Raw genomic sequence first — 228074 nt, 5'->3', positions numbered from 1 at the left:
TAACCTTCCGTTTTCTCGCCCAACCCACCGACGTCAATTTCGGCGGCAAGGTGCACGGCGGTATGGTGATGAAGTGGATCGATCAGGCGGGATATGCGTGCGCCGTCGGCTGGAGCGGGGCGTATTGCGTGACGGCGGCCGTCAGCGGCATCCAGTTCGTCAAGCCGATTTTGATCGGCGATTTGGTCAGCGTTCGCGCCAAGTTGATTCACACAGGCACGTCCAGCATGCAGATGGCGGTCGATGTGCTGGCGCGCGATTTGCGCACGGGCGACGAGCGTCTTGCGACGAGTTGCGTGATGGTTTTCGTGGCGTTGGATAAGCCCGATGGCAAGCCCACGCCTGTGCCGCCATGGACGCCCCGCGACGACAACGAACGCCGCTTGCAAGAGAAGGCGTTGCACCTGCTGGAGCTGTCCAAGAGCATGGAGCAATTGGTCGATACGCGAGGCGCAGGAAACGACTGAACAACAGCGCGCTTCGGCCGGAAAAATCTCGAAAAATCGGTGGTTTCCCTCGTTAAAGGTGTTGACACAATCGGCGCCGATCCACACAATAGCCGTTCTTTGTTGGAGGGATACCCAAGCGGCCAACGGGGGCAGACTGTAAATCTGCTGGCTTACGCCTTCGGTGGTTCGAATCCACCTCCCTCCACCAGTTTTACTATCTTCGGATAGTGATACTGGCGGAATGAAACCGGAGCTGTGGAGGTGGTCCAAACCACCAAAATGGATTGACGGTTCTTCAGACGAGTTCCGCGCAGGGCGGGAGTAGTTCAATGGTAGAACCTCAGCCTTCCAAGCTGATGGTGCGGGTTCGATTCCCGTCTCCCGCTCCATTGATCTCGTTTGATCTTGTTGCTGTGCATTTGTGCTCATGTAGCTCAGTCGGTAGAGCACTTCCTTGGTAAGGAAGAGGTCGCTGGTTCGATTCCAGTCATGAGCACCACCGCATACGACTTTCGCAGTATCGCCTCGTAGCTTTTTTTGGTTTTCCTTCTCACTCATTGACACCATTGGGATTTAGCGCTCATGGCAAAGGGTAAATTCGAACGCACCAAGCCACACGTGAACGTGGGCACGATTGGTCACGTGGACCACGGCAAGACGACGCTGACGGCAGCGCTGACGAAGATCGGCGCCGAGCGTTTCGGTGGTGAATTCAAGGCGTACGACCAGATCGACGCGGCGCCGGAAGAAAAGGCGCGCGGTATCACGATCTCCACGGCGCACGTGGAATACGAATCGCCGACCCGCCACTACGCGCACGTGGATTGCCCGGGCCACGCCGACTACGTGAAGAACATGATCACGGGTGCGGCGCAGATGGACGGCGCGATCCTGGTGTGCTCGGCCGCCGACGGCCCGATGCCGCAGACGCGCGAACACATCCTGCTCAGCCGTCAGGTGGGCGTGCCCTACATCGTCGTGTTCCTGAACAAGGCCGACATGGTGGACGACGCGGAGCTCTTGGAACTCGTCGAAATGGAAGTGCGCGAGCTGCTGTCCAAGTACGAATTCCCGGGCGACGACACCCCGATCATCAAGGGTTCGGCGCTGAAGGCGCTGGAAGGCGACCAGTCCGAAATCGGCGTGCCGGCGATCATCAAGCTGGTGGATGCGCTGGACACCTACATCCCGGAACCGGTGCGCGTGCTGGACAAGGCCTTCCTGATGCCGGTGGAAGACGTGTTCTCGATCTCCGGCCGTGGCACCGTGGTGACCGGTCGTGTGGAGACGGGCATCATCAAGGTCGGCGACGAAATCGAAATCGTGGGCCTGAAGCCCACGGTCAAGACCACCGTGACCGGCGTGGAAATGTTCCGCAAGCTGCTCGACCAGGGTCAGGCCGGCGACAACGTGGGTCTGCTGCTGCGCGGCACGAAGCGTGAAGACGTCGAGCGTGGCCAGGTGTTGGCCAAGCCCGGTTCGATCACCCCGCACACCGACTTCGAAGGCGAGATCTACGTGCTGTCGAAGGAAGAAGGCGGCCGTCACACCCCGTTCTTCAGCAACTACCGCCCGCAGTTCTACTTCCGTACGACGGACGTGACCGGAGCGATCAAGTTGCCGGAAGGCACGGAAATGGTGATGCCGGGCGACAACGTGAAGATCTCGGTGACGTTGATTGCGCCGATCGCGATGCAGGAAGGTCTGCGTTTCGCGATTCGCGAAGGTGGCCGCACCGTCGGCGCCGGCGTCGTCGCGAAGATCCTCAAGTAAGCGGTAAAATGAGAAGTCGCCCGCGATGCGGGCCGTAAAACGCAGGAGCCGGCTGTTTTCGGCTCCGATGCGTATACGGCAAGCAAAGCGAGCGACTTCACTTTTAGTTTTTTAACGTACGCCAGTAGCTCAATTGGCAGAGCAGCGGTCTCCAAAACCGCAGGTTGGGGGTTCGAGTCCCTCCTGGCGTGCCATCTTCTCTAAGGAACGATGGCGGGTGTTTCGAAATAGGCCAAATGGCCCCATATCGAGGCATCCGCATGAATGCGCATGAATACCAAGGCTGAACAGTCCAAAGGCACAAGCGGCGCCGACATCGGCAAGTTGGTGCTGGCCGTGCTGGTGCTGGCGGCCGGTATCGTCGGCTACACCTACCTCGGCAATATCGGGGCGGCCTCGCCGGTGCGCCTGGTCACCATCATCGCGGCGGTGATCGTTTCGGTGGCGATCGCATCGTTTACGTCGCTCGGTCGTCGCGCGCGTCATTTCTTGTCCGAGTCGCAATTCGAAATGCGCAAGGTGGTCTGGCCCACGCGGGACGAGACCATCAAGACCACCGGCATCATCATTGCCGTCGTCATCATCCTCTCGCTGTTGCTGGGGCTGATTGACCTTATTCTGAAGTCGGTCGTGCTCGACTGGCTGCTGAAGCTTGGTTCGTAAGGAGCGCCGAAATGAGCAAGCGTTGGTATGTAGTTCATGCTTATTCCGGGTTCGAGAACCAGGTTAAGAAGGCTTTGGTCGAGCGCATCCATCGCGCCGGCATGGAAGAAAAGTTCGGCGAAGTGCTGGTTCCCACTGAAGAAGTGGTGGAAATGCGCAGCGGTCAGAAGCGTCGCAGCGAGCGCAAATTCTTCCCCGGCTATGTGCTGGTGCAGATCGAAACCAACACCGAGGGCAAGGCGCCGCGCATCGACGACGAGTGCTGGCATCTGGTGAAGGAAACCCCGAAGGTCATGGGCTTCATCGGCGGTACGGCCGATCGTCCCATGCCGATTCGCGACAGCGAGGCCGATACGATCCTCAGCCGCGTTCGCGAAGGTGTCGAGAAGCCCAAGCCCAAAGTGCTGTTCGAGCCGGGCGAGATGGTTCGCGTCACTGACGGCCCGTTCAACGACTTCAATGGCGTGGTCGAGGAAGTGAACTACGAGAAGAACCGCCTGCGCGTCGCGGTGCTGATCTTCGGTCGTTCCACCCCGGTCGAGCTCGAATTCGGCCAGGTCGAAAAGGCCTGATAGGCGCTTTCGGCACAGGGCTTGCTTAAAGCCCGTTTCATCTCTAAACTACGCGGTTCACGCCGGGGTCTTTCGACTCGGCGTGTCCGTATTTCTGGAATTCGCAGGATCGCGAGTTCCCCTCTCACCAGGGAATGTGCACTGCGAGGAGCCGCAAGGCGCTAGAACTCGCGAGGAAACCTCCAATGGCAAAGAAAGTTGTCGGTTATATCAAGCTGCAGGTCAAGGCCGGTCAGGCCAACCCGTCGCCGCCCGTGGGCCCGGCCCTCGGTCAGCGCGGCCTGAACATCATGGAATTCTGCAAGGCGTTCAATGCCGCCACGCAGAAGATGGAACCGGGTCTGCCGATTCCGGTCATCATCACGGCCTACTCGGACCGTACGTTCACCTTTATCACCAAGACCCCTCCGGCCACCGTCCTGATCAAAAAGGTCACCGGCGTCGCCAAGGGTTCGTCCAAGCCGAACACCGATAAGGTCGGCAAGATCACCCGCAAGCAGCTGGAAGACGTTGCGAAGCAGAAAGAGCCGGATCTCACGGCTGCTGATCTGGACGCCGCCGTGCGCACCATCGCTGGTAGCGCGCGCAGCATGGGCTTGGTGGTGGAGGGTTAAGACATGGCAAAGCTCACGAAGCGTATGAAGTCCGCGCAGGCGGCAGTGCAGCCGGGCAAGTTCTACGGCCTGGAAGAAGCGCTCAATATCGTCAAGACCAACGCCAAGGCCAAGTTTGCCGAGTCGGTGGACGTGGCGGTGCGTCTGGGCATCGATGCGAAGAAGTCGGACCAGGGTGTGCGCGGTTCCTCGCTGCTGCCGCACGGCACCGGCAAGACCATCAAGGTCGCCGTGTTCTGCCCGGCCGGTGAAAAGGCTGAAGCCGCCAAGGCGGCCGGCGCCGACGCCGTCGGTATGGACGACCTGGCCGAGCGCATGCAGGCGGGCGATCTCGACTTCGGTCGCGTGATCGCTACCCCGGACGCGATGCGCGTAGTCGGTAAGCTCGGTCAGTTGCTCGGCCCCCGCGGCCTGATGCCGAACCCGAAGGACGGCTCGGTCACCGCCGACGTCGTCACGGCCGTCAAGAATGCGAAGGCCGGCCAGGTGAAGTTCCGTAACGACAAGGCGGGCATCATCCACGCCACGATCGGTAAGGCCAACTTCGAAGCAGCCCAGCTGGCGGACAACCTGAACGCGTTGATCGCCGACCTGCTGAAGGCGAAGCCGGCCACCGCCAAGGGCCAGTACCTGCAGAAGGTTGCGCTGTCCAGCACGATGGGCGTCGGCGTGCCGGTCGATACCTCGACCCTGTCGGCGGCCTCGGCCAAGTAAAAAGTTCAAGTCCTGCGCGCACGCATGTGTCGCGCAGGCAGTTTTTGAGGGTAGCCCCGGCGAAAGCCGGAGCCGCCGTCAAAGACCGCAGGCGCGATCTTTCGCGCGGTGACGACGGGCAGGGAGCTCGTGATCGGCAAAGGAATCGCCGTCACCGTTCAACAAGATCGCTTAATAGGGTTTCCGAATCCGACCTGCGTAGATGGTGCTGCCCATTCTGGAATCGTTTGTATCTGGAAAGGCCACCACCCGGGACGTTGAGTCCCCGACGTCAAGGAAGGCGTCGCTCAGGACCGCCAGCGGCAGGAGCCGCAAGCGGATGTCAATGTGGAGGAGTGATATGGCTCTGAATCTCTCTCAGAAGCAAGAAGTAGTCGCCGAGCTGGCAGAAGTTGCCGCGAAGGCTCACTCCTTGGTCGCTGCCGAGTATGCGGGCACCACGGTCGAACAAATGACCGCGATGCGCAAAAAGGCTCGCGAATCTGGTGTTTTCTTGAAAGTTGCCAAGAACACGCTGGCTTCGCGCGCTGTGGTCGGTACCGAGTTCGAGGTCGTCAAAGACGCCCTGACCGGTCCGCTGCTGTACGCATTCTCGACGGAAGAACCCGGTGCTGCCGGTCGTCTGATCAAGGAATTCGCCAAGGGCAACGACAAGCTGAAGGCGAAGGTCGTTTCCGTGGAAGGCAAGTTGCTGCCCGCTTCGCACGTCGAAGTGCTGGCCTCGCTGCCGACCCGCGAACAGGCTCTCGCCATGCTGGCCCGTGCGCTGGCCGAACCCGCTGCGATGTTTGCGCGCGCCGTCAAGGCCGTCGCCGACAAGCAGGGTGGCGGCGAAGCAGCCCCGGCCGAAACGGCATCTGCCTAATTCGACGCGAATCCAATCGAAACCATTTCCAGAGGTAAATAAACATGTCTCTTACCAACGAACAGATCGTTGAAGCCGTAGCCGCGAAGTCGCTCATGGAAGTGATGGACCTGGTCAAGGCCATCGAAGAAAAGTTTGGCGTGTCCGCCGCTGCCCCGGTCGCCGTGGCTGCCGGTCCGGCCGCTGCTGGCCCGGCTGTTGAAGCGCAGACCGAGTTCGACGTCGTTCTGATCAACGCCGGCGAAAAGAAGGTCGACGTGATCAAGGCTGTCCGCGCAATCACCGGCCTGGGTCTGAAGGAAGCCAAAGACCTCACCGAATCCGGTGGCGTGCTGAAGGAAGCCGTGTCGAAGGAAGACGCCGAGAAGTTCAAGAAGGACCTCGAAGCCGCCGGCGCCAAGGTCGAACTGAAGTAATTGGCGCCCTTGCGCGCCGTCAGTTTGATCCAGCGTCACGCAAGCCTGGGGGCGTAAGTCCCCGGGCTTTGCCCGCTTCGGCGACTTGTTCGCGTGAAGCGGTTCAAGCGAACTAGGAAGGTTCGCCGTGAATCGAGCACTCGTGCTCGATTCGTCCACATCGAAAGAGGCAGGTGCTTCGTTCGGTGCGGGTAAGGATGCCGCGGAGCCGGGGCATGGAGGATGGATGAGTTGCTTTCGACTCTTCATCCTCGATTCCCCCTCCAAAATTTTTTTCATTTTGCCGGTGTGTGCACCACCGGCACCACAGCGAACCGAGGCGTCACCGACCATGACCTACTCGTTTACCGAGAAGAAGCGCATCCGCAAGGATTTCGGCAAGCGTCCGCCCGTATTGGGCGTGCCCAACCTGCTGACCATCCAGACCGATTCCTACCGTGAATTTCTGCAAGAGGACGTTGCTCCCAAGCAGCGCGAAGACAAAGGTCTGCACGCCGCCTTGAAGTCCGTGTTCCCGATCGTCAGCTATTCGGGCAACGCTGCCCTCGAATACGTCGATTACCGTCTGGGCGAACCGCCGTTCGACGAGCGCGAGTGCCGCAACCGCGGCATGACGTTCGGCGCGCCGCTGCGCGTGACCGTGCGCCTGGTGATCTACGACAAGGACAGCCCGGCCTCGAAGAAGGCCGTGAAATACGTGAAGGAACAGGAAGTCTACATGGGCGAAATTCCGCTCATGACGGACACCGGCACTTTCATCATCAACGGCACCGAGCGCGTTATCGTTTCGCAGCTGCATCGTTCGCCGGGCGTGTTCTTCGATCACGACCGCGGTAAGACGCACAGCTCCGGTAAGTTGCTGTTCTCTGCGCGCGTGATTCCGTATCGCGGTTCGTGGCTCGATTTCGAATTCGACCCGAAAGACGCGCTGTTCACCCGTATCGACCGTCGCCGCAAATTGCCGGTGACGGTGTTGCTGCGCGCGCTCGGCTACAGCAACGAAGAGATGCTCGGCATCTTCTTCGAACACAACGTGTTCCATTTGGGCAAGAAGGGCGGCACGACGCTTGAACTCGTCGCCGAGCGCCTGCGCGGCGAAACGCTGACCTTCGATCTCACCATCGGCGGCAAAGTGCTGGTGGAAGCGGGCAAGCGCATCACGGCGCGCCACGTGCGTCAGCTCGCGGCCGAAAACATCACCGCGTTGGAAGTGCCGGACGACTATCCGGTCGGCCGCATCATCGCGATCGACATCGTCGATCCGAAGACCGGCGAATTGTTGGCTTCCGCCAACGACGAAATCAGCGCGGAGCAGCTGGAAAACTTCCGCAAGGCCGGCATCGAAACGCTGCCGACGTTGTACGTGAACGATCTTGATCGCGGCGCGTACATCTCGCACACCTTGCGCATCGATAGCACCAAGACGCAGCTCGAAGCGCTGGTGGAAATCTATCGCATGATGCGTCCGGGTGAGCCGCCGACCAAGGAAGCGGCGCAGAACCTGTTCTTCAATTTGTTCTTCACGTTCGACCGCTACGACTTGTCGGCCGTGGGTCGCATGAAGTTCAACCGTCGCGTTGGCCGTAAGGAAATCATCGGCCCAGGCGTGCTGTACGACCAGAAGTACTTCGGCGAACTCAAGAACGAAGAAGCGCAGGCGTTGTTTGCTGCGCAGGGCGATTCGTCCGACATCCTCGACGTGCTGAAGGTGCTGATCGACATCAAGAACGGTCACGGCACCGTTGACGATATCGATCACCTCGGCAACCGTCGCGTGCGTTCGGTCGGCGAAATGGCGGAAAACACGTTCCGCATCGGCCTGGTGCGCGTGGAGCGCGCCGTGCGCGAGCGCTTGTCGCTCGCCGAAGCCGATGGCCTGACTCCGCAAGACCTGATCAACGCCAAGCCGGTTGCGGCGGCGGTGAAAGAGTTCTTCGGTTCGTCACAGCTCTCGCAGTTTATGGACCAGAACAACCCGCTGTCGGAAGTGACGCATAAGCGTCGCGTGTCCGCGTTGGGACCGGGCGGTCTGACGCGCGAGCGCGCCGGCTTCGAAGTGCGCGACGTGCATCCGACTCACTACGGCCGCGTCTGCACCATCGAAACGCCGGAAGGTCCGAACATCGGTCTGATCAATTCGCTCGCCGTGTACGCGCGCACGAACCAGTACGGGTTCCTCGAAACGCCGTATCGTCGTGTCAACAACGGCAAGGTCACCAACCAGGTGGAATACCTGTCGGCGATCGAAGAAGGCGATCACGTGATCGCGCAGGCGAACTCGCCGCTCAACAAGGACGGCAGCTTCGTCGAAGACTTCGTGTCTTGCCGTTTCCGCGGTGAATCCGAGCTGCGTCCGTCGGCCGAGATCAACTACATGGACGTCTCGCCGATGCAGACCGTGTCGGTCGCGGCGGCGCTCGTGCCGTTCCTCGAACACGACGACGCGAACCGCGCGTTGATGGGCGCGAACATGCAGCGCCAGGCCGTGCCGACGCTGCGTTCGCAAACGCCGCTGGTGGGTACTGGCATCGAACGCGCTGTGGCGCGCGACTCGGGCGTCATCGTCACCGCCAAGCGCGGCGGCGTAATCGACCAGGTCGACGCTGCACGTATCGTGGTGCGCGTGAACGAGCGCGAAGTTGGCGAGAACGATGCCGGCGTCGATATCTACACGCTGACCAAGTACACGCGTTCCAACCAGAACACCAACCTCAACCAGCGTCCGCTAGTGAACGTGGGTGACGTGGTGGCGCGTGGCGACACGCTGGCCGACGGTTCGTCGACCGATCTGGGCGAGCTCGCGCTCGGCCAGAACATGCTGATCGCCTTCATGCCGTGGAACGGCTACAACTTCGAAGACTCGATCCTGCTCTCCGAGCGCGTGGTGCAAGAAGACCGCTACACCTCGATCCACATCGAGGAGCTGTCGTGCATCGCGCGCGACACGAAGCTGGGCGCCGAAGAAATCACCGCCGACATCCCGAACGTGGGCGAACAGGCGCTTGCGCGTCTGGACGAATCCGGCATCGTGTACATCGGCGCGGAAGTGAAGGCCGGCGACATCATGGTCGGCAAGGTCACGCCGAAGGGTGAAAGCCAGCTCACGCCGGAAGAAAAACTGCTGCGTGCGATCTTCGGCGAGAAAGCGTCCGACGTGAAAGACAGCTCGCTGCGCGTGCCGCCGGGCATGGACGGCACCGTGATCGACGTGCAGGTGTTCACGCGCGACGGTATCGAGAAGGACAAGCGCGCGCGTCAGATCGAGGAAATGGAAATCAAGCGAATCCGCAAGGACTTCGATGACCAGTTCCGCATCCTCGAAGGCGCGATCTACAACCGTATGCGTGCGCAGCTGCTCGGCAAAGTCGCCAACAGCGGCCCGGGCGGTTTGAAGCGCGGCGTGGAAATCACCAACGAATACCTCGATAGCCTGAAAAAGGACGACTGGTTCAAGGTCAACGTCAAGGACGAGGACGTCACCGAATTCCTGGAGCGCGCGTCCGAACAGGTCAAGCGTCATCGCGAAGAATTCGACAAGCGCTTCAAGGAAAAGCAGGGCAAGATCACCCAGGGCGACGATCTCGCACCGGGCGTGCTCAAGATGGTCAAGGTGTTCCTGGCCGTTAAGCGCCGCATCCAGCCGGGCGACAAGATGGCCGGCCGTCACGGTAACAAGGGCGTGGTGTCCAACGTCGTGCCGGTGGAAGACATGCCGTACATGGCTGACGGCACGTCGATCGACATCTGCCTCAATCCGCTGGGCGTGCCTTCGCGTATGAACATCGGTCAGATTCTGGAAGTGCACTTGGGCTGGGCCGCAAAGGGCTTGGGCAAGAAGATCCAGAAGATGCTCGAAGCGCAGGAGAAGGTGTCGCAGATTCGCGATTTCCTCGACCAGATCTACAACCACCACGTTGCCGGCGCCGTGCAACATGTCGACCTGAAGTCGCTCACCGACGAAGAAATCATGACGTTGGCGAACAACCTGCAGGAAGGCGTGCCGATGGCCACCCCGGTGTTCGACGGTGCCGAGGAAGCGGAACTGAAGGCGATGCTGAAGCTGGCGGAACTGCCGGAATCCGGTCAGACCAATCTGTTCGACGGTCGTACCGGCGAAGCGTTCGATCGTCCGGTCACCGTTGGCTACATGCACTACCTGAAACTCAACCACTTGGTCGACGACAAGATGCACGCCCGTTCGACTGGTCCGTACTCGCTCGTCACGCAGCAGCCGCTGGGTGGTAAGGCGCAGTTCGGCGGTCAGCGTTTCGGCGAAATGGAAGTCTGGGCGCTCGAAGCCTACGGCGCGGCTTACACCCTGCAGGAAATGCTGACGGTGAAGTCCGACGACGTGCAAGGCCGCAACCAGATGTACAAGAACATCGTCGACGGCAACCACGAGATGGCGGCGGGCATGCCGGAATCCTTCAACGTTCTCGTGAAGGAAATCCGCTCGCTCGGCATCGACATCGACCTGGAAGAGATCAAGTAACCCGCGGGTTACAGGAGCTTATGCAATGAAAGATTTGCTCAATCTGTTCAATCAGCAGCGCACCACGCCGGAGTTCGATTCGATCAAGATCGCACTGGCGTCGCCGGAGCTGATCCGTTCGTGGTCCTACGGCGAAGTGAAGAAGCCGGAAACCATCAACTACCGCACCTTCAAGCCGGAGCGCGATGGCCTGTTCTGCGCCGCCATCTTCGGTCCTGTGAAGGATTACGAATGCTTGTGCGGCAAGTACAAGCGCATGAAGCACCGCGGCGTGGTCTGCGAAAAGTGCGGCACCGAAGTCACGCTCGCCAAGGTGCGTCGTGAGCGCATGGGCCACATCGAGCTGGCCAGCCCCGTTGCGCACATCTGGTTCCTCAAGTCGCTGCCGTCGCGCATCGGCTTGATGCTGGATATGACGCTGCGCGACATCGAGCGCATCCTGTACTTCGAAGCCTTCGTGGTGATCGATCCGGGTTTGACCGCGCTTGAGCGCGGTCAGCTGCTTAGCGAAGACCAGTACCTCGAAGCCGTGGAAGAACACGGCGACGAATTCGACGCTCGCATGGGCGCCGAAGCCGTGTACGAATTGCTGAAGTCGCTGGATCTTCCGGGCGAAGTGATTCGCCTCAAGGAAGAAATCGCTTCCACCAATTCGGAAACCAAGCTCAAGCGTCTCACCAAGCGCGTCAAGCTGATCGAAGCCTTCCTCGAATCCGGCAACCGTCCGGAGTGGATGGTGATGACCGTGCTGCCCGTGCTGCCGCCGGACCTGCGTCCGCTGGTGCCGCTCGACGGTGGTCGCTTCGCGACCTCGGATCTCAATGATCTGTATCGCCGCGTCATTAACCGCAACAACCGTCTGAAGCGTCTGCTCGAACTCAATGCGCCCGACATCATCGTGCGCAACGAAAAGCGCATGCTGCAGGAATCGGTCGACGCGCTGATGGACAACGGCCGTCGCGGCCGCGCCATCACCGGCACCAACAAGCGCGCGCTGAAGTCGCTCGCCGACATGATCAAGGGCAAGCAGGGTCGCTTCCGTCAGAACCTGCTCGGCAAGCGCGTGGACTACTCCGGTCGTTCGGTGATCGTGGTCGGTCCGACGCTGCGCCTGCATCAGTGCGGTCTGCCGAAAAAGATGGCGCTGGAATTGTTCAAGCCCTTCATCTTCGCCAAGCTGCAGAGCCGTGGCGAAGCCACCACGATCAAGGCCGCGAAGAAGCTGGTCGAGCGCGAAGAGCCGATGGTGTGGGACATCCTCGAAGAGGTGATTCGCGAACATCCTGTGCTGCTCAACCGCGCACCGACGCTGCACCGTCTGGGCATCCAGGCGTTCGAGCCGAAGCTGATCGAAGGCAAGGCCATCCAGCTGCATCCGCTCGTGTGTACCGCGTTCAACGCGGACTTCGACGGTGACCAGATGGCTGTGCACGTGCCGCTCTCAATCGAAGCGCAGCTGGAAGCGCGCGCGCTGATGATGTCGTCCAACAACATCCTGTCGCCCGCCAACGGCGAGCCGATCATCGTGCCGACGCAGGACGTGGTGTTGGGCCTGTACTACATGACGCGCGAATTGGTGAATGCGAAGGGCACCGGCATGGTGTTCTCCAGCATCGCCGAAGTGCGTCGCGCCTACGACAACCGCGTGATCGAACTACACGCCAAAGTCCAAGTGCGCATGAAGCAAGTGCACGTGCACGACAACGGTGAGCGCACCAGCACCATCTCGCTGGTGAACACCACCGTCGGTCGCGCGCTGCTGGCCGAAATCATGCCGGAAGGTTTGCCGTTCGAACTGGCCAACACCGAGCTGACCAAGAAGAACATCTCGCGCCTGATCAATGCGTGCTACCGCCGCCTGGGTCTGAAGGACACGGTGATCTTCGCCGACCAACTGATGTACACCGGCTTCCGTTTCGCGACGCGCGCCGGTATCTCCATCGGTATCGACGACATGATCATCCCGACCGAGAAGAAGGGCATTCTGGAAGAGGCCGAGAAGGAAGTGGTCGAAATCCAGGAGCAGTACCAGTCGGGTCTGGTGACCGCGGGCGAGCGCTACAACAAGGTCGTCGACATCTGGTCGCGCACCAACGAACTGGTCGCGAAAGCGATGATCGACGGCATCGGTACCGAGAAGGTGGCCGATGTCAACGGCAAGACCGTGGCGCAGAAGTCCATGAACTCGCTGTACATCATGGCCGACTCCGGCGCGCGTGGTTCGGTGGCGCAGATTCGTCAGCTTGCCGGTATGCGCGGTTTGATGGCGCGTCCGGACGGCTCGATTATCGAAACGCCGATTAAGGCGAACTTCCGCGAAGGCCTGAACGTTCTGCAGTACTTCAACTCGACGCACGGTGCTCGTAAGGGTCTGGCGGATACGGCGTTGAAGACGGCGAACTCCGGTTACCTCACCCGTCGTCTCGTGGACGTGGCGCAGGACGTGGTCATCACCTCGACCGATTGCGGTACCGAGGAAGGCCTCATCATGCAGCCGATCGTGGAAGGCGGCGACGTGGTCGAGCCGTTGCGCGAGCGCGTGCTCGGCCGTTCGGTGGCCGAAGACGTTTACGGTCCGGGCGAAAGCGACGAACCGATCGTTACGCGCAACACGCTGCTGGACGAAGCGCTCGTCGAGAAGCTCGACAAAGCCGGCGTGCAGTCCATCAAGGTGCGTTCGTCGATCACCTGCCAAGCCAGCCACGGTGTTTGCGCACTGTGCTACGGCCGCGACCTCGCACGTGGTCACCTGGTGAACATGGGTGAAGCCGTGGGCGTGGTGGCTGCGCAGTCGATCGGTGAGCCGGGTACCCAGCTGACGATGCGTACGTTCCACATCGGTGGTGCGGCGTCGCGTGCGGCTGCCGTGGATAACGTGTCGGTGAAGACCACCGGGACGCTGAAGTTCAACAACCTCAAGACCGTGCAGCATTCGCAGGGTCACTTGGTGGCGGTGTCGCGTTCGGGCGAAGTGTCGGTGATCGACGCGAACGGTCGCGAGCGCGAGCGCTACAAGGTGCCTTACGGTGCGACGATTTCCGTCAAGGACGGCGCGCCGGTCAAGGCGGGTCAGACGGTCGCCAACTGGGATCCGCATACCCATCCGATCGTGTCGGAAGTGGCCGGTGTGGTGCGCTTCATCGACTTCATCGATGGCGTCACCGTGCAGAGCCAGACCGACGAACTCACCGGTTTGGAATCGGCGGTGGTGACCGATCCGAAGCGTCGCGGTACCGCGGCGAAGGATCTGCGTCCGATCGTGCGTCTGGAAGACAGCAAGGGCCGCGAGCTCAAGCTGCCGGGTACCGACGTGCCGGCGCAGTACTTCCTGCCGGCCGGTGCGATCGTGTCGATTCAGAACGGCGCCGAAGTGGGCGTGGGCGATGTGGTTGCCCGTATCCCGCAGGAAACGTCGAAGACCCGCGACATCACCGGTGGTCTTCCGCGCGTGGCCGACTTGTTCGAAGCGCGCAAGCCGAAAGAACCGGCGATTCTCGCCGAGCGTTCGGGCGTGGTCAGCTTCGGCAAGGACACCAAGGGCAAGCAGCGCCTGATCATCAAGGACAGCGATGGCAACGAGCACGAAGAGCTGATTCCGAAGTGGCGTCAGGTCATCGTGTTCGAAGGCGAACACGTGGAGAAGGGCGAAACCGTGGTGGACGGCGAGCCCAATCCGCACGACATCCTGCGTTTGCTGGGTGTCGAGCCCTTGGCTGCTTACTTGGTCAAGGAAATTCAGGACGTCTATCGCCTGCAAGGTGTGAAGATCAACGACAAGCACATCGAAACGATCATTCGTCAGATGCTGCGCAAGGTCGAGATCACCGAGCCGGGCGAGAGCCATTACCTCCGCGGCGAGCAGGTCGAGCGCGTGCGTATCACTGCCGAAAACGATCGCGCAGAGAGCCGCAACGAGCGTCCGGCCGACTTCCAGTCGGTGCTGCTCGGCATCACCAAGGCATCGTTGGCGACCGAGTCGTTTATTTCGGCCGCATCGTTCCAGGAAACCACTCGCGTTCTTACCGAAGCGGCGGTTCGTGGCACGCGCGATACCTTGCGTGGTTTGAAGGAAAATGTTATTGTCGGCCGTCTGATTCCGGCAGGTACGGGTCTGGCGTATCACGCACAGCGTCATCGCCAGGGCGGGTTGACCGCCTCGGAACTGGAAGCTCTTTCCAGCTCCTCCCAGGCTTCCTTCTCGGAGGCGCCGGTAGGCACTGATGCAGGTGTTGAGTAAGCCCCCATCGGCTTTACTCACCGACATACGAAATGAGGCGCATGGAATGCGCCTCGTGTTCGAGTCAAGGATGGCGGGCTCGCTCTTACCTGGTGTTTTCTTGCCTGAGGTAAGGCGCCCATGTTAAATTCCCGCTTCTCGGCAGACCGGTTTATTCGGTCTGCCTTTATGTTTCCCAGGAATAGCTTCGCATGACGACAGTCAATCAGCTGGTGCGCAAATCCCGCAGCCCGAAGAGCTACAAGAGCGCTTCGCCGGCGCTGCAAAGCAGCCCGCAACGCCGCGGCGTCTGCACGCGCGTGTACACCACCACCCCCAAGAAGCCGAACTCGGCGCTGCGTAAGGTCGCCAAAGTGCGCCTGACCAACGGCTACGAAGTCATCAGCTACATCGGTGGTGAAGGCCATAATCTGCAAGAACACTCGGTCGTGCTCATCCGCGGCGGTCGTGTGAAGGACCTGCCGGGTGTGCGTTACCACACCGTTCGCGGCAGCCTCGACTGCGCTGGTGTCACCAAGCGCCGCCAGGCTCGTTCGAAGTACGGCGCCAAGCGTCCGAAGAGCTAAGTTAAAGGACACGAAACATGTCGCGTAAAGGTTCACATCCCGCCCGTCTGGTCCTGCCCGATCCCAAGCACGGCAGCCAGCTCATCGCCCGTTTCATCAACATGGTGATGAAGAGCGGCAAGAAGTCCGTCGCCGAAGCCATCGTTTACGGTGCGCTCGACCATCTCGGCGAAAAACACGCCGAGCCGGTGCAGCTCGTCGAGAAGGCGCTGGGCAACATCGCGCCTGCCGTTGAGGTGAAGTCCCGTCGTGTCGGCGGCGCCACCTACCAGGTGCCGGTCGAAGTGCGTCCGGGTCGTCGTATGGCGCTGGCCATGCGTTGGGCGATCGAAGCTGCGCGCAAGCGCGGTGAAACGTCCATGCCGCGCAAGCTGGCTGCCGAGCTGCTGGAAGCTTCCGAAAATCGCGGCGGCGCGATCAAGAAGCGCGAAGAAACGCATCGTATGGCGGAAGCCAACAAGGCGTTCTCGCACTACCGCTGGTAAGCAAGACCGTAAGCATTCGAGGTTAGTACCGTGGCACGCACCACCCCAATCGAGCGCTACCGCAACTTCGGCATCATGGCCCACATCGATGCCGGTAAGACCACCACCACGGAGCGCATCCTGTTCTACACCGGCGTCAGTCACAAGATTGGCGAGGTGCATGACGGCGCGGCGACGATGGATTGGATGGAGCAGGAGCAGGAGCGCGGCATCACCATTACGTCGGCGGCAACGACGGCGTTTTGGAAGGGGATGGATCGCTCTCTGCCCGAGCACCGCTTCAACATCATCGACACGCCAGGCCACGTGGACTTCACCATTGAGGTGGAGCGTTCGTTGCGTGTGCTCGATGGCGCGGTGTTCGTGCTTTGCGCCGTGGGTGGCGTGCAGCCGCAGTCCGAAACAGTGTGGCGCCAAGCCAACAAGTACAACGTGCCTCGCCTTGCGTTCGTCAACAAGATGGATCGCACCGGTGCGAATTTCAGTAAGGTCGTCGACCAGCTGAAGTCGCGCCTGGGTGCCCATCCGGTGCCGATGCAGGTGCCGATCGGCGCGGAAGACAACTTCGAAGGCGTGATCGACCTCATCAAGATGAAGGCGATCATCTGGGATATGGAATCCCAGGGCATGAAGTTCGAGTACCAGGACATCCCGGCCAACCTGAAAGACGCTGCCGAAAAGGCGCGCAACTTCATGGTGGAATCGGCCGCGGAAACGTCCGAAGAACTGATGAACAAGTACTTGGAAGAGGGCGACCTTACCGAGGACGAAGTCATAAAGGGTTTGCGCGCTGGCACGTTGTCGAACACGCTGATTCCGGTGTTCTGCGGTACCGCGTTCAAGAACAAGGGCGTGCAGGCCATGCTCGACGCAGTGATTCAGTTGCTGCCGTCGCCGGCCGATCGTCCGCCCGTCAAGGGCATCGACGAGAACGATCACGAAGCCAGCCGCACGGCTGACGACAATGCACCGTTCTCTTCGCTCGCATTCAAGATCATGACCGATCCGTTCGTTGGTTCGCTCACGTTCTTCCGCGTTTACTCGGGCACGCTGAACTCCGGCGACGCCGTGTACAACCCGGTGAAATCGAAGAAAGAGCGCATCGGTCGCATCCTGCAGATGCACGCGAACGAGCGTCAGGAAATCAAGGAAGTGCGCGCCGGCGATATCGCCGCTGCGGTCGGCCTGAAAGATGTCACCACGGGCGACACGCTGTGCTCGCAAGATCACGTGATCACGCTGGAGCGCATGACGTTCCCGGAACCGGTGATCTCGATGGCGGTCGAGCCGAAGACCAAGTCCGACCAGGAAAAGATGGGTATCGCGCTGGGTCGCCTGGCTGCGGAAGATCCGTCGTTCCGCGTGCGCACCGACGAAGAATCGGGCCAGACCATCATCGCCGGCATGGGCGAGCTGCATCTGGACATTATCGTCGATCGCATGCGTCGCGAGTTCAATGTGGAAGCGAACGTCGGCAAGCCGCAGGTGGCTTACCGCGAAACGATCCAAGGTGCGTACAAGGCGGACTTCAAGCACGCCAAGCAGTCCGGTGGTAAGGGTCAGTACGGTCACGTGGTCATCGAGTTCTCTCGCATGAACGATGCGGATCTCAAAAACCCGGACGTGAAGGATGACTTCCTGTTCGTCAACGACATTACGGGCGGTGTGGTTCCCAAGGAATACATCCCGTCGGTGGAAAAAGGCTTGCGCGAATCGATCACCAGCGGCCAGCTTGCTGGCTTTCCGGTGGTTGGTGTGAAGGCGAAGCTGGTGTTCGGTTCCTACCACGACGTCGACTCGTCGGAAATGGCCTTCAAGATCGCCGCGCACGGCGCGTTCCGCGAGCTCTTCAAGGAGGGCGCGAAGCAATCGCAGCCGATCCTGCTCGAGCCGATCATGAAGGTCGAAATCGTGACGCCCGAGGATTACCTCGGCGACGTGATGGGCGACGTAAGCCGTCGTCGTGGTGTGCTCCAGGGTTCTGACGATACGCCGTCCGGCAAGACCATCGACGCGATGATTCCGCTTGGTGAGATGTTCGGTTACGCCACGGCGCTTCGCTCGCAGACGCAGGGTCGAGCCACCTTCACGATGGAATTCGATCACTACGAACCGGCACCGAACAACATCGCCGAACAGGTCATGAAGAAGGCCTGAGAAGGCCGCCTTCTCCAAACAACACAGTTCTTTCAGAGGTTTGAACCATGGCAAAGGGTAAATTCGAACGCACCAAGCCACACGTGAACGTGGGCACGATTGGTCACGTGGACCACGGCAAGACGACGCTGACGGCAGCGCTGACGAAGATCGGCGCCGAGCGTTTCGGTGGTGAATTCAAGGCGTACGACCAGATCGACGCGGCGCCGGAAGAAAAGGCGCGCGGTATCACGATCTCCACGGCGCACGTGGAATACGAATCGCCGACCCGCCACTACGCGCACGTGGATTGCCCGGGCCACGCCGACTACGTGAAGAACATGATCACGGGTGCGGCGCAGATGGACGGCGCGATCCTGGTGTGCTCGGCCGCCGACGGCCCGATGCCGCAGACGCGCGAACACATCCTGCTCAGCCGTCAGGTGGGCGTGCCCTACATCGTCGTGTTCCTGAACAAGGCCGACATGGTGGACGACGCGGAGCTCTTGGAACTCGTCGAAATGGAAGTGCGCGAGCTGCTGTCCAAGTACGAATTCCCGGGCGACGACACCCCGATCATCAAGGGTTCGGCGCTGAAGGCGCTGGAAGGCGACCAGTCCGAAATCGGCGTGCCGGCGATCATCAAGCTGGTGGATGCGCTGGACACCTACATCCCGGAACCGGTGCGCGTGCTGGACAAGGCCTTCCTGATGCCGGTGGAAGACGTGTTCTCGATCTCCGGCCGTGGCACCGTGGTGACCGGTCGTGTGGAGACGGGCATCATCAAGGTCGGCGACGAAATCGAAATCGTGGGCCTGAAGCCCACGGTCAAGACCACCGTGACCGGCGTGGAAATGTTCCGCAAGCTGCTCGACCAGGGTCAGGCCGGCGACAACGTGGGTCTGCTGCTGCGCGGCACGAAGCGTGAAGACGTCGAGCGTGGCCAGGTGTTGGCCAAGCCCGGTTCGATCACCCCGCACACCGACTTCGAAGGCGAGATCTACGTGCTGTCGAAGGAAGAAGGCGGCCGTCACACCCCGTTCTTCAGCAACTACCGCCCGCAGTTCTACTTCCGTACGACGGACGTGACCGGAGCGATCAAGTTGCCGGAAGGCACGGAAATGGTGATGCCGGGCGACAACGTGAAGATCTCGGTGACGTTGATTGCGCCGATCGCGATGCAGGAAGGTCTGCGTTTCGCGATTCGCGAAGGTGGCCGCACCGTCGGCGCCGGCGTCGTCGCGAAGATCCTCAAGTAAGTTGCTGTACGAAAACCGCCTGCCAACGCAGGCGGTTTTTCGTAAACGCTTGTCCTATGGCCGGAACTAGGCTATAGTCGCCAAGTTGACTCGCCGTCCAACTTGCTTTGGGCGGCACACCGCGAAATGAGGCGCAGGAAGTGCTTCGAGTTCGCTAACAAGGATGTTGTGGGGATTCCCTGGGTTTTAGAGCTTAAGTCTCTGCTTCCTAAAGGGTTTCCACTACGTTTTCCGTCTGGGCAGGCCGACAATGAGGCCTGCTCGGCGTTTTGGAGTCTGCGGAAGAATTAATTTCCGTAGCTCTTGTGCAGTACCTGCAGTGCAATTGGGTTGTGCGAGGTGGTGAGAAGCCACTTCGATTCACAAATTTGTTCTTTAGATAACAGGACACGGTTATGGCGAACCAAAAGATTCGCATTCGGCTCAAGGCGTTCGATCATCGTCTGATCGATCGTTCGGCGAGCGAAATCGTCGAGACGGCCAAGCGCACCGGCGCTACGGTTCTCGGTCCGATTCCGCTTCCGACCAAGATCGAGCGCTACACCATCTTGGTGTCGCCGCACGTCGATAAAGACGCTCGCGATCAGTACGAAACCCGCACCCACAAGCGCGTGCTGGACATCGTCGATCCCAACGACAAGACCGTGGACGCGCTCATGAAGCTCGATCTCGCCGCTGGCGTTGACGTTCAGATCAAGCTTGGTTGAGCGATAGACAGGATACGAACATGAGTATCGGACTGGTTGGCCGCAAATGCGGCATGAGCCGACTCTTCACCGAAGACGGACGCTCGATCCCGGTAACGCTGATTGAAGCGACGCCGAATCGCGTAACGCAGGTGAAGACGGAAGATAACGATGGTTACACCGCGGTGCAGGTCGCCGTTGGCGTCAAGCGCGCCAGCTTGCTGACCGCGCCGGAAAAAGGCCACTACGCCAAGGCGAAAGTCGAGCCGGGTCGTGGTCTGTGGGAATTCCGCCTGAATGCGGCCGACGCCGGCAAATATGCCGTCGGCGCCGAAATCAAGGCTGACGAGGTGTTCCAGGTCGGTCAGATCGTCGACGTGGCCGGCGTCAGCAAGGGTAAGGGTTTCCAGGGCACCATCAAGCGCCATGGTTTCACCATGGGCGACGCAACGCACGGTAACTCGCTGTCGCATCGCGCGCCGGGTTCTATCGGTCAGCGTCAGACGCCGGGTCGCGTGTTCCCGGGCAAGAAAATGTCCGGCCACATGGGTGCAGTGAATCGCACCCAGCAGGGGCTGGAAGTGGTCAAGATCGACGCCGAGCGTCATCTGATTGCGGTCAAGGGCGCGGTACCGGGTGCTACCGGTGGCGACGTCGTGATCCGCCCGACCACCAAGGGTTGAGGAGAGACGGCATGGAACTGAATGTTATTGGCGCCAAGCCGCTCAGCGTGTCGGACGATGTGTTCGGCGGCGAGTTCAAGCAGGCCCTGATTCACCAAGTGGTCGTTGCCTATCGGGCAGGCGGTCGCGCAGGTACCAAGGCGCAGCTCTCGCGTGGCGAACTGTCCGGTACCACCAAGAAGTTCAAGAAGCAGAAGGGCGGCGGCGCCCGTCACGGTGACTACCGTGCCCCGATCTTCGTGGGCGGTGGCGTGACGTTCGCAGCCAAGCCCCGCAGCTTTGAGCAGAAAGTCAACCGCAAGGCCTATCGCGTGGCCATTCGCTCCATCCTTTCGGAGCTGAATCGCCAGGGTCGTCTAAAGGTCGTCGAGAGCTTCAACATCGACACCCCGAAGACCAAGTCGATGGTCGCCAAGTTGGTCGAGCTGCAAGTTTCCGGCCGCGTGCTGCTGGTGTCGGAAGACGCCAACGAAGCGCTGTACCTGGCTGCGCGCAACATCCCGTACCTCCATGTGGTGGACGTGATTGCGCTGAACCCGGTCAGCCTGGTCGGTTCCGACCACGTGGTGATGACCGTCGAAGCGGTCAAGAAGGTCGAGGAGTGGCTGGCATGAGCAACGAACGCATTTTGAATACGCTGCGCGCGCCGCACATTTCCGAAAAGGCGGCCCGTCTTGCCGAGGGCAACCAGTACGTTTTCGTTGTTGCTCCCGAAGCAACCAAGGCCGATGTCCGTGCCGCGGTCGAGAAGATGTTCGACGTCAAAGTCGAGCAGGTGAATCTCGTCAACGCCAAGGGCAAGGTCAAGTCCTTCCGTTTCCGCGCGGGCAATCGCCAGGGCAAGCGCAAGGCCTACGTCCGTCTCGCCGAAGGCCAGACGATCGACGTGGCTGCGAAGGCCTGAGCCAGGAGTTCTGACAGATGGCACTAATCAATCACAAGCCAACCTCGCCGGGTCGTCGCGACGCAGTCAGCGTCCGCACCGAGGGGCTGCATAAGGGCGCACCGTACGCGCCGCTGACCGAAAGTCAGTCGAAGACGGGTGGCCGCAACCATTTCGGTCGCATCACCACGCGTCATCGCGGCGGCGGTCACAAGCAGGCTTACCGCATCATCGATTTCAAGCGCGACAAAGAAGGCATCGCTGCCAAGATTGAGCGCCTGGAATACGATCCGAACCGCACCGCGCACATCGCGCTGCTGTGCTACGCCGACGGCGAGCGCCGCTACATCATCGCGCCGGCTGGCGTGGCGGTGGGTGATCGCGTGGTCTCGGGTCACGATGCTCCGATCAAGGTCGGCAACAGCCTGCCCCTGCGCAACATCCCGGTCGGTTCGACGGTGCATTGCGTGGAAATGAAGCCCGGCAAGGGTGCGCAGATCGCGCGTTCGGCCGGCGCCTCGGTGCAGCTGATCGCTCGCGAATCGGGCTACGCCACCATCCGTCTGCGCTCGGGCGAAATGCGCCGCGTGCCGGTCGATTGCCGCGCCACCATCGGTGAAGTCGGCAACTCCGAGCACAGCTTGCGCAAGCTCGGCAAGGCCGGTGCTACCCGCTGGAAGGGCATTCGCCCGACCGTTCGCGGTGTGGTGATGAACCCGGTCGACCATCCGCACGGCGGTGGCGAAGGCCGTACCTCCGGTGGCCGTCATCCGGTCAGCCCGTGGGGCACGCCGACCAAGGGCTACAAGACCCGTAACAACAAGCGCACGCAGCAGTTCATCGTGCGTCGTCGCAAGTAATTAGGAAACCGTCATGCCGCGTTCATTGAAGAAAGGTCCGTTCGTCGACCTTCACCTCGTGAAGAAGGTGGAAGCTGCGGTTTCCACTAACTCCAAGCGCCCGATCAAGACCTGGTCGCGTCGCTCCATGATCCTGCCGGAAATGGTGGGATTGACCATCGCCATCCACAACGGTCGCCAGCACGTGCCGGTGCTCGTCAACGAAAACATGGTCGGGCACAAGCTCGGCGAGTTTGCCGTGACGCGTACCTTCAAGGGCCATGGCGGCGATAAGAAGGGCAAGTGATGAGCACCGAAGCCAAAGCGATCCTGCGCAGCGCTCGCATTTCAGCGCAGAAGGCACGCCTGGTAGCTGACCTGGTCCGCGGTATGCCCGTGGGCCGCGCCAGCGACGTGCTCCAGTTCACCAACAAGAAGGCCGCGCACATGGTTCGTAAAGTGCTGCTGTCGGCCGTCGCCAACGCCGAGAACAACCTCGGTGCTGACGTCGATGAATTGAAGGTCTCCAAGATCTTCGTCGACGAAGGTCCGGCGATGAAGCGTATGCACGCCCGCGCCAAAGGCCGCGGTTCCCGCATCCTGAAGCGCACGAGCCACATCACTGTGGTCGTTGGCAACTAAGAGGACGTAGACGATGGGTCATAAAGTTCATCCCACCGGTATCCGCCTCGGCATCGCCAAGGACTGGAACTCGAAGTGGTACGCCAATAAGGGCGAATACGCCCAGTACCTCGCTGCCGACCTCAAGGTCCGCGAGATGCTGCGCAAGAAGCTGGCTGCCGCCGGTATCTCGAAGATTCAGATCGAGCGCCCGGCCAAGACCGCCCGTGTGACGATTCACACCGCCCGTCCGGGCGTGGTGATCGGCAAGAAGGGTGAGGACATCGAGAAGCTGCGCAAAGAAGTCAGCGACATGATGGGCGTTCCGGCGCACATCAACGTCAACGAAGTGCGCAAGCCCGAACTCGATGCGCAGCTGGTCGCCGAATCGATCGCTCAGCAGCTCGAGCGCCGCATCATGTTCCGTCGCGCGATGAAGCGCGCCGTGGGCAACGCGATGCGCCTGGGCGCCCTGGGTATCAAGATCAACGTGTCCGGTCGTTTGAACGGCGCCGAGATCGCTCGCTCCGAGTGGAGTCGTGAAGGTCGCGTGCCGCTTCATACACTGCGCGCCGACATCGACTACGGCACCGCCGAAGCGAAGACCACGTACGGCATCATCGGCATCAAGGTCTGGATCTACAAGGGCGAAATCTTCGACTTGTCCCAGGTCGGCCAGGAGCCGAAGGAAGAGCAGCAGGCCTCCCAGCCGCGTCGTGAACGCGAAGGTGGCGAGGGTCGTCGTGAAGGTCGTCGCGATCGCGATGGTGGCGAAGGCCGCCGCGAGCGGACGAAGTAAGGGAGAGTTGCCATGTTGCAACCCAAGCGAACCAAATTCCGTAAGCAGTTTAAGGGCCGTAACGACGGCTTGGCGTTCAGCGCCAACCTCGTCAGCTTCGGCGAATACGGCCTCAAGGCGACGACGCACGGTGCACTCACCGCGCGTCAGATCGAAGCGGCACGTCGTTGCATCACGCGTTTCGTGAAGCGCGGCGGCAAATTGTGGATCCGCGTGTTCCCGGACAAGCCGATCACCAAGAAGCCGATCGAAGTCCGAATGGGCGCCGGTAAGGGTGGCGTGGAGTACTGGGTCGCACCGATCCAGCCAGGCCGCATGCTTTATGAAATCGAGGGTGTCGACGAGGCAACCGCGCGCGAGGCGTTTCGCCTGGCCGCTGCCAAGTTGTCGGTGCAGACCCAGTTTGTGACCAGGGCGGTGATGTGATGGCCACCAAAGATCTCAACAACAAGTCGGCCGAAGAGCTGAAACAGCATCTGCTGGACCTTCGCAAGGAGCAGTTCAACCTGCGCATGCAGAAGGGCACCGGCCAGCTCAGCCAGCCGCACCAACTGCGCCGTGTTCGGCGCGATATCGCCCGCACGAAATTCGTGCTCGGCGGCAAGAAGTAAGAGGCGGCCGACATGAGCGACAACACTAAGCAGGCGCGTACCCTCGAGGGTCGCGTTATCAGCAACAAGATGGAAAAGACGGTTACCGTACTGATCGAACGCCAAGTGCAGCATCCGCTGCTGGGCAAGATCGTGCGCCGTTCCACCAAGCTCCACGCTCAGAACGATCTGGGCGCGAACGAGGGCGACGTGGTGCGCATCGCGGAATGCCGTCCGCTTTCCAAAACCAAACATCACCGCGTGGTCGAAATCGTCACGCGCGCCGAAGCGTAAGGGGAGGGTGCAGCCATGATCCAGATGCAAAGCACGCTTTCCGCCGCCGACAACAGCGGCGCCAAGGAACTGATGTGCATCAAGGTGCTCGGCGGCTCCAAGCGCCGTTACGCCGCGATCGGTGACGTGATCAAAGTCACCGTGAAAGATGCCATCCCGCGTGGCAAGGTGAAGAAGGGCGAGGTCTACAACGCCGTGGTGGTTCGTACCGCCAAGGGTGTGCGCCGCGCCGACGGTTCGCTGATCCGTTTCGACGGTAACGCAGCCGTACTCCTCAACAATAAGCTCGAGCCGATCGGCACCCGTATTTTCGGGCCCGTGACTCGTGAGCTGCGCGGCGAGAAGTTCATGAAGATCGTCTCGCTCGCACCCGAAGTGCTCTGAGGCGGAGAAGAACCATGAACCGTATCCGCAAAGGTGATCAGGTCATCGTGATCACCGGTAAAAACAAAGGTCAGCGCGGCGACGTGCTGCGCGTTGAGGGCGATCGCGTGTTCGTCTCCAACGTCAACCTGGTCAAGCGTCACACCAAGCCGAATCCGCAGGCCAACCAGGCCGGTGGCATCGTCGAGCGTGAAGCTTCGATCCATATCTCTAATGTGCAGCTGTTCAACCCCGCCACGAACAAGGGTGAACGCGTAGGTGCCAAGACGCTCTCTGATGGGCGCAAGGTCCGCGTGTTCCGTTCGTCCGGCGAGGTCCTGGACGCGTAAGGAACACAAGTCATGACGCGCCTTGAAACCTTTTACAAAGAACAAGTCATCCAAAAGCTCACCGAGCGTTTTGGATACGACAACGTGATGCAGGTTCCCCGCATCACCAAGATCACGCTGAACATGGGCGTGGGCGAAGCGGCGGGCAATAAGAAAGTGCTCGAAAACGCCGTGGCCGACATGGCCAAGATCGCCGGCCAGAAGCCGATCACGACCAAGGCGCGCGTTTCCGTCGCCTCGTTCAAGATCCGCGACGGTTGGCCGATCGGCTGCAAAGTCACCTTGCGCCGCGCGACCATGTGGGAATTCCTGGATCGCCTGATCAACATCTCGCTGCCCCGCGTCCGCGACTTCCGCGGCGTGTCGGGTCGCGCCTTCGACGGCCGTGGTAACTACAACTTCGGCATCAAGGAACAGATCATCTTCCCGGAAATCGACTTTGACGCTGTCGACGCGATGCGCGGTATGGATATCTCCATCACCACCACCGCCAAGACCGACGAAGAAGCCAAAGCGCTGCTGGAAGCTTTCAGCTTCCCGTTCCGCAACTAAGAGATCGCGAGAGATTTATGGCAAAGACCTCCATGGTTAACCGCGACATCAAGCGGACCAAGCTCGTCAAGAAGTACGCCGCCAAGCGCGCCGAACTGAAGGCGATCGTGCTGAATCCGAAGTCCTCTTACGAGGAAAAGATGGAAGCGCAGACCAAGCTGCAGAAGCTGCCGCGCGACGCCAGCCCGAGCCGCCAGCGCAACCGTTGCGAACTGTCGGGCCGTCCGCGTGGCGTGTACCGCAAGTTCGGCCTCGGCCGTAACAAGCTGCGCGAAGCCACCATGCGTGGCGACGTGCCGGGCCTGCGCAAGGCCAGCTGGTAATCGTTCCAAGGTCGTCTTGCCCCTAAAAGGGCAAGACACCAAACCCCGACGGCGTGGTGACACGCCGTCGCTGATGCGATTTTGAAGCATCGGTATTCGCAAAAGCCGGAAAGGCTGCTACACTTGTCGGTCTGCGTATCGCAGTCCGTCTTATATGGCGGCTTACAACTCAATATTGATTTCCGGTTTTATCGGATATCGGTGCACTCTGAAGGAAGTTTTCATGAGCATGACTGATCCCATCGCCGATCTGTTTACGCGCATTCGCAATGCCCAAGCAACGGGCAAGCAGACTGTCAACGTACCGTCGTCGAAACTGAAGGTGGCCCTGGCCAATCTTCTCAAGAACGAGGGCTACATCCTCGACGCCAAGACCTCCAGCGCGGAGGGCAAGCCGGTGCTCGAGATCAAGCTCAAGTATTTCGAAGGCCGTCCGGCCATCGAGCGCATCGAGCGCGTCAGCCGTTCGGGTCTGCGCGTGTACCGCGGCAAGGGTGACCTGCCGAAGGTGCTCGGCGGCCTGGGTATTTCGATCATCTCGACTTCCGCCGGTCTGTTGACCGACAAGCAAGCTCGCGCTCAAGGCGTGGGCGGCGAAGTCATCGGCCTGGTCGCGTAAGGAGCTTCCGATGTCCCGTGTTGCCAAGAAACCGATTTCCCTGCCCAAGGGCGTTGAGCTCAAGGTTGCAGAAGACAGCATCGCCGTGAAGGGCCCGAAGGGCGCCTTGTCCATCCATGCCCTGCCGGGCGTGACGGTGGCCAACGACAACGGCACCGTGAACATCCAGGTCGCCGAAGGCGCCGAGGACAAGTTCGGCGGTACCGCTCGCGCGCTGCTGGCGAACATGATCAAGGGCGTGTCCGAAGGTTACGAGCGCAAGCTGGAACTCGTCGGCGTGGGTTACCGCGCTTCGATGACCGGCAAGGCGCTGAACCTGAGCCTGGGCTTCTCCCACCCGGTGGTCTTCAATGCGCCGGAAGGCATCAGCATTGAAACCCCGTCGCAGACCGAAATCCTGATCAAGGGTTCGGACAAGCAGCTGGTGGGCGAAGTTGCCGCCAAGATCCGTGGTTACCGTCCGCCGGAACCCTATAAGGGCAAGGGCGTTCGCTACTCCGGCGAGAAGATCACCATTAAGGAAGCCAAGAAGGCATAAGCGATCCCTCGCGAAGACTTGGCCATCCATGGCCAAGACTCTTCAAAAGAGCCGCATAAAAGCCGATCCGCTTTCTGGAGACACATGATGAACAAGAAAGAAGCCCGTCTGCGCCGCGCCAAGTCCACGCGCGCTCACATCCGCAAGCTTGCGGTGGCTCGTCTGTCGGTGCATCGCACCGGCCAACATCTCTACGCCCAGGTGTTCGACGCCTCCGGCGAAAACGTGGTGGCCGCTGCGTCGACCGTGCAGAAGTCGCTTGCCGAAGGTTTGAAGGGCACCAAGAACTTGGCCGCCGCCGCTGCTGTCGGTAAAGCAGTCGCCGAGCGCGCCAAGGCTGCCGGCATCGAAGCCGTTGCGTTCGACCGCTCCGGTTTCCGCTACCACGGTCGCATCAAGGCGCTTGCCGATGCCGCTCGTGAAGCCGGCCTCAAGTTCTAAGCAATTACAACAACAACTCCAAGCGGCATAGCCGCAAGAAAAAGTCCCGGATGGTCCGGGCACACGGAAAAAGATTATGTCTTCTACTGATCGCGAAAATTCAGACGGCCTGCTCGAGAAGCTGATTGCCGTGAACCGCGTGGCCAAGACCGTCAAGGGTGGTCGCCAGATGAGTTTCACCGCGCTGACCGTGGTCGGCGACGGCGAGGGCAAGGTCGGCTTCGGCTATGGCAAGGCGCGTGAAGTGCCGGTCGCCATCTCCAAGGCCATGGACCGCGCTCGCCGCAACATGGTGAGCATCGACCTGAACAACGGCACTCTGTGGTACGCCATCAAGGCCAACCACGGCGCAGCTCGCGTGTTCATGCAGCCCGCCTCGGAAGGTACGGGCGTGATCGCCGGCGGCGCCATGCGCGCTGTGCTGGAAGTGGTCGGTGTGAAGAACGTGCTGGCCAAGGCTGTCGGTTCGCGCAACCCGATCAACCTGGTGCGCGCCACCATCAAGGGCCTGCAGGCCGTTGCCTCGCCGAAGCAGATCGCTGCGAAGCGTGGCAAGACCGTGGAAGAGGTGATGGGCAATGGCTAACAACGATAAGACCGTCCGCGTCCGCCTGGTCAAGGGCCTGCGCGGTGTACAGAGCCGTCATCGCTTGAGCGTCAAGGCGCTCGGCCTGAACAAGCTCAACGACGTCCGTGAATTGAAGGACAGCCCGCAGGTGCGTGGCTTGATCAACACGGTCTATTACCTCGTGCGGGTTGAGGAGTAAGCATCATGCGTCTGAATGACATCAAACCGGCAGCTGGTTCGCGCAAGACGCGCCTGCGCGTCGGTCGCGGTATCGGTTCGGGCCTGGGCAAGACCGCTGGCCGCGGCCACAAGGGTCAGCATGCTCGCGCCGGCGGTACCCATAAGTTCGGTTTCGAAGGCGGTCAGATGCCGCTGCAGCGCCGCCTGCCGAAGGTCGGCTTCCGTTCGCTGAAGAAGGCCGAGAGCCAGGAAGTGTTCCTGTATCAGCTGGCCAATCTGAAGGCCGACGTGATCGACGCGGTCGTGCTGCATCAGGCTGGCCTGATCGACAGCCGCGCCAAGAAGGTCAAGGTCGTCGCCAAAGGCGAGATCGGCCGCGCCGTGAAGCTGTCGGGTCTGCTGGCTACGGCCGGCGCCAAGGCTGCGATCGAAGCTGCCGGCGGCAGCGTGGAGTAATCACACGTGGCCGCAGCCAAAGGCACATCGGTCGGATCGCTCGGTAAGTTGACCGAGCTTCGTCAACGCATCTTCTTCGTGATCGGTGCGTTGATCGTGTACAGACTCGGCTCGTTCATTCCGGTGCCGGGTGTGAATCCGGACGCGATGAGCGCTTTGATCGGTCAGAGTGGCGGCATCTTGGACATGTTCAACATGTTCTCGGGTGGTTCGCTGGGACGTTTGTCGGTGTTTGCGCTGGGCGTGGTGCCGTACATCTCCGCATCGATCGTGGTGCAGATGATGGGTTCGGTGATCCCCAGTCTGCAGGCGCTGCGCAAGGAAGGTCAGGCAGGTCAGCGTCAGCTGACGATGTATACGCGAATCGGCACGGTGGGCTTGTCGGCCTTCCAGGCCTTCGGTATCGCGGTCGCGCTGATGAAGCAGACCGGCCCGGCGGGCCCTGTGGTCTACATGCCTGGCTTCGGATTTGTGTTGTCGTCGGTCGTCGGTTTGACCGCTGGCTCGATGTTCCTGATGTGGCTGGGCGAGCAGATGACCGAGCGCGGTATCGGCAACGGTATTTCGCTGCTGATTTTCGCGGGTATCGTGGCTGGTTTGCCGAATGCAGTGGCGCACACGTTGTCGATGTCGAGCAACGGCGAGCTGAGCACGATCAAGCTCGTGATGGTGGTGACCTTGGTGTTGGCGGTCACGGCGTTCGTGGTGTTCATGGAGCGCGCTCAACGGCGCATTACCGTGAATTACGCGCGGCGATCCGGCGGGCAGCGTTCGTACATGAACCAGACCTCGCATTTGCCGCTCAAGATCAACATGTCCGGCGTGATTCCGCCCATCTTCGCGAACAGTATTTTGATGTTCCCGGCGATGGCCGCCACGTGGGGCAATGCCAGCCACCAGTCGCGCTGGTTGCAGAACGTGGTGCAGGCGCTTAGCCCCGGCGAGCCGCTGTACGACATCATTTACGCAGTTTTGGTGATTACGTTCGCCTTCTTCTACACGGCGATCGTTTTCAACTCGCAGGACACGGCCGACAACCTCAAGCGTTCTGGCGCGCTGATTCCGGGTATCCGCCCGGGTCGCTCGACCGCTGAGTACATCGATGCCGTAATGACCCGTCTGACCGGTGTGGGCGCTATCTACCTCGTGCTGGTCTGTCTGGTGCCAACGTTCATGCAGAACGCCTGGCATGTTCCGTTCTACTTCGGCGGCACGTCGCTGCTGATCGTGGTGGTGGTGGTGATGGACTTTACGGCTCAGGTGCAAGCGCATCTGGTCAGCCACCAGTACGAAGGGTTGCTCAAAAAAGCCAACCTGCGCCGCGGCTGAGGCAGCAGGTAGGTTATGGGTGGAAGGCTGCGGCGTAGGTGCCGCGGGGCTTTCCTGACAGTTTGATTAAGGTTAGAATTGCGCGTTTACCGCGCAAGAAAGCATCGGAGAAAGTACATCATGGCGCGCATTGCGGGTGTCAATTTGCCGGTCCAGAAGCACGTCTGGGTTGGCCTGCAGAGCATCTATGGCATCGGCCGCAGCCGGGCCAAGAAGGTCTGTGAATCGGCGGGTGTAAACCCGAACGTGCAGATCAAATCGCTCAGCGAAGGCGAGGTGGAGAAGATCCGCCACGAAATCGCCAAATACGTGGTGGAAGGCGATCTGCGCCGTGAAGTCGGCATCGCCATCAAGCGCCTGATGGACCTGGGTTGCTACCGCGGTCTGCGCCACCGCCGTGGCCTGCCGGTGCGCGGCCAGCGCACGCGTACCAACGCACGCACCCGTAAGGGTCCGCGTCGTGCGATCAAGAAGTGATCGCTTCTTAAGAGATTTGGATTCCGAACATGGCAAAGCCAGTTAAGACCAAGAAGAAAGTCAAGCGTGTTGTCACCGATGCGGTGGCCCACGTGCAGGCATCCTTCAACAACACCATCGTTACCATCACCGACCGCCAGGGCAATGCTCTGTCGTGGGCGACTGCCGGCGGCGCGGGTTTCCGCGGTTCGCGCAAGTCGACCCCGTTCGCTGCTCAGGTTGCAGCCGAAAAGGCTGGCCGCGCTGCGGGCGACTACGGCGTGAAGACGGTGGAAGTGCGTATCAAGGGCCCAGGCCCGGGCCGCGAGTCGGCAGTGCGTTCGTTGAACGCGCTCGGCTACAAGGTTCTCAACATCATCGATGTCACGCCGATTCCGCATAACGGCTGCCGTCCCCCCAAGAAGCGTCGCGTCTAAGGAGCACAACCATGGCACGTTATCGTGGAGCTACCTGCAAACTCGCGCGTCGCGAAGGTTCGGATCTGAGCCTGAAGAGCCCGGCGCGCGCTATCGACTCCAAATGCAAACTGGAGAACAAGCCCGGCCAGCATGGCGCCAACAAGCGCGCGCGTTTGTCCGACTACGCTGTCCAGCTGCGTGAAAAGCAGAAGGTCAAGCGCATCTACGGTGTGCTCGAGCGTCAGTTCAGCAACTACTACACCAAGGCGTCGACCCTCAAGGGCAACACCGGTGAAAACCTGCTGCGTCTGCTCGAAAGCCGTCTGGACAACGTCGTTTACCGCATGGGTTTCGCCGTCACGCGCGCCCAGGCTCGTCAGCTCGTGTCGCACAAGGCCATCCTGGTCAACGGCAAGAAGGTCAACATTCCGTCCTACCAGGTTCGCCCGGGCGACGAAGTTGCCGTGAGCGAACGCGCACGCAACCAGCTGCGCATCCAGGAAGCAGGCACCGTGTTCGACACGATGGATCTGCGTCCGCAGTGGGTGGAAGTGGACAGCAAGAAGTTCGCGGGCACGTTCAAGTCTGTGCCGGATCGCGCCGACCTGCCGACCGACATCAACGAAGCGCTGATTGTCGAGCTTTATTCGAAGTAATTAACCGGAGCCCTGCATGGCAGTTTCGTCAACTAGCGTGTTGCGGCCGCGAGGCCTCAACGTCGAGCAGCTCGGACCGAATCGCGCCAAGGTGGTGGTTGAGCCGCTCGAGCGCGGCTTTGGTCACACCCTGGGCAACGCGCTCCGTCGCGTGCTGCTCTCCTCGATCCCTGGCAGCGCCATCGTCGAGGTAGAAATTGATGGCGTGCTGCACGAGTACACCACTCTGGAAGGTCTGCAGGAGGACGTGATCGAAGTCCTGCTGAACCTCAAGGAAGTGGCGATTCGTCAGCACACGGGTGACGAAGTCACCCTGACCCTGGCCAAGAAAGGTAAGGGTGTGGTCACGGCCGGCGACATCGCCGTCGATCACTCGGTGGAGATCATTAACCCGGAACACGTGATCTGCCACCTCACCAAGGACATCGCGCTGAACATGCGTCTGAAGGTGCGTCGCGGCGTCGGCTACCAGCCGGCCAGCTCGCGTCAGCATCCCGATGACGAAGCTCGCCCGATCGGTCGCCTGCAACTCGACGCGTCGTTCGCGCCGGTGCTGCGCGTGGCTTACGAAGTGGACGCCGCTCGTGTCGAGCAGCGCACCAACCTCGACAAGCTCGTGCTGGACATCGAAACCAACGGCACCATCGGTGCGGAAGATGCGGTTCGCAAAGCCGCTGAAATCCTCAACGATCAGTTGTCGGTGTTCGGTGACTTCTCGCGCCGCGAGAGCGCCACGGACAAGGCGGAAAAGGGCGGTTTCGATCCGCTGTTGCTCCGTCCGATCGACGATCTGGAGCTCACCGTGCGTTCGGCGAACTGCCTGAAGGCCGAGAGCATCTACTACATCGGCGATCTCGTGCAGAAGACCGAAGTGGAGCTGCTGAAGACGCCGAACCTTGGCAAAAAGTCGCTCACGGAAATCAAAGATGTCCTCGGCGTGCGTGGTCTCGCCCTGGGCATGAAGCTGGAAAACTGGCCGCCGCCGGGCTTGTCGCACGGCATGCAGCTGGGCTGATGTACCGCAGCCGCAGTCGATAAGACTGCGGCTGCAGCGTTACTGGTGCGATCGTCCTTGATCGCCGTAACAGGTAAGTGATCGCGAGTGTGCTTTTCCTGCACTGTTCTCGCATCAGAAGCGGCCATCCATGGCCGCGCTCTTATAAGAGCCCGTTTCACCAAGGGCTTAGACAGCGGGTAACCCGCGGAAAGCCGGCCATCGTGACCGGTTTTTCATAACAACAGACAAAGAGATCCTCATCATGCGTCACATGAAATCTGGGCGTAAGCTCAACCGTACCAGCAGCCATCGCGAAGCGATGTTCAAGAACATGGCGTCGTCGCTGATCAAGCACGAGCTGATCCGCACGACCCTGCCGAAGGCCAAGGAACTGCGCCGTATTGCCGAGCCGCTGATCACGCTCGCCAAGGTCGATGGCGTGGCCAACCGCCGCCTCGCGTTTGCGCGTCTGCGCGACAAGCAGGCCGTGGGCAAGCTTTTCGTCGAACTCGGCCCGCGTTACCGCGAGCGTCCCGGCGGCTACCTGCGCATCCTCAAGTGCGGCTTCCGCGCTGGCGACAATGCGCCGATGGCCTACGTGGAACTGGTCGACCGTCCGCGCGTTGAAGGCGCCGACGCCGAGTAATTCGGTTCAAGCCAATTTGGCCGTCCAAACGCAAACCCCGGCTGGGCAACCAGGCGGGGTTTGTGCTTTCTGGAGACTGTGTCAAACGGCTGCTGACAGCGTGCCGAGGAGAGGATAATGTCGTCGTTCCCGCCCCACGATTGTTTGCCATGAACCCACTTCGCTGGTCGTACCGCGTCAGTTTCTTCGCCGGCTTCCTGATTTGCGCCGCGCTGCTCGGCTTTGCGTTTTACGCGCAATATGTCCTGAATATGAGCCCGTGTCCGTTGTGCTGGTTTCAGCGGGCCGGCTTCGTGGTGATGGCCATTGCCTTTTTGCTCGGCGCCATCCATGGGCCGAGAGCTGGAGGTCGTTGGATATACACCGGTCTAGCGCTGGTGGGTGGCGTATTTGGCATGGCGATGGCCGTGCGACATTTGTGGGTTCAGTCGTTGCCGGTAGACCAGTTGCCGGATTGCGGCGCAAGCATGGATTACATGCTCAGCACGTTCCCCATCGTCAAAGTGTTCAAAATCGCGTACACCGGCTCGCGCGATTGCCATGATGTGCAACCCGTTCTTGGCTTGCCCATCCCGGTCTGGACCTTGATTTGGTTTACCCTTTTGTCGATATGGGCGATTCGCGCGACCTTGCGCCGCGCTGCGCCGAGGTTGCGTTTATGAGTCAAACAGTCCGCTCACTTCAGCATCCGAATTGGACGCCGACATCCTGGCAACAGCGCGTCGCGCTGCAGCAGCCGCACTACGAAGACGCCGCCGAGCTCAATCAAGCGGTCAGCGAGCTGGCGCATTTGCCGCCGCTGGTAACGTCGTGGGAAGTGCTCGCGCTGAAGCAGGCGTTGGCCGAAGCGCAGGAAGGCAAACGCTTTCTGCTACAAGGTGGCGATTGCGCCGAAAGCTTCGCCGATTGCGCTAGTCCGATCATCTCCAACCGTCTCAAAGTGCTGTTGCAGATGAGCCTGGTGTTGGTTCATGGGCTGAAGCAGCCGGTACTGCGCGTCGGGCGATTTGCAGGCCAATACGCAAAGCCGCGTTCTGCCGATACCGAAACGCGCGATGGCGTGACCTTGCCGAGTTTCCGCGGCGACGTCGTCAACGGTCCTGAATTTACGGCCGAAGCGCGCCGCCCCGATCCACGCCGCCTTATCCGCGCGCACGCGCACTCCGCGTTGACGATGAATTTCGTGCGCGCGCTGATCGACGGCGGTTTTGCGGATCTGCATCATCCGGAATATTGGGATCTGGCCTGGGTGGAACATTCGCCGCTCGCCGCCGAATATCGCCGCATGGTGGCTGGCATTGGCGACTCATTGCGTTTTATGGAAACGCTGGCCGGCCCTGTCGCAAGCTTTTCACGCGTGGATTTCTTCACGTCGCATGAGGCGCTGTTGCTGCACTACGAACAGGCCATCACGCGCCAAGTGCCGCGTCATCAAGGCTGGTTCAATCTCTCGACGCACTTCCCGTGGATCGGCATGCGCACTGCCGCACTCGACGGCGCGCATGTGGAATATTTCCGCGGTATTCGCAATCCCATTGCGGTAAAGGTCGGTCCTTCGGTGAAGCCGGATCAATTGCTTCCGTTGATCGATGCGCTGAATCCCGACGACGAACCGGGTCGCCTCACGCTGATCCATCGCATGGGGCATGCGCAGATCGCCAATGCGCTGCCGCCGCTGCTCGATGCCGTGAAGCGCGAAGGTCGTCGCGTGTTGTGGGTGGCCGATCCGATGCACGGAAATACGGAAAGTACATCCAACGGTTTCAAGACGCGCCGTTTCGACAACATTCGCAGCGAACTGGATCAAGCGTTCGACATTCATGCGGCCGCCGGCACGCACTTGGGTGGCGTCCATTTGGAATTGACCGGCGAAGACGTCACCGAATGCATGGGCGGCGCGCGCGATCTAAGCGAAGCCGATTTGCAGCGTGCGTACAAATCGATGGTCGATCCACGTTTGAACTACGAGCAGTCGCTGGAGCTGGCGATGCTGATCGTGCGTAAATCCAATCGGGTCGTTTGATGTCGCAGGCCGCGCTTCAGTGCGTGGCCTGCGCGTGTTCTTCCATGGCGATGCGTTCTTCCAAATTACGCTGTCCTAGCGTTGCATAAGCCTTGCAGGCGTGCGTATCGATCAATGGATTGGGCTTGCCGGGCGCCATATGCGCTACTTTTTCGCTAAACCCATCGAGCGGATGCGGCGTAAGCAGAATGTCGCAGGGCAACGCTTTCAACGTCGCAATGGTGCGTCGAAAATCATTGAGACGTTCTGGATGTGCTGGATCGTTGTATCGGTATCCCGGTGCGCTCAATAACGAAATGCTGTCTGCATAAACGATCGACAGGCACTGTTTTTCTTCGCACGAACGCCATGTCCAACCCGTGCTGCCTGGCGTATGCCCCGGCATCGCATGCATCTGCAGCGCCAACGAACCCATCGTTACGATTTCACCATCTGCAACGATGCGAACGTGCGTCACCTTGGGGTAATTCCCGCTAAGGCCGTGTTGCGGATCGTCCGGATCATCGCCGCCAAGCGCCAGCGCCTTTGCCGATGGTGCGCTCACCGCGACCGTCGCGCCGCTGTCGTGCGCCAACGCCGCGATGCCGCCGGCATGATCGGAATGCGCATGTGTGTTGAGGATCAGCTTGATGTCCTGCACGCGAAAGCCAAGCGCGCGAATATTGGATTCGATCATCGGCACGTTTTCTTGCAGCGTGCTGTCGATCAATACGAGTCCTTCCGGCGACGCGATCAGGATGGCGCCAAGGCCGCGCGACCCGACGTAATACGTGTCGCCGTAAATGCGAAACGGTTTTTGCGGTTGTGTCCATGTGGCGCGCATATCCGACGGATCGGCGCGCTTTGACGCTACATTCGTATAAGCGTGCACGGCCGGAAACGTAATCGCAGCCGCACACAAGATCACCCATCGTTTCATGGCAATGTCCCTATCGAAATGGAGTTGCCACGCTATGCGCCGATGCTGACCGAAGCGAGCACGTTTCGGTCAGCATCGAGGCCATTCAAGGGTGATTCGCGGGCACGGGCGCGTACGCGTTGCCATCTACTGTCGGCAGAAATTTCGGCGCCTGCCACGCATGCGTGTGTTGTTCGAAGCCGTAGGCGATCGAAATCAACGTCGGTTCGCTCCACTGCGTGCCGAAGAACACGATACCCACCGGCAAGCCATGCGCCCATCCTGCGGGAACGGTGATCGAGGGGTAACCCGCCACGGCAGCCGGCTGCGACGCGCCGCCAATGGTGGGATTGCCGCTGACGATATGGTCGCCCAACACCAGATCGGTGAGATAAGCCGGCCCCCACGATGGCGACAGCAATGCGTCCAGATGATTGGCCTGCAACGCCGCATCAATACCCTGCGGACCCGAGAGTTGCTTAGCCTTGGTCAACGCATCGGTATACGCCTTCTCGGTAAGCGGACCTTTCGCCTGCGCTTGTTCGAACAAGTCTTGTCCAAACCACGACATTTCCTGATTGGCTTGTTGCTTGTTGAACGCAATCAAATCGGCCAGCGTTTTGACATGCAATCCTTTGCGGTTAGCGAGATACGCATTGAGATCGTGCTTGAAGTCGTACAGCATCACGGTCATTTCCGGATCGCCGAGTTCGGCCAAATGCGGCAGCGTGACCGGATCGACAATGATCGCACCCTGCGCCTTCATCGCCGCAATCGCTTCCTCCATCACGCGGTCGGCGTTCGGTTCGTTGCCCGCGAGCTGGCGCACGACGCCGATGCGTTTGCCGCGCAATCCATTGGGATCGAGGAACTTGGTGTAGTCGGTGGCGTGCTTGTTCGCATCGGCGGTGGCCGGGTCGTGCGGATCGCTGCCGGCCATGGCGGAAAGCAGCATTGCCGCGTCGGTGACATTGCGCGCCAGCGGACCGGCGGTGTCTTGGTTGTGGCTGATCGGAATGATGCCGCTGCGGCTGACCAAACCCAGCGTTGGTTTGATACCGACAATACCGTTCATCGAGGCAGGACAGATGATCGAGCCGTCCGTTTCCGAGCCCACGGCCACCGGCACCAAGCCGGCCGCGACGGCGACCGCGGAACCGGAGCTGGAGCCGCACGGATTGCGATCCAGCGCATACGGATTGCGCGTTTGCCCGCCGCGTCCGGTCCATCCGCTACTGGCATGCGCGGAGCGGAAATCCGCCCATTCGCTCAAATTCGTCTTGCCCAAAATCACCGCGCCTGCTTTGCGTAAGCGCGCAACCAGCGGTGCATCCTGCGATGCGGGCGCGTCGACCAAGGCGAGCGAACCCGCTGTGGTCAGCGTGTGGTCGCCGGTATCGATGTTGTCTTTCAACAGCACCGGAATGCCGTAAAGCGGTCCGTGCGAGGACGCGCGTTTGGCATCCAGTTTCGCGGCGATTTTCGTCGCATCCGGATTCAACTCCAGCACGGAGCGCAAGGTGGGGCCCGACTGATCGATCTGTTGAATGCGCGCGATATCGTCCTGCACCAAGGCTTTGCTCGTGAGTTTGCCGGCATCCATCTGTTTCTGAAGATCGGTCACGCTTTGCCATGCAACGGCATCGCTGTCCTGAGCGTAAAGCGGAAGGGAAGGCAGAACGGTGAGCGCGAGCGCGGTGCACAACAACGACGGACGAATCATGGCAACCTCCGAAGTAGACCCAGGCAACGATGTGGCAGGATGACGCAGCATAACCGCACGCGCCATCGTTGGCGCGCGGGGCGAGCCTATACTTTCGGTATGACGACCATGGCCAAGCCAGTGCTTATCCGCACCCTGCGATGGATGCTTCCCCTCGCATGGTTGTTCTGCATATCGATCGCGTGGGCCGATCCGCCATCCGTACCGGACACGCTGCAGCAGCGCATCGCCGCCTGCACAACCTGTCATGGCGTGCATGGTGAAGGCTCGCCAGACGGCGGCTTCTTTCCGCGTCTGGCCGGCAAGCCCGCCGGCTATCTGGTTTTGCAGATGCAAAATTTTCAGCACGGCCTGCGCAAGTACGCACCGATGGAATACACCACGCGGTTGCTCACGCCGGCTTATATGCAGGAGATTGCCGCGTATTTCGCGGCGCAGCAGGTGCCGTATGAACGTAAATCCGTGCCGTCGCTTGCACCGGATCTCATGCGTCGCGGCGAACAGTTGGTGACGTCCGGCGATCCGTCGCTCAAAGTGCCGCCCTGTCAGGCCTGTCACGGCAAGCAGCTCACCGGTACGGAACCATCCGTTCCGGGCTTGGTAGGGCTTCCTTACGATTACATCAGCTCTCAACTCGGGTCGTGGCGCACGGGAACGCGCGCGTCCGCCGCGCCGGATTGCATGTCCGAGATCGCCAATCGTCTGGAGCCGGCAGATATCACGGCGGTGTCGGCATGGCTGGCGAGTCAGGAGGTGCCGCAAGACACGCACCCGCAGCCCGCGGGTTCGATCACACCGCCGCTGCGTTGCGGTGTCTTGCAGACGCAAGGAGGCGGCGCATGAAACGGCTTCGCTTGCTGTGGATTCCCATCGTGTTGACGGTGATCGTGATCGCCTGCGTGTGGTGGCAGTCGCATCGGCAACATCAAACATCGACATCGCCGGAAGATGCAGCGATCGCTACGCAATTGAAGGATGTTTCCGTCATCGCACGCGGACGTTACCTCGCGACGGCGGGGGACTGCGTGTCCTGTCACACTGCACAAGGCGGTAAACCGTATGCCGGTGGACGACTGCTTCCTACTCCCTTCGGCAATATCCCCGCGCCGAATATCACGCCGAATCCGGATACGGGCATCGGTCGCTGGAATTTCGCCGATTTCTGGCGCGCGCTGCACGATGGCGTCGGGCGCGACGGCGAGCCGTTGTATCCCGCGTTTTCGTACACCTCGTTCACCAAGGTGACGCGTGACGATGCGCTCGCGATGTTCGCGTATCTGCAAACGGTGCCGCCGGTTCGTCAACCCAATGCGGTATCGGGACTTCGTTTTCCCTACAACGTGCGCGCAACGTTGAAGACTTGGCGTGCGATCTACTTCAAGCCGGGCGTCTATCAACCCGACCCATCGAAATCGGCCTCGTGGAATCGCGGCGCGTATCTCGTGACGGGCTTGGGGCATTGCAACGAATGTCATGCTGCGCGCGATGCATGGGGCGGCGTGAATTCGAATGCCGTGTTGTCGGGCGGACAAATTCCGATGCAGGACTGGTACGCGCCAGACCTCAGTTCGCAAGCCCACGGCGGTCTGCGGGATTGGAGCAAGCAGGATATTGTCGATGCGTTGAAGACCGGTCAGTCGTCGAAGGGCGCCGCGTTCGGGCCGATGGCCGACGTGGTCTCCAGTAGCACGCAGCATTTGGACGACGACGATCTGCAGGCGATTGCCGAGTATTTGCAATCGCTGCCGGCGCGACCGGAACCCGCGCCGCCTCCTGCTTCGTTCGACAGCAAATCGCTGGCGGATCGGGGCAGTCATATCTACGCGGATCGCTGCGCGGATTGCCACGGCAAAGACGGCGAAGGTGTTCCAGGTGTGTATCCGCCGCTCAATCGCAATGTTTCGGTGGTCGAGCCGACCGGCATTAATGCTTCACGCATGGTATTGCTGGGAGGATTTCCTGCGGTGACGAACGGAAATTCGCGGCCCTATTCGATGCCGCCATATGCACAGCAGTTGAGCGATGCGGATGTCTCCGCCGTGGTCACGTACATTCGTCAGGCATGGTCCAATCATGCGCCTGCTGTACAAGAGCGCGATATCGTGACGTACCGACACACGCCGATCGATTGATGGCGTGTGGATGGATTATTGATCGATGCGCTGTTGTTGCGCGCGATTCGGCTCGGTGACGTGCACTTGCTCGCCTTCGTATAGCGAATCGGGTGGGCTGAGCACGATGCGGTCCTGATCCGTTAAGCCTTCACTGATTTCCACGGTGCTGCCGAAATCCCGGCCGATCGTTACCGGTTGCAGATGCACGTGTTGCTGTCCGTCGATCAGCGCAACGCGGAGACCCTCGCTGCGGAAAAGCAATGCATTAGCCGGAATTGTCACGTTGCGCGTGGCGGCCGATAGCGCCAACTTCACGTTTGCATACACGCCTGGCACCAGTTCCTGTTGCGTATTGTCGACGTCGATCTCCGTGCGCAGCGTGCGGGTGCTCGGATCGAGCGCATCGGCGGTGCGCGCCACTTTGCCGTCGATCGGCTTGGCGCCGTAGGTATTGAGCGTCACCTGCGCGGGCATGTCGATATGCACGCTTGCCGCGGAGGCTTCCGGCACGTCCACATAGACACGCAGTTTGCTGGTATCGGCGATGACGAACAAATTGCTGCCGCTGGAACCTGCATCCACCAGAGCGCCGACATCGAGGTTGCGTTGCGTGATCACGCCATCGAACGGCGCGGTGATGAATTTGAAATCTTCCAGATTCTGCAGATGCGCCACATTGGCCTGATCGGCCTGCACCGTCGCCACGTCGGCGTTGTATTGCGCACGGTATTGATCGGCCGTTTGCGCAGCGATCAAACCTTGCGCGGCGACTTTTGCGTAGCGATCGGCAGTGATTTTCGCGAACGCCTCGTTCGCCTGATCGGTGCGCATTTGCGCTTTGCCTTGCAGCAACTGATTGTCGACATCCGGCGTATCCAGGTCGGCCAGACGTTGACCCTTCTTCACTTTGGCGCCGATATCGACATACCACTTGGCGACGTAACCGGTGGTGCGCGCGTAGATTTGCGCGTCCTGCCACGAGGCGACGGTGCCCGGCAAAGTCAGCGCCTGATCTTTTGGCGCCACCTTGGGCATGATGGTGGCGACGGTGGGAATGGCATTGCGATCCGTCTCTTCGGTCAAATCATGACGCGCGTGAACGCGTCTGACGATACCGAATGCCGCGAGCGCAACCAGCGCCACGCCGAGGCCGACAAGAACAAGTCGCGCGCCTCGCGAAGGCTTGGGAGCGGGATGTGAAGCATGGGTGCTCGGCATAGTCGGATCTCACGCTGCCGCCGCATCGAGGCGTGCCTTGCGGCGCCGATGCAGCAGACTGAAGAAAGTCGGTACAAAGAACAAGGTTGCGGCGGTGGCGAGCAGCAAACCGCCGATCACCGCACGGCCCAGCGGCGCGTTCTGCTCGCCGCCTTCGCCCAGGCCCAGCGCCATGGGCACCATGCCGATGATCATCGCCAAGGCGGTCATCAGTACCGGGCGGAAGCGCGCGAAGCCCGCTTCCACGGCAGCCTGCACCGGATCGCCGTGATGCGCCAGTCGCTCGCGCGCAAAACTGATCACCAGAATCGAATTGGCCGTCGCCACGCCCATGCACATAATCGCGCCCATCAGTGCGGGTACCGACAGCGTTGTGCCGGTCAGGAACAGCATCCACACCAATCCCGCCAGCGCCGCCGGCAACGCCGCGATGATGATCAGCGGATCGAGCCAGCTCTGGAAATTCACGACGATCAGGAGGTACACCAGCACGATCGCGAACGCGAGTCCGCCGAGCAAGCCGGTGTACGAAGCCTTCATGGTTTGTACTTGGCCACGGATATCGATATCGACATCAGGAGGCAGCGTTTTGGCATGCGCGCTTACGATGCGCTGCACATCGCTTGCCACGCTGCCCAAATCGGTTCGATCCACCGACGCGTACAAATCCATGGTGGGACGCGTGCTGTAGTGCGTAACGATCGCCGGCCCTTCGCTCCGAGAAAAACCGGCCAGATTTTCGAGTGTTTGACCGGCGGCGCCATTGGACGAACTACTGCTGGCCACGCTGCCCCCGGACGTGCTTGTGATCGGCAGATTCCTCAACGCCTGCAACGTATCGATACGGTATTGCGGCGCTTGCGTGGCGATGGAATAGCTGATGCCCGTGCGCGGATCGACCCAGAACGTGGGGCTGACCTGCGAGGAACCGGCTAGCGCGGTGAGCAGATTGCTGGCGACGTCTTGTGTCGTCAGCCCCAACAGGCTTGCGCGCGTGCGATCCAGGGTCACGTTGATCTGCGGCAAGTTGAGCGCTTGCTGGATACGGAGATCGACCAAGCCGGGCACTTTGACGAGATCGCCGTAAAGCTCCTTCGCCACCTTGGCCGATGCGTCGGCATCGTGACTAGACACCTGCACATCGATGGGCGCGGGCGCGCCGAAGTTTAGAATTTGGCCGACCATATCCGCCGGCAGAAACGAGAAGATCACGCTCGGATATTTCTGCGCGAGTTGCCGACGCAAGCTGCGTACATATTCGATGGTCGGTCGATGATCTTCATTGAGCGTCACGAAGACATCGCCATCCGACGTACCCACAACGCCCGTGTTGCTGTAAGAGAGATTGATGCCGCTGTACGGAATGCCGAGCGTGTCGACGATGCTGGCCAATTCTTGCTTGGGAATCGTGTCGCGAATGATGCCCTCAATGCCATCGGCGAGCCGCGCCGTTTCTTCGATACGCAAGCCGACCGGCGCGCGGAAATGAAGCTTGATCTGGCCGCCATCGACATACGGGAAAAAGTCGCGACCGAGCCACGGCACCAGCAGGCCGACCGACAGCGTGCAGGTGGCAAAGAACAGGATCGCAAACAAACCGCGATGACGCTCCGTGGTTTCCAGCGCGCCGCGATAACCGTTGCGCAAACGCTCGAAATGCCGCTCGAACGCATGCTGGAAGCGGCTGAGCGGTCCGGTCGGCTTGGCGTCGTGATCGTGTTTCTTCAACCAGAACAACGAGAGCGTGGGCACTAAGGTTCGCGACAGTGCGTACGACGCAAGCATTGCGAACACCACCGCTTCGGCCAGCGGCGCAAACAGATACTTCGCCACGCCACCCAGGAAGAAGATCGGCACAAACACGATACAAATCGACAAGGTCGACACGAACGCCGGCACCGCGATCTGATGCGCACCTTCCATAATTGCGTCGTAAACCTCTTTGCCTTCTTCCAGGTGCGAGTTGATGTTCTCGATCGTCACCGTGGCGTCGTCGACGAGAATACCCACCGCGAGCGCAAGGCCGCCCAACGTCATGATGTTGATGGTTTCGCCGAGCGCCGACAGCGCGATGATCGAGGCGAGCACCGACAGCGGAATCGAAATGGCGATGATCAGCGTCGAGCGCCACGATCCCAGAAACAGCATGATCATAAGGCCGGTCAGGCCCGCGGCGATCACGCCTTCGCGAATCACGCCCGAAATCGCCGCACGCACGAACAGCGACTGATCCGACAGCGAGTTGATCTCCAGGCTTTTCGGAATGGCGGCGCGGATTTTCGGCAGCGCGTTCTGCAGGGTGTCCACGATATCCAGCGTGGACGCATCGCCGATTTTCAGGATCGACATCAACACCGCGCGCTGACCGTTCACGCGCACCACGTTGGTCTGCGGCGGCGAGCCGTCGTGCACATGCGCGACATCGCGAATATACGTGGTGATGCCGTTGACGGTGCGGATCGGCGCGTTGTTCAACTCGTCGATCTGTTGCGGGCTGCCGTTCAACTTCACGCTGTATTCGGTGTCCCCGATTTTTTCCGTGCCGGCCGGAAGTATCAGGTTTTGCGCGCCGATCGCAGCGACCACATCGCTGGGCGAAAGCTTATGCGCGAGCAGCGCTTGCGGATTGAGATCCACTTCCACCTGACGCTGCTTGCCGCCGTAAGGGTAGGGTGTCGCCGCGCCGCGCACGGAGGTGACGAAGGTGCGCACGATCTGGTTGGCGTCGTCGAAGATCGTGGTTTCGGAGAGTTCCTTCGACGACAACGCAAACTGCAGCACCGGCACGGTCGATGCGTTGTACACGAGAATCAGCGGTGGGTTCGTGCCTTGCGGCATCGAGCGCAGCACCGTCTGTGAAATCGCCGTGACCTGCGCCACCGCCATATCGATCTTGACGTTCGGCTGGAAATAAATCTTCACCACGCCGACGCCATTGAGCGACTGCGTCTCGGTGTGTTCGACATCGTTCACCGTGGTGGTGATCGCACGCTCGTAACCGCTGACGATGCGGTTGTTCATGTCTTCGGCGGGCAAGCCGGTGTAGCCCCACACCACGGACACCACCGGAATATCGATGTTCGGAAAGATATCGGCCGGTGTGCGTAAAATCGCCAAGGGACCGAGAATCAAAAGCAGCAGCGCCAGAACGATAAAAGTCAGCGGCCGCTCAAGCGCGATTTTGACGATCCACATAACGGGTGTTTTCCATCAGCCTGGCGATCGATGGCGTGGGCTGACTACAGGTTCACGGGAAGATACCAGCCTAGACAATTTTCGTGACGGCAACCATATGCCGGAGGCAATGCGATGTTTCGCACCTAATTGCGATCTCGTGCTGCATGCGCGTGCGATGGTGTCGCGCTAGTTGCCTGCGCGTCTGCACGATCCACCGTCAACCTTACTCGGATGGTCGTGCGATATGCGCGGCCAACGCCACCCAGGGCGCGAGATCCCAATGCCCTCGCGCCTGCCCGGATGGCGAGGGCAGAACGAACACCTTCGTCGACCCGAATGCACGATGCTGCAATCCGACATGCACCTCGGCGCCCAGAACGGCGCGGGCCCCGTGCTTGCTGGTGAAGGCGAGCGTGCCGGGCCGGCATGTTTCGATTTTGGCCAACAGCCCCGGCACATCGAACGCATCCTTGGGCAATTCGTCGTCGTTGCCGACATGGCGCTTGGCGAGGTCGGTGAGCCCGATGCCAAAGGTGGGCAGCAGCGGGAATTCCTGCGGGCTCAGCAACCGTGGCGTCAGCCCGGCCTGGAACAAGGCGCGCCAGAACATATTGCCGGGGTGGGCGTAATAGGCCCCTTCTTGCGCGGATCGCTTGCCGGCCGCCGTGCCGCAGAAGACCAGCCTAAGGCCGGGCTGCAGCACGTCGGGGAGGATCGAAGCGGGGGATTTTTCGGATGTGTTCCGGGGTCGATGCATAACGGCGACTTTACCGAACGCTGCAGTACAGCTGGAGCTGTGCATTACGCATCGACAGTTCTCGCGCCTAACCGCTATAAATTGCTAATAGATTCTGGGGAAGTCGGTGAGCGAAGAAATCCTGATCAATATGACGCCGCGCGAGACGCGGGTCGGTGTGGTGGAAAACGGCATGCTGCAGGAACTGCATGTCGAGCGGACGTCCCGGCGCGGCTATGTCGGCAACGTCTACAAGGGACGGGTGCAGCGGGTCATGCCGGGCATGCAGGCGGTATTCGTGGACATCGGGCTGGAACGTGCGGCCTTCCTGCACGCGTCAGACATCGTCCGGCCACCGCTGCCGGAGGCGGCGGACGTCCCGCCAGGGAACGGCAATGGCAACGGCCATATGCCGTCGATCAGCGAACTGGTGCACGAGGGCCAGGAGATCGTGGTGCAGGTGGTGAAAGACCCCATCGGCACCAAGGGCGCCCGGTTGTCGACGCATCTATCGATTCCGTCGCGCTATCTGGTGCTGCTGCCGCATGCCCGCACGTTGGGCATCTCCACGCGTATCGAAGACGACGACGAGCGGCAACGCCTGAAAGACGTGCTTACCCCGCTGATCGGCGAAAACCCGCTTGGCTACATCGTGCGCACCAACGCCGAGGGGCAGTCCGCCGAATCGCTGGCGTTCGACGTCACCTACCTCGGCAAGGTGTGGCGCGTCGTGCAGGAGAACATCGCCAAGTCCAAAGTCGGCGAGCGCGTGTACGAAGAACTTGCGCTGCCGTTGCGCGCGCTGCGCGATCTGCTCAACGACGATATCGAAAAGGTGCGCGTGGATTCGCGCGAGACGTTCGAGAAGGTCGCCAAGTTCGTGCACAAGTTCATGCCGCAGCTGGACGACCGCGTCGAACATTATTCCGGCGAGCGTCCGATCTTCGATCTTTACGGCGTCGAAGACGAAATTCAGCGCGCGCTGCGCAAGGAAGTGCCGTTGAAGTCGGGCGGATACCTGATCGTCGATCAGACCGAGGCGATGACCACCATCGACGTCAACACGGGGGGCTATCTGGGTACACGCAATCTGGAAGAGACCGTTTACAGGACAAACTTGGAAGCCGCGCAGGCGGCAGCGCGTCAACTGCGACTGCGCAATCTTGGCGGCATCATCATCATCGATTTCATCGACATGACGGATGAAGAACACAAGCGTCAGGTTATCCGCATGCTGGAAAAAGGCCTCGCGCGCGATCACGCCAAGACCACCGTCTACCCGATGTCGCAATTGGGTCTGGTGGAAATGACGCGCAAACGAACCACCGAAAGCCTGGAGCGCCAGCTGTGCGAACCATGTCCGGCGTGCATGGGACGTGGCACGGTCAAGACAGCCGAAACGGTGACCTACGAAATATTTCGCGAAATCACGCGCGCCGTGCGGCAGTTCAATGCGCAAAAATTGCTGGTGATGGCCAGCCCCAAAGTGGTGGGACGCATTCTCGAAGAAGAATCCACTGCCGTGGCAGAATTGGAAGAATTCATCTCAAAAAGCATACGCTTCCAAGCCGAAGAACATTATTCGCAGGAACAGTTCGATGTTGTTTTGCTTTGATGTAAACGCCCCGTGAGCGCTTGGTGGCAAACATGGGCGCATCGTTTGACGCGTGCGCTCGGCTGGACAGTGGGCATTGCGGTTATTGCGCTTGCGCTGACGGCCGGGCTCGCGCAAGTGCTGTTGCCGTTGTTGGCGAAACATCCGCAATGGGTGGCGCAGGAGCTGGGCGATAAGCTGCAAAGCCAGGTGAGTTTTGCGTCGTTGCAGGGACGCTGGGAACCGTCCGGTCCGCGTTTCGTCATGCGCGATGTCACCATCGCGCCTCGCGCCGGTGCGACCACGGCAAGCGGCAGTCCGCTCCATGTGCCCGAGGTCGATCTGAAGCTGGACTTCGGCGGCTGGCTGTTGCCGTCGCGGCATTTGTTGAATCTGCAGGCGAGCGGCCTGGAGTTGGATATCACGCGCGATGTCGACAGCCGGTGGCACGTCAATGGCATCGGCGCGGCCGGCGGATCCGAGCGGCAGAATATTTCGTTTGGCCATCTTTCGGTCGAACTTTGGCTGGACAACTTGCGGGTCGATATCAACGATCAGCTCTTGAACCAGCGTTACACGCTGCTTGCCGATCAGTTGCGTCTCACGCATCAAGGCAGCCACATTCGTCTCGGTGCGCGCGTGCATCGGCTTGGCGCAACCGGCGAATTGCAAGCGGCCGGCCGCTTCCGCGACGACGGCGCCGCCGGTCAACTTTGGCTTGCGACGCAGAATGCCGATCTGCACGGCATCGTCGCCGGCTTCGATCTCGGCGGTTACAGCATCAACAGCGGTCACGGCAATCTCGCCGTGTGGATGGATTGGCGCCAGAACCAAGTCGTGCGCGATCTGTTCCAACTCAACGTGCAGAATCTGGCGGTGACCAACCCGGCTGGCGTGACGGCGAATGTCGCCGCATTGCGCGGGCTGGCCGAGCTCAGCCGCCGCGACAGCGGTTATACCGTGCGATGGGCCGATGACGACGGCGGTGCGGCGCGCGTGGACATCAATCATTTCGGCACGCCGCAATCAGACATCATCGCCGTCGCCAATCGATTGCAGCTTGCGCCGCTGATGCCCTGGCTTGGACTGAAGCCAGGGCTTTCCCCGGGACTTGCGCAATGGATTGCCTCCGGTCAGGCGCATGGTCAAGTCGAACATGCCGTTTTCCATTGGAGCGCTGCGTCAGGTTTGCAAACGCTAGACGGCGTGTTCGACGATCTCGGCATCGCACCGGTTGGCAAGTTGCCAGGCGTGGATCATTTGCGCGGCGAAGTGCGGGGCGATGCGGAAGCGGTATCGCTGGAACTGCCGGCGCAATCGACCACCATCAATTTTCCGCACACCTTCCGCAAGCCGTTTGCGATGAGCCAGCTGGCCAGCAATATCGCCGTGTGGCGCGATGACGATGGAACGCATATCGGCGTCGCGAACATGGACTTCGAAGGCGAAGGCTACGGCGGCAACGCCGAAGGCGATATCGCATTGCCCAGCGACGGCGGACGCCCGTTCCTCGATCTCAATGTCGCATTGACGCACGCGGACGTGACGACCGCGAAGTTGTTCTGGCCGATCGATTCGCTGTCGCCGCCGGCTGTTGCTTGGCTGGATCAGGCGTTTGTGGCGGGACGCATGGATGACGCATCCGTACTCGTGCGTGGCAGTCTCGCCAATTGGCCGTTCCATCACAACGAAGGTCGCTTCGAAGCCAGAGCCGATATCAGCGATCTGACGTTGAGCTACGGCAAAAGCTGGCCGATCGCCGAGCACGTGCAAGCCGTCGCCAACTTTATCGACATGGGCATGACAGTGGTGGCGAGCGGTGGCACATCGCTGGGCGTGAAAGTGGATCGGGCGGTGGCGGTGATTCCGGAACTGGCGCACACCACGCTCGATCTCAATGTCAGCGGTGAAGGCAACGCGTCGGATCTGCTGAACTTCGCCAGCAACAGTCCCATTGCGAACAAACATGCGGACGTTCTGGCCAAACTCAAACTGGGCGGTACGGGCAATTTCGATTTCCATCTGTCGTTGCCCATGCACGACATGCACAATTTCCTGCTCGACGGCACGGCGCAGTTGAAGGACGTCGATGTTAGTGCCCCGGACTGGAATTTGCAGCTCGACAAACTCAACGGTCCGGCGACGTTCGACGCGCACGGATTCCATGCAGGCCCGCTCGCTGGCGGATTCCGCGGCGAACCCACGCAAGCGGATCTCGCGATCGCGGGCGCGACCGGCGACCCGAATATTGGGTTGGCCGTCAAGCTCAGTGGCAACTACACCATTCCGGAACTTCTGCAAGGTTATTCGCAGCTGAAATGGTTGGGCGATATCGCCAACGGTCGTGGTCAGTTCACCATCGGTTATCAGATTTCGCACGGCGGCTTGGAAGGTTCGGACGTCCAAACGCTGAGCATCGATTCGCCGATGTCGGGCGTGGCGTTGAATTTCCCCGTGCCGCTGAACAAGCCGGCCGACGGCACGATGCCGCTGCATGTGGTGCTGGGCATGCCGACGGCGGGTGCAGGCGTCGAGGTGGCGTTAGGATCGGTGATGCGCGGACGACTGCGTCTGCCGGCTGGCGATCAAGCGCCAGGCGCATCCACGTTTTCGTTTGGCGATCAAATGCCGGGCATGGATGCGTTGCCCGCCAAAGGCATGCGCATTCGCGGCGATGCGCCGGAACTGGATGTGACCGGTTGGGTCAAGCAATCGATCGCCGGTTCGACCACGGGCAATGGCATGAGCCTGGAAACGATCGACGTCACGACGGATCACGCCGAGATGTTCGGGCGCGACTTCGCGAAGATGCACATCACGGCCGCGCCGAAGACCGACAATCTGGAATTGGACGTCGATAGCGCGCTGGCGTCCGGTCATTTCAGCGTCCCCACCGTCGACTTGAGCAAACGCGGCATCACCGCGCGCCTGCAACGCATGTATTGGCCCAAGCAACCTACGGAGCCGGCCAAGAAGCCAGGCGAGGCTCCCATCCCGGTGCCAGTTACCGATCCTGCCAACACGGGCATCGATCCGGCCGGCATGCCACCGTTGCATATCTGGGTGCACGATCTGCGTCTGGATGACGCCAAACTCGGCGAAGCGCGCCTGGAAACCTGGCCGACGCGCGACGGCATGCATATCGATCAGCTTTCCACGCAATCGCACAGCGTGCAGATCAACGGCAGCGGCGATTGGAACGGCACGCCGAGCAAAAGCGCCACGCATTTGCGTGTGGACTTCCGCGCTAATGATGTCGGCCAAATGCTGACGGCGTTCGGTTATGAAGGCATCTTTGAAGGCGGCAAAACGCAGGCCGATTTGAATGCGACATGGCCCGGCGGTCCGTGGGCGTTCGAGCTGGGCAATATGGACGGCACGCTCGGCGTCAATGTCAGCAACGGCAGCATTCCTAAAGTATCACCGGGTGTGGGCCGTGTGTTTGGACTTGCGTCCATCGCAGATTTGCCGCGTCGCTTATCGTTCGATTTCAAAGACGTGTTCGGCAAAGGATTCGGATTCGATTTGATTGCCGGCGACTTCACGCTGGGTGGCGGCAACGCCGTTACGCACAACTTGAAAATCCACAGTCCTGCCGCGGAAATCAGCATCACCGGGCGCACCGGATTGCGCGCTAAAGACTACGACCAACAGCTGGTGATGATTCCGCATATCGGCAACAGCTTGCCGGTGGTGGGTGCAGTCGTCGCCGGCCCCATCGGCGCCGCCGCTGGGTTCGCCGTACAGACGGTGCTGGGCAAGGGATTGAATCATGTTGCGATTCAGCGCTATCACATCACCGGCACGTGGGATAAGCCGGTGTTTACGTCGGGTGGATCGACGGAGCTGACAGTGCCTGCGAGTGCTTCATCCGCGTCGCCGCCGGCGTCGGCCAGTTCGGCGCCGGCGCCGGCTTCGAGCGCCGCGCATTAAGCGGCTTATTCGACCGGCTTGGTGCTGCCGCGAAAGGGAAAGAGTTGCTGCCGGATAAAACCGTCCGGCATGTAATCGCCGACGACACCGTACTTCTGCGGAAATTTATTCTTCGACATGACGGCGGTGCCGAAGATGTAATCGAGGAACGCATAATGCGCCGCGTAATTGCGGTCGATCGCTTCGTCGTCGGATGCGTGATGCCAGTGATGGAAATTGGGTGTCACGAAAATATATTTCAGCGGTCCCCATGGCAAATGCACGTTGGCGTGATTGAACACCGCCTGGAAGCCGACCACGATGATGTACGCATTCATCACGCCTTCGCTGAAACCCAGCACATAAAGCGGTGCGAGCACGCACACGCGCGTGGCGATCAGCTCAAGCATGTGTTGGCGCGACCCGGCCAGCCAATCCATAGTTTTTACGCTGTGGTGCACCGAGTGAAACCGCCAAAGGAACGGCACTTCGTGATACGCGCGATGCGTCCAATATTGCGCGAGGTCCGCCACCAGAATGCACAGCAGTAATTGCGGCAGGAACGGCACGTGTTGCACATATTGCTGGAACGAACTGCTGAGCAGTCCGCCGAACAAGTGATGCAGCAAAAAGTTCACCGTCAACAAGGCCAAGCCGACGATGAAGTGATTCACGGCGAAATGCTTCAGATCCGTCTGCCACTCCTTGCGGAAGATCGCTTGCCGCTTGTAGAGCGGAAACAATTTTTCGATCACGACGAAAATAAGCGTCGAGCCCAGCAAATCCAGAATGAACCAATCCAACCCGATATACGGTGTGTGATCGGGAAAGTTGCCGACCGGCACGCGCGATCCGCCCAACGCGGTAGCGATGACGACAAACGCGAACGCGACCATGCTGATCTGGCGCCGCCGCCCCAAAATCACATTGGCCAACGACAAGCCGCCGGCCACCAGCAATCCAACCAGCAGCAATTGCCGCAGCACATCGACCGAATACTTGTGGCGCAGATCCGGCGTGGTTAGATATTGCGGAAAGTGGAACGCCAAAACCGCGAGCAGGCACAGCATGCCGAGCGAGAGCGCAATCACGCTGCTGACCGTGCCTTGCCCAGGCTTGAGCTCGCCGTCGCTGCGCAGCAACTCGCGCGTTTCTTCGACCGGACTTTTCAGCGTGCGGTCGATGATTTTTTCCAGCAAATCCGGTTTGGGCGTGTCGCTCATGGTGTTCCTTCACAGGCAGACGGACGGGCGGGCGCCCGCGTTTGATCCATCGTAGCGGCTACATCGACCGCGTGCCCGTGCGGGTTTTAAACTGGGTGGCCCGACCCCAGATCGGTCCTACTAACCCTAAGAGCGCTGGCCATCTTTCATGAATTCACTTATCGCCCAGGCTGAAAGTCGCCTGCTTACCCCCGGCGGCCTCGCTACCGGCGACCTCGATCGCGTGTTCACCCAGCTGATGGGGCCTTCGATCGACGCCGCCGACCTGTATTTCCAGCATTCGCGTAGTGAATCCTGGGTGCTGGAGGAGGGGATCGTGAAGGACGGCGCCCATTCCATCGAACAAGGCGTGGGCGTACGTGCGATCAGCGGCGAGAAAACCGGTTTCGCCTATTCGGATGAAATCGTGCTGCCGCAGTTGCTGGAGGCGTCCAAGGCGGCGCGGGCGATTGCGCATGGCGGCAACGGCGCCGGCAAGCCGCTGGCGTTGCATGGCGTCAAGCCGCTTTATCCGGCGATCGATCCGGTGGAAAGCCTGCCCAATCCCGACAAGATCGCGGTGTTGCGCGAAGTGGATGCGTACGCACGCTCGCGCGATCCGCGCGTCAAGCAAGTGATCGTGAGCTTGAGCGCCACGCTCGATACCGTGCTGATCGCCGGCTCCGACGGTACGCTCGCGGCGGACGTGCGTCCGCTTGTGCGATTGAGCGTGCAAGTGATCGTCGAGCAGAACGGTCGACGCGAACAAGGTTATGCAGGCGGTGGCGGTCGTTATGGTTATCGGGAATTGTTGGAGAACGGTCGCGCCACCGCGTTTGCGGATGAAGCCGTGCGCCAGGCGTTGGTCAATCTCGATGCGGTGGATGCGCCTGCTGGCGCGATGACGGTCGTACTCGGCCCCGGTTGGCCGGGCGTGTTGTTGCACGAGGCCATCGGACACGGCTTGGAAGGCGACTTCAATCGCAAGGGAAGTTCTGCGTTCGCCGGCCGCATCGGTCAACGTGTTGCCGCGCCAGGCGTCACCGTGGTGGATGACGGCACCTTGCCGGGTCGCCGCGGCTCGCTCAGCGTCGACGATGAAGGCACGCCCACCTCGTGCACCACCTTGATCGAAGACGGCATTCTCAAAGGTTATATGCAGGACAAGCTCAATGCGCGCTTGATGGGCATGGCGCCCACCGGCAACGGCCGCCGCGAATCGTTCGCGCAATTGCCGATGCCGCGTATGACCAATACGTACATGCTCAACGGTCAACACGATCCCCAGGAAATCATCCGTTCGGTGAAGAAGGGTTTGTACGCGGTGAACTTTGGCGGCGGCCAAGTCGACATCACCAACGGCAAGTTTGTGTTCTCCGCGAGCGAGGCGTATCTCATCGAAGACGGTAAGGTCACCGCGCCTGTAAAAGGCGCCACGTTGATCGGTAGCGGCCCCGATGTGCTCACGCGCGTGTCGATGATCGGCAACGATCTCGCGCTCGACGAAGGCATCGGTGTGTGCGGCAAGGACGGGCAAAGTGTGCCGGTTGGTGTGGGTCAGCCGACCTTGCGCGTGGAAAGCATGACCGTGGGTGGTACTGCGTCCTGATGCTTTCTTCAGCTACGGCGTAGCGAGCGATTTCGTCTTGCCGTAAACGTAACTATCGCTCCACCGTCATTCCGGCGAAGGCCGGAATCCAGTTTAAATACGTCGTGCGAAGCACACATGACATGTTTTATGTCGAGTGCTACGCACTGTTTGTCTGAACTGGATTCCGGCCTTCGCCGGAATGATGGTGGGGCGTATTGAACTTTCTTGGCGGTGCAGGCCTATTGCGTGTCGCTTTCTGGGAGTTCTTTCAGCAGCTGAAAGATCTCCCGATACGCACGCGGCGGTTTGTTCGCATCGCGTTCGGTGCGTGCTTGGCGAATCAATGAGCGCAGATGCTGACGATCGATCGAGGGATGCTGATCGATCAGTCCTTGCAGCGCGTCGTCGTTTTCCAACAACCGTTCGCGCATCGCTTCCAGTCGATGCATCGCGGCGGTTTCTTTGCGTTGTTGATCGCGGTTTTCGCCGAGCAGCGCGCGTGCGCCTTCGAACGCTTCGTCCTCGTGACGGCGCATCACTTTGGCTAGAAAACCGAGCTGACGTTTGCGCGCGATATTCGAAGTGATGCGGCGCAGATTTTCGATCTCGCGCAGCACGTCTTCCGGCAAGTTGGCGCGGGCGAGTTTGCTGGCCGGAAGCTCCGACAATTGGATAGCGAAAGCCAGCACGGCCAATGCATCGCGCCGCTGTTGTGTACGCGTCGGGCCGTAGTCGTGGTCGGGGTCGTCGGTGTAAGTGCGTGTCACGGTGTTTTCCGGTCGGCCATCTGTGCGAAATCGACAGGCGGCGTGGCATCGATCAGGGCGAAGCGAGGGATAGGCTCGCCTTCCAGCTCCACGGTTTCGGCAAACATCGTCGCCGGCCGCACCCACAGGCCGTAATCGCCGTACAGCGCCTGGTAGACGACGAGCTCCTCCATGGTTTCGCTGTGCCGGGCGGTGCCGATCACGCGATAACTCTGGCCTTTGTAGTGACGATAGATGCCGGTGGCTATGGACATGGCCGCTCCTGTGGCAACCTTGGGGGTTTGAGCATTGGCAACGGGCTTGGGCGGCCCCATGTCTGCCTATTGTATCCATTAGCCCTACAGGAAACTCACGTGAGCGATGTTGTGACCAGCCAGGACGCCAGCCAGCGCGAACTCGACCGACTGTCCGAACTGGCCGAAGACGTGATCCGCCGCGCCCGTGCCGCCGGCGCCACGCAGGCGGAGGTCTCCGCCAGCATCGACACCGGACTCAATGTGAACGTGCGTTTGGGCGAGGTGGAAACGGTCGAACACACGCGCGACCGTGGCTTCGGTCTGACTGTCTATTTCGGCAAACGCAAAGGCTCCGCGAGTACCGCCGATCTCAACGCCGATTCCATTCAGGCGACGCTTGATCAGGCTTGCGCCATCGCGCGCTTTACTGAAGAAGACGAGGCTTCCGGCTTGGCCGATGCGTCGCGCATGGCGACGACGTTTCCCGATCTCGATTTGTGGCATCCATGGGCGATCGATACCGCTGATGCGATCGCGCTCGGTCAGGAGATCGAAGCGGCCGGCCGCGCGCACGCCGGCATCACCAATTCCGATGGCGCGAGCGTGCAGGCGGGAGAAAGCGTTTCGGTCTACGCCAATTCGCATGGTTTCGTAGGACGCGAGCGCGGTACGCGGCATTCGCTGTCGGTCGCGTTGATCGCAGGCGATGAATCGGGCATGCAACGCGATTACTGGTACGACAGCGTGCGCAGCGCAAGTGATTTTATGAACGCCAAAGCGCTTGGCGATAAAGCTGCGGAGCGCACCTTGGCGCGCATCGGCGCGCGCCGTTTGTCGACGCAGCAATCGCCGGTGATGTTTGTGCCGGAGATTGCGCGCGGTTTGATCGGACATCTGATCGGCGCAGTCAGCGGCGGCGCGCTGTATCGCCATGCAAGTTTTCTGCTCGATCACGCCGGCAAGCAAGTGATGCCGTCGTGGCTCAACATCGTCGAGCGTCCGCATGTGATGCGCGGTCAGGGATCGGGCGCGTTCGATGCGGAAGGCGTGGCGACGCGCGATAGCGTGCTGGTCGAAAACGGTGTGTTGGCGCGTTACATCCTCGGCAGCTATTCCGCGCGCAAGCTTGGCCTGGAGTCCACCGGCAACGCCGGCGGCATTCACAATCTGGTGGTCGAGCCCGGTCACGGCGACGGCGGTGCGGCAGACGATTTCCGCGGCATGTTGCGTCGCCTCGGCACCGGTTTGTTGGTCACCGAAGTGATGGGGCAGGGCGTCAACACCATTACCGGCGATTATTCGCGCGGCGCGGCGGGTTTCTGGGTGGAAAACGGGGAAATCGCTTATCCCGTGGAAGAAATCACCATCGCGGCGAATCTGCGCGAGATGTTTATGGGCATCGTGGCGGTGGGTGGCGACGTGGACAAACGTTCGCATCTGCTGACCGGTTCGATTCTGCTCGATCGCATGACCATCGCAGGCGAATAACGCGGCGCTCGTTCACAAAAGTAGGCCACAAGCACCACGGCAGGACATTGCGCCGGCTGCTAGGATGCAAACACCGGCACTGGCCGGCGTTTGCACGACTTGAAAGGAGATGCGTATGAGCGTTCCGCCCGAGTCCGTTGTACCGCCTCCACCGAGCGAACCCTACGGTGGGGACATCCCGGCCGAAGAGCGCACCTGGGCCATGATGGCTCACCTCTCCGCGCTGCTGGGCGCCTTGGTTACCGTTACGTTCGGCCATGGCTGGGCCTGTTTCATCGGTCCGTTGGTGATCTGGCTGGTGAAGAAAGACACCATGCCTTTCGTCAATGATCAGGCGAAGGAAGCGCTGAATTTCAATATCACTGTGGCGATCGCGACGCTGGTGCTGCTGATTCTTTCCATCGTCACCTTCGGCATCGGATTGATCATCGCGATTCCGATGTGGGTGATCATTTGGATTGCGTGGCTAGTGCTCACGGTTGTTGCAGGGATGAAGGCCAACGAAGGCGTGCGCTATCGCTATCCGTTTGCATTGCGGCTCATCAAGTAACCGATGCGCCAAGAGGGGCGGCCGATGCGCCGCCCGTCGGATTGCGTCAAACAAGAAAACCGCTCTTACGCTTCGGGCTTGAACGGTTCGGCGGTGTCCGGCGCGTCTGGATCGAGCAGAAGGCGCACGCGCAGTTCAGCCTGGTCGAGCGCCTGCTGGCAGTGACGATACAGGCCAACGCCTCGCTCGAAGGCGCTCAGCGATTCGTCCAGACTCATTTCGCCACCCTCCATGCGCCCGACCAGTTGTTCCAGTTCGTCGAGCGAGTGCTCGAAGTCGGCGACGGGGGGCGTTTGGGCGGGTGCGGAAGTGGGTTTGGCCATGGCCGGCAACGCTAACGCAGCGACATGTCGGAATCAATCGCAATCGCTCGTCGATGTGATGTAGCCATGCGGATTATTCGACACTACGTCGGGAGTATGTCTTTCGTTAGTTCTCGGGGTACTTGATTTCGATATATCGAAGTTATATCGTGCGTTACTGTCCCCAGGTCCCCCGGCATTCGGCATCGATGTGCCCTAGGAGCTTTTTGTGACCCATAGTTCGTCGATACAAACCGCCGGATCGGGCGGCACGGGTTTTTCCGGCTATCAGAAATTCGTGGTGGCCGTGCTGGCGTTTTTGCAGTTCACCATCGTGCTGGATTTCATGCTGCTAGCGCCATTGGGCGCGCTGGTCACGCCGGCGTTGCACATCACGCCCGGCCAATTCGGCGACGTGGTGTCGGCGTATGCGTTCGCGGCTGGCGTGTCGGGCATTCTCGCGGCGGGTTTCGCCGATCGCTTCGATCGAAAGAAACTGCTGCTGATCTTCTACACCGGCTTCATGACAGGCACTTTGCTTTGCGCGTTGGCGCATACCTACATCACGCTGCTGCTGGCGCGCATGGTGACGGGTTTGTTCGCCGGTGTGGTGAGCGCGGCGTCGATGGCGATCGTCACGGATCTCTTTCCGCTCTCGATGCGCGGTCGCGTGATGGGATTTATTCAAACGGCTTTCGCGGCCAGCACGGTGCTGGGCTTGCCGCTGAGCTTGTGGATGTCGAGTCGTTGGGGCTGGAATTCCCCGTTCTTCCTGATCGTGGCCGTGTGTGCGCTGGTCGGCGGCATCATCTTTGGACGACTGCGCCCGGTGAATGCGCACCTGACCCTGCATCCTGACCGCAATCCGCTGCATCACTTGCTGCAAACGCTCACGACGCGCCCCTATCTGATCGGTTTTGCGACCACCGCGATGTTGACCATCGGCGGCTTTTTGCTGATGCCGTATTCCACGCTGTTTATCGTGCATAACGTCGGCATTTCGGTGGATCAGCTGTCGATCGTGTATCTGGTGACGGGGCTGGTCTCGGCGTTTATGGGCCCGTTGATCGGGCGAGCCAGCGACGCGTTCGGCAAGTACCGAGTGTTCGCGTTCGGTTGCGCGGCGACGATTGTGATGGTGTTGATCTACACGCGCATGTCGAATGTTGGGTTGTGGATGCTGATCCTGATCAGTGCGTTGCTACAGATCGGCATTTTCTCGCGCATGATTTCGTCGTCGGCATTGATGTCGGCGTTGCCGAAACCGGCCGACCGCGGCGCGTACATGTCGATCAGTTCGTCGTTGCAGCAAATGTCGGGTGGTCTTGCGGCGATGCTCGGTGGCTTGGTGGTGGCGCAAGCGAGCGACGGTCGCCTGCTGCATTTCGAAATACTGGGCGACGTGCTTGTCTGCACCACGCTGCTGTCGTTCGTGTTGATGTATTTCGTCAACCGCCGCGTGACGGGCGCAGCCATCGCACCGGCTGCTCCGCCGATGGAAAGCGAAACCGGGCATTGAGCATGCCTTAGCGGCCGGGTCGCCAATGCGGCCGGCCGCCTGCTTCGCGAAAGAGAGTTTCCGCACGCGCCGTCAACCAGCGATCGGCCACCGCGATCAGTTCATCGCCTTCGTACAGCAACGGACAAACGTCACGCCGCCACGGTGGAATGGCTCCCGTCTGGAACAACGAACGAAGATCGCGCGTGTGATGATCGCCAGCCGGTTTGATTCGCTCTCCGCCGCTGCGCCAGCGAACACTCAACGCAAGAGGAAGCTGCGCATGCGGTTTCAGTGTCAGCGAACCGCCATCGGGCAGCGATAGCGATTCGCCTTGCCAAGGCAACGCGTTTTGCGTTGGCGCCGTGCGACGCGGCGTCAGCGCCCACAAGCGATTTTTCCATACATGCACTTCGGCGCCGGGCCATTGAATGCACGGCAATTGGCCTTCCTGTGCCGTGCATTGTCGTTCGATCTGTTGTCGTTGCGCGGTGGTCGGCGCGGTCAGGCCTTGGGCATGCAACCAATGCGCGAGCAATGGGTCGCGCAAGGCCGGCGGCAGCGCAAGCCAACCGGGTGCGTTGAGGCTGTTGGTGGTGTCGTCGCGCAACATCTCGAAGGCGACCAGCCAATCCTGCTGCAACGTATCGGCCGCCGCGCGGCACAGCATCGCGCTATGCGTAACGGAGATCGCGGCATGCGGCCAATGCGATGTCAGCAGCGGAATGACTTCGTGACGCAGATGGTTGCGGGCAAGTTGCCGGTCGTCGTTGGAAGGGTCGTGAATACACGCGAGATCGTGTGCGTCGGCGTAGTCGCGCAAGACGCGTCGCGGCACATTCAAGAGCGGTCGCCACGCGATGCCTTCACCGAGCGGACGTTCGCTGCGCATGCCGCCAAGACCTTCCGGCCCTGCGCCGCGCAGCAGTTTGAGTAGCACGGTTTCCATCTGGTCATCCTGGTGATGACCGAAAACCAGGCGTTCGTTCGCGTGCAGGTGAGCTGCGAAGATTTCATAACGCGCGTGTCGCGCAGCCGCTTCCAACCCGATGCCGCCGGAGCGATCGACCTTGGCCATGTACACGTCGCACGTGAGCCCGAGCGCAGCACTGAACGCGCGGCAATGCGCGGACCAACGCGCGCTTTCCGCATGCAGTCCATGATCCACGTGCAAGGCGCGCAAGCCCCGTGCGCGCGCTTCGGGCATGTGTGCCAAGGCGTGCAGCACGGCGGTCGAATCGGGGCCGCCGCTGAAAGCCACGCAAAGTTGGCCTTCGGGATGCTCGCGCAACGCCTGCTGCAGCGTATCAAGCAAAGTCGCGTCACTATTCACGCGGCACTCGTCGATTTTCGCTTGTTGCGTACATAGATCGCCTTCGGGCGACCTTCGCCGGGGCTGCGTCGATCCAGCTCGAACAAATCGATCGCCGCGATCAGATCGCTGAGCTTCCCGTAACCGTAACTGCGAGAGTCGAAATTCGGGCGCTGTTTGGTGATGATCGAACCGACGCCGCCGAGCCCCGCCCAGCCTTCGTCGTCGGACGCGGCGTTGATGGCGTTGCGCAGCAGGTTGATCAGGCCGCCATCTTTTTTCAATTGCGCCGGCGCGCGCGGTTTGAGCGGCTGTTCTTCGTCGGGCTTGGCGGCGAGAATGTCGGTGTAGATGAATTTGTCGCACGCGGCGACGAACGGCTCTGGCGTTTTGCGTTCGCCAAAACCGTAGACGATCAAACCCGATTCGCGAATGCGCGCCGCCAGCCGCGTGAAATCGCTATCGCTGGAAACGATGCAGAAGCCGTCGAAGCGGCCGGTGTACAAGAGATCCATCGCATCGATGATCATCGCCGAGTCGGTGGCGTTTTTGCCGCTGGTGTAACTGAATTGCTGAATCGGTTGGATGGATTGCGTGAGCAATTGTTCTTTCCAGCTCTTCAGCTGGTTGCCGGTCCAATCGCCGTAAGCGCGTTTGACATGCGCGGTGCCGTATTTCGCAACCTCAGCCAGCAGACCGTCGGAGATGGCCGGTTGCGTGTTGTCGGCATCGATCAGGACGGCGAGCTTGATACTGTCGCTGGCCATGGCGGCCTCCTGCGGAGTGGGCGAAGCGGATCATAGCGCCTCGCCCCGAGGCGATCTGTGCATGCGCAGGTCGATGTCATCGACGCTGCGCCGTCCGCTTACTCGCTGTAGGCGCCGTAGCTGCGCAAGCGGCGATAGCGCTGTTCGAGAAGTTCTGGCACGGGGATCGCTTCCAGCGCGTCCAGTTCGTTGAGCAGCACGGCTTTGAGGCGTACGGCCATCGAATGAGGATTGCGATGCGCGCCGCCGAACGGTTCGCGCACGACTTTGTCGATCAGGCCCAGCTCCAGCAGACGCGGAGCGATCAGGCCCAGCGCTTCGGCGGCGTCTTTGGCTTTCTCGGCGCTCTTCCAGAGAATCGATGCGCAGCCTTCGGGCGAAATCACCGAGTATGTGGAGTACTGCAGCATGATAGTGCGATCGCCGACGCCGATCGCGAGCGCGCCGCCGGAGCCGCCTTCGCCGATCACCGTGCAGATGATCGGCACTTTCAGCTCGGCCATTTCCAAGAGATTGCGCGCGATGGCTTCGCTCTGTCCGCGTTCTTCCGCACCAACGCCCGGGTAGGCGCCTGGCGTGTCGATCAAGGTGAACAGCGGAAGTTTGAAGCGTTCGGCGAGCTTCATCAGACGCAACGCTTTGCGATAACCCTCGGGCCGGGGCATGCCGAAATTGCGGCGGACCTTGCCTTTGGTGTCGCGTGCTTTCTGATGGCCGATGATGACGACCGAACGTCCGTTGATGCGACCGATGCCGCCCACGATGGCCGCGTCGTCGGAATACGCGCGATCGCCGGCCAGTTCGTGGAACTCATCACACATCACGCCGATGTAATCGAGCGTGTACGGACGACCGGGATGGCGCGACAACTGCGTGATCTGCCACGGCGTCAGCGTGCGGAAGATATCCGCCGTCTTGAGCTTGAGCTTCTCGCGAAGACGGCCGACCTCTTCGTCGATATTGAAAGCCTGTCCGCTGCTTGCGTGCCGGAGCTCCTCGATCTTGGCCTCCAGCTCGGCAATCGGTTGTTCAAAATCGAGGAAATTGGGATTCATTCGGACAAGAGGTGGCACAGAAGCGGCGCAGTATACCTGGGGAGGGTGACGGGGCGGGAACGGCGGCGTATGGCGTAATTCTTTTTGTCCCTCTCCCCTTGGGGGAGAGGGAGTTCGCTAGTCCGTGGACTTGACGATACGCACACCGGCGCCAAGCACGCCCGGCATACCGCGCACGGCGCGCAACAGCTCGGGAATGGCGTGCACCTTCCACTCCTGACCGAATTCGAAGTCCGCCTGCGCGATGGCGTTGTGATAGCCGCTGAGCAGCACGCTGGCGTTGCCGCCGCGATGCCCGGCCAGGGCTTGGCGGAACTGCGCGATGAAATCGGGGCCGATGCCATTGACCTTCACCTTCAGCAGCCGGGCGAAGCGTCGGCAGGCGTCGGCCAGCGTGTAGGCGCTGCGGGCGCGAACCTGGAAGCCGCCGCCGGAAAACTCGTCGATGCGCAGGCCGCCTTCGACCACCAGCATCTCGTCGCGGGTCAGCAGCGGGGCGACTTGCTGGTACAGCTCGCCGAAGAAGCTGACTTCGATGATGCCGGTGCCGTCCTCCAGGCGCACAAACGCGTCGCTATCGCCGCGCTTGCGCACGGCCACCACCATGCCGGCCACCGTCCAGGGCGTGTCTGGGCCGCGTCGGAAGCGGTTCTCGTCGCCATCGGTCTTGCGGGGGCGGGGCGGCTGGTAGCGGTCGGCGATTTCGCCGAGTGGGCAGGTGGCCAGTTGGGCCAGTTCTTCGCGCCAGGGATCGGTCGGGTGGCCGGACAAGTAGTGCCCGAGCGTTTCGCGCTCGCCTTGCAGTTTCTGCTCGAGCGGCCATTCGGGGGCGGTGGGCAGGTCGACATGTACGACGGGAGCGACGGCCGCCCCCATCATGGATCCGAACATATCGTTTTGGCCCGATTGGCGGTCGCGCAGATGCTGTTCCGCCGCCTTGATGGCGTCGGGCAACTGCAGCATCAGGCTCGCACGGGTGGGCGCCAGGGCGTCGAGCGAGCCTGACAGGATCAGCGCTTCCAGTACGCGGCGGTTGAGCTTGGTGGGATCGACGCGGCGGCAGAAATCGGCCAGATCCTTATACGCCCCGCCTTTGCGCCGTTCGTCGGCGATGGATTCGCACGCGCCTTGTCCGACACCTTTGATGGCGCCGAGGCCGTAGCGAATCACTTTGGGCTCGACCGCGACGAACATAAACTCCGACGCGTTCACATCCGGCGGCAGCACCTTGAGTTGAATGGCGCGCGATTCGTCGAGGAAGGTCACCACCTTGTCGGTGTTGTCCATGTCCGACGAAATCGTCGCCGCCATGAATTCGGCGGGGTAGTGCGCTTTCAGCCACGCGGTTTGATACGACACCAAGGCGTATGCGGCAGCGTGCGATTTGTTGAAGCCGTAACCCGCGAATTTTTCCATCAAGTCGAAGATGGCGTCGGCTTTTTCGCCGCTGAGTCCGTCCTTGGCGGCGCCTTCGCGGAATTTGGCGCGTTCCTTCGCCATTTCCTCGAGTTTCTTCTTACCCATCGCGCGACGCAGCAGGTCGGCGCCGCCGAGCGAGTAACCGCCGACGATCTGCGCCATCTGCATCACCTGCTCCTGATAGACCATGATGCCGTAGGTCTCTTTCAGAACAGGTTCGACGCGCGGATCGGGGTATTCCACGTCTTCGCGGCCGTGTTTACGCGCGACGAAGCTGGGAATCAGGTCCATCGGGCCCGGTCGATACAACGCCACCAGCGCGATGATGTCTTCGAAGCGGTCGGGCTTCGCATCCTTGAGCATGCGTTGCATGCCGGAGGATTCGAGCTGGAACACGGCCACGGTTTGCGCGCGTTTCAGCAATTCGTACGTGGGCACGTCGGTGAGCGGCAGCGCAGCGATATCCAGCGGCTCTTCGCCGCTTTTCGCGCGACGCTCGTTGATGGCTTTGACGGCCCAATCGATGATCGTGAGCGTGCGCAGGCCGAGGAAGTCGAACTTCACCAGGCCGACGGCTTCGACGTCGTCTTTGTCGTATTGCGTCACCACGCCGGCGCCGCCCGGTTCGCAGTACAGCGGGGCGAATTCGGTGAGCGGTTTCGGACCGATCACCACGCCGCCCGCGTGCTTGCCCGCGTTGCGCGTAAGGCTTTCGAGTTTCAGCGCGAGATCGATCAGCGTTTTGGCTTCTTCGTCTTGCGCGTAAAGTTCGCAGAATTCCTTCACGACGCGGTCGGGTTCTTTCTGCGCTTTTTCCGAGCGGCCGAGCGCGCACGACAACGTGAGATCGAGCGGGCGCGGCGGAATCAGCTTGGCGATCTTGTCGACGGCGTTGTAACCCATGCCGAGCACGCGACCGGAATCACGCAGCACAGCCTTCGCCGCCATCGAACCGTAAGTGATGATCTGGCTGACGTGATCGCGGCCGTATTTGCGCGCGACGTAATCGATCACTTCGTCGCGACGGTCCATGCAGAAATCGATATCGAAGTCCGGCATGGAAATACGTTCGGGATTGAGGAATCGCTCGAACAGCAAGTTGAATTGCAGTGGATCCAGATCGGTGATCTTCAACACCCACGCGACTAGCGAACCTGCGCCCGAACCGCGTCCGGGGCCTACGGGAATGCCGTTCTGCTTACCCCAATTGATGAAGTCCGCCACGATCAGGAAGTAGCCGGGAAAGCCCATCTTGATGATGACGTCCAGCTCGCGCTCCAGGCGCGCCTCGTAATCGGCCAGCGTGTAGCCCGCCGCGAGCGGCGCGTGTTCGAGGCGCTCTTTCAAACCGTCGCGCGCGATTTCGCGGATGTAGCTGGCGAGATCGTGGCCCGCCGGCACCGGGAAGTCGGGCAGGTAGTAGGTGCCGAACGTGAGTTCCAGGTTGCAGCGCTTGGCCAGTTCGATGGTGTTTTCCAGCGCTTCGGGAATATCCGCGAAGAGCTCGGCCATCTGTTTCGGCGTTTTCAGGTACTGCTGGTCGCTGTAGTCGCGCGGCCGCTTGGGATCGGCCAGCACGCGGCCCTGATGAATGCACACGCGCGCTTCGTGCGCTTCGAAATCGTCCTGCTTGATAAAGCGCACATCATTGCTGGCGATCACCGGCAGGTTGAGCGTGGTCGCCAGCGCAAGCGCCGCGTTGTTCCACGCTTCTTCGCCTTCGCGACCGCTGCGGGTGAGTTCCAGATACAGGCGTTCCGGGAACAGATCGGTCAACAGTTGCAGGCGCGGCGCAGCCGCGTCGGTGCCTTGATGGGATGCGATGCGGCCCACCTCGCTTTCGCGCCCCAGTAGCGCGATCAGTCCGGAGGTTGTATGCGGCGTAAGCCAGGACGCGTCGATCAGCGCGCGGCCGCCTTGCTGGCCTTCGCGCCAGGCGCGTGAGACGAGGCGGGAGAGGTTGAGGTACCCGTCGTGGTTCTGACACAGCAGCGTCATGCGCCAGGGACGCGGATCGTCCGGCGCGCTGATCCACAGGTCGCAGCCCCCGATGGGTTTGATGCCCGCCGCGCTGCAAGCCTTGTAGAACTTCACCAGGGCGAACATGTTGCATTCGTCGGTGAGCGCGACAGCGGGCGCGCCCGCCTGCACGCAGGCAGCCACCAGCGCTTTGATGCGGATGGTCGAGTCGACCAGCGAATATTCGCTGTGCAGATGCAGATGAGCGAAACGGACGGACATGGCTCGCACGCGAAGCAATGGCTCAGCCTAGCGAGCCGTCTGGGCGCGGGCAAGCATTGACAAGTGCGGGAAACGGGGAATGGGGAACATCATGTTCCCGGCGAGCTCCTCGTTTCCCGATCCAAATCAATGCACGTGAAACCGCTCGTCCTCGAAAAGCGTTCCGTTGTAGTGAGAAAGACTGTCCACGCGAAGCGGCTGTCGGTCGTAGTCGAGATGGCGCACTTGGATATCGACCTTGTCGGGCGTCGATTCGGCCGTGGCGGCGGACGGGTCCTTGGCGATCGGTTTTTGTGCTGGGCGGCGGCGGAAAGAAAGCATCATGGCATCCTCCACGAAACCCGGTGTCGGATGGGGAGTTCGGGCACCGGATGGCTAACGATGGCGTCCTTGCGGGACAGTGGCTGCGATGTTGTTGACGTTAAGAACGCAGCGACTTTGCAAATCCATTCCTATACCTGCTCCGATGCAGGAACAATAGGTAAGGTTGCATAGGAAGATGAACAACGCGCTATTTTTCCGCGTGTGTACCGCTCAGAAAAGCTGGCCTTGATCCACCAGCAATTTCACCGGCGCAAAGCTGCGTCGATGCTGTTCGCAAGGTCCCAGTCGTTTCAGCGCTTCCAGGTGTGCCGGCGTGGAATAGCCTTTGTGCTCGGCGAAACCGTAGCCTGGAAACTGCGCGTCCATCGTCACCATGAGACGGTCGCGGCTCACCTTGGCCAGAATCGACGCCGCGCTGATCGCCGGTTCCAGCGCATCGCCGCCGATAATCGCGCGTCCGGGGCAGGGAAGGTTTTTCGGCAGATGGTTGCCGTCGATCAACGCTTCCGTCGCGGCGGGTGTCAAACCCAACACCGCGCGGGTCATGCCGATCATTGTGGCTTGGAAAATGTTGATGCGATCGATTTCTTCGCGCTCGACCATGACCACGTGATAAGCGAGGGCGCGTTCGATGATCAACGGGAACAGTTGTTCGCGTTTGGCTTCGCTGAGCTTTTTCGAATCGTTCAATCCGTCGATAGGGCGCTGAGGATCAAGCACCACCGCGGCTACCACAACGGGTCCCGCCAACGGCCCGCGCCCAGCTTCGTCGACGCCGGCGACGAGCGCTTGCGCGATGCGAGCGGATAAACGACTGGCAGAATCGTTACGTTTCATACGCTCTCGAACGGATCAACGGTTTGTCGTGGCGTTCGCGTCGATCAGTTCGACAATCGCATCTGCCGCATGATCGCCGGCATGGCCGGGCAGATGTCCGCGCAACGCTTCATGCAATTGTTCGAATGCGTTGACGATCGCGCCGCGCCGCTCGCTGTTGCGGAACAGTTCGAACGCGGCGTTCGCGAGTTTGGTGGCGGTGAAATTGTCCTGCATCAACTCAGGCACCAACGTGACGTTCTTGCCCATCCCGCAGGCGCGCGCAAGGATGTTCGGTAGCGCGTACACATCGGTCTTGAGCATCTTGAGCACGCGCGCGATGCGATAACTCATCGGCGACACGCGATAGCCCACGACCATGGGACGCTTGGCGAGCATCGCTTCCAGCGTGGCGGTACCGGAGGAAAGCATCACGACGTCCGCGGCGAGCATGGCCTCGTGCGCGTGACCGTCGAGCAGGATGGGCGACGCATCGTCGTGCGGACCGCGCGCGAGCATGGTCTTGAGCGTGGCGAGCGCACGCGAGTTCGCGGCGGGGATCACGATGCGCAATCCAGGCATCGCCGTGGCGACGCGCCGCGCCGCATCGAGAAAAATGGAGCCCATGCGCTCGAGTTCCGACGCGCGGCTACCCGGCAACAACGCCAGTACCGGGACATCCAGCGGCAATTGCAGCGCGCGGCGCGCCGGCACGCGATCGGAAACGAGCGGAAAGCGGTCGGCCAGCGGATGACCTACGAAACGTGCGTCGATGCCGTGACGCGCGTAGATCGGTGGTTCCATCGGAAACAGGCAAAGGACACGGTGCACGCTTTGGCCGATTTTTTCCGCGCGGTTTTCGCGCCACGCCCAGATCGACGGGCTGACGTAGTGAACAGTGCGCAAGCCCGCGTGTTTCAGTCGCCGCTCGACGCCCAGATTGAAATCGGGCGCATCAATGCCGACCACGATCGCCGGTTTTTCAGCGATCAAACGCGCGACCAGTTCTTTGCGCAGTTTGAGCAATCGCGGTAGATGACGGACCACTTCCGCAAAGCCGAACAGCGAAAGTTCGCGAATGTCGTACCAGGATTCGAAACCTTGGCTCTGCATGCGGCTGCCACCGATGCCGACAAATCGCGCGTCGGGATAATGCCGGCGCAAGGCTGCAATGAGATCGGCGCCCAGTTGATCGCCGGAATCTTCACCGGCGATCAGGGCGATCAGTGGCGCGGAAGGTTGGGTTGTATCCATTTGCATCGACCGGACCTCCCCGCAAAGTGGTTTGCGTCGAACCGCAGCGCGCAAACCATGCGCATGTTAACGGGCCAATCCGCGCTCGCTGCGATCGAGAAAATCGAGCATGGCGCGCACGTCTTCGCTGTCTTTCGCTTGCGCGACCAGTTGCTCGCGCGCTTCGGCCAGAGAAAGGCCCGACGTATAGAGCGTGCGGTATGCGCGCTTGATCGCCGTGATGCGTTCCGGTTCGAAGCCGCGGCGTTTCAGGCCGGTGGTGTTCAAACCGCGCGGGCGACCGCCTTGATCGTTGGCCATCATCAAGAACGGCGGCACGTCGGCGCCGAGCAGGCAACCCATCGCGATAAAGGCGTGTTCGCCGATCTTGCAGAATTGATGTGCGCCGGAATAGCCGGAAAACACCGTCCAATCGCCCACTTCCACATGTCCGGCAAGCGCCGAATAGTTGGAGAAGATGGTGTGATTGCCGATCTTGCAATCGTGCGCGACGTGCACGTAGGCGAGCAGCCAGTTGTCATTGCCGATGCGCGTGGCGCTGCCGCCGTCGCCGGTGCCGCGATTGATGGTGACGAATTCGCGGATCAAGTTGCGATCGCCGATGATCAGTTCCGTGCGCTCGCCGTTGAACTTCATGTCCTGCGGATCGCCGCCGAGCGAGGCGAACTGCGCAATGCGGTTGTCGCGGCCGATCTTCGTCGGCCCCTGAACTACCACATGCGGACCGATGACCGTGCCGTCGCCGATTTCGACATCGGCGCCGATGACGGTAAATGCGCCAATGCTGACATTGGCGCCGATGACCGCAGATGGATCGATTTGCGCGGTCGGATGAATCATTTCTCCGACCTCGCTGCGCACATCAGCTCGCAGCTGGCCACTTCTTTGCCATCGACCAAGGTGCGCGCTTCGAACAGGCCCATGCTGCGCAGCAGGCGCTTGAGTCGCACTTCCATGCGAAGTTGATCGCCGGGCACCACCGGTGCGTTGAAGCGGGCGTTGTCGACCTTGGCCAAGTAGAACAACGGGCTGGCCGAGCCGCCTTTGAGGCGCGAACTGATCTGGGTGAGCAAGCCGGCGGACTGCGCCATCGCTTCCACGATCAGCACGCCGGGCATCACGGGATGGCCGGGAAAATGGCCGTTGAAGAATGGCTCGTTGATGGTGACGTTCTTCAACGTCACCACGCTTTGCTCGGGCACGATCTCGATCACGCGATCCACCAACAGGAACGGATAGCGATGCGGCAGCAATTGCTGGATCTGCTCCACGTTCACGGGCAGCGTGATCAGGGGGGTGTTGTCACTCATCGTTCTTATCCTTTTCCAGCGCCGACAATCGGCGCGCGTACTCGTCCAGGTGCTTGAAGCGCGCAGCATTGCGGCGCCACTGTCGGTTCTCTTGCAGCGGCACCCCGGAGGAATACTCGCCAGCCTCCCGAATGGAATGAGTCACCAGGCTCTTGGCCGTAATGGTAACCCGGTCGGCCACTTCCAGATGGCCGAGCACGCCGGCATTGCCGCCGATCATGCAATAACGGCCGATTTTCGCACTACCGGCCACCGCGGCGCAGCCTGCCATGGCGGTGTGCGCGCCAATGTAAACGTTGTGCGCGATCTGGATTTGGTTGTCCAGGCGCACGTCTTCTTCCAGAACCGTATCGTCCAACGCGCCACGATCGATGGTGGTGTTGGCGCCGATTTCACAATCGTCGCCGATGCGGACGCCGCCCAATTGCGGCAGCTTGACCCAATGGTCGCGATCGAAGGCGAGGCCGAAACCGTCGGAACCGATGACCGCGCCAGGGTGCGCCAGCACGCGTTTGCCAAGCGTGACGCGCGTCACCAGGGTCACACGCGCGACCAATCGCGATTGCGCCCCGACGACGCAGCCATAACCGATGATGCAATGCGGACCGAGGAAAGCGCCGTCTTCGATCACGGCATTTTCTTCGATCACACAGTACGGCCCGATACTGGCCGACGCGCTGACGCGTGCGCTGGGCGCGACGGTCGCTGTGGGGTGTATGCCGGGTGTCGCCGCCGGCAAACGTTCAAACAGCGCGGCGATGTGCGCGTAGGCGACGTAAGGATCGCGTGCGATCAGCGCAGCGGTCGGGCAGCTATCGACGGTGTCGTTATTCAAGACGACGACGCCCGCGCGGGTGGTCGCCAGCTGCGCCGAATATTTGCTGTTGGAGAGAAAGCTGAGCTGAGTCGGCCCGGCGCCCGCGAGCGTGCCCACGCCGTCGATCAGGCGCGCGCCATCGCCGCGGAATTCCAGGGCGAAGCGTTCGGCGATTTGGGCGACGCTGTATTGGATCGTGCTCAAGGCTTTAGCTCCACGGCGCAAGCCGCATTGTAGGGGGCGATCCCCAGACACGCATCTTTATGCGAATTCGCGATGGGCCGCAAAAGAAAGCGCGGCATGAGCCGCGCTTTCTTCAGGTCCAATTGTGCAAATCAGCTTAGAACTGGCTGCCGAAAGTGAACTGGATGCGTTCTTCGTACTGGCTGTCGCCCGGCTGAGAGCGGAACGGGAAGCCCAGGCTGATGATCAGCGGACCGATCGGCGCCTGCCAGTGCAGGGACACACCGGCCGACGCGTCCAGTGTCTTGGTGCTGAAGCTCTGGACGTTCTGGTACGCCTGGCCCACGTCCATAAAGACCGACACGCGAGCGGTGTTGATGTCCTTGAGGAACGGCAGCGGCAGATAGACTTCCGCCGTGCCGAGCACCTTGAACGCGCCACCGATTGGCTGGGCGTAGGTGTACGAGCTGCCAGGGCAGTAGCCGTTCGCCTGCGGCTTGATCGGTGAACCGTCCGTCGCGACGCCTGCACAAGCGCGCGGGCCGAGGGTGTTGTCCTGGAAACCGCGCAAGTCGGTCACGCCGCCGGCGTAGAAGTTCATCCAGAACGGGAAAGCAACCCTGTCGCCGGCCTTGTAACCTACGGCGTTGGCGGCGCTGTAGTCGGCCGTGGTGTTTTCGTATTTCTGGTTGCCGTAGGTGTCGCCGTAACCCATTTTGCCGTCCAGATACAGCACGAAGCCCTTACCAATCGGCCAGTAGTGGTTGGCTTCGGCATTGAGCGTCCAGTACTGCACGGTCGAGCCTGGCAGCGCCACGTTCACGCCGGCGGTCAGCTGGCCGCCGTGTGTCGGCGCCCAATACGAGTTGCGCGTGTCGTGGACCCAGCTCAGCGAGCCGGTCCAGGTGTGCATGGTCTGGTGACCCAGCGCGTTGATGTAGTCGACCAGCACCTGCGGCGTATAGCCCTCGTAGGTGTTGATCTTGGTGCTGGAGATGCCAAGGCTGCCGCTCAAGCGGTCGAAGTCGGTGACCGGAACGCCCAGCGTGGTGGAGAACGACTTGGTGCTGTTCGAGTAGCTGGCGTACTGGCTGCCCAGGCTGCTGTAGTCGGCTTTGGAGAATGTGGCGTTGTAACCGATGCCGATACCGTTATCGGTCAGATACGGGTTGTAGTAACCCGCATTGATCGACGTGAGGTAATCGCTGCGCTCCGCACCGATGGTGAATTGGTCGCCGGTGCCGAGGAAGTTTTTCTGCGATACCGAGCTCGAAAGGATGATGCCCGAATACTGCGAATAACCCACGCCGAAAGTCAGACTGCCGGCGGATTGTTCTTCCACCTTCACCGTCAGATCGACTTCGTCGTCGCTGCCGGGCACCGTCTGCTTGTCGATCTTTACCGTCTTGAAGTAGCCGAGCTGCTGCAAACGGATCTTCGAACGGTCGATTGCCGCCTGCGAATACCAGGCGCCTTCGAGCTGGCGCATTTCACGGCGCAGCACGTCGTCTTCCGTGCGCGTATTGCCTTGGAAAATCACGCGACGCACATAGACGCGCGGACCCGGCTGGATGTACCAGGTGATGTCCGCGGTGTGCGCTTGCTTATCCAGCTTCGGAACCGAATTGACCTTGGCGAACGCGTAACCGATGTTCGCCAGCAGCGCCTTGATCGAATCCGACGTAGCTTCGATGGCGCGACGGTTGAACAAGTCGCCGTCCTTGACGAAGACCAGCTTGCGCAAGGTGTCTTCCGGCAGGATCAGCTGACCCAGCAGGTGCGTGCCCGAGATTTTGTAGATATCGCCCTGCACGACGTCCGCCGCGATGTACATCGCGCGCTTGTCCGGTGCGATTGTGACCTGCGTGGAATCGACGCCGAAATCGGCGTAACCGCGATCCATGTAGTAGGACTGCAGCTTCTTCAAATCGCCGGAGAGTTTGTCCTGCGAGTATTGATCGTTCTTGGAGTACCACGACATGAAGTTGGTGGTGCCGGTTTCGAAGTTGTCTTCGATTTCCTTGTCGGTGAACGCCGTGTTGCCCACGATGTTCACTTCCTTGACCTTGGCGACCTTGCCTTCGCGAATTTCGATGTCGATGGAGACGCGGTTGCGATCGAGCTCCGTGACGTGCGGGGACACCGAGACGTTGTACTTGCCGCGGTTGTAGTACTGGCGAATCAATTCCTGCTGCACGCGATCGAGCGCCAGGCGGTCGAAGGTTTCGCCTTCGGACAAGCCGATTTCCTTCAGGCCCTTCTTGAGGTCGTCGGTCTTGATGTCGCTGTTGCCGCGAATGGTGAGCTTGGCGATCGAGGGGCGCTCTACCACTTTGATCACCAGGATGTCGCCATCGCGTTCCAGTTCCACATCGCTGAAGAACTTGGTGTTGTACAGCGCGCGAATGGCTTGCTGGGCTTCTTCGGTGGTGAGGCGGTCGCCTTTGTTGACGGGCAGGTAGTTGAACACCGTGCCGGCGGAGATGCGGTTCAGACCTTCGATGCGGATGTCGGAAACGACGAAAGGTTCAAGCGCGAGAACGCTCGTGGAAAGGGAGGCCAGCAGGATCAGGGCGGCGATACGCTTCATCGTCGATTCCGTTGTGTTATTTGGACGAGGCGGTTTTGCGGCCGCTTCGCTGCATTTTTTCCAAAGCCGAATTCGCGCCGGCCATTTTATTTTTCGCAGTTGCGCTTCGAGATACCGGCGAAAGAGCACCGGAAACCGCGCCACTGCGGGTGTTTCGCCACGCGATAAGAAGGTCGCGGCCAGCGTTCAACCGAAGGTTGTCGGCGGCGCGCATCCAACTCACGAGGGCAGGATGATGCGATGGATGTCGTTGTAGAACGCCAACCCCATCAGCGTGCATAGCAAGGCGATGCCCACGTACTGGCCCGCGATCATGGTCCGCTCGCTGACCGGGCTGCCTTTGATCAGCTCGATAAGGTAATACAGCAGATGGCCGCCATCCAAGACCGGAATGGGCAGTAGGTTGATGATCGCCAGACTCAGCGACACCAAGCCGAGAAACTCAAGGAAGCGATCCAGGCCCATTTGCGCCGCGGCATTGGCCACCTGAGCGATGCCGATCACCCCGGAGATGTTTCGGGTGGATGCCTCACCCGTAACCATTTTGCCGACCATGGTGAAGGTGTCGGTGGTGCGCTGCCAGGTCATGGCGAGCGATTCGACTAAAGCCTTGCCCGCGCCGTAACGCTGGATCGCCAATTCGGACAGGGGAGGACGCACGCCGATCACCCATTGAGGCGCGTTGTTAGCCACCGATTCCATGCGTGCGGTCACCGCAAAGGTTTTCGATGCGCCGTGGCGGTCCACGGCGACCGTCAACTTCGGCGACTTCGATGCCGCCGCGACGATCTGCTTGCCGAGCTCGTTGAAATCTTTCACCGCGTTGCCGTTGATGCTGAGGATACGGTCGCCCGATTGCATGCCTGCCAGCGCCGCTGGATCGCCAGGCTCAACAATCGCCGCGATAGCCGGAGGAGGGGCGAGCTCCAAGCCCAGCCTGTCCATGTACTGGCCGACATCCTGGCCGGCCGGCAAGCGGTTGAGTGGCAGTACGAGCGAACGCTGCACGCCATCCGCGCCGCGCACGGTGACGGCCAGCGGCGTGCGACCGAGCAGCGCATTGGCGATGGTGTCGAACGAACCGCTCCACGTCGTGACTGGTTCGCCGCCGACGGTGAGCAACCGGTCGCCCGGTTGAATTCCTGCTTGGGCAGCGAGACTTTGCGGCGTCGCCGTCACGACCGGCGCGTAATCGGTACGTCCGAGCATAAACATCAGCCAGAACGCTGCAATGGTGAAGATGATATTGAAGCCAGGACCCGCCGCCACGATGGCGATGCGTTTCCAGATGGATTGCGCGGTGAACTCTTGATGGCGCAGCACCGGGTCGACGTCGCCTTCGCGCGCATCGAGCATTTTGACGTAGCCGCCAAGCGGAATCGCAGCGATCTGATACTCGGTGCCGTCGCGACCGATGCGCTTCCAGATAGCGCGTCCGAAGCCAATGGAGAAGCGCAACACTTTCACGCCGCAGCGGCGTGCGACCCAGTAGTGTCCGAATTCGTGAAAGGTCACCAGCACGCCAAGCGTGACGAGCAACCAGAACACTGAGCCAAGGAAGGGATTCATCAAAGCAGGTACGTCTCTCAGGAACTCAAAGCTTATCAGTAAGCGCCGCGAAGTACCCGTCAGGCGGCTTACTTTGCCGCCTGATGCCGCTCGCACGGGGTCTGATTATCGACCACAGTCCGGGTTGTCAGTTCCGTAGTCGCGAAACGAAGCGCGAGGGCGTCTCAGAGGCCCAGCAGCAGCTTTCCGAGCGCAAAGACCGGCAGGGCGGCAAACACGCTGTCCAGGCGGTCCAGCAGGCCGCCATGGCCCGGAAAGAGCGCGCCGGAATCCTTTACGTTCGCGTGGCGCTTCATCAGGCTTTCCAACAGGTCGCCGACGATGGAGCTGGCGACGGTCACCACGGTGACGACGATCAGCCCCGCAAGGCGCAGATCGCGCACGCCGAGCAACCAACCGGCTACGGCCGCCACGGCCGCGCTGGTGGCGAAGGCGCCGTAAACGCCCGCCCAGGTTTTGCCAGGACTGATCTGCGGCGCCAATTTGCGTTTGCCGAAAAAGCGACCGGAGAAAAAGGCGCCGGTATCGGCCGCCCACACCAGCAGCATGGCCAGAAACGTCCAGACATGGCCGTGCGGTTCGCTGCCGTGGATGTTGATTCCCGCCACCCAGGCAGGAAAAACCACGAATGCGCCGGCCAACAGCTTCAGATTGCGGTTTTCCGGCGTAGGAGCAGCGGCGAAGGCGAAATTGCGCAGCCACAAACAGGCAAGCAGCCACCAGGCGACGCCTACGGCAATCACGGTGGGCCAAAGCCACGCGGCGGTGCGAAACCACCAAAGCGCGATAAACACGATCAGCGCGACACCGAGCATGGCGCCGCGAATGCTGCGATTGGCGATGCCGGCCAGCCTCGTCCATTCCCACGTCGCCGCAAGAAACGCCACGGACAGCAGACATGCGAACACGCTCGTCGGCGTCAACAAGATCAGCAGGATCGCCAAGGGAGCCAAAATCAGGGCGGTAAGAACACGCTGTCGCAACATGGGTGTTCCTAGTGCCTGGTTACGTGGGCGATACGATCGCGGTGGTTTGGATGCCGAGCGAAGTCTTCATTCTGTCGCATTTTCGTGCGCACGACTTGCTGGCTTCTTGCTCCGCGAGCAAAAAGATCGGTTGAGGGTTTTGCGGTGATCGCAGCCAGCTTCAACGTACCGCTGCCTGGGTGACTTGCTCACCCGTACGGCCAAAGCGGCGTTCGCGACGTGCAAAGTCGTCGATGGCGAGTTGCAGCGCGGCTTGATTGAAGTCGGGCCACAACGTTTCGGTGAAGTAGAGCTCGGCGTAGGCAAGCTGCCACAGAAGGAAATTGCTGATGCGATGATCGCCGCCGGTGCGGATGAAAAGATCCAGCGGCGGCAGCTCGGACAAGCTGGTCTCGCGGTCGAAGGCCGCTTCGTCGATGGCATCGGCCGACAATTCGCCGTTGGCGACGGCCTGGGCAATTTTGCGCGCCGCTTCCACGATATCCCAGCGTCCGCCGTAGTTCACCGCCACGTTCATCTGCAGCTTGGTGTTGTCGGCGGTGCGGTGCATGGCGTCGATCATGCGTTTTTGCAGCGCTTTGTCGAAGGCACTCAAATCGCCGATGAAGCGCAGCCGCACGCCGTTTTCATGCAGCTCGTCGACTTCTTTGTCCAACGCGCGCATGAACAATTCCAGCAATGCGCCGACTTCATCTGCGGGACGCTGCCAGTTTTCGCTCGAGAACGCGAACAACGTAAGCGCTTCCACACCTTGACGCAGGCAACCTTCGACCACTTCGCGCACGGCTTTGCGACCCGCGTTATGGCCGAAGCTGCGCGGGCGATGGCGTGCCTTCGCCCAGCGGCCGTTGCCGTCCATCACGATGCCGATATGGCGTGGTGCGTAGTTGTGCGTGGTCGTGGTCATCAATGGAGATTAACGGTAGCGATGGCACCTGCCTCAGTGGGACACATGCTAAGAGAGTGTTTGTCAGCGAAAGGCCATTTGCCGGCGCCATCCTGCCCATTTGAAGCGAGAACTGGGGCGGAAGCCGGGCCGGCGCGGCAAATCGTTCCGTTGTCCCCATCGGGACAGTGGATATGCGAGCTGGCCCCCTTCACCCCTCGTGCCTCTCCGTCAAATTTGGTGGACGGCGCAATCTTAGGTCTCGCCCGCTTACCGGACGGCCTTACATGGCCATCAATTCTTCTTCCTTCGCCTTCGCAAGGTGATCGACTTCTTTGACGAATTTGTCGGTGATCTTCTGGATGTCTTCGTCGGCGCGGCGTTCTTCGTCTTCGGTGATCTTCTTCTCTTTGAGAAGATCTTTGACGTGCTGCAACGCATCGCGGCGCACGTTGCGGATGGCGATTTTCGCATTCTCGCCTTCGTGCGAAACGTGCTTGGCCAGTTCGCGGCGGCGCTCTTCGGTGAGCGGCGGCATGTTCAGACGGATGACCGTGCCGGCGGTAGTCGGCGTGATGCCCAGATCGGAGGCCAGCAAGGCCTTCTCGATCGGGGCGACCATGGTCTTTTCGAACGGAGTGATGATGATGGAGCGTCCATCGGCCAACGAGATCGAAGCCACCTGGTTCAACGGCATATCGGAGCCGTAGTAGGGGACTTTGATGCCGTCCACCAGCGTGGTGCTGGCGCGACCGGTGCGCAGGCGGGACAAGTCGTGCTTGAGGGCATCGATGCTCTTGCCCATGCGGGTTTGGGCATCGTGTTTGATGTCGTTGAGCATGTGAAATCACCCGTTGGCGTGCAAGCCGGCAAGTATAGCAGGGGGTCCAAGGGCTGGATCAGGCGCGGCCCTGGGGCGTTAAGGAGTTCGGCGGTTAGGTCATTTCTAAAATTGACTAGGCCGCTCGGCGAGGCTCTGAAGCGACGAGACGGAAGGCGTATCGCTCGCCTTCGCGTCCATGGAGGCGTCGATCAGCCGGCGTCGACCAGCGTGCCTACCGGTTCGCCGTGCATGATGCGCATCAGGTTACCGGGCACCGTCATGTCATAAATGCGTAACGGCATGCGATGGTCGCGACACAGGGCGATGGCGGCGGTATCCATCACGGCCAGCTTGCGTTCGATCACCTGATCGTAGGTGAGTCGATCGTAGCGCTTGGCGTCGTGATGCTTGGCCGGGTCGGCGTCGTAGACGCCATCGACCTTTGTCGCTTTAAGCAGGAGATCGGCGCTTACTTCGATGGCGCGCAAAGCGGCGGCCGAATCGGTGGTGAAGAACGGATTGCCGGTGCCCGCCGCGAACAGCGCGATACGGCCTTTTTCGATATGGCGGATCGCGCGACGGCGGATAAAGTCTTCCGCGACGTCGTGGATTTGGATAGCGCTCATCACGCGCGCGAAGCCGCCGCGTTTTTCGATGGAATCTTGCATCGCCAGCGCATTCATCACGGTGGCCAACATGCCCATGTGATCGCCGGTGACGCGATCCATGCCCGACGCGGCCAAGCCTGCGCCGCGGAAGATGTTGCCGCCGCCGATCACCACGCCGATCTCCAGGCCGGCCTTTTGCACTTCGATGATTTCATCGGCCAAGCGACCGATCACTTTGGGGTCGATGCCGTAATCGGCTTCGCCCATCAAGGCTTCGCCGGAGAGTTTGAGCAAGATGCGTCGATACTTTACCTGGTCGCTCATGAGGTCTCCGGATGGATGAACGGATTTTAGGAAAACGATGGTACAGATCGTTTTCGAATCGCCGATAAAGCGAAAGTGCGCGATTTGCGTGCGGTGCTCGGGCTTGCGCCCGATGGATACCTCAAGCAAAACGACCGCATTGTAGCGGAGGTCGCCGCAGACGTCAGCGCGCCATGCGCCATGTTTTATGCTTCACACCGTAGTCACAAGCGGAGCAAGTCATGCAGCACACCATCGCCGCCATCGCATTGCTAGTGCGTGACTACGACGAGGCCATCGCGTTCTACACCGATTGCCTGGATTTCGAGTTGATCGAAGATACACCGATGGGTGGCGGCAAACGCTGGGTGTTGGTGGCGCCGCCGGGTGCGCGCGAAACGCAATTGCTGCTCGCTCAAGCGAGCACATCCGAGCAAGACCTTTGCGTGGGAGAGCAGGCAGGCGGGCGGGTTTTCCTGTTTCTGCACGTCGACGATTTCTATGCGCGCTATGCGGCCATGCGTTCGAAAGGCGTGCGTTTTCTCGAAACGCCCCGCGAAGAGCCGTACGGCACCGTGGCGGTTTTTGAAGATCTGTATGGCAACAAATGGGATTTGCTGCAGCCGCGCACGCAGCCGGCATCCAATACCGTGCCGTTCGATCGCGCGGCGAAGAAAAAGGGATAAAAAAAGGCCGCGGTTGCCCGCGGCCTTTTTCATGCAAGCGATGACGATGGCTTACGCCAGGCCGGCCTGCTTCATCACTTCGGCGGCGAAATCTTCTTCCACCTTTTCGATGCCTTCACCCACGGCCAGACGCACCACGGAGATCACATCGGCGCCTTCCTTCTTCAGGGTGTCGGCGACGGTGACGTTGGTGTCGAGCACGTAGGCCTGACCGAGCAGGGTGACCTCGGAGATGATCTTGGCGACTTTGCCGCCGACGATCTTTTCCAGGATCTCGGCCGGCTTGGCCTTTTCCTTCTCGGACATCTGGCTCAGCGCGATTTCCTTTTCCTTGGCCAGGAACTCGGCCGGAACGTCATCGGCGCGCACATAGGCCGGATTCATCGCCGCCACGTGCATCGCGATGCCCTTGGCGAGTTCTTCCGAGCCGCCCTTCAGAGCCACCAGCACGCCGATACGGCCGCCGTGGATGTAAGTGGCGATGATGCCGTTGTTGGCCACGTGCGCCATGCGGCGAACTTGGATGTTTTCGCCGATGGTGGCGATCAACGACTTGGAAGCCTCTTCGACCGTGCCGCCGCCCGGGTAGGCGGCCGCTTTCAGCGCGTCGATGTCCTTCGCGCCGGACGTCAGCGCGATGTTGGCGACGTTGTCGCTGAACTTCACGAAGTCGGGGTTCTTGGTGACGAAGTCGGTTTCGCAGTTCACTTCGACCAGCACGGCGTTGCCGTTGTTCTGGGCGGCGACGATGCGACCTTCGGCGGCGATGCGGCCAGCCTTTTTGTCGGCCTTGGCCAGACCCGACTTACGTAGCCATTCCATCGCGGCTTCGATGTCGCCGTTGTTTTCGACCAGCGCTTTCTTGCATTCCATCATGCCGGCGCCGGAGCGCTCGCGGAGGTCTTTGACCAGTTGGGCGGAAATATTGCTCATGGAATCCTCGAGAAACTTGGAGGCGTCGAGACAGCCTTGCGGATGCCTCGACGCGTTTAAGACTTAGTCGGCGTCGGCGGAATCTTGTGCACGACCACCGCGACCACCGCGACCGCCGCGGCGATCGTCACGGTCGCCACCGCGCGGCGCACCCTTCTTGGCCGGCGCATTGCGGCGCGGAGCTGCGGCGCGACGGTCTTCGTCCTTGGCGACCGGGTTGCCTTCTTCGTCCAGTTCGACGAATTCGTTGGCGTCACCCTGGGCGGCGGCCGGAGCGGCAGCCTTGCCTTCGAGGATCGAATCGGCCGCGGCGCGGGCGTACAGCTGGATGGCGCGGATGGCGTCGTCGTTGCCCGGGATGGCGTAATCGACCAGTTCCGGGTTGTAGTTGGTGTCGACCACGGCGATCACCGGAATGCCGAGCTTCTTGGCTTCCTGCACGGCGATGTTTTCATGGCCGATATCGACCACGAACAGCGCGTCGGGCAGACGGTTCATGTTCTTGATGCCGCCCAGCGAGTTTTCCAGCTTCTCGCGTTCGCGACGACGGGCCAGCACTTCGTGCTTGACCAACTTGTCGAAGCTACCGTCGGTCTCGGCCGCTTCCAGCTCCTTCAGGCGAGCAACCGACTGCTTCACCGTGCGGAAGTTGGTGAGCATGCCGCCGAGCCAGCGGGCGGTGACGAAGGGCATGCCGGCGCGGGTGGCTTCTTCAGCCAGCGCTTCGCGAGCGGAACGCTTGGTGCCCACGAACAGCACGGTGCCGCGCTTCTGCGCCAGACCCGACAGGAAGTTCATCGCGTCAGTGAACAGCGGCAGCGTCTTTTCGAGGTTGATGATGTGGATTTTGCCGCGGGCGCCAAAGATGTACGGTGCCATCTTCGGGTTCCAGTAGCGGGTCTGGTGACCGAAATGCACGCCAGCTTCCAACATCTGGCGCATGGTGACTTGAGCCATGGTGATACTCCTGCAGTGGACCTTTTTTGAGTGGTCCGGGGGGTTGGGACCTCCGCGTATCCCCGGCTTCGACCGTAGCGCCCATTGGCTAGAGAGAGGGCGGCTACAGCACCCCGAAGACGGTGCCGATACGTGTGTGGCATTGGTTGGGCTTGTACCGCAGCACGGTTACAATCCCGCTTCGATTTGCGCCGCGCGGGCCATCTGATGGCTGGAAGCGGTCTGCAAAACCCGGAAATTGTAGCCGGGATCACCGCTTAACGGCAAGTTGCTGGTTTTTGGGAACTTTGCCGCCATATAACAACGGAATTTATGGCCATTACCCTCAAAACCGCCCAAGACCTTGAAGGCATGCGCGAAGCCGGCCGCCTGGCCGCCGAAGTGCTGGCCATGCTCAAGGAGCACGTGAAGCCGGGCGTCACCACCGAGGACCTGGATCGGCTGGCGTACGAGCATATCGTCAACGTACAGAAGGCTGTGCCTGCCAACGTGGGGTATCACGGGTTCCCCAAGACCTTATGCACCTCGGTCAATCACGTCATCTGCCACGGCATCCCCAGCCCTAGCAAGGTGCTGAAGGACGGCGACATCATCAATCTGGACGTCACCGTCATCAAAGACGGCTGGCACGGCGACACCAGCCGCATGTATTTCGTCGGCACGCCGGCCGTGCTGGCCAAGCGCCTGGTCGATACCACCTACGACGCGATGATGCGCGGGATTCAGGCCGTGCGCCCTGGCGCCACGCTGGGCGACGTGGGGCATGCGATTCAGAAGCATGCCGAAGCCGCGGGTTTTTCCGTGGTGCGCGAGTACTGCGGTCACGGTATCGGCAAGGTCTATCACGACGAGCCGCAAGTTCTGCACTACGGCAAGCCGGGAACCGGCGTCGTGTTGCAGAAGGGCATGACGTTTACGGTCGAGCCGATGATCAACGCCGGCAAACCGCAAACCAAGCAGTTGCCGGATGGCTGGACGGTGGTGACCAAAGATCACTCGCTGTCGGCGCAATGGGAGCACACCATTGCCGTGACGGACGATGGTTTTGAGATTCTCACAGTCTGGCCGGATGCGTGATTTGCATATTCGTCATTTCGGCCTACGCCGGAATGACGATATGACAAGCCATTCGATTGCGGATATCCATCCATTCCCATGACGCCGTCCGCCGTTACCCTCCCACCTTTACCGCGCCTGCCGATCGCCGTACCGCGCTCGGGCGTTTCCACCGAAGCGCGCATCGCGCTACGCCAACTGCTGGGCGATCTCGATCGCAGCATCGCCACCGCGTTCCGCGATGGCGCCAACGGGACAGATTTGGCGCGCAGACGCAGCGATTCCGTCACGCGCATCGTGGCGCATGTGTGGTTCGCGTGCCTGGGCGAGGTCAACGATGCGGCGCTATTCGCCATCGGCGGATTTGGACGCGGCTTGCTGTTTCCCTATTCGGATATCGATTTGCTCGCGCTCGTGCAGCATGCCGATGCATCGCGTTTGCGCGCGCTCGAACAATGTTTCGCCACGCTGTGGGATATCGGCCTCAAAGTTGGCCACGCCGTGCGCGATCCGGCGCAGTGCCGCACGCTGGCCGCATCGGATGCGAGCGTGTTTACCAGTCTGCTGGATGCGCGGCGCCTCGCGGGCGATTCGTCGCTCGATGCGAGCCTTCGCGTCATCGTCGACGCGCCGGATATGTGGCCGCCGCGCGCCTATCTTCAAGCGCGTTTGGCCGAGCGCGACGCGCGTCACGCGCGTTTCGACGACACCGCGTACAACCTCGAGCCCAATCTGAAAGATGGCCCGGGCGGCATGCGCACGCTCGACTCGTTGCGCTGGATCGGCATGCGCTTGGCGCACGCGCCGGATTTTCCCGACATGGTGACCGAAGGGCTGCTCGATCCGGCCGAATGCGACACCTTGTTGCAAGCGGAGGCGACGTTGCGTCGTTATCGCTTCGCCTTGCATCTGGAAGCAGGACGCGCGGAAGAACGATTGTTGTTCGATTATCAGCGTGCCATGGCGTCGCGACTCGGATTCGAAGACGAGCACGAAAAAAATCTCGGCGTCGAACAGTTCATGCAAGGCTATTACCGCGCCGCCAGCCAAATCGAACGACTGGGCATGCAAATCGCCGAACGTTTCGAAGAAATGCTCGAGCCGCCGAGCGATGCGAAATCGGTAGGCGCCGATTTCGTTCGCTACGGCGCGCGCATGGCGATCAACGATCCGAATCTGTTTACACGTCGTCCCGCTGCGCTCGTCGATATTTTTATGGCGCGGCTCGACGAAAAAGGCGTGATCGGATTTACCGCCGACACCATGCGTCGCATCCATCAAGCCACCGCGACGATGGGTACGCAGCTTGCGGACGATCCGCACGTGCTCGCTTCGTTTCTGCGATTGCTGCGACGTGGCGCACCCGCGGTGGACGCGTTGTGGCGCATGAATCGGCACGGTTTGCTCGCTGCGATTCTGCCAGCGTTCGGCAAAGTTTTCGGCCGCATGCAATACGACCTGTTCCACGTCTACACCGTGGACGAACATACTTTGCGCGTGCTGCGCAATGTCGCGCGTTTCGACGATCCGGCCACGCAAGCGGAATTTCCGCTCGGCTGCGAAGTCTGGTCGAGCTTGCCCAAGCCCGAAGTGCTGCTGTTGGCGGCGCTGTTTCACGACATCGCCAAAGGTCGCGGCGGCGATCATTCCGTGCTGGGCGAAGAAGACGCGCGCGCATTCGGCAAAAAATTGAAGTTGCCGGAGGACGACATCGAGCGCATCGCGTGGCTGGTGCGCTGGCATCTGTTGATGAGCACCACGGCGCAGAGGCAAGACATCACCGATCCCGATGTCGTGCATCGATTCGCGGAACTTGTCGGCGGCCGAGAGCGTTTGGGTCAGCTTTACCTGCTCACCATCTCCGACATCATCGGCACCAGCCCGCGTTTGTGGAATGCATGGAAAGATCGCCTGCTGGCCGATCTGTACACAGCCACACGCTACGCCTTGCGCCGCGATGCCAAGCCATCGCCCGGCGCCGCCACACGTGCGCAAACCTGTCGCGAAGAAGCGATGACCATGCTGATCGCCGAAGGCCATGAACCGCAGGCGGTCGCGCAGGTTTGGGATACGTTCCCGATGGTGAGTTTCCTGCGTCATCGCCCCGAACAAGTGGCGTGGCAAACCTCCGAAATCTTGCGCGGGGACGGCAAGCTGCCGCTGATCGCCGTCAATCCGCTATCGGTGCGCGGCAGCACCGAGTTGTTTGTCTATGCGCCGGATCGCGACGGTCTTTTTGCGAATGTCACCGCAATGCTCGATCGCCTGCATTTTTCGGTGATGGAAGCACGCGTGCTCAGCTCGCCGGATGGCAAGGCGATGGACACCTTCCTGCTGCTGGAAGCCGATACGCAAAAACCTGCGGGCGCGGAGCGCGCGGAAGAGCTTCAGCAGCGCTTGCATCGCGCACTGTCGCAATCCGCGCCCATCATGCCGCCACGGCGCAGCATATCGCGGCATCTGAAGCATTTTCAGATGACACCGCGGATCGACTTCAAGCAATCCAGCGGCCGCACGCAAATGGCCCTGGTTTGCAGCGATCGTCCAGGTCTGCTCGCGGCCGTGACGCAGGTGTTAATGGCCTGCGAGGTGCGCGTGCACGATGCCCGCATCGCGACCTTCGGCGAGCGCGTGGAAGACTTCTTCCAACTTACCGACCGCCGCAATGCGCCTTTGAGCGAGACACAGCAACAGCGTTTGTGGCAGGCTTTGGTCGAGCGGATCGGACCACAGAGCTTAACTGCATAGCTCGCAGGGGATGATTTCCCGCGGGGTCGCGTCGGCGACCTTTCATCGGCAATCCCTTTCTCTTTTTTTTGGCTTATCGCGCCAAGAAGGCTATGCAACCATGTCCGCGTCTCACACCTTCCTCAAAGTTTCTCGACAGATTCATTTGTACGTCGGCGTTTTCATCGCGCCCGCTTTATTGTTTTTCGCGCTGACCGGCGGCCTGCAGGTTTTTGGACTGCATGAATCGTCGCGCGGCAGCGACTACAAGCCGCCCGCGTGGTTGGCGATGGCGGCGCAAGTACACAAAAAGCAGACGACCGTTATGCCGATGCGTAAGCCGCGTCCGGCGGAGGGTGACAACCACGCGCCCGCGGCGAACAACGCGGCGCCCGCGCAGATCGCGAATCCCGTGGCATCGCAGCCCAACAAACCGGATGAATCACCGATGCCTTCGCGACATCCGCTGCCTTTGAAGATCTTCTTCGGCTTCGTCTCGTTCGGACTGTTCGTGTCCACGCTGATCGGCATCTACATGGCCTATCGCTTCTCGCGCAAACGCCGTTTGATCACTCTGACGCTGGTGGTGGGTGCCGTGCTGCCTATCGTACTTGCGCTAATTTGAAATCGATCTGACATCTTTCCACATCATCGCAAGGCAAGAGGTTGTAATCTTCACCGTCGATCCGAACGCGAGTCATCCCCATGCAGTCCATCGAAGCCCTTATCAACGACGCCTTTGAGCGCCGCAACGACATCAGCCAGAGCGAAATCGAAACCCATCTGCGCCCGGCGCTGAGCCAGGTGATGGAGCTGCTGGAGTCGGGCGAGCAACGTGTCGCCGCGCCGGATGGAAAAGGCGGCTGGGTGGTCAATCAGTGGCTGAAGAAGGCGGTGCTGCTGTATTTCCGTATCAACGGCAATCGCGTGGTAGACGGCGGCCCCGCCATGGCGTTCGACAAAGTGCCCTTGCGTTTCGCGCACGGCAACGACGTGGAGCTGGAGACGCTCGGCGCGCGCGTGGTGCCCGGCGCGCTGGTGCGTCGCGGCGCGCATATCGCCAAAGATGCGGTGCTCATGCCCAGCTACGTGAACATCGGCGCGTACGTCGGTGCAGGCACCATGGTCGATACTTGGGCGACGGTCGGCTCGTGCGCGCAAATCGGCGCAGGCGTGCATCTTTCCGGTGGCGTTGGCATCGGCGGCGTGTTGGAACCGCTGCAGGCCAATCCCACCATCATCGAAGACAACTGCTTTATCGGCGCGCGTTCGGAAGTGGTCGAAGGCGTGGTGGTGGAGCGGGGCAGCGTGATCGGCATGGGCGTGTTTCTCGGCCAATCCACGCGCATTTACAACCGCGCCACCGGCGAAGTCAGCTATGGACGCGTGCCGGCCGGCAGCGTAGTCGTCGCTGGCAATCTGCCGGCGAAAGACGGCAGTCACAGCTTGTACGCGGCGATTATCGTCAAACAGGTGGACGAGAAAACGCGTAGCAAGACGGGCATCAACGAGCTTTTGCGCAGCGGCGAGTAATCATGACCGACAACGCGATCACCCTCTACGGTTTACCCAACTGCGATACGTGCAGAAAGGCGCGCAACTGGTTGGGCCGTTTCGACGTGGCGCACGAATTTGTCGACTACCGCGCCAATCCGGTGCCGTCGGCGACGTTGAAAGCGTGGGCGCAGGAACTCGGCGGGTGGGACAAGCTGGTCAATAAATCGAGCACGACGTGGCGCAATTTGTTGCCTCAACGCAAGAACCCCGGCACCGATCCGGAGTGGACGTTGCTGTTGAAGGAACACCCGGCGCTAATTCGTCGGCCGGTGGTCGTGCAAGCAACGGGCGCGGTGAGCGTGGGCTTCACCGACAATGGTTTCAAGAAACTGTTCGGTCGCTGATATGTCCGATGTATTCGATTTGACCGTTGATCTCATCAGTCGCCGCTCCATCACGCCGGAAGACGCGGGTTGTTTGCCCGTCATCGGCGCACGGCTCGCGCGTCTCGGTTTTCGCATCGAGCATCTTCGCTATGGTGACGTCGACAATTTCTGGGCGACGCATGGTGCGAACAACGAGCCGGGGCAGGGGCCGCTGTTGATTTTTCTTGGGCACACCGATGTAGTGCCTAGCGGGCCGGAAGAGAGCTGGACCAGCCCGCCGTTCGAGCCGGACGTGCGCGATGGCCGTCTATACGGCCGTGGCGCGGCGGATATGAAGGGCTCGGTCGCGGCGATGGCGGTGGCGGTGGAGCGTTTCGTTACGACGCATCCCGATCATCCTGGCCGCGTCGGCTTGCTGCTCACCAGCGACGAAGAAGGCCCCACCAATCTCGATGGGGTGCGGCGCATCGCGGCTTATCTCCGCGAAATCGGTGAGCACATCGACTGGTGCGTCGTTGGCGAGCCCTCGTCCAAGGAAAAACTTGGCGATTTGATTCGCGTTGGACGGCGCGGCTCGTTGTCGGGAACGCTGACGGTACGAGGCGTGCAGGGGCACGTGGCGTATCCGGAGAAGGCGCTCAATCCTATTCATGCATTCGCGCCGGCCTTGACCGAACTGGCGGCCGAGCGCTGGGATACCGGCAACGACGATTTTCCGCCCACGTCGTTTCAGGTTTCCAATCTCAATGCCGGTACCGGCGCGACCAATGTCATTCCCGGTTCGCTCACGGCGCTGATCAATTTCCGTTACAGCACCGCCAGCACGGCAATGGATTTGCGCCAGCGCGCAGAAGCCATTCTCGCCAAGCACGGCTTGGATTACAGCGTCGAGTGGAATCTTTCCGGCGAACCGTTTTTGTCGCCCTCGGGCGGTCGCTTGCGCGACACGGTGGTGGCGGTGTGTCGTGAGTTGTGCGGCACCGAGCCAGAACAAAGCACCGGCGGCGGTACATCCGACGGCCGATTTATCGCGCCGATGGGGGCTGAAGTGGTGGAGCTCGGGCCGGTGAACGCCACGATCCACAAAGTTGACGAATGCATCGACGTGGCGGAGCTAGAACGACTGCCGGATCTGTATCTGACGATCTGCGAACGAATGTTGCTGCGAAATCTTTGCTAATCGATTTCCTCTTTCTTGGGAGAGGGAATCGAACAGCTATTGCGCAGACGGCTCAAGCACCAACGTATGTCGGTCGCTTCCCGGCATCAAACGCGTCGGGCGACCCAACACCCAATCCTCGTGACCGGCGCCGTAGAACGGCGAAAGCGGGTTATCGCTCTGACCGCCGGGCATTTCCAGAATGCCTTCGTCTTCGTGACCGGGCGAAACATCGAAACGTTCTGACGCGCCGAATCCCGGCGAGGCAACGCGCGGCATATTGTGATCGCCTGGCAAACCCACATTCGGCATATCGAGCCATCGCCCGACAAACGAAGGGAACGCGCGCGACAGCGGATGGCGAATATCGGCGCGATTGAGTTCGCCCCACGTGCGTGCGGCCAAGCCGCCTGGTTCTTTGCTCAGTTTGTTGGCGACGTTGTGCGCCGCTTGCAACAACAATGCAGACCAATCGTGAAACGCCGGATCCAGCAAGTTTGCAGGTTGTTGCTGGATCATCATCCAGACGGCGGCTTCCTGATTGGACGGTCCCGGCCAGGCGAAGTCGGCAAAACGTTGTTGAACTTGCGCCGCGTACGGCGCCAGCACCAGCTTGTGCACTTCTTCGCGGAAGTCGTGCACGAGGCGATAGTCCACGCTATCCGGTTCGGCAACGCCGCGCCACGCGGCGGTGAGCTGACGCATTTGAACGAGCGATGGATCGTGCGTATCGGCAAGCGTTGTCTGCAACAAATGCTGCCAGCGCGTGAGAAACGCAGCGTGATCGTCGAGTTGAATGTCGAGCAGATTGGCGGGACCGAAATCGGCGCGGCCATGCAAATCGTCGCGAATTTGTTGCGCGCGCGCGCCGATATCGTGTCCGCCGTCGCCAAGCAATGCCAGGTCGTCGCTGCCGACGGTGCGGTTGTTGGCGGTCCACAAGCGTCCGTCCGTGGGATCTTCGATGCGCGGGTATTGCGAGGCGGCGGCCCAACCGGTCCAGCCGGTGTTGGGTTGCGACCAATCGGCCGGCAGCGTCGGATCGAAACCGGCGCGTAGCGGAACGCTGTTGCCCGCGATGCTCCAGCCGATGTGACCGGTGCTGTCGGCGACGAGGAGATTCTGCGGAGGCATGCCGAGCGTGGGGCCCAGATCCAACGCGGCAGATACGCTGCCGGCTTTCTCCAATTGCATCAATGCGACGTTATAGGCGCGCGGCTGATCGGCGATCCATGCAAGCGCAAGCGGCGTGCCGTCGGTGTCCACCGCGATGATCGGCCCCCAGCGCGTATCTTCGACGTGCAGCGTATGCGGCGCTGCGCCTTTGACGCCGATGATTTCGTCATGCTGTTCGATCGCTGCCCAACCTTCCGGCACTTTGTATTTGTTGGCGTCGTGCGGATCGCGTTGGACGCGTACCCAATCCATCCAATCGCCGTAGCTGTTGGTGAAACCCCACGCGATTTGCCCGTTCGATCCCACGACCATTGCAGGCGTGCCGGGCAAGGTCACGCCGACGACATCGCGCATACCTTTCGGCGCCGTGGCATCGGGATAGCGCAAGCGCGCGCGGAACCAGATATCCGGCACGCGCAGACTTAAATGCATGTCGTTGGCGAGAATCGCCGCGCCCGTGCGCGAAACGTTTCCAGCCACCGCGAAACTGTTGCTGCCTGGATACGGTTGATCTATCGACGACTTCGCGATCGCTGCGACTTTTGCGCCAGCGCTAGGCGCTTGAACATGATGAAGATCGTAGACATCCGCCGTCGGCACGACCGGCGAGGGCGACACATTGCCCTTCAGCGGCGCTTCCCAGTTCGGATCCGGTGAGATCAGAAAATTCACCAGCGATTTGGGCAAGACCGCCTGCAACTGCGCAATGTGCAGTTCGCGTTCGTTGCGTCCATCGTCGTTGAGATCCAGATACATCGCGGCGATCACCAGCATGGTGTCTTCCGAGCGCCACGGTTCCGGTTTGGCACGCAGCAGCAAGTATTCCCAGGGATTCTTGCGTTGACTGGACAAGCCCGCATTGACGCCGTCGCGATACAGATCGAGCGTATGTTTTTGGTCTGGCGAGAGCGCCGCATAAGCCGCTTCGGCAACCGCGCGCAAACGGTGGCGACGGTGACCGATGTCCGTGCTTAGTGCGTCAGGGCCGACCAGTTCGGACAGTTCGCCAGCCGCATCGCGACGCATCAAATCCATCGGGAAGAAACGCTCTTGCCCGTGTACGTAGCCGAGCGCGTACGTCACATCGTCGCGCGATTGGCCGGTTATGGTCGCCGTGCCCAAGGCGTCGCGTGTAATCGTCACCGAATGGGATACGCCGGCTACGCGCTGCGTGCCGTCCAATCTCGCTAAGCTGCCGGAGAGCATCCACCAGCCCGTGGCGCACAAGCCGATGGCCGCGATCAGCAGCAGCATAAAGAGGGCACGGAACCAACGGAAACCTGTTTTCATCGTCATTGATCGGTGAACACCGCAAAGATGCCCGCGTAGGGCTTGACCATGAAGGTAGGAGCGCCGGTGTAGCCGGTGCCGTCGATATAGAACTGCGAAATGGTGCCGTCCAGATACAGCGCGTCGCGGCAACCGAGTTTGTCACGGAACAATTGCGCGAACGTGTGAAAGTTGACCGGCGAATCGCTCACCACAAACACGGCCTGATAGGGCGAATGCGCGCAAACGCCGCTGCGCCATTTGGTGCTGCTGGAATCGTGCACGAATTGACTGTTGATCTGCCCGTCGATTACCAGCATCGGGCCCGATTGCGTCGCCCAATCCACGGCTTTGCCGTCGGTCTTGAACGCCGCACTGGTCCGCACGGCGGCGTGGCCATCCGCATACACGGCGAAAACGCCATTGGGTTGAATCGAAAAATTGCCGGCGGCGGGATTGCCATGGAACAAGTTCAGCGGCACCAGCGTCTTGCCGTTTTCTACATACAGCCCGAGCGGCGCATCCGATTGGCTGTAGATGCCGGCATTGGCGGCGAACATCAGGCGCTTGCCGTTGGCGGCGCCCCATTCGCGCAACGACTGGATATCGCCGAAGGGTTCGCCGGAGTCGGGGTTCTTCCAATGCAGGCTCAAGGATTCGCGATGAAGGTCCAGGCTCACTACGGTGAAATCCTGTCCCTGGAAAGTCACCTGACGACTTTCCATCGGCTGGATTTGGGTATCGCAGCCGGCCAGCCAAAACAGCGCGCCCGCCATGGCGAGAAGGCGAGGCAGCGGGCTGCGGCGAAGCCATGACATGAAGATGGACGAGCGCATTGATGGATGGTCGCCGCCCTGCCGTGATGGATGCAAGAGCACCCACGTCTTAAACTTCAGTTTTGATATCGGAAAGGCATCTCCGTGCCATACACTCCCATCGTTGCCACGCTCGGCTACGTGCTCTCGCCCGATCGACGCAAGGTGTTGATGATCCACCGCAATGCGCGGCAAGACGATCAGCACCTAGGCAAGTACAACGGCCTAGGCGGCAAGATGGAGCCCGGCGAAGACATCGCCGCATGCATGCAGCGCGAGATTCGCGAAGAAGCGGGCATCGAATGCGTGTCGATGCATTTGCGTGGCACGCTCAATTGGCCGGGCTTCGGCAAGCAGGGCGAAGACTGGCTGGGCTTTATCTTCGTCATCGACAGTTTCACGGGCGAGCCTTATACGCAAAATCCGGAAGGCACGTTGGAGTGGGTGGATGTCGATCGCATCATGGAGCTACCGATGTGGGAAGGCGACCGGCATTTTCTGCCGCTGGTCTTCGACGGCGATCCGCGGCCGTTCCACGGCGTGATGCCGTACAAGGACGGCCGCATGCAGTCGTGGTCGTTTACGCGGCTTTGAGCGGCAGGCGCAGGAACTGGCGATGTCGAACGACTGCGCGTCAGGACATCTGACGCACAGCCACCACGGCGTTGAGTCCGCCGAACGCAAACGAATTGCTCAGCGCCGCGCGCACGTTCATCGCACGCGCTTCGTGCGGCACGTAGTCAAGATCGCAGGTCGGATCCGGGCCGAGATAATTGATGGTGGGTGGCACGATGCCATGTCGTATCGCGCCGATCACCGCAATCATTTCCAGTGCACCGGCGGCGCCCAACGCGTGCCCATGCATGGGTTTTGTGGACGTGACGGCCAGCTTCGCGGCGTATGCCTCGAACACGTTTCGAATGGCGCGCGTTTCGGTGGTGTCGTTCGCCGGCGTACCGGTGCCGTGTGCGTTGATGTAGTCGATATCGGTGGTTTGCAGACCGGCATCTTGCAACGCAATGCGCATCGCTGCCGCCGCGCCGATGTCGGAGGGTGCGGCGATATCGCCCGCATCCGCGCTCATGCCGACACCCGCCAACTCCGCCAGAATCGTCGCGCCTCGCGCTTGTGCGCTTTCCAGCGTTTCGATCACAAACATCGCCGAGCCTTCGCCCAGCACGAGGCCGCGACGATTGGCGCTGAACGGGCGACACGTATCGGGTGCTAGCACGCGCATGGCGTCCCACGCGCGAAGCACACCGAGCGTCACGCAGGCTTCCGAACCGCCAACGACGGCGGCGTCTACCAGGCCTGCGCGCACCATCAGCGCCGCTTGCGCAAACGCGTGATTGGACGATGCGCAAGCACTCGACACAGTAAAGGTGGGGCCGGTAATGCCGTGCGCCATGCTGATCTGGCTGGCCGGCGCATTGCTCATGATGCGCACGATGCCCAGCGGATGGAAACGCGTCGCGTTTTCCACGTAAAGTCGCTGATAAAGCCCTTCGCGCGTTTCTTCGCCGGCAGCGCCCACGCCGACGACAACCGCCGTGCGCGATGACCGCTCGCCGCGAACATCCAGACCCGATTGCTTGATCGCTTCGCCAGCCGCCACCAGCGCGTATTGGCTAAGTGGATCGAGAAACGGCAGACGCGACTCTTCGATGTACGCCAGCGGCTCGAAATCGCTGATCTCGGCCGCAATGACGTCGTTGCGGATACGCGTGCGATCGATATGACGCACCGGACCAATGCCGCTGCGGCCTTCGGTCATGGCTTGCCAGATGTCGGTGGCGTTGTGGCCGAGCGCGCAAATGCCGCCCATGCCGGTAATGACGATACGACGCATCTACTTAGCCAGCTGCGGGCTTGGCGGCGATTTGACGCTGCACGGCCTCGACCAGGTGACCCACGGTGCCGTTCTCGAAGTCGACGTCTTCGTTAGGCAAGTTGATGTTGAAGTGCTCTTCGATATCGAAAATCACTTCGATGGCATCGAGCGAGGCAATGCCAAGATCTTTGAGCGTCGATTCGGTCTTGATGGTGCCGATCTCGATTTTCGCTTGCTTGCTGATGATCTCAAAAACTTCCTGCTGCACATTGCTCATGAAACTTCCCCGGTGATCCCCCAGCCCCAAGCGTGACGAAGAGCGCGTGCATTGTCCATATGAGGGGGAGGCGTAATTTTTTGAGAGGCCGGCCAAAGCGTGATTCCATCACGTTTATCCCGGTATTTTGCATGCTTTGTTCACGTACCGCGCGACGTGAATCGTCGCGTCTAATAGGTGAACCTGGCAGTTCGCCAATAGTGTTCAGTCGCCGGCGGCAACACCCAACGCGCCTTTCGCTTCCGTGGGCGCATCGTGTTCCGGATGCGCGCCGCGTTCGGCGAAGGCCAAGCATACGATGCCGAGCATGATTACGCCCGCGCCCAGCAGCCGCATCGGCGTGAGCGCTTCATGAAATAACCACGCCGACGCCAACATCACGCTGACGACGTCCAAATGCGTGGCGGCGAACGCCGGGCCGATCGGCGCGTGCTTGAGCAGGCTCATCCAAGTGAAAAAGTTGCCGAGATAGCCGATCAACGCGATGTAAATCCACGGATGGCTGACGATGCGCAGCACCCATGCCCAACTCGCTTCCGGCGGGAACGCGTGCGCGCCCGTCAATTTGAAACTCAGTTGCACGGCGGTATCGAACGCCAGCAACACGGCGAAGCCGGTCAGATAAAAACGCCATGTGCGTGCGTCGCTCATCCGCTTGCTCCCACGATGGCCACGCCGGCGCTTACCAGGAGAATGCCCGCCACGCGCAGAGGCGTCAGTTTTTCCCGGAACAACACGCGTCCGGCGATCATGATTGCAACGATGTTGACCGATGCCAGCAGAATGCCTTGCGAGAGATCGATCAGCGAGAGAAACGCGATCCACGAAAGCAGATGCAACACGTACGCCGACAACCCAAGCCACAACCACGGACGACTGGCCATGTAACGCCAGCGCGCCATGCCGTCACCGGCGAGCGGATCGCTGGCGGCGGCTTTGAACGCAAGCTGGCCGCCGGTATCGAGCGTAACGTTGACCAGCCACAACGTGGCGACAAGGGGAGACACGCGGTGTCGACCGTCAGGCCGCGGCGCGCGCGCTAGGCGTGCAGCTGGCGGCCACTTTGGCGAAGAATTCCGCCGAGCGATCAATCAGGATGCGGCGTTCGCGATCGACCGTGATCATGTGATAGCTGTCTTCCAGCAACAGCATTTCCACGGGACCGGAAACGTTGCGCGCCACCAGGTACGCATTTTCCAGACTGGCGACATCGTCTTCGGTGGCGTGCGCGACCAAGCACGGCGCGGTGACTTTCGGCAGCTCGCGTCGAACGACGGCCGCCATGTCGTACATCTCGGCCAGCGACGGCCAGGGATTGCCGGGCAGGCCTGCCGCGGCGCTGTCGCCACCCAACATCAAGCCGCTGATTTGCGCGCGCAGGCGTTCGTCGCGCAGACCGTAGGGTTCGCTTTCGTGCACCATGCGGTGTTTGCCGATGCCGAAGCGGTTCAGCAGCGGAAGCATGAAGGAAAGCTTGCCGTACCACGGAATCGCCCAACCGTCGTAGCGGAACGTAGCGCCATACACGCCGACGCCACGCACCCAATCGGGATGATCGGCGGCAAGTTTCAGCGCGAGGATCGCGCCCATCGACAAGCCGGCCACGAACAGGTGATCTACCTCGTGACGCAGCGATTCGGCGGCGGCTTCCACGCTGGCGTACCAATCCTTCCAGTTCGTGGCGATCAAATCGTCCACATTGCCGCAATGGCCGGCCAACTGCATGCCGTAAACGGTGAAGCCAGCACGGTTCAAACCCTTGCCGACCAAACGCATCTCGGTGGGCGTGCCGGTGAGACCATGAATAAGCAGCACGCCGATACGGCCACCTTCAAAGCGGAATTCGACGTTTTGAATCACAAGGGTCTCGACTGCGGACGAAAGGGCGGGATGGTCCAACAGTCTGTAGGGAGTGGCTTTCCATGCGCTTTCGGGGGCGCCCGCGCCCGCGCGACGAGCAAAAACCCTAGTGTCCGTTGAGGCCGCCAAACCGGCTGACGCCGATGGAAACGCCCACGGAGCCCGTCGGATGGTCGCAGCTGCCGGTGTTCTGAACGACACTGACATTGCCGGACTGATAGCTACCGGTGCCGATATGGCTGCCGCCGACCACGCCCATGCCGACGCTGCCGTGGACCTGGGCTTTGTTGTACGTGGAGTCGTCGCAGGCCTGCGCGACGCCCGCATGATCGTTGCCGCGGGCGCCACTGGTATCGCCGTAATACACGCCCGGCGCAGGGCTGATGGCGGCAGGATGGCCGTTCACCGTCACCGAGCCCTTGCCATTGTTCGACGAGGCCGGCTGCGCGGCGGTAGAGGCCGACGCGGGATATCCCTGGTAGCCACCGGGCAACTTGAGATTCAGCGGCTGGTTGCCCGTCTGGGCCCAAGCCGCGGTCATCAGCAGGCTCGCGGTCAGGGCGGCGATGACGCGTCGTTTCATTACCGGGTGCTCCATGAGTCTTCACACACATAACGCACGGCCATGCCTTGCCGTGCACATGGTGTTTTGACGACGTGCGGCCGCACGAAGTTCCTTTCAACTGGTGGAGTTCGTGGTTTGTTAACCGGTTGTCTCGATGGACTCCACGCGACGCAGACCGCGCGGCAACAAGCCGCCGCGGGTTGCGCGGTTGCCGCCGTACTCAACCAGATCCGACCAGCGCAGCGTGAGCTTGCGTTGTCCCGCGAACAGCGTGACTTCGCCTTTGCCTTCGGTCACCACGGCAATGCCGGCCACGCGTTCTTCGCCATTGCTCAGTTTCGCTTTCGGAATCTCGATCAGTTTGTTGCCTTTGCCCTTGTCGAGTTCCGGCAGCTCCGCCACGGAGAACATCAGCAGATGACCGTCGGTCGTCACGACGACGATGCGATCGCGCGCAGGGTCCGCACTAACTTGCGGCGCAAGCACGCGTGCACCGTCGCCCAGCGTGATGATTTGCTTGCCGGCCTTGTTGCGGCCGGTCAGCGCTTCGAAACGCGTGACGAAGCCGTAGCCGAAATCCGTAGCGAGCACGAGGCGCGTATCGTTGTCGCCCGCGGTGATGGCATCGAAACGCGCGCCGGCTGGCGGCGTGAAACGGCCCGTAAGCGGCTCGCCGTTGCCGCGGGCGGAAGGCAGGGTATGCGCAGGCGTGGAATAACTGCGACCGGTGGAGTCGATCACCGCGATCTGCTGCGTGGTGCGCGCTTTCACCGTCGCCAACAAGCTGTCGCCTTCGCGATACGACAAGCCTTCGCCGTCGACATCGTGGCCCTTGGCCGCGCGAATCCAACCTTTCTGGCTCAGCACCACGGTGACCGGTTCGCTGGCGACCAGCGCGCTTTCGTCCAGCGCTTGCGCGGCTTCGCGCTGCACCAGCGGCGAGCGGCGGTCGTCGCCGTACTTGGCGGCGTCGGCGCGCAATTCTTCCTTGATCAGGCCTTTGAGTTTGGCCGGCGACTTCAGCAGCACGTTGATCTTGGCGCGCTCTTCTTCGAGCTGATCGCGCTCGGCGTTGATCTTCATTTCCTCCAAGCGCGCCAACTGGCGCAGCTTGGTTTCGAGGATGTAATCGGTTTGCTCCTCGCTCAATGTGAAGCGCGCCATCAGCACCGGCTTGGGTTCGTCTTCGGTGCGGACGATGCGGATTACTTCGTCGAGGTTGAGGTACGCGATGCGCAAACCTTCCAGCAAATGCAGCCGGCGCTCGACTTTGGCGAGGCGATGGTTGAGTCGACGCGTCACCGTATCGACGCGGAAGCTCAGCCATTCGGTAAGGATGCGCTTGAGATCCTTCACCTGCGGACGGCCGTCCAGGCCGATCATGTTGAGGTTGACGCGGAAGCTCTTTTCAAGATCCGTGGTGGCGAACAAGTGCTGCATCACTTCGTCCACGTCCACGCGGTTGGAGCGCGGCACGATCACCAGGCGGATCGGATTTTCGTGATCGGACTCGTCGCGCAGGTCTTCGATCATCGGCAGTTTCTTCGCGCGCATTTGCGCGGCGATCTGCTCAAGGATCTTCGACGGACTCACCTGATGCGGCAGCGCGGTGATGACGATATTGCTGTCTTCGTGCGTGTAGACGGCGCGCGCGCGAATGGAGCCGTTGCCGCTTTGATACATCGCGATCAATTCATTGCGCGACGTAATGATTTCCGCCGGCGTCGGATAATCCGGGCCGCGCACGTGTTCGCACAGATCGGCGACGGTCGCGTCCGGATCGTCCAGCAAGCGAATGCACGCGCTGGCGACTTCGCGCAGATTGTGCGGCGGAATATCCGTGGCCATGCCCACGGCGATGCCCATCGAACCGTTCAACAGCACGTGCGGCAGGCGCGAGGGGAGCCAGCTCGGTTCTTCCAGGGTGCCGTCGAAGTTCGGTACCCAATCGACCGTGCCCTGGCCCAGTTCGCCCAGCAGCACGTCGGCGATCGGATTGAGCTTGGACTCGGTGTAACGCATCGCCGCGAAGCTCTTGGGATCGTCGGGCGAGCCGAAGTTGCCCTGGCCGTCGATCAGCGGATAGCGATACGAGAACGGCTGCGCCATCAGCACCATCGCTTCGTAGCAGGCGCTGTCGCCATGCGGATGGAACTTGCCGATCACGTCGCCGACGGTACGCGCGGATTTCTTCGGCTTGGCGCTGGCGGCCAGGCCCAGTTCGCTCATCGCGTACACGATTCGTCGTTGCACGGGTTTGAGACCGTCGCCGACGAAGGGCAGGGCGCGGTCGAGCACCACGTACATCGAGTAATCGAGATAAGCCCGCTCGGCGTATTCCTTCAGCGGGATCTGTTCGTAATTGGCTTGCAAGTTCATGGGGTATAGGGACTGCCAGGGGTGACGGCGGGTGATTCTTCGAAGCGCGGGTCAGGCCCTGCGCTAGCCGCTAGATGGTGCCAGATGCCGAGGGCCTTGGGCTAGAATGCCCGAATACCGCGCATCCCAGGGTGAGTCATGCACTATCTACGCAACGCCGTCGTCGCCATGGCCTGCATCCTGGTGGCGGGCTGCTCGCATTTGGCGGGCCGGCATCCCTTGCTGGGGTACAAAGACAAGGCGCACCCGCAATCGGATACGGCGATCGTCGCCTGCGCCGAGCAGCCGGAGTACATGTGCGGCATCACGGGCGTCAATCAAACCGCGACCTGGGAAAAATTCAACGGCGGCAAGACGCCGTGGGTGCGCGTGTTGCCCGGCAAGCAGGTGATCAAGCTGACGTTGTCGAACTCGCACGTGCTCAATCGGCAGCAGCTGACCATCGACAACGTGCAGGCGGGGCATGTGTATCGCGTCGATATCGCATACGACGGCAAGTTGTTGACAGCGACGTATCAAGATCTCGGTCAGCAGGATGCCTACACCATCCATATGCCGCGCTTCCCGTTGCCGCCGAAGGCGATCACGGCGCACTTCTGAAATTCGCGTTCAGTCCGGCGAATGTGTACGCGCGTCAATCTTGTTGTGCGGTGATACCCGACTTCGCCAGTTGCGCCTGCACGCTATCGGGGCCGGCCAGATGGGCCGCGCCAACGGCGATAAACACGGTGCCGGGTCGTTTCAACATGTCCTTGATCTTCGCTGCCCACGCTGTGTTTCGCTGCACGATCAGTTCCTGATAGAGCTCGGGCTCCTTGGTTTTCAGCTCGTCGTTTTCGAGCTTGGCGATTGCGGCGACGTCGCCTTGCTTCCATGCGTCGATCAGCGACAGCAGTTCGTCTTTGCTTTTTTGTACGTCGCGCAAGGTGTCGCGTAAAAAGCCGAGCTGTAATGGCATGGGCAAATCGGCGAGGAAGTGAATCTGCTGTTCCGCGGTCTCCAAGCCGTACACCGATTTGCCGGCCTCCGTCATTTGTGCTTTGAGTTGCTTGTCCACGCCTTCGGCTGGATCGAGGCCCGCTTTCATCAATGGCGCGACGGAAAGCGTGAGCGCCGCGAGCCAAGGCTTCATCGGCTGCAAGGTTGTTGCGCCGCCGGGCAAGCCGGCCAATTCCGCTGCTTTGCTCAACGCGGCGTTGTCGCTTTCGCTCAATTGCGTGGAGAGCGGATGCTCTGTGTCGAGACCGTACTGCATGATCAGCGATGTCATGCTGGACTGGTCGTCGTCGGTAAGTTCGATGTAGAGCGTGCCGCTTTGATCGAGCGCTTTATTCAGCGCGGGAAAGCGCCAATTTGCATCGTTCGGCAGCAGATGCACAGTGCCGAAAAGATAGACCGTGCTGTCGCCGCTTTTGATTTGCCACAAGGCGGGATGCGCCAATGCGTTGCCGCACAGCAGAAACAGCAGCGTTAGCAGGGCGATTGAGCGTCGAAAGTTGCGCATGGATAGGAGAACTCAGCGAGGTACGCGGTATCCGCCGGGCACGCCGTACGGACTCAAAGTAAGTTGCCAGAGCTGATCGCGCCGGCTGCGGAATACAGCGGACGATACCGACAAATAGTAATGCCACATGCGACGGAAACGTTCGTCGTAACGTGCGGAAAGGGCAGGCCATGCCGTGTCGAAATTTTTGCGCCACGCGGTAAGCGTGCGATCGTAATCCGCGCCGAAATTGTGCCAATCCTCCACCACAAACAAACCCTCCAATGCGGCGGAAACCTGGCTGGCGGCGGGGATCATGGAGTTGGGGAAGATGTACTTTTCGATCCAGGGATCGGGCCGTCCCGGACTTTGATTCGTGCCGATGTTGTGAAGCAGGAACAGCCCGTCGTCCGTCAGGCACCGGCGCGCGACTTCGAAGAATTCGCGATAGTTCTTGCCACCAACGTGCTCGAACATGCCGATCGACATGATGGCGTCGTACGGCTCGTGAAGTTCGCGGTAATCCTGCAAGCGAATCTCGATCGGCAAGCCCTGGCACAGTTCGCGGGCGAGTTCCGCCTGTTCGTTGGAAACGGTGATGCCCACACCGCTCACGCCGTAGCGTTCGGCCGCGAACTTCAGCGCTTCGCCCCAGCCGCAACCGATATCGAGTACGCGCATCCCGGGTTTCAAACGCATTTTGCGGCAGACCAGATCGAGCTTGGCCTCCTGCGCGTCGTCCAGATTCGTGGCCTGCGCCCAATAACCGCACGAATACACCATGCGTTTGCCGAGCATGGCCTTGAACAAGTCGTTGCCGCGGTCGTAGTGCGCCTTGCCGATCTCGAACGCGTGGTGACCGCGTTGCATATTGATGAAGCGCGCTTTCAGATGCGCAAGCAGTGTGTCGAGCGTTTTGAGATGTTCGTCCAGATGGCTGCAGAGAATCTTGGTGAAAAGGCCGGGAATATCGTCCGCATCCCACCATCCATCCATGTACGACTCGCCCAACCCAAGCGAGCCGTGCGCGAATACGCGCGAGTAGAACTGATCGTTGTGCACACGGATGTCGGTGGCTCCGGCGCCATTGATATGCACGCCTGCGGCTTCGAGCAGTTCGTTCGCGCGCTGTCGCAAAGAATCCTGGCTCATCCGTTGTCTTCCTTGCCCAAGACACCGAAATGTACGGGCGACCACGCGTACACCAGGTCAACACCCGCTTCGCGTACCAGTCGCAGCAAAGTTTGCGCGTTCGCTTCGTTGAGCAGAAATTCGATTTTCTGAGGCAGATCGTCGGCAAGCTCAAAAAAAGCTTCGTGGTGCAGCACGCCGTGTCGTCCGAATCCGGCGGTGGCGCGAAACACGGAACCGCCGCCTAGTTTTTGACGTTTGGCGAGCTCCAGCAGCCATTCGGAAATCAACAAACCGTCGTGCCTGGCATGGACATGCGTGTAGAAACACAAACAAATGCCGCTGGTGCCTTGATGGTTGAACGGTGCGTCGATGCTCATGGGTTACCGACTCCGTATCAGTGGCGCAACAGACCGCGTGTCAGGAAGATGCCCAGGATGGTCATCGAAAGACTGCCGAACAAATGGATTGCGACATGGGCGCCAAACCAGAACAACTGCCCACGCAGCAACAGCGTGTTCGCTTCGGCGGAGAATGTCGAGAAGGTGGTCAGGCCGCCCAGAAAACCTGTCATGACGAAGAGACGCAGCTCCGGCGGCAGCGTCTGAAAATGCTCGAAGATGCCCATCATGCAACCCATGATCAGGCCGCCGCTCAAGTTCGCGGCCAGGGTGCCTAAGGGCAGGGTTGGGAAAATGGGGTTGAACAGGATGCCGAGTATCCAGCGCATCCAACATCCCAACGCGCCGCCCAATCCGACGGCAAGGAATCCACTCATGCTCACGCTGTGTTGTCTCCCGGGTGTAATGGTTCGAAGCAGTCGTTCGACATTCCGGAAACACAGGCACGCCTGCGCCGCCGGGATCCGGTGGTGCAGGCATCATCAACCTTTCGGTGGTTCGCTCCACGGGAACGCGTCCTGTGGAACGGGAGGCATGCCATCTCCCTCATGGTCGGCATGCTAGCCGATGCCAGCGGCGATTGAATAGCGGCGGTGCCGGTCGCAGGCGTTATCCGCGATGAAATTCCGGCATAACCGCAATCGCGCGCGCCACGTCTTCCGGTTCCATGCCGTGGGCGGGAATCACATGACGATTCGGTCCATAAGGACCCCATTCGTCGGCATTGGTGACGGTAAAAATGCCCAGGGTCGGCACATCCGAAGCACAGGCCAAATGCATGATGCCGCAGTCGGCGCTGATATAGACGTCCAAACCGGACAGCACGCTGGCGAGTTTGCGCAGATCCGTGGAGAAGTACGCGGGGTAGCGCGAGCTCAGCATCGACGCGCCCGATGCAGGCACGATCTCGACGATGCGGTGCTCGGGGAACGCGGCTTCCAAGACGCCGATCAAACGCATCCACCATGCTTCGCTCAGCTGTTTTGGCCCCGTCGCATTGGCGAAGATGCCGATGATGCCGCGCCCAGACGAGGTGATGCCGCTCGCTGCGAGCGATCGCGTCAACGCGGCTTTGCCTTGTTCGCGTTCGGTGGCGCTCAAATGAATGTCGGGAACGGGGTAGTCGACGGAGTCGTTGCGACCCATCGCGCTGCGCAACAGGTACACCGGGCGTCGCCCTTTGCTTAGCAACTCCGACGGCAGCGGTACGGGATGGGTGATTTCGCCGTGTTTTTTGGGGCTGCTAAAACCGAGCGTGTACGTCGAATTCGACAGCAGCATCAGCAGGCGGCCAGTTTGCGACAGCGGATCGGCATCGATCGCAAGGTCGTAGCGCATCTTGCGCATGCGCCTCAGCGTGCCGAAAAACTGCAGCGGATGTCCGACGCCGTGCGCCGGCAAACGAAAAATACGCAGCACATTGAAGAAGTGTCCGTACAAATCGTTCGCGATCGGGCTGCGTGTGAGAATGTCGATCTCGGCCGCCGGATAGACCTTTTCTAACTCCGACAGCAGCGGCGTCAGCAGCAAGGTGTTGCCCAGGCTGTGGCTGACATGGCAAACCAGAATGCGATAGATGCCTTTGGCCGGCAGCGGTTCCGACGTCGGCTGTCCGTGATTGCCGAAAAATAGGCGCATGAGCCGGCGGGCGACGCCGCGGCGGAAATCGTTGATCGGATCGTAGTAGCGCGTGTTCTTCAGCACGGGGATGTCGGCAACAAAAAGGGCGACGGCGACTATACCGGTTCGCCGGCCTCCGTAAGCAGCCCGTGCTGGATCAGCCAGTCTTTGGCGTTCTCCGCGTCGTGCTCGAACCAGGCGCGGGTCGAGCCTAGCCGAAAGGAATACCCCCAGGCGTCCATGTCTTTCATGATGCGTTCGCGGCCCACGCCCTGGAGCACGCCACCGAGCACGATCTGCAAATAGCAGACGGCGTCTTCTTCCTCGATGGAATCGGTGGCATCCGTGTGGACGTCGGCGCGCCGCTCCGGCGGCAACACGATGAGATGCCCGGCTTCGTGTAGCACCGAGTGCACGGGTGTATCGCCGCGCGCATAAACGGTGTGGCCGATGATGCCGGCCTCGTCGTCGCCCCAGAAGCTTCCCGGTATGGCGGCGCCATCGTCGACGAGCGTCAGACTCAGGCCATAGTGCGCGAGCAGTGTTTCGATATCGCCGCGACGAATGCCGGCGACGCGCAGAACAGAAGCGGTCATCGTGCCTTCTCTCCTCTTAAGAGGAGAGAAACCTTCGCTTAGGTGGCCGCGTTTCCAGCGGCTTTGCCTTCCGGCAAGGCCACCGAGAGCTCGAGTACTTCGTGCCCGCTGTCGCGTTCGACATTGATGTTGATCGCGTCGAGGTCGACGTTTACGTATTTCTTGATGACCTCGAGCAATTCATTGCGCAGCAGCGGCAGGTAATCGGGCGCGCCCCGGTTGGAGCGCTCCTGGGCGACGATGATGCGCAGACGTTCCTTCGCGACGGCGGCGGTGGGTTCCGGTTTGCGCTTGAGAAAATCGAGGATACCCATCGCCATCAGCCTCCGAATACGCGCTGGAAGAAGCCCTTCTTCGGCACATCAAGGAAGCGCATCGGGCGTGTTTCGCCGAGGATGCGGGCCACGGTGTCGCGATAGGCCTGCCCGGCGTTGGAGTTTTCATCCAGGATCACCGGCACGCCCGAGTTGGACGCGGCAAGCACGTTTTCCGACTCCGGGATGACGCCGACGACATTGATGCCGAGAATTTCTTCTACGTCTTTGACGCTGAGCATTTCGCCTTGTTCGACACGCGATGGGTTGTAGCGCGTCAATAACAGGTGCTGGGTGACGGTGCCGTTATCCTTTTCCGCGCGTCGCGTCTTGCTGGCCAAGAGGCCCAGGATGCGATCGGAGTCGCGCACCGAAGAGACTTCGGGATTCACCACGACCACCGCGTGATCGGCGAAATACATCGCCAGATGCGCGCCTTTTTCGATGCCGGCGGGCGAGTCGCAGACGATATAGTCGAAGTCGTCCTTGGCCAGATCGTCGAGCACTTTTTCCACGCCTTCCTGCGTCAGCGCGTCTTTGTCGCGCGTCTGGCTGGCGGCGAGGACGTAGAGATTTTCGTGGCGTTTGTCTTTGATCAGCGCCTGCTTGATCGTGGCCTCGCCTTGAATCACGTTGACGAAGTCGTATACGACGCGGCGCTCGCAGCCCATGATCAAATCGAGATTGCGCAAGCCAACGTCGAAGTCGATCACGGCCACTTTTTTGCCTTGCATGGCCAGGCCGGTGGCAAGCGACGCGCTGGTCGTGGTCTTGCCCACGCCGCCCTTGCCGGACGTCACAACGATAATCTCAGCACTCAAGGCTCATCTCCGAAAAATATGTTCTTGTAATAGTGGTTACTTCAACGCTGCAATCAGCAGCTTTTCGCCGTCGAGCCAGCATTGCACAGTCTGGCCCTCCAGGTCTTTCGGTATTTGCTCGAACACGCGGTAGTGGCCGGCGATGGCGACGAGCTCCGCGCGGAAATCCGAAATGAAAATACGCGCCTTCGCATCGCCTTGCGCACCGGCCATCGCACGGCCTTTCAAGCTGCCGTAGATGTGGATGCTGCCGTCGGCGATCACTTCGGCGCCGTTGGCGATGGCGCCGATCACAACGAGGTCGCGATCGCGCGCATACACCTGCTGGCCGGAACGCACGGCGCCGTCGTGGCGTTGCGCGCCGACCGAACCTTCCGGTTGCGACAGCACAGGTTCGCGCACCGGCGCAGGCGGCGCGGCGGGTACAGGCGTGGGCGCTGCGCTTGGCGCGGGCGGCGCGATGCTGCTGCCGTCGGCGGGCTCGTACGCGGCGCGAAACTTCGCGATCAACGGCAGACCCATGCGTTGCGCCAACGCTTCGGTGGCGCTGGTGCCGTAGGCGAGGCCGACCGGCAGCATGCCGGCGCTGCGCACCGCTTCGAGCAAGGCGTCGACCGTGCCCTCATCGGGCAGGTTGAGCAAATGGCTTAGATCGAGCACGACCGCCGCGCGGGAAAAAAGCTGCGGCGCGGCGCGCACGCGGCGTTCGAGTTCCTCGCACAGCGCCGCCGCGTCGGGCCGCTTTATACGAACGCAAGCAATACCGACCTGGCCAAAGCGCAGGTCGCACGCATCGGTGGTTGCATCCATTTTTGCATTCATGAACGCCGCTCTCCGGCGAGGCGGCGAGTTTGGTCTTCTTGATGGTTCAAAAGCGTTATCCGGCTTGTCAGCCAGGGCAGATCCGGCAGGCCGCCCTGTTCGAGATAGGTATCGCGCACGTAGGTAAAGCTGGGCAAATCTTTGGCGAGCAGACTCACCTGCGGTCCATGCTCGCCCATGCGTTGCTGGCCCACCTCTTGGAAACCGTAGGTGCCGTGGAACAGTACGACCACATCGTCGGCCGGCTCCAGAAACACTTCGCACGTCAGCAGCGGTACGCGCACTTCGGCGAAGCTGTTCACGTCGCAATAGAAGATGCGGCCCAGGCCGTGACGGCGGTACGCGTTGGCGATCACGATGCGGTCGATGTAGACGAACGACGGGTAGTGTTCGCCAAACCACCGGTAATTGGGGCTGACGTATTCCTGGCCGTTGCGCAGGGCGATCAGAAAGCCCGCAAGTTCACCGTCGATTTCGGCCACGCGGAAATAATCGGCGTGGTCGTAGAAGTACCGCAACTGCGCGGCATCCAAAACCAGAATGGACCGGCCGGCGGTGTTGTTGAGTGCCAGTACGGCATCCAAGTCGTGCTCGCGCACGTCGCGGATGGCAAGGGCCATTCGTTGCTCCGCAGTGAGTGGTGGCTAATTAAGACCGGTGACGGCCTAGCTATAGGAATGCTCTGATCAATTCTACGTAGGTGTCACCGGTGCTGTCTGTTCGCAGGCCACAGGACCATCGGCGAAGGCAGACTGGCCGTCTGTCGAGACGATGAGCCGAAGGCGTGCGGACAGACAGCACCGGCCCGGAGGGTGATGTCCAGAAGGCTCACAGGCTGTGCCGCGCGGCTTGAACAGACGGCCAGTCTGCCCTGCGCCGCGCAACACACCCTGTGAGCCTTCTGGACATCATGCCACCTACGTAGAATTGATCAGAGCATTCCTTGCCGCATTATGGCATGTGACACCTCATGGTACATCCCGTGCTGCGGCAAGATTCGGCATGTAAAAGCTTTGTAAAACCGAGTGTTGAGGCGGCAGCGTGGCGGGAGTAAAACGGACGTGTCCCCGCGCGACGGCTCCGCTGCGGCGCATGACTTCCCGCGCATGGCGAGGTCCCCACGCGGCCCTATGATGCGAGTCATGCCCATGACCAATTTCGACCATAAACGGCTTTTGCGCATTACGGGTTTGCTCGCCTACCTGTGCGTCGGCACGCCGCTATTCACCAACTGGGCCATGGAGCGGCTGGATTTGCTGCATCGCCCCAATTTCGCATTGCTGCTGTGGACCCTGTTCTACCTGGTGTTCGGCATCTTGTATCTACTGATCACCGACAATCTGGGTTCGCGCACCCACGTTGGTTCGCGTCTGTTTGGCTTGCTTTTGATGACTGCGGCGGCCTTGCTGGTGGGTTGGTATAGCCATAGCGGTTTGTCGGCGATTTTGTTGGTGGTCATGATGGTGATCCTGCCCTGGGTGGTGCCGGCCTGGGTGGGGGTGGCGTGGATGGTGTTGCAGACGGTCTGTCTCACCGTGCTGTTTTCCAATTTCCCCGAGCTGAAGTTCAGCTTCACCCTGGCGCTGCTGCAGGCATGCATCTATACGGCGTTCTCGGGGCTGGTGTTCGTGGTTTCCACCGTCGCCAGTCAGCAAGCGGAGGAGCGCGAAGCGCAGCGCCGCCTTATTTCCGAATTGCGCGCCACGCGTGCGCTGCTGGCCGAATCCACGCGCATCGCCGAGCGCATGCGCATCGCCCGCGAGCTGCACGATTTGATCGGGCATCACCTCACCGCGTTGAGCCTCAATCTGGAAGTGGCCAGTCATCTCAGCAACGAAGCCGCCTCGGTGCATGTGCGCAAAGCGCAAAGCACGGCGCGCCTATTGCTGGCGGACGTGCGCGAGGCGGTGAGCGAATTGCGTCAGGACGACGCCATCGATCTCACGCAAGCGCTGCAAAGCTTGATCGACGGCGTGCCCAGCCTGCACGTGCATCTGACGACACCGTCGCGCTTCAGCGTGGAAGACCCGCGGCGCGCGCAGGTGCTGTTGCGCTGTGTGCAAGAAATCATTACCAATACCGCCCGGCACGCCGGAGCGCGCAATCTGTGGCTGACCTTCACCTACGAAGGCGAGACGCTGCTTAGTTTGTGCGCAAGGGACGATGGCCGCGGCACGGCCGACATCGCGCCCGGCAACGGTCTGGCCGGCATGCGCGAGCGCCTGGTTGAGTTCGGTGGCGACGTCACCATGGAAAGCGGAGCAGGGCAGGGTTTTGCGCTCAGCATCCGTCTTCCATTGGGCGAACCCTCCGTGCTGGCGCATACGCCTTCACGTTTTGAACCGCCCGCATTGAGCCTTACCTAATGAATTGCCAGAATGTCATAAGTACGCGTGTGGTTTACGGGTACCACCTTTGCTTTGAGGATGCGCGATGATTTCCGTTTGTCTCGTCGACGATCAGAACCTGGTACGCCAGGGTGTGCGTTCCCTGCTCGATCTGGCGGAGGATATTCGCGTCGTGGCCGAATGCGCCGATGGCGTGCAGGCCGTGCAAGATATTCCACGCATCAAGCCGGACGTGGTGTTGCTGGATCTGCGCATGCCCAACATGAGCGGACTGGAAGTGTTGCAGGCGCTCACGGCGCGCAATGAATTGCCGCCGACCATCATCCTCACCACCTTCGACGACGATCAGCTTGTGCTGCAAGGCCTGAAGGCCGGCGCGCGCGGCTATCTGCTCAAAGACGTGTCCTTGGAGCAGCTGGTGGAGGCTGTGCGCACAGTCGCCAGCGGCGGTTCGCTGGTCGCGCCGATGGTGACCCAGCGCCTGCTGGCCGGTGTGGGTCGCATCCACAATCAATTCACCAGCCTCGAACAACCTGATCCGTTGACCGAACGCGAGACGGAGATACTGCGTTTGCTGTCAGGCGGTTACAGCAACAAGGAAATCGCCAATTCGCTGAAGGTGGCGGAAGGCACGGTGAAAAATCACGTTTCCAACATCCTTTCCAAGCTCGGCGTACGCGATCGTACGCGCGCGGTGTTGAAAGCGTTGGAGCTGGGCATCGTTTAAGCGCGGCCAAGAAAGCCGCGCAATCGGCCGAAAAATGCTGCGTAGCAACGCGGCAGCGGGCGTCCCCGGCCCGTAGCGTTCCTGCGCGCGAGCAAGTACCATCGGCTTCTTAGGCGCTGTCCGAACCCCGTCCTGATGCGGTTTCCCTCGTGGGAAAAGCTCTTTTGGCGGTCCCCGTTCCAGCCGGCGCTTTCTCACCGCACTAAAGAGACGTCTCGGAGAAACCTGGAATGACGCGTGTTCTGGAATTCATCGTTGCCTTCATCATCGTCATCGTAGTTGGCGTGGTGGTGGGCATCATCATGCCCGGCAGTGGCCACGTTGAACGGTCGCTGGTGGTCAGCAAAGACCTGCGCCAGGTCTATGACGTAATGGCAAATTTCCGTCCCTTCCCTGATTACGCCGTGCTGCGCGCGTACGATCCGCGTACCCAGTACACGCTTTCCGGCAGCGCCTACGGCCCCGGTTCCGAAGTCAGCTGGAACAGCCAGGACGAAAAAGTTGGCACCGGCAAGTTGACTGTCGCCAGCGCCACCCCGGATTTCAGCAAGATCGATAGCACCGTCAACAGCGCGCAGATCATTTGGAATCTGGACAATGCGTGGCGCGGTAGCGACAAGCACTTCACGCTGGATCTGCAGCGTCAGGGCAACACCGGTAAGTTGACCAAGATCACGTGGGCGTATGACGTGAGCTACGGTTTCAACATCCTGGACCGTTACTCCAACATGTACATCCACGGTCAGCCGGACGCGTTCATCCAGTACAGCTTGAACAACCTGCAGAACGTGCTGGCCGCTGTGCCGAACATCGACTACAGCGCGCTCGATCCGTACATCGTGCAGACCAAGCCGACGCCGGTGCTGATCGTTTCGACTCAGATGAAGCGCAAGGACGGTCTGGACGGCTTGAATGAAGCCACTGACGCCGCCGTCAAGCAGATCGGCGACGCCGCCAAGAAGCTGGGCGTGCACACCACCGGTCCGCGCGTGATCCTCACCACCAACTACGGTGACGAGACCTACACGTTCGACGTGGCGCAGCCGATCGACAGCGACACGCTGACGGTCAATGGCCAGAGCACCAAGCTCACGGCAGCGACGCCGCCTTCGTTGAACGATCAGGCCGCTCCGGCTGCAAGCGGCACCGCCGCTGCACCGGCCAATGCCGACAACAACCAGCCGGGTGGCAAAGATCGCTACAACCGTCTGATCATCGACAACAACGTGCGCGCGACGCTCGCCTTCGGCGGCACGGCGCTCGAAGCACCGTGGAACGGCACCGCTGCCGGCGTGCCGCAGACCCGCGACATGCTGAAGGCCTACGCGCAGACGCACGGCTACAAGTACGACGAAGTGACCAACCGTCTGTACGACATCCTCACGCAGCCGGAAGTGAAAGACGGCGGCGGCAACATCCAGACGTACGCGCAGTACGCCGTGTACCTGCCGATCATGGATTCGTCCGATGGCGCCGCGCTCCCGCAGCAGACGCCGGAACAGGCTGCCGGCATCAAGCAGCCGGGCATCATCAACGCAAACGGCCAGCCGGCTTCCAGCGGCACCGCGCCGGCTCCGGCCAGCACTGCGCCGGCGCCCGCCAGCAGCGCCGCGAAGTAAGCTCTACGCTTTCGGTTGCAGAAAAAGCCCTCCTTTTGGAGGGCTTTTTCGTTATCGCATTGGCGTGTCGTAGGGTTCGGCGAACTTTGCCGCACGCGTGGGTGCTCTGATCCATTCTACGTAGGCGGCATGATGTCCAGAGGGCTCGCAGGGTGTGTTGCGTGGCGCAGTGCAGACTGGCCGTCTGTTCAAGCTACGCGGCGCAGCCTGCGAGCTCTCTGGACATCAAACTCCGGGCCGGCTTTGTCCGTTCGCATGCCTTCCTCGCTCCTCAAATCCGGGTACATCCATGTACCCTCCCCGCGCGCGGCGCATCGTCTCGACAGACAGCCAGTCTGCCTTTGCCGATGGTCCTGTGGCCTGCGAACGGACAAAGCCGGTGACGCCTACGTAGAATGGATCAGAGCATCCCTTGCTGTACATTGCAGAGCAGTTCTTTTCGCGAGCGAACATGATCGAGACCGATAAGCTCACCAAGCGCTATGGCCATTTGACCGCCGTGGATGCGTTGAGCATCTATGCGGAGCCAGGCCAGGTGCTCGGGCTGCTGGGCCCAAACGGCGCGGGGAAATCGACCGCGATGCGCATGATCGCCGGGTTTCTCGCGCCCACATCAGGCACGGCGCGCGTGTGCGGTCACGATGTGCTCAAAGAGCCGTTGAAGGCCAAGCGCGCGCTCGGTTACTTGCCGGAAGGCGCACCTAGCTACGGCGAAATGACGGTACGCGAATTTTTGGTCTTCATCATGCGCGTGCGTGGATTGCGCGCGGATGTCGGTCGACGCCGTTTCGACGAAGTGGTCAGCTATTTGCAGCTGGAAGACGCGCTCAACGTAAGCGTAGATACGCTCTCCAAAGGTTTGCGCAGACGCGTCGGACTGGCGCAAGCGATTCTGCACGATCCACCGGTGTTGATGCTGGACGAACCGACTGACGGTCTCGATCCGAATCAAAAACACACCGTGCGACAACTGATCGACGCCATGGCGCGCGAACGCACGATTCTTATTTCCACGCATTTGCTGGAAGAAGTGCATGCCTTGTGCAATCGCGTGGTGATTATCGCCGGCGGAAAATTGCGCGCGGATGCCACGCCGGCCGAGTTGGAAGCGCGATCGCGTTATCACGGCGCCGTGTCATTCAGCGCGGCGGGCAGCGGCGTGTCGCAAGAGATGCTTGGACGTCTTCCGCAAGTGGCCGGTATCGAGGTAGATCCTTTGGACGGCCGTATTACTGTGTTCCCGAAGCCTGGCGAACGTATTCTGGAACCAGTCGAAACGTTGCTGCGCCAGCAAGGTTTGGAGATCTCCGAAATACAGCTCGAACGCGGACGTCTCGACGAAGTGTTTCGTCAAATCACCTTGGGCGCGGAAACGGGAGCGCGGCCATGAGTCCGGTTATCGCCGTGATGCGCCGGGAGTTGCGCAGCTATTTCGTCACGCCGGTCGCGTATGTGTTCCTGGTTATCTTTTTGGTGCTCTCCGGCATTCTCACGTTCTACGCCGGCGATTTTTACGATCGCAATATCGCCGATCTGCAGCCGTTCTTTGTGATGCATCCGTGGCTGTATTTGATTCTGGTGCCAGCGGTGTCGATGCGCTTGTGGGCTGAAGAGGCCAAGTCGGGCACGCTGGAATTGTTGCTTACGTTGCCGATCAAGCTGTGGCAGGCGATGCTGGGTAAATTTCTCGCTGCCTGGTTTTTTGTCGGCCTTGCGTTGCTGCTTACTTTCCCCATTTGGATCACGGTCAATTATCTCGGCTCGCCCGACAACGGCATCATCATTGCCGGTTATATCGGCAGCTGGTTGATGGCTGGCGCTTTTCTTGCGATTGGTGCGTGTCTTTCGGCCGTTACCAACAGCCAGGTGGTGGCGTTTATCCTTACCGCTGTGGTGTGCGTGCTGCTGATACTTGCCGGGCAATCGGAAGTGCTGGATTTCTTTCAGGGCGCACTGCCTCGCAAATTGGTGAACGGCGTGGCGCACTTGTCGATGCTGCGCCATTACGAAGCGATCGCACGCGGCGTGCTGGATGTGCGCGATCTGCTGTATTTCGTCATCACGATCGCGGCGTGGTTGTACGCCGGCGTGTTGGTGCTCGACATGAAGCGGAGCCGCTGACATGTTCGGCCTGCCGTTTCGTCGACGAACCGTACTGATCAGCGCGCTGGTTGCACTGATCGTGAGTTATTGCAGCATTACGCTTGTTACCAGTCGTTGGCTTGCGCCGGAACGATTCGACCTCACCACGGATCGTCTCTACACGCTCTCGACGGGTACGCGTCAGATCATCGACAGCGTGAACCGACCGCTGTGGCTTACGTTGTACTTCTCGCAACATGCGACGAAAGATTTGCCGCAAGTGCGTAGTTACGAGCAACGCGTCGCGGAGATGTTGCAGGAAATCGTGGCGCGTTCGCATGGTCGCATCCGCTTGCAGGTCGTCGATCCCGTGCCTTATTCCGACGACGAAGCGCGTGCCGAGGGTAACGGACTTACTGCGGTCAACGGGGGTAGTAACGGCGAACGCATTTTCTTCGGCGTGGTAGGCAGCACCACCGCGCCTGTCGGCGAAGCGGCGACGGACCAGACGCCACCGACGGACGGAAAGGGCATCGATCGCACGCTGTCGATTCCGTTCTTCGACCCGAATCGGGAAACCTTCCTCGAATACGACGTGGCAAAGCTGCTCTATCAGTTGAGCGAGCCGGAGAAGCCGCGTATCGGCGTGATCACCGATCTGCCCGTGATGGGCGACGCTGCGCAAGGTACGCAACCTTGGGCGGTGATGCGCCAGCTGCAACAATTGTTCGATGTGGAGATGATCGATACGGACAAGCTCAGCCATGTCGATAAAAATATCCAGGTGTTGCTGCTGATTCATCCCAAGGGCATTCCCGCCGCCGTGCAATACGCACTCGACCAATATGTGCTGGGCGGTGGACATCTGGTGGTTTTTGTCGACCCATTCTCGGAATCCGATCCCACGCCGCTGGTCGACGATGCGACCAGCGCCACCAACAATCACAGTTCCAATCTGCCGCGTTTGCTCGCCGATTGGGGCGTGCAATTCAATCCCGATCAAGTACTGCTCGACCGCGCACGCGCTTTGCAGATCGAGCTGGCTGGGGTCAATCTCGCGCACCCGGCGATGCTTGGGTTGGGCGCGTCCGAGCTCAATCGCGACGATGTGATTACGGCCAGTCTGCAGCGCATCAATGTCTCGACGACCGGATATTTCGATCTGCTGCCCAACGCGAACACGCGCCTGATTCCGCTGATTCAAAGCAGTGCGGATGCGGAGGTGGTTCCGACGCAACGCGTTATTGAGGCAAGCAGCAATCCTTCGAGCTTGTTGGACAGTTATCAACCGCAGAACCAAAATTACGTGATTGCTGCGCGCGTACGCGGAACCTTCGTCAGCGCGTTCCCGGAATTCGCCAAGAAGCCGGGGCATTTGGCGCAATCGGCGCCGAATTCCGAAGTGATTCTGGTGGCCGATACCGATCTGTTGACCGATCGCCTGTGGGTGGAAACGCAGACGTCCTTCCTCGATCAACCGATGTTGAGCGCGTTCGCCAATAACGGCGACTTCATCAACAACATGGTGGACAACCTGACCGGTTCGTCGGCGTTGTTGTCAATCCGCGGACGCTCCAGTTCATTGCGTCCGTTTACGCGCGTGCAGGCGCTGCAACGCGCCGCCGATCGCAAATTTCTGCAAAAGAAGCAGGAACTGCAAAACGAATTAGCCGATACCAAGCAGCGGCTTGACGAACTGCAGCCGGCCAAGGGCGCTCGCGCAGCGTCGACTAGCACCGAGCAAAAGCAGGAGATCGAGCAATTCCTGCAACGCGAGCTGGCGATCAGCAAGGAATTGCGCGAAGTGCAGCACCAGCTCAATGCGGAGATCGACGCGCTGGGAACGCGGATCAAAGTGATCAATATCGTGCTGCTGCCCGCGTTCATTACGGTCGCAGGGTTGCTTTATGGCTGGCGTCGTACGCGCCGCAATCGCCGCCAGCGGGCCTGATCACGGCAAGATGCCGCAAGCTAGTGCCGTCCGGACCTCAGCTGATTTAAGCTGGTCGGCGATGGTTGGGAGTGGTTTTAGGGTCGATGATCGCCACCTTGCTCAAATGGCTCGTTCCCTGGGAGTTTTCGTGGGTATTCTTCGCGAGCTTTCTGGGGGCGTGCGTGCTCTATTGGCGCGGCAGCCGGACGCTGCCGGTCAGCGCCGCGCGCAAGATCGCGTTCTGGTCGGGCATGGCGATCGTTTATCTCAGTTTGCAGACGTATTTCGATTTCTATGCGGAGCACGAGTTTTTCATGCACCGCATTCAGCAGTTGCTGCTGCATCACATCGCGCCGTTGATTATCGTCGCGTCGTATCCCGGCACCGTTTTTCGTGCGGGTTTGCCGTTGAGCTGGCGCGTACGCGTGCTGCGGCCCGCCATGCGCTCGTGGGTTTGGCGGTTCGCGAGCGCAGTGCTGCTGAATCCAGCGGTCGCCACCATCTTGTTCGTGGCTTTCATCCTGATCTGGCTGATCCCATCGATGCAGACGATGGCGATGCTCGACTGGCGCATCTACCGCTTTATGAACTGGTCGATGATCGTCAGCGGTTTCGTGTATTGGTGGCTGGTGCTGGATCATCGGCCAAGGCCGCCAGGGCGCATGACGCCAGGCATCCGCGTGTTGTCGCCGGGCATTACGATGACGCCGCAAATTTTGGCGGGCGCCATCATCACGTTCTCCAAGGCGGACCTTTACCCGATTTTTGAAATCTGCGGGCGCGCATTCAATTTCAATGTATTCACAGGGCAGCTGATCGGCGGCATCATCATCTGGGTGCCGGCGGCGATGATCGAGACGGCAGGCGGCTTGCTCGCGATGCGGCAGTGGCTGCGGCTTTCGCGCAGTGGGCGCATTCGACGCCAGTCGCGCTATGCGCAGCCGCGCGCTCAGGTATCGGTCAGCACACCTGAGCGAGCTGGCGTGCCGTGAAATGCGACTCCGACGGATAGCCGAACGCGTTGTTGATGTAGGTGACGCCATCGAGCGTGACATGTCGATTGACGTGGCTATGCCCGTAAACGTGCGTTGTTGAACCGAGCGCGCGAAGCTGCGCATCCAGAATCGTCGTGCCCAGCACTGGGTAGATCTTTCGATGTTTCTCGGGAATGCGTTCGGGCATTAGATCGATGCGTGGCAAAAAGTGCGAAAACGTTACGATGCGTTGCGCATCATCGAGGGGCAGCGTCGATGGCGTTGGGTTTTGTTCCGTAAAGAGGCGCGTCAAGGCTCCGTCGTCGAAGTCGGGCCATTTGCACGCGCGGTAGTCGGCCCATGCGGCCTTGAGATAATCGTCGGCAGCGCCAAACGAATAGTCGTACCACCCAAGCAGCGGAATGATCGCCAAGTCGCCTTGGCGGAAAACGTCCATGCCAACACCATGCTGGTCAGCTGCGGCGCGCACTGCGTCGAGCTTTTCGAAGGAATCGTTTAGGCGCTCCCTTCGGGCCCAGAGATCGTGATTGCCCGGTACAAACAACACCGTGGCGAAGCGTCGCGTCAGTATGCCGAATGCATCGTCGAGCAACGCCAAGCGATCGGAGACGTCGCCGGCGAGTATCAGCACGTCGTGCTGGTAATCGTGCAGGGACAATTGCTTCAACCATTCGTGGTTGGCGGCATAGTCCAGATGCAAATCTGAAATGGCGAAGACGCGCATGACGTCGGTTTTATTTACTCGGATGCGTTGGCGGGTCGCACGGTGAACTGTACGGGCAAGTGACTGCCATCCGAAAAATCCAGCGTGATATCGATCTTGTCGCCAGGCGTTAGTGGATGCGTCGCTTGCTCAAGCATGAGATGGTATCCAGCAGGCGCCAATGCAACCTGGCCCTGCGCAGGGATCGCCAATCGATCGAGCATGCGCATCGTGCTGCCGCCTGCTTCACTTGCGCTGCTCTGATGAAGCATCGCCGAGGCGTATGCGGTGCTATGCACTGAAACCAGTGTCGCGGCGGAGCTGCCCTGGTTTTGCAACGTAACGTAACCACCCGCCGGGAGATTCGCGGGAAGCAGGCGAATCCATGCGTTGCTGGCCTTGATATGGTCCGCTTGCGCGGCTTCGCTGCTGAGGGGCAGCAGGATCGCCAGCGTCAACAGCAGCGTACGGCCGATCACTTCGCATCTCCTGGGCTCAAGAGCAAATGCAAGTCGTGCACGAGCTTGTCTTGCGAATCCGTGGGTGTGGCGAGCAGGCGCGCTTTGCCGCTAGCGTCGAAAACATAAATACCCGAGCTGTGGCTGACGTCGTAACTACCGCCGCGCTTATCCGGTTCGCGGGAAAATGCCGCGCGGTAACGCTTGGTCAGCGCTTCGATATCGGAGGGCGAGCCGGTTAAGCCGATGGCGTGCGAATCGAACGCGGCGACGTACGCATGCAGCACTTCCGGCGTATCGCGGGACGGATCGACGCTCACAAAGAGAATACGGGCGCCATCGGCGAGATTGCCAAGCCGTTGCATAACCACATGCAGATGCGCGAGGGTCAACGGGCAAACGTCCGGGCAATGCGTATAGCCAAAGTAGAGCAGGGTGACTTTGTTGCGATAATCGGCCGCTGTGACGGCTTTGCCCTGGTCGTCGGTAAGCCGGAACATCAAGTCCGGCATATGCCCGGAGATATCCGTCAGCTGCCATGGGGATGCACTGTCCTGCTGCTGACACGCGGTGAGCAGGAGGGGAGCGCCGAGTACGATCGAAAAGACGGCAACGCGGGCGAATCGCAAGAGCTTCATGCAAGAATTCCATGCGGCGGAACCCAGCCAGCATACGCCACGCGCGACGATTCATCGCGGCCTTGACGACAGGAAACCTCGCCGATGCGACAACTTGCCCAAAATCATGCCGGCCTGCTTGCCGGCGCAGCGGGCGCCAGCGCCGTGTTGTGCGGGGCCTTCGGCGCGCATGCGCTCAGAAGCGTGCTCGATGCGCCGCACTACGAGCTTTGGCATACGGCTGTCGACTATCACTTTTGGCATGCCCTGGCTTTGGCGCTTACGGCGTTTGCGGTCAAGGGGCGGTGGCGCGGGATCGCGCTGCTGGCGTTTGGCATAGGTATCGTGTTGTTCAGTGGCAGCTTGTACGCACTCGCGCTTGGAGCGATGCGATGGATCGGCATCGCGACACCGATTGGTGGCGTCGCGTTTATCGTCGGATGGATTGCGTTGGGTTTCGGATTGCGGGCGAAATCCGCAAGCTCGTGATGGCCAAGCATGGATTTGCTGCGCAGGATCGACGCCGCTGAAACCTATCTCGCCGATCCGCCTGGAACGCCATCCGGACTCAATTCCAAACCCTTTTCCCAAAAATCGTACATCTCGGAAAAGGTTTGCACGGAGTCGATTTGAATGCTGCCCAATTCATTCATGGCGTTAAAGAAATGCCAAGGATTGCCATCGCCGGTATCGAGCGCAATATGGCCGCTATCAAATCCCAGGGTAACCGGATCGAAACTGCGCCAGTGACCATTGACCCACGCGGAAACCCACGCATGCGGTACGAAAACGCGCACCTTGTTGTCGTATCGATCGGCATAAAGAACGCCGACAACGACACGGGCGGGAATACCTTCAGCGCGAGCGAGCGCTGTAAGTAGCACGGCGTACTCCGCGCAGTCGCCTTGACGATCTCGGGCGACTTCCAGTGCCGACGCGTAACCGATATCCAACCCGCGCCTGGAGAGATAGCCGCTCACGAAGCTGCTGAGGTTGCCCATGATGTGCGACTTCGTCTGCGCATCACCAGCGGCCATCGCGGCGAGACGGCGAATTTCCGGATCGTCGGATTGAACCCATGCATTGGGTTGCGTGTCCGATGGCGTGGGTGCGCTTTGCGCGTCCGATACGCCACGATAAACCTTGATCAGCCACTCGCCGTTTCCCAAATCGGATACTGATTGCTGGTCGGTAGCGATAAAGGGTTTGGTAATCGCCTTGTTCGTGACATGCGCGTGATAACCGAGGAAGTCGGAGAGCATTTCCGCGTTGAGCGGGCGCGGCGAATCGATCAACGCCGACTGCATCATATTCAAGCTTTGCGCAGGCGCCTCGGCGCATGTCTCGCTGCAAGCGATCATGTCCATCGGCGCGCCCAGCAGCGAAATGGAACCTTTGCGGATATCGCCATGCGTATCGACCCAGAGTTCGACGGTCTGCGTGCCGGTCGCCTGCTGCAGGACTTCGCGTTGATGGCTCAGCGTTTCGACGTGATCCTGCAACGGCACTTGCTCGTTGCCGATAACGTCCACGTTGAGATCCATCGCCTGCTGACCTGCCTGGTTGTAGAGGCGCAGGTCGTAATGAGCTCCGGGGTGTTCGATCGCCGCCTGCATGGCCTTGCGTTGGCCTTCGACCAATACGGCGTCGGACGGCCAATCGGTGATTGATTGACGCGAATTGCCTTCGCTCGTGTTGATCAATTCCAGGCGGCCGTCGGACAGAATTCTGCCTTCCACTCTCGTTACGCCGGCAGACATCAGGGTGCGCATGTCGAAGCTGATGGGCTTGCCTTCCGTCGTTTCCACGCTGCGACTGATATTGGTGTAAGGCACCGATCGGTGATTGCGCTCGATATTCATCACTAGCGTTTCCGTCGTGGTGACGGTGTCGCCGACCTGTTCGCGGTGAATTTTTTCGTAGCCGATCTTGCGGCCGTTGAGCAGCACGGTCATCCAGGTGGTATTTGCGGGGGCAGCATCCGTGGCCGCTCTGTCCGTGGTGGGGACAAAGCACAACACCAGCACCAGCAAAAGCGGGGCAGTAGCGCTGCGCATATTCGATCCGTGGGGAACGGAGTTGAGATGAGTGGATACCTGCTTTTGTTCGACGTCAATCTGCAGTGCATCAACGCTTAGGACGTACAATGGCGCTTTGACCGGAGATCGCAATGAAGCCCTTTGGCACCCCCCATTCCAACCACGCCTTGAAGGTGCTGTTGCTCGGTGCAGGCGAGCTTGGAAAGGAGGTCGCGATCGAATTGCAACGGTTTGCCGTGGAAGTGATTGCGGTAGACCGCTACGCGCATGCGCCCGGCATGCAAGTGGCGCACCGCAGCCATGTCATCGATATGTTGGACGGCAACGCCCTGCGCGCGCTGATCGAACAGGAAAAGCCGGATCTGGTGGTGCCCGAAATCGAGGCTATCCACACGCCCACGCTGGTGGAATTGGAAAAAGAAGGTCTGAAAGTTATCCCGACGGCGCGTGCCGCCTGGCTGACCATGGACCGTGAAGGCATTCGCCGTCTGGCCGCTGAAGAATTGGGATTGCCGACGTCGCCTTATCGTTTCTGCGACAGCGAAAGCGAATTTCGCGACGCGACCACAGCGATTGGATTTCCCTTCGTGATCAAGCCCGTGATGAGTTCGTCGGGCAAGGGCCAGAGCGTGGTGCGCGATACCGCGGGCATGCACAAAGCCTGGGATTACGCGCAATCGGGCGGCCGCGCAGGCAAGGGGCGCGTGATCGTGGAAGGATTCGTTCCCTTCGATTACGAAATCACCCTGCTTACCGTGCGCCACAAAGACGGCACGAGTTTCTGCGCGCCGATCGGGCATCGACAGGAAGACGGTGATTACCGCGAATCGTGGCAACCGCAACCGATGAGCGATGTCGCGTTGGCTGAGGCGCAGCGTCAGGCGCAGGCGATTACCGGTGCGCTCGGCGGTTGGGGCGTATTCGGCGTCGAGTTCTTCGTGAAAGGCGACCAAGTCATTTTTTCAGAAGTGAGCCCGCGTCCGCACGACACCGGGTTGGTGACGCTCATTTCGCAGGACCTCTCCGAATTCGCCTTGCACGCGCGCGCCATTCTCGGTTTACCCATACCGGTGATCCGCCAGAACGGTCCATCCGCGTCGTGCGCGGTGCTGGTGGAGGGTGATGGTCCGGCGCCGCGTTACCACGGTATTGCCGAGGCCTTGGCGGAGCCCGATACGCAGCTGCGCATTTTCGGCAAGCCCGAAGTCAAAGGCCGCCGCCGCATGGCGGTAACCTTGGCGCGCGACAGTGATATCGAGTCGGCCAAAGCCAAGGCCATCCGGGCCGCGAAACCGATTCGTACAGAGTTGTAGAATCCCAAAGCGCGCCCTCTCTATGCTGAGAAAGGGCCCCCAAAACACGGCGGAGAGCAGGGATGGAATCGACTGGTTTTTCGCATTGGCTAATCGTGCTGGTGGAAACCTTTGCAGCGTTGTTTATGCTGCTGCTGATCACCGCCGTGTTGGTGTTGGCCGTGGTATGGGTGGTCGACCGCAATCAGACGCACAACTCGGTGTTGCGCAATTACCCGGTGATCGGGCACTTCCGTTACTTCTTCCTGCATCTGGGCGAGTTCTTTCGCCAATATCTTTTTTCCAGCGATCGCGAAGAATTTCCGTTCAATCGCGCGCAACGCGTATGGGTGTATCGCGCCGCCAAGAATTCCGAAAACACCAACGCGTTCGGTTCCACGCGCGATTTGCGCGGCGAGGGCGTTCCGTTTTTCGTCAATGCGCCGTTTCCTGCGCTGGGCGACCATCATGTGGAGCCCAAGCCGGTGCGCATCGGACCGTTTGCGCGGGAGCCTTACGATCATGCGGCGTTCTTCAATATTTCCGCGATGAGCTTCGGCGCGCTATCGGCGCCAGCGGTGCGTGCGCTGTCCAGCGGTGCGGCGAAAGCAGGCATCTGGATGGATACAGGTGAGGGCGGTTTGGCGCCGTATCATCTGGAAGGCGGTTGCGACATCGTGTTCGAAATCGGCACCGCCAAATACGGCGTACGCACGCCGGACGGCAAATTGGACGATCAAAAACTGCTGGCGATCTGCGCGCACAAGCAAGTGAAGATGGTCAGCATCAAGCTCGGGCAGGGCGCTAAGCCTGGCATGGGCGGTTTGTTGCCGGCCGCGAAAGTGACGCCGGAAATTGCCGCTATTCGCGGCATTCCCGTGGGTCAGGATTCGCAGAGTCCCAATCGCCATCTGGATATCGGCAACGTGACGCAATTGATGGATGCGATCACGCACATTCGTCGTCTCACCGGCAAGCCCACCGGCTTCAAGGCCGTGTTCGGCGGCATGGAGTGGATCGAAGAGTTGTGCGATGAGATTGGCAAGCGCGGCATCGAAAGCGCGCCGGATTTCATCATCATCGACGGTTCCGAAGGCGGCACCGGCGCGGCGCCGCAAACCTTGATGGAAGGTGTCGGCTTGCCGCTGCACGAAGCGCTGCCGGCACTGGTCAATACGCTGATCGAGAAAGGGCTGAGGGATCGCATCAAAGTCATTTGTTCGGGTAAATGCATTACCGCGTACGACGTCGCATGGGCGATTTCGATGGGCGCCGATTTCGTCAATTCCGCACGCGGTTTCATGCTCGCATTGGGTTGCATTCAGTCGCTGCAGTGCAATCGCAATACCTGTCCCACGGGTATCACCACGCAAAATCCGCGGTTGCAACGCGGATTGGTGGTTGCGGACAAGAGCGAGCGCGTGGCGAATTACGCGCGCAACGTGATGCACGAAGTCGGCATCATCGCGCACAGCTGCGGCGTGGAAGATCCGCGCGAACTCGATCGCACGCATTGTCGTGTCGTAGGCGACGACGGCATTTCCGTGCCGCTGATCAAACTGTTCCCGTATCCGAAGATCAGCGCAGAGCAAATCACCGTAAAAAGCGCATGACGTTGGCATGCGCGCCGCCGCTACGGAGGTTTTCGGCGATCAAGGATCCGGCAGATTTTTCCAACCGTCCGCGCCACGCACCTGCAACGGTTTGAAGCGGCGCTTGTAATCCATTTTCGGATGATCCTTGATCCAGAAACCGAGATAGACCCACGGAATGCCGCGCCTGCGCGCCAATTCCACCTGCTGCAGAATGGCGAACGTACCCAGGCTGCGATCCTGTTCGTCGGGATCGTAGAACGTATAGACGGCTGAAACGCCGGTGATGCACACGTCCGTCACTGCCACGCCGAGCAAGCGTTCGCCCTGGTGCAGTTCCACGAACACCGTGGGGCTCCACGGCGCGGTAAGGAAGCGGCGAAAATCGCTGGCTTCCGCTTCGTCCATCCCGCCGCCCGGATGGCGCGTGCGCAGATAGCGCGAATACAGCGCGTGACGTTCGCTGTTGTAGCCGGCCATGTGCTCGGTGACGATGAGATCTGCGTTGCGCTTCAAGCAGCGGCGTTGTGCACGATCCGGTTTGAAATTCGCCACGTCGATACGGCAGGGCGTGCACGCGTGGCAATTAGGGCAGTGCGGAAAATAAAGATGGCCGCCCGCGCGACGAAATCCATGGTCTAAGGCCGCGCCATAAAGCCGATCCAGCTGCGGGGCGGCTGGATCGATCACCAGATTCTGTGCCGTACGCCCGGGGTAATAACCGCAGGCGTGCGGCAGCGTCTGGAACAGTCGGACATGATCGGAACGCATGGGATGATTCTATGACTGCCCGCGACCGATATGGCAAGCGTTTTGCCTTTAAAACGAGCGATTTGCCTTCAGAGAATGTGAAGGTAATGCAGCGCCAGCACCATGAAGACGCCCAAAATCGCCAACAGCGCGATGCGGCGTACCCGCGCCACGGTATGTTCACGGCGCACATACACCGACGCAACCGGATCGCGAGACGCTTTCAGTTCCACGCCGTGGCGAATTTCCGGCTCGATGCCCAGCTTGCGCAGCAGCTCACGCGCCTTGGTGTAATCGTCCGCGCGGCTCACCCAGACCTGCGGCCAGACATCTCGATTTTCGGTGCGCTGGGAGTAGCTGAAACGCTGGTAGCTGGGCCGATTCCAGTTGGAGCGGTTGGTGATGGTGGTCTCCACATCGTTTTCGGCCATGAAGGCGACGACGCGGTCGATGTTTTCTTGCCGGGGCGAGGTATAGAGCAGGCGCATGCGGGCAGTTTACTCGCCGCGCAGCCGGATCAGCCCTTCCTGCGCGGTCGAGGCCACCAGGTGGCCGTCGCGGCTGAAAATCTGCCCCCGGGCGAGCCCGCGCGCACCTTGCGCCGTGGGGCTGTCGCAGGAATACAGCAGCCATTCGTCCACCTTGAATGGGCGGTGGAACCACAGCGCGTGATCCAGGCTGGCCATCTGCACGTTGTGGGTGAGGTAGGAAATGCCGTGCGGCAAGGTGGCGGTGCCGATCAGGTGGAAGTCCGAGGCGTAGGCCAGCAGGGCGCGATGCAGGACCGCCGAATCGACGATCGGCGAGCTAAGCCGGAACCAGATGTGCTGGATCGGCGGGCGCTTGGACGGATGCAGCTCGTCGCGCGGCCACACCTGGCGGAACTCGAACGGACCGTCGCTGCCCAGCCAGCGCTGCAGCTTCACCGGCAAACGGGCAAGCTCGTCGGGCGGCACGCGATGCATGGGCTCCACGTCTTCCGGCGCCGGGACCTCCGGCATCGAGGATTGGTGTTCGACGCCCTTTTCAGGCACCTGGAACGAAATGGCGCCGTTGAGGATCGGCTGGCCGTGCTGGATCGCCACCACGCGGCGGGCCGAGAACGTGCCGCCGTCGCGCGCATGTTCGACGCTGTACACGATCGGCGCATCGATATCGCCGGCGCGCAGGAAATAGGCATGCAGCGAGTGCGCCTCGCGCTTGGGATCTACCGTCTGCTGCGCGGCGGACAGCGCCTGGCCCAGCACTTGGCCGCCGAATACGTAGCGGGTGCCGATGTCGCGGCTCTGGCCACGGAAGAGGTTGTCTTCCAGTCGTTCGAGCTGCAGCAGCTCGACCAGTTCCTTGACGTGTGTATCCCGCATACCGCAAACCCCTGAAGCTCAAATGGCCGGGAATTATAGCCGGGGCGGGTCGGGTCGCTCAGTGATTGGCGCGAATTCGGGTCAGTCCGCTGCCCGGCAATACGTCGTTCCAAGGGAATAGCGGGCCGGGATCGAGCTTGCGCGATACCTCCCGGCTCGGGTCGTCGCTGGCGGGCACGCGGGCGGTGTCCAGATCTTCGTGACCGGCGATCTCATGCAGGTTAGGGAACTCGCTGCGCAATTGCGCGAGCAGCGCGCGCAGCGCCGCAATCTGGGCGGCGGTGTAAGGCTCGGTCATGGTTTGCTGGCGGGTATCGAACCAGTTCGGGTAGCGCCCGCGATTGACCAGTTCGATGCCGATCGAAGGCGGGTTGTAGCCGCGCACATGGTTGGCGATGCGCGTCCCCGGCACGTAGCGATAAACCGCGCCGTCGCGGTCGATGTAGTAGTGGCCGCTGTTGCCGGTACCGTTCTCGTACAGCGCTTTTTCACCGTATTCGCGCGCGGTGGCCAGGTCGGGCAATTCCGTGCAATGGATGACGACCAGGGTCACGGCGTCGGCCGGCCGCTCGGGCAATTTGGCGACGTACGGAAGGGGCTGATCGTGGACGGTTAGCATCGGCATGGCGGTGAGTTTTGCATATCCGTGCAGGCAGATACGCGCCATGACACGTCGGGCTTCGGGCCAAGCGGCTATCATGCGCGTCCCCCTGCGCCTTCCATGGAGCCCCCGCCATGCCCGGACACGTCATTCTTTCCCACGGCTCGGATTCCGGCCCGGACGCCACCAAAGTCAGCGCATTGGCGAAGATCGCCGAGTCGATGGGCTGGAGCACGGAGCGCCCGGACTATCGCGAGGACGACAAGCTCGGCCACGCCGACTCCATCGCGCCGCGCATTGCCCGTCTGCACGAGCGCATCGCCGCGTGCAGTGCGCCGCCGATTTTGGTGGGTTCCAGCATGGGTGCGTTCGTCTCCGGGTTGGCGTCGTTGGAATTGCCGGTGGCTGGGCTGTTTTTGCTCGCCACACCCGCATTGATTCCGGGCAACAATCTGGCGTTCGATGTGCGACTGGATGTTCCCACGTTGCTTATCCACGGCTGGCACGACGATGTTTGCCCGTTGGACGAGATGTACGAATTCGCCGGGCGGCGATCGCTCCCGCTGTTGATCGTCGATGACGATCATCGTCTGGGCGATCACGTCAACGCGATCGGCCGGCAGTTCGAATACTTTTTGCAATCGTTGGCGGGCTCACGTTGAATCCATTTTTCGCAACTTGTCCCAAGGGCCTCGAATATCTGCTGCGCGACGAGCTGATCGCGCTCGGCGCGGAAGACGTGCATGAGACGCTTGCCGGCGTACGTTTTTCCGGCACCTTGGAAACCGCATATCGCGCGTGCCTGTGGTCGCGTCTGGCAAGCCGTATTTTGTTGCCGATCGCCGAATTCGACGCGGCGACCGACGATGCGCTGTACGCAGGCGTGCAATCCATCGATTGGACTGAGCATCTTGCGCAAAACGCCACCATGGCGGTGGATGCCAATACGGCGCAAAGCAAGCTCACGCACAGCCAATTTCTCGCGCAGCGCGTGAAAGACGCCGTGGTCGATCAATTCCGCGAAAAAGGTCTCGCGCGTCCCGATGTCGATACGGAAGAACCCGATGTGCGCATCAACGTGCGCTTGCGTCGCGATCGCGCCACCGTATCGATCGATCTTGCGGGCGCGCCCTTGCATCGCCGTGGCTGGCGCGAAATGCAAGGCGAGGCGCCGCTGAAAGAAAACCTCGCCGCCGCGATGCTGCTGCGCGCGGATTGGCCCGCGATCTACGCGCAAGGTGGTGCGTTGCTCGATCCCATGTGCGGCTCGGGAACGCTGCTGATCGAAGGCGCCTTGATGGTGGCCGATGTTGCGCCGGGCTTGCGCCGTTCCTACTTCGGTTTTCTCGGCTGGAAGCAACACGACATCGCGCTGTGGCGAAATTTGCTTCAGGAAGCGAATCAACGCGCCGAAGCGGGTCTGCCGGTGTTGCGCAGCTGTTTCTTCGGCTCCGACGCGGATGCGCGGATGGTGCAGACGGCCAAACGCAACGCGCAGGAGGCAGGCATCGCCGGCTTCCTCACGTTGGATAAGCACGATATGCAGCACGTGCGGCCACCATCGGGCATGACGCAAGGTCTCGTCATCACCAATCCGCCCTATGGCGAGCGATTGGGCGAACGCGAAAGCATGCCGAAGTTGTATCGCGCCTTGGGTGAAACCCTGCGAGATCACTTCACTGGTTGGCGCGCCGCAGTGCTTGCGGGCGATGCCGAACTGGGGCGCGCCATGACATTGCGCGCCGACAAGAAATACGCGCTTTACAACGGCGCGCTGGAAACCGTGTTGCTGACGTTTGAATTGCATCCGCGCAACGACACGCCGCGCGAAAAAGCGCCGTTGTCGCCCGGCGCGCAGATGCTCAAGAATCGTCTGGAAAAGAACGTCAAGCATTTGCGCAAGCGGCTGGAGCGCGAAGGCGTGCATGCGTGGCGCGCTTACGATCAGGATCTGCCCGAATATGCGGCGGCCATCGACGTTTATACGGATAACGCTGGCGCCACGCATTTGCATATCCAGGAATACCGTGCGCCCGCCGACGTGCCTGCCGAATTGGCGCGCACGCGCATGCGCGAAATCGCGCGCGTCGCCGGCGAAGTGTTCGATACGCCGCGCGCACGCATGGCGATCAAAACGCGCGAGCGGGGCAAGGGCGGTTCCAAGTACGGTCAATTCGATCAGCGCGGCGAATTTATCGAAGTCGAAGAGGGTGGTTTGGCGTTTCTGGTAAATCTTTTCGATTACCTGGACACCGGCCTGTTTCTCGATCATCGCCTGGTCCGCGCAAAAGTGCGCGAATTGGCCGCCGGCAAGCGATTCCTCAATTTGTTTGCTTACACCGCGACGGCAAGCGTGTATGCGGCGGCAGGCGGCGCGCGCGACACCACCAGCGTCGATTTGTCCGGTACGTATTTGGAGTGGGCGTCGCGCAATCTCGCGTTGAACGGATTTGCCGGCGACAAACATCGATTGGTGCAATCGGATGCAAGCGAATTTCTGCAACATGCGCGCGAGCGTTACGGATTGATTTATGTCGATCCGCCGACCTTTTCCAATTCCAAACGCGCAGAAGATTTCGATGTGCAGCGCGATCACGTCAAATTGTTGCTGGCGTGCGCGGATCGGTTGACGAACGACGGCGTGATCGTCTTTTCGAACAATTTCCGGCGATTCACGCTCGATCGCGAAGCGTTGGAAGAGCGCATGACAATCGAAAACTGGGGAGCCGGCAGCATCCCCTTCGATTTTTCCCGCCGCGCAAATATTCACGACTGCTGGATCTTGCGATTGCGCGGAGCCGAAGGTCAGGCAAACCCTTGGGACAGCGCGCGTATCAAGAAGTAAACCCTTCAGTACAGATTAAGCGCGACGGGACCACCATTCGCTTCGTACTGACGGAGGTGTGTCATGGTCAAACGTAGTGTCGGCAAATTCGTTGCTATCGGCCTGGCGCTTGCTGGAGCCGCGGCTGCACCCGTCGGCGCATCGGCCCACCCATGGGGTGGCCCGGGCTGGCACGGCGGCGGCTACTATCACGGTGGCTATTACCGTGGCGGTTGCTGCTATCGCGGTGGTTATTGGAGTGGTGGCCGCTGGATCGCCGGCGCAATCGTCGGTGGTGCCGTGGCGGGTCTCGTCGCTGGTGCCGTAGCGGGTCCGCCGGTGTATTACGCACCGCCGCCGGCGGTCGTCTACGCACCGGGCACCGTGGTGTACCAGTCGGCGCCACCGCCGGTTGTCACCACGACGGTCGTAACCAGCGATCCTTACCAGACGCGGTATATCGGTCCGGCTTACTAATCGATACGCGCTAAAAAAAGCCCGGCCATGCCGGGCTTTTTTTATGAGCGATTTATTTAAGGACTTGTGCTCGGCTGTTGTGTCCTGGTGCTGTGATATTTGGCTTTGTCGCGCATGCCGGTAAACGTGGCTTCGTCGATCAGACTGACCGAATCGATCGCGCATGCCGGTTGGCCTCGCGCGCGCACTTTTTCGCCGATGCCGCCGCAAATGCGCATGGGCGCTACCGCTTTATCGGCCATGCTCGGAATAAAAATCAAACCGTCGGCGCCGATCCCCAGTTGCGGACAGGCTGCATGTATTTTGACCAGGTAACGTTGGTAGGGGCCGGTACGTACAATGGCTGTTTGCGGATCCACGACATGCCATTCGTTGATTTGATCCAGTCGGATGCAATCCTTGAAAGGCAGGCTGCTGCCAGGAGGCGCCGATTGCGCCAAAGCCGAGCCGGCGGTCGCCGCCATCGCCAATGCAAGTACTGCAGAAATAATGGTTTTCATAAAGATCACCTCACTGTGGGGGTAATACAAGGCGGTAGGCCTGGTCCATATTTCTGCCATACGCGCATCACATAATATGAACGATCTTTGCGGCATGGTGGCAGTATGATCGTCTGCTGTTTCGCGCTTCACAAGGTGTATTGCAGCACGTTCGCCCTTCTCGAGCCTGCGTCATGAATGTCCCCGCATTCGCCATACACACCGAAGATGCCGTAGCGCGATTCATGCGTATACGTCGACAAACGCTGGGACTGTGCTCTGGGTTGACCGGCGAAGACCTGCAAGTGCAATCCATGCCCGACGCCAGTCCGGGCAAGTGGCACTTGGCGCATACCACCTGGTTTTTCGAACAGTTCGTCTTGGGTTACGACCCGGCTTACCGTTCGCCGAATGCCGATTGGTACCACCTGCTTAATTCCTACTACGAATCGGTCGGTTCAATGCATGCGCGACCGCAGCGCGGCCTGCTGTCGAGGCCGTCGCTGGAGGAGATTCGCGATTATCGCGCACGCGTCGATGAAGCCGTGGGCGAGCTGCTGGTGCGCGGCGTGGACGCTACGCTAACGGCCAGAATCGAGCTGGGTTTACAACACGAACAGCAACATCAGGAACTGTTGCTCACCGACATCAAGCACGCGTTTTGGTGCAATCCTTTGCGACCGATCTATCGCAAGGCGAACGCGCGTGGTGAGAGCCGAACATCGTCCATGCGCTTCTTGCCTGGGCGACAGGGTCCGGTGGACATCGGCCAGGAAGACGGGGGCTTCGCATACGACAACGAATTGCCACGGCATACGACGTGGTTGTCGGCGCACGCATTGGCAAACCGATTGGTCACCAACGCCGAATACGTCGCTTTCATACGCGATGGCGGCTATCGCGAAGCAGGCCTTTGGCTTTCCGACGGCTGGGCGATCGTGCAGCGCGAAGGCTGGCAACATCCGCTGTATTGGCAGGACGATTTGTCCAGCGAGTTCACGCTTGCGGGTATTCAAGCCTTGGATCCGCACGCGCCGGTCTGCCATATCAGCTACTTCGAAGCCGACGCGTTCGCGCGTTGGGCCGATGCGCGCTTGCCGACCGAAGCCGAATGGGAAGACGCCGCATCGTCATTGCCCATCCACGGCAACTTCCAAGAGAACCTTGGCTTCCATCCCACCGCCATACCGGCCGGCGACGGACTACTTCAGATGTACGGCGACGTCTGGGAATGGACGGCTTCGCCGTATGTGAGCTATCCGGGATTCAAACCGTTGCCCGGCGCACTCGGCGAATACAACGGCAAATTCATGAATGGTCAGTGGGTCTTGCGCGGCGGCTCGTGTGCCACGCCGCGCGATCACATTCGAGCCAGCTACCGCAATTTCTTTCCGCCCCATGCCCGCTGGCAGTTTGCGGGCATCCGATTGGGACAGGACCGATGAGTGTGCAAGCTTATGCAGTACGAGACGAACAACGCCCACCCGACGATGTACTACTCCAAGTGGTACAGCGTGGGTTGCGCGCAACACCCAAGCGCTTACCGTCGTGGTTGTTCTACGACGAGCAGGGTTCCGCGTTGTTCGAACAGATTTGCGAACAGCCCGAGTATTACCTGACCCGCGCGGAAATCGCGTTGTTGAATCAACACGCGGGCGATATTGCCGGCGTGCTCGGCCCGGATGTGCGTCTGGTGGAATACGGCAGCGGGCACGCGATCAAAACGCGTCTGTTGCTGGAACATCTCGTCAATCCCGTCGCATGGGTGCCGATCGAGCTTTCCGCCGAGCCGTTGCGTCAGGCGATGGCGCGCATGTCCACGCACTTTCCCGATCTGCCGATTCAGCCGTTGGCCGTCGATTTCACCAAGTCGTTGCGATTGCCAGTTCCGCCGCGCGCGCCGCGTCGTACGGTGTTGTATTTCCCGGGCTCTACCATCGGCAATTTCGAAGATCGCGATGCCGCGCAGCTGTTGCGCAAAATGCGCGGCGAAATGGGCGACAACGGCGGCATTCTGGTCGGCGCGGATTTGAAGAAAAGCCGTAAGACGATCGAAGCGGCATACAACGACCGCGCCGGTATCACGACAGCGTTTACACTCAATATGCTGACGCGTTTGAATCGCGAGCTGGGTTGCAACTTCGACCTCGGCGGGTTTCGTCATCGCGCGCGTTACAACGCGATGGCAGGTCGCATCGAAACGCATATCCTTAGCAACCGCGACCAGCGCGTGCAGGTGGGGCGTTACGACATTCCGTTTCGCGAAGACGAAGCCATGCTGGTGGAATACAGCTGCAAATACTCGCTGGAGGATTTCGCCGCGCTGGCGGCGACGGCCGGCTTGGCCGTGCAGCACGTTTGGCTGGACCCCGAAGGATTGTTCAGCCTGCAATACCTCACCGCACGGGCCGTATAGGGATGCTCTGATCCATTCTACGTAGGCGGCATGATGTCCAGAGGGTTCGCAGGGTGTGTTGCGTGGCGCAGAGCATCCTTGTGCTACGCCGCCTTGCGCGCACCGAGTCGGCCGAGAATGTCTTCGGCCGCACGGAGGCGCTCGCTGGAGCCGGGAAGTTCCAGGTTGATCTTCAACTTGTCCTGGCCTTCCAGTTTGTAGACGCGCGGTTGGCTTTGGATCAAACGAATGATCGCCATCGGATCGACTTCGGGCTTGTCGCGGAAGGTGACGCGTCCACCGTTGGCGCCGAAATCCAGTTTGCGAATACCGAGCGGCGTCGCCATCAGTTTCAAGCTTGCGATGGCGAACAGGTGCTTCACGGCATCGGGCAGCAGGCCGAAGCGGTCGATCATCTCCACCTGCAATTCTCGTAGGCTTTCATGATCGCGCGCGCTGGCGATGCGTTTGTAGAGCGTCAGGCGCGCATGCACGTCGGGCAGGTAATCATCGGGAATAAGCGCAGGCAGATGCAGCTCGACTTCGGTCTCGTGTTCGCTGCTTAAATCGAAGTCGGGTACTTTGCCGGATTTCAATGCGCGCACCGCGCGTTCCAGCAATTCGGTGTAAAGGCCGAAGCCGATTTCCTGAATCTGTCCCGATTGCTCGTCGCCCAGCAACTCGCCGGCGCCGCGAATTTCCAGATCGTGCGTGGCGAGCGTAAAGCCCGCGCCGAGTTCTTCCAGCGATGCGAGCGCTTCCAGGCGCTTCTCCGCATCCGCCGTAATGGACTTGCGATCCGGCACGATCAAATACGCATACGCGCGATGATGCGAACGCCCCACGCGGCCGCGCAATTGATGCAACTGCGCCAGGCCAAAGCGGTCCGCGCGATCGATGATGATGGTGTTGGCGGTCGGAATATCGATGCCCGTTTCAATAATCGTGGTGCACACCAGCACGTTGAAGCGCTGGCGATGGAAATCGGCCATGACCTGTTCCAGCTCGCGCTCCGGCATCTGACCGTGCGCCACGCCGATGCGCGCATCGGGAATCAACTCCTGCACTTCGCGGGCTTTGCGTTCGATGGATTCCACTTCGTTGTGCAGCAAATACACCTGGCCGCCGCGCTGCAGTTCGCGCTGGAATGCCTCGCGAATCAGCGCCGGCTCCCAGATGGAAACGAAGGTGCGCACTGCCATGCGATGCGCCGGCGGCGTGGCGATCAGCGAGAGATCGCGCAACCCGCTCATCGCCATGTTCAGCGTGCGCGGAATCGGCGTAGCGGTCATGGTGAGCAGATCGACTTCGGCACGAAGCTTTTTCAATTGCTCTTTCTGGCGTACGCCGAAACGTTGTTCTTCGTCGACGATGACCAGGCCGAGGTTCTTGAACTTCACGTCCGACTGCAGCAGCTTGTGCGTGCCGACGATGACATCGATCGTGCCTTCGGCAAGGCGCTTCAGCGCTTCGTTCACGTCCTTGGTAGAACGGAAGCGTGACAGCACATCGACGCGCACCGGCCAATCGGCAAAGCGGTCGGCGAAGTTGCGGTAATGCTGTTGCGCGAGCAAAGTCGTCGGCACGAGCACAGCAACTTGCTTGCCCGCGGTGGCCGCCGCGAATGCGGCGCGCAAGGCGACTTCGGTTTTGCCGAAGCCCACGTCGCCGCAGATCACGCGATCCATCGCGCGCGGTGCGGCAAGATCGCCCAGCACGGAGTCGATGGCGCGCAGCTGATCGGGCGTTTCCTCGAACGGGAAACTGCTCCCAAATTCTTCCACCATCTGGCGATCGATCGACAGCGATTCACCGCCGCGCGCTTCGCGTTGCGCATAGATCGCCAACAACTCCGCCGCGACGTCGCGAACTTTCTCCGCCGCGCGCTTGCGCGCGCGCTCCCATGCGTCGCCGCCCAGTGAATGCAGCGGCGCCAGTTCCGGCGCCGTGCCCGAGTAGCGGCTCACCAGCCCGAGCTGCGCCACCGGTACGTACAGCTTGTCGCCCTTGGCGTATTCGATGGTAAGGAACTCGCCCTCCATGCCGCCGAGTTCCATCGACACCAAGCCTTGATAGCGGCCGACGCCATGATCGACGTGCACGATCGGCGCGCCGACCGAAAGCTCCGTCAGGTCGCGAATGATCGTTTCAGGATCGCGCGCCGCACCGCGACGGCGCCGCCGTTCGGTGCGTACGCGTTCACCGAACAGCTCGCGTTCCGTGAGTACCGTGAGCGCTGGTTTCTTGAGCGCGAAGCCTTGTTCCAGCGGAGCGACAGCGATGGTGAGTTTGTTGGCGTCATCCAGAAACGCTTGCCATCCATCCACATTCGGTGGATTCAGACCAGCGGCTGCCAATTGTTCGAGCAAGGCTTCGCGGCGGCCGGCCGAATCGGCGGCGATCAAAATACGGCCGGAATACGCTTCGACGAAATGGCGCAACGATGTGCCCGGTTCCTCGCCTTTGCGATTGAGCGGAACATCCGGCGCCGGTTGCGTGCCAGCGTCCACCGCGTGCTCGTGACCGCTATCGACCACTTCCACGCGCAGACGCTTGTTGAGTTGTTCGCGCAACTGCTCGGGCGAAAGATAAAGCTCGGCTGGAGGCAGTACGGGGCGTTCGATATCGTGCGCGCGCTGATCGTAGCGTTCGGCAGTCTGCGTCCAGAATTGCTCGGACGCATCATGCGTGCCTTCGCCGAGTACGAACAGTGCGTCGTCGGCGAGATAGTCGAACAGCGTGGCGGTTTGGTCGAAAAACAGCGGTAGGTAATACTCGATGCCGCCGGGCGTCACGCCTTCCTTCATGTCCTGATAGACCGGGCAGCGGCGTACGTCGATCGGGAAGCGTTCGCGCAGACGGCTGCGGAATGATTTGGCGGCTTCGTCGGTGACGGGAAATTCGCGCGCCGGCAGCAGTTCGACGTTGTCGACCTGTTGCTGCGAGCGCTGCGTTTCCGGATCGAAACTGCGGATCGATTCCACTTCGTCATCGAACAATTCGATGCGATACGGCTCGCCCGCGCCCATCGGAAAGATATCGATCAACGCGCCGCGCACCGCGAAATCGCCTGGCTCTGCCACTTGCGGCACATGTCGATAGCCAGAAGCTTCGAGGCGACGTTGCTCGGAGGCGAGATCGAGTTTCTGCCCTTTGCGCAGCATCAATCCCGCGCCGGTGATGTGCGCACGTGGCGCAATGCGCTGCATCAGCGTGGCCGCCGGCACGACCAACACGCCGCGTTTGACGCTCGGCAATTGATACAGCGTGGCGACGCGTTGCGAAACGATGTCGGGATGCGGACTGAAAACGTCGTACGGCAGCGTTTCCCAATCCGGGAAATGCAACACCGGAAGCGAGCCTGCGAACAAGCGCAATTCGTCTTCCAGCGCATGTGCGCGCTGAGTATCGCGAGTCACCACCACCAGTAGGCCGTTATGCGACCTGGCGGCCTCGGCAACCAGCAAGGCGCGCGCAGACCCGTGTGGCGGGGTCCAGAAGCGGCGTTGCTTGGGGGTGGTTGGAAGGGGCGGGTGACTGATCGGATTCGACATGGGGCGCGCTGCGTGAGCGACGCGACCCGTATGCCGCGTCAATGGAACGCGCAAGTGTAACGCGTTGCGATCAGGCGGCGGCCACTGAGGGCCGGCTCGCTTTGGTCAAAGCTTCAGGCTGATCTGCGCCAAGGACGCTTCGCCAGGCACCATTTTGGCGACGAAGCCCAGCTCTTTGCAGAGGTCGAGCATCGGGCGATTTTCCATCAGCACGTAGCCCCAAAGCTCGCCGACGCCACGGCGACGACATTCGTCGACCAGTCGCTGCATCAGCATGGCGCCAAGACCGATACGGGTCCATTCCAGCTCCACCAGCACCGAAAATTCCGCCGTGTTGCTGGGAATATCGACGAAGATGCGACCCACGCCACGCAGCTCGGCGGGTTGCACGTTTTCATCGATCAGCACGAAAGCGGCTTCCACTTCAGGATCGATGCGGCACAAGCGCTGCGCCATCGCCATTGGTAACTCGGACATTGCATGCATAAAGCGGCGGCGTACATCCTGCGGCGAAAGCCGCTTGAAGCAGCGCTGTATTGCGTTGACGTCGCCGGGCTCGATCGTGCGCAAGACCAGTTCGCGTCCGTCAGCGGTGCGGACCGCTTCGCCGCGGGGCGTGCTCGAAACCGCTGCGGGAGCGAATCGCTCGCGGGTGCGAGCCGGCAGCTCGGCGTAACGGTAGTTGTCGAAGTCGCGTGCGGTGGTCGTCGTCATAACCATACTATAGCGTATTTTTGCTATGCAACATTAATGGGCGGCAAATATTGGGGCCGAATCGACGCCATCCGTGACAGAAAATAGTATCTAGCTCCTAATATATGGCGCGTCGCAACAAGGCTGCGCGGCCGGCTAATCGCTTACATCGGGCTCGAAAAAGCTCCAGCGCACATCCGCGAACTGTGCCTTCATGTCCTGCTCCACCGTGTTGATGGCCTCGATCAGGCTGAGGTTGTCGGGTGTGGGCGTCATGCGGGCCTTGATCGCCACCATCACGTCCGGGCCCATTTGTAACGTAATCAAGTTCAAGACTTCGGCAATTTCGGCGCGGCCGTGCAGAAACGTCAGCAGCTCCGCGCGGCGGCGGGGCTCCACACCTTGGCCAATCAACAAGGCCTTCACTTCGATCGACAGCGCGATGGCGACGGCGACCAGCAGCACGCCGATGGCGATGGTGCCTAGCGCATCGAACAGCAGATTGCCGGTAAGCATGGTGGCGCCGATGGCGAGCGCGGCCAAACACAGGCCGAGCAGGGCAGCGAGGTCTTCGCCGAAAATCACCAGCAATTCGCTCGAACGCGTTTCGCGAAACCAGCGCCACAAACTTTGTTCGCCGCGCGCTTGATTCACTTCGCGCAGGCAGCCGTGCATGGAAATGCTTTCCATCACGATGCCGAACAACAGCACGCCGAGCGCCACCCACGGCCAGCGTAGCGGCTCGGGTTGCGCCAGCTTGTGCGTGCCTTCGTAAATCGAAAACAGTCCGCCCACCGCAAACAACAGCACGGCCACCACGAACGACCAGAAATACAGCGCGCGTCCCCAGCCCAGCGGGTATTCGTCGGACGGCGGTCTTTTCGATTGCCGTATGCCGAGCAACAACAAGCCTTGATTGCCGCAATCGGCCAGCGAGTGCACGGCTTCGGCAAGCATCGCGCCGGAGCCGGTGACGACTGCGGCGATCAATTTGGCGACGAAGATCGCGAAATTGGCGCCTAACGCAAGCAGGATTGCTCTAAGCGAATTGCCGTGTCCGGACATAAGCGCCCCCTGCGCGAAGTACGGTCAATGAATCCCGACACCCACACCCACGCCAAAGCTAACGTTGGGATGCCCTTGGCGCAGCTCGGCGGATGTCCACTGGTGCGATTGCGCCACCGTGACCTCCGGGTACACGTATGACGCCTGATCCACCGCACCCGTACGATTGCCGCTGATTTGTCCGCTCACCGTGACCAATCCACCGTTCGGATAATTGAAGGCTTCGAGATAGCCCGGAAAAATCGCGATAAAACGACCGATACCTTGCGCATTTGGCTGCGGGCGCTGCGAGGAATCCAGCGGATACGCCAGAATTTCCATTTCCGTGTGATCGGGGAAATTGCGCACGTTGACCACGCTGCCGCCCCAGATCACATCGCCCTTCGCGTATTGGTCGGGCGAATGCGCCACTTGCATCGGTATCGCCGTCACCGTGGTGGACGTGACTTTGTAGATCGGCGCGGGCGCGCACGCGGTCAACAGCAGCAAAGACAACGGCGCGAACCAGCGAACGCACAATCGAGTGTTCATGACGATTTCCTTGCGGCGAATCGAGCGACGGTCAGGTTCGAGCTTAACGGGGGCGGCCCGAGCGCGGAAGCGGCTTTGCGTGATGCGTTTGTGAGGTTTGCGCATCGTTGTCCTGCACCAACCAATCCAGACGCCATTCCGCCGAGCGTTCTTGCGAAAGCAAGCGCGCGATGACCTGCAAGGGTTCGCGCAATACCTGATCCAGATTCCAGGGCGCATTGAGAACGACCATGCCCGAGCCGTTCAAGCGCAGCGGAGAGTCGTCCGGATACACCATCAATTCCGCGCGCAATACGCGGCGCGCACCGCAGTGCTGGGTCCAGCGCAAAAACGGTTGCACCATGCTGCGCTGTTTGATCGGATACCAGATCGCGTAAATGCCGGTCGGCCAGCGCTGAAGCGCCGACTTCAATGCGGATTCGATCAAACGGAACTCCGCTTCTTGCGCTTCGAACGGCGGATCGATCAATACCAGGCCACGCTTTTCCTTCGGCGGAAGCAGAGCCTTCAGCGCTTCATAACCATTGCGATGATGGACATGCACGCGGTGATCGTGATGGAACAGATCCCGCAAGCGCGAGACTTCTTCCGGATGCAATTCGCACAATTGCGCGCTGTCCGTGGCGCGCATCGCGCGCGCGGCTTGCAGCGGTGAACCTGGATACACCTTCAAACCATGCTCGTTGCCCGGCACGGCAAGAATCGCATCCAGCCAATGGCGCAGCAGCGGCGGCAGGGTGGTTTGTTGCGTACGCTTCAAATCCGGAAACAGCAGGCGCGCGATGCCGTCGCGGTATTCGCCGGTTTTGCCAGCTTCTTCGCTGTCGAGCGCGTAGCAACCGCTGCCGGCATGCGTATCGATCAGGGCGAACGGCGTGTCTTTCGCCTGCAGCGCCTGGATCAGCGCAAACAGCACGCTGTGTTTGAGTACGTCGGCGAAATTGCCTGCGTGATAGGCGTGGCGATAATTCATGGCGGTCGGCGGGCTGGGATGGCTCAGTATACGTCCCAGTCTGCCGCCGCCACGTCATCAATACGCGACGGTGATGCGCCGGCGCAGTGCGTCGTGCTTATCGAGGCGGTCGAGCAGGGCCACCGCATAGTCGGGCACGGTGATACGGCTGACGCCGTTGGAGTCTGTCAGCAGGGTGTCGCCGCCGACGCGGTACTGGCCGGTGCGTGCGCCATCTTCGATCAGGGCGGCGGGGCTGATGTACGTCCAATCGATATCGGCCTTGCTTGCGCGGAACACGTCCAGTGCCTTTGCCTGCGCCTCCGCTTCCGGCTTCCATGCGGTGGGGAAGTGTGGGTCGTCGATTACGCGTACGCCAGGCGCTACGTCCAGGCTTCCTGCGCCGCCGACCCACAGCAGCCGCTTCACGTTTGCGGCAGGTAACGAATCGAGCAAGGTTTTCGCAGCCGCCGCGATGTCATTCGGGTTGCCGCTTCGGCGTGCGGAAAGACTAGCGATGACCGCGTCCGCGCCTTTGGCTGCAGCGGCCCACGTATTGGGTTGCGCTACGTCGCCGGTCACGACATGCAGATGCGCGTGGTGTTTGGTGAGTCGCGAAGGGTCGCGTACCACGGCGGTTACGTCATGACCGCGCGCAAGCGCTTCGTCAAGGATGGCGCCGCCGATATGGCCGGTCGCACCAAATAGCACGATTTTCATGGTGATCTCCGCCGAGGCGTCCGATGCAGCCAATCGACTATATGCCAAATCAGCGTGTGCAGCGATAACTGGCCGTGATCAATCGAGGTTGTGGCTTTCGGCGGTGCCGAGCAATTCCGGCTGCACCGAAATCCGGTCCTTTCGATGCAGCAACGGATGCGCGAACACCGCAGCAAGAATCACGGCCACGCCTGCGTAAAACCAACCATCCAATTGGCGTTGTTCGCTCAGGAACAGCATGGCCAGCACGATCGCATAGACGGGTTCGAGATTGGTGATCATCTGCATGGCGAAAGCGCTGACGTGCCTCAATGCCACCAGCACCAGCGAAAACGGCAACAATGTGCAAGCGAACGACAACGTAAGCAGCAAGGCCGCGTCGCGCAGGTTCGGAATGGGAAACGCAGGGCCGGTGTGCGGCAGCAAAGGCGCCATCACGGTGAGAAACACGGCGCCGGTGCCCAGTTCGATGCAGGTCACCGTCAATGGATCGGCATGATCGACCATGCGTTTGTTGAACGCGCCGAACAACGCTACGAAAAGTGCCGAAACCACACCCACCGCAATGCCGATGCGCATATGGCCCGGCACGCCGCCCGCAACCATCGCCACGCCTGGAACCACGGCGATGGCGATCAACAGTTCGCGCGGATCGAAACGGCGTCGTGCGACCCACGGCTCCACAAACGCCAAAAACGCCGGCCCCAGCGCAATGCATGTCGCACCTACCGAGGCGTTCGCGAGCTTGATCGACGCATAAAACGTTAGCCAGTGTATGGACACCAGCACGCCGATGCCGGCATACGAGAGCAGCAGCTTTCTCGGCATGGCGCGCAAATCGCGCCACACTTTCGGCATCAAGAGCAACGCGCCCGCCACCAACAACATGCGCCACCATACCAACGCGATGGCGGGCAGCGTGATCAGCTTGCCGAGAATGGCGGTAAAGCCCCACAGCAGTACGCAGAAATGAATTTGCAGGCGGGCCTTGATGACAGGCTGCATGGGGAGCGAGCACGTGCGGGGAACGGTCGCTCATTCTAGCCGAGGCGGGCGCTGCTTTTGAGCGGAAGGATTTGTAGGGCTATGCGCCCATGACGCAAAGGCGACCCAAGCCGCTATCGGTTATTTGGTCTTTGCGCTTGGTTTTTTCGGCGCTGTCGGCGGAGGTTCGTTATGCAGCTGCGTCAGCACCGTTTGACAGGTATTGGTCTGATCCCCGCGACTGGGCACGATCACGGCAAGCAAGGCCGCAGCCGGGGCCGCGACAACGGCAAGCGCCACAGCGCCACCGCCACGCAAAATCAGCGGGCCCGGATGCAAGCCGACATCGGGTTTCTTGAAGGTACCTTTCACGTACAGCGGCGTGCGCAGCGAAAAGATGCGCAAACCCTTCGTATGCGGTACGACGTCGAGGTCGAGTTTTTCGTCGGCGAAGTTGATGGTGCCGTCGACGTCCACGGTGGCATCGGCGGTATCCAGCACGAACAGTCTGCTGTTGAACAGACCGTTCGTTCCGGCCAAATCCGCGGCCGCGCAATTGATATGCACCGTCTTGTCGCCGAACAGCTTTTCGACCACGACATTGGCGACATTCAAACCGGCTGCTTCCAGTAAGGTTTTGCTGATGGCGCCATCGTTCATCAGCAACTTCAATTCGCCATTCGCGCTACCCATCAACGCCGCCACGGAATTGCCGGTGGCGTTCAACGCAATATCGCCGTTGATTTCACCGAAGCTGTTTTGCATCGTTTGGACGGTAGGGAATAGCTGCTTCAGGCGCAGATGGCGCGCACGCAAATCCATCGCGGTATGCATGGGTTGCGCATTGCCGTCCACGCGCAGACGTCCGTTGATCGTGCCGCCGGCCACATCCAAATGCAGCGGATCGAGTTTCAGCGAACCGTCGTCGAGCAGCACATGGGTGCTCAGCGCATCGATCGGCATGGAGCTGGGATGCTCGATATGCGCGGCGTCGAAAGTCACGTCCGCATCCATCGTGCGCAGGCGATCGGTGCGGAATTGCTCGACGGGCAACGCCTTGTCCGTAGGTTGCGCTGTGGTGTCGCCGCGCTGTTGTTTTTGCGCCTTGGTGTCTGCGCCGATAAGCGGCGCAAGATCCACAAAGCGCAGCAATTTCGAATGCACGTCGCCGCTGAGCTTGGGCCGCGCGCCGCCGGTGATGACCTGCAAATTGCCACCGACGTCGCTTTCGCCGACGCGGCCTTTGAAATCGTTGTAACTGAAGTGGCTGCCGTGTGCGTGCAATTCTGCCGTCAAATGACCTTCGGTCGCATACGGCGGCGTTTCGGGCAAGGTAATGCCGATGATGGGATACAGCTTCGCCATGCTCGTGCCGGCGAACCACACGCGCAAATTCAAAGCGCCCAGATGCGTGGGGTCGGTAAGCGTACCGACCAGCGCGATCTTGCTGTCACCGATATGCATGCGCGCCTGCACGGGGAAGGGCACATCGGTCTGCTGTAGCGCGAGCACCGCGCCGGTTTTGCCGGTGCCGGTTACGGCTGCGCCTTGATAACTGCCGTCGGTCGTCCAGGAGAATTGATAGCTTGTGCGCTCCGCGTTGCTGGAGGCATCCGGATGGGTCTTGGTGGCGTCCACACTTTTGCCTACGTCGTGGCCGACGTCTGCGCGCGCGTCGTTGGTCGCTTGCGACACGATCTGGTCATACGGAATGGCTTGCTGCAACGGCGTGATGTCGACGTGCAACTTCAGGCGCGTCTTCGCATCGTCCAGCGCGATATCGCCTTTGTCGAATTGGATTGTGCCCAGCGTGAACGACCACGGCGATGGCGTCGAGCTTTGCGGAAGCGTGAGCTCCCAATTGGCTTCGCCTTTGTTGTCGCGCTCCAGATCCAGGTGCGGTCCGACCAACTGCACGAAAGGCAGATAGATGTGATGAATCAGCAGCGGAAGCGGCGAGATTCGCAAGCGCAACGCATCGAGTCGAACGAATTGCGGCTGCTTGGTCCACGACGGATTGTCGATATGGATGTCGTTGGCGGTGAACGTCGGCCACGGAACGATGGCACGCCATCCTGGTTCGGAAGGCTCGCGCTGCCATGCCGCGGTCAAATTGCCCTCGATCACGAAGGGCCGGCCAATCGCCGCGCTGACCTTGTCGTTGATCAGCGGACGCAACCGATTCCAATCGAACAGCGCAATGAACAGCACCAACGCAACGACCAGCGCCAACACGACGCCAGTGATGCCAATCAGTACTTTTCGGCTGCGCTTCATGACATTCCGCCTTCGCTGCTGAATGAGTTTGCGCGCTGCCTCGCGCAGTTATTCAGGAAACTATGGTCAAGGCGAAGAATTTGTGTAATTGAGCGCCGATGCTTAGCACGGATTCATCTGCTGGCCGTTCAACGCAGGAAAAGCCCCAAATTTAGTGTTTCGCTTCGGCCGATGTTTCCGTGCGCACGGGAACATCGATACTGCAGAGTCCGATCTTGCCGGCAGGCAGCGTGTAGAACGCATCGCGACGATTGCGCTTGGCCTCGACGATCGCCGCGAACGTGGCGCTGTCGGTGCGCAAGACCTGCAGATTTTCGCGTTGCGAGGCGGGCAGATCGGCGGCCACTTTGACCGACAGAATCGGCGTACGTTGCGCCGCTTGCGTGTAGAAACCCAGTGGTCCGGTGCCGCGCGGCAACGCGGAAAGATAAGGCATGCCTTCGATCACGCGACCGGCAATGGCGAGATTGCGATCGATCTGGCGCGGCGCCTGACCGATCACCGTATAAAGCGAACTGCCGCTGCCGCTGTCAGGCGCCACATCGCGCGCGACGCCCACCATGCCGTAGCAATGCACCAGCCACTCACGACCCTTGGCCGGATCGCGCGCGACCGGAAATCCTTCGCTGAAACCGACCTGCGGTGCATACACATCGCCATCGGGCAGCGCGGTCCAAGGCAGTTTCGGATCGATGCTGCGCGTGTATTCGGGCGCAAGTTTCGGCTTGGCGGTGCCTAGCGGTTTGATCTTGCTTTTGTCGCCGTTGTCATCGTCGTTGGGGTCGCCCCATTGCGTAACAAAATTATCCTGCACGCGAATGATCGCCAGACCGTCGAAGTAGTGTTCGCGCACCAGTGTGCGGATGTTCTGCGCGTGCAATGGCGTGAAGTCGGGCGCCAATTCGATCACCACGCGGCCTTGCGGCAACTGCATATAGAGCAGATTTTCCGGGTCGGGCGTGCGCCATTCGGCCGGCTTGGATTTGGCGATCAGCTCTTTCGAGGTGGGCGTCGCCTTGGTCGTATCGGCCATGGCCGGTAGCGCAAGCAACGCGCTCGTCAAAACCAGTGCCGCACGAAGTTGGCCGAGACGCATGGGATTCCCCTGAGGTGGATAGCGGGTTCAGACAGTAGCAAAGACCCACATGCGTGCGAAGTGCGCCTGGCGTCTCGGGCTAGGGTCTGTTCGCACTATTTGCGTGGCCCGCGTTGTCGATGAGTGGCCGTCAGGTGGTAGTGCGTGGCGACGGCTTGACTGGCCGTCAAGCCAAGCCGCGCGCTGCCGCATGGCGGCCACTCATCGACAACCCAAAGGGCCGGGTCTGTTTGCGCGCCAGCCGGCGTCATCGCTCAGTCGTGTACGGACGTACACTCCCTCGCTCTTCCTTGCCTGGCGCGCAAACAGCTCCCGGCGCGGGCCACGCAAATAGTGCGAACAGACCCTAGGGTTCCGTTGACCGCGGTTTGAGGCGGGTCACGGTTTTCGATTGCGAAATGGGTCACAGTATTGAAGACAATTGAATCACCCAGCATCGAACACAGGGGGGCCTAATGATCGAGCTGGAAGTACAGGGGCTATCGCATTCGCGAGAAGGCCTGCTGGTTGATGTGGGCCGTTCCATCATTGGTCTTGGATTTTCTCTCGTAAAACAGCGTCTAGCCGATGACGCCAACGGCGTGCTGTTGACCTTGGTGGTACGGGGCCTTGCGCAAAAGCAGCGCACTCTGGAAGCGATGCTGGAAACGCATCCGCGCATCGTCAGCTTCGACATCGCTCCGTATGTGCAAGGGCAGTCCAGGCCGCACTTCGCCGCGTCGCGCTCGATGTCCTCGGGATACGTTCCGCCTCCGGCGCCGCCGCCGCAGGTCATGCCGAAAATCGAACCCGCGCCAGCGCCATCGACGGTTTCGCAGGCGTCGACTCCGAAGGTATCGACGTTGCCGGCGGAAACAAGCGAGCAAGCGATAGATCCCATTCCGGCTGCGGTGGAACGTCGGTCGGCAGAGCCGGAAATGGCGCCACCGCCGCCGCCGATCGTTGCGAAGCAGGAGCCAGACATCGTCCTGGTTCGCCCGCCCGCGCCGTCGCGTGCGCCCTCCGCACCCTCGAAGCCCTTTGTCGACGTGGCGCCTCTGGATGCGGATACGCAAGCCGTTGAAGACATGCTGCCTGTACTAACGAGCAGTTATCCGCAAATCTTTCCGCATGTGAAAAAGCTGGAGCGATCCGTCGCCGAAGGCGCGCGCGAATCGACCTTGCAGTTGGCGGGACAGCGTATCGGCACCTGGGCCTTTGAGCGCAACCATGCAAACGATGGCACGATGAACGTGGCAGAAGCGCTGGACCGCATTGGCGTTCCCGCTTTAAGCGCCTTGGTCGAGATGGATCGCAAAGGCAATCAGTTGTACATCCGCCACAGCCCGTTGTGCACAGAAGAGGGGCGTTCCAGCTGCAAGTTCTTCAGCGGCTACCTGGAAGGCTTGCTGGGGCCGTTGCTTCCGTCGAAAAACCTGTCGATTTTCGAAGTCGGCTGCCGCAGTTGCGGCGCTAACGAGTGCGTACTGGCGATCATGGATTGAACAACGACGAGGAGAGGCTCAAGAACGTTTGTTGCTCGACCACGGCGCAAAGCTGGTGCAGGCGTTATAGAAATCGGTAAGCACTTTGCGCACACCGCCGACCTCGAACGCGAAGCCGTAACGGAACAAGCCTCTGCGATCGCCGACCCATGCGCCCATCGCTTGTGCGGAGGCGACGCGCGACAAATCCGCCAACGGGTAAGTGCGTTGAATCACGATGGATTGATCGAGCAGCGTAGCGCCTTGATCCTGCGCCAACGTTTCTTGCTGATTGATCTCGAAATACGAACGGGCCGTGCGCGAAAGAATCTGCCGCGCACGCATGTCGCCGATCGTGTCGTACGTGGTCAGTTCCGCGCCACCTTGCTTGCACAGCAGCGTAATGCGGTGCTCGCCGTTGCGGTCGATCTGCTTGAGTTCCAGGAACGGCGCGCCGGAAGAATATTTATACGTGGCAACCAGATTCTGGCGTCCGTTGTTCGCCAAGCCGTTCGCCAACATCTGATCGGCGGTTGGACGAATCACGGGGTCGGATGATGTGCCCGCAGACGCGGTAAGCACGCTTGCGTCGACATCCATTTCCTTGAGATACGCAGCGACATTTGGCGGCGTCTGCTGCGCGGAATACGTTGAGAAGCCGATGCGGTCGCTGCCGGCCGGCGCCCAGCGATAAATGCCGCCAAGATACGCATAGGCGCAGGCACCTTCGCAAATAGCCGTCCGATTGACGTTCGTCGCATTTCGCGGCGGGCGCGGCGTGCCGAGGTGAGTCGCCATCACGCCGGAACGGAACAACCTGCCGAGCGCGATGCCGGCGTTGACATCGCCGCTGGTCGAATTCAAATAAATATCAGTGCCTGGCGGAATCCTGCCGGACTTCATCAAGGATTCGAAGCGCGCGGGCGCGTCGGCGTCGATCGTGCCGTAAAGATAAATCTGCGGCACTTTCGTGATCGCCAGCGTCATTCGGTCATCATTGACCTGCATGGAAAGCTGGTTGGACGGCTCTGCCCGAGGCTTGCTCTTCGCAGCGTGGGCGGCACTGCAAAAGGCCGCGACAAGCAGCCATGCACAAACCAGGGGAAAGGAGCGCAATACGGTGCGGCGTGGTGCGTGGCGAAGGATGTTGCGAAGCGGCGCGGCCATTCTCTGATAGAACTGCGAAACGAGTGGGAACAGCGCAGTTTCCTAGTTTGCGGATGTCCGGTGGGTGAACAGAAGCGATGAGGGCAGCCATGACAGGCAGCAAAGTAGTGAATTTCCTGCAATCTCGTGTGGATCTCACGCGAGGACAAGAATCGAGCTTTCTGACGCCGGATTTCTCGTCCGCGACGCGACGCGGCGATATTTTGACCTGGGATCCCGCCATTGCCGGGGTGTTGGGCGGTCTGGTCGTGCAGGCATTCAGCGGCGACCACGCCGGCGAACGTCATCTGGAAGGCGACGAACTGATCGTCGCGATATCGGGGCAACTCACGGTGGTTCTCCTCGACGACCACGGCGGCGTTCAAGAAACCATCGCGCTTCAGGAAAATGAAGCGACACTTATTCCGTGCGGCGTCTGGCATCGATTGGCTTTCGACGGCGAATGCCGATACCTGTTTTTCGGCGGCGGACGCACCGAAATTCGGCGCGGATAGGTCTTGATACAAACTGTCGGGATGTTGCGCGTAAGTTACGGTTTGAATACCGAATTACGGCAGCTTTTAACTATTCACTTGAGGCCGAGCGTTTAAGCTCTTTTCACGCCTGCACTACGGAAGACTGAGTAGATGGTGAGATGTAACGATTGTGTCGTGAATATCATCTCCCAGTGAATACATTCGATCTCACCATTCTACGGTTTATTAACCATTTCGCGTTTCGCTGGCCCATGTTCGATTACATGGCCATGGCGATGGAAAAGTTTTATTTCACCCGCGGCCTCGGGCTGGTCTGCATTTTGTGGTGGATGTGGTTTGCGGGTGGCCCGACCCAGCGTCGCAATCGCGAGATAGTGATCGCGACAACGATTGCCACGTTTGTCGCATTAGTCGTCGGCAGGCTGCTTGCGCATTACATGCCGTTTCGGATTCGGCCCTTCGCCGACCCGGATCTGATGATGCGATTCCCTGCTGACGCATCCGCCTGCAAGGTGCCCATCATTCGCACGTGGAGCTCGTTTCCCAGCGATCACGCGATGATGTGGTGTGCGGTATCGACCGGCATTTTTCTCTATTCGAAGCGGCTGGGCATCATCGCGTTTTTGTACACCCTGGCTTTTATTTGCTTCCCACGCATTTATTTGGGCATGCATTACCCCACGGACGTGCTGGCCGGTGCAGTGCTTGGCGTGGCGATTAGCCTGGTGCTCAATCAGGCAGCGCTGCGAGAACGCCTCGCAGCGCCTTTTCTGGATTGGTCCGTCAAATACGAAGCCTTGTTCCACGTCGGCATTTTTCTATTGAGCTTCGAGCTGGCAAGCCAGTTCGATGAACTGCGAAAACTGAGCGAGTTCGTCTGGAAGCATTTGTAGGCGCTTCCGTCGCCTCGTCGTGCAAAGCTACTTTGTCGGTATGGCGCCGTCGGTTCGGTCGAGGCGCGCTTGGTGTTTGCAAGCGCGCATGCCATCGACTGAAACGTTCGACGATCGTATCGCCGCTTTCGGCGAATCGTCGCTGCGGCGACGCGTAATCGACCGCAGCGTGAGTGCCGTAACGCCGCCCGCCGAACCCGCTCCGCTCAGCAGATAAAGTGCGGTTCCGATGCAAATCGGGCACATGATGCGCGTTCCAACTCAGGACGTGCTGCAGCAAGACGATTTCGTCGACGAGCTTGGCGACGGCGCCGCGCCGACGCCGCCCGGCAGCATGTCGAAGAAATGCCACAACGTGCAGAAGTCGTCGCCGGGATGGAAGCTTGTGTCCGACACGCGGGTGATTGCGCCGTCTTCGCGCCGGAACACCGATACGCCGGGCGTCCATCCACCTTTCTCCGACACGAAGCCCATATCTTTTGCAAAGCTCGACTCGGCATGGCTCACCATCGGGAATTTCCAGCCGCGGCTTTGGGCGAATCGCTGCTGCACGTTTGGGCGATCGGGGCTCGACACCACAAAGCCGGCGCGGGCCACCACGTGCTGATGCAGCCCGTTGTAGCCATCGGCCCATAAGGTGCACGCCGAGCAGGAAATTCCCATGTTGTGGACGACAATCAAGTCGTCGTGGTCGCCGAAAAGTTCGGACAGCCGCACCGTGCCGTCGGCGGTCGTGAATTCATAATCCTTCACTTCCTGCGGTTCGACGGTGGCGAGCGTGTCGCGCATTTTTTCTCGGATATCCGCGATCTGATGGCGATAATCCGCCAGTTTTCCGCTTACTTCTGCGTATTTCATGGATACATCCTCCCATCAACGATGACTTAAGTATCGTAGGCAATGCGATGCTTTACCCAGGCCATGGCGAACGACAGCGCGTCTTCGTCGCGTCCCTTTGGCGCTACATCGAGGTAGTGATAGGCCGTGTTGAACATGTCGATGCCGCGCGAGTACGTGGAATACGTGTGGAAGATTTGCCCGTCTTCTTTAAAGAACACGCTCACTCCCGGCCATTCCGGAGACTTCACTTGTTGCATGTCGTAGTTGTAACGCGCCTCGCCGCGCGCGATGGCGTCTTCTGAAAACGACACGTTGAAATCGGTATTGAAATCGTTGCCGAACGACGACACCCACTTGAAGGTCCAGCCGAATTTTCTGGCCTGTTCTTGCAGCTTCGGCAGCGGCGCGCGCGATACGGCCACCATCGACACATCCCGATGATTCAGATGCGGAATGATGCCGTTGAAGTTGTCCGCCCAGAACGAACAGCTGGCGCAGCCGATATCCCAATCCGGCGCGAACATAAAGTGATAAACGATCAGCTGGCTGTGCTTGCCGAACAGATCGGCGAGCGTTTCCTTGCCGTGTGCCGTGTCGAAAACATAGTTCTTTTCGACGCGTTCCCACGGCAGCTCGCGCCGCTGCCGGCTCAACGCATCGCGCAGATGCGTAAATTCTTTCTCTTTGGCGAGAAATTGTTTGCGCGCGGCAATCCAATCTTGATGACTGACGACTTGATGCTTTGCCATAGCACCCTCCATAGGACGTTGTGATTTTGGCGGTGCGGCGCTGCGAACGGAGCGCCGCTTATTTCTTTCGAGGCGGAGGCTTCCTGGTCTGCTTGCGTGCCGATTTCTGGGCCGATTGCGCCATCTTTCGTTCGTCGATATCGGCCAAGGTGGCGGCGAGCAGGTCGAACTGTTGCTGCCAGTATTTGCTGTAGCGATTCATCCACACGGCGGCGTCGAGCATGGGGCCTGCGTCGAGGCTGCAACGGCTGATGCGTCCCGTGCGTTCCTGTTGAATCAGTCCGGTTCGCACCAGTACCTGGATATGACGCGAAACCGCCTGCAGCGAAATATCGAAGGACGCGGCCAACTCGGAGACCAGCAGAGCCTGACCGTCGAGTCGCTCCAGAATCTGTCGCCGCACCGGATCGGAGAGCGCGAAAAACACCTCATCCAGGCGCGCTTGCGCCAAATCGGGGTTGGTCTCGGCGCCGTCCACCACGTGCAATGTCTGTCGGATATTCACCATGTAGCTTTAATATCAACATATAAGTTGATTGTCAAGCAATTGGTTGATTAACTTTATCGCGAACGCGGACGAGCCGTTGCGGAACGTTGAGAGCGAATATCCGGATCGTTGATCTAATCCCGGATTTCCCTGGCTTTTTGGCGCATGCTTGAGTTACGCGCTACGGTTTTCCGCACCATCGATGTTCGATGGAACGACCGGTCGCGACACGGGGGATTCATAGCGGTGCGCAGCCTCGCCTCAAGGTTGGCTCTATGGGTGTTGTCCGGTGCGACGCTTGTGTTCGTCGCAAGCGGATTTCTGTTGTTTCGCATGGTGGGCGGCCAAATTCTGGAGCAGGCGCACCGCGAATCCGGTGCGCTGGCGATCGAAGGAAGCAGCCTGATCCAGAAGCGGTTGGACAAAATCACCGACACCGCGCGCGTGCTTTCAACCATCGTCGGCCCGCGCCCTCTCGATGCGGAACCTCTCATACACGATGCGATTGCCGGCGACTCCGATCTGGCAGGTTTGGCCGTTGCGTTTGTGCCAGGCACGACGGTCGCGCAAACGGCCGGACAATCGCCGTTTGTGGGTCGAACAAGCGAAGGCGTTCTGGCGACGCGGGATCTCTTTAAAGATCCTGCGCCCTATTGGAATGCGCCTTGGTTCCAGAAGGGACTTACCTGCGACCGCGGGTGCTGGCAACCGCCATTCCTGTCGCATTCGCGACATCAAAAGCTGGTCAGTTATTCCTCTGCGATTGTCATCCATGGCAGCGCGGTCGGCGTGGTCAATGCCGACGTCACGCTGGATTGGCTGCAAGGCGTTTTGCTGGCGATGAAAGTGCCTGCAGGCATTCATGCGTTTGTGGTCGATCGCGACGGCACCTATCTGGCGAACGACACCGCGAGCCTGGTCGGTGACAAAGCCGACTCCTCGCTGCTCGACAAATTGAATGCGACGGACTCCGCTGAAAAATGGTCGAAGCTCGCCGCGTTGAATGAGCAGGACGACAACGTTTGGGTTTACGACGAGCCCATTCAGGGCACAGATTGGACGTTAGGGTTGATCGTGCCCGACGAACTGATTTACGCCGATGTTCGGCACGCGTTTCTCGCCGTGCTTGCGGTCGGCGCGCTGACGCTGCTGTTGCTCGCGCTGTTCACCATGATGATCATTCGGCGCATGCTGGCGCCGCTAGGCGTGCTCGCCGAACGTGCGGAGTTTGTCGCGCGCGGTGCGTTGGATTTTGCATTGCCGCCCATGCGACAGCATGACGAAGTAGGGCGGCTTACCGGTGCGTTCGACAAGATGCGACAGGAATTGGCGGCGCATCTGGTCGAACTCACACGCATTGCGCGCGAACAACAACGCCTCGCCAGCGAATTGGAAATCGCCCAGCAGATTCAAACAGCGTTGCTGCCAGGCCCGCACTATCTCGATGCGCGCTGCCAAAACTTCGAACTGTTCGCGGCGTTAAGACCTGCCAGGACAGTGGGCGGCGATCTATACAGCTATTTCATGCTGCCCGGTCAACGGTTCTGCGTGCTGATCGGCGACGTGGCCGACAAGGGTATTCCTGCGGCGCTCTTTATGGCGCGCACCATTACGCTCGCCAAGGCGATGGCGTCCCGTGCTCAGTCGCCGCAGCATTTGCTTCAATTGCTCAACAGCGAGTTGTGCAGGAACAACGACAATTGCATGTTTGTCACTCTGCTTTGCGGATTCTTGGATACTGCGAGCGGAAGCGTGGCCCTCGCCAGCGCAGGGCACGATCCGCCGGTGCTGTGGGGAGAAAACGCGCCAAAACTGTTGCAGCTTGCGTCGGGTCCTGCGCTAGGATTGGACGAGGAGGCGTCGTACCCGGTTTTTCGTATCCGCATGAAGCCGGGCGACACGCTGTTGATGTATACCGACGGCGTAACGGAGGCTGTCAACGACGTTTTAGGGTTGTACGGCAGCGAGCGGATACTCGCTAAGATCGAGGAGTTCAGTCATTCGGGCGCCGCCGATCCGGTGAAGTTTCTGGGTGACGACGTCGAGGCCTACTCGGCGGCATTGGGTCAGGCCGACGACATTGCACTGCTTGCGTTGCGTTGGAATCACGTTGGGTTGGAAAAAGGTGCCTCCATGCTCGACCTCGTTTTTCCCGCTGCGGTCGATAACGTATTTGAAGCGTTGGAACGGAGCGACGAAACGTTGGCGCAGGCGCGCGTGCGAGACGATGTGCGAACCGATGTGCGCCTGGTGCTCGAGGAGCTGATGATCAATATGGTCGAGCACGGCGGTATGCGCGACGGCGACGGCATGATCGGCCTTCGCCTCACGGTCGTGGAAGGCGCTGTGTTGGCCGAGTTGAACCACAATGGCGCGCCCTTCGATCCGCTGCAATTCGCCTCCCCGCATCTCACGGGCGACATTGCGGACAAAGACCGAGAGGGTGGTCTTGGCATTCACCTCGTGCGCGCCATGGCCAGCGAACTGAGCTACACGCACGACGAATATGGCAATCATCTGCAACTGCGTTTTGCTTGTTCTGGCATGGAGGGAAGCGATCATGACCTTTGAACTTCGCATCGAGTCGTTGCGGCCGGAGAAATCCACGCTTCATTTGCAAGGCCGTCTGGATGCGCTCACCTTCGGCGATTTCGACAAGAAGGCCGAAAGCGTCTTGGCGCAAATGGCGGAGCGAGGCACCGTGGTATTGGACTTGTCCGCGCTCAACTACATCAGCAGCGCCGGGTTGCGGAGCATCGCGAAAATCAGAAAGGTCATGCGCGCTCGAAACGGGCAGACGCTGATTCTCAATCCGCAGGTGCAAGTGCGCAAAGTGTTCGATATCGTCAAAGCTACGCCGCTGAAAGAGATCTTCGCGAACGAGCAGGAACTGGACGATTACCTTGCGCGAATTCAACAGAAGGTGTTGAGCGAAGACGATGGCGATTGATTTGGCTGAGGGCTTCATGGTGCAACGAACCGCTTCTTGCGTTTGCGGACAACTCCAAATCGACGTGCAGGGCGAAACACTGGGAGCAGGCGTTTGCCACTGCCTGGCGTGTCAGCAGCGAACAGGCAGCGTTTTCGCGGCTTTGGCGGGATACGCCGCGCCGTTTACCGTGCGCGGCAAGGCTACGGAATTCGTTCGAACCGGCGATCAAGGCACGGCATTTCGTTTCCGATTCTGCCCTGTTTGCGGTAGCACGGTATTCCACACCATGGAAGGAAACGACGCATTCGTCATGGTGGCGGTAGGCGCATTTGCCGATCCGCACTTTCCCGCTCCGCAGGATTCCGTTTACGAATGCCGCCGACATGCCTGGGTGCAATTGCCGAAGAGTATCGTGCGCTACGACAAAGATCCGCCGGAGTAAGCGCCTCCGAGCCATCGCGCCCGCAAGCCGGCGTGTACTGCTTGCGCGCTGATCATTCGCAGAAAGACATATGTGGCCGATTGCCGCATTGCAGGTGTTGTGGCGGCGGAGTGAGCGGCTATTCTTGTAGGGTTCGCGAGTCGCTTTGCTGCTGATCGAGGCTGAAGTCCAGGCTTATGAAATTCATCAATAAGAATCTTGCGCATCTAGCGTTGTCGGTAGGACTGGCTTTAACGGCAACCTGCTTGCATGTTCAAGCCGCCGATCACTCCCAGGTCTGGATCGGCACATGGGGCGCCGCGCAGCAGATTCCCGAGCCTCAGAACGCGCTGCCATCGAAGGATCTCGATGACGCCACCGTGCGGCAGATTTTTCACGTTTCCGTGGCGGGGCAGAAGCTGCGCGTGCGGATTTCGAATGCGTTCGGCAACGCGAGATTGCATGTCACCGCCGCGCATATCGCGCGTCCCGTTGCGGCGGATTCGCCCGCCATCGATCCGGCAAGCGATCGGGCGTTGAGTTTTGCAGGCGCGGCCGATGTAGTCATCCCGGCGGGCGCAGACTATCTGTCCGATCCCATCGACTACCCGGTTGGCGCGCTGTCGAATCTCGCGGTCACGTTTCATCTGGATAAAGCGCCGGAGGTCGAGACAGGGCATCCGGGGTCGCGAGCGACTTCCTATGTCGTGCATGGCAATCAAGTTGCCGCGGCAAGCTTCGCGACGCCCGAGAAAGTGGAGCACTGGTACCAGGTTGCGGAGGTCGATGTCGAAGGAGCGAATGACGCAGGATCGATCGTTACGCTGGGGGACTCGATCACCGACGGACATGCTTCCACGCCGAACGGCAATGACCGCTGGCCGGATGTGTTGGCGAAGCGTCTACAGGCAACGTCCGCGACCCGCATGATCGGCGTCGTCAACAAAGGCATTGGCGGCAACCATCTTTTGAGCGACGGCCTTGGTCCCAATGCGCTGGCGCGCTTCGATCGCGACGTGCTCGCGCCGTCCGGCGTGCACTGGCTTATCGTGCTAGAAGGCGTGAACGATCTTGGCGGCCTGACCATCAATGGCGACGTGCCGGCGGCAAAACATGCGGATCTGGAGCATCAAATCATCGCCGCCTATCAGCAGATCATCGACCGCGCTCACGCGCGTGGACTGCGCGTTATTGGTGGAACGATCACGCCGTTTGTCGGTTCCGACTTCTATCATCCCGGTGCGCAGACGGAAGCCGACAGGCAGGCGATCAACGCATGGATTCGCAAGCCTGGACATTTCGATGCGGTGATCGATTTCGATGCCACCGTGCGCGATCCGCATCAACCGGATCGTCTCTTGCCTGCGTACGATTGCGGCGATCATCTGCATCCTTCGCCCGCGGGATACAAAGCCATGGGCGAAACGATTCCGCTTTCGCTGTTTACGCGTTGACGGATGCGCCCAGGTTAGTGTTGGACGAACTCGGAACTACCACGAGTGCCAAGTTCTAGATAGCTGTCAGCGGACCAGCGAACCCGCAACGGTTCTCGCGCATCGGCAATCGACTCCGAACTGACATCGCGCCCGGTGCCGTAGTTGATCTGAATCTGCGGTACTTTCGGAACACCGACGACGGCCACGATGCGACTTCCCGGAGTCAGCAACCGGGACGTTACTGTCTGGCTCTGGAAGTTCAAGGTATATGCCTTTCCCGGTGTCAGGAGTTGGCGTCGGGTGCGATCCTGCATATAGCTCACACGACCGAGATACGAGGCGAGATCGAGATACGTGCCGTCGGGGGCCAAGGCATAAAAGTTGACGAACAGATCGAAATCGCGCTTGTTGGCAACGATGCGGAATTGCCCTTTAAACAAACCATCGATTTCCACGGAAGTTTTTAGCGGCTTGGTTTCGAAGACGAGCGCATTACGTGTATCGGACATGCCAGGAGACGGTTGGAAATCCACATCGTTGCGGTCGGCGAAGTTGACGTTCAACTCGGGCGCAGGAGGGTTGTCCGACGTGTCGGCAAGTTGTAGCCGATGCGCTTCAGTACGCCCCGTGAGATAAAAGCGCGTGCGGTTCTCTGCCATGTCGGCAAGCGTCGATGCGTGCCGCCATGTATTGGCGCCCATCACTTCGAAGTTGACGCGATCACTGAGCACGTCCGGCAACGGCCTGCCGCGGAACACATGGTCGAACCATTGCAGTCGCAGATCCTGAAGATCGATCAAGGCCGCCTTATCGATCGCGTAGCCATCCACCTTCGACAGCACGCCCGTCTGCATGGCGACGTGATGGTAAGGACCGATCACCATGCGGTCGTCGGCCAATGGTCGGTATTTCAGATGCTGTTCGAAGTAGTAAAGGGCGCCGACCATGCCGCCGTCGTAATAGCCGGTCTCGACAAATACGGGAATATCGATACTCGCAAATTCGCGGCCGAACGGTATCAAGCGCTGCCAGAATGCATCGTAAGAAGGGTGTTGCAGCCAGGTGTCGAAGATTGGATTGGGCTTGCCGTCGATCTTGTCGAGATCGCGATACGGTTTGCCACTTGCGTACCATTTTCGTTCCAGCGCATTCCAATGCGATCGATCGTCGAACACCGCATCGTCCAAGTCTTTGGTGTCGGTGGTGTAGAACGGCCAGTAGTAGATAAAACTCTGAAACACATTGCCCTGCATCGGCGTATCGATGCCCGGCGCATTGGTGGCGTTGGTGGCGATCGCTTTCAGTGCGGGTGGGTGATGTTTTGCCGCGGCCCATTGCGTAAAGCCGTTGTAGCTGCCGCTGAACATGCCGACTCGACCGTCGCTCCAGGGCTGGCGAGACAGCCAGTCGATCACAGTGGCGGCATCGGCGCCGTCGTGCACATACGGAACCACCGGACCGGGACTTCGGCCTTTGCCGCGCGTGTAAGCGACCACGCCCGCATAACCGTGGGCCGCCATTGTGATGGCGTCGCTGATGCTCCATTCGTCCTTGGCGTAAATGGTGAAATTCAGCAGCGCGGTGAGTTTTTTCGTTGCACCGGCGCGCGGACGCACAATGATTGCGGCGATCTGCGCACCGTCTGGCGTCGGAATCAACACGCGGTCGTCGACCACGTACCGCCGCGCGGTATCGGCATTCAAGAGCGGTGTCGATGCCGGTATGAGGTAAGACAGCGCGACGTATGCCTCGTGTGCGGCAATGAGTTGCGCCGCAGACGCGCAGCGCGCCAGCGACGTACCTGCGCACGCTTTTTCCTGTTTCGATTGGTCGGCGCGCAGGCGATCGAGGTCTGCGCTGTACCAAGGCAGGATGCGCGCCGCCTGAACATCCGAAAGCGAGGCGTAACCTTCGGAAAACGCACGGTCCAACGCGGCGGCAGGCGCGGCGCCGGCGTTCTCGTAGATTTTGGAATGGATGTAGATGCGCCACGGCGTCAGGTTGGAAACGAGTCGAGGCTCGCTCGAGCGATAGACGGTTTCCAGGCGATCGAGCGTGACCAGCGCATCCGCGTTTTGACCGGCGGCGAGCTGGAGATGGAACCGTTCGTTCAACGCGCTTGCCGTCTGCGCGGGGGCGCGTGCGGCGATCAGCCTGGCGGCGATCGTGGCGTACGTGTCCCCTTTGTTGGCGACGGCGGAATGACCTGCGGCGGCGGGGCTCACGGCCAGCAAGGCGGATAAAACGAAAGCATGCATACGATCATTTCCCTCTGATTCGCTCGGATGGATAGCGCGTGTAGGGTCGAGGCCCGAACGCTGCGATGATCTCGAGCACTGAGGGAAAAGGGTCAGAAATTCGGCGAATGAACCGTTTTGATCGGCGAACGAACGCCGCGGGCGGTCAGATAACGCGATCGCGCAATAGCTTGGCGCCCGCGCGACTGGTGGAAATGGTCTGCCCGGTTTCCATATGCAGCAACAAGCGCCCGCCGCCGGCCGGCTCCGCCCGCGCGATGCGGCGCACATTGACGATCCAGGAGCGATGCGCGCGTACGTATTCGGCGGGGTCGAGCGACTTGCTGAATTCCGCCAGCGTCACCCGAACAAGGTGCTTGCCGGTCAGCGTGCGGACTTCCGCATAGTCGTCCGCGCCACCGATACTGACGACGGTATCCATGTCGAGCGGCCGCAATTCGTCGCCGATGCGCACGAAATAGCGCGAGAGCGCGGGATCGGTTTCCGTTGCTGCGGCGGGCGCAAGCGCAGCGTCGGCGGACTTCGAGGCGAGCCGTAAATCGGCGCCTCCATTGGATTCGGCGCGTGGTGCAATGGTTGCCGCGTGCAGCGCCTGCAGATGGGACACGGTGGCGATCAACGCATACGTGGTGACGTTCTCGAGCGACTGCCACGCCGTACCGCTCGTTGAAAAGGGTTGCACCAAAAAACCGCCAGGCGTCCCGCCACCGAACAAAAAGCCCAGCAGCACGATCAGCAAACCGTACGACAGCACGGCGAATGCCGCGCACATCACCACGTGGGCAGCCAGTTGATTGGCGGCTGGTTTGCCGATGAGTCTGCGAAAAATGATTCGGCGCACCAGCGCCCCGAAGATCACCACCGGCACCGTATTCGCCAAACCTCCCAGCAGACTTCCGCGCAGATCGCTGTGCAGCGCGAGCCGTAGCGTTATCGCATATGCCGCGAAGATGCCAATCACCGCCAGCAGATCAAAAGTCCCGCGCTTCATCCGCTCCTCTTCGTTTTTCGCGACCTGACGGGGAAGGGTGCAGGGTTATCGCGCCGGCATCAAGATGCGATGGGCCTCGGTCTTACGAGGCCCTCGCTTTATCGCGTCGATTTATTCGGGCTGCCACAGCTCGATCGGATTTCCCTCAGGATCATGCAGACGCGTAAAGCGCCCGATCTTGGGATACGTTTCCGGATCTTTGACTTCGATGCCCGCGGCTCGCAACTGCGCCACCATCTTGTCCATGTCGTGCACGCGAAAATTCACCATCCACATCTTGTTGGGGTCGCCGAAATAAGTGCTTTTCTCGGAGAAAGGCGTGAACGCAGTCGGCCCGGCTTCCTGCTGCCAAACGGTTCCGCCTTCGCTGGTCGGCGTGAGGTTGATGCCCAAGTGTTGCGCGTACCACTTCCCCAACGCGTCGGGGTCACGAGCCCGGAAGAACAATCCTCCGATTCCGGCGACTTTTTCCATTTCCGTTTCTCCTGATGAATGTTTGGCCGCCGCCTTTTTGGGCAGGGCAGAACTTGCCGGCGCTGCAGGGCTCTGCGCCGCCATGGATTCATTTCGGGACAGCGTCAATCCAACCCCGAAAGCGCTGGTCAACAGTTGCAGCACTTGGCGCCGTTGAAGACTCATTCCGATCTCCTTCCGATATTCGAAGGCTTCCACCGATTGTTCTCACCCCGCCGACCTGGGCGCCTCAAGACGTCAGGCCGGATGCCGATAGCCCTTGTACACCTAACCTGTGCAAAAAGGTCGGAGAGCCGTATGAAGCAGCGCATTTGTGGACTTTGCAGAACCCCGCTGCACCGGGGCGCGCAGGTATGTGCGGGTTGTAAGGGTTCCGTCATCTACGGTGCGACCTTCAGGGAAATCGAATCGGCCTTTACCCGTGGCGGAGCCGTCGGCGCGGTGGTCGCAGGATTTGTCTGGGCCAGTGCGCGAGGGCTTTCATCGCACGCGATGGTCGCGGCATGCGTTGGCGCACTACTGATGGGAGTGGCGTTTGTTCTGCGGGAAAAGCGCGCGCATGCGAGGCACGTAAGAACGTATCGACATGCGCGATGGTCGGGCGGGAACAGCTAGTACGCTGAGAGCGACAGCGCAGCGGCGACGGATGTCGCTCACTCGCAAGGCGATGTTCGCTTCGTTACGAGCGGCTGGGGCGCTTCTTTTCGACTTTGGGTTTCTCGGGCGCCTGGCCCGAATGCGAAGCGTCGCGCGCAAAACTGTTCGTGGACTTAAAGTCCTTGGCCTGTTCGACGACAGGCGCAATTTTCTTGCTTGAATAGATCGAATGAATTGTCACGGCTGACAAAGGTTTGGGTGTCTCGTTCATTCGGGTGCCCGGGCGGTAGATGGATTGACCTTCAACCATACTCCTAAGCCGCGCGTTATGCAGGTTTATCCTTTTCGGTATCAGGTTGGCGCTCGCAGTACATGAAGTCCGTCTTCGCGATGCGTTGTACTACTATGAATTTCTAAGCAATTCGTTTCTTCTAGTGTCCCGCGATACGTACCGTCGGGTGCCCGCCTAGACTCTTTCATTCAGCAAACTATGCAAACGCCCGAGATCCCCTCACCGCAAATATGGGTCGATGCCGACGCCTGTCCGGCCGTGATCAAAGAGATTCTGTTCCGAGCTGCCGAGCGCGCAAAAATCATGGTGACTTTGGTGGCCAATCACGCATTGCCGCGACCGTCGTCCCGTTTTATTCGTTCGGTGACGGTGCAGGGCGGGTTTGACGTCGCGGATAACGAAATTGTCGAGCGCATGCATGCCGGCGATCTTGTGGTCACGCAGGATATTCCGCTCGCCGCGCGCGTGATCGAGAAGGGTGGCGTCGCGATCAATCCGCGTGGCGAACGCTATACGCCCGAGAACATGGCCGAACGCTTGTCGATGCGCAATTTCATGGAAGAGTTACGTGGCGCCGGCGTACAGACGGGCGGCCCGTCGGCGTTTCATATGCGAGATCGGCAATCCTTTGCCAATCAACTCGATCGATGGTTGGCGCAACACATCAACCGCAATGCGTCGCCGAATGCATAAGCGAACGATGTCGCGAGCGACTCGTTCGAAAGCTTGAAATCAACCCAGCGTGCGGACGCGAAGATTGCGTCCCTTGATCTTTCCAGCGCGCAGACGCTCCAGCGCTTTGTTCGCAAGAGATCGGTTGACCGCAACGTAGGCGCGCGTCGCGAAAACGTCGATCTTGCCGACCGCATCCGCCGAGAGTCCGGCATCGCCCGTAAGCGCGCCCAAGATATCGCCCGGTCGAAGCTTGTCTTTGCGGCCGGCGTCGATCACCAGGGTTTTCATCGGCGCTAAGTTCAGCGTTTTGCCGCGTGGCGGCGAGAATTTCAGCGGATGCCACGGCAACGGTCGGCCGAGTATCTGCTCGATGTTTTCGGCTTTGGGCTTTTCGCGCGGCGTACATAGCGTGATGGCCAGGCCCGTTTGCCCGGCGCGTCCCGTGCGGCCGATGCGATGGGTGTGCGTATCGGGATCGTGCGCAACGTCGTAACTGATCACCAACGGCAACGCCGTAATATCGAGTCCGCGTGCGGCCACATCGGTCGCCACAAGAACAGCGCAACTGCGATTGGCGAATTGCACCAGCACTTCATCGCGATCGCGTTGTTCCATATCGCCGTGCAACGCCAAGGCGGAATACCCGCGGCGATCCAGTTCTTCCGCCACGGCATCCACATCGCGTCGCATATTGCAAAACACCAATGCGTGCTGACCGCGTTCACCAACCAGCAGCTGCGCTAGCGCGTCGATTTTTCGCGCCGGGTCCACGTCGATAAATTGCTGTTCGATCGCCGGCTTCGACTCAAGCGGCGCTTCCACGATGATCTCGACGGGATTGCGCTGTACGCGCTTGCTCACCTCGCGGATATCGTCGGGATAGGTGGCGGAGAACAACAGCGTTTGATGATGTTTGGCGATGCGCCCGACGATGTCGTCGATGGCCTCGCTGAAACCCATATCGAGCATGCGGTCCGCTTCGTCCAACACCAGCACCTGGATGCCGCCGCCGTGCAAGCTGCCGCGCTTAAGATGCTCCTGCACGCGACCGGGCGTACCGACCACGATATGTGGATCGTGCGTCAGCGACGCCAACTGCGGACCTAGCGGCATGCCACCGCACAAGGTCAGCAGTTTGACGTTGGGAATGTTCGCGGCGAGCTTGCGAATGGCTTTGCTCACCTGATCGGCCAACTCGCGCGTCGGGCACAACACCAACGCCTGCAAACGGATGGTTTCCACGTTCAACGATTGTAGAAGACTCAGCCCGAAGGCGGCGGTTTTGCCGCTACCCGTCTGCGCCTGCGCGATCACGTCGCGCCCTTCCAGCATGGCTGGCAGGCTTTGTTCCTGGATGGGCGTCATCTCGCTGTAGCCGAGCGTTTCGATGCTGGCCAGCAAGGCGGGTTTGAGGGGGAGCGTGGTGAAGGCAGTCATGCGACATGATCGCATGGCTGCGCCGTTGCTCGCTGAAATGATGTTCATGACGCACAAAACGCCTGAGTTCGATGTTTGTGCGCGCCCTCGCAAACGCGGCCCGCGCGCTGGCGGCTAACGATCAACCGCACATCACGTTCACCGCCTTCTGCGCGAACCGCCTCAGCTCGTTCCGAGACGTGCCGGAACGTGCGCGGACAGCCATGCTGTGCATGGTCGCGGAGGCGAGCTGGGCAAGCGCCTTGGGGTCGGCATCCTCTTTCAATTCACCGGCGGCGCGCGCGAGTTTGAAGCGCGCTTCGAAGTGGGCATCGAGTGCGTGAAAGCCTTTGGAAACGCATTCCCGGATTTCCGGATCGGCGGGCGCCTCGGTAATGGCCGTGCCGACCACGAAGCATCCAAGTACATGGTCGTTACCCGAGAAATAGATAGATAACGTGGCGTCGTAGACCCTCATCAACGTCTCGGCCAGCGTCCCGCCGCCTTCGAACGCCTCGCGCATCGCCGCAAACTTCCATTCCCAGTAGGCGCTGAGCGCTTTGACATAAATGTCGTGCTTGTCGCCGAAAGCAGCGCTAAGGCTAGGCCGGTTCATGCCTGTAGCCGCCGAAATGTCATCCAGGGACGTACCTGAATAGCCCGTCTTCCAGAACGCCTCGGCAGCCGCTCGTAGCGCGGTTTCCGGGTCGTAGGCGCGTGGCCGTCCGCGGGGCCGTTTTGCGGCTAAATCTTTTTTTGTACGAGATTGCATAAAAATACTTGACCTCGGGTTATTTCGGTGCTTATTATTATTCGAAGCTGTACAAAAATCAACTTTCACGAACTTTGGGCGCGAGCGAATTGGGTTTGGCTAGGCCGACGATCCCCGCTCGATTCCTTGAGGAATCTGATATGCAAAAGCAAGTTGACGAAATAGTCGAAGGGCAGGGCGCCGGCGAACGCATCGAGACGGCGCGCCGGAATATCAAGGAAAAACTGCGCCTGCCTTTGATGGCGGGGTTGCCGCTATTGCTGGCGATTAGTGGGGGCGCCAAGTATGTGGCCGGCGCGCACGATGTCGTTACCGATGACGCGTTCGTGCAGGCGGCGAAGGTCTCCATCAACGCCCGCGTCGCCGGCCAGGTGGTGAAGATTGCGGTTAAGGACAACCAGCGAGTCCGCACGGGCCAGCTGCTGTTTCAGGTTGACCCGGAGCCTTATCGGATTGCGGTGGAACAAGCGGAGGCTCGTCTGGGCAGCTCGCGCCTTCAAGTCGAAGCGCTCAAGGCGACGTATCGTCGGCAATTGGCCGAGGTGGAATCGGCCAGGGCTTCGGCCGCGTTCGACGAGCATGAATATGCGCGCAAGAAAGCGCTGCTCGCCACGGATTTCACCTCGCGCTCGGCGTACGAACAAGCCGAAACGGACCTCGCGGTGGCACGGCAGCATATTGCGTCGGCTCAGCAGGATGTTTCCAACACGGTCGCCGAATTAAATGGCGACCCCAATATCGATGTCGATCAGCATCCGACGGTGCGCGAGGCGAAGGCGCAACTGAGGCGCGCGCGGCTCGATCTCTCCTACACCACGGTTGTCGCACCGGAAGATGGTGTGGTCACCAAAGTTGACGATCTGCAAGTGGGCGATTTCGTCAACGGCGGCGCCACGGTGTTTTCGATGATGTCGAGCCAGGATGTCTGGGTCGAAGCGAACTTCCGCGAAACCGGCATGACGCATATGCAGCCAGGCCAGACCGCGATCATCGACGTCGACACGTATCCCGGACACGGTTTCAAGGCGCATGTGGTGAGCATCAGTCCCGGCACCGGATCGGAATTCTCGGTATTGCCGCCCGAGAACGCCACCGGCAACTGGGTGAAAGTCGTGCAACGCATGCCGGTGCGATTGGAGTTCGATAACGTTGATCCGAAGTGGCCGCTGTATTCCGGCATGAGCGTTACCGCACATGTCGATACCAAGCAGGCGGATGTCGCGCCGAGTCTTCGCGGCGGAGCACGTTCATGACTGCGGTACCCGCTACCGGCGCCGCTGCGATCTCGCATCGTTATCTCATCGCGGCGGCGATGCTTGCGACCTTTATGCAGGCGATCAACATATCCATACCGAATGCGGCCATCGAGTACGTGCAAGGCGCATTGTCGATGGCGGACGACGAGATCGGTTGGGTCTTTACGTCTTATATCGCAGCAAGCGCGATGGTTATGCCTTTGACGCATTGGCTATCGGGTAAGTTCGGCAGAAAGGCTGTATTTCAGGTTTCGATCGCACTATTCGGTCTAGCTCTGATCCTCGACACGCTGGCGACGACGCCGCTGCAGTTTGTATTGGCGCGCATCCTGCAAGGTGCGGCGGGTGGCGCGCTCGCTCCGTTGTCGATATCGATCTTGCTCGATGAGCTTCCGCCGCTGCGTCACGGCCATATTGGGCTGCTATGGAACGTCACCGCGCTGCTGGGGATGCTTAGCGGGCCGGCCATCGGCGGGTGGCTGAGCGAATATATCGGTTGGCGTTCGATCTTTTATCTCAGTCTTCCGATCGCCGCGTTTATCGCATTGACGATGAGTCTCTACCTGAAGGAGAAGAAGGCGGAAAAGACACCGCGTTTCGACTTCTTTGGACTGGCGACATTCTCCGTAGGAATCGCAGCACTACAGATGTTGCTCGACCGTGGCGAGCGCATGGATTGGTTTGCTTCGACAGAGATTTGGCTGGAAGCGATGGCATCCGCGCTCGGCTTCTATTTTTTTATCGTGCATGTGTTGACGAAAGACCAGCACTTTCTCAACAAGGCGTTGTTCAAGGATCGCAATTTCGGTCTTTCGACGATGATGTTCTTCGCACTCGGCTTCGTATTGCTGCCGACGTTGGCGTTGACCTCGCCCATGCTCGAAGAGTTGCTGGGTTACCCGGCGCATACCGCTGGCTACGTCACGATTCCGCGCGGCGTCGCGTTAGTGGGCGCTGTGTTGTTGACGTGGCGTCCGCCCACACGCGTGGACAACCGAGTGCTTCTGATCGGTGGGCTGGCCCTCGTGGTCTATGGCAACTGGCGCATGCTCGATTACTCGCCGCTGATGTATTGGTGGCCGGTCGTTTGGGCCGGTGTCATCCAGGGCGCGGGCCTGGGGATTCTGATGCCGGCAATCACGAGGGGCGCCTTCAGCACGCTGGCCCCGAATCTTCGCTCGGAAGGCACGGGGCTGTTCAATCTGGCCCGCCTCTACGGCAGCACGATTGGTATCGCAATCGTGCAGATCTTCTTCTTCAACAACACACAGAGCATGCACTTGGCGCTTGCCAAGAATCTTCGGTCGTATCGCATCGCCGGCGATGCGGGCGGCTCTCTGTCGCTGCACAGCCTCGCATCGATGAACGATTTAGTGACGGGCCAAGCGGCGATCGTCGCGATCATCGATCAATTCAAGATTTTGATGATGGTCATGTTGATCGTGAGTCCGCTCGTTCTGTTTCTTCGCAAGCCGCGTGTCGCCAACTGATTATCCGGGAGTCGCAACATGAACCTGATCACATCGATGCCGTTGGGTCGCGTTGCTCGGGTGGCCCTTGTTCCCACCGTCATGTCGGCGTTGTTGTCCGCTTGCATGGTGGGGCCCAACTTCGAAAGGCCTGCCGCACCTGCTGCGCAGCATTACGACGCGCAGGCCGAACGCGTTCTTACATCGGCCGGCAACGCGGCGGATGCGCCACATATGGATCTCGGCAAAAAGATAGAAGGCGAGTGGTGGTCGACGCTTGGCTCGACCAAGCTCGATGGCGTGATGCAGAGAGCCATCGCCGGCAATTTCGATCTACAAGCAGCCGATGCGACGATCGCTCAGGCGAACGAGGCGATTGCTTCGGCGGCGGGCGGATTGCGTCCGCAAGTTGGATTTGGCGCTCAAGGCGGCCGCCAACGCGCGAACGAAGGCGCCGGAACAGCGACGTCCGGCTTTTACTCGGTCGGCCCGCAAGTGAGTTTCGATTTCGACATATTCGGCGGCACCAAGCGCCTCGTTGAGGAGCGTACGGCCCTCGCGGAAGTGCAGGGCCATCGATTCGATGCGGCTTATTTGACCGTGACGGGCAAAGTCGCCAGCGAGGCGGTTCTGCTTGCCTCCGCGCGCGCTCAGATTGACGCCGTCCAAGTATTGATTGCCGACGATAAAAAGAATCTCGAACTCGTTCGCGTTGCCCATCAATACGGCAGCGTCACGCAGATCGATATCGCACTCGCCACCACGCAACTCGCGCAAGACGAAACCTTGCTGCCGCCACTTGCGCAGCAGCGCGACGTGGCGCGGCATGCGCTGTCCATTCTGATGGGAAAGAGCCCTGGCGATGGGACGCCGCCGGACTTCGATTTGAGCGATTTCAGCTCGCCGGAAAATATGCCCGTCAGTCTGCCATCCGAGCTTGTTCGTGAAAGACCGGACATTCTCGCCGCCGAAGCGCAGCTTCATGCAGCCAATGCAGCGGTTGGTGTGGCGACTGCGGATATGTATCCGCATCTGACGATCTCGGCGTCGCTCACACAAGCAGGCCCCGGCATCGGAACGCTATGGGGAATGGCTGCCGGCTTGGCCGGTCCGATTTACGCCGGCGGCACGCTCAAAGCTAATCGCCGCGGTTCGATCGACGGTTACAACGCATCCCTCGCCAACTATCGACAGACGGTCGTCGAATCGCTGGGGCAGGTGGCCGATGTTCTGCAGGCGGTGAACCATGACACGGACGAATATGCCGCGCAGGAACGTGCATTGAGCGCCGCGCAAACCAGCCTGACGTTGAACCAGCAGGGCTATCAGGTGGGCGAAACCGGCGTTCTCCAGGTATTGGACGCCGAGCGGAGCTATCAACGCGCGCTGATCGGCCAGATTCAGGCGAAGACAGCGCGTTACCTGGACACCGTACAGCTTTCCATCGCACTTGGCGGCAACGCCAACGGTGCATTCGAACACCGCCTGGCATACAGCGAGAAACCATAAACGCCCGGATACAACCCGGACCCTGAAATGAGAATACAGACATGCTTACTTCAAACGATTTGAGTCAAAAAAAAATTCCCCTGGTTCACGGAACAGGAGCAATTCCGGTCGTCGGTTTCGGTTCGTTGATTCCCGACTTGGCCGCGGCCAAACAGGCGATCAAAGTTGCGCTGGAAGTCGGATTCCGGCATATCGACAGCGCTGAGCTCTATCGCACAGAAGAAGCGGTCGGCGCAGCGGTGAAGGAGGCGTTGGACGAAGGCGTGGCGAAGCGCGAGGAGTTGTTCATCACCACCAAGCTATGGAACAACAACCACCGTCCTGATCGCGTCAAGCTCGCCTTCGAAGCAAGTCTTCGTCGTCTGCAACTCGATTACCTCGACTGCTATTTGATGCACACGCCGTTTGCGTTCAAGCCCGGCGACGAGATGTTTCCTGCCAATGAGCGCGGCGAGCTGCTCTACGACACGGAAGTGACGCTCATCGAGACATGGCGCGCCATGGAGCGTCTCGTCGATGAAGGCAAGGTAAGGGCGATTGGGCTTTCGGATATTACGCTGGAGAAGCTGAAAGAGATTGTCGCGGTTGCGCGCATCAAGCCCGCTGTCGTTCAAGTCGAGAGCCATCCGTATTTACCCGAGTGGGAACTGCTCGACTTCTGCAAGCGGCACGGCATCGTATTTCTCGCATTCGCGCCCTTGGGTCATGGCATGAAGCCTAAAATTACCGACGATCGGGTCATAACGGCCATCGCCCAGCGTGTCGGTAAAACACCCGCTCAGGTAGCACTTGCGTGGGCCGCGCAGCGCGGTACGGCCTTTCTGACCACGTCGACGAACCCTGGTCACATTAAGGAAAACTTCGATGTTTCCTTGTTGCCCGACGACGCGATGCAGGAAATGCAGGATCGCGTTACGACCATTATCCGATTGAATCCCGTCGTGGAAACGGGTGTGCCCGGATTTGTCCCCAGATCCGTTTGAGATGCGTTGCTTCATTCCATGCGTAAAGGAACATGCATTTTCATTTTCTCCGTCTTCGGGTAACGGAATCTCGATACGCGAATAAAGACAAATGGCGCGGACGGGGCATTGGTAAATGCCCGGTTGCGCCAAGTAACTGGAGATAACCCCATGAAAGCTAGTTTAAAAACACGTCCCGCAAGGGGCGTCAAGGCAAGTCGTGTCCTTGTTGCGCTGATGCCATTGATTTTATTTTTGGCAGGATGCAACGGCACGTTGCAAACGCAATCGATTAACCCGAGCGACACCGTTTTTCGGTGGAAGCCACAGATGGACGCGTTGCCGATAGAAGTGCACGGAAGCGTGCAACGGCTTGGATCTGAAGAATTGGCAAAGCAGATTCCAAACGGAACGACGCCGGATCAATACGCGGCAACTGCCAATGCACACGGAAAACTCGCCAACGCTCCGCGCGTCGTTCTTTATGTCGATGCGGAACAGGGTGCGAGCAATGAAACGTATTGCAATGCTTCCCAAGTAGAACCGTCAGCAACGAAAGCGGGTGACGAAAATCGTATTGTTGCGGCGCTTTGCGACGGACCGCGTCTTATCGATTTAACGGTGCGGGACGTTCGTGACGCGAGTATTCAAAACGACGGCATAGCACCGATCGTAAAAGCGATGAAACACCGCCTTGTTTATGGTTTGAGTGTTGGCGACTACGTGGTTCCGGCAGAATACGGTAATGGTTGATGCCATGTATTTGATGCGCTCTAAAGAGGCTCGAGGTCGCCCACAAGGGTGGGTAGCAATTCCGATACGGTGGGATGAATCGGCACGGCCCACTTCAATGTGTCGAAAGGTGCGTCGGCATTCATCAGATCGAGCACGCCATGGATGGCTTCGTCGCCGCTCATTCCTAAAATGGCGGCGCCGAGAATGCGCCGGGTGTCGGCGTCGGCGACGACTTTCATAAAGCCTTGCGTCTCGTCGCTTTCGACCGCGCGTCCAACGCGTGTCATGGGACGTTTGGAGATTAGTAATCGTCTTCCGCTGGCGCGTGCTTGCGTGTCTGTCATGCCGACGCGCCCTAGCGGCGGATCGGTAAACAGCGCATAGCCGAGAATTCGCGATGAAACGCGCCGCTGCGCGCCGTCGAGCAAATTCGCGGCGATGATCTCGTAGTCGTTGTAGGAGGTGTGCGTAAACGCGCCTCGGCCATTGCAATCGCCCATGGCCCAGACGCCCGGTACGTTGGTCGCCAGCGCGTCGTCGACGACGATGTAGCCATGTTCGTCGGTGCGAATGCCGGCGTTTTCCAAGCCAAGATCGTCCGTGTTCGGGCGGCGGCCCACGGCCAACAGCACATGGCTGGCGACGATGTCGCTATCGCCGGAACTGCAGTCGACTTTCACCATGGCGCCTTCCGCATGGCGCGCGAACGCGATGCATTCGGCGTTCGTACGCACGGTAATGCCTTCGGCTTCGAGGATGTTTCGGATGGTTTCGGAAACATCCTCGTCTTCACGCGCTATCAATCGGGACTGACGCTCTACCACCGTGACCTTGCAGCCAAAACGACGAAACATCTGCGCGTATTCGAGGCCGATGTAGCTGCCGCCGATCACGGCAAGATGTCGGGGAAGCGTCGTAAGCTCAAGGATCGACGTATTGGTGAGATAGTCGATCTTGTCCACACCGGGCATATCCTCGGGAATGCGCGCGCGACCGCCGACGTTGATAAAAATGCGCGGCGCTGAAATCGACTCGTCGCCGACACGCAACGTATCGGAGCGCTCGAACCGAGCGTGTCCTCGCAACACGTTCATGTTTTTCATGCCGCCGAGCCAACGCTCTATGTTTCCTCGGGACGTTTCCGACACCTTGTGCGCTCGCGCCATCGCGCGCGGCAAATCGATGCCCACGCCGCCGTTTACCACGACGCCATAATCCGCAGCGCGCCGCACTTGATGTGCGACGCGCGCACTGGCCACCAGCGTCTTGGTGGGCATGCAACCGGTATTGACGCAAGTGCCACCGAACAAGTGACGCTCCACCAACGCCACCTTCATGCCCGCATCGGTCAAACGACCTGCCAAAGAAGGCCCCGCTTGCCCGGCGCCGATGACGATCGCATCGAAAACACGGCTCATGTCGTTCTCCCCGATTGAGATCTTCGTCTGGCTCTATCAAGTAGAACATGCACAGTACACGGATGGCGGATCGCGTCTGTTAAAGCTTTGCTACAGATATCCCTTCAAACGATTTTCTTCATGCGAGTGCGTGGCGTGTCGGAGACCCTGCGATTAGCGATACGAATCGATGTCGTTCAGTCGGTATGCCGCACCAACTCGCGAAGAACATCTTCCAGCGACAAAGCGCCTTTGCGGATATTCGCATCGTCGGATTCGAACCGAATCCAACCTTCGTTAAAGCCATCCAGCATGCGAATGCGATGCATAGGATGTTGCATACCCTGTGATCGGAACATCGGCTCCCACGTGTCACGGGGAATGGCTTCGGCGCGAACGGGGCGCCCTAGGACATTGGAGAATACGGTCGCTGCATCGATGGGCGCGACGCGTGTGCTGGCTTCAAGTTCGACGATGCGGTTTCCGGTCCAGCTTTCTTGCAGCAGTTCCGCAGCGACGCGTCCGACATCCGCCGTCGCAATCATCGGGATGGCGCGCTCGATCGGTTGAAGAAAGCTGGCTATCACGCCATCGCGTTTTGCCGATGCCACATCCCACGCGAAATTCTCCATAAACCAAGCGGGTCGGAGAAACGTAATGGGCACGGAAAGACTCGCGAGCGCTTGCTCCATCAGGGTGCGTTGCGACAGCAGATTGTCGCGTTCGGATTGCGCTCCGATCGTCGACAGACAAACGACTCGTTGGGGCCGCGCCCGATCGAGGGCGAGCCGGATCGATTCAATCGCTCGCTTCGCTTCGGGAAAGCCGTCTTCGGGGTCGAAATCCGGCGGCGGAAGAATAAAGACGCCTTCGGCATCCGCAAACGCGGCGGAGAGCGCGGCGGAATCTTCCATGCTCGCGATGGCGACCTCGCAGCCCAGCGCCGACCACCGGTTTGCTTTGCTTTGATCGCGAAGTACCGCTCTTACCTGTTGATGGTTGTTGAGCAAAGTTTTCGCGACCTCGCTACCGACTTTTCCGGTGACTCCGGTAATGGCGTACATAGTTGGTTTCCTCGACACATGGGGACGTCGCACATCGACGGGTCGAACTATGGTCTCGGCCTATTTGTGCTTCAATGGCATAGATGGCAATTCAATTTTGCAATTTGGGAAATAATGTCCATGACCTCGGATAACCGGCTTCTTTCGGGCGTGTCGATCCTTTTTGCGATCGTCGAGTCGGGCAGCATGACCAGAGCGGCGGAGGCGTTGGGGCTCTCGCCGCCAGCGGTAAGCCGCGCGCTGTCGCGACTCGAACAGCGGGTTGGTGTGCGGTTGCTGGAAAGAACGACGCGCTCGCTATCGCTCACCGATGAAGGTCGGCGTTTCTACGAGCGGGTGGGGCCGCATATGGCGGGTATCGAAGAGGCGGCGATCGAAGCGTCCGGTGCAAGCGATACCGTTCGCGGCAGGTTGCGCGTCAATATCGATCCGTACTTTTCGCGCATCGTCGTTGCGAAACAGATGGCGAGTTTTTTGAATCGGCATCCGGAGTTGTTCGTGGAGCTCATCATGCGCGATGCCGTGGGCGATCTTGTCGCCGATGGCTTCGATCTGGCCGTTCGCTTCGGCGAGCCGCCCGCTGGCTCATTTGTCGCACGCAAATTGATGGAAACGCGCGTGCTGACGGTCGCGTCCCCGCGTTACCTCAAGGCCCATGGCAAACCTGCAAAGCCCAAGGATTTGGAGGGCCGAGATTGCATCGATTTTTACAATCCGGCGAACGGCAGGGCGTACGGATTCGAGCTCAGGCGCAAGAAGGAAATCATTGAATTGCGCATGAAGGGTCGTCTGCTGGTGTCCGATTCCGGCGCGCTCCTCGAAGCATGCGAGGCCGGCGTCGGAATCGCTCAGATCCTTGAAACGGGCTGCGAAGATTTGCTGGCGAAAGGGCGGCTTGTGTCGTTGTTTCCCGAGTGGTCGGACGAGCGTTTTCCGCTTTACGCCATCTACCCGTCGCGGCTTCATCGCGCCGCGAAAGTTCGCGCCTTTATCGATTTTGTGATGAAGACGCTTCAGCCCGCCGGTGCGTGATCTCATCGCGCGAAGCAGCGAGTTCCTGTGTCACCCAATCGATAAAAACGCGTACGCGAGGTGAGAGTTGGCGGCTGTGCGGATACAGCAGCGATACCGGCGTCGGCGAGGGTGGAAAGTCGGCAAGCACCGTCGCCAGCGTGCCTGCGGCCAGATCCGCTTCAACGTGATAGCGAGGCACCTGGATCAGCCCCAGCCCGAGTCTGGCCGCAGCGACGTAGGTTTCAGCGCTGGTAACCGTCACCGTCGAAGGCAGTGTGATGTTTCGCAGCATGCCGTTGACCGTAAATTCGAGCGGCAATGCCATGCCGCTGGCGGACGATTGAAAACCGATACTGATATGTCCGGCGAGATCGTCGATGCTTTGCGGATCGCCATGACGCGCCACATACGCGGGACTGGCGCAGGTCACTTCGTCCAGCAAGGCGACGCGCCGACCGACCATCGCGCTGTCGTGCAGGTCGCCGACACGCAATACGCAATCGACGCCCTCGCGTACGAGATCGACCAGGCGATCGCCTTCGCCAAGATGCAGTTGAAGGTCCGGAAACCGATCGAGAAAGTCGGGCAATGCGGGCAGCAGGAAGTGACGCATCAGCGTGCCATGCACATCGACCCGCAACAGTCCGCGTGGCTTGGCGTCGCTGAACGCGGCCTCGGCATCTTCGACATCGCCGAGAATCGCCATGCATCGGCGGTAATACGCTTCGCCATCCAGCGTGGCTTTGACATGGCGGGTGGTTCGCTGCAGCAACCGCACGCCGAGCCGTTTTTCCAACGCCTTGATGACTTGGGTGGCGGTTGAGCGAGGCCAATCGAGATCCTGCGCGGCAAGCGTGAAGCTCTGCCGCTCGACGATCCGGGTGAACAGGCGCATGACGTCCAGACGGTCCATATATCGGCCTTATTGTTCGCTTATATGGAATTCTGTTGCCATAGTAGCGCAGATTATTTACTCATTTTGAAAGCCTAGAGTTCTTTCCAAGCCGGCACGGGGTCGGCGCCTGGAGAAACTCATGAACACCTCTACTCAGAAAATCGCCCTGGTGACCGGCGCTTCGCGCGGTATCGGCGCCGCGGTCGCACAGCGTTTGGCGCGCGACGGTTTCGTCGTGATCGTCAATTACACGGAAAGCGCCGCACCGGCCGAAGCCTTGGTGCGCGCTATCGAACAGGCGGGCGGCAAGGCGTTGGCGGCCAAGGCCGACGTCAGCGACGCCGCAGACGTGCGTCGACTTTTCGATGCCGCAGAAACCGCGTTCGGCGGCGTCGACGTATTGGTCAACAACGCCGGCATCATGACGCTTGCCAACATCGCCGACACCGACGACGCGTCGTTCGACCGTCAGATCGCCGTCAACCTCAAAGGTACGTTCAACACGCTGCGCGAAGCGGCGACGCGCCTGCGCGCGGGCGGTCGCATCATCAATTTTTCTTCCAGCGTCGTTGGGCTGTTGCAGCCGACCTATGCGGTGTACGCAGCGACCAAAGCCGGCGTCGAAGCGATGACGAGCGTATTCGCGAAGGAATTGCGCGGACGCGGCATCACCGTCAACGCCGTTGCGCCCGGTCCGACCGCGACCGATTTGTTCCTCAAGGGCAAGTCGCAAGAAGTGGTCGATCGCCTTGCGAAACTCGCGCCGCTCGAACGGTTGGGGGAACCCGGCGATATCGCCAACACGGTTGCGTTCCTGGCCGGCCCGGATGGCGCGTGGATCAACGGCCAAGTGTTGCGCGCTAACGGCGGAATCATCTGACGCGCGCAAGACGTACGAATCGTCGAACGACTTCTTTCAACTTTCCATGCAAGGAAATCCCATCATGAAACAAGTAATCGTCATCACCGGCGCGTCCAGCGGTTTCGGCGCGCTCGCAGCAAGAGCGCTTGCCCACGCCGGCCACACCGTTTACGCGAGCATGCGCGAAACCACGGGACGCAACGCGCCGCAAGTCGCTGCGGTAAAGCAGTATGCCGCCGAGCACGGCGTCGATCTGCGCGCCGTCGAATTGGATGTGGCTTCGGAGGCGTCGTGCGAATCGGGCATCCAGGCGATCCTCGCCGCGCACGGGCGTCTCGATGTGGTCATTCACAATGCGGGCCATATGTCGTTCGGCCCTGCGGAGGCATTTACGCCGGAGCAATTCGCGCAGCTTTACGACATCAACGTGCTGAGCACACAGCGTGTTAATCGCGCGGCGCTACCGCAGTTGCGCAAGCAGGGGCGTGGCCTCGTGATCTGGGTTTCCAGCAGCAGTGCGCGTGGCGGCACACCACCGTACCTTTCGCCTTATTTCGCCGCGAAGGCCGCGATGGATTCGCTCGCCGTGAGCTATGCCAGCGAGCTCACGCGGTGGGGCATCGAGACGTCGATTATCGTGCCGGGCGCGTTTACCAAAGGCACCAATCATTTCGCGCATTCGGGTTCGCCCGCCGATAAAGCCCGCGCTGCCGAATACGATCACGGTCCTTATGCCGGTCTTCCGGAGCAAAGTCTCAAAGGTCTGGCCTCGCTCGAGCCGGCCGACGCAGATGTCGGCGCTGTGGCGGACGCCATCGTGCGCATAGTGGATACGCCTTTCGGCAAGCGTCCGTTCCGTACGCATATCGATCCATCGCAGGACGGTTGCGAGATCGTCAACGGTGTCGCGGATCGTGTTCGCACGGAATTGTTTCGCCGCATCGGCTTGGACGACTTGCTTTCTCCACGCGATATCGCGCATTCGGCGCAATGACATCGATGTGATTCGCGGCAGCATGGGGCAGCGCGATGCGCTCCGCCTCATGCTTTCCGCATGTTGTGCGAATCTGCGACACGATGACGCTGCTGCGATTCGCGCGGCGATGCGGCGTTCAACGGCGCGCGAAATATGGCAGAGTGATGCGGCGCACGCGTCGGAATGTCTCTGGCGGGAGCGCAAAAGCTTGCGGCAAACCGTCGTGCGGGGGTAGGGGTTGTTGCCGAGCTAGGTAGATCGATAGTCATTGCCCGCATCCGCGGCCGGGGCACTATCATCGAATGCGAGGCAGGGTGGCGATTCTCGTCGGCCCACAACGACTGGATGCTTTTGACAATGGGCGGCTTACGTATTGACGGCGGCAGGCGATGATCGCCCGACGCGCCAGGGACTCTGTTTTTGCCGCGCGATCCGTGCGGGTTTGCTTCGCGCTCGCAACGTTGTCGATCGCCAGTTGCGCGGTCGGTCCCGATTTTAAGAAGCCCGCGGCGCCGGCCGTCTCCGGCTATACGGCTGCGCCGCTCAACACCACCCAAGCCACGCCCGGCGTTGTCGGCGGCGAGGCGCAGCGCTTTATGGTGGGCAGCGATGTAAGCAGCGACTGGTGGACGTTGTTTCATTCCCCGGCGTTGAACGCCTTGATCGACGAGTCGCTTAAGAACAATGCCGATCTCAAGGCCGCGCAGGCGGCATTGTCGGTCGCACATGAGAACGTGCTGGCGCAGCGCGGCGCCTATTATCCGAACGTCTCCGCCAACTTCTCCGCTACACGACAAAGTCAGGCCGGAACGCTCGCGCCGACGCCGAACAACAACAGCTTTCTGTATAACCTGTTTACGCCGCAGCTTAGCGTGTCGTATGTGCCCGATGTGTTCGGGTTGAATCGACGGACGATGGAATCGCTCAAGGCGCAGGAAGATGCCGTGCGCTACCAGATGATCGCCACGCACATCACGCTCAGCACCAACGTGGTGGTCGCGGCGGTGCAGGAAGGTTCGTTGCAGGCGCAAGTGGATGCGACGCGCGAGCTGATCGACATCAACACGAACATGGTGACGATTCTGCAGCGCCAGACCGACAAAGGTTACGCAAGCGGCCTCGATCTTGCGGCGCAGAAATCGCAGTTGGCGCAAACTGTCGCAACGTTGCCGCCGCTACTGAAGCAGCTTGCGCAACAGCGCGATGCGCTTGCGGTACTGGTGGGGCGCTTTCCGAGCGATGCGCCAGGCGACACCTTCGATTTGGCGCAGTTGCAGTTGCCTCAAGATCTGCCCGTCAGTTTGCCGTCGGCATTGGTCGAGCAACGACCGGACGTGCTTCAAGCGCAGGCGAATATGCACGCGGCGAGCGCGCAAATCGGTGTCGCGACCGCCAATCGTTTTCCGAATATCACGTTGAGCGCGAACGCCGGCAGCACGGCATTGGCGATGGATCAGCTGTTCCATTCCGGTACCGGTTTCTGGGGTATCGGCGCCGACATTACCGCGCCCATCTTTCAGGGCGGCACGTTGTTGCATCAGGAGCGCGCCGCGAAAGCGGCCTATGTGGAAGCGGCCCAGCAATATCGCAGCACCGTGCTCACGGCGTTTCAGAGCGTGGCCGATACGTTGACTGCGCTTGATCAGGACGCTGCGGCGTTGAAGGCCGCCGCGTCAGCGAACGAGGCGGCCAAAGTGACGCTCGATCTTTCCCAGCGGCAATGGAAAGGCGGTTACGCCAGCTATTTGTCGCTGCTGAGTGCGGAGCAGGCGTATCAGCAGGCGCGGATCAATCTGATCGTGGCGCAGGCCAATCGATTTGCGGATACCGCCGCGCTCTTTCAGGCGTTGGGTGGCGGCTGGTGGCATCGTTCGGAATTGAATCGGGATCATGATGAACATTAATTCCCTAACCGGCTTGATAGGTGCGCCGCGTCGCTCGCTCGCGTCTAGCCGATTTGCGACGGCCATCCTTGCGGCGCTTATCTGCACGCTTTGCGCCGGTTGCTCATCCAGCAACGAAGGCAATACGCAAGCCGCATCGACGACACCGGTCAACGTGACGTTGACGGATGCGCAGCGGCAGCACATCACGCTGTACCCGGTCGCGGTCGAGCCATTCCATCGCACCATCGATACGACAGGTGTGGTGGATTTCGATAACGATCAATCCACCAGCGTGCTGGCGCCGATCTCCGGTCCGGTTTCGCGTCTGGTGGTCTCTCCGGGCGACAAGGTGAAGAAAGGCGATCCGCTCGCTTACGTCGACTCCCCCGATTTCGCCACGGCCGTAAGCACCTATCGCAAGGCGCTGGTCACCGCGCACACCGCGCGCCGACTCGCCGATCTCGATAAGGACTTGCTGCAACACCAGGGCGTGGCGCAGAAGGAGGCCGATCAGGCCGAAACCGATGCCGCCAGTGCGGAAGCCGACGCTTATGCCGCACAGCAAACCTTGGTCTCGCTCAACGTCGATCCGCAAACCATCAAGGATATCGAGCAGGGGCGGCCGATCGCGCGTATTCAGGGTGTGATTCGTTCGCCCATCGCCGGCACCGTCGTCGAGAAACTGATCTCTCCAGGGCAACTGCTGCAAGCGGGAACCACCGCGTGCTTTACCGTGGCCGACCTGTCGCGCGTGTGGGTGATGGCGCAGGTGTCGGATTCCGATCTCGCGAACGTGCACGTCGGCGACAGCGTAGATGTCATAACCAGCACCGATGCCAAACCGATTCGAGGCAAGGTCGACAACGTCGCCCAGCTGGTGAATTCGGATACGCGCTTGGTTGCGGCCCGCGTGGTCGTCGATAACGCGCAGGGTCTTTTGCGCAAACAGATGTATGTGAGCGTGCGCATTCAATCGCGGCAAACCGAGAGCGGCATGCTGGTGCCGGTGTCGTCGATGCTGCGCGACGACGAGAACCTGCCGTTCGTCTATGTCGCGCAGGCCGATGGCAGTTTCGCGCGTCGTAGCGTGACGCAGGGTTATCGTGTGGGCGATAAGTTCCAGATTCCGAGCGGCTTGCGCGCAGGCGATAAGGTCGTCGTCGACGGTGGCATCTTCGTGCAATTCATGCAAAACCAATGAGCGCAAAATTGCCCCCCAACGAGACGCCGTCGCGCACCGCGTCGTTGATGAATCGCATCGTCAGCGCATCATTGGGACAATCGTTCCTGGTGATCTTGCTGACTTTGATGTTGACCGGATCGGGTTTGCATTCGCTGCAGCGTTTGCCTGTGGACGCGTATCCGGATCTGTCGCCGCCCGTGGTCGAGATCATTACGCAATGGCCCGGTCACGCCGCGGAAGAAATAGAGCGACTGATCACGGTGCCGGTTGAGCTGGGGATGAACGGCATCCCGAAAACGGCGATCACGCGGTCGATTTCGCTGTATGGCTTGTCCGACGTCATCATCACCTATGACAACGGCACAGACGGCTACTTCGCACGGCAGGAAGTATTCAATCGCTTGGGCGACATCACGTTGCCGAGCGGCGTGACGCCATCGGTATCGCCGATGTCGGCGCCATCGGGCCTGATCTATCGGTACGTGCTGCAAAGCACAGATCGCTCGCCGATGGATCTGAAGACGTTGGAAGACTGGACGATCGAGCCGCAATACAAATCCGTGCGCGGCGTGGCCGACGATTCGGGTTTCGGCGGCGGCACCATGCAATATCAGGTGCTGCTGGATCAGGCGAAACTCGCCTCCGTCGGGTTGTCCGCGCCGCAAGTCGAAGCGTCGTTGACCGCTAACAACGCGAACGCCGGCGGCGGCTTTTATTCGCAAGGCGGCCAGTTCTACTACGTGCGCGGCATGGGCCGCATGCAGACGCTGGAGGATATCGGCAACGTAGTAGTCGCCGTGCACGACGGCACGCCGGTGCTGGTTAAAGACGTCGGCCGCGTGGTGATTGGCATCGCGCCGCGCCTGGGCGAGTTCGGTTATGAGAAACAGGACGATGCCGTCGAAGGCGTCATCCTGCTGCGCACCGGCGAGAAGACGCAGGATGTGCTCAAGCGCGTCGAAGCGAAGACCAAAGAACTCAACGATCAGATCCTGCCGAAAGACGTCAAAGTGGTGCCGTTTTACGATCGCTCCGATCTGATCGCGCTGACCACCACGACCGTTAAAGACAATTTATTGCGCGGCATGTTGCTGGTCGTGGTGGTGCTGATTTTCTTTCTTTACGATATTCGTGCCGGTCTGATTGTCGCAGTGACCATTCCGCTGGCGCTGCTGTTTGCGTTTATTTGCCTGGACGTGCAGAAGGCGTCGGCGAATCTGTTGTCGATCGGCGCCATCGATTTCGGCATCCTGGTCGACGGCGCGGTGGTGATGGTGGAAAACATCTTCCGCCAGATCGCCGAGCGCAAAGGTGCTCCACTGGACGTCAAGGCGATTATTCGCGAGGCGGCGGCCGAAGTGGATCGTCCGTTGTTCTATGCGGTGGCGGTGATCGTCGTCAGTTTTCTGCCGATCTATGTGCTGTCGGGCGCGTCTGGCACGCTGTTCAAGCCGATGGCGGATACGATGATTTTCGCGCTCGTCGGTTCGCTGATCGTGACGCTGACCTTGTTGCCGGTGTTGTGCGCGTGGTTTATGCGCAGGGGTGTGGTCGAGCGGCGCAATCGGATTTTCGAGTCGATCAAATCGGTTTACGCAAAGGGCCTCGATGCCTGTCTGCGGCGTCCGTGGACGACCACGGTTGCGTCGACAATCTTGCTTGTGTTGTCGTTGCTGTTGATTCCGCGGATTGGCGCAGAGTTTATGCCGCATCTTGACGAGGGGGCGCTGTGGGTACGAGCGACGATGCCGTATACGATCTCGTTCGATGAGTCGGCCAAGATCACGCCAAAGATTCGTGACATTCTGCGTTCGTTTCCCGAGGTAACAACGGTTGCCTCGGAATTGGGTCGACCCGACGACGGCACGGATTCCACCGGTTTCTTCAATGTCGAGTTCTACGTCGGCCTGAAGCCGTATTCCCAATGGAAGGGCAGCTATCGCACCAAGGCTGCGCTTACGGAAGCGATCAATCAGAAGCTGCAGGCTTTTCCCGGCATCATGTTCAACTACACGCAGCCGGCCGAGGATGCGGTGGACGAGGCGGAAACCGGGCTGAAGAGCGCGCTCGCAGTAAAGATATTCGGTTCGGACCTCAACACCCTGCAAGAAAAAGGCAAGGCGATCCGAAAGGTGTTACAACAAGTGCGAGGCATCACCGACGTCACGCTGGTGCAGGAACTTGGCCAGCCCAGCCTGACGATCAAGATCAACCGCGACGCTATTGCGCGTTACGGTGTCAACGTCGCCGACATCAATGCGCTGATCCAGACGGCGATCGGCGGCGACGTCGCGACGCAAGTGGTGCAGCAAGAAAAGCAATTCGATCTGGTCGTTCGACTCGACCAGCGATATCGGGATAATCCCGAGGAAATCGGCAACATCCTCGTCGCGACGCCTGGGGGTCAACAAATTCCGCTGAAAGAATTCGCCGAGATCAAAGTCACCAACGGCGCGTCGTTTATCTATCGCGAAAACAATTCGCGCTATATCGGCGTGCAGTTTTCGGTGGAAGGTCGCGATCTTGCCGGCGCTGTTGGCGACGCTATCGCCCAGGTCGATAAAAAGGTTCCCTTGCCGCAGGGTTATCGCCTCGACTGGGGCGGCGAGTACACCGAATATACGGCGTCGCGCGCGCAGTTGAATGTCATCGTGCCGCTCACGCTGGGACTGATTTTCCTGCTGCTATTTACGCTTTACAGCAACTTCAAATTCCCGTTCATTACCGTGCTCGGCGTGCTGCTGTCGGCGCCGGTCGGAGGGATTATTGCGTTGTGGCTGACCAACACGCCGTTCTCGGTATCGTCCGGCATCGGTTTTCTTGCACTGTTCGGCGTTTCTGTGCAAACCGCCGTCGTCTACATTTCCTACGTCAATGAACTTCGTCGCGCAGGTGTCGACGTCGCGGATGCCATTCGTCAGGGCGCGATTCTGCGTCTGCGTCCGATCATGATGACGGCGCTTGTCGCCGCACTCGGTCTGCTCCCCGCCGCGCTCGCCACCGGCGTGGGCACTGACACGCAACGACCATTTGCGCTCGTCATCGTCAGTGGTTTGTTTACGCGTCTGTTGATCAGCATTTTTCTGATGCCCGCGTTGTATGCCTTGGTCGCGAGAACGGGGGATCGGCTGGAAGTTTGATTCGCGTCCCAACGCGCCAAGAAAAAGCCGCCACTCAGGCGTTCGCGTGAGTGACGGCAGCAGGGAAAAAATTGTTTCATTCCGCACGGTGCTTATACGCCGCGCGGAAGTTCGGACACTCCTCGTCAGAAGTCCGCGCGCACGCTGAGGTTGTAACGCGTGTCGTTGCGGAAGAAGCCCTTGGGCACGCTCAATCCATCGGTATTGACGATTTCCCGCGTCCTGAAGGTCGAATTCAGGATATTGGCGGCCTGCAGGGACAGCTTTATGTGACTGGTGAGCGCATAGATCACCGACGCATCCAATTGGCCTTGCGACGACGCCATGACGGGCAGGAACGGATAATCCGCTTCATAGCCTGTGATCAGGTACTTCGAACGCCAGTTGTACGCAAGGCGCGCGGAGAGCGGGCCTTTCTCGTAGTACATGGTGAAGTTGTAGGTATTGCGCGACAGTTCGTACGGCGGCAGCGTGAGCTGATTGACGCACTGCGTCGCGGGCGCGTAGCCGCTGGGGCAGAAGTTGGTCGAACCGTAACTCAGATTGCGCGGTTTGATGTACGTGTAGTTCATCTGCGTACCGAGGCCGGACAACCAGCCAGGCAGAAAATCGTATTTCTGCTGATACGCCAGTTCCGCGCCGCGCACGCTGCCGCCTTTGTTCAAGTTGGCTAGGCCGATGGTGTATTGCTCTGGGTAGGTCACGCCATTGTTCGTGACCGAGGTATCGACCACGCTGGTGATGGTCTGGATGGTGTTGTTCAACTGTTTGTAGAACAGCGTTGCGGATACCGAGCCGGCGTTGCCGAAATACCACTCTTGCGTAATGTCGAAGTTGTGCGACGAAATGGGCACGAGGTACGGGTTGCTGCCGCTATAGCCATTGCCTACCGTCGGCACTGTGCTGCCGTTGGTGCCATAAGGAAGCAATCCGCTAATGGACTGACCCGCTTGCAGCTGGTTGAGCGTTGGTCGATACACCGCTTTGGAAAACGCGAATCGTGTGATCAGCGTGTCGGTCCAGCCAATCGACAGATTGAAGCTGGGGAGCCAGTCGGCGTAGGAGTTCCGCGCCGTGATCGGCGTGTATTGGCCATTGGCGAAGCTCATGTACTGCTGTTGCTGCGCCGGCGTCAGCGCGCAGAATGTGCCGGGTGAGGGCGTGGCGCCGCCGTTGGTCTGGTTCAAGCAATACTGCGCGATGCTTACGCCGTTGAGAATCGCCGCCTGGTTCGGAAGGATCAGATAACCTTCGGCGTCATCCTGGGTGTGCACATAGCGCATGCCCACGTTGCCACTAATTTGCAGGCCGCTGAGAAACTCCGTGTTGTCGTTGCCGAAGTTCAGGCGTACGTAGCTGGCGTTCGTCTTCTCTTGGTTGGAGGCGACTTCCTGCGGCAAGTAAAACGTGCCCGGAACGAATACATCGCCGGAAACGTACTGTGGGCGCTGGTACAGCGTGTAGTACTGACCCACGCTGCCAGGCGGGTTCATGTTCTTAGCCTGCTGGTTGATTTGCTCGATGATGGCCGCCGCCTGATGGAATTGCGTCAGCGGATTGAGCGTGAAATACGGTGCGACGATGCCAGGGAAATTGCTACCGCTAAACCCTTGCAAGTTGAGGTTGTACAGCCCCGTGACACCGGGCGTATTGGCAACGGTGACGGCGTTCTGGCCGTAAGGAAAGCTGATGCTTTCGTAGTTGTAGGCCGAGTTCTGCACCGTTTCGCGCTGATCGGAGTGACGAACGCCGAACTCCACGTTGTCCAGGAAGCCCGAATCGATATCGAACGTGCCGTCCAAACGGAACGTGCGCTGATTGCCCCAGGAATTGGCGAAGTGATCTTGCGCCGCCGCCCAATAGGTGTTGTTGGGATTGGCGTAATACTGCGCCGTCGTTTCGTTCGGATCCGGCGAAAGCAACGCAACGCTCGGTACGTTGTCGCCATGTTGGGTGATCGCCCAGTTGGCCTGCGTCAACTGACGGATGTAGTAGTAGAAGTTGTTGAACGTGGATTTCGTGTCTTGCACGTCCGCACTTAGATGGAGGCGGTCGTTGACGTTCCACTTCAGATTGAAGCTGTAATCGTTGGTGACGTAGCGATTCCGATACGCGGTGCTGTCCAGCTGCGTCGGCACGCCGCCGTAAGTGATAGGCAGAAAGCTCGACGAACCCGGAGCGCCGCCGATCACACCCGACTGAAAGACGCCATTGGAATCGTAGACGGGTGTTGTGCCCGCCACCGGAACGGCACAACCAGCGAGCGATTGTCCGAACGCGCAGCCGTCGGTCGATGCTTGCAGCGTGTGCTCGTACGTGGTTTCCGTATCCGAGGCACGATCCCATTCCAAGGTCGCTTGCCAAGCCTTGTCGGGACTTTCCCATTGCGTGGAAAGCACGTGACCGAAGCGCGTGCTGGTTTCGTCTTGAACGCGCAAGTCGCCACCAACGGGCACATAAGCGTATTGGCCCGGCGCAAGACCGGGATAGCTGTCGGTTCTGCCGTTTGGCAGCGAGCAGCCATCGCAGCGTCGCTGAAAATCGACCAGCGAGATGGCGTTGTCCTGCTGATCGATGCGGTCGTAGGCGATGTTGAACAACACGCCGAAACGACCGATGTCGGTGTTCCAGTTATGACTGAACAAGCCGGCGATTTGCGGCGTGCCCTTTTTATCCAGATTGCCCCAGTACGTACCCAGCGTGATGGACGCTTGCGTATCCTTTTTGCTGTCGAACGGCTTGCGCGTATTCAGATCGATCGTGCCGGCGATGCCGCCTTCGATCATGTCCGCCGTCTGGTTCTTGCTCACCACCACCGAACCGATCAATTCTGGCGACACGGTAAAGAAGTTCAAGCCTTGCCCGCCGCCTGCGGAGAACACTTCGCGACCATTGAATAGCGTGCTGGTATAAGGCAGACCTTGCAGGCTGATATCCGAACCTTGGATGGAGAAGTGATCCGGGTCGGCAGCGACGCCGAACGCGCTGACCGCCACGCCGGGCACGCGCTTCAACGCTTCGGTGACCGAGGTATCGGGCAGGGAGCCGGCGTCTTGCGCTGAAATCGCATCGACCACCGTATCGGCGTAGCGCTTGATTTCCTGCGCGCTGTTCAAGCTGCTGGAGAAACCGCTGACGGTCAGGCCGGATAGCAGCTTCGCCTCTTTTTCGTCGGCCGTGGTGGACGCGTCTTTTTTCTTGTTCGTTTTTGCATCCTGCGTCGCGGCGGGCGTGGCTTGATCGTTCGACTGCGGCGCCGGCTGCGTGGTTTGCGCATGCAGTTGTGTTGCAGCGAACAACGTCATCGCAATGGCGATGGACAACCGGTACGGCTGGCTGACGCTGCGCGCATGCGAACGGATGGACTGCTTCTTCATTCCGGAACCTCCCAATGTCCAGTGAATACCCGCCGACGCGTGCCTCAAACGCTCCCCAGGCGCGGACGGCGAGGTTGCTGCAAAACGCATTGCGGCGACTCCGTGAAGGCGCCTCCCTTGCTTCCCCTTGCAATGCACAACGCAGCACGCGGGCTTTTGCCCGCCAAGCACGCTAGTCAAATGTACCAGCGCTGTCAACAGAAAATACCAGCGCTGGTACTTTGATGTGAAAAGAATGAGAAATGGATGGTTGAGGGCCTTATGCTTGGGTTAGCATGGGTTATTGCGGGTTACACACAGACAGGGCGCTACATGCCGGCAAGAATCGAAGACGTTGCGGCGCACGCCGGTGTGTCCACCAAGACGGTGTCCCGCGTCCTTAACGGCAATCCGAGCGTGCGCGCTACGTTGCGCACACGAATCGAAGCGTCGATCCGCGCGCTCAATTACGTACCCAATCCGGCGGCGCGCGGCTTGGCGGGGAATCGCTCGTATCTGGTCGCGCTGCTGTACGACAACCCGACCGCCAGCTCCAGCTACATCATGGAATTGATTGTCGGCATGCTGCAGGCGTGCACCGGCACGGCGTACAACGCGGTGCTGCATCCTTTCGAAGCGGGGGATGACTTGACCGCGAGGGTCGACGGATTCGTGGCGACGCATCGTCCGGACGCAGTCGTATTGGTTCCGCCGCATGCGAACAACACGCGGCTTTTGCAGCGCCTCGATGAGCTCGACATTCGCTACGTGACGATCTCTTCGAAGTTGAATCAGTCGCGCCTCGATATCGGTTTCGACGAGCGCAAGGCCGCCTCGGATATCGTCGAGCATTTGATTTCGCTCGGACATCGACGCATCGCCCATGTCGCCGGATTGAAGGGGCATGGCGCACGCACCTGGCGACTCGGCGGCTATCGCGATGCGTTGCGCAAAGCCGGTATTGCCTTCGACGAATCGTTGGTGGTGGAAGGCGACTTCACGTTCGCATCGGGATTGGCTGGCGGTAAAGCGCTGCTCAGCCGGCGGCGCCCACCCACGGCGATCTTCGCGGCAAACGACGATATGGCGTGCGGCGTGATACGCGAGGCTTGCGAACGCGGGCTGGCCATTCCGGCGGACTTGTCGGTCTGCGGTTTTGACGACACGCCGGTATCGCAATTGATTTCACCGGCGCTGACGACGGTGCGCCAACCCTGCCGCGAAATTGCTTGCATGGCGGTCGAAAGCGTCTTGCAGTCGATCCGCGACCCGGCCATGCACCTCAAAGCGCGAGTCCCTTACCAAATACAGCTACGCGCCTCCACGACAGGTCCCGAAAAGCCGTAGGATCTGCTCTTCGCCGTTGTCGGGCTCGCAATGAGCCTGACTTGCGGTTTCAGGGGGATGCGAAGGCGGTGATCGACGACGTAGCCGAATCTGCGATGCCCGGGGTCCCGCCGATCGGGGCGACCGCCGAAGCAACCTCGCGTGGGCGTCTCGTCAGTTGGCCGTTTATCGTGGTCTACGCCGCGGCTTATACCGGCCTGTGGATGGCGTTGCTTCCACCGATCTTGGTGGGATTGGCGATGCGCGTACGCGTGCTTGCTCCCGTGCATGCAACCGGCAGCTTGTCGTTGGTGGTGGGCGTGGGTGCGTTGATGGCGTTGTTCGGCAATCCGTTTTTTGGACGGCTATCGGATCGCACAACCTCACGTTTCGGAATGCGCCGACCGTGGCTGATTGCAGGCGCCTTGGGCGGGGCAGTCGGGCTTGTGATCGTCGCGACTGCCGCGTCGATTCCGCACCTCTTGCTCGGCTGGTGCATCACGCAACTTGCCTATAACGCAGAATTGGCCGCGCTGGCGGCAATCCTTGCCGATCAGGTGCCGGTGTCGCAGCGCGGCACGGTGTCAGGCATTGTGGGGATCAGTTTGCCGGTGGGCATGATCAGCGGCACGTTTCTGGCGCAGGCGCTTGCTCATTTCACACTGGCCGCGTTCCTGGTGCCCGCCGCCATCGCGCTAATCAGCGCACTTATCCTGGTCGCGACGTTGCCCGATCAGCGATTGGCGATAGCGCAGCAAGCGCGCTACGGGTGGCGCGAATTCTTTGGAAGTTATTGGATCAATCCTCAGCGCTTTCCCGATTTCGCCTTGGCATGGAGCAGTCGTTTTCTGCTCTATGCTGGCATCGCGGTGCTGATGACGTATCAAGGTTTTTATTTGATTCGTCAATTGGGATGCGCGCCGGACGATGTTCCGCGGCTGATCTTTCTCTCCACGCTGGTGCAGTCGTGCGCGGTGGCGATCTTCAGCGCCTTGGGCGGTGGTTTGTCTGATGCCGTCGGGCGGCGCAAGGTTTTCGTGTCCGGCGCGGCGCTGGTTTATGCCTTGGCGTTGCTGATGATTGCATTCGCCCCTTCGTATGCATTGTTTTTCGCGGGCATGGCGATCGGTGGCGCGGCGCAAGGCGTGTATCTGGCCGCCGGTCTTGCTTTGGTGACGGATGTCTTGCCGGAACGCGAAACCTGCGCGGCGGGAAACCTTGGCATCTTCAATATCGCGAGCGTTCTGCCGCAGTCGCTGATGCCGGCTATTGCTCCGGGCATTCTGTGGGCGAGTGGGGGCAGTTTCGCGACGCTGTTCGCAGTGGCTGCCGTGCTCGTCGCGTTGAGCGCTTGGACCATCCGGCCGGTACGCGGCGTTCGCTGAGGGCGGCGTTCGCATCCTGACGAGTCGTTTGTCCGCGGGGCAGGGCACCTCGAGGCCCCGCACAAGCGCGCGCCCGCATGAGGCTCATTTTTCGTCCGTCCGTCATCTGTTGCGGGCCAGAGCAAAGCCGTCCGCTAGACGGTAGTCACAGAAAAATGACAGCGCTTGTATTTTCATTTTGACAGCGCTTGTACTTTCGACGGCTGGCGCTCCAAGAAAACCAGAAACTCCCGACGGCGACTGTCCCCACGCGGCTGCGTCGATGCGCACCGTGAGATCGCCTCATTCCTTCATTTGGCAATGATTTCATCCAGAGCAAAGGAGACAGTCCATGCAACAGAGCAATGCTTCGAAGGCCAGGTCGACACTGGCATTGAGCTCGCTGTGCACCGCGATTTGTGCGGCGCTTTCCACAACCGCGCTAACCGTTGCGCCGATACAGACTGTGCATGCGCAGGCAACCTGCGCGGTGGCCTGGAGCGCTTCGGCCGTCTATACGCAAGGTCAGACCGCGAGCGAGAACGGCATCAATTACGTGGCCAACTGGTGGACGCAAGGCAACGACCCAGCCACCAACAACGGCGGCGCCGGCAGCGGCCAGCCATGGACATCGCAAGGCAGTTGCGGCAGTTCGCCAGCTCCCGCGCCGACACCGACACCGACACCGACACCAACGCCAACGCCAACTCCGACACCAACGCCAACTCCGACTCCCGCACCTTCTGAGAGTTATGGCGCCATCGACGAGGCGGGCGGTGTGGCGCAGTTCTATGCCGATGGCGGCGCATGGGCGGATCTTCACTACACGCTCGCCGGTGGCAGCCAGCTCAACGTGCGCATGAGCAACAGCGGCACCGACAATACGTATCAGGTTTCCGGTCTCGCCAACGGCGAGCAGGTGAGCTACTGGTTCACGATCGGTCAGAGCGACGGATCGGCCGTCAACACGTCGACGCAGACCCTGACGTATTCGGCGCCTGCACCGTCTCCAACACCTACGCCGACGCCTTCGCCATCGGGTCCTGTATTTCCCACCGCTGGCACCACTTTCAACCTGATTAACGCCACCAATGGAACGTATGCCGACAGCCAGGTCTACTGGACAATGGTCGGACAAGATCCGGCACATCCCGGCACATTTGTGCATGTCGACTGCGCTGGCGACCTTATCCCCATGGCGCCGGGGGACAACGGCGCGTTGAGCAAGAACGGTCAGAGCTACGCCAACTATTCGATTCCGTTCTCGCAGTGCAAATCGTTCACCGTGCCGCAGATTCTTTCCGCGCGCATCTATTTGAGCGTCGCCAGCCCGATGTATATCCAGGCTGTCGGCAACCCGGTGTACGGCTACACCGGCCCGAATATCGATAACCCCAGCGATCCCAATATCGACGTGACGTTCGATTTCGTGGAAGTGAATATCAACGCCACGAATTTCTACGGCAACACCACGCGCGTCGATCAATTTGGCATGCCGATTCGTTTAGAGCTGCAAGATCCCAGCGGTTACGACCACACGGTGGGCGAGACGGAATCGCGTGCGGCGCTGTTCCAGGAATTTGTGGCGCAAGTACCGCAACCGTTCCAGTCGTTGGCGCAGGTGCAAGCGCCGTATCGCATCGTTGCGCCAGCGCATGGAAGTTTTGGCGCGGGCGGCGCGCAGGCCACGTATCTGGACAGCTACATTCAATCCATCTGGAATCAATACCGCACGCAGTCGCTGGTGTTCACCGATGCGCAGGGCACGTTTACCGGCAATGTCGTCGGTAATCAATTCCAGTTTACGGATGGTCAAGGCACGTACTACATCAACAACATGCCTACGACGCAGGAAGTGCTGCTGGGCAACGGCGTGCTCAACGACGCCAGCAATGCCGCAGCAGGCGTGGCGACGGCTAAGCAACTGCAAATCCAGGCGCAGTTATGTGCCGCGCTGAATCGCCATGTCGCCGAGAACGCGGCGGCGTGGAGTACGTCGGGGGATTTCTACAACAGTACGCCGACCAACTCGTACTCGTCGTTCTGGCACGCGCACAGCATCAACGGACTGACTTACGGTTTCCCGTATGACGATGTCGGCGGTTTCAGTTCGTCGTTGATCGGCGCCAATCCCACGGTGGCTACTATCACCGTCGGTTGGTAAGGGAAGGATTGGAAGGCCCCACGCGATGGGGCCTCCCAAGGTTGAGCGCTAATCAGCCAAACGTGAAGGCATACGCCTGCACGCCCGGATCGAGGAACAGAATTTCGAAAGTGTGCTCACCACGATCGTTGGCGAGCCGCACGAGCTGATAGAGGCGTTGCGCGGTGACGGCGCCGTTGCCATCCGCATCGATGTCAGCGCCATGATCGACGCCAGGTACTTTGCCGTCGATCAGCACGCGGAAACGCACGGGCTTACCGTCGTGACCAGGGCCCAACACCACATGCAGGTCGCGGGCGCGGAAGCGATAGACGATGCGTCCAAGGTTGCTGTCGAGCCGCACGCTTTCTTTGTTAATCGTCCAATGACCATCGAGTGCCCACTGGTTGGCCGTCAGTGCGAGCGGTACTTGATATGTCGAGCTCCTGTCTTGCGTCACGCTGCCGCCCGCAAAATTTTCGGCACGGTCGTAACCCAAGTAAGTTTCCGGCGAGCGCGTGGCGTCGCCGGAGCCGGCGGCCTCCGCACCTTGCGCATCCGGTTGTACGTAGCCGCCTGGCAGATTCTTTTGGCCGGCGTCGGCGAGCATTCGACGGATGACGTCTTCGCTCTGCTTGTAATCGCCTTCGCCGAAATGGTGGTGGCGAATTTGTCCCTGCGCGTCGATGAAATAATGTGCAGGCCAATACGCGTTATCGAAACCTTTCCAGATGGCGTAGTGATCGTCGAGCGCTACCGGATAGTCGACATGCAAATTTTTTATGGCGTCGGCGACATTGCGCGGATCTTTCTCGAAGGCGAACTCGGGCGAGTGCACGCCGATCACCACCAGTCCGTGATCCTTGTATTTGTCGGCCCAACCGCGCACGTAGGGCAGCGCGCGAATGCAGTTGATGCAGGAGTAGGTCCAGAAATCCACCAGCACCACTTTGCCGCGTAACGATTGCGCTGTAAGCGGCGGACTGTTGATCCATTGCGTTGCGCCATCCAGCGAGGGGAAGTCGCCTTCCACGGGTAACGATGCGCCGGCTTTGACCGTGGTTTGCTCAGCAGGCGCAGGACGTATCGCGTTGATCAACGTCTGTTCGATCCCACTCATGCTGATCAGCGATACGCGCGTCAGGAATCCGGCATCCAATCCCAGCGCAATGGCGGCGACACCGGCCAAGACCAGCAAACCTAATCCGCGACGCACCCACTCGCCGACACCCAGCGAACGCTTCATCAGCGCGAACACACGCCCGCCGATGGCCAGCGCCAACGCCAACGACGTTGCAGCGCCCGTCGCATACACGAGCAGCAACAACGTGGTTTGCACGTTGGCCCCGTTAAGCGCCGCGCCGGTAAGCAGCAAGCCCAAGATCGGGCCCGCACAAGGCGCCCACAGCAACCCGGTCGCAACGCCCAGAGCAGCTGCCGACAGCACTGAATCGTTTTCGCTGTCGCCATGCGGAGCGAGCTTGTTGCCGAGCGCGACGAATGGACGGCTAATCCAATCGGCGATTCGTTCTGACATCAACGTGAGGCCAAGCACGGCAAGCACCGCCAAGGCGACGATGCGGCCGTACTGGTTGGCGCGAATGGCCCATCCGCCGCCCACCGCGGCCAAGCTAGCCACCAGGGCAAACGTTAGCGCCATGCCGATCAACATCGGCAATCCATTGCGTGTGAACGGACGATCCGCGCGCGCGAAAACAAAAGGCAGCACCGGCAAGATGCACGGACTGAGGATAGTCAACACGCCGCCGAAGTAGGCAAGGATAAGTAAAAACATACGAGCACACCCGTGGTGGATTCAAAGGACTACGTACACGCCCCACATACGGGCGTGCGCATAGCGTCAAAATTGAGAGGTTGTGAGGCGATGACCAGGGTGCGCGGATGACACAAAGCGCATATCTGCGATGGGGGAGCGCCCCCCATCGAGATAGTCGGCCATCAATTCGTCTGCTTTGCAGCAGCCTCGATCACGCGAGCGACCGTTACCGGTTGCGACATAAATGAAGCGTGGCTTGCGGCAATTTCCGTCACCTTGGCGTTCGAGCGTTGATACATCCAGCGCTGAAGCTCTGGGCTGACGATGCGATCTTCCGTGGTAAGCACCGCATAGCTGGGTTTGGTGTGCCATGCCGCCACGGAGATGGGCGCAGCCATCGCTTTCTGCGCGAGCGGCTGCTGCGAATCGGCTAGGAACGCAGCCTGTGCAGGTGAGAGATCCGCCGCATAAGTCGCGCGGAATTTCTCCGCCGGCAGGTAGAAATATTTGTCCGGCGTTGCCCGCATCGCATCGTTGGGTGCGGCGAACTTCGACAGCAATTGACCGCTGGCTTCGCCGACATCGGGCTGCAGCGCAGACACATACACAAGCGCGCTGACTTTCGGATCGGCGCCGGCTTCCGTAATCACGGAGCCGCCATAGCTATGACCCACCAACACGACCGGGCCGTTCTGTTGATCCAGAACACGCTTGGTGGCATCGACATCGTCGGCAAGGCTGGTGAGCGGCTCTTGCACGATGGTTACATGGAAACCGTCTTTGATCAGAATATCGTGCACGGCGTGCCAGCCTGAGCCGTCCACCAATGCGCCATGGACGATGACAATATCTTTTGCGGCAGGTGTTGCCGCGGCGTGAGCCATCGGGCCGCCCAAGGCGAGCAGCAAGGCAACAGCGATCTTCTTTCGTAATGCGTGCATTTCAATCTCCAAAAGTTTTGTGAGGCGCACGACGTTTTGCGTGAATCAATCAACGTCGTGCCGGTGTTGAGCAAAGGTGGAAGACGCAAGTCGATAAAGAGCGCACCCCGTATCCACGCGCGTTCGGCCTTGCCGATTTGCAGTAGTGCGAGATACGGGGCGCGGCGACTCAGCCCAATTCGTTCTTCATCGCGAGCACATCGATCGGCTCCACCGACGGCGGAGTGGCCAGCAGCTCACCGGCACGCGCCATCAGCGCCTTGGCCATATCGCCGTTAAGGTGTGCTTGGCGGCCCGCTTCGTTCGCGAAAGCGTCGAAGACGCCGAACGTGGCGGGCGACAGTTGGATGGCGAACCAGATCGGCGTCGCCGCTTCCCGATTCGTCATGTCTAGGCCGGCGGCAAGAAAATCCGCTACGGCCTGCTCTTTGCCCGGCTTGGCTTCGAGCCGGACGAACAATCCACATTTCACCATCGTCGTTTCTCCAGTCATTGCTTAGGGTGGGCTGCGCAGTGGGCGAAACTTTACAAATGGCTTGGGTGCGCTAATATTGGCTCGATTGACATCTTTAGTATTGATCGTGCCATGAAAATTGCCGTGCTTGCGCTGGAAGGTTTGTTCGATACGGGCTTGACCACCGTGCTCGACGCATTGGCGACGGCCAACACGCTCGCGCAGTGGATGGGTATTTCCACGCCGGGTTTTGATGTGACGGTGATGGGCGTACGACCGCAGGTGCGCACGGCGCTCGGGCTGCAGGTGCCTGTGCGCGATGCGGCCAACGCGCCGACTCCCGAATGGGTGATCGTGCCGGCGCTCGGCAACATCGTGGCGGAGCAATTGCTTCCAGCGCTCGGGCGCGACGATGTAGTGGATGCGCTCGGTGTTTTACGTCGGTGGCACGGCGCTGGCGCACGTCTTGCTGCGGCGTGCACCGGCACGTTCGTATTGGCGGAAAGCGGCTTGCTCAATGGCTGCGAGGCCACCACGACGTGGTGGCTTTCACCGGTGTTTCGTCAGCGCTATCCCGATGTGTGCCTGGATGCGCATCGCCTTGTCGTTCCCAGTGGCGCGATGGTGACGGCAGGCGCGGCGCTCAGTCATCTCGACCTTGCGCTATGGCTGATCCGCAACAACAGCCCCGAACTTGCGGCGCTTGCCGCCAAATACCTTGTTTACGACACACGACTATCGCAGTCGGGCTACGTGATTTCCGATCACCTTGCGCATTCCGATCCGCTGGTCGAGCGATTCGACCGATGGGTGCGCGAGCGTCTCGATTCGGCGCTCACGCTCGATGCGATCGCCGAATCGCTGGGAACCAGCAAGCGCACCTTGTCGCGACGACTCGATGCCGTCGTGGGCAAGACGCCCGTCGAGTACATTCAAGACTTGCGCATCGAGCGCGCCGTTCAACTGCTGAAAACCAGCAAGCTCAGCGTCGATCAGATCGCCGGAGAAGTCGGTTATGCGGACGGCGTCACGCTACGCACGCTGCTGCGCCGCAGGCTTGGAAAGGGAATACGCGAATTGCGTCCCCGGGAGTAGATCCGGTCTGTCGGCAACGTACGTGCATCGCCGACAACCGTTGGTGTCATCGCCAAATGGGGTATGACCCCAAAGGCTGTCGTGCTTTGGGTCCAAGGCTTGCGCGTTTGTAATCAGCTCGGCTGTGCAACGGCCGCATCGTTGGACGCTGGTCCGAATGAAGGAAGGTAACTTCCAAAATTCATTTCGAAGTCGCTCGCAACGCCGTATTCCATGTTGCGAATTTTTACGCGTCGCGCTCGCGCGCCTGGCGAGGCCAGTGTCGAGAAGAATGCATCGGTGCTCGACTTGAGTTCGGCAGCGGTCGGCACCCCGAATCGATTGAGCTGGGCTTTCGCTGCAGCCAATGTTTCGCGGTCGAACGAATCCATGCGCCGTACCAGCGTGTCGACAAACGCGTCGAGGTCTTTATCGTCGAGCGTGCGGTTCACCAAGCCGTAGCGCTCCGCGACATCGGCATCGAAATCGTCGCCGCTGAGCACGATTTCAAGCGCTCGCGAGCGGCCGACCAAGCGCGGGAGCCACTCCAGCGCGCCGCCGCCCGGGATCAATCCAACGCCGACTTCGGGATTGCCGAACAACGTGTTTTGCCGGCTCGCAAAGCGCATATCGCAAGCGAGAGCCAACTCGTTGCCGATGCCGCGCGCGCGGCCACGAATCTTGGCGATGCTCACGACCGGCATGGAGGCGAGGCGCAGCACCACGTCGCGCCAAACGCTCAGCACTTCCGGGCGCTCAGCGGCCTTGGCGACATCGAGGTGAGCGATAAAGAAATCGGGATTTGCCGACTGGAACACCACGGCCTTCACGGTTGGATCCGCTTCGAGTTCGGTGATCAACAAAGCCATTTCGTCGATCGTTGTGGGGGTGAACATATTGATCGGCGGGTTGTTGAACGTGATCGTCCACACGCCTGGATACGTGCGGTCGATATCGAATTGCGAAAGTATGCGCATGGCGCGTCTCCTGCATGTAACGAGTTGTGCGAGTATCGCCGAGTGCTTCGGTGGCCGCGTATCGATTTCAACTGACCTGGGGCAGGTAGCTCGGCCTGGCGGCCGTCATGCCTTGCTTGACCTTCAAGGTGATGTCATCGGCGAGCACCTCGTCCAGGCCGGCTTCGAGTCCGTCGAGCGCGCGCTTGACGATATCTTCGGCGCTGGTCTTGGGCGCATCGAAATCGCGCGCGAGATCGGTGTCGACAAAGCCCATATGCAATGCCATCACTTGTGTCTGCTGATTCAAAAGTTCGTTGCGCAATGAGTTGGTGAGCGACCACGCGGCGGCCTTGCTCGCCGCATAGGCGGCCATATTGCTGCGATTGATCCACGACGCGACGGATAACACGTTGAGCAACGCGCCGCCGCCATTGGCCTTTAGGATCGGCGCAAACGCCTTGCTCATCCCCAACATCGCGAAGAAATTAGTTTCGAAGATGCGTCGCGTGACCTCTTCGCTGTCCGCACCGAGAAAACCGCCCAGCTGCGCGATCCCTGCGTTGTTGATGACCAGCGTCACATCCGATGCCAGTTCTACAGCGGCGGCAAGATCATTGGCGTTGGTGACATCCAAACGCAAGGGCTGAACACCGGGTTGGACGATCGTCGCAGGGTCGCGCGCGCCGGCGTAAATTTTGCGGGCGCCGCGTGCGAGCAACTCGCGCGTAAATGCCAGTCCGAGGCCGCGATTGGCTCCCGTGACAAGGACGACAGCGTCTTTGATTTTCATATGGATTTCCGTAGGTGAGGGGGAGTAGGTCACTACTGCTGTCGTCCTGGCAACGAGCGACCGAGCCGATCAAATCGCTGCAGGAATACGACGCTCCGGAATAAGCCGACGTGAAAAGATCGGAAGAATTCTCCGGTTCGTCGATGCCATATTTCGACGCCCATGCGTTGCCAGCGAAAGCGTTAGTGATGAGGAAAGAACTTGTTTGGCGCGTGCCCCGCCAAAGACAAGTTGGCCGTTGGCGAGTGGGACGCAACGCACTTCTGCGGCTCCCGAAAGAGAGCGCGGCCGATCGGTCAATTCAGACCTATCGGCCGCAGCGCAGTTCACGCAGTGATAACGTTCACGGCGACTTCGATATTGCCCTTCACCGCTTTCGAATAGGGGCAGATTTCATGTGCGGCGTGAACCAATTTTTCCGCCAGGTCCTGATCCAAGCCCGGCAAGCGGACAGTGAATTTGGCCGCCAAAAACCAGCCCGGACCGGCTTGACCGACGTCGACTTGAATATCCACCGCAAAATCGGCCGGAAGCGTAACCTTCTTCAGCGAAGCGGCCAGGCCAAGCGCGGTGATGTAGCAGGCCGACCAGGCGCCTGCGAAAAACTGCTCGGCCGTCGGGTGGGGCACGGCGCCGATAAATTCGTGACTGTCGCCACCGGGAGCGGACAGCTGAATATCGACGACGCCATGATCGCCGCGTTGGGCGTTGGGGTCGTGGTTTACCGTTGTGTGGGTAAAGCCGGAGAAGATGACGTTTTCGATCTTGGTCATGACGGATTACTCAATGTGGGTTGATTGTAATATCGGTAACGATTAAATCGTATGCGATGTATATAGGCTAGGCCGATCCCGGAGAGTCGTCAAGAGCTTTGCCGGCATCAGGGATATGCATCGATAGCGATTAGATCGCATGCGATGTAAATATAATCTCGCGACCGGAGCGAGGTGTCAAGCGGTTTTTTTAAAGTGGCGATCCGTGAGAGCCGAAAAGGCTCGCTCCTGGGCCATTCAGGCCGCCTCCCTTGGACCGCGAACCCGGTCGACTCCGCCCTTGATTGGATTCAAGTCGCCAGGAAATTCAAGCGATACCGATCATCTCGCATGCGATGTATAATCGGGCATTGCGGAATCTTCTCCGCCAGACCGAGAAATCGCATGAAAACGAACGTGAAGCTGGCCGAATACCTCTGCTTTGCCGTGTATTCGACGAACCTGGCCTTTGGCAAGGTGTATCGACCCATTTTGGACGAGCTTGGCCTTACCTATACGCAATTCGTAACCATCATTGCGCTTTGGGAAGAGGGCGAGCAGACCGTTAGCAGCCTAGGCGAAAAGCTCTTTCTCGAATCGAACACGCTCACCCCGATCCTCAAGAAACTCGAAGCCATGGGCTATGTGGAGCGCGTACGCAATCCTGCCGATGAGCGGCAGGTGTTTGTGGGTCTGACGAAAAGCGGTAGACGACTGCGCGAAAGAGCTTTCATCGCGGATGTGGTCGATGCCTGCGGCCTTACGTCCACGGAGTTCTCGAAGCTGCAAAAGGACATCGTGAAACTTCGCTCGAATCTTCTCACCGCGCTGCACGATGAGGATTGAGCGATTTACACCGCGCACAAGTTCAACGGGCCGTATTGGCCTCTGACGTGCGAGCTCACTATGAGTTTGGCCCGTAAAGGGCAGCGCTCTACGGGCCTCCCGCCAAGCATGACTTCATACCCATGAACTAGTGTTGACTTCACACTACTATGCTCTCCAACATAAGTGGAAGGGCGGGGCAGTCGTGGACGATAGCGCGGCCCATCTCAAGAAATTTCAGAAAGAGCTGTCGACAGGCACAGTGTCGCTTGTGTTGTTGGCAGTGCTTGGGCAGTCGCGACAGCCGTTGTACGGCTATCAAATCGCCAAGCGATTGGAAGAGCTCGGCGAGGGTGTGCTGGCGGGAAAGCAGAGCGCGCTTTATCCGGTGCTGCGCAATCTGGAAGGCAGCGGTTTGCTGGGCAGCGAGGTGGAGCCTTCGGTTAGCGGGCCGCCGCGGCGTTATTACCGCATTACGAAATTGGGACGCGAAGTGTTGCGAGAGTGGGTCGCTGCGTGGGAGGGCACGCGCGATTCTGTCGACAGGGTTTTGCAAGGAGAGTTGCGATGAATACGGCTGCAACAGGGGCGCCAACCACAATTGCCGAATATCTGGAGCAATTGCGAACGGCTTTGCGCGGTGCGGATCCGGCATTGATCCAGGACGCGCTTTACGACGCGGAAGAGCATTTGCGCGCCGAGCTGGCCGAACAGCCGGGACGCAGTGAATCGGACATGCTCGCCAAAGTAGTAGGCAGCTACGGCGCGCCAGAAGAAGTGGCGGAGCTTTATCGCGATCAAGAGATCAAGATCCAGCGCGCCTTGCGTCCACCGCCGCGGCCGAAGCAGCGTTCGTGGGCGGGCCATTTCTTCGGTGTGGCAGCGGACCCGCACACCTATGGCGCGTTGTTCTACATGGTGTTGGCGCTGGCGACGGGCATCTTCTATTTCACCTGGGCCGTCACCGGAATCAGTTTGTCGTTCGGCTTGTCGGTGTTGATCATCGGTATTCCGTTTGTGGTGTTGTTTCTGGGTTCGGTGCGCGTGCTCTCGCTGGTCGAGGGGCGTATCGTGGAAACCATGCTCGGCGTGCGCATGCCGCGACGTCCCGCGTTTTCGACGCGCGGCATGTCGTTCTGGAAACGCATCGGCACCATGTTCAGCGATCCGCGCACATGGGGCACATTGGGTTACATGATCCTGATGCTGCCGCTCGGCATCATCTATTTCACGATCACCATCACGTTGCTTGCAACGTCGATCGCGTTGGCCGCTGCGCCAATCGTGAAGCTGGTTCTCGAATCCATGGGCATGACGCAGTATTCGCAGTGCGACGGCCCGTCGTGGGTGTGCGACTGGGTGACTTGGTGGTCGGGTTGGCCGGGCTCGATTTTGGCCAGCATCGTCGGTATCGCCATGTTCTTTGCGACCCTCCACATCGTGCGCGCCATGGGCTATCTGCATGGACAAGTCGCCAAGCATTTGCTGGTTGCCGGCAACGACTAGGAGTCCGCGGTCATGGCCCCTCTGGAAATGAACGCACTGGCGGAATTGGTGGGCGAATGGCGTGGCGATGAAACCATCGCTACCACGCGCTGGGGGCAAGGCGGTAGCGCCGTCGGGAATGTGAGTGCGCGGTTCGATCTCGGCGGCAAGGCGTTGTTGCTGGACTATCGCGAAGAACGCGACGGTAAGCTCGCGATGCAGGCGCACGCAGTGTTTGTGGCGAAGCAAGAGCCCGGCGAATATGCCTTGTACTGGTTCGACAGTTACGGGTTTACGCCATCGCAACCTGCAACGGGGCATTGCGATGGCAGGCGCCTGGTGTTTTTGCGCAGTTCGCAGCGCGGACAAACGCGCCATATTTACGAATCGGTGGCGGATGGCGTTTATCGTTTGATGCTGGAGAGTTCGTTTGATGGTGGCGTTAATTGGGAGCCGGTTATGCAAGGCGAGTATCGAAGGTTGGATGCTTAGTGCGCGCCCCGAGATACAAGATGCCGCAGAGTGTCGTCGCCCCGGCGAAGGCCGGGGCCCAGTGTCTTTGCGTTAGAGCTTAAGGCACTGGGTCCCGGCTTTCGCCGGGACGACGATCGAAAAGAGTGGAAAGGCTCCAGACGCTGGATGCCGTCAGCTTTGATCGCTAGCTTGTGCGCTCAGCGATAATTGAGATCCGGCGACGCCAGCAGAAACGTATTCCATTCCTGTTGCGACGTCGCTTTCGCCAACGCATCGCGTGTCGCTTGCGACAGGTACGGATCGATGGCCTGGTAATACAGGCGCGTTGTGAGCATCGGGAAGCCTGCCGCGCGCGTCTTGCTTCCTATCGGCGTAAATAGTTGGTTGTTGCCGGTGCCGATCGCATTGGCGATATCGAATCGCTTCGCCATTTGCCCGGAACTGGACCACGCTTCGTTGTCGAGTGGCCAGCCGTCGGGAGTGATGCGCCCGAATAGAGGCTGATCCAATTGATTGAGCCAGCCGACCATCGGTTGCGCGTTGACAATCGGCGTTCCATCGAACGCCAGCCGCACGGACGAGACGACGAACTGGGTGGGATCTTTGAATTTCTTGCCCGAGTGGGTGAGCAAGTCCTTCGATTCGAACATTACGCGCACGACTTGGGCGATATCGCCATCTGTGCGTTGGAAGACGCTGGCCATGCGCGCTACAAGTTCGGGTGGCGGATTGTCGGAGACGAAATAAGCCGCGAGTTTGCGCGAGACGAATTGTGCGCATGCGGGCTGTTTTACGATCAAATCGACAGCCTGCTTTACCTCGTCGTAACCGCTTCCTTTGATGGCTTTTCCAAGCAATACCTTATCGCCGAAATCGTGCCGTTGCGGATTGAACTCGAACATGCCGTCGCGCACGACCAGCGGCGCCATCGCCGGATTGAACTGCTGAGGTTTGCCATCGACAGGCGCAACGCCTACGCCGGTGAGTATCAATGCGAGTTGTTGCACGTCCTGTTGGGAATATCCAGCATTGACGCCGAGCGTATGCAACTCCATCAGCTCGCGCGCGTAGTTTTCGTTGACGTGACCTTTGGCGTTTTGCGCGTTGTCGAGAAACTCCAGCATCGCTGGGCTCTGCAACGTCGCCATCACCAAATCGCGGAACTTGCCCAATGCGTGGGGGCGGATCGCGTTCTGTTCGTAATCGGCCAATTCCCAGCGCACGCGCCCTTTGGCAGCGTACACGCTGAAATGATTCAGCCAGAACCACACCATCTGTTCCTTAAGCTGATTGGGCCCGTAGATCGCGTGCAGCAATTCGGCTTGTTGCGCTTCCAGCCCGACTTGATTGCCGTGCTGCTGAATCGCTTTATTGACGGCAACTTTTTCGGGGCCGTCAGGCATGGTGCGAACCTGCTGTTGTTCCTGTTGAAGCGAGGCTAGCAGTTGATCGAGCGGCGTATGGAAGGCTTCGTAGGCGTCGATCTGGGCCGCGATGGGTCGAGGCAGGGTGTCGCCAAGGCGATCGTCGAGTTGCTTCTGCAGAAACGCTTTGCGGCCTAACGCGCGATATTGTGTAACCGTCGCGCTATCCAAGCCAAAGCTATCGCGACGCAACCAGACGATATCCTGCGAACTGAAGTTGGTGTTGGTGACGGCAGCGATAGATGTCGATGCAAGCAGCAAGGTTATCGACAGCGACAAGGATGCGAGTGCAATCGGGCGCATGCGAATCTCGACTATGGGCGTGAGCGCTAAGTGATACGGATACTGCCATACGAACACCTACCGACGGTTACGCGAAGTTCACGCCTTGATGGCGTGCTTCGCGCAACGCATGCGTGCGGGGTGAGCCTCAGACCAATTGCAAATCGCGCGGTGTCGCGCCCGGGAAAACGGACTGAAGTTGATTGCCGCGTAAACCCCAGACCCGCGCAAGCAAACCGCTATAGACATCGCGGTAATTATTGAGCACTTGATAGTCCCGATTCTGCAGCAAATTCTGCTGATTTACGGCCACTTGTTCGCCTGCGATACGTCCGCCATTGACCTTGCCGCCTAATACCCAGTGCACGGTGCCGTGGCCGTGATCCGTGCCACGGTCACCGTTTTCGCGGAATGTACGACCGAATTCGGATACCACGACAACCGTCGTATTGTCCCACTCACTGCCGAGCGTCGCCGCATAGGCGGCCAAGCCTTCGCCGAGATTACGCAGATTGTTGGCCAAGCCGCCGGTCACATTACCTTGGTTGACGTGGGTGTCCCAACCTCCGACGTCGACAAAGCCAAGCCGATATTGATCGCGCATCAAAGTAGCGATGCGCTGCGTTTCTTTCGCGAATCCATTCGCGTTCGGCGCACCGCGACTGGCTGCGGCCATTTCGTTTTGCAGATCCTTCGAAACCGTGGTGCGAAGACTCAAGCCGTCCGCCGCTGCGGAGGCCAGCGACGTGTTTTTGTACATACCCGCGAGAATCGCCGATTGCCGATCGTCGAAATGCGCCTTCGTGTCGCCGCGCAAGGAGATATTCGGAATGTCCTTGCCTGCGCCTTGGAAGCTGAGCGGCAGGCTATTGGTGAACGCGATCGCCGGCGTGTCGGTCAGCACGCTGGAGAGGCGTCCCAGAAAACCCGAGCGGAAATTGCCGCCTTCGCTCGACGGCTCGCCGCGTTCGATATTGTCTTGGGTCTCGAAGTGGCTGCGTGATAGATCGTCGGTGCCGGCGAAAGGAATAAAGACCGCCTGCTTCTTTTGCCACATCGGATAGATCGAGTCGCGCAGCACTGGGTTGAGACCCCAGTTGGCGTCGAGCGGTATGGTCGTATTTGGATTGTTGGCGTCTGGTTTAGCGATCGCGATCGTCGGGCGCGACTCGTAATAGAAGTCGCTGCCATACGGCACCAGAAAGTTATTGCAGTCGTAACCGCCGCGCAGAAACACAAACAGAAAGCGCGGCGAGTTGGTCGGCGCTGCAAAAAGTCTGCCGGAAAGCGATAGCGCGGGCAGGGCGGTAGCGCTGGCAGCGGCAAGCAGGAATTCGCGACGGTTCATAACGATCCTCTTTATGATCTCAGCGATAGTTGAAGTCGGGTGACGCCAGCAGAAAGGTGTTCCATTCCACTTGCGAAGTCGCTTTTGCCAGCGCAGTGCGCGTGGCGTCGGACAAATTCGGTTGCAGCGTCTGTTGGAACAAAGCGGAATTGAGCATCGGCGGATCGATGTGCACCACCTCGCCGTCGCCATTGGCGAACAAGCGATTGCGTCCGCTGCCGATGGCGCGCGCAACGTCGAAGCGCTTCGCCATCTGACCGGAGCTGGACCAGCTCGCATCATCGCTTGCCCAGCCGTCCGGCGTGATGTGGCCGTACACGGGTTCGGCCATCTGATTGAGCCAGTTCACCAGTGGATCCGCGTTGGAAATCGGCTTGCCGTCGTAGCTCAAGCGCATGGCTGACACCAGGAATTGCGTGGGGTCTTTGAACTTCTTGGCCTCGCCCTGCGTGATGTACTTCGACAGGAACATCGTGCGCAACACGGCGGCAATATCGCCATCAGTGTTTTGGAATGTTTTTGCCATCGCATCCACGAGCGCGGGCGGTGGATTATCCGAAACGAAATAAGCCGCAAGCTGACGCGAAATGAATTGCGCACACGCCGGTTGCGCGACGATCAGATCGACCGCCTGTTTGATTTCGTTGAAGCCAGAGCCTTTGATGGTATGGCCAAGGAACTGCTTGTCGGAGAAGTCGTGCCTGCCGGGCAGGAATACGAACAAACCGTTTCGTACAATGCCGGGACGCTGATTTAAGAAATTTCCGTCGATGCCGTCGACGACATTCCTTTCGCGTTGCGGGACGATTCCCGCGCCGGTAAGGATCAGCGACAACTGCTGCACATCCTGTTGCGTGTAGCCGGCGTTGACGCCTAACGTATGCAACTCCATCAATTCGCGCGCGTAATTTTCGTTGGTTTTGCCGCGGATATTGTGCGCATTGTCCAAGTACAGCTGCATGGCCGGGCTTTCCAGCGTAGCCATGACCAAGTCCTTGAACTTACCCAGCGCATTCGGACGGATGACGTCTTCTTCATAGTCCGCCGCGAACAAACCGACACCGCCTTTGGCCGCATAAATATTGAAGTGGTTGAGCCAGAACCACACCATCTGCTCTTTCAATTGGTTGCCGCCGTAAATCGCGCGAAGCAGCTCGATTTCGGCGCTTTGGCGATACAGCTCGCGGCGGTATTTTTGAAAATCCTTCTTCGCCATGTCCTTGGCGTTGGTGTCGGCGGCGTCGACTTCCTTCACTTTTTTCTGCTCGTCGCGATATTCCGCCACCAGCTTGGCGGGCGAGGTGTTGTAGACCTCGTAGCTGTTGATCAGCGGCGCGACGGCGGGGGGAAGGGGATCGTCGCCGCCGGCGAGTTGTTGATCGAGAAAGCGGGTGCGCCCGAGTTCTCGATAGCGTTCGATCGTGGCGCTGTCCAGTCCGAAGGTGTCACGACGTAACCATGCGATGTCGTCGGCGCTCAATGGCGCGCTTTGCGTTGCCTGTGTTGGGAGAGACGCAACGAGCGGCGCCGCGCCGACCAGCAGCAACCCCAACCAAGCTGAACTTCTTAGTCGCCGAAACCCTGCAATGCCGATAGCCATATCGGGACTTCCCCTGTTGGACCTTACGCCCTCAACGTGCGGCCACGGGATGCGCTGACCGAAAGGTTGCGAATGGTGACGAATATTCGGCGGTGATTCACAAATTCAGGGCGCAACCGTTAAAGCGGAGTTACGATGCACGATCCCAAGGAGCTCTAGCATGCGCAAAACTTACGACCAAGCCTATTTCGACAAGTGGTACCGCGATCCGAAGCACGCCGTGCGGTCCGCGGCGACGTTGAAGCGCAAGGTCGCGATGGTCGTGGCGCAGGCGGAGTATTACCTGGGCAGACCCATCCGCAACGTGCTCGATGTGGGATGCGGCGAAGGCGTTTGGCGCGCGCCGTTGCGTGCATTGCGCCCGGATGTTCATTACCGCGGATTGGATGCCAGCGAATACGCAGTGCGTCGTTTCGGGCGCAGCCGCAATATCGGATTGGCAAGTTTTGGTCAATTGGCCGAACTGCGATTCGACACGCGCTTCGATGTGATCGTGTGCACGGATGTTTTGCATTACCTCAAGCCTGCCGAGATTCGCGCGGGATTGGTTGGCATCGGCGAGATGCTTGAGGGCGTCGCGTTTCTGGAAGTGTTTACCAATCGCGACGACGTGGATGGCGATCATCACGAACTGCAGCTGCGCGCGCCGTCTTGGTATTTGCGCGAGTTTCGCGAAGTGGGGTTGTTACCTTGTGGATCGCATTGTTATTTGGGCCCGCGCTTGGAGCGGTATATTTCTGCGCTTGAAAGGGCACAGCTTGTGTGAGATTTCCTGCCTTCTACGTTGCCAAGTCATTGGCATAGCAACGTAGGGTAGAAATCAATCCAATCTGGATTCACCGCTTCGATTAGGCGGATTTTCCAAAAGCGCTTCCATTCCTTGAGTTGTTTTTCGCGTGTGATGGCGGATTCCATGGTCGCGTGAAGCTCGTACCAAACCAAGGTATGCACGTCGTGTCGATTCGTGAATCCTTCGACGAAATCGTTCTTGTGCTGCCATATGCGTTTGATCAAATTGCTTGTAACGCCAATGTACAGCGTTCCATTTCTACGGCTTGCAAGTACGTAGACACAGGGCTGCTTCCCATCCATAGGGATGCTTCTCCGTTACGAAGTGTCATTCCGGCGAAGGCCGGAATCCAGTCCAAATAAACCGTGCGAAGCACATTCAAGCTTCTTTATGTTGTGTGCTTCGCACAGCACGTTTGTACTGGATTCCGGCCTTCGCCGGAATGACGTACGGTAGTAGGGAGCTGTAAGGGAATGGTGCGATTAAAAGAGCGCAGCGTCCGTTTAGGCGTGCGAGACGGGGTCCTCAAACCTGCATCACCTTCACACCCGCATTGCGCAGCGCATCCAACATATCCGGCGCCGCGCTGCTATCGGTAATCACCGTATTTAACGTCTGCACCGGCGTAATCACGGACAAACTGCGCTGTCCCAGCTTGCTGGCGTCGAACACGGCGATGGTTTCGCGCGAGACGCGAATCATCAGCGCATTGAGCGAGGCTTCGAGCGGGTCAGGCGTGGTGACGCCGACGTCGGGGTCGAGACCGTCGACGCCTAGAAATAATTTATCGGCGGAAATACGCGAAAGCGCCTGTTCGGCATCCGGTCCGACCAGCGAATACGACGTCTGACGGAGCAAGCCACCAAGCATCATCACGCGGATATTAGGCAGGCCCGAAAGCTCCAGCGCGATATTCAACGCGTTGGTGACGACGGTGAGCGAGTCGAACTTCATCTGCCGGATCTGCCGCGCAATTTCCGCGGTGGTGGAACCGGAATCGAGAATGATGGTGTCGCCGTCGTTGATGAGCTTGGCGGCGGCCTGGCCGATGCGCAGCTTCTGCGGATGCGAGCGCGTCTCCTTGATATTCAGCGGAATATCGTTGGTGACGGCTTGCGTGGCGGGCAAGGCGCCGCCGTGCGAACGCGCGATGGCGCCGACGCGGGCCAGCGCTTCCAGATCGTTGCGGATGGTGACGGTGGAGGTGCCGAAGCGAGCGGCCAGCTCTTCCACGGTGGCGCGGCCGTTGGATTCGATGTGCTCGACGATGAGGCGCCGGCGCTCCTCAACCAGCAAACGTTGCGAGGGGGCGGCAGCGCGGATTTCATTCATGACTAGCTTAGGCCTAGGAGTCTGGCAGCGTTGTCATGGTATATCTTGCGAAGAACCGTGTCTGTCAGACCCAGGCCGTAGATGGACCAGCGCCCTTGCGGAGGGACCTCGGCGGGGGCGTAGTCGAAGTATTCGTCCTCCGTTTCGAGGAAGCGGTAATAGATCTCGTAGAGCTCGTCGCCGAACAGCTGTTGCGGGACGTCGTCGCCATAGGGCGAGGGCACCGCATCGGTGCCGAACAGGATGCGGTCCTGATATCGGTCGAAAAAGCGCTGGGCGGTACGCGGCTGTCGGCCAAGCTCGCCGATGCGTGCGCTGATATCGACCAAAGTGTTGGGGAAACGGTCCAGGCAATCGGCCACGGCGTCGAGATTTTCCGCCCAATTGCCCACGTGCATCAGTGCGAAGGTGGTGTTGGGATGGCGCGCAATCACTCGATCGCGCGCGGCGAGCAACTCTTCGTTGCTGGGAAATTCGGGGCCGTAGAACGACCAATCCGGGTGATTGCTCAGTTCCTCGTAGCGCTCGTTATGTTCGTCCGTGGGCAGGAAAAACGCTTCCGGATCGGACACGTGCATAAACACCGGCATATTGTGCGCGGCGCAGGCTTCCCACATCGGATCGAAGCGGCGGTCGTCCACCGGAACGAGCGGTCCGCTATCGAGCTGTTCGCGCAAGTAAAGCCCCAGCGTTTTGAGCAGTTTCAGTCCACGCGCGCCGACACGATGCGCATGCGCGATGGCGTCGGCCTGCAGCTGCGGAAAATTCGCTTCGGGAAAATGTTCGAACGAAGGTTCGGTGAGCGTGATAAAACGTCCCGGCGCCACTTTGTCGAACAGCGCGATGCTCTGTTCCAGACCTTTGCCCACGCCGCCGGTGAGATTGACCAGCGTGCGAATGCCTTTGCGATCCATCACCGGCAACAGATCTTCGGGTTTGGCGAAGACGACGATTTCTTCGCCGACCGATACACCGTTGCGCACTTTGCTCGACCACGTCAGATGCGTGTGCGCATCGATCACCGGAAAGCGCGGACGCTCGATGCGGTTTTTTTCCACGCGAAGCATGCTGCGCGGTTTGAAATCCTTCAGGCGCAGCTCGCTCTTGCTGCGATCGGGCGCCGTTTGTAGTGGATTCTTGCCGTTGCCCATTTGAACGATGCCAGCGCCACGAGGCGGTGCGCAACAGAAGCATCCTCCGCGGGTTTGCGTGCGGAAGGACCAGGCTGGCGCGCTAGGTTTGCGTTTTTGGTGTGGCATCGCTTTCTGATTTTCAGAAGAACAGAACAAGCTCGTTGATGCATGGGCTGGATATCAAGAGCTTATCGCCTCAACCCCCTCCCCGGTCGGGTGAGGGATGTCGCAGAGCATCCCACCGGGGAGGGAGAGGCGCCGCGCCAAGCTGCATGGGAAGGGGTTAGCCATGCAGTCGCGCGGATTCGGGTCGCGCGTCAGCGCGGGTATTTCGCCATGATCTGATGCACCTGCTTGACCAGCGCGATCGCCTGATCGAGCGGACGCAGCCACATATTTCGGCCGAACATCACGCCGGTTGCGCCGGACGCCATGTAGAACTCCACCTTGCGCAGCACGGCTGCGTCGTCGTCGTTCTTTTCGCCGCCGGAGAACAACACCATGGTGCGTCCCGCCGAGCGCACGACGCGTTGCGTGCGGGCGGAGGCGTCTTCTTGCAGCGTGTTGTAGGGCTTGGGTGCATTGGCGGTGCTGTCGTCGGGTTCGTGCAGTTTCACGATGTCTGCACCGAACTCCAACGCGACGCGCGCGGCGTAATCCTGCGCAAACAAGCTGCCTTTGCCGCCTTTGGCGTCGATGGCGGCGCCGCGCGGATACGACCACATCACCAGCGGCATGCCGAAGCGTTCGCAGTCCTGTCGCACCTTTTCGAACTGGCGGATTTCGTCATGCTGGCGCGGCGTGCCGACGTACATGGTGTAACCGACGGCATCCGCGCCAAGACGCACGGCGTCTTCCACCGAGGCGAACAGCGGCGACGTGGCCTCTGCATCGCTTGGGATATTGGTTTTGCCGTTGAGCTTGAGGATCAGCGGAATTTGCCCGCACCAGTCGCCCATATATTTCTCGGCCAGGCCCACACCCAGGGCGATGGCGGAGAAATTGCCTTCCACCGCAAGCCGGAACTGATATTCCGGGTCGACGGCGGGCGGGTGGGGGAAGAAGTCGGTCGGGCCGTGTTCTAGCCCCTGGTCCAGCGGCAGCACGAGCATGCTGCCGTTGCGGGGGCCGGACCCATACATCAAGCGCCACAGCCGGGTTCGCTTGCCGTGGGAGAGGGAAAGCTTGGAAAACTTTTCGGAAGTTTTCGAAAGGTGTTGTAACGAGTCTTTCATTTCGAATACTCTGGAGGCGTCATCGAATGATTTCAGATTCGAGCGAATTGAGCAAAATGTCAAGACTTCATAAGAAAACGAAAGAAAAAGACATGCTGAGCGATCTCCGGGACCGCCCGGTCGATGAGCAGCACGCGGCGGGCTATGCGGACACGCTGCGCGAGATCCTGCAGCAGCCGGCCACCTGGCGGGACACGTTCGATCTTCTGCAGAGCACAGTAGCGCAGCAACGGCTGGCGAAGGCGCTGGACCCGCGGCCTGCGCATATCGTGCTCACCGGGTCGGGCAGTTCCATCTATATCGGCGAATGTCTGGCGCCCTTGCTGCAGCAGGGGCTGGGCATTCCCGTGCAGGCCATCGCCGCAGGCACCTTGCTGACGCATTGGCGCAGCGTATTGCCGCAAGGGCCGGGCTTGCTGATATCGATCGCGCGTTCGGGCGATAGCCCCGAGAGCGCGGCGATCGTCAACAGCTTGCTGGCCGATGCGCCCGCGTGGCGGCATTTGGTGATCACCTGCAACGCCGACGGCAAGCTCGCGACGCAGTATCGCCACGAACCGCGCGTGACCGCCGTGGTGCTGGACGAGCGCACCAACGATCGCAGCCTGGTGATGACCAGCAGCTTCACCAATTTGCTGGTGGGTGGTCTGGGCGTGCTGCACGACACGCGCTCCGCGCTGACCGCGAACGCGATCGACGTGGCAGCGGCGAATGCGCAACACATCTTCGACAAGCACGGCGACGCGATCGCTGCGTTGGCGCAGCGCGATGTGCGATCGATCGTTTATCTGGGTAGTGGCGCAGCGTTCGGCGCGGCGCGCGAAGGCGCGTTGAAAATGCTGGAGATGACGGGCGGCAAAGTCGTCACCATGGCCGAAACGTTTCTCGGTCTGCGCCACGGACCGATGTCGTTTATTCATCCGCACACGGTAACGGTCGCGATACTGTCGCCCGATCCGGCGGTGCGTCGTTTCGAGTGCGATCTGCTGCGTGAGTTGTCGCGCAAGCAGTTGGGCATGGCGAAGTTGATCGTCGGTAACGACATTCCGGCGGATGTGTTGTCGCCGGGCGATGTGACCATCGATACGACGCTTTCCGCATCGAACGCGGACGTGCCTGCCGTGTTGTCCGGTGTTGTGGCCGCGCAATTGCTGGCGTTTTTCCGCTGCCTGGAACTCGGCGGCAAGCCCGATACGCCTTCCGAAGGCGTGCTCACGCGCGTGGTCGAAGATTTCGCGTTGCACGGAGCGACGCCATGACATCGCACGAGCAGCCTGTACGCATTCTGGTGGTCGGCGAAATCAACGTTGATTTCGTCTTCAAGGGTTGTCACGCCTTGCCCACGCCGGGCAAGGAAGTGTTGGCCGACGACTTTGTGATGACGCCCGGCAGCTCCTCGATGATTTGCGCGATGGGATTAGCGCGCCTGGGCAATCGCGTCGCGTTCCATGGGTGTCTTGGCGCGGACGCGTCGGGCGCGTTTTGCTTGGACGCGCTGCGCGATGCGGGTATCGATGTTTCGACGTTGCATCCCGATCACGCGTTGCGCACCGGCGTCACGGCGTCGTTGTCGACGCCGCAGGATCGCGCGCTGGTGACGTTCGCCGGCGCGATGTCGGAGTTGCGCGCGGAAGACATCAAAGACGAGTGGCTGAAGAACGCGCATCACTTGCACGTCTCGTCGTACTACCTGCAACAAGGCTTGCGTCCGGGCATTCGCGATTTGTTTGCGCGCGCGAGCGCGGCCGGGCTCACCACCTCGCTCGATCCGGGTTTCGACCCGACGCAAACCTGGGGCGAAGATCTGCTCGACGTTCTGAAGCACGTCGACGTCTTTTTGCCCAACGAAGATGAATTGCTCGCCATTACGGGGCGCAGTGAGCTTCACGATGCACTGACCAGCGTGCAAAACGGCCGCACGCGCACCGTCGCAAAACGCGGACGCCAAGGCTGCACCAGCTTGTACGAAGGGCAGTGGCTCAATGTGCCGGCGTATCCCGTCGATGCCATCGATACCACCGGCGCGGGCGATTCCTTCGACGCCGGCTTTCTGCACGCCTGGCTGCGCAAGCTGCCCTGGGTCGATTGCATGCGCTGGGGCAGTGCGTGCGGCAGTCTTTCTACGCGCGGTGTCGGCGGTACGACGGCGCAAGCGACGGCAAGCGAAGCATCGGCTTTGCTGACGGAGACGCCATGATCACCGTCGCCGGCTTCAACACCGCTATCGATCGCTTGATCCATATCGATACGTTGACGCCCGGCGACGTGCATCGCGTGCGCGAAGAAAAGGTTTATCCGGGCGGCAAAGGCGTGCATGTCGCGCAAACCATTGCGGCGCTCGGCGAGAAAGTTCAACTGATCGGTTTGGTCGATGCGACGCATCGGGATTTCATCGCGCGTCGCATGCGCGAGCGCGGCGTCGCTTTCCAGGGCGTGATGGTCGGCAGCGAGTTGCGGCAGTGCTTCGCGCTGAAAGAGAAAAGTGGGCGCATGACGGAGATCTTGGGGCAGGGGCCCCAATTGAGCGAAGCCGAAGGCGAAGCGCTGCTTGCGGCATTTCGGCAGAGCGTCGAAAACAGCGAGCTGGTGATTCTCTCCGGCAGCCTGCCGCGCGGTTTGCCCGATACGACCTACGCCGAACTAGTCGATTACGTAAACAGCCGCGGCAAGCGCTGTTTGGTCGATGCGAGCGGCGCAGCGTTGCGTCATGCCATCGACGCGAAGCCGTACTTGGTGAAACCCAATCGCGACGAAGTCAGCGATCTGGTCGGCAATCCAGTCATCGACATGCAAGCCGCCGAAGCGGCGGCGATAGCGCTGCGCGAGCGCGGTATCGCCATGCCGGTTGTCACGATGGGCGAATTGGGCGCCGTCGCCGCCGGGGACGCAGGTGTATGGCATGCGCAGCTCAGTCCCGAGCACGTGCGCAATGCGGTGGGATCGGGCGATTGTTTTCTCGCTGGCACGGCGGTCGCCCTTCAGCGGCATATGAGTTTGGCGCAGGCATTGCGCATGGCCGTCGCGTGCGGTGTCGCCAACGCGCAATCGGAAGAAACGGGTTTTGCAGAAAGCAGCGTCGTGGAGTCGCTGCTTCCGACCGTGCACGTTCAACGCATACGTCCGGCGTTGGGTGCGCAAGTCGGATCGTCACAGTGATGGTGGCACGGAGTTGTAGACAAAAAACCAAATCCGCGTCGTAAGGGGAGCTTTCGGCCGGATACCACAACACGCGCACACGGGAGAGCGTCTCCAAGTGATGCGGCATTACCACATGGGAGGGTTGTTCCTGATGTATGCAAAGAAATCCAAGCGCGACGCCATAGCGCACGGCACGACGAGCACCAACACGTCGACTGCAACGCGCAACCTACTATCGCAACGAAAGCGTCTTGTCGCCGTGATGGCCACGTTGTTGGTGTCGGCGGGCGCATACGGCCAGTCGACCACCAGTAGCATCTACGGTCAGGTGTCCGCACCGAGCGGCGCGACCATTCAAATTCGCAGCAATACGGGCGTCTCGCGCACCGTAGGCGTGGATAGCGCCGGCCGTTACAACGCGACGCAGTTGCCGATCGGCACGTATTCGGTGACCTTGCTGCAAAACGGTACGGCGGTGCAGACGCGCGACAACATCACGTTGAAAGTCGGCATCGGCGAAAACGTATCGTTCGCCAGCGCCGTCTCGGCGAAGCAGTTGGCGGGCGTGTCGGTGTCGGCCAATGCAACGCCGCCGATCGACGTCAGTTCGGTCGACTCGCGCACGGTGGTGACGTCGCAGCAGTTGGCGGCATTGCCGCTGCCGCGTTCGGCCGAAGCCGCTGCGCTGCTTGCGCCGGGCACGGTCAGCAACGCGGCCGGCGCCAAGAGCACGACCGGCAATCCGCTGATCAGCTTCGGCGGCGCAGCCGCGCCGGAGAACGCGTACTACATCAACGGTTTCAACACGACCGATCCCAATGGCGGCGCGGGCGGCATCACCTTGCCGTACGGTTCGATCGATCAGGAAGAGGTTTACACCGGCGGCTATAGCGCGCAGTACGGTCGTTCCGACGGCGGCGTGTTGAACATGGTCGGCAAGAGCGGCACCAACGAATGGCATTTTGGCGCGCAGTACGAATACGCGCCATCTGGTCTGCGTGACAGCCAGATCAACACGTATTACGCCAACGGTCTGCCGCCGACGCCGGTCGCGGGCAATCTGTTTCAGCCCAACAACAAGGATACACAGTGGCAATCCGTGTACGACCTGTATGTCGGCGGCCCGATTATCAAGGACAAGTTGTTCTTCTTCGCGTCGGCCGAATCGAGCACGCAGGGTACCTATAGCGTCAATCCGGTTTCTTCGGGAACGTCTGGTAATCAGGGTCCTCCCGGCACATCGGATCACACCACGACGCGCTTGCCTAAGTACTACGTCAAGATCAACTGGAACATCAGCGACAAGAATCTGCTTGAACTGACTACCGCATCGAGCAAGCAAGAGCAGAGCGGTTCGATCTACAACTACAACTACGCAAGCCTCAGCGACGGCGCATTCCGCGGTTTCCAGGAAAACACAAAGACCGGCGGCGAATTCTGGTCGGGCAAGTTCACCAGTTACATCACCGATAGCCTCACCTTCACGGCTATGTACGGCAAGATGAAGACGTTCGGTTATGCCATCCCGCAAGATTACGACGCGAATGATCCGTACATCAGCGGCGCGGTCAATCAGAATCCTGCTTACAACGGCGGCGTGCCAAACAATGGCTCGCAAACCATTAGCCAGCTCAGCAATCCGAACTACCACAGCAGCAATCTGCGTCTGAGCCTTACGTACACGCTGGGCAGCCACACGATCACAGGCGGTATCGATAATGTGATCTATGGTGCCTTCAACGCAGGCTCCGCGTCGTCGGGCCCGGGCTATTCGTGGGGTTATGACCAGACCAACACGCCGAATGTGCCGATCTCGCCGAGCCTCGGCGTGCCGGCGATTGGCGGCTTTCCGAACGGTGCCAGCGGCTATTACGTCGAGCAGGATGTCTTCAACAATCTGTATCGGTTGAAGGCGTACGAAAACGCACAGTATTTGGAAGACCAATGGCAAGTGAGCGATCGCTGGCTGGTGTCCATCGGCGTGCGCAATGACACCTACGTCAACAAGATCAACGCGGAACAAACGCCGTATATCCGTCAGACCACACCGTCGTGGCAGCCGCGCGTCGGTTTCAGCTGGGATGTGAATGGCGACGGCACGTTCAAGGTGTATGGCAATGCGGGTCGCTACAACCTCGGTACGCCGTTGGTATCCGGTAACGCGGCCAACGGTTACACGAGCACGCAGCAATACTTCACCTACAGTGGCATCGCGCCGAACGGTGCGCCGACGGGACTGACGCAGGTTTCCGCACCGGTATCGGCCGACGGCGCTTACGGCCAATTGCCCGATCCGCGTTCGGTCACTGCGGTCAGTTTGAAATCGCAGGAGCAGGACGAATACATCCTCGGTTTCACCAAGGCTGCGGGCGACAAGTGGATCTACGGCTCCAAGTTCACGCGCCGTCTGCTGCGTCATGACATCGATGATTATTGCGACACCGCGACGGTTGCGGCCGTGGCCGCGCAGCAAGGCATCGTCGACGCCAATCAGGCGACTTGCTATTACATCAATCCGGGCGAGGCGAACACGTTTGCCGTGCAAGATCCGACCGGCGCGTTCCACAACGTCACGCTGAGCAACGCACAGATGCGCTTCCCGCATATGGTGCGCAGCTACTACTCGCTGGAATCGTTCCTTGAACATCCGTTCGACGGCACGTGGTACGGCAAGGTCGACTATCTGTTCTCGCGCAGCTACGGCAACACGGAAGGCCAGAGCGAAACGGACATCATGTCCAGCGGCGGCACACAGAATACCGACTGGGATTTCCCACAGCTGATGTATTTTGCCAACGGTCCGCAGGGCAACGACCACACGCATCAGATCAAGGCGTTCGGTTACTACCAGCTGACGCCGGAATGGCAGGTGTCAGCGAACCTTCTGCTTGTCTCCGGCGGTCCGAAGTATTGCCTCGGCTTGTACGGTCCGGATCAAAGCGACCCGGTGGGCTACGGCTCGCTGTACGCGTGGTGCAATGGGCAGCCCAATCCGCCGGGCACCAACGGTCGTTTGCCGTGGATGAAAGAACTCGATCTTGGCGTGCGTTATCGACCGGCCTTTGCCGATCACAAGCTCGCTTTCAGTTTGGACGTGTTCAACGTGACCAACAGCCAAGTCGCACTCAATCGCGTCTGGGAATACAACAGCAACGACACGGGTACGCCGAATCCGCTGTATGGCACCGCCGAGTTGTTGCAGCAGCCGCGCTACGTGCGGTTCGGTGTGACCTACGACTATTGATTCGATGCTTGGCCTTGTCCCCGATCGTCGCAGCGGGTTACCGCTGCGACGATCGGTGGATTGCGTAACCACGTAAGGATGTACGGATATGCCCCAAACTTTGAAGATGCCCCGCAATCTGCTGGCGCTTGGAACGGCTGCAGCGGTTGCTGTCGTTATGTTCAGCGCTTCGCAGGCGCTCGCGGCGTCGACGCATGACGCCTATTCCTTTGGCAACGCTGCGATATCGGCGAGCTGGCAACCAAAAGATTCACATGTCGGAACGCTGACGCTGACCGATCATGTCAATCAGCGCGACATCTCGGTTGTATCGCCGTTTACATTGACGTTCCGCCATGGCGAGAAGCTGGATGCGTCGCAATTCGCCTTGCTGGCGGCGCCAACAGAAGTGGCGCTCAAGGCGCAGCCCAACGCATCGCGCGAAGCGGAGCGTTTGCCCGGGCGCGCGATCAAAGCAAGCTTCGGCGACGCGAATGGTCGCGTTCGCATTGATTGGGAGTGGGTGCAGCGCGAAGGTAGCGATTATCTGCGCGAAATCGTCACCGTTACGGCGTTGAAGCAAGACGAAGACATTTCGCGCGTCGATCTCCTGCAGTTGAAGATGGATGGCGCGGAAGTCGTCGGCACGGTGAAAGGCTCGCCGGTGGTGGCAGGCAACGATTACGCGGGATTCGAACAACCGTTGTCGGACAGCGAAGTGCGCGGCGACAAAGTGCATCTGTGGATGGACGAAGGACTGCCGTTGCCGAAAGGGCAATCGATCACCTATTCCGCCGTGGTAGGCGTAACGCACGGCAATCAGCTGCGGCGCGATTTCGCTACGTACGTGGAGCGTGAGCGCGCACATCCGTATCGTCCGTTTCTGCACTATAACTCTTGGTACGACATCGGCTTCTTCACGCCCTATACCGAAGCGGAAGCGCTGGATCGCATTAACACGTTCGGCCAGGAGTTGACGGTCAAACGTGGTGTGAAGCTCGATTCGTTCCTGTTCGACGACGGTTGGGACGATCGCAGCGGCAGTTGGCATTTCAGCAAAGACTTTCCGCATGGATTTGTGCCCTTGCGCGACGCAGCCGCGAAATACGGCGCCGCGCCAGGCGTTTGGCTATCGCCGTGGGGCGGTTACAGCGAGCCCAAGCAGGAACGCATCACCAACGGCAAAGCATCGGGATATGAAATCATCGATGGCGGCTTTGCGTTGTCGGGACCAAAGTATTACCAGCGCTTCCACGATGCCGTGATGGAGCTGTTGAGCAAGAACGGGATCAATCAATTCAAGTTCGATGGCACTGGCAACGTCAGCAGCGTCTTTCCCGGCAGTCGTTTCACCAGCGATTTTGCCGCGGCGATTCAGTTGATCGAAGACATCCGCAAGGCCAAGCCCGATACGTATATCAATCTCACCACGGGTACGTGGGCATCGCCGTTCTGGTTGCGCTACGCCGATTCCATCTGGCGCGGCGGCGAAGACGATTGGCATACCGGCGTTGGCACTGAGCGCGAGCAGTGGATCACCTACCGCGACCAGCAAACTTACGAAAACATAGTGATCCAAGGTCCGTTGTTTCCGATCAATTCGTTGATGCTCCACGGGATTATTTACGCGCAGAAAAATAAGCGCCTGAACACCGATCCGGGGCATGACTTCGCCAACGAAGTGCATTCCTACTTCGGTACGGGCACGCAGTTGCAGGAGATGTACATCACACCGTCCTTGCTTACGAAGGATGATTGGGACGTGCTGGCGGACGCCGCCAAGTGGTCGCGCGCCAATGCCCAGGTGTTGCGCGATTCGCATTGGATCGGCGGCGATCCCGGCCGGCTCGATGTGTACGGCTGGGCGGCGTGGTCGCCGAGCAAGTCGATCGTCACCTTGCGCAATCCGGATTCGCATCCGCAGACGGCGGTGATCGATTTGCAGCGTCAGCTCGAATTGCCGCATGACGCGAAGCGCGAGTTCACCGTGCACAATGTCTGGAAAATCGGCGGCGATGTGCCCACGCATATGAGCGCCGATCATGTGAGCACCATCACGCTGGCGCCGTTCGAAGTTTTGACCCTTGAACTGACGCCTTGAGGTACGCTCCGGCCTCCTGAGCGATGGATGGGGCGCGCATCCATCCATCGCTTGTCGATGCCGGCGTACGCGTTGCGCGCGCCGGCTTACGTCATGCGGAAGGTAAGGACTTATGCAACGACGCGATTTTCTACGATTTGCGGTGTTGACGCCGCTGGCCGCGGCGATCCCAGTCGCGTTCGGCGAGGCCAACAAAATCTCCGGCGTTGAACCGGCGCCGGATGGAAAGTCGCATACGTTCGAACTCGCGCATCAACATTTTCTGCTCGATGGCGCGCCGTTCCAGATCCGCAGTGGCGAAATGCATCCCGCGCGCATTCCGGCCGAGTATTGGCTGCATCGCATTCGCATGGCCAAGGCGATGGGGCTAAACACCATCGCCATCTACTTGATGTGGAATTACTTCGAGAGCGAGCCCGGCCAGTTCGATTTCACTACCGAGCGTCGCGATTTCGTGCGCTTTATAAACTTATGTCAGCAGGAAGGGATGTGGGTGTATTTACGCCCAGGCCCGTATGTATGCGCCGAATGGGATTTAGGTGGGCTTCCCGCTTATCTGTTGCGTGATCCATCGATTCGCGTGCGCACCAAAGACGACGCACGCTATATGCAAGCCGTACAGCGTTATATGGATGCGGTCGCGCCAAAGATTGCGCCGTTGATGGCAAGTCGCGGCGGCCCGATTCTGATGATGCAGATCGAAAACGAATACGCGTCGTTCGGTCACGATCTCGCCTATCTGCAGCGCCTGAAATCGATGTGGCAGGCGCACGGTATCGAAGGCCCGTTCTCCGTGGCCGATGGACTGGGTCAAATCCAGAAGACAGGCACGTATGTGCCAGGCGCAGCGCTCGGCTTGGATGGCGATACAGATTTTGCGGCCGCGCAAGCGCTTGCCGGCGAAATGCCAGTGTGGATGAGCGAAGGTTATCCTGGCTGGCTTACGCACTGGGGCGATCCGGATTTTCAAACCGGCAATTACCTTCCCACCTTACGGAAGCTGATGGCGGAAGGCCGCTCGTTCAATTTGTACGTGGTGCATGGCGGCACCAATTTCGGTTTTACGGCGGGCGCGAATGCACGTGACGACTACGCCAACTTCGAACCCGTTATCACGAGTTACGACTACGGCGCGCCGATCAATGAGCGCGGCGAATCCACGCCGAACTATCACGCGTTTCGCAAACTGATTGCCGAGCATGTTTCGCACACGGTTCCCGAGCCGCCGGCGCCGCCGCCGACCATGCATTTCCCGGATGTGATAGCGCATCCCTACGCGTCGATCTGGGACAACTTGCCGTTGCCGTCGCGGATGGTGAAGAAGGCCGATCCGAACGAGATTTTGTTTGCGCAGAATCAAGGCATGGTGGTGTACCGCAAAACGTTGTTGAGCGGCGGCATGCTCGATATGGAGGGCTTGCGCGACTACGGCACAGTGTTCAGCGACGGCAAGTATCTAGATTACGTGTCGCGCGTAAATAAACCTGGTTTGCACGTGAAGAACTACGTGGATATTCCGCCGCCCGCGAATGGCGCGGGCGTGATCGTGGATATTCTGGTCGACAGTTTCGGCCATGTGGGTTATGGCCAGGCGATGTACGACTTCAAAGGCATCGTCGGCGCGGTCACGCTGGACGGCGAAGAACTGCACAACTGGCAGGCGCACAGCTTGCCGATCGATGAGGCGTACGTCGCCGGCCTTCCGCCGATGCGCGCCGATTCGCCGTCCAAGCAACGACCCGGCATGTTCTTTAAAGCTATCGTCAAGTTGGACAATACGGGCGATTGCTACATCGATATGAGCGAGTGGAACAAAGGCTATCTGTGGGTCAACGGCAAGTTGCTCGGGCGCTATTGGCGTATCGGTCCGCAACAGCGGTTGTATTGCCCGGCGTCATGGCTTTCGCGTGGACACAACGAGTTGCTGGTGTTCGATATGCATCTTGTTGCGCCGACGACGATTCGGTGCAGCGATCGATTGAATGGATGATCTATCTGCTTGCCTGATGTCACTCCCTCCCGTACGTGTAGTAGGGGAGAGCAGATGCGTCAGAACTGCACGTGTGCGCGCAATCCTGCAAATCGCGCAGGTCCGCGATCGCGGTTGTAGCCGGGATTGCGAATGAACTGCAGATCGGGGCTGATGGTGAGGTGATCGATCACTGCGATGTTGTAGTACACCTCAGCAATCTGTTCCGGTCCGTAGCGCAGCGCGCCATCGCCTAGCAAAAAGCCTTCGCCACCTAACGACAAATACTGCGCGTGTTCGTGCGAAAGCCCGTTGATGGCGACGCCGACGCCGAGATGATCGTCGGATCGTCCCCAATGCACGCCGGATAACTGAAAGCCGCCGCTCAGCAAACGATCGACTTCGGTGAAGATAAACGATTCGGCCTTTCCATTGTTCCAGCCTGCGCGCATAAAGAAGCCGGTGTCGCCGTTGTCGGCAATCGGAAGCTCGCCGTTGATGCCGAAACCGAATTTATGACGGCCAGGTGCGTCGTCGGCGTGGATGTCTGGTGTTTGTCCCGTCTGTTCGGCGATCTCGATGGCTTGCTGATAAAGGCCCATGTTTCCCCGGTTGTAGTAACCGAGGAAACGCAGCGCCCAACCATCCTGTTTCGGCTGCAAGGTCAATTCGAGTTGCTGTCCGTTGGACGCGCTCAACGATTTCAGCAACGCTTGTCCGTTCGCTTCGACCGGCATGCGGTAGATGCCGTAGCGCAAACTCCAGGTTGGCATGATCCATCCGATCACTAAACCATCGGTATAGCCGCGCGTATCGGAAGCAAAATCCCAGGTGGTGTTGTTCCACAGCGACCAATTCATAAACTGCGTGCGCGTGGCGTTGGCGTAGCGGTTTTTATCGAAGTCGTCGTTGACGGCCATAAAGCCGATTTTTACTTCGATATGTTTGGTGGCTTCGTGATCGGGCAATTGATCCTGTCCGCGTTCGACGGCCGTTGTTTCATCGCTCAGCGGCAACACCCAACGCAGATAGTCGCGCGCCACGTAAGGCCGCTTGCCTAGACTGGCCACGCCCGAACGAATGATGTCGCCGTTGGTGAGGCCGCCCAAACCGGTGGCGTTGCTGACGCCTTCGCCTTTGAACATCTCTACGTCGAAGTAATACTGAAAATGCCAGGGCAGGGCGACGCCGAAGTACACGCCAAAGGTGTGCGAACGCGCGGTCGATCCGTTCGGATCGAGGCTCAGCGGACCTTGATAAGGCGAATGCACACGCGACTGATTCTGATCCACAAACGTATATTGCGCGCCGAGCCATTGCGGCACGAACAGCGGCGCGTCGTCGGCATGCGCGATCAGCGGCGCGCCGGCGATCAGCGCGAACGATAAAAGCGTGCGTAGGGCGCGGCGGTTTTGCGTTTTGATCATGAGAGCGAGGAGAAGGCGCCCGATAACAGTGCGCCGATGATGCTGCAGGGCCTGGGAGGAGCTGTCAACGCACTGCGTGAGACATCTTCGCAAGATTGGCCCCTCATCCCAACCTTCTCCCCAAAGGGGAGAAGGAGAAAAAACAAAAAGCCACCTTGCGGTGGCCTTTTGCGAGTTACGTGACACAACGATTACGCGCTGCGCGACGCCTTCTTGCGATCGTTTTCCGTCAGATGCTTTTTGCGCAGACGGATTTCCTTCGGCGTGACTTCGACCAACTCGTCGTCGTCGATAAAGTCCAGCGCCTGTTCGAGCGAGAACTTGGTCGCCGGCGTCAACTGGATTGCGTCATCTTTGCCCGATGCGCGCATATTGGTCAGCGGCTTGGGCTTGATGGCGTTGACAGTGAGGTCATTGTCCTTGGCGTGGATGCCCACCAGCTGACCTTCATACACCGAGTCGCCTTCCGCGGCGAACAGCTTGCCGCGATCTTGCAGCGGCCCGAGCGAATAAGCGGGCGTGTTGCCGGCGGCGTTGGCGATCATCACGCCGTTGAGGCGCTTGGCGATCTGGCCTTCTTCCTTCGGACCGTAATGATCGAACACGTGGAACAGCAGGCCCGAACCCTGGGTGAGGGTCTTGAACTGGTTCTGGAAGCCGATCAGTCCGCGCGCAGGAATCATGTATTCCAGGCGAACGCGGCCTTTGCCATCCGGCTCCATGTTCTTGAGCTGGCCTTTGCGCACGCCCAGGCGTTCCATCACCGGACCCTGGTGATTTTCTTCCACGTCCACCACCAGCTGTTCGATCGGCTCCATCTTCTGGCCGTCGATTTCCTTGATGATCACTTCCGGACGCGACACGGCCAGCTCATAACCTTCGCGGCGCATGTTTTCAATCAGTACCGATAGATGCAATTCACCGCGGCCGGAGACGAGGAACTTGTCGGCATCGGAACCTTGCTCGACCTTCAGCGCCACGTTGTGGACCTGCTCGCGATCCAGGCGATCCTTCAGCTGGCGGCTGGTGAGGAACTTGCCGCCGGAGAGATCTTTGTTGCCGGCGAACGGCGAGTTGTTCACCTGGAAAGTCATGCTGATGGTCGGTTCGTCGACGGTGAGCGCGGGCAGCGCTTCGGGTGCGTCGAGCGCGCAGACCGTGTCGGAAATGGTCAGCTCTTGAATGCCGGAGATGGCGACGATGTCGCCGGCTTCGGCGGTGTCCTGCTCGATGCGCTCAAGACCGAGGAAGCCGAGCACCTGCAGCACCTTGCCTTGGCGCTTTTTGCCGTGGCGATCGATCACCGCGACCGGCATGTTCTTCTTCAACGTGCCGCGCTGGATGCGGCCGATGCCGATCACGCCGACGAAGTTGTTGTAGTCGAGCTGGCTGATGCGCATCTGGAACGGACCGGTGGGGTCCACGTCCGGCTTCGGCGCGTGGTCCATGATCGCCTGGTAAAGCGGGGTCATGTCGCCTTCGCGGGCGTCGTGATCGAGCGAGGCGTAACCGTTCAGTGCGGACGCGTAGACGATCGGGAAATCCATCTGCTCCGGCGTGGCGCCGAGACGGTCGAACAGATCCCACACTTGCTCCACCACCCAGTCCGGGCGCGAGCCGGGGCGGTCGATCTTGTTCACCACGACGATGGGCTTGAAGCCCATGGCGAATGCCTTTTGCGTGACGAAGCGCGTCTGCGGCATCGGGCCGTCCATCGCGTCGACCAGGATCAGCACGGTGTCCACCATCGACAACACGCGTTCCACTTCGCCGCCAAAGTCGGCGTGGCCTGGGGTGTCGACGATGTTGATGCGGTTTTCGCGCCAGGTGATAGCGGTGTTCTTGGCCAGGATGGTGATGCCGCGTTCCTTTTCCTGGTCGTTGCTGTCCATCACGCGTTCGGCCAGCACGGTGCGTTCGGACAGGGTGCCCGACTGCTTCAGCAGCTGGTCGACGAGGGTGGTTTTGCCGTGGTCGACGTGGGCGACGATGGCGATATTGCGCAGGTTTTCGATGGACATGGATAAAGGGCTCGGGCGCGCCATAAGGCTGCCGCGCTGGTTTCGGTAGGGTTAACTTGCGGATTATACAGGGTTATGTGACAGGTTGCTTGCTGGCCTTTTTGCGCCCTCTCCCCGTCGGGGAGAGGGCTGGGGTGAGGGGCAACCTCGCCGGATGACTTTTCACTGTGCTTTTTGAATTTGCCGCGCCTGTGAGCATTGCCTGCGGCGCTTTCGGTCCTGAAGGACCGAGTCACTTTCTCTTGCTTGCCCAAGAGAAAGTAACCAAAGAGAAGGGCACCCCCGAGGGTGCGCTTGGCGGGCGTCCTGCCCGCCAAGTCCGTGAAGGACTGGCGGGGCTTTTCGACAGCACATCCTGTGCTGACGAAAAGGCATGGGCATCCATGCCCATGCCCCCTACGAGGCCTGATCCGCCAGCCCTTCACCACACCCAAGGGACCCCGGGAAGAGCGGCGCGCCTTCCTGGCGCGCACTTTGTGCCGGCGCTTTGCGCCGGTATCACGCCTCGGCGTCTTCCTCTTCCTCGTCCTCTTCTTCGTCTTCCTCAAATTCGGCGAGCTCTTCAACACGCACGAAGTTGGCGGCGTCGTCGGCGAAGGCGATGTGTTTGCCGTCGGCGTGCATCGGGCGCACGGTCTGCGTCTTGTTGCCGTTGTCGATGGTTTCTACGAGCGCGAAGCAGATCAGAGTGGATGCGCTTTCTTCGCCGCTTTCGTCGTAGACGGCGACCCAGCCCGTGGCGGGAAGAAGTTGCAGGATGTTCGTTTGCTTGGACATGACGGCTCCGCGTGATGAAAACGCGCAAGCTTGCCCGGCGTGCATGACGATCGCAAGCGCGAAGTGTGTAAGCGAGCTTACTTTGCAACCTCGACGTCGTCGCCGCAGAAATATCTCGATAGGATGGGCGATGCGTCCATCCTGTTGTCGCAAGCAACGGCGAAAGAGGTTTCCATGCAAGCACTCGAATTCATGCAGAGCGAGGTGTTAGTCACCACGCATCGCGATGGCGACGATCTGCTTAGTGCAGGACTCGGGCTCGATGGTTTGAAGGGCATGCCGGTCGCATTTGCGGACGCCGCGCACCCGGACGCACAGACATTGCGTCGGCGGGCGATTCAGATGAGTTGGAAAGGGATTGCCGATCTCGGTCCGCTCGGTGGATACGGCACGGTCTACGGCGCAGCGCCGGATGTGCCGGGCAGGGAGTATCAGGCGTTTGCAACGATTCCCAGCGCGCGTGCGCCGCATCGCGTGTTGGTGCAGGTGCCGGATGATTTCGACCATGCGCATCGTTGTCTGGTAGTGACGGCATCGTCGGGTTCGCGCGGTATTTACGGCGCGATTGCGCTTGCCGGTGCATGGGGTTTGCCGCGTGGTTGCGCGGTGACGTATACGGATAAGGGAACGGGTTCCGGCTATTTCGATTTTTCCGACGACAGCGGCGCTGCGTTGAATGGCGAACGCGCCAAGCGCGGGACGGCGATGTTGGAATTCGAACCGCGCGAAACGAAAGGCGAAGGCATCGCGTTCAAGCATGCGCATTCGGGCGACAACCCGGAGGCCGATTGGGGACGCCATGTATTGCAGGCGGTGCAGTTCGGTTTGGCGATGTTGGATCGTGCGTTTCCGGGCGAAGCGCCGTTTACGCCACGAAACACGAAGATCATCGCGACAGGTCTTTCCAATGGCGGTGGTGCGGTGTTGCAGGCGGCGGGATTCGACGATGGCGGCATGCTGGCCGGTGTCGTCGCGCTCGAACCGAACGTACATACGCCGCAACACGGACGCGCTGCATTCGATTACATGACGGAGGCGGCCATGTGGCTGCCGTGCGCGTTGATGGATCAACGCTACGCATCGACGCCGTTCGCACGCGATGCGAACGGTGCGCAGCATGCGGCGTGGACGGCGCGTTGCGCCAGGCTGCACGCGCAAGGTTGGTTGAAATCGTCGACGGTCGAAGAAAAAGCGGTGGAGGCGCACACGCATTTGCGCAGCACCGGTTGGACGGATCGCGTGATGGCAACGGCGGCGTCTTCCACCGCGTTGGATTTGTGGCGCGTGATCGATGTGGCGTATGCATCGGCCTATTTGCGTCGCGATGCGAACGACATGCCTTGCGGTTTTCGCTACGCCGCGATGGTCAACGGCCGACCCGGCGTCGCGGACGAGGCGACACGCGCGAGTTGGTGGGCCGATGCGGCGGGGATTCCTCCGGGAAACGGCATCGGTTTGTTCGGTGGCGTCGACGAAAGCGCCGATCCGACATGGAGAGGCATTGCAGGCCTTCGCCAGTTGTGGACGGGCGACGACGCGGATGCGCGTGCGCTGCATGCTTCGGTTCGAACGCTCGCTGCGCAGCTGCCGAGCAAAGAGCTGCCTCTGTGGGTGGTGCACGGTGCCGACGACGGCCTGCTTCCTACTGTCTTCACGTCAGAGCCTTACGTTGCCTGGCTGCGCGCCGAAGGTCGGCAGCCGCTGTATTGGAAAGTGCCGTATGCCCAGCATTTCGACGCGTTCCTTGCGTTGCCGGGTTTTGGCAATAACCATCTGCCGCTGTTGCCCTACGGTTACGCAGCGCTGGATCGCCTCTGGGCCCATCTTTTCGAAGGGCAGCCCTGGCCTGCGGATGTGCCGACGCCTCAAGGAACGGCGCGTGGCGCCGGGCTGCTGCAGGCGAGCATGCTGGGGGCTATAGGGTCTGTTTTGGTTCACCTGTAAGCGGCCCTAAAGGGTATCCTTATGGGCTTAGCACTCGGCTTCGCTTCGGGTGTTATCGCTCAACTTTTACGAGGAACATCCATGGCCATTCAAGTTACGATCACTACCAATCGCGGCCCGATCCATCTGCGTTTGCACGAAGACAAAACACCGGTGACGGTGGCGAGTTTTGTCAATCTGGCGCGTCGCGGTTATTACGATGGTTTGTCGTTTCATCGCGTGATCGCCGACTTCATGATCCAGGGCGGCTGCCCCGAGGGCAGTGGTCGCGGCGGTCCAGGTTATCGTTTCGAAGACGAATTCCATGCGTCGCTGCGCCATGACAAGCCCGGCATTCTGTCGATGGCCAATGCCGGTCCGCGCACCAACGGCAGTCAGTTCTTCATCACGCACGGCGCGACGCCGTGGCTGGACGGCAAGCACAGCGTGTTCGGCGAAATTGTCGGCGCCGACGACCAGGCGGTGGTCAATGCGATCAAGCAAGGCGACACCATCGAGAAGGTGACCCTGGAAGGCGACGTGGACGCATTGCTCGCCGCGCAGGCCGATCGCGTCAAGGAATGGAACACGGTGCTCGACCAACGCGGCTGATTCGCGTTTTAGAACATTTCCACCTAAGGCCGCCATGGTTCGCCATGGCGGTTTTTTTTCACGAGTTTGTTACCACCCTGTAGCCAATCCGGACATAGAATCGCGGGGTTCGGCTTCCCTACTTCAAAGGAGTGCAGTGATGTCCTTACTCGGCAATTTGACCAGTATGTTGAGCGGCGGTCAGGGCGACGCGGGCGGCGCATCGTCGCTGGTGTCCGTGGCCGGGCAATTGATTCAGCAGGCGGGCGGCGTACAGGGATTGGCGAGCACCTTGCAGCAGCATGGCCTGGGCGATGCAGTTCAGTCCTGGATTGGCAATGGCGCCAACCAGGCGATTTCGGGCGACCAGCTCAATCAGGTGCTGCAGAAGTCGGGCCTGGATTCGGTGGTGAACAATGCCGCCGGCAAGCTGGGCGTGGACCCGGGTCAGCTGGTGGGCCAGCTCGCGCAGGTGCTGCCGCATGCGGTCGATCACCTCACGCCGGACGGCCAAGCGCCTTCGGGCGGTGGTGGCGGGTTCGACCTGTCCATGTTGGGCGGGCTGGCTGAAAAGCTGCTTGCCGCGCGAAGCGCCTAATCGCTTAGGTCAGGCATGAAAAAAGCACGGCGGGGCGACCTGCCGTGCTTTTTTGTGTGTAAAGAAAACGGGTCTCAATGAACGACAAAACGCAGCAAGTACAACAGGATGATCGCGCCGACGATTGACATCAGGAAACCCGCCGTATGGAATTTCTGGCCAGGGTCGGGCTTCTTGAACAGCGTTCCGATAAAACCGCCGATGATGGAACCGACGATACCCACCACGGTGGTCATGATGAAGCCGTAATGATCGGCGCCCGGCACGATCCAGCGTGCGATAAGGCCGACGATAAAACCCACGATGATGGACCAGAGGATATGGAACATAGGCATCTACTCCTTGCGTCTGTGGCTTGACTGCTGACCGGATGACCTTCCCCCCGCCCAGTACTTTGGCGGCATCCGCATCATGCCAGCGGACGGTGACGGAGCAATAGGAGTTTTTCGTTCAGGGGCCGGGGTTCGCGGTTGCCGCACCGCCACATGCTAAAATTGCGGAGTTTGCTGTCTCCGTTCCCCAACCGAGGAAGCCATGCCCCAGCTTGCCCAGCGTGTCGGCCGCGCCAAACCCAGCGCGATCATGGTCATTGCCGAGAAGGCCAAGCAGCTCAAGGCTGCCGGCCGCGACATCATCAGTTTCTCGATCGGCGTACCGAATTTTCTGCCTGGCGAGCATGTTTACGCCGCGGCCCGCGAATCGCTCTCGCACGACAGCGGCCAGTACGGCAGCAATCGCGGTTCCGAGGCGCTGCTGGATGCGTTTCTCAAACATATCGAGGCGCTTGGATTTACCGGGTACACCCGGATGAATCTTTCCGTCGGTATTGGCGCAAAGCAGGTGCTGTACAACTTGGCCGAAGCGCTGCTCAACGACGGCGATGAGATTTGTTTCGCCGCGCCGTATTGGACCACTTACCACGATATCGCCGATATCGTCGGCGCCAAGATCAACGTTCTGCATTGCGGCCCCGCGCAGAACTACAAGCTCACGCCGCAGCAGCTGGAAACGGCGCTCGCGCGCAAGCCGAAAGTGTTCCTTTTCAACAATCCGTCCAATCCCACCGGCATGGTCTATACGCGCGAAGAAATCGCCGCGTTGGGCGATGTGCTGGCGAAGTATCCCGATACGTGGATCGTGACCGACGACATCTACAACTCGATGGTGTTCGACGGTATCGGTTATCACAACTTCGTGTTTGCGCGGCCGGAATTGCGCGATCGGTTGATCTTCGTCGATTCGATTTCGAAAACGTACGGCATGCCGGGCTGGCGCGTGGGTTTGATCGCAGCGCCGGAATCGGTCGCCAAAGCCGTTACCACGCTCAACTCCAATCACATTACCAGCGTGCCCGAAGTGGTCGCGGCAGCGGCCATCGCTGCGTTCAGCGGTCCGCAAGATGTGCCGCAGGCCAAGTGCAAGGAGTTTGCGCAGAAGCGCGATATCGTGGTCGCTGCGCTGACCAAAATCCCCGGCGTGGTGTGCCCGCGTCCGCAGGGGGCGTTCTATGCGTTCCCCGATATCTCGGTGGCGTTCGGCAAAAGTCACAACGGCACGAAAATCGAAAACGACGTCGATTTTTGCGCCGCTTTGTTGAATGCGAAAGGCGTCGCCTGCGTGCCTGGTTCGGCATTCGGCGAACCGCGCGCCATGCGCATTTCCTATACCTGTCCCACGGCTCAGCTGGAACCCGGTCTTGCCCGCATTACCGAATTCTTTGCTGAACTAAGCTGATCCCTTTACCGGCCCGTGTCGTACGATGCGGGCCTCGTTTTATGCACCTGAAGGAGTTGCCACGATGAAAGCCCCCGTTCGTGTTGCCGTGACCGGCGCAGCCGGCCAGATCGGTTACGCCCTGTTGTTCCGTATTGCCGCCGGCGACATGCTCGGTCCGGATCAGCCGGTGATTCTGCATCTGCTCGAAATCACGCCTGCGCTGCCCGCGCTGCAAGGCGTAGTGATGGAACTCAACGACTGCGCGTTCCCGACGCTGGCCGGTGTGGTCGCGACGGACGACGTCAACGTCGCCTTCAAGGATGTCGATTACGCACTGCTGGTCGGCGCGCGTCCGCGCGGCCCGGGCATGGAGCGCAAGGATCTGCTCGAAGCGAACGGCGCGATCTTCGCACCGCAAGGCAAGGCGCTGAACGATCACGCCAAGCGCGACGTGAAGGTGCTGGTGGTGGGCAACCCGGCCAACACCAATGCGCTGATCGCGCAGCAGAACGCACCGGATCTCGATCCGAAGTGCTTCACCGCGATGGTGCGTCTGGATCACAACCGTGCTTTGTCGCAGCTCGCCGAAAAAACCGGCAAGCACACCACCGACATCAAGAAGGTCACCATCTGGGGCAATCACAGCTCCACGCAGTACCCGGATCTGCATCACGCCACGGTGGGCGGCAAGCCGGCGCTCAGCCTGGTCGACCAGACGTGGTACGAGAAGGATTTCATCCCCACCGTGCAGCAGCGCGGCGCCGCCATCATTAAGGCGCGCGGTGCTTCATCCGCTGCTTCCGCAGCGTCTGCGGCGATCGATCATATGCGCACGTGGGCGCTGGGTACGACGGAAGGCGACTGGGTGTCGATGGGTATTCCATCCGACGGTTCCTACGGCATCAAGCCCGGCGTGATCTACGGCTACCCGGTTACGGTGAAGGGCGGCAAGTACGAAATCGTGCAAGGTCTGGACATCAACGATTTCTCGCGTGGCCGTATGGATGCCACGGAGAAGGAACTGCGCGAAGAGCGCGCGGGCGTTGAGCACCTGTTCGCGAAGAAGTAATTCTTCGCTTTTGCAATTGAAAAAGGCCATCCATGACGGATGGCCTTTTTTTGTGCTTGCCGAGTTACGCGGCCTTGCTGTTCGCATAAAGCGAAGTCTGCCGCACGCCGTTCAACCACCGCATCGTGTTCGGATAGTTGGCCATTGGGTACTTGCACATCTCCGCATAGTCCATCACAGGAAACACCGCGAGGTCCGCGAGCGTGAGGCTATCGCCCACGAGGTAAGCGTGTTTGCCGAAGTGCTGTTCGAGCACCTGCACAAATTGATGGAAGACAGGCTCGGCTTTCGCCAGTACATCCAGATCGGCCGGACCGCGATTGAAAATGGCGGACTTGACGAAGTTCTCGAAGATCAGCGGATTGCATGCCGGCGTAAGATGCGCCGACTCCCAAAACAGCCAGCGATCGACATCCGCTTGCGCACGCGCATCGCTGGGCCATAGGTTATTGGGCTTTTTGGAGGCGACATACTTCATGATCGCGTTGGATTCCCACAGCGCGAAATCGCCATCAGTGAGCGCGGGAAATTTGCCATTCGGATTGATCGCCAAGTATTCGGGCGTCTTGGTTTGGCCGGCGGGCACGTTCAATGGAACAATTTCCATTGGCACGCCGAGTTCTTTCGCGACGGCGATGGCTTTGCGGGCATTGGGAGAAGCGGCAACGCAATAGAGTTTCATAATGTCTTCTCTGGGATAACAGACTTAAGGGAAGTGGACGGCGACGGATTTCGCCGAATCCAACGCGCGCATCAAAACGCGGGCGGAATGGTTTGCGCGAAGCTCGCGCGGCGCGAGATCGTTGCGTGGCCACGCATTACGTTGGCGAACGGAGCGAGCACGTCTTTGCCTTCGGGATGGCCGGCGAGGTACGCGATAAGCGGCGCTAGCTCAAGATCGGCAAGACTCAGTTGGTCGCCGACAAGAAAATCGCGGGCGCCATACGCGCTGTCGATCATCGCGAGCAATTTCTTCATCTCGTCGATGGCGACGTCGATGACCTCGCGGTCCGGCGTACCTTCGGGACCCTGCGGGAAAATAAATTGCAACAAGAACCTGCGGATCATCGGGTCGTAGCAATAGCAGTTGATACTGCTGATCCATTGTTCGACCTTAGCGCGCTCGGCGGCCGTATCCGGCATCAGATTCGGACCGGGGAATGCTTCGTCAATGTAGCGAAGGATGGCCGACGATTCGACCAATACAAAATCGCCTGCGCGGAAGGCTGGAATTTTGCCGAGCGGATTAAGCGCCTTGACCGCTTTGGAGTGCGGCTCTTGCGGGTCGAGCGCATAGGAGATGCCCTTTTCGATCAACGCCATGCGCACCCAGCGCACATACGTGCTGAGCGGATTGCCCACGACGGTGATGCGACTTTCGACCGGTTGCGGATGGCCGGCCAACATCTGCGAAAGGCTCTCGAACGTGGATGTCCAACCGCCTTGATGCGAATTGCGCTCCTCATCGGAGGCAAAGCCGGTATGTCCGAGCGTCAATGCTGTACGTCCGGCGCGGTCGGACAAATGCACGGTGACCAACGATTCCTGGCCACGTACGTCGTTCGTCAGCCAGCACCACGTAAAGCTAATTTTTTCGTAAGGCACGAGTTCGCGAAATTTGCCGACAACGATATGTACCGAACCGGTCGGCGAATGCATTTCGTAGCGATAGTTCCCGCCCGGCCATGCCTCGACTTCCGCATGCGGAATCGTAAAGCCCTCAGGACCGAACCAACTTTGGATCGCGTGCTTGCTGGTGAAGGCGCTATACAGTTTTTCCGTTGGCGCATCGAAAATGCAGTTGAGTGTTAGCGAATGTGTCGTCATAAATTCGATGGATCGGTCGTGGATGATGGGTGGTTTCGTTGAGACAGGTCGTTTCGCGATAGAAACTCGGCGAGGCGGTCGAAACCGCCTTCCCAGAATTGGCGGTGCGCATCGATCCACGTCGCCGCCCGCAACAGCGGTTCGGTGTTGATACGACAAACACGACGCTGTGCATCGATGCGATGTTGAATAAGTCGCGCCTTGCGCAATACGCGCAGATGACGCGAGACCGCCGGCAGCGACATATCGAAAGGACTGGCTAACTCGCCGACCGTCGCTTCGCCGTGCGCAAGGCGCGCGAGAATCGTGCGTCGCGTCGGATCTGCGAGTGCTGAAAAAATGCTGGAGAGCTCGTCCATGAGATGGCCGCGTGGCCGGTCGTCGGCGCGTTTAG

At 60.2% G+C, this 228074-nt stretch carries 213 protein-coding genes, 4 tRNA genes and 1 riboswitch (1 of these 218 only partly in view); of the genes, 118 read left to right on the top strand and 99 right to left on the bottom strand.

The window, feature by feature from the left end:
- The 47 genes from L0U79_RS16655 to L0U79_RS16425 form a co-directional block, all read left to right on the top strand.
- Nucleotides 1-467: the 3' portion of an acyl-CoA thioesterase gene (locus L0U79_RS16655; protein ID WP_233843347.1), read on the top strand. Its footprint begins 22 nt before the window's first position; only the last 467 of its 489 coding nucleotides appear in the window; its start codon lies beyond the left edge, outside the window; it ends in the stop codon at nt 465-467.
- 104 nt (nt 468-571) lie between these two features.
- Nucleotides 572-657: transfer RNA gene (locus L0U79_RS16650), tRNA-Tyr, on the top strand.
- 107 nt (nt 658-764) lie between these two features.
- Nucleotides 765-838: transfer RNA gene (locus tag L0U79_RS16645), tRNA-Gly, on the top strand.
- Nucleotides 839-872: 34 nt separating this feature from the next.
- Nucleotides 873-948 (top strand) — tRNA-Thr (locus tag L0U79_RS16640).
- Nucleotides 949-1031: 83 nt separating this feature from the next.
- Nucleotides 1032-2222, top strand: a complete 1191-nt coding sequence (gene tuf, locus L0U79_RS16635; protein ID WP_233839828.1) for an elongation factor Tu — start codon at nt 1032-1034, stop codon at nt 2220-2222.
- 118 nt (nt 2223-2340) lie between these two features.
- Nucleotides 2341-2416 (top strand) — tRNA-Trp (locus tag L0U79_RS16630).
- 76 nt (nt 2417-2492) lie between these two features.
- Nucleotides 2493-2885 carry a preprotein translocase subunit SecE gene (gene secE, locus L0U79_RS16625; RefSeq protein ID WP_233843346.1) on the top strand — a complete coding sequence of 131 codons (393 nt, stop codon included), beginning with the start codon at nt 2493-2495 and terminating at the stop codon, nt 2883-2885.
- An 11-nt stretch (nt 2886-2896) separates the two neighbouring features.
- Nucleotides 2897-3457 (top strand): transcription termination/antitermination protein NusG, encoded by a 561-nt coding sequence (gene nusG, locus L0U79_RS16620; RefSeq protein WP_233843345.1) that lies wholly within the window; start codon nt 2897-2899, stop codon nt 3455-3457.
- 185 nt (nt 3458-3642) lie between these two features.
- The gene (gene rplK, locus L0U79_RS16615) at nt 3643-4071 is read left to right on the top strand and encodes a 50S ribosomal protein L11 (protein ID WP_233843344.1); all 429 of its coding nucleotides are present in this window, start codon (nt 3643-3645) and stop codon (nt 4069-4071) included.
- 3 nt (nt 4072-4074) lie between these two features.
- Nucleotides 4075-4785 (top strand): 50S ribosomal protein L1, encoded by a 711-nt coding sequence (gene rplA, locus L0U79_RS16610; RefSeq protein WP_233843343.1) that lies wholly within the window; start codon nt 4075-4077, stop codon nt 4783-4785.
- A gap of 340 nt (nt 4786-5125) precedes the next feature.
- The gene (gene rplJ, locus L0U79_RS16605) at nt 5126-5650 is read left to right on the top strand and encodes a 50S ribosomal protein L10 (protein WP_233843342.1); all 525 of its coding nucleotides are present in this window, start codon (nt 5126-5128) and stop codon (nt 5648-5650) included.
- A 44-nt stretch (nt 5651-5694) separates the two neighbouring features.
- Nucleotides 5695-6066 carry a 50S ribosomal protein L7/L12 gene (gene rplL, locus L0U79_RS16600; protein WP_233843341.1) on the top strand — a complete coding sequence of 124 codons (372 nt, stop codon included), beginning with the start codon at nt 5695-5697 and terminating at the stop codon, nt 6064-6066.
- 331 nt (nt 6067-6397) lie between these two features.
- Nucleotides 6398-10558 carry a DNA-directed RNA polymerase subunit beta gene (gene rpoB / locus L0U79_RS16595; protein ID WP_233843340.1) on the top strand — a complete coding sequence of 1387 codons (4161 nt, stop codon included), beginning with the start codon at nt 6398-6400 and terminating at the stop codon, nt 10556-10558.
- 25 nt (nt 10559-10583) lie between these two features.
- Nucleotides 10584-14795, top strand: a complete 4212-nt coding sequence (gene rpoC / locus L0U79_RS16590) for a DNA-directed RNA polymerase subunit beta' (protein WP_233843339.1) — start codon at nt 10584-10586, stop codon at nt 14793-14795.
- A 191-nt stretch (nt 14796-14986) separates the two neighbouring features.
- Nucleotides 14987-15361: a 30S ribosomal protein S12 gene (rpsL, locus tag L0U79_RS16585; RefSeq protein WP_115479997.1), complete on the top strand. Its 375-nt coding sequence runs from the start codon at nt 14987-14989 to the stop codon at nt 15359-15361.
- A 17-nt stretch (nt 15362-15378) separates the two neighbouring features.
- The gene (rpsG, locus tag L0U79_RS16580) at nt 15379-15846 is read left to right on the top strand and encodes a 30S ribosomal protein S7 (protein WP_128899618.1); all 468 of its coding nucleotides are present in this window, start codon (nt 15379-15381) and stop codon (nt 15844-15846) included.
- A gap of 30 nt (nt 15847-15876) precedes the next feature.
- Nucleotides 15877-18003: an elongation factor G gene (gene fusA, locus L0U79_RS16575; protein ID WP_233843338.1), complete on the top strand. Its 2127-nt coding sequence runs from the start codon at nt 15877-15879 to the stop codon at nt 18001-18003.
- Nucleotides 18004-18050: 47 nt separating this feature from the next.
- A complete protein-coding gene (tuf, locus tag L0U79_RS16570; protein ID WP_233839828.1) occupies nt 18051-19241 on the top strand; it encodes an elongation factor Tu in 1191 nt (396 codons plus the stop codon).
- A gap of 395 nt (nt 19242-19636) precedes the next feature.
- Entirely contained in the window at nt 19637-19948 is a 312-nt protein-coding gene (gene rpsJ / locus L0U79_RS16565; protein ID WP_014402136.1) for a 30S ribosomal protein S10, read from the top strand.
- 20 nt (nt 19949-19968) lie between these two features.
- Entirely contained in the window at nt 19969-20610 is a 642-nt protein-coding gene (gene rplC, locus L0U79_RS16560; protein ID WP_233843337.1) for a 50S ribosomal protein L3, read from the top strand.
- A gap of 11 nt (nt 20611-20621) precedes the next feature.
- Nucleotides 20622-21224, top strand: a complete 603-nt coding sequence (gene rplD / locus L0U79_RS16555) for a 50S ribosomal protein L4 (protein ID WP_233843336.1) — start codon at nt 20622-20624, stop codon at nt 21222-21224.
- On the top strand, nt 21221-21514 hold the full coding sequence (gene rplW / locus L0U79_RS16550; protein ID WP_233843335.1) for a 50S ribosomal protein L23: 294 nt from the start codon (nt 21221-21223) through the stop codon (nt 21512-21514). The genes rplD and rplW overlap by 4 nt, the downstream gene beginning before the upstream one ends.
- Before the next feature lie 17 nt (nt 21515-21531).
- Nucleotides 21532-22353: a 50S ribosomal protein L2 gene (gene rplB, locus L0U79_RS16545; protein WP_233843334.1), complete on the top strand. Its 822-nt coding sequence runs from the start codon at nt 21532-21534 to the stop codon at nt 22351-22353.
- Between the two features lie 13 nt (nt 22354-22366).
- Nucleotides 22367-22639 carry a 30S ribosomal protein S19 gene (rpsS, locus tag L0U79_RS16540; RefSeq protein ID WP_115477112.1) on the top strand — a complete coding sequence of 91 codons (273 nt, stop codon included), beginning with the start codon at nt 22367-22369 and terminating at the stop codon, nt 22637-22639.
- On the top strand, nt 22639-22974 hold the full coding sequence (gene rplV / locus L0U79_RS16535) for a 50S ribosomal protein L22 (protein ID WP_115477111.1): 336 nt from the start codon (nt 22639-22641) through the stop codon (nt 22972-22974). The genes rpsS and rplV overlap by 1 nt, the downstream gene beginning before the upstream one ends.
- A gap of 13 nt (nt 22975-22987) precedes the next feature.
- Entirely contained in the window at nt 22988-23752 is a 765-nt protein-coding gene (rpsC, locus tag L0U79_RS16530; protein WP_233843333.1) for a 30S ribosomal protein S3, read from the top strand.
- 12 nt (nt 23753-23764) lie between these two features.
- Nucleotides 23765-24178: a 50S ribosomal protein L16 gene (rplP, locus tag L0U79_RS16525; RefSeq protein ID WP_233843332.1), complete on the top strand. Its 414-nt coding sequence runs from the start codon at nt 23765-23767 to the stop codon at nt 24176-24178.
- Nucleotides 24178-24363 carry a 50S ribosomal protein L29 gene (gene rpmC, locus L0U79_RS16520; protein ID WP_233843331.1) on the top strand — a complete coding sequence of 62 codons (186 nt, stop codon included), beginning with the start codon at nt 24178-24180 and terminating at the stop codon, nt 24361-24363. Before rplP ends, rpmC begins: the two co-directional genes overlap by 1 nt.
- A 12-nt stretch (nt 24364-24375) precedes the next feature.
- Entirely contained in the window at nt 24376-24636 is a 261-nt protein-coding gene (gene rpsQ / locus L0U79_RS16515; protein WP_126673168.1) for a 30S ribosomal protein S17, read from the top strand.
- A gap of 15 nt (nt 24637-24651) precedes the next feature.
- Complete coding sequence (gene rplN / locus L0U79_RS16510; RefSeq protein WP_115477106.1) at nt 24652-25020, top strand: 50S ribosomal protein L14; 369 nt, start codon at nt 24652-24654, stop codon at nt 25018-25020.
- A gap of 14 nt (nt 25021-25034) precedes the next feature.
- The gene (gene rplX / locus L0U79_RS16505; RefSeq protein ID WP_233843330.1) at nt 25035-25349 is read left to right on the top strand and encodes a 50S ribosomal protein L24; all 315 of its coding nucleotides are present in this window, start codon (nt 25035-25037) and stop codon (nt 25347-25349) included.
- A gap of 12 nt (nt 25350-25361) precedes the next feature.
- The gene (rplE, locus tag L0U79_RS16500) at nt 25362-25901 is read left to right on the top strand and encodes a 50S ribosomal protein L5 (RefSeq protein WP_233843329.1); all 540 of its coding nucleotides are present in this window, start codon (nt 25362-25364) and stop codon (nt 25899-25901) included.
- 17 nt (nt 25902-25918) lie between these two features.
- Nucleotides 25919-26224 (top strand): 30S ribosomal protein S14, encoded by a 306-nt coding sequence (gene rpsN, locus L0U79_RS16495; protein WP_233843328.1) that lies wholly within the window; start codon nt 25919-25921, stop codon nt 26222-26224.
- A 223-nt stretch (nt 26225-26447) separates the two neighbouring features.
- The gene (gene rpsH / locus L0U79_RS16490) at nt 26448-26843 is read left to right on the top strand and encodes a 30S ribosomal protein S8 (protein ID WP_233843327.1); all 396 of its coding nucleotides are present in this window, start codon (nt 26448-26450) and stop codon (nt 26841-26843) included.
- A 10-nt stretch (nt 26844-26853) separates the two neighbouring features.
- Nucleotides 26854-27381 carry a 50S ribosomal protein L6 gene (gene rplF, locus L0U79_RS16485; RefSeq protein ID WP_233843326.1) on the top strand — a complete coding sequence of 176 codons (528 nt, stop codon included), beginning with the start codon at nt 26854-26856 and terminating at the stop codon, nt 27379-27381.
- Between the two features lie 87 nt (nt 27382-27468).
- Nucleotides 27469-27822 carry a 50S ribosomal protein L18 gene (rplR, locus tag L0U79_RS16480; protein ID WP_233843325.1) on the top strand — a complete coding sequence of 118 codons (354 nt, stop codon included), beginning with the start codon at nt 27469-27471 and terminating at the stop codon, nt 27820-27822.
- Between the two features lie 76 nt (nt 27823-27898).
- Nucleotides 27899-28408 (top strand): 30S ribosomal protein S5, encoded by a 510-nt coding sequence (gene rpsE / locus L0U79_RS16475; RefSeq protein ID WP_204683692.1) that lies wholly within the window; start codon nt 27899-27901, stop codon nt 28406-28408.
- The gene (gene rpmD, locus L0U79_RS16470) at nt 28401-28589 is read left to right on the top strand and encodes a 50S ribosomal protein L30 (RefSeq protein ID WP_188799882.1); all 189 of its coding nucleotides are present in this window, start codon (nt 28401-28403) and stop codon (nt 28587-28589) included. The genes rpsE and rpmD overlap by 8 nt, the downstream gene beginning before the upstream one ends.
- Nucleotides 28590-28594: 5 nt before the next feature.
- Nucleotides 28595-29026, top strand: a complete 432-nt coding sequence (gene rplO / locus L0U79_RS16465) for a 50S ribosomal protein L15 (RefSeq protein ID WP_233843324.1) — start codon at nt 28595-28597, stop codon at nt 29024-29026.
- Nucleotides 29027-29032: 6 nt separating this feature from the next.
- Nucleotides 29033-30355 carry a preprotein translocase subunit SecY gene (gene secY, locus L0U79_RS16460; protein WP_233843323.1) on the top strand — a complete coding sequence of 441 codons (1323 nt, stop codon included), beginning with the start codon at nt 29033-29035 and terminating at the stop codon, nt 30353-30355.
- Nucleotides 30356-30475: 120 nt separating this feature from the next.
- The gene (rpsM, locus tag L0U79_RS16455) at nt 30476-30832 is read left to right on the top strand and encodes a 30S ribosomal protein S13 (RefSeq protein ID WP_233843322.1); all 357 of its coding nucleotides are present in this window, start codon (nt 30476-30478) and stop codon (nt 30830-30832) included.
- Nucleotides 30833-30861: 29 nt separating this feature from the next.
- On the top strand, nt 30862-31248 hold the full coding sequence (rpsK, locus tag L0U79_RS16450) for a 30S ribosomal protein S11 (protein WP_115477094.1): 387 nt from the start codon (nt 30862-30864) through the stop codon (nt 31246-31248).
- An 11-nt stretch (nt 31249-31259) separates the two neighbouring features.
- A complete protein-coding gene (rpsD, locus tag L0U79_RS16445) occupies nt 31260-31886 on the top strand; it encodes a 30S ribosomal protein S4 (protein WP_233843321.1) in 627 nt (208 codons plus the stop codon).
- A 16-nt stretch (nt 31887-31902) separates the two neighbouring features.
- The gene (rpoA, locus tag L0U79_RS16440) at nt 31903-32901 is read left to right on the top strand and encodes a DNA-directed RNA polymerase subunit alpha (protein ID WP_233843320.1); all 999 of its coding nucleotides are present in this window, start codon (nt 31903-31905) and stop codon (nt 32899-32901) included.
- A 244-nt stretch (nt 32902-33145) separates the two neighbouring features.
- Complete coding sequence (rplQ, locus tag L0U79_RS16435) at nt 33146-33529, top strand: 50S ribosomal protein L17 (protein WP_233843319.1); 384 nt, start codon at nt 33146-33148, stop codon at nt 33527-33529.
- Between the two features lie 149 nt (nt 33530-33678).
- A complete protein-coding gene (locus L0U79_RS16430; protein WP_233843318.1) occupies nt 33679-34191 on the top strand; it encodes a disulfide bond formation protein B in 513 nt (170 codons plus the stop codon).
- Nucleotides 34188-35552: a 3-deoxy-7-phosphoheptulonate synthase class II gene (locus tag L0U79_RS16425; RefSeq protein ID WP_233843317.1), complete on the top strand. Its 1365-nt coding sequence runs from the start codon at nt 34188-34190 to the stop codon at nt 35550-35552. Before L0U79_RS16430 ends, L0U79_RS16425 begins: the two co-directional genes overlap by 4 nt.
- Nucleotides 35553-35568: 16 nt before the next feature.
- Here the strand turns inward: L0U79_RS16425 and bla are convergent, their stop codons facing one another.
- Both bla and L0U79_RS16415 read right to left on the bottom strand, forming a co-directional pair.
- Nucleotides 35569-36471 (bottom strand): subclass B3 metallo-beta-lactamase, encoded by a 903-nt coding sequence (gene bla / locus L0U79_RS16420; RefSeq protein WP_233843316.1) that lies wholly within the window; start codon nt 36469-36471, stop codon nt 35569-35571.
- An 85-nt stretch (nt 36472-36556) separates the two neighbouring features.
- Nucleotides 36557-38173: an amidase gene (locus L0U79_RS16415; protein WP_233843315.1), complete on the bottom strand. Its 1617-nt coding sequence runs from the start codon at nt 38171-38173 to the stop codon at nt 36557-36559.
- Nucleotides 38174-38317: 144 nt separating this feature from the next.
- Between L0U79_RS16415 and L0U79_RS16410 the strand changes: the two genes are divergently transcribed.
- Together L0U79_RS16410 and L0U79_RS16405 are read left to right on the top strand one after the other, a co-directional pair.
- On the top strand, nt 38318-39016 hold the full coding sequence (locus L0U79_RS16410; RefSeq protein WP_233843933.1) for a c-type cytochrome: 699 nt from the start codon (nt 38318-38320) through the stop codon (nt 39014-39016).
- A complete protein-coding gene (locus tag L0U79_RS16405) occupies nt 39013-40305 on the top strand; it encodes a c-type cytochrome (RefSeq protein WP_233843314.1) in 1293 nt (430 codons plus the stop codon). Before L0U79_RS16410 ends, L0U79_RS16405 begins: the two co-directional genes overlap by 4 nt.
- Nucleotides 40306-40320: 15 nt before the next feature.
- Here L0U79_RS16405 and L0U79_RS16400 read toward each other — a convergent pair whose 3' ends face one another.
- The 3 genes from L0U79_RS16400 to L0U79_RS16390 form a co-directional block, all read right to left on the bottom strand.
- Complete coding sequence (locus L0U79_RS16400; RefSeq protein WP_233843313.1) at nt 40321-41505, bottom strand: efflux RND transporter periplasmic adaptor subunit; 1185 nt, start codon at nt 41503-41505, stop codon at nt 40321-40323.
- A gap of 9 nt (nt 41506-41514) precedes the next feature.
- On the bottom strand, nt 41515-44700 hold the full coding sequence (locus tag L0U79_RS16395) for an efflux RND transporter permease subunit (RefSeq protein ID WP_233843312.1): 3186 nt from the start codon (nt 44698-44700) through the stop codon (nt 41515-41517).
- 205 nt (nt 44701-44905) lie between these two features.
- Nucleotides 44906-45439, bottom strand: coding sequence for a mismatch-specific DNA-glycosylase (locus L0U79_RS16390; RefSeq protein ID WP_233843932.1), 534 nt, complete (start codon nt 45437-45439; stop codon nt 44906-44908).
- Between the two features lie 106 nt (nt 45440-45545).
- Between L0U79_RS16390 and rng the strand changes: the two genes are divergently transcribed.
- On the top strand, nt 45546-47033 hold the full coding sequence (gene rng / locus L0U79_RS16385) for a ribonuclease G (RefSeq protein ID WP_233843311.1): 1488 nt from the start codon (nt 45546-45548) through the stop codon (nt 47031-47033).
- A 12-nt stretch (nt 47034-47045) separates the two neighbouring features.
- Nucleotides 47046-50945, top strand: coding sequence for a YhdP family protein (locus L0U79_RS16380; protein ID WP_233843310.1), 3900 nt, complete (start codon nt 47046-47048; stop codon nt 50943-50945).
- Between the two features lie 5 nt (nt 50946-50950).
- Here L0U79_RS16380 and L0U79_RS16375 read toward each other — a convergent pair whose 3' ends face one another.
- Nucleotides 50951-52147, bottom strand: coding sequence for a sterol desaturase family protein (locus L0U79_RS16375; RefSeq protein ID WP_233843309.1), 1197 nt, complete (start codon nt 52145-52147; stop codon nt 50951-50953).
- A 148-nt stretch (nt 52148-52295) separates the two neighbouring features.
- Here L0U79_RS16375 and tldD point away from each other — a divergent pair, with 148 nt between their 5' ends.
- The gene (gene tldD / locus L0U79_RS16370; RefSeq protein WP_233843308.1) at nt 52296-53735 is read left to right on the top strand and encodes a metalloprotease TldD; all 1440 of its coding nucleotides are present in this window, start codon (nt 52296-52298) and stop codon (nt 53733-53735) included.
- A 221-nt stretch (nt 53736-53956) separates the two neighbouring features.
- On the opposite strand, the gene yjgA is transcribed toward tldD, so the two are convergent.
- Nucleotides 53957-54484 (bottom strand): ribosome biogenesis factor YjgA, encoded by a 528-nt coding sequence (gene yjgA, locus L0U79_RS16365; RefSeq protein ID WP_233843307.1) that lies wholly within the window; start codon nt 54482-54484, stop codon nt 53957-53959.
- Nucleotides 54481-54738, bottom strand: coding sequence for a DUF1653 domain-containing protein (locus L0U79_RS16360; protein ID WP_233843306.1), 258 nt, complete (start codon nt 54736-54738; stop codon nt 54481-54483). Before L0U79_RS16360 ends, yjgA begins: the two co-directional genes overlap by 4 nt.
- A 99-nt stretch (nt 54739-54837) precedes the next feature.
- Between L0U79_RS16360 and pmbA the strand changes: the two genes are divergently transcribed.
- Complete coding sequence (pmbA, locus tag L0U79_RS16355) at nt 54838-56208, top strand: metalloprotease PmbA (protein WP_233843305.1); 1371 nt, start codon at nt 54838-54840, stop codon at nt 56206-56208.
- Nucleotides 56209-56323: 115 nt separating this feature from the next.
- A complete protein-coding gene (locus L0U79_RS16350; protein ID WP_233843304.1) occupies nt 56324-56758 on the top strand; it encodes a DUF4870 domain-containing protein in 435 nt (144 codons plus the stop codon).
- A gap of 65 nt (nt 56759-56823) precedes the next feature.
- On the opposite strand, the gene L0U79_RS16345 is transcribed toward L0U79_RS16350, so the two are convergent.
- Nucleotides 56824-57081: an exodeoxyribonuclease VII small subunit gene (locus L0U79_RS16345; RefSeq protein ID WP_233843303.1), complete on the bottom strand. Its 258-nt coding sequence runs from the start codon at nt 57079-57081 to the stop codon at nt 56824-56826.
- A 208-nt stretch (nt 57082-57289) separates the two neighbouring features.
- Here L0U79_RS16345 and L0U79_RS16340 point away from each other — a divergent pair, with 208 nt between their 5' ends.
- On the top strand, nt 57290-58579 hold the full coding sequence (locus L0U79_RS16340) for an MFS transporter (RefSeq protein ID WP_233843302.1): 1290 nt from the start codon (nt 57290-57292) through the stop codon (nt 58577-58579).
- Between the two features lie 7 nt (nt 58580-58586).
- Here L0U79_RS16340 and tilS read toward each other — a convergent pair whose 3' ends face one another.
- From tilS to pyrH, 17 genes are all read right to left on the bottom strand, one after another.
- Entirely contained in the window at nt 58587-59891 is a 1305-nt protein-coding gene (gene tilS / locus L0U79_RS16335; RefSeq protein ID WP_233843301.1) for a tRNA lysidine(34) synthetase TilS, read from the bottom strand.
- Nucleotides 59888-60637 carry an NYN domain-containing protein gene (locus L0U79_RS16330; protein ID WP_233843300.1) on the bottom strand — a complete coding sequence of 250 codons (750 nt, stop codon included), beginning with the start codon at nt 60635-60637 and terminating at the stop codon, nt 59888-59890. Before L0U79_RS16330 ends, tilS begins: the two co-directional genes overlap by 4 nt.
- Nucleotides 60638-60735: 98 nt before the next feature.
- Nucleotides 60736-61692 carry an acetyl-CoA carboxylase carboxyltransferase subunit alpha gene (locus L0U79_RS16325; RefSeq protein ID WP_233843299.1) on the bottom strand — a complete coding sequence of 319 codons (957 nt, stop codon included), beginning with the start codon at nt 61690-61692 and terminating at the stop codon, nt 60736-60738.
- 117 nt (nt 61693-61809) lie between these two features.
- A complete protein-coding gene (gene dnaE, locus L0U79_RS16320) occupies nt 61810-65352 on the bottom strand; it encodes a DNA polymerase III subunit alpha (RefSeq protein ID WP_233843298.1) in 3543 nt (1180 codons plus the stop codon).
- 126 nt (nt 65353-65478) lie between these two features.
- On the bottom strand, nt 65479-65676 hold the full coding sequence (locus L0U79_RS16315; RefSeq protein ID WP_233843297.1) for a hypothetical protein: 198 nt from the start codon (nt 65674-65676) through the stop codon (nt 65479-65481).
- A 210-nt stretch (nt 65677-65886) separates the two neighbouring features.
- On the bottom strand, nt 65887-66513 hold the full coding sequence (gene rnhB / locus L0U79_RS16310) for a ribonuclease HII (protein WP_233843296.1): 627 nt from the start codon (nt 66511-66513) through the stop codon (nt 65887-65889).
- 15 nt (nt 66514-66528) lie between these two features.
- Nucleotides 66529-67746, bottom strand: a complete 1218-nt coding sequence (gene lpxB, locus L0U79_RS16305; RefSeq protein WP_233843931.1) for a lipid-A-disaccharide synthase — start codon at nt 67744-67746, stop codon at nt 66529-66531.
- A gap of 66 nt (nt 67747-67812) precedes the next feature.
- A complete protein-coding gene (lpxA, locus tag L0U79_RS16300) occupies nt 67813-68586 on the bottom strand; it encodes an acyl-ACP--UDP-N-acetylglucosamine O-acyltransferase (RefSeq protein ID WP_233843295.1) in 774 nt (257 codons plus the stop codon).
- Nucleotides 68583-69056 (bottom strand): 3-hydroxyacyl-ACP dehydratase FabZ, encoded by a 474-nt coding sequence (gene fabZ, locus L0U79_RS16295; RefSeq protein ID WP_233843294.1) that lies wholly within the window; start codon nt 69054-69056, stop codon nt 68583-68585. Before fabZ ends, lpxA begins: the two co-directional genes overlap by 4 nt.
- The gene (gene lpxD / locus L0U79_RS16290) at nt 69049-70077 is read right to left on the bottom strand and encodes a UDP-3-O-(3-hydroxymyristoyl)glucosamine N-acyltransferase (RefSeq protein ID WP_233843293.1); all 1029 of its coding nucleotides are present in this window, start codon (nt 70075-70077) and stop codon (nt 69049-69051) included. Before lpxD ends, fabZ begins: the two co-directional genes overlap by 8 nt.
- Nucleotides 70078-70213: 136 nt before the next feature.
- The gene (bamA, locus tag L0U79_RS16285; RefSeq protein ID WP_233843292.1) at nt 70214-72646 is read right to left on the bottom strand and encodes an outer membrane protein assembly factor BamA; all 2433 of its coding nucleotides are present in this window, start codon (nt 72644-72646) and stop codon (nt 70214-70216) included.
- 16 nt (nt 72647-72662) lie between these two features.
- Nucleotides 72663-72860, bottom strand: a complete 198-nt coding sequence (locus L0U79_RS16280) for a hypothetical protein (RefSeq protein WP_233843291.1) — start codon at nt 72858-72860, stop codon at nt 72663-72665.
- A 5-nt stretch (nt 72861-72865) separates the two neighbouring features.
- Entirely contained in the window at nt 72866-74215 is a 1350-nt protein-coding gene (gene rseP, locus L0U79_RS16275; protein ID WP_233843290.1) for an RIP metalloprotease RseP, read from the bottom strand.
- Between the two features lie 164 nt (nt 74216-74379).
- Nucleotides 74380-75201, bottom strand: a complete 822-nt coding sequence (locus tag L0U79_RS16270; protein ID WP_233843289.1) for a phosphatidate cytidylyltransferase — start codon at nt 75199-75201, stop codon at nt 74380-74382.
- A gap of 160 nt (nt 75202-75361) precedes the next feature.
- Nucleotides 75362-76108: a polyprenyl diphosphate synthase gene (gene uppS / locus L0U79_RS16265; protein WP_233843288.1), complete on the bottom strand. Its 747-nt coding sequence runs from the start codon at nt 76106-76108 to the stop codon at nt 75362-75364.
- 262 nt (nt 76109-76370) lie between these two features.
- Nucleotides 76371-76928, bottom strand: coding sequence for a ribosome recycling factor (frr, locus tag L0U79_RS16260; RefSeq protein WP_233843287.1), 558 nt, complete (start codon nt 76926-76928; stop codon nt 76371-76373).
- A gap of 191 nt (nt 76929-77119) precedes the next feature.
- Complete coding sequence (gene pyrH / locus L0U79_RS16255) at nt 77120-77842, bottom strand: UMP kinase (protein ID WP_233843286.1); 723 nt, start codon at nt 77840-77842, stop codon at nt 77120-77122.
- 221 nt (nt 77843-78063) lie between these two features.
- On the opposite strand from pyrH, the gene L0U79_RS16250 reads away from it, so the two are divergent.
- Nucleotides 78064-78507 carry a VOC family protein gene (locus L0U79_RS16250; RefSeq protein WP_233843285.1) on the top strand — a complete coding sequence of 148 codons (444 nt, stop codon included), beginning with the start codon at nt 78064-78066 and terminating at the stop codon, nt 78505-78507.
- A 51-nt stretch (nt 78508-78558) separates the two neighbouring features.
- Here L0U79_RS16250 and tsf read toward each other — a convergent pair whose 3' ends face one another.
- Together tsf and rpsB are read right to left on the bottom strand one after the other, a co-directional pair.
- Nucleotides 78559-79440, bottom strand: coding sequence for a translation elongation factor Ts (gene tsf, locus L0U79_RS16245; RefSeq protein ID WP_233843284.1), 882 nt, complete (start codon nt 79438-79440; stop codon nt 78559-78561).
- Between the two features lie 63 nt (nt 79441-79503).
- Complete coding sequence (rpsB, locus tag L0U79_RS16240; RefSeq protein WP_233843283.1) at nt 79504-80397, bottom strand: 30S ribosomal protein S2; 894 nt, start codon at nt 80395-80397, stop codon at nt 79504-79506.
- 312 nt (nt 80398-80709) lie between these two features.
- On the opposite strand from rpsB, the gene map reads away from it, so the two are divergent.
- From map to dapE, 6 genes are all read left to right on the top strand, one after another.
- Nucleotides 80710-81474: a type I methionyl aminopeptidase gene (gene map, locus L0U79_RS16235; protein ID WP_233843282.1), complete on the top strand. Its 765-nt coding sequence runs from the start codon at nt 80710-80712 to the stop codon at nt 81472-81474.
- A gap of 78 nt (nt 81475-81552) precedes the next feature.
- Nucleotides 81553-84201 (top strand): [protein-PII] uridylyltransferase, encoded by a 2649-nt coding sequence (gene glnD, locus L0U79_RS16230; RefSeq protein ID WP_233843281.1) that lies wholly within the window; start codon nt 81553-81555, stop codon nt 84199-84201.
- Nucleotides 84202-84301: 100 nt separating this feature from the next.
- On the top strand, nt 84302-84805 hold the full coding sequence (locus tag L0U79_RS16225) for a PepSY domain-containing protein (protein WP_233843280.1): 504 nt from the start codon (nt 84302-84304) through the stop codon (nt 84803-84805).
- Nucleotides 84806-84885: 80 nt separating this feature from the next.
- Nucleotides 84886-85713, top strand: coding sequence for a 2,3,4,5-tetrahydropyridine-2,6-dicarboxylate N-succinyltransferase (gene dapD / locus L0U79_RS16220; protein WP_233843279.1), 828 nt, complete (start codon nt 84886-84888; stop codon nt 85711-85713).
- A gap of 2 nt (nt 85714-85715) precedes the next feature.
- Entirely contained in the window at nt 85716-86081 is a 366-nt protein-coding gene (locus L0U79_RS16215) for a Spx/MgsR family RNA polymerase-binding regulatory protein (protein ID WP_233843278.1), read from the top strand.
- Between the two features lies 1 nt (nt 86082).
- On the top strand, nt 86083-87243 hold the full coding sequence (dapE, locus tag L0U79_RS16210) for a succinyl-diaminopimelate desuccinylase (RefSeq protein ID WP_233843277.1): 1161 nt from the start codon (nt 86083-86085) through the stop codon (nt 87241-87243).
- Nucleotides 87244-87279: 36 nt separating this feature from the next.
- On the opposite strand, the gene L0U79_RS16205 is transcribed toward dapE, so the two are convergent.
- Both L0U79_RS16205 and L0U79_RS16200 read right to left on the bottom strand, forming a co-directional pair.
- Entirely contained in the window at nt 87280-89694 is a 2415-nt protein-coding gene (locus tag L0U79_RS16205) for a penicillin acylase family protein (RefSeq protein ID WP_233843276.1), read from the bottom strand.
- Nucleotides 89691-90443 carry a phosphodiester glycosidase family protein gene (locus L0U79_RS16200; protein ID WP_233843930.1) on the bottom strand — a complete coding sequence of 251 codons (753 nt, stop codon included), beginning with the start codon at nt 90441-90443 and terminating at the stop codon, nt 89691-89693. The genes L0U79_RS16205 and L0U79_RS16200 overlap by 4 nt, the downstream gene beginning before the upstream one ends.
- A gap of 144 nt (nt 90444-90587) precedes the next feature.
- On the opposite strand from L0U79_RS16200, the gene L0U79_RS16195 reads away from it, so the two are divergent.
- Nucleotides 90588-91076 (top strand): 8-oxo-dGTP diphosphatase, encoded by a 489-nt coding sequence (locus L0U79_RS16195; RefSeq protein WP_233843275.1) that lies wholly within the window; start codon nt 90588-90590, stop codon nt 91074-91076.
- A 40-nt stretch (nt 91077-91116) separates the two neighbouring features.
- On the opposite strand, the gene L0U79_RS16190 is transcribed toward L0U79_RS16195, so the two are convergent.
- From L0U79_RS16190 to parC, 7 genes are all read right to left on the bottom strand, one after another.
- Nucleotides 91117-92331, bottom strand: coding sequence for a beta-ketoacyl-[acyl-carrier-protein] synthase family protein (locus L0U79_RS16190; protein WP_233843274.1), 1215 nt, complete (start codon nt 92329-92331; stop codon nt 91117-91119).
- A 4-nt stretch (nt 92332-92335) separates the two neighbouring features.
- Nucleotides 92336-92590, bottom strand: a complete 255-nt coding sequence (locus L0U79_RS16185) for a phosphopantetheine-binding protein (RefSeq protein ID WP_233843273.1) — start codon at nt 92588-92590, stop codon at nt 92336-92338.
- Between the two features lie 204 nt (nt 92591-92794).
- On the bottom strand, nt 92795-93241 hold the full coding sequence (locus L0U79_RS16180) for an EamA family transporter (protein WP_233843272.1): 447 nt from the start codon (nt 93239-93241) through the stop codon (nt 92795-92797).
- Nucleotides 93238-93597 (bottom strand): EamA family transporter, encoded by a 360-nt coding sequence (locus L0U79_RS16175; protein WP_233843271.1) that lies wholly within the window; start codon nt 93595-93597, stop codon nt 93238-93240. The genes L0U79_RS16180 and L0U79_RS16175 overlap by 4 nt, the downstream gene beginning before the upstream one ends.
- Before the next feature lie 13 nt (nt 93598-93610).
- On the bottom strand, nt 93611-94450 hold the full coding sequence (locus L0U79_RS16170; RefSeq protein ID WP_233843270.1) for an alpha/beta fold hydrolase: 840 nt from the start codon (nt 94448-94450) through the stop codon (nt 93611-93613).
- 106 nt (nt 94451-94556) lie between these two features.
- Complete coding sequence (locus L0U79_RS16165; protein ID WP_233843269.1) at nt 94557-95033, bottom strand: hypothetical protein; 477 nt, start codon at nt 95031-95033, stop codon at nt 94557-94559.
- A 120-nt stretch (nt 95034-95153) separates the two neighbouring features.
- Entirely contained in the window at nt 95154-97394 is a 2241-nt protein-coding gene (parC, locus tag L0U79_RS16160) for a DNA topoisomerase IV subunit A (protein WP_233843268.1), read from the bottom strand.
- Between the two features lie 138 nt (nt 97395-97532).
- Here parC and L0U79_RS16155 point away from each other — a divergent pair, with 138 nt between their 5' ends.
- The gene (locus L0U79_RS16155) at nt 97533-97994 is read left to right on the top strand and encodes a hypothetical protein (protein ID WP_233843267.1); all 462 of its coding nucleotides are present in this window, start codon (nt 97533-97535) and stop codon (nt 97992-97994) included.
- Between the two features lie 34 nt (nt 97995-98028).
- Here the strand turns inward: L0U79_RS16155 and L0U79_RS16150 are convergent, their stop codons facing one another.
- The 10 genes from L0U79_RS16150 to L0U79_RS16105 all read right to left on the bottom strand — a co-directional run bounded on the left by L0U79_RS16150 (nt 98029) and on the right by L0U79_RS16105 (nt 105202).
- Nucleotides 98029-98898 carry a TraB/GumN family protein gene (locus L0U79_RS16150; protein ID WP_233843266.1) on the bottom strand — a complete coding sequence of 290 codons (870 nt, stop codon included), beginning with the start codon at nt 98896-98898 and terminating at the stop codon, nt 98029-98031.
- Nucleotides 98899-98910: 12 nt separating this feature from the next.
- Nucleotides 98911-100029, bottom strand: coding sequence for a cyclopropane fatty acyl phospholipid synthase (gene cfa / locus L0U79_RS16145; protein ID WP_233843265.1), 1119 nt, complete (start codon nt 100027-100029; stop codon nt 98911-98913).
- Nucleotides 100026-100388: a DUF190 domain-containing protein gene (locus L0U79_RS16140; protein WP_233843264.1), complete on the bottom strand. Its 363-nt coding sequence runs from the start codon at nt 100386-100388 to the stop codon at nt 100026-100028. Before L0U79_RS16140 ends, cfa begins: the two co-directional genes overlap by 4 nt.
- 17 nt (nt 100389-100405) lie before the next feature.
- Nucleotides 100406-100792 (bottom strand): fluoride efflux transporter CrcB, encoded by a 387-nt coding sequence (crcB, locus tag L0U79_RS16135; RefSeq protein WP_233843263.1) that lies wholly within the window; start codon nt 100790-100792, stop codon nt 100406-100408.
- 83 nt (nt 100793-100875) lie between these two features.
- Nucleotides 100876-100963: riboswitch (Fluoride riboswitch) on the bottom strand.
- Between the two features lie 55 nt (nt 100964-101018).
- Entirely contained in the window at nt 101019-102113 is a 1095-nt protein-coding gene (locus L0U79_RS16130; protein ID WP_233843262.1) for a glycosyltransferase family 9 protein, read from the bottom strand.
- Between the two features lie 32 nt (nt 102114-102145).
- Nucleotides 102146-102625, bottom strand: a complete 480-nt coding sequence (locus tag L0U79_RS16125; protein ID WP_233843261.1) for a hypothetical protein — start codon at nt 102623-102625, stop codon at nt 102146-102148.
- A 38-nt stretch (nt 102626-102663) separates the two neighbouring features.
- Nucleotides 102664-102939: a cell division topological specificity factor MinE gene (gene minE / locus L0U79_RS16120; RefSeq protein ID WP_233843929.1), complete on the bottom strand. Its 276-nt coding sequence runs from the start codon at nt 102937-102939 to the stop codon at nt 102664-102666.
- A 5-nt stretch (nt 102940-102944) separates the two neighbouring features.
- Nucleotides 102945-103760, bottom strand: a complete 816-nt coding sequence (minD, locus tag L0U79_RS16115; protein ID WP_233843260.1) for a septum site-determining protein MinD — start codon at nt 103758-103760, stop codon at nt 102945-102947.
- Nucleotides 103761-103796: 36 nt separating this feature from the next.
- Nucleotides 103797-104582, bottom strand: a complete 786-nt coding sequence (gene minC, locus L0U79_RS16110; protein ID WP_233843259.1) for a septum site-determining protein MinC — start codon at nt 104580-104582, stop codon at nt 103797-103799.
- A complete protein-coding gene (locus L0U79_RS16105; protein ID WP_233843258.1) occupies nt 104579-105202 on the bottom strand; it encodes a GNAT family N-acetyltransferase in 624 nt (207 codons plus the stop codon). The genes minC and L0U79_RS16105 overlap by 4 nt, the downstream gene beginning before the upstream one ends.
- A gap of 522 nt (nt 105203-105724) precedes the next feature.
- On the opposite strand from L0U79_RS16105, the gene L0U79_RS16100 reads away from it, so the two are divergent.
- From L0U79_RS16100 to L0U79_RS16070, 7 genes are all read left to right on the top strand, one after another.
- Nucleotides 105725-106948 carry a sensor histidine kinase gene (locus L0U79_RS16100; protein WP_233843257.1) on the top strand — a complete coding sequence of 408 codons (1224 nt, stop codon included), beginning with the start codon at nt 105725-105727 and terminating at the stop codon, nt 106946-106948.
- Between the two features lie 67 nt (nt 106949-107015).
- The gene (locus L0U79_RS16095; RefSeq protein WP_233843256.1) at nt 107016-107657 is read left to right on the top strand and encodes a response regulator transcription factor; all 642 of its coding nucleotides are present in this window, start codon (nt 107016-107018) and stop codon (nt 107655-107657) included.
- Between the two features lie 230 nt (nt 107658-107887).
- Nucleotides 107888-109276, top strand: a complete 1389-nt coding sequence (locus tag L0U79_RS16090; RefSeq protein ID WP_233843255.1) for a polyketide cyclase — start codon at nt 107888-107890, stop codon at nt 109274-109276.
- Between the two features lie 451 nt (nt 109277-109727).
- The gene (locus L0U79_RS16085) at nt 109728-110666 is read left to right on the top strand and encodes an ABC transporter ATP-binding protein (RefSeq protein WP_233843254.1); all 939 of its coding nucleotides are present in this window, start codon (nt 109728-109730) and stop codon (nt 110664-110666) included.
- Complete coding sequence (locus tag L0U79_RS16080) at nt 110663-111397, top strand: ABC transporter permease subunit (protein WP_233843253.1); 735 nt, start codon at nt 110663-110665, stop codon at nt 111395-111397. The genes L0U79_RS16085 and L0U79_RS16080 overlap by 4 nt, the downstream gene beginning before the upstream one ends.
- Before the next feature lies 1 nt (nt 111398).
- The gene (locus L0U79_RS16075; RefSeq protein ID WP_233843252.1) at nt 111399-113309 is read left to right on the top strand and encodes a Gldg family protein; all 1911 of its coding nucleotides are present in this window, start codon (nt 111399-111401) and stop codon (nt 113307-113309) included.
- Nucleotides 113310-113395: 86 nt separating this feature from the next.
- Nucleotides 113396-114283, top strand: a complete 888-nt coding sequence (locus L0U79_RS16070; RefSeq protein ID WP_233843251.1) for a cytochrome c oxidase assembly protein — start codon at nt 113396-113398, stop codon at nt 114281-114283.
- On the opposite strand, the gene L0U79_RS16065 is transcribed toward L0U79_RS16070, so the two are convergent.
- From L0U79_RS16065 to L0U79_RS16055, 3 genes are read right to left on the bottom strand one after another with little or no spacing between them, the layout of a single operon-like run.
- Nucleotides 114252-115010, bottom strand: a complete 759-nt coding sequence (locus L0U79_RS16065) for a metallophosphoesterase (RefSeq protein ID WP_233843250.1) — start codon at nt 115008-115010, stop codon at nt 114252-114254. The two genes, L0U79_RS16070 and L0U79_RS16065, sit on opposite strands and share 32 nt — an antisense overlap.
- A gap of 14 nt (nt 115011-115024) precedes the next feature.
- Nucleotides 115025-115468 carry a copper chaperone PCu(A)C gene (locus L0U79_RS16060; protein WP_233843249.1) on the bottom strand — a complete coding sequence of 148 codons (444 nt, stop codon included), beginning with the start codon at nt 115466-115468 and terminating at the stop codon, nt 115025-115027.
- Nucleotides 115465-116085, bottom strand: coding sequence for an SCO family protein (locus L0U79_RS16055; protein ID WP_233843248.1), 621 nt, complete (start codon nt 116083-116085; stop codon nt 115465-115467). Before L0U79_RS16055 ends, L0U79_RS16060 begins: the two co-directional genes overlap by 4 nt.
- Nucleotides 116086-116169: 84 nt before the next feature.
- Between L0U79_RS16055 and L0U79_RS16050 the strand changes: the two genes are divergently transcribed.
- Nucleotides 116170-116553 (top strand): DUF423 domain-containing protein, encoded by a 384-nt coding sequence (locus L0U79_RS16050; protein ID WP_233843247.1) that lies wholly within the window; start codon nt 116170-116172, stop codon nt 116551-116553.
- A 44-nt stretch (nt 116554-116597) separates the two neighbouring features.
- Here the strand turns inward: L0U79_RS16050 and L0U79_RS16045 are convergent, their stop codons facing one another.
- Nucleotides 116598-118121, bottom strand: coding sequence for a transglutaminase-like domain-containing protein (locus L0U79_RS16045; protein ID WP_233843246.1), 1524 nt, complete (start codon nt 118119-118121; stop codon nt 116598-116600).
- 113 nt (nt 118122-118234) lie between these two features.
- On the opposite strand from L0U79_RS16045, the gene purT reads away from it, so the two are divergent.
- Nucleotides 118235-119416, top strand: a complete 1182-nt coding sequence (gene purT, locus L0U79_RS16040) for a formate-dependent phosphoribosylglycinamide formyltransferase (RefSeq protein ID WP_233843245.1) — start codon at nt 118235-118237, stop codon at nt 119414-119416.
- A gap of 62 nt (nt 119417-119478) precedes the next feature.
- Nucleotides 119479-121008: an FMN-binding glutamate synthase family protein gene (locus L0U79_RS16035; protein WP_233843244.1), complete on the top strand. Its 1530-nt coding sequence runs from the start codon at nt 119479-119481 to the stop codon at nt 121006-121008.
- A gap of 39 nt (nt 121009-121047) precedes the next feature.
- Here the strand turns inward: L0U79_RS16035 and L0U79_RS16030 are convergent, their stop codons facing one another.
- From L0U79_RS16030 to L0U79_RS16015, 4 genes are all read right to left on the bottom strand, one after another.
- Nucleotides 121048-121758, bottom strand: a complete 711-nt coding sequence (locus L0U79_RS16030; RefSeq protein ID WP_233843243.1) for an arginyltransferase — start codon at nt 121756-121758, stop codon at nt 121048-121050.
- A gap of 68 nt (nt 121759-121826) precedes the next feature.
- Entirely contained in the window at nt 121827-122225 is a 399-nt protein-coding gene (locus L0U79_RS16025; RefSeq protein WP_233843242.1) for a hypothetical protein, read from the bottom strand.
- Between the two features lie 9 nt (nt 122226-122234).
- A complete protein-coding gene (gene tesB, locus L0U79_RS16020; RefSeq protein WP_233843241.1) occupies nt 122235-123101 on the bottom strand; it encodes an acyl-CoA thioesterase II in 867 nt (288 codons plus the stop codon).
- Nucleotides 123102-123159: 58 nt separating this feature from the next.
- Entirely contained in the window at nt 123160-123726 is a 567-nt protein-coding gene (locus L0U79_RS16015; RefSeq protein ID WP_233843928.1) for an N-acetylmuramoyl-L-alanine amidase, read from the bottom strand.
- Between the two features lie 110 nt (nt 123727-123836).
- On the opposite strand from L0U79_RS16015, the gene L0U79_RS16010 reads away from it, so the two are divergent.
- The 3 genes from L0U79_RS16010 to L0U79_RS16000 all read left to right on the top strand — a co-directional run bounded on the left by L0U79_RS16010 (nt 123837) and on the right by L0U79_RS16000 (nt 127003).
- Nucleotides 123837-124364: an alpha/beta hydrolase gene (locus tag L0U79_RS16010; RefSeq protein WP_233843240.1), complete on the top strand. Its 528-nt coding sequence runs from the start codon at nt 123837-123839 to the stop codon at nt 124362-124364.
- Complete coding sequence (gene rlmKL / locus L0U79_RS16005) at nt 124361-126547, top strand: bifunctional 23S rRNA (guanine(2069)-N(7))-methyltransferase RlmK/23S rRNA (guanine(2445)-N(2))-methyltransferase RlmL (protein WP_233843239.1); 2187 nt, start codon at nt 124361-124363, stop codon at nt 126545-126547. The genes L0U79_RS16010 and rlmKL overlap by 4 nt, the downstream gene beginning before the upstream one ends.
- A 63-nt stretch (nt 126548-126610) precedes the next feature.
- Nucleotides 126611-127003 carry a hypothetical protein gene (locus tag L0U79_RS16000; RefSeq protein ID WP_233843238.1) on the top strand — a complete coding sequence of 131 codons (393 nt, stop codon included), beginning with the start codon at nt 126611-126613 and terminating at the stop codon, nt 127001-127003.
- A gap of 56 nt (nt 127004-127059) precedes the next feature.
- Here the strand turns inward: L0U79_RS16000 and L0U79_RS15995 are convergent, their stop codons facing one another.
- The gene (locus L0U79_RS15995; RefSeq protein WP_233843237.1) at nt 127060-127503 is read right to left on the bottom strand and encodes a DUF6491 family protein; all 444 of its coding nucleotides are present in this window, start codon (nt 127501-127503) and stop codon (nt 127060-127062) included.
- Between the two features lie 224 nt (nt 127504-127727).
- Between L0U79_RS15995 and egtB the strand changes: the two genes are divergently transcribed.
- Together egtB and egtD are read left to right on the top strand one after the other, a co-directional pair.
- Nucleotides 127728-128927, top strand: a complete 1200-nt coding sequence (egtB, locus tag L0U79_RS15990) for an ergothioneine biosynthesis protein EgtB (protein WP_233843236.1) — start codon at nt 127728-127730, stop codon at nt 128925-128927.
- On the top strand, nt 128924-129898 hold the full coding sequence (gene egtD, locus L0U79_RS15985; RefSeq protein WP_233843235.1) for an L-histidine N(alpha)-methyltransferase: 975 nt from the start codon (nt 128924-128926) through the stop codon (nt 129896-129898). The genes egtB and egtD overlap by 4 nt, the downstream gene beginning before the upstream one ends.
- A gap of 83 nt (nt 129899-129981) precedes the next feature.
- Here the strand turns inward: egtD and mfd are convergent, their stop codons facing one another.
- From mfd to L0U79_RS15940, 9 genes are all read right to left on the bottom strand, one after another.
- On the bottom strand, nt 129982-133431 hold the full coding sequence (gene mfd, locus L0U79_RS15980) for a transcription-repair coupling factor (protein ID WP_233843234.1): 3450 nt from the start codon (nt 133429-133431) through the stop codon (nt 129982-129984).
- A 105-nt stretch (nt 133432-133536) separates the two neighbouring features.
- A complete protein-coding gene (locus L0U79_RS15975; RefSeq protein ID WP_233843233.1) occupies nt 133537-134145 on the bottom strand; it encodes a GNAT family N-acetyltransferase in 609 nt (202 codons plus the stop codon).
- 135 nt (nt 134146-134280) lie between these two features.
- Entirely contained in the window at nt 134281-135189 is a 909-nt protein-coding gene (locus L0U79_RS15970) for a cation diffusion facilitator family transporter (RefSeq protein WP_233843232.1), read from the bottom strand.
- A 24-nt stretch (nt 135190-135213) separates the two neighbouring features.
- Nucleotides 135214-135720: a Slp family lipoprotein gene (locus L0U79_RS15965; RefSeq protein ID WP_233843231.1), complete on the bottom strand. Its 507-nt coding sequence runs from the start codon at nt 135718-135720 to the stop codon at nt 135214-135216.
- 43 nt (nt 135721-135763) lie between these two features.
- Complete coding sequence (gene rlmJ / locus L0U79_RS15960) at nt 135764-136693, bottom strand: 23S rRNA (adenine(2030)-N(6))-methyltransferase RlmJ (protein ID WP_233843230.1); 930 nt, start codon at nt 136691-136693, stop codon at nt 135764-135766.
- 57 nt (nt 136694-136750) lie between these two features.
- On the bottom strand, nt 136751-137392 hold the full coding sequence (locus L0U79_RS15955) for an NAD(P)H-binding protein (protein WP_233843229.1): 642 nt from the start codon (nt 137390-137392) through the stop codon (nt 136751-136753).
- A gap of 78 nt (nt 137393-137470) precedes the next feature.
- Nucleotides 137471-138397, bottom strand: coding sequence for a DMT family transporter (locus tag L0U79_RS15950; RefSeq protein WP_233843228.1), 927 nt, complete (start codon nt 138395-138397; stop codon nt 137471-137473).
- Between the two features lie 120 nt (nt 138398-138517).
- On the bottom strand, nt 138518-140653 hold the full coding sequence (locus L0U79_RS15945; protein WP_233843227.1) for an AsmA family protein: 2136 nt from the start codon (nt 140651-140653) through the stop codon (nt 138518-138520).
- A gap of 151 nt (nt 140654-140804) precedes the next feature.
- Entirely contained in the window at nt 140805-141749 is a 945-nt protein-coding gene (locus L0U79_RS15940; RefSeq protein ID WP_233843226.1) for a peptidylprolyl isomerase, read from the bottom strand.
- A 455-nt stretch (nt 141750-142204) separates the two neighbouring features.
- Here L0U79_RS15940 and L0U79_RS15935 point away from each other — a divergent pair, with 455 nt between their 5' ends.
- Nucleotides 142205-143233 (top strand): hypothetical protein, encoded by a 1029-nt coding sequence (locus L0U79_RS15935; RefSeq protein ID WP_233843225.1) that lies wholly within the window; start codon nt 142205-142207, stop codon nt 143231-143233.
- Between the two features lie 18 nt (nt 143234-143251).
- Here the strand turns inward: L0U79_RS15935 and L0U79_RS15930 are convergent, their stop codons facing one another.
- The gene (locus L0U79_RS15930) at nt 143252-144199 is read right to left on the bottom strand and encodes a hypothetical protein (protein ID WP_233843224.1); all 948 of its coding nucleotides are present in this window, start codon (nt 144197-144199) and stop codon (nt 143252-143254) included.
- A 269-nt stretch (nt 144200-144468) separates the two neighbouring features.
- Between L0U79_RS15930 and L0U79_RS15925 the strand changes: the two genes are divergently transcribed.
- A complete protein-coding gene (locus tag L0U79_RS15925; RefSeq protein ID WP_233843223.1) occupies nt 144469-144873 on the top strand; it encodes a cupin domain-containing protein in 405 nt (134 codons plus the stop codon).
- 233 nt (nt 144874-145106) lie between these two features.
- Complete coding sequence (locus L0U79_RS15920; protein WP_233843222.1) at nt 145107-145748, top strand: phosphatase PAP2 family protein; 642 nt, start codon at nt 145107-145109, stop codon at nt 145746-145748.
- Nucleotides 145749-146009: 261 nt separating this feature from the next.
- On the opposite strand, the gene L0U79_RS15915 is transcribed toward L0U79_RS15920, so the two are convergent.
- Genes L0U79_RS15915 through L0U79_RS15905 form a run of 3 tightly spaced genes read right to left on the bottom strand, consistent with a single transcriptional unit; the run spans nt 146010 to nt 147845 of the window.
- A complete protein-coding gene (locus tag L0U79_RS15915) occupies nt 146010-146606 on the bottom strand; it encodes a DUF899 family protein (RefSeq protein WP_233843221.1) in 597 nt (198 codons plus the stop codon).
- 26 nt (nt 146607-146632) lie between these two features.
- A complete protein-coding gene (locus L0U79_RS15910) occupies nt 146633-147337 on the bottom strand; it encodes a thioredoxin family protein (protein ID WP_233843220.1) in 705 nt (234 codons plus the stop codon).
- A gap of 58 nt (nt 147338-147395) precedes the next feature.
- Complete coding sequence (locus tag L0U79_RS15905; protein WP_233843219.1) at nt 147396-147845, bottom strand: metalloregulator ArsR/SmtB family transcription factor; 450 nt, start codon at nt 147843-147845, stop codon at nt 147396-147398.
- A 144-nt stretch (nt 147846-147989) separates the two neighbouring features.
- On the opposite strand from L0U79_RS15905, the gene L0U79_RS15900 reads away from it, so the two are divergent.
- The 4 genes from L0U79_RS15900 to L0U79_RS15885 all read left to right on the top strand — a co-directional run bounded on the left by L0U79_RS15900 (nt 147990) and on the right by L0U79_RS15885 (nt 152631).
- Nucleotides 147990-150395, top strand: coding sequence for a SpoIIE family protein phosphatase (locus L0U79_RS15900; RefSeq protein ID WP_233843218.1), 2406 nt, complete (start codon nt 147990-147992; stop codon nt 150393-150395).
- Nucleotides 150385-150774 (top strand): STAS domain-containing protein, encoded by a 390-nt coding sequence (locus L0U79_RS15895; RefSeq protein ID WP_255682809.1) that lies wholly within the window; start codon nt 150385-150387, stop codon nt 150772-150774. Before L0U79_RS15900 ends, L0U79_RS15895 begins: the two co-directional genes overlap by 11 nt.
- 16 nt (nt 150775-150790) lie before the next feature.
- Nucleotides 150791-151198: a GFA family protein gene (locus tag L0U79_RS15890; RefSeq protein WP_233843217.1), complete on the top strand. Its 408-nt coding sequence runs from the start codon at nt 150791-150793 to the stop codon at nt 151196-151198.
- A gap of 176 nt (nt 151199-151374) precedes the next feature.
- Entirely contained in the window at nt 151375-152631 is a 1257-nt protein-coding gene (locus L0U79_RS15885; RefSeq protein ID WP_233843216.1) for an SGNH/GDSL hydrolase family protein, read from the top strand.
- Nucleotides 152632-152645: 14 nt separating this feature from the next.
- Here the strand turns inward: L0U79_RS15885 and L0U79_RS15880 are convergent, their stop codons facing one another.
- From L0U79_RS15880 to L0U79_RS15865, 4 genes are all read right to left on the bottom strand, one after another.
- Nucleotides 152646-154871 carry a CocE/NonD family hydrolase gene (locus tag L0U79_RS15880; RefSeq protein ID WP_233843215.1) on the bottom strand — a complete coding sequence of 742 codons (2226 nt, stop codon included), beginning with the start codon at nt 154869-154871 and terminating at the stop codon, nt 152646-152648.
- 145 nt (nt 154872-155016) lie between these two features.
- A complete protein-coding gene (locus L0U79_RS15875; RefSeq protein WP_233843214.1) occupies nt 155017-155862 on the bottom strand; it encodes a LytTR family DNA-binding domain-containing protein in 846 nt (281 codons plus the stop codon).
- A 111-nt stretch (nt 155863-155973) separates the two neighbouring features.
- Complete coding sequence (locus tag L0U79_RS19330) at nt 155974-156534, bottom strand: VOC family protein (protein WP_233843213.1); 561 nt, start codon at nt 156532-156534, stop codon at nt 155974-155976.
- 481 nt (nt 156535-157015) lie between these two features.
- Nucleotides 157016-157243: a hypothetical protein gene (locus tag L0U79_RS15865; RefSeq protein WP_233843212.1), complete on the bottom strand. Its 228-nt coding sequence runs from the start codon at nt 157241-157243 to the stop codon at nt 157016-157018.
- Nucleotides 157244-157423: 180 nt separating this feature from the next.
- Here L0U79_RS15865 and L0U79_RS15860 point away from each other — a divergent pair, with 180 nt between their 5' ends.
- Nucleotides 157424-157918, top strand: a complete 495-nt coding sequence (locus tag L0U79_RS15860; RefSeq protein WP_233843211.1) for a YaiI/YqxD family protein — start codon at nt 157424-157426, stop codon at nt 157916-157918.
- 39 nt (nt 157919-157957) lie between these two features.
- Here L0U79_RS15860 and dbpA read toward each other — a convergent pair whose 3' ends face one another.
- Both dbpA and L0U79_RS15850 read right to left on the bottom strand, forming a co-directional pair.
- Complete coding sequence (gene dbpA / locus L0U79_RS15855; protein ID WP_233843210.1) at nt 157958-159337, bottom strand: ATP-dependent RNA helicase DbpA; 1380 nt, start codon at nt 159335-159337, stop codon at nt 157958-157960.
- A gap of 121 nt (nt 159338-159458) precedes the next feature.
- Nucleotides 159459-160088 carry a helix-turn-helix domain-containing protein gene (locus L0U79_RS15850; protein ID WP_233843209.1) on the bottom strand — a complete coding sequence of 210 codons (630 nt, stop codon included), beginning with the start codon at nt 160086-160088 and terminating at the stop codon, nt 159459-159461.
- Nucleotides 160089-160228: 140 nt separating this feature from the next.
- Between L0U79_RS15850 and L0U79_RS15845 the strand changes: the two genes are divergently transcribed.
- The 5 genes from L0U79_RS15845 (at nt 160229) to L0U79_RS15825 (ending at nt 166037) form a co-directional block, all read left to right on the top strand.
- Nucleotides 160229-161341, top strand: coding sequence for an HlyD family secretion protein (locus tag L0U79_RS15845; RefSeq protein WP_233843208.1), 1113 nt, complete (start codon nt 160229-160231; stop codon nt 161339-161341).
- Nucleotides 161338-162834 (top strand): MDR family MFS transporter, encoded by a 1497-nt coding sequence (locus L0U79_RS15840; protein ID WP_233843207.1) that lies wholly within the window; start codon nt 161338-161340, stop codon nt 162832-162834. The genes L0U79_RS15845 and L0U79_RS15840 overlap by 4 nt, the downstream gene beginning before the upstream one ends.
- 18 nt (nt 162835-162852) lie before the next feature.
- A complete protein-coding gene (locus L0U79_RS15835; RefSeq protein WP_233843206.1) occupies nt 162853-164322 on the top strand; it encodes an efflux transporter outer membrane subunit in 1470 nt (489 codons plus the stop codon).
- Nucleotides 164323-164363: 41 nt separating this feature from the next.
- A complete protein-coding gene (locus tag L0U79_RS15830) occupies nt 164364-165305 on the top strand; it encodes an aldo/keto reductase (RefSeq protein ID WP_233843205.1) in 942 nt (313 codons plus the stop codon).
- Between the two features lie 150 nt (nt 165306-165455).
- Nucleotides 165456-166037 (top strand): hypothetical protein, encoded by a 582-nt coding sequence (locus L0U79_RS15825; protein ID WP_233843204.1) that lies wholly within the window; start codon nt 165456-165458, stop codon nt 166035-166037.
- Between the two features lie 20 nt (nt 166038-166057).
- Here L0U79_RS15825 and L0U79_RS15820 read toward each other — a convergent pair whose 3' ends face one another.
- Together L0U79_RS15820 and L0U79_RS15815 are read right to left on the bottom strand one after the other, a co-directional pair.
- Entirely contained in the window at nt 166058-167437 is a 1380-nt protein-coding gene (locus tag L0U79_RS15820; protein WP_233843203.1) for an FAD-containing oxidoreductase, read from the bottom strand.
- 176 nt (nt 167438-167613) lie between these two features.
- On the bottom strand, nt 167614-168480 hold the full coding sequence (locus L0U79_RS15815; RefSeq protein WP_233843202.1) for an NmrA family NAD(P)-binding protein: 867 nt from the start codon (nt 168478-168480) through the stop codon (nt 167614-167616).
- 120 nt (nt 168481-168600) lie between these two features.
- Here L0U79_RS15815 and L0U79_RS15810 point away from each other — a divergent pair, with 120 nt between their 5' ends.
- Nucleotides 168601-169512, top strand: a complete 912-nt coding sequence (locus L0U79_RS15810; protein WP_233843201.1) for a LysR family transcriptional regulator — start codon at nt 168601-168603, stop codon at nt 169510-169512.
- Here L0U79_RS15810 and L0U79_RS15805 read toward each other — a convergent pair.
- The gene (locus L0U79_RS15805; protein WP_233843200.1) at nt 169469-170407 is read right to left on the bottom strand and encodes a LysR family transcriptional regulator; all 939 of its coding nucleotides are present in this window, start codon (nt 170405-170407) and stop codon (nt 169469-169471) included. The two genes, L0U79_RS15810 and L0U79_RS15805, sit on opposite strands and share 44 nt — an antisense overlap.
- A gap of 121 nt (nt 170408-170528) precedes the next feature.
- Here L0U79_RS15805 and L0U79_RS15800 point away from each other — a divergent pair, with 121 nt between their 5' ends.
- The 5 genes from L0U79_RS15800 to L0U79_RS15780 all read left to right on the top strand — a co-directional run bounded on the left by L0U79_RS15800 (nt 170529) and on the right by L0U79_RS15780 (nt 178436).
- Entirely contained in the window at nt 170529-171269 is a 741-nt protein-coding gene (locus L0U79_RS15800; protein ID WP_233843199.1) for an SDR family oxidoreductase, read from the top strand.
- A gap of 64 nt (nt 171270-171333) precedes the next feature.
- Entirely contained in the window at nt 171334-172245 is a 912-nt protein-coding gene (locus L0U79_RS15795) for an SDR family oxidoreductase (RefSeq protein ID WP_233843198.1), read from the top strand.
- 416 nt (nt 172246-172661) lie between these two features.
- Nucleotides 172662-174131, top strand: coding sequence for an efflux transporter outer membrane subunit (locus L0U79_RS15790; RefSeq protein WP_233843197.1), 1470 nt, complete (start codon nt 172662-172664; stop codon nt 174129-174131).
- On the top strand, nt 174121-175314 hold the full coding sequence (locus L0U79_RS15785) for an efflux RND transporter periplasmic adaptor subunit (RefSeq protein WP_233843196.1): 1194 nt from the start codon (nt 174121-174123) through the stop codon (nt 175312-175314). Before L0U79_RS15790 ends, L0U79_RS15785 begins: the two co-directional genes overlap by 11 nt.
- Nucleotides 175311-178436 carry a CusA/CzcA family heavy metal efflux RND transporter gene (locus tag L0U79_RS15780; RefSeq protein ID WP_233843195.1) on the top strand — a complete coding sequence of 1042 codons (3126 nt, stop codon included), beginning with the start codon at nt 175311-175313 and terminating at the stop codon, nt 178434-178436. The genes L0U79_RS15785 and L0U79_RS15780 overlap by 4 nt, the downstream gene beginning before the upstream one ends.
- 125 nt (nt 178437-178561) lie before the next feature.
- Here L0U79_RS15780 and L0U79_RS15775 read toward each other — a convergent pair whose 3' ends face one another.
- Nucleotides 178562-181813, bottom strand: coding sequence for a TonB-dependent receptor (locus L0U79_RS15775; RefSeq protein WP_233843194.1), 3252 nt, complete (start codon nt 181811-181813; stop codon nt 178562-178564).
- A gap of 312 nt (nt 181814-182125) precedes the next feature.
- Between L0U79_RS15775 and L0U79_RS15770 the strand changes: the two genes are divergently transcribed.
- From L0U79_RS15770 to L0U79_RS15760, 3 genes are all read left to right on the top strand, one after another.
- Nucleotides 182126-183139: a LacI family DNA-binding transcriptional regulator gene (locus L0U79_RS15770; protein WP_233843193.1), complete on the top strand. Its 1014-nt coding sequence runs from the start codon at nt 182126-182128 to the stop codon at nt 183137-183139.
- A gap of 68 nt (nt 183140-183207) precedes the next feature.
- The gene (locus L0U79_RS15765; protein WP_233843192.1) at nt 183208-184503 is read left to right on the top strand and encodes an MFS transporter; all 1296 of its coding nucleotides are present in this window, start codon (nt 183208-183210) and stop codon (nt 184501-184503) included.
- 331 nt (nt 184504-184834) lie between these two features.
- Nucleotides 184835-186646 carry a beta-1,3-glucanase family protein gene (locus L0U79_RS15760; RefSeq protein ID WP_233843191.1) on the top strand — a complete coding sequence of 604 codons (1812 nt, stop codon included), beginning with the start codon at nt 184835-184837 and terminating at the stop codon, nt 186644-186646.
- A gap of 52 nt (nt 186647-186698) precedes the next feature.
- On the opposite strand, the gene L0U79_RS15755 is transcribed toward L0U79_RS15760, so the two are convergent.
- The 3 genes from L0U79_RS15755 to L0U79_RS15745 all read right to left on the bottom strand — a co-directional run bounded on the left by L0U79_RS15755 (nt 186699) and on the right by L0U79_RS15745 (nt 189818).
- Complete coding sequence (locus L0U79_RS15755; protein ID WP_233843190.1) at nt 186699-188420, bottom strand: cytochrome c biogenesis protein DipZ; 1722 nt, start codon at nt 188418-188420, stop codon at nt 186699-186701.
- A 164-nt stretch (nt 188421-188584) separates the two neighbouring features.
- Complete coding sequence (locus L0U79_RS15750; protein ID WP_304488656.1) at nt 188585-189343, bottom strand: alpha/beta hydrolase; 759 nt, start codon at nt 189341-189343, stop codon at nt 188585-188587.
- Between the two features lie 169 nt (nt 189344-189512).
- Entirely contained in the window at nt 189513-189818 is a 306-nt protein-coding gene (locus tag L0U79_RS15745; RefSeq protein ID WP_233843189.1) for an antibiotic biosynthesis monooxygenase, read from the bottom strand.
- Nucleotides 189819-189929: 111 nt separating this feature from the next.
- On the opposite strand from L0U79_RS15745, the gene L0U79_RS15740 reads away from it, so the two are divergent.
- Nucleotides 189930-190892, top strand: coding sequence for a helix-turn-helix domain-containing protein (locus L0U79_RS15740; protein ID WP_233843188.1), 963 nt, complete (start codon nt 189930-189932; stop codon nt 190890-190892).
- Nucleotides 190893-191005: 113 nt separating this feature from the next.
- Here the strand turns inward: L0U79_RS15740 and L0U79_RS15735 are convergent, their stop codons facing one another.
- From L0U79_RS15735 to L0U79_RS15725, 3 genes are all read right to left on the bottom strand, one after another.
- Nucleotides 191006-191848, bottom strand: coding sequence for an enoyl-CoA hydratase/isomerase family protein (locus tag L0U79_RS15735; protein WP_233843187.1), 843 nt, complete (start codon nt 191846-191848; stop codon nt 191006-191008).
- 67 nt (nt 191849-191915) lie between these two features.
- Nucleotides 191916-192620 (bottom strand): SDR family oxidoreductase, encoded by a 705-nt coding sequence (locus tag L0U79_RS15730; RefSeq protein WP_233843186.1) that lies wholly within the window; start codon nt 192618-192620, stop codon nt 191916-191918.
- 326 nt (nt 192621-192946) lie between these two features.
- Entirely contained in the window at nt 192947-193393 is a 447-nt protein-coding gene (locus L0U79_RS15725) for an Ohr family peroxiredoxin (protein ID WP_233843185.1), read from the bottom strand.
- 384 nt (nt 193394-193777) lie between these two features.
- Here L0U79_RS15725 and L0U79_RS15720 point away from each other — a divergent pair, with 384 nt between their 5' ends.
- The 4 genes from L0U79_RS15720 to L0U79_RS15705 all read left to right on the top strand — a co-directional run bounded on the left by L0U79_RS15720 (nt 193778) and on the right by L0U79_RS15705 (nt 196174).
- Nucleotides 193778-194218, top strand: a complete 441-nt coding sequence (locus tag L0U79_RS15720; protein ID WP_233843184.1) for a MarR family transcriptional regulator — start codon at nt 193778-193780, stop codon at nt 194216-194218.
- Nucleotides 194219-194402: 184 nt separating this feature from the next.
- Nucleotides 194403-194768, top strand: a complete 366-nt coding sequence (locus L0U79_RS15715; RefSeq protein ID WP_233843183.1) for a PadR family transcriptional regulator — start codon at nt 194403-194405, stop codon at nt 194766-194768.
- Nucleotides 194765-195703, top strand: a complete 939-nt coding sequence (locus tag L0U79_RS15710) for a sensor domain-containing protein (RefSeq protein ID WP_233843182.1) — start codon at nt 194765-194767, stop codon at nt 195701-195703. Before L0U79_RS15715 ends, L0U79_RS15710 begins: the two co-directional genes overlap by 4 nt.
- Nucleotides 195704-195715: 12 nt before the next feature.
- A complete protein-coding gene (locus tag L0U79_RS15705) occupies nt 195716-196174 on the top strand; it encodes a DUF1579 family protein (RefSeq protein ID WP_233843181.1) in 459 nt (152 codons plus the stop codon).
- A 179-nt stretch (nt 196175-196353) separates the two neighbouring features.
- Here the strand turns inward: L0U79_RS15705 and L0U79_RS15700 are convergent, their stop codons facing one another.
- From L0U79_RS15700 to L0U79_RS15690, 3 genes are all read right to left on the bottom strand, one after another.
- Complete coding sequence (locus tag L0U79_RS15700; RefSeq protein WP_233843180.1) at nt 196354-197883, bottom strand: DUF1800 domain-containing protein; 1530 nt, start codon at nt 197881-197883, stop codon at nt 196354-196356.
- 127 nt (nt 197884-198010) lie between these two features.
- Nucleotides 198011-199210 (bottom strand): DUF1501 domain-containing protein, encoded by a 1200-nt coding sequence (locus L0U79_RS15695; RefSeq protein WP_233843179.1) that lies wholly within the window; start codon nt 199208-199210, stop codon nt 198011-198013.
- Nucleotides 199211-199229: 19 nt separating this feature from the next.
- Nucleotides 199230-200810: a DUF1800 domain-containing protein gene (locus L0U79_RS15690; protein ID WP_233843178.1), complete on the bottom strand. Its 1581-nt coding sequence runs from the start codon at nt 200808-200810 to the stop codon at nt 199230-199232.
- Between the two features lie 160 nt (nt 200811-200970).
- Here L0U79_RS15690 and L0U79_RS15685 point away from each other — a divergent pair, with 160 nt between their 5' ends.
- Nucleotides 200971-201576: a class I SAM-dependent methyltransferase gene (locus L0U79_RS15685; protein WP_233843177.1), complete on the top strand. Its 606-nt coding sequence runs from the start codon at nt 200971-200973 to the stop codon at nt 201574-201576.
- Nucleotides 201577-201602: 26 nt separating this feature from the next.
- Here L0U79_RS15685 and L0U79_RS15680 read toward each other — a convergent pair whose 3' ends face one another.
- From L0U79_RS15680 to L0U79_RS15665, 4 genes are all read right to left on the bottom strand, one after another.
- Nucleotides 201603-201902, bottom strand: coding sequence for a GIY-YIG nuclease family protein (locus L0U79_RS15680; protein ID WP_233843176.1), 300 nt, complete (start codon nt 201900-201902; stop codon nt 201603-201605).
- Between the two features lie 223 nt (nt 201903-202125).
- Nucleotides 202126-202932: a transcriptional repressor AgaR gene (gene agaR, locus L0U79_RS15675; protein WP_233843175.1), complete on the bottom strand. Its 807-nt coding sequence runs from the start codon at nt 202930-202932 to the stop codon at nt 202126-202128.
- A gap of 2 nt (nt 202933-202934) precedes the next feature.
- Entirely contained in the window at nt 202935-204083 is a 1149-nt protein-coding gene (locus tag L0U79_RS15670) for an amidohydrolase family protein (protein WP_233843174.1), read from the bottom strand.
- Nucleotides 204084-204382: 299 nt separating this feature from the next.
- Nucleotides 204383-205177 (bottom strand): fructose-bisphosphate aldolase, encoded by a 795-nt coding sequence (locus L0U79_RS15665; RefSeq protein ID WP_233843173.1) that lies wholly within the window; start codon nt 205175-205177, stop codon nt 204383-204385.
- A 215-nt stretch (nt 205178-205392) separates the two neighbouring features.
- On the opposite strand from L0U79_RS15665, the gene L0U79_RS15660 reads away from it, so the two are divergent.
- The 6 genes from L0U79_RS15660 to L0U79_RS15635 all read left to right on the top strand — a co-directional run bounded on the left by L0U79_RS15660 (nt 205393) and on the right by L0U79_RS15635 (nt 215752).
- Nucleotides 205393-206559: a tagatose-6-phosphate ketose isomerase gene (locus L0U79_RS15660; protein WP_233843172.1), complete on the top strand. Its 1167-nt coding sequence runs from the start codon at nt 205393-205395 to the stop codon at nt 206557-206559.
- On the top strand, nt 206556-207497 hold the full coding sequence (locus L0U79_RS15655; protein WP_233843171.1) for a carbohydrate kinase family protein: 942 nt from the start codon (nt 206556-206558) through the stop codon (nt 207495-207497). The genes L0U79_RS15660 and L0U79_RS15655 overlap by 4 nt, the downstream gene beginning before the upstream one ends.
- Entirely contained in the window at nt 207494-208456 is a 963-nt protein-coding gene (locus L0U79_RS15650; protein ID WP_233843170.1) for a 1-phosphofructokinase family hexose kinase, read from the top strand. Before L0U79_RS15655 ends, L0U79_RS15650 begins: the two co-directional genes overlap by 4 nt.
- 115 nt (nt 208457-208571) lie before the next feature.
- Entirely contained in the window at nt 208572-211682 is a 3111-nt protein-coding gene (locus tag L0U79_RS15645) for a TonB-dependent receptor (RefSeq protein ID WP_233843169.1), read from the top strand.
- Between the two features lie 88 nt (nt 211683-211770).
- Nucleotides 211771-213762 carry an enterotoxin gene (locus tag L0U79_RS15640; RefSeq protein WP_233843168.1) on the top strand — a complete coding sequence of 664 codons (1992 nt, stop codon included), beginning with the start codon at nt 211771-211773 and terminating at the stop codon, nt 213760-213762.
- A 112-nt stretch (nt 213763-213874) separates the two neighbouring features.
- Complete coding sequence (locus L0U79_RS15635; RefSeq protein WP_233843167.1) at nt 213875-215752, top strand: beta-galactosidase; 1878 nt, start codon at nt 213875-213877, stop codon at nt 215750-215752.
- A gap of 59 nt (nt 215753-215811) precedes the next feature.
- Here the strand turns inward: L0U79_RS15635 and L0U79_RS15630 are convergent, their stop codons facing one another.
- From L0U79_RS15630 to L0U79_RS15620, 3 genes are all read right to left on the bottom strand, one after another.
- Nucleotides 215812-217158, bottom strand: a complete 1347-nt coding sequence (locus tag L0U79_RS15630; RefSeq protein WP_233843166.1) for a carbohydrate porin — start codon at nt 217156-217158, stop codon at nt 215812-215814.
- Between the two features lie 191 nt (nt 217159-217349).
- On the bottom strand, nt 217350-219179 hold the full coding sequence (typA, locus tag L0U79_RS15625) for a translational GTPase TypA (protein WP_233843165.1): 1830 nt from the start codon (nt 219177-219179) through the stop codon (nt 217350-217352).
- A 498-nt stretch (nt 219180-219677) separates the two neighbouring features.
- Nucleotides 219678-219956, bottom strand: coding sequence for a hypothetical protein (locus tag L0U79_RS15620; RefSeq protein ID WP_233843164.1), 279 nt, complete (start codon nt 219954-219956; stop codon nt 219678-219680).
- 174 nt (nt 219957-220130) lie between these two features.
- Here L0U79_RS15620 and L0U79_RS15615 point away from each other — a divergent pair, with 174 nt between their 5' ends.
- The 3 genes from L0U79_RS15615 to L0U79_RS15605 all read left to right on the top strand — a co-directional run bounded on the left by L0U79_RS15615 (nt 220131) and on the right by L0U79_RS15605 (nt 223068).
- A complete protein-coding gene (locus L0U79_RS15615; protein ID WP_233843163.1) occupies nt 220131-221900 on the top strand; it encodes a D-(-)-3-hydroxybutyrate oligomer hydrolase in 1770 nt (589 codons plus the stop codon).
- A gap of 81 nt (nt 221901-221981) precedes the next feature.
- Complete coding sequence (locus L0U79_RS15610) at nt 221982-222491, top strand: peptidylprolyl isomerase (RefSeq protein WP_233843162.1); 510 nt, start codon at nt 221982-221984, stop codon at nt 222489-222491.
- A 139-nt stretch (nt 222492-222630) separates the two neighbouring features.
- Nucleotides 222631-223068 carry a YidB family protein gene (locus L0U79_RS15605; protein WP_233843161.1) on the top strand — a complete coding sequence of 146 codons (438 nt, stop codon included), beginning with the start codon at nt 222631-222633 and terminating at the stop codon, nt 223066-223068.
- Nucleotides 223069-223142: 74 nt separating this feature from the next.
- Here the strand turns inward: L0U79_RS15605 and L0U79_RS15600 are convergent, their stop codons facing one another.
- Nucleotides 223143-223397, bottom strand: coding sequence for a GlsB/YeaQ/YmgE family stress response membrane protein (locus L0U79_RS15600; protein WP_233843160.1), 255 nt, complete (start codon nt 223395-223397; stop codon nt 223143-223145).
- Between the two features lie 205 nt (nt 223398-223602).
- Here L0U79_RS15600 and L0U79_RS15595 point away from each other — a divergent pair, with 205 nt between their 5' ends.
- Together L0U79_RS15595 and L0U79_RS15590 are read left to right on the top strand one after the other, a co-directional pair.
- Nucleotides 223603-224802, top strand: coding sequence for an aminotransferase class I/II-fold pyridoxal phosphate-dependent enzyme (locus L0U79_RS15595; RefSeq protein ID WP_233843159.1), 1200 nt, complete (start codon nt 223603-223605; stop codon nt 224800-224802).
- Nucleotides 224803-224866: 64 nt separating this feature from the next.
- On the top strand, nt 224867-225853 hold the full coding sequence (locus L0U79_RS15590) for a malate dehydrogenase (protein ID WP_233843158.1): 987 nt from the start codon (nt 224867-224869) through the stop codon (nt 225851-225853).
- A 64-nt stretch (nt 225854-225917) separates the two neighbouring features.
- Here the strand turns inward: L0U79_RS15590 and L0U79_RS15585 are convergent, their stop codons facing one another.
- The 3 genes from L0U79_RS15585 to L0U79_RS15575 all read right to left on the bottom strand — a co-directional run bounded on the left by L0U79_RS15585 (nt 225918) and on the right by L0U79_RS15575 (nt 228039).
- Nucleotides 225918-226535 (bottom strand): glutathione S-transferase family protein, encoded by a 618-nt coding sequence (locus L0U79_RS15585; protein ID WP_233843157.1) that lies wholly within the window; start codon nt 226533-226535, stop codon nt 225918-225920.
- A gap of 71 nt (nt 226536-226606) precedes the next feature.
- Nucleotides 226607-227680, bottom strand: coding sequence for an SRPBCC domain-containing protein (locus L0U79_RS15580; RefSeq protein WP_233843156.1), 1074 nt, complete (start codon nt 227678-227680; stop codon nt 226607-226609).
- Complete coding sequence (locus tag L0U79_RS15575) at nt 227677-228039, bottom strand: metalloregulator ArsR/SmtB family transcription factor (RefSeq protein WP_233843155.1); 363 nt, start codon at nt 228037-228039, stop codon at nt 227677-227679. The genes L0U79_RS15580 and L0U79_RS15575 overlap by 4 nt, the downstream gene beginning before the upstream one ends.
- Nucleotides 228040-228074: the final 35 nt, after the last annotated feature.

It is taken from the genome of Dyella sp. 2HG41-7 (assembly GCF_021390675.1).
Taxonomy (GTDB): Bacteria; Pseudomonadota; Gammaproteobacteria; order Xanthomonadales; family Rhodanobacteraceae; genus Dyella_B.
The sequence above is the reverse complement of the archived record's forward strand: the minus strand, read 5'-3'. Positions and strand labels throughout refer to the sequence as shown.

Excerpts from the sequence above, each read along its gene's own strand:
- L0U79_RS15615 (WP_233843163.1), top strand. The coding sequence starts at position 220,131 with ATGCAAGCACTCGAATTCATGCAGAGCGAGGTGTTAGTCACCACGCAT.
- L0U79_RS15950 (WP_233843228.1), bottom strand. The coding sequence starts at position 138,397 with ATGCAGCCTGTCATCAAGGCCCGCCTGCAAATTCATTTCTGCGTACTG.
- L0U79_RS16180 (WP_233843272.1), bottom strand. The coding sequence starts at position 93,241 with ATGAGCGACGCACGCACATGGCGTTTTTATCTGACCGGCTTCGCCGTG.
- L0U79_RS15795 (WP_233843198.1), top strand. The coding sequence starts at position 171,334 with ATGAAACAAGTAATCGTCATCACCGGCGCGTCCAGCGGTTTCGGCGCG.
- rplV (WP_115477111.1), top strand. The coding sequence starts at position 22,639 with ATGAGCACCGAAGCCAAAGCGATCCTGCGCAGCGCTCGCATTTCAGCG.
- parC (WP_233843268.1), bottom strand. The coding sequence starts at position 97,394 with ATGAACTTGCAAGCCAATTACGAACAGATCCCGCTGAAGGAATACGCC.
- rpoA (WP_233843320.1), top strand. The coding sequence starts at position 31,903 with ATGGCAGTTTCGTCAACTAGCGTGTTGCGGCCGCGAGGCCTCAACGTC.
- frr (WP_233843287.1), bottom strand. The coding sequence starts at position 76,928 with ATGCTCAACGACATCAAACACGATGCCCAAACCCGCATGGGCAAGAGC.
- fabZ (WP_233843294.1), bottom strand. The coding sequence starts at position 69,056 with ATGAGTGACAACACCCCCCTGATCACGCTGCCCGTGAACGTGGAGCAG.
- L0U79_RS15925 (WP_233843223.1), top strand. The coding sequence starts at position 144,469 with ATGACAGGCAGCAAAGTAGTGAATTTCCTGCAATCTCGTGTGGATCTC.
- L0U79_RS16315 (WP_233843297.1), bottom strand. The coding sequence starts at position 65,676 with ATGATGCTTTCTTTCCGCCGCCGCCCAGCACAAAAACCGATCGCCAAG.
- dapD (WP_233843279.1), top strand. The coding sequence starts at position 84,886 with ATGCAGTCCATCGAAGCCCTTATCAACGACGCCTTTGAGCGCCGCAAC.
- L0U79_RS15940 (WP_233843226.1), bottom strand. The coding sequence starts at position 141,749 with ATGCGTCTCGGCCAACTTCGTGCGGCACTGGTTTTGACGAGCGCGTTG.
- L0U79_RS16190 (WP_233843274.1), bottom strand. The coding sequence starts at position 92,331 with ATGCGTCGTATCGTCATTACCGGCATGGGCGGCATTTGCGCGCTCGGC.
- L0U79_RS16215 (WP_233843278.1), top strand. The coding sequence starts at position 85,716 with ATGACCGACAACGCGATCACCCTCTACGGTTTACCCAACTGCGATACG.
- L0U79_RS15600 (WP_233843160.1), bottom strand. The coding sequence starts at position 223,397 with ATGTTCCATATCCTCTGGTCCATCATCGTGGGTTTTATCGTCGGCCTT.
- L0U79_RS16080 (WP_233843253.1), top strand. The coding sequence starts at position 110,663 with ATGAGTCCGGTTATCGCCGTGATGCGCCGGGAGTTGCGCAGCTATTTC.
- L0U79_RS15835 (WP_233843206.1), top strand. The coding sequence starts at position 162,853 with ATGAACCTGATCACATCGATGCCGTTGGGTCGCGTTGCTCGGGTGGCC.
- L0U79_RS15590 (WP_233843158.1), top strand. The coding sequence starts at position 224,867 with ATGAAAGCCCCCGTTCGTGTTGCCGTGACCGGCGCAGCCGGCCAGATC.
- rplP (WP_233843332.1), top strand. The coding sequence starts at position 23,765 with ATGTTGCAACCCAAGCGAACCAAATTCCGTAAGCAGTTTAAGGGCCGT.
- L0U79_RS15730 (WP_233843186.1), bottom strand. The coding sequence starts at position 192,620 with ATGAAAATCAAAGACGCTGTCGTCCTTGTCACGGGAGCCAATCGCGGC.
- L0U79_RS16090 (WP_233843255.1), top strand. The coding sequence starts at position 107,888 with ATGACGCGTGTTCTGGAATTCATCGTTGCCTTCATCATCGTCATCGTA.
- rplB (WP_233843334.1), top strand. The coding sequence starts at position 21,532 with ATGGCACTAATCAATCACAAGCCAACCTCGCCGGGTCGTCGCGACGCA.
- L0U79_RS16055 (WP_233843248.1), bottom strand. The coding sequence starts at position 116,085 with ATGAAGCTCTTGCGATTCGCCCGCGTTGCCGTCTTTTCGATCGTACTC.
- rpsB (WP_233843283.1), bottom strand. The coding sequence starts at position 80,397 with ATGGCTCAAGTCACCATGCGCCAGATGTTGGAAGCTGGCGTGCATTTC.
- L0U79_RS15955 (WP_233843229.1), bottom strand. The coding sequence starts at position 137,392 with ATGAAAATCGTGCTATTTGGTGCGACCGGCCATATCGGCGGCGCCATC.
- L0U79_RS16250 (WP_233843285.1), top strand. The coding sequence starts at position 78,064 with ATGCAGCACACCATCGCCGCCATCGCATTGCTAGTGCGTGACTACGAC.
- L0U79_RS16390 (WP_233843932.1), bottom strand. The coding sequence starts at position 45,439 with ATGCATCGACCCCGGAACACATCCGAAAAATCCCCCGCTTCGATCCTC.
- rpsJ (WP_014402136.1), top strand. The coding sequence starts at position 19,637 with ATGGCGAACCAAAAGATTCGCATTCGGCTCAAGGCGTTCGATCATCGT.
- L0U79_RS15865 (WP_233843212.1), bottom strand. The coding sequence starts at position 157,243 with ATGGTTGAAGGTCAATCCATCTACCGCCCGGGCACCCGAATGAACGAG.
- L0U79_RS15635 (WP_233843167.1), top strand. The coding sequence starts at position 213,875 with ATGCAACGACGCGATTTTCTACGATTTGCGGTGTTGACGCCGCTGGCC.
- L0U79_RS16200 (WP_233843930.1), bottom strand. The coding sequence starts at position 90,443 with ATGGCGGGCGCGCTGTTTTGGCTGGCCGGCTGCGATACCCAAATCCAG.
- L0U79_RS15885 (WP_233843216.1), top strand. The coding sequence starts at position 151,375 with ATGAAATTCATCAATAAGAATCTTGCGCATCTAGCGTTGTCGGTAGGA.
- L0U79_RS15745 (WP_233843189.1), bottom strand. The coding sequence starts at position 189,818 with ATGGTGAAATGTGGATTGTTCGTCCGGCTCGAAGCCAAGCCGGGCAAA.
- glnD (WP_233843281.1), top strand. The coding sequence starts at position 81,553 with ATGACGCCGTCCGCCGTTACCCTCCCACCTTTACCGCGCCTGCCGATC.
- rplL (WP_233843341.1), top strand. The coding sequence starts at position 5,695 with ATGTCTCTTACCAACGAACAGATCGTTGAAGCCGTAGCCGCGAAGTCG.
- dnaE (WP_233843298.1), bottom strand. The coding sequence starts at position 65,352 with ATGTCCGTCCGTTTCGCTCATCTGCATCTGCACAGCGAATATTCGCTG.
- L0U79_RS15630 (WP_233843166.1), bottom strand. The coding sequence starts at position 217,158 with ATGATCAAAACGCAAAACCGCCGCGCCCTACGCACGCTTTTATCGTTC.
- L0U79_RS15705 (WP_233843181.1), top strand. The coding sequence starts at position 195,716 with ATGGCCCCTCTGGAAATGAACGCACTGGCGGAATTGGTGGGCGAATGG.
- rpmD (WP_188799882.1), top strand. The coding sequence starts at position 28,401 with ATGGCTAACAACGATAAGACCGTCCGCGTCCGCCTGGTCAAGGGCCTG.
- rpsN (WP_233843328.1), top strand. The coding sequence starts at position 25,919 with ATGGCAAAGACCTCCATGGTTAACCGCGACATCAAGCGGACCAAGCTC.
- L0U79_RS15770 (WP_233843193.1), top strand. The coding sequence starts at position 182,126 with ATGCCGGCAAGAATCGAAGACGTTGCGGCGCACGCCGGTGTGTCCACC.
- L0U79_RS16395 (WP_233843312.1), bottom strand. The coding sequence starts at position 44,700 with ATGTGGATCGTCAAAATCGCGCTTGAGCGGCCGCTGACTTTTATCGTT.
- L0U79_RS15685 (WP_233843177.1), top strand. The coding sequence starts at position 200,971 with ATGCGCAAAACTTACGACCAAGCCTATTTCGACAAGTGGTACCGCGAT.
- mfd (WP_233843234.1), bottom strand. The coding sequence starts at position 133,431 with ATGTCGAATCCGATCAGTCACCCGCCCCTTCCAACCACCCCCAAGCAA.
- agaR (WP_233843175.1), bottom strand. The coding sequence starts at position 202,932 with ATGAATGAAATCCGCGCTGCCGCCCCCTCGCAACGTTTGCTGGTTGAG.
- L0U79_RS16325 (WP_233843299.1), bottom strand. The coding sequence starts at position 61,692 with ATGAATCCCAATTTCCTCGATTTTGAACAACCGATTGCCGAGCTGGAG.
- rplO (WP_233843324.1), top strand. The coding sequence starts at position 28,595 with ATGCGTCTGAATGACATCAAACCGGCAGCTGGTTCGCGCAAGACGCGC.
- L0U79_RS15735 (WP_233843187.1), bottom strand. The coding sequence starts at position 191,848 with ATGCGCATACTTTCGCAATTCGATATCGACCGCACGTATCCAGGCGTG.
- L0U79_RS16415 (WP_233843315.1), bottom strand. The coding sequence starts at position 38,173 with ATGATTCGTCCGTCGTTGTTGTGCACCGCGCTCGCGCTCACCGTTCTG.
- rplK (WP_233843344.1), top strand. The coding sequence starts at position 3,643 with ATGGCAAAGAAAGTTGTCGGTTATATCAAGCTGCAGGTCAAGGCCGGT.
- L0U79_RS15970 (WP_233843232.1), bottom strand. The coding sequence starts at position 135,189 with ATGTCCGGACACGGCAATTCGCTTAGAGCAATCCTGCTTGCGTTAGGC.
- L0U79_RS16375 (WP_233843309.1), bottom strand. The coding sequence starts at position 52,147 with ATGAGCGACACGCCCAAACCGGATTTGCTGGAAAAAATCATCGACCGC.
- L0U79_RS16155 (WP_233843267.1), top strand. The coding sequence starts at position 97,533 with ATGCACTATCTACGCAACGCCGTCGTCGCCATGGCCTGCATCCTGGTG.
- rpoC (WP_233843339.1), top strand. The coding sequence starts at position 10,584 with ATGAAAGATTTGCTCAATCTGTTCAATCAGCAGCGCACCACGCCGGAG.
- rpsC (WP_233843333.1), top strand. The coding sequence starts at position 22,988 with ATGGGTCATAAAGTTCATCCCACCGGTATCCGCCTCGGCATCGCCAAG.
- L0U79_RS15655 (WP_233843171.1), top strand. The coding sequence starts at position 206,556 with ATGACATCGCACGAGCAGCCTGTACGCATTCTGGTGGTCGGCGAAATC.
- L0U79_RS15880 (WP_233843215.1), bottom strand. The coding sequence starts at position 154,871 with ATGCATGCTTTCGTTTTATCCGCCTTGCTGGCCGTGAGCCCCGCCGCC.
- L0U79_RS15995 (WP_233843237.1), bottom strand. The coding sequence starts at position 127,503 with ATGAAAACCATTATTTCTGCAGTACTTGCATTGGCGATGGCGGCGACC.
- L0U79_RS16270 (WP_233843289.1), bottom strand. The coding sequence starts at position 75,201 with ATGTTGCGACAGCGTGTTCTTACCGCCCTGATTTTGGCTCCCTTGGCG.
- L0U79_RS15920 (WP_233843222.1), top strand. The coding sequence starts at position 145,107 with ATGTTCGATTACATGGCCATGGCGATGGAAAAGTTTTATTTCACCCGC.
- L0U79_RS15805 (WP_233843200.1), bottom strand. The coding sequence starts at position 170,407 with ATGGACCGTCTGGACGTCATGCGCCTGTTCACCCGGATCGTCGAGCGG.
- tuf (WP_233839828.1), top strand. The coding sequence starts at position 18,051 with ATGGCAAAGGGTAAATTCGAACGCACCAAGCCACACGTGAACGTGGGC.
- L0U79_RS15775 (WP_233843194.1), bottom strand. The coding sequence starts at position 181,813 with ATGAAGAAGCAGTCCATCCGTTCGCATGCGCGCAGCGTCAGCCAGCCG.
- egtD (WP_233843235.1), top strand. The coding sequence starts at position 128,924 with ATGAGTGTGCAAGCTTATGCAGTACGAGACGAACAACGCCCACCCGAC.
- rpoB (WP_233843340.1), top strand. The coding sequence starts at position 6,398 with ATGACCTACTCGTTTACCGAGAAGAAGCGCATCCGCAAGGATTTCGGC.
- L0U79_RS16025 (WP_233843242.1), bottom strand. The coding sequence starts at position 122,225 with ATGCGCCTGCTCTATACCTCGCCCCGGCAAGAAAACATCGACCGCGTC.
- egtB (WP_233843236.1), top strand. The coding sequence starts at position 127,728 with ATGCGTATACGTCGACAAACGCTGGGACTGTGCTCTGGGTTGACCGGC.
- rplC (WP_233843337.1), top strand. The coding sequence starts at position 19,969 with ATGAGTATCGGACTGGTTGGCCGCAAATGCGGCATGAGCCGACTCTTC.
- L0U79_RS15900 (WP_233843218.1), top strand. The coding sequence starts at position 147,990 with ATGCTTGAGTTACGCGCTACGGTTTTCCGCACCATCGATGTTCGATGG.
- L0U79_RS15825 (WP_233843204.1), top strand. The coding sequence starts at position 165,456 with ATGAAAGCTAGTTTAAAAACACGTCCCGCAAGGGGCGTCAAGGCAAGT.
- L0U79_RS15725 (WP_233843185.1), bottom strand. The coding sequence starts at position 193,393 with ATGACCAAGATCGAAAACGTCATCTTCTCCGGCTTTACCCACACAACG.
- lpxB (WP_233843931.1), bottom strand. The coding sequence starts at position 67,746 with ATGGATACAACCCAACCTTCCGCGCCACTGATCGCCCTGATCGCCGGT.
- rpsD (WP_233843321.1), top strand. The coding sequence starts at position 31,260 with ATGGCACGTTATCGTGGAGCTACCTGCAAACTCGCGCGTCGCGAAGGT.
- L0U79_RS15930 (WP_233843224.1), bottom strand. The coding sequence starts at position 144,199 with ATGACGCTGGCGATCACGAAAGTGCCGCAGATTTATCTTTACGGCACG.
- pyrH (WP_233843286.1), bottom strand. The coding sequence starts at position 77,842 with ATGAGCGACCAGGTAAAGTATCGACGCATCTTGCTCAAACTCTCCGGC.
- L0U79_RS15760 (WP_233843191.1), top strand. The coding sequence starts at position 184,835 with ATGCAACAGAGCAATGCTTCGAAGGCCAGGTCGACACTGGCATTGAGC.
- L0U79_RS16280 (WP_233843291.1), bottom strand. The coding sequence starts at position 72,860 with ATGCGCGCCGCCGACAACCTTCGGTTGAACGCTGGCCGCGACCTTCTT.
- L0U79_RS16035 (WP_233843244.1), top strand. The coding sequence starts at position 119,479 with ATGGAATCGACTGGTTTTTCGCATTGGCTAATCGTGCTGGTGGAAACC.
- L0U79_RS16165 (WP_233843269.1), bottom strand. The coding sequence starts at position 95,033 with ATGAAACGACGCGTCATCGCCGCCCTGACCGCGAGCCTGCTGATGACC.
- L0U79_RS15620 (WP_233843164.1), bottom strand. The coding sequence starts at position 219,956 with ATGTCCAAGCAAACGAACATCCTGCAACTTCTTCCCGCCACGGGCTGG.
- L0U79_RS15845 (WP_233843208.1), top strand. The coding sequence starts at position 160,229 with ATGCAAAAGCAAGTTGACGAAATAGTCGAAGGGCAGGGCGCCGGCGAA.
- bla (WP_233843316.1), bottom strand. The coding sequence starts at position 36,471 with ATGAAACGATGGGTGATCTTGTGTGCGGCTGCGATTACGTTTCCGGCC.
- L0U79_RS15585 (WP_233843157.1), bottom strand. The coding sequence starts at position 226,535 with ATGAAACTCTATTGCGTTGCCGCTTCTCCCAATGCCCGCAAAGCCATC.
- L0U79_RS15665 (WP_233843173.1), bottom strand. The coding sequence starts at position 205,177 with ATGCTCGTGCTGCCGCTGGACCAGGGGCTAGAACACGGCCCGACCGAC.
- L0U79_RS16185 (WP_233843273.1), bottom strand. The coding sequence starts at position 92,590 with ATGAGCAATGTGCAGCAGGAAGTTTTTGAGATCATCAGCAAGCAAGCG.
- L0U79_RS15815 (WP_233843202.1), bottom strand. The coding sequence starts at position 168,480 with ATGTACGCCATTACCGGAGTCACCGGAAAAGTCGGTAGCGAGGTCGCG.
- dbpA (WP_233843210.1), bottom strand. The coding sequence starts at position 159,337 with ATGACTGCCTTCACCACGCTCCCCCTCAAACCCGCCTTGCTGGCCAGC.
- L0U79_RS16225 (WP_233843280.1), top strand. The coding sequence starts at position 84,302 with ATGTCCGCGTCTCACACCTTCCTCAAAGTTTCTCGACAGATTCATTTG.
- rplF (WP_233843326.1), top strand. The coding sequence starts at position 26,854 with ATGTCCCGTGTTGCCAAGAAACCGATTTCCCTGCCCAAGGGCGTTGAG.
- L0U79_RS15645 (WP_233843169.1), top strand. The coding sequence starts at position 208,572 with ATGGGAGGGTTGTTCCTGATGTATGCAAAGAAATCCAAGCGCGACGCC.
- L0U79_RS15755 (WP_233843190.1), bottom strand. The coding sequence starts at position 188,420 with ATGTTTTTACTTATCCTTGCCTACTTCGGCGGCGTGTTGACTATCCTC.
- tldD (WP_233843308.1), top strand. The coding sequence starts at position 52,296 with ATGAATTCACTTATCGCCCAGGCTGAAAGTCGCCTGCTTACCCCCGGC.
- L0U79_RS15910 (WP_233843220.1), bottom strand. The coding sequence starts at position 147,337 with ATGGCAAAGCATCAAGTCGTCAGTCATCAAGATTGGATTGCCGCGCGC.
- rplE (WP_233843329.1), top strand. The coding sequence starts at position 25,362 with ATGACGCGCCTTGAAACCTTTTACAAAGAACAAGTCATCCAAAAGCTC.
- L0U79_RS15800 (WP_233843199.1), top strand. The coding sequence starts at position 170,529 with ATGAACACCTCTACTCAGAAAATCGCCCTGGTGACCGGCGCTTCGCGC.
- tesB (WP_233843241.1), bottom strand. The coding sequence starts at position 123,101 with ATGCGGGATACACACGTCAAGGAACTGGTCGAGCTGCTGCAGCTCGAA.
- rpmC (WP_233843331.1), top strand. The coding sequence starts at position 24,178 with ATGGCCACCAAAGATCTCAACAACAAGTCGGCCGAAGAGCTGAAACAG.
- L0U79_RS15850 (WP_233843209.1), bottom strand. The coding sequence starts at position 160,088 with ATGCAATCTCGTACAAAAAAAGATTTAGCCGCAAAACGGCCCCGCGGA.
- L0U79_RS16350 (WP_233843304.1), top strand. The coding sequence starts at position 56,324 with ATGAGCGTTCCGCCCGAGTCCGTTGTACCGCCTCCACCGAGCGAACCC.
- L0U79_RS15945 (WP_233843227.1), bottom strand. The coding sequence starts at position 140,653 with ATGAAGCGCAGCCGAAAAGTACTGATTGGCATCACTGGCGTCGTGTTG.
- rpsG (WP_128899618.1), top strand. The coding sequence starts at position 15,379 with ATGTCGCGTAAAGGTTCACATCCCGCCCGTCTGGTCCTGCCCGATCCC.
- L0U79_RS16140 (WP_233843264.1), bottom strand. The coding sequence starts at position 100,388 with ATGAGCATCGACGCACCGTTCAACCATCAAGGCACCAGCGGCATTTGT.
- rnhB (WP_233843296.1), bottom strand. The coding sequence starts at position 66,513 with ATGAAACGTAACGATTCTGCCAGTCGTTTATCCGCTCGCATCGCGCAA.
- L0U79_RS15780 (WP_233843195.1), top strand. The coding sequence starts at position 175,311 with ATGAGCGCAAAATTGCCCCCCAACGAGACGCCGTCGCGCACCGCGTCG.
- tuf (WP_233839828.1), top strand. The coding sequence starts at position 1,032 with ATGGCAAAGGGTAAATTCGAACGCACCAAGCCACACGTGAACGTGGGC.
- L0U79_RS15670 (WP_233843174.1), bottom strand. The coding sequence starts at position 204,083 with ATGGGCAACGGCAAGAATCCACTACAAACGGCGCCCGATCGCAGCAAG.
- L0U79_RS16330 (WP_233843300.1), bottom strand. The coding sequence starts at position 60,637 with ATGGCCAGCGACAGTATCAAGCTCGCCGTCCTGATCGATGCCGACAAC.
- bamA (WP_233843292.1), bottom strand. The coding sequence starts at position 72,646 with ATGAAGCGTATCGCCGCCCTGATCCTGCTGGCCTCCCTTTCCACGAGC.
- L0U79_RS15720 (WP_233843184.1), top strand. The coding sequence starts at position 193,778 with ATGAAAACGAACGTGAAGCTGGCCGAATACCTCTGCTTTGCCGTGTAT.
- rpsK (WP_115477094.1), top strand. The coding sequence starts at position 30,862 with ATGGCAAAGCCAGTTAAGACCAAGAAGAAAGTCAAGCGTGTTGTCACC.
- rlmJ (WP_233843230.1), bottom strand. The coding sequence starts at position 136,693 with ATGAATTATCGCCACGCCTATCACGCAGGCAATTTCGCCGACGTACTC.
- map (WP_233843282.1), top strand. The coding sequence starts at position 80,710 with ATGGCCATTACCCTCAAAACCGCCCAAGACCTTGAAGGCATGCGCGAA.
- L0U79_RS15965 (WP_233843231.1), bottom strand. The coding sequence starts at position 135,720 with ATGAACACTCGATTGTGCGTTCGCTGGTTCGCGCCGTTGTCTTTGCTG.
- rplX (WP_233843330.1), top strand. The coding sequence starts at position 25,035 with ATGAACCGTATCCGCAAAGGTGATCAGGTCATCGTGATCACCGGTAAA.
- L0U79_RS15690 (WP_233843178.1), bottom strand. The coding sequence starts at position 200,810 with ATGGCTATCGGCATTGCAGGGTTTCGGCGACTAAGAAGTTCAGCTTGG.
- L0U79_RS16050 (WP_233843247.1), top strand. The coding sequence starts at position 116,170 with ATGCGACAACTTGCCCAAAATCATGCCGGCCTGCTTGCCGGCGCAGCG.
- L0U79_RS16030 (WP_233843243.1), bottom strand. The coding sequence starts at position 121,758 with ATGCGTTCCGATCATGTCCGACTGTTCCAGACGCTGCCGCACGCCTGC.
- rplJ (WP_233843342.1), top strand. The coding sequence starts at position 5,126 with ATGGCTCTGAATCTCTCTCAGAAGCAAGAAGTAGTCGCCGAGCTGGCA.
- L0U79_RS16400 (WP_233843313.1), bottom strand. The coding sequence starts at position 41,505 with ATGCCGAGCACCCATGCTTCACATCCCGCTCCCAAGCCTTCGCGAGGC.
- uppS (WP_233843288.1), bottom strand. The coding sequence starts at position 76,108 with ATGACCACGACCACGCACAACTACGCACCACGCCATATCGGCATCGTG.
- L0U79_RS16015 (WP_233843928.1), bottom strand. The coding sequence starts at position 123,726 with ATGCCGATGCTAACCGTCCACGATCAGCCCCTTCCGTACGTCGCCAAA.
- L0U79_RS15810 (WP_233843201.1), top strand. The coding sequence starts at position 168,601 with ATGACCTCGGATAACCGGCTTCTTTCGGGCGTGTCGATCCTTTTTGCG.
- rpsH (WP_233843327.1), top strand. The coding sequence starts at position 26,448 with ATGAGCATGACTGATCCCATCGCCGATCTGTTTACGCGCATTCGCAAT.
- rplD (WP_233843336.1), top strand. The coding sequence starts at position 20,622 with ATGGAACTGAATGTTATTGGCGCCAAGCCGCTCAGCGTGTCGGACGAT.
- L0U79_RS15875 (WP_233843214.1), bottom strand. The coding sequence starts at position 155,862 with ATGAAGCGCGGGACTTTTGATCTGCTGGCGGTGATTGGCATCTTCGCG.
- minC (WP_233843259.1), bottom strand. The coding sequence starts at position 104,582 with ATGAATGCAAAAATGGATGCAACCACCGATGCGTGCGACCTGCGCTTT.
- L0U79_RS16000 (WP_233843238.1), top strand. The coding sequence starts at position 126,611 with ATGGTCAAACGTAGTGTCGGCAAATTCGTTGCTATCGGCCTGGCGCTT.
- typA (WP_233843165.1), bottom strand. The coding sequence starts at position 219,179 with ATGTCCATCGAAAACCTGCGCAATATCGCCATCGTCGCCCACGTCGAC.
- rpsL (WP_115479997.1), top strand. The coding sequence starts at position 14,987 with ATGACGACAGTCAATCAGCTGGTGCGCAAATCCCGCAGCCCGAAGAGC.
- L0U79_RS15680 (WP_233843176.1), bottom strand. The coding sequence starts at position 201,902 with ATGGATGGGAAGCAGCCCTGTGTCTACGTACTTGCAAGCCGTAGAAAT.
- L0U79_RS15785 (WP_233843196.1), top strand. The coding sequence starts at position 174,121 with ATGAACATTAATTCCCTAACCGGCTTGATAGGTGCGCCGCGTCGCTCG.
- L0U79_RS16360 (WP_233843306.1), bottom strand. The coding sequence starts at position 54,738 with ATGTCCATAGCCACCGGCATCTATCGTCACTACAAAGGCCAGAGTTAT.
- tsf (WP_233843284.1), bottom strand. The coding sequence starts at position 79,440 with ATGAGCAATATTTCCGCCCAACTGGTCAAAGACCTCCGCGAGCGCTCC.
- L0U79_RS15935 (WP_233843225.1), top strand. The coding sequence starts at position 142,205 with ATGATCGAGCTGGAAGTACAGGGGCTATCGCATTCGCGAGAAGGCCTG.
- L0U79_RS16095 (WP_233843256.1), top strand. The coding sequence starts at position 107,016 with ATGATTTCCGTTTGTCTCGTCGACGATCAGAACCTGGTACGCCAGGGT.
- L0U79_RS16075 (WP_233843252.1), top strand. The coding sequence starts at position 111,399 with ATGTTCGGCCTGCCGTTTCGTCGACGAACCGTACTGATCAGCGCGCTG.
- L0U79_RS15710 (WP_233843182.1), top strand. The coding sequence starts at position 194,765 with ATGAATACGGCTGCAACAGGGGCGCCAACCACAATTGCCGAATATCTG.
- rseP (WP_233843290.1), bottom strand. The coding sequence starts at position 74,215 with ATGAATCCCTTCCTTGGCTCAGTGTTCTGGTTGCTCGTCACGCTTGGC.
- L0U79_RS15700 (WP_233843180.1), bottom strand. The coding sequence starts at position 197,883 with ATGCGCCCGATTGCACTCGCATCCTTGTCGCTGTCGATAACCTTGCTG.
- purT (WP_233843245.1), top strand. The coding sequence starts at position 118,235 with ATGAAGCCCTTTGGCACCCCCCATTCCAACCACGCCTTGAAGGTGCTG.
- L0U79_RS16045 (WP_233843246.1), bottom strand. The coding sequence starts at position 118,121 with ATGCGCAGCGCTACTGCCCCGCTTTTGCTGGTGCTGGTGTTGTGCTTT.
- L0U79_RS16125 (WP_233843261.1), bottom strand. The coding sequence starts at position 102,625 with ATGACCGCTTCTGTTCTGCGCGTCGCCGGCATTCGTCGCGGCGATATC.
- L0U79_RS15820 (WP_233843203.1), bottom strand. The coding sequence starts at position 167,437 with ATGAGCCGTGTTTTCGATGCGATCGTCATCGGCGCCGGGCAAGCGGGG.
- L0U79_RS15650 (WP_233843170.1), top strand. The coding sequence starts at position 207,494 with ATGATCACCGTCGCCGGCTTCAACACCGCTATCGATCGCTTGATCCAT.
- L0U79_RS16430 (WP_233843318.1), top strand. The coding sequence starts at position 33,679 with ATGAACCCACTTCGCTGGTCGTACCGCGTCAGTTTCTTCGCCGGCTTC.
- rpsM (WP_233843322.1), top strand. The coding sequence starts at position 30,476 with ATGGCGCGCATTGCGGGTGTCAATTTGCCGGTCCAGAAGCACGTCTGG.
- cfa (WP_233843265.1), bottom strand. The coding sequence starts at position 100,029 with ATGAGCCAGGATTCTTTGCGACAGCGCGCGAACGAACTGCTCGAAGCC.
- rplA (WP_233843343.1), top strand. The coding sequence starts at position 4,075 with ATGGCAAAGCTCACGAAGCGTATGAAGTCCGCGCAGGCGGCAGTGCAG.
- L0U79_RS15695 (WP_233843179.1), bottom strand. The coding sequence starts at position 199,210 with ATGAACCGTCGCGAATTCCTGCTTGCCGCTGCCAGCGCTACCGCCCTG.
- L0U79_RS16010 (WP_233843240.1), top strand. The coding sequence starts at position 123,837 with ATGCCCGGACACGTCATTCTTTCCCACGGCTCGGATTCCGGCCCGGAC.
- L0U79_RS16105 (WP_233843258.1), bottom strand. The coding sequence starts at position 105,202 with ATGGCCCTTGCCATCCGCGACGTGCGCGAGCACGACTTGGATGCCGTA.
- L0U79_RS16405 (WP_233843314.1), top strand. The coding sequence starts at position 39,013 with ATGAAACGGCTTCGCTTGCTGTGGATTCCCATCGTGTTGACGGTGATC.
- L0U79_RS15610 (WP_233843162.1), top strand. The coding sequence starts at position 221,982 with ATGGCCATTCAAGTTACGATCACTACCAATCGCGGCCCGATCCATCTG.
- L0U79_RS16070 (WP_233843251.1), top strand. The coding sequence starts at position 113,396 with ATGATCGCCACCTTGCTCAAATGGCTCGTTCCCTGGGAGTTTTCGTGG.
- minE (WP_233843929.1), bottom strand. The coding sequence starts at position 102,939 with ATGGGTATCCTCGATTTTCTCAAGCGCAAACCGGAACCCACCGCCGCC.
- rplW (WP_233843335.1), top strand. The coding sequence starts at position 21,221 with ATGAGCAACGAACGCATTTTGAATACGCTGCGCGCGCCGCACATTTCC.
- L0U79_RS15895 (WP_255682809.1), top strand. The coding sequence starts at position 150,385 with ATGACCTTTGAACTTCGCATCGAGTCGTTGCGGCCGGAGAAATCCACG.
- rpsS (WP_115477112.1), top strand. The coding sequence starts at position 22,367 with ATGCCGCGTTCATTGAAGAAAGGTCCGTTCGTCGACCTTCACCTCGTG.
- L0U79_RS16345 (WP_233843303.1), bottom strand. The coding sequence starts at position 57,081 with ATGGCCAAACCCACTTCCGCACCCGCCCAAACGCCCCCCGTCGCCGAC.
- nusG (WP_233843345.1), top strand. The coding sequence starts at position 2,897 with ATGAGCAAGCGTTGGTATGTAGTTCATGCTTATTCCGGGTTCGAGAAC.
- rpsQ (WP_126673168.1), top strand. The coding sequence starts at position 24,376 with ATGAGCGACAACACTAAGCAGGCGCGTACCCTCGAGGGTCGCGTTATC.
- L0U79_RS15830 (WP_233843205.1), top strand. The coding sequence starts at position 164,364 with ATGCTTACTTCAAACGATTTGAGTCAAAAAAAAATTCCCCTGGTTCAC.
- L0U79_RS15740 (WP_233843188.1), top strand. The coding sequence starts at position 189,930 with ATGAAAATTGCCGTGCTTGCGCTGGAAGGTTTGTTCGATACGGGCTTG.
- L0U79_RS15975 (WP_233843233.1), bottom strand. The coding sequence starts at position 134,145 with ATGACGACGACCACCGCACGCGACTTCGACAACTACCGTTACGCCGAG.
- L0U79_RS15890 (WP_233843217.1), top strand. The coding sequence starts at position 150,791 with ATGGTGCAACGAACCGCTTCTTGCGTTTGCGGACAACTCCAAATCGAC.
- L0U79_RS15915 (WP_233843221.1), bottom strand. The coding sequence starts at position 146,606 with ATGAAATACGCAGAAGTAAGCGGAAAACTGGCGGATTATCGCCATCAG.
- L0U79_RS15575 (WP_233843155.1), bottom strand. The coding sequence starts at position 228,039 with ATGGACGAGCTCTCCAGCATTTTTTCAGCACTCGCAGATCCGACGCGA.
- L0U79_RS15905 (WP_233843219.1), bottom strand. The coding sequence starts at position 147,845 with ATGGTGAATATCCGACAGACATTGCACGTGGTGGACGGCGCCGAGACC.
- lpxA (WP_233843295.1), bottom strand. The coding sequence starts at position 68,586 with ATGATTCATCCGACCGCGCAAATCGATCCATCTGCGGTCATCGGCGCC.
- L0U79_RS15605 (WP_233843161.1), top strand. The coding sequence starts at position 222,631 with ATGTCCTTACTCGGCAATTTGACCAGTATGTTGAGCGGCGGTCAGGGC.
- secE (WP_233843346.1), top strand. The coding sequence starts at position 2,493 with ATGAATACCAAGGCTGAACAGTCCAAAGGCACAAGCGGCGCCGACATC.
- L0U79_RS15580 (WP_233843156.1), bottom strand. The coding sequence starts at position 227,680 with ATGACGACACATTCGCTAACACTCAACTGCATTTTCGATGCGCCAACG.
- L0U79_RS16150 (WP_233843266.1), bottom strand. The coding sequence starts at position 98,898 with ATGCGCAACTTTCGACGCTCAATCGCCCTGCTAACGCTGCTGTTTCTG.
- rplN (WP_115477106.1), top strand. The coding sequence starts at position 24,652 with ATGATCCAGATGCAAAGCACGCTTTCCGCCGCCGACAACAGCGGCGCC.
- L0U79_RS15860 (WP_233843211.1), top strand. The coding sequence starts at position 157,424 with ATGCAAACGCCCGAGATCCCCTCACCGCAAATATGGGTCGATGCCGAC.
- L0U79_RS15595 (WP_233843159.1), top strand. The coding sequence starts at position 223,603 with ATGCCCCAGCTTGCCCAGCGTGTCGGCCGCGCCAAACCCAGCGCGATC.
- rpsE (WP_204683692.1), top strand. The coding sequence starts at position 27,899 with ATGTCTTCTACTGATCGCGAAAATTCAGACGGCCTGCTCGAGAAGCTG.
- L0U79_RS16085 (WP_233843254.1), top strand. The coding sequence starts at position 109,728 with ATGATCGAGACCGATAAGCTCACCAAGCGCTATGGCCATTTGACCGCC.
- L0U79_RS16425 (WP_233843317.1), top strand. The coding sequence starts at position 34,188 with ATGAGTCAAACAGTCCGCTCACTTCAGCATCCGAATTGGACGCCGACA.
- L0U79_RS15660 (WP_233843172.1), top strand. The coding sequence starts at position 205,393 with ATGCTGAGCGATCTCCGGGACCGCCCGGTCGATGAGCAGCACGCGGCG.
- dapE (WP_233843277.1), top strand. The coding sequence starts at position 86,083 with ATGTCCGATGTATTCGATTTGACCGTTGATCTCATCAGTCGCCGCTCC.
- L0U79_RS15750 (WP_304488656.1), bottom strand. The coding sequence starts at position 189,343 with ATGCACGCATTACGAAAGAAGATCGCTGTTGCCTTGCTGCTCGCCTTG.
- rplQ (WP_233843319.1), top strand. The coding sequence starts at position 33,146 with ATGCGTCACATGAAATCTGGGCGTAAGCTCAACCGTACCAGCAGCCAT.
- L0U79_RS16205 (WP_233843276.1), bottom strand. The coding sequence starts at position 89,694 with ATGACGATGAAAACAGGTTTCCGTTGGTTCCGTGCCCTCTTTATGCTG.
- L0U79_RS15640 (WP_233843168.1), top strand. The coding sequence starts at position 211,771 with ATGCCCCAAACTTTGAAGATGCCCCGCAATCTGCTGGCGCTTGGAACG.
- L0U79_RS15840 (WP_233843207.1), top strand. The coding sequence starts at position 161,338 with ATGACTGCGGTACCCGCTACCGGCGCCGCTGCGATCTCGCATCGTTAT.
- L0U79_RS16100 (WP_233843257.1), top strand. The coding sequence starts at position 105,725 with ATGCCCATGACCAATTTCGACCATAAACGGCTTTTGCGCATTACGGGT.
- L0U79_RS16065 (WP_233843250.1), bottom strand. The coding sequence starts at position 115,010 with ATGCGCGTCTTCGCCATTTCAGATTTGCATCTGGACTATGCCGCCAAC.
- rplR (WP_233843325.1), top strand. The coding sequence starts at position 27,469 with ATGAACAAGAAAGAAGCCCGTCTGCGCCGCGCCAAGTCCACGCGCGCT.
- L0U79_RS16410 (WP_233843933.1), top strand. The coding sequence starts at position 38,318 with ATGCTTCCCCTCGCATGGTTGTTCTGCATATCGATCGCGTGGGCCGAT.